The following is a 230686-nucleotide window of genomic DNA, read 5'->3' on the forward strand; positions in this document are numbered from 1 at the left end:
CAGCATTAACCAGTGGGAGAAGTTGAATGTCTTCTTGCAAGACGGTCGGCTCGAGATCGATAATAATCGAAGCGAACGCTCGATTAAACCGACAGTTATCGGCCGTAAGAACTTCCTTTTCAGCAATACGCCGCGCGGGGCCAAGGCAAGCGCAACCATCTATAGCATCGTGGAAACAGCGAAGGCGAATGGTCTGAAGCCGCAAGCCTATCTGCAGTATCTGTTCGAACAGTTGCCGCAGCTTTCAGATTCGACAGACCCAGAAGCTTTGGGTAAACTGGCTCCTTGGTCGCCGTCATTGCCCATTATCTGCCGATTATTTACGAAATAACGAAAGCGGACAGCCCTCTATATAGAATGGAGGGCTATTCGGCGTTTCGTCATCCTATTTGGCTTCCATTCCAATACCCATATCCAAAATCGTGTCTTGATGTGTGCTGGATTTGACGCTTACCCAGAGAACACTCATTGAGGAGTTTCTGAACTGGTTGGAAACCTGCCGCGGCTGTGCGATCTCCACACGTAACCAACGGCTTGCCGCCATTCATGCCTTTTTTCGGTATCTCCAATTGGAGGAGCCCGGCCATCTGTTTCTATGCCAACAGGTAATGGCGATTACAATGAAACGCTCGGCAAGCAAAGCGATGAATTATTTGACACTGGATGCCATGAAGGCCATTCTGGAACAGCCGGACCACTCTTGTTTTTTGGGCCGGAGGGATCTTGTGCTATTGAGCCTCATGTATGATACGGGCACTCGAGTTCAGGAAATTGCCGATCTCGTGGCAGCTGATGTTCGGCTGGATGATCCTCCAACGGTCAAGGTAACGGGGAAAGGGAATAAGAGCAGAGTCGTGCCCCTCATGTCGCCAACAGCCAAGTTATTAGACCAATACATGGCAGAACATGATCTCAAATCTGTTCCCCATCGTTCTTATCCCTTATTTCAGAACCGCTCGCGTGAGAAGTTAACCCGGGCAGGCATAGCCTATATTCTCAAAAAATATGTGGATGAAGCCCGTGCACATTATCCCGAACTTATCCCTAAGGTCGTCTCGCCGCATAGTTTCCGGCATTCAAAGGCCATGCATCTCCTACAAGCCGACGTGAATCTGGTATATATTCGTGATTTGCTGGGACATGTCAGCATTAAAACGACAGAAGTTTACGCTAGAGCGGATAGCCAAATGAAGCGAGATGCCCTTGAACGGGCGTACCAAGCTACAGCGCCCTCGGAATTGCCGGTATGGCAGAAGAACCAGGAACTGCTGAAGTGGCTTAAAGATTTGGGCCGATGAACGAAGACCGTTATGTAAAGTTCTTTATCTCAAATGCTGCAACAGATTTGGGATTAGAGGTCCAACTTTACATAACGGCTAGCTTTCCATAACCCTTGTTATGTGAAGCTTCACATAATAAAGGCAAGGTTGAGCGTCTGAACGGCGCTGTGCAAAGCTTCTTGGACGAGGTGGCGCTTGAGAACGTCAAGTCGCTGGATGAACTTAACAACTGGTTCCAGGTATGGCTATCCGAGTGTTACCAGAATAAGCCACATGCCGCGCTCGCGAACAAGCAGACACCCGAAGCGGCGTTTCGAAGCGACCCGGCAGCACTGCAGTTCATCAATCCCGAGCACCTGGCGGATAGCTTCCTTCATTCGGAACAGCGGAAAGTGGACAAGGTCGGATGTATCAACTTCCAAGGCAAGAAGTATGAAGTCGGGCTGCTGTTCATCGGACAAACGGTACAAGTCGTCTATGACCCGACAGATATCACGGAAGTGACGATCGAATACGAGGGATGCACGCCGTGGAAAGCACATGAGCTCGTCATTGGAGAGAGGGCAGGCAAGCGGCCAGCCCTTCCGAAGCATCTGCAAAAGCAGCCGGCAGCGGAGTCTCGCGTGCTCCGCGGTGCAGAACGGAAACATGACGAGCGTACACAAATCCAAACGCCGGCCGTCTCCTACCGCATGCTGAGGAAGGAGGCTAGCCAGGATGTTTGAATCCTTCTACGACATGACTCGCACGCCATTCGCTCGGGACATTTCCGTGACAGAGCTTTATCCGGCGAGTGCGATGGAAGAGATGTTAGACCGTCTGCAGTACGCGGCCGAGCGCCAATTATTCGCCGTCATCACCGGTGACTGCGGGACGGGCAAGACGACGACCGTCCGCCGGTTCGCCGCCATGCTGGATGTTGCGAAGTATAAGCTGCTGTACCTGTCGGACTCCAAGCTAACGCCGCGCCACTTCTACAAAGGGCTGCTTGAACAACTCGGGTGCGAGTCGAAGTTCTACCGAGGCGATGCGAAGCGTCAGCTGCATCGCGAAGTGGAACTCATGCGCGGCATTCATCGACTGGAACCGGTTGTCGTCGTAGATGAAGCCCATTTGCTCGATCGGGAGATGCTGGAGGAAGTGCGCTTCCTGCTCAACTTCAAAATGGATGCACAGAGCCCCATGGCGCTGATTCTAGTCGGGCAAAGCGAGCTTTGGGATAAACTTAGGCTTCAATCCTACACAGCGATTCGTCAGCGAATTGACCTGCAGTGCAAGTTGCCCTACTTCGATCGTTCCCAAGTCGGTGGGTATCTGAAGCGTCAGTTAGCGTATGCCGGAACCGATCATGAGATATTCTCCGACGAGGCGGTAAATGAAGTTTACCGATTCTCGGGTGGATCGGCCAGACTCATCAACAAGTTGTGTACCCACTGCCTCATCTACGGAGCCCAGATCAAGCGCCGCATCATCGACGATCATATGGTGAAGCACGTGATTCAGGGTGAATTGTCGTGAACGAGCCTTGGAACCGGATGACCTACGATCAAGAAGTAAAATGCTGGTTTGTCCAGCTAGAGGAGAAAGCTTATCCCGTTTATTGCGGTGAGTGCTTTGAAATTCGCATTGGAGATGGTGGCATCCCATGTCGGATTGAGATTGACCGTCATTGGTACGTGATCATGAGAGAAGCCCGATTTAACTTGAGGAACAAAGACATTTATTATATTCGATTCGTTTAACAGAAATGGGAAAGCCGAAACATCTGGGCTTTCCCATTTATCGAATCTCTCTGGACATCATTACAATCAGACCTTGGACAGCGAACACGGTCATTTTCTGGACAGTATGGATCAGCAGTAACAATTTTCAAATTAAAGTGAGATCATACAAACCCTTAAAAAATGTAACAAAAATGAATTGGTTCTACTTAAATGAGTTATATGATTTGGACAATCCAACTTCAACAAGTATTAACATAGATAAATTCTATAATCAGATAATCCATAGTTACATATTTTATCCCAAATTACGAAAGCCCATAAATTTAAGCATTAGGAATTAAGTGCTCAGGGAATTACAACCAGTTTTGGAGCGGAAATTCGGCGTATTCTTAAATAAGCGTGAAATACGACTACACTTTCCCCCTCCCCACACGAAGAGGCAACGGAATTTCCAAGACTAATTTTGGGATTATTCTTTATTCCAATAAAATACTTTTTCGTTCCATCTGTAGCCATGCCCATCGGTTTTGAAACGATTCCGCCATCTTTAAAGTAAACTGGCGACTGCTTCGCACCAGTACGCCTGCACAATGAATAAACGCTCTGCGAAAGCGCTGAATGGTGAAGGATCGATGAATGGGATCGCAACATTGCATCTTGAAGCGTTCAAACAAATTGTAGGCAATTAGCTTGAGTAGAAGATCAATCTCGTTGGCTGCAAACGATTGTGTCGGAATACGGTGCATGGAGAATCCATACTTGCCTTCTTTGATATAGTTCTCCATGCAACAACGCTGATTGTAGAAGCGCCATACATCAATGGCTTCCCATGCTTCGGTCGTGACCATGGCTTCATACTGCCAAAACAAGTCCAACTCGAATTGAGATTGATCATCGTGGAAACGTTGCATCTTGCGGATAACGGCAACACGGCGAGTCTTTTCCCAACTGGTTGCCTTGTAGCGCCTATGTGAAGCAACAAATTGAGAAACGCGGCCATCAAGCGATTATGCTGGATATAGGCGTTATCGGTCCGCCGCGCGCCATAACGCCGGCCTGGTCTTCGGACGCGGTTGCCGCCATGGCAGGCTTTACGCTGAAGGAATTGGCCGCGTTCAACGACAGGGGAAAAGCGCTCGGCATAATGGCAGCAGGAGCCGCCAAGCTTGCAACAGAACTGCAGGTTCAAGGGAAAATCGACGGCATTCTGGGCATGGGAGGCACGGGCGGAACCTCCGTCATTGCGTCCGTGATGAGAGAGCTGCCGTTCGGCTTCCCCAAGGTGTTTGTATCGACAACCGTTAGCGGCGACGTCAGCCACATCGTGGGAACCAAAGACATCGTGCTTGTACCCTCCATCGTGGACGTGGCGGGACTTAATGCCGTGAGCAAATCCGTTTATGCCCGCGCGGCCGGAGCGTTATGCGGCATGATCGAGCAGACCATCGAAGAGAAGGCGGCGAGCCGCCCCGTCATCGCGGTAACGATGTTCGGCAATACGACGCCTTGCGTGGAACGAAGCGTCCGACTTTTAAACGAGGCGGGCTACGAATGTCTCGTTTTCCACTGCACCGGGGCGGGCGGACGAACCATGGAGAGCTTATGCGAGGATGGACGGATTGCCGCCGTGCTGGATCTTACGACGACGGAGTGGGCGGATGAGCTGTGCGGCGGCGTATTCAGCGCCGGTGAGTCCCGTCTGAAAGCTCCGGGAAGAGTCGGCATTCCGCATCTGATTGCGCCGGGCTGCATCGACATGGTCAACTTCGGCCCTTCCGAGACGCTGCCCGCCCGATACCGGAATCGCTTATTGTACGAATGGAATGCAAACGTGACGCTGATGAGAACGAACGAAGCGGAGAATCGGCAATTAGGCGGCATATTCGCCGGAAAGGCGAACGCGGCGAAAGACGACGTTGCTTTTCTGGTTCCCCTTCGGGGATATTCTATATTAGGCATGAATGGAGAACGCTTTCACGAACCGAGGGCGGATCATGCCTTTGTCGAAGCGCTGCAGGCGCAATTGAATCCCGCCATCTCCATCGAGTTGCTGGATATGGCGATTAACGACGAAGCATTCGCCGATCGCGCCGTCGAGACGTTATTAGCCATGCTAGATAGGAAGAAGGGAAGTAATAGATGACTTATCGATTCGCATTTTCTAGACCTACGGCCTCTACGGACGAGGAACAGACCTTATTCGGCCAATACCAAGGAGCCGGTTATGACGGACTGCAGCTGAAATGGAGTCAATATACGCCTTACTTGAACGACGCCGAAGCTTTTATCGCGCGTTGGGGTCGGCCTGCCGGTACTGCATCGGCTCTAATTACGGGAGGGCCTTTGCCGGATGACGACAGCAAGGAGCAGCTAAGGCGGCTCTATAAATTTGCGCAACATGTAGGGACGGAGATTATCGTTTATTGCCATGCCGTCTCCAGAAAGTTGGTTACGCGCGAAGGAATCGCGGCATTTGCTCCCGTATTCGAGGAGATGGGCAAGGAAGCCCGGCAGCACGGCCTGCAATTATCGCTTCATCATCATTATGATCAACCGCTTATGTATCGCGAAGACTTCGACGTCTTTTTTGACGGCGTCCGGGATCCGGCCAATGTCGGCTTGACCATCGACACCGCGCATTTGGTGAAATCGGGCATCAACGACGTAGCGGAGGTAATCGCGGCTTTTTCTCCATACATCAATAATTTCCATATGAAAGACTTCTCGAACGGAGATTATCGAATATTGGGTCGCGGAGGAATCGACTTTGCACCGATTTTCCAGGCCGTAAGGGATATTGGGTATAGCGGATGGATATCCGCCGACGAAGAGAGCGGCGGCGAAATAGGCACGGGCATGACGGAATGCCTGCAATTCATGAAATCGGGACTAGGAGCGTGAAGGCCATGAAAAAGTTTAGAATCGGCATGGTGGGCGCAGGAGCGGTAACCAGAATGCACTTGCTGGGTTACGCCGGGCACGGAGACAGAATAGAGATTGTCGCGATTTGTGATCCAAGCGAAACCAATGTTAACGAACGAGGTGACGAATTTGGCATTCCGGGCAGATACACTGACGTGGGGGCCATGATTGAGCAGGCCGACTTTGACGTTGCCGTCGTATGCACGCCGTCGACCATTCGCAGAAGCGTCGTTATGCCGTTGCTCCAGGCCGGCATCCCGGTATTCGTCGAAAAGCCGTTTGCGGATACGCTGGAGGAAGCGAAGGCTTTGGCGAACGAAGCGGAAAGAATGGGTATTCCGGTAGCGGTCAATCAAAATTTCCGCAAGCATCACAAGTTCGATTACATCCGCGAGCTTGTGAAGGATGGCGTCATCGGCAAGCTGGAGGGGATTGGGTTCGACTCCTTATTTTACCGTCAGGATGCCGGTTGGCGCCTGCAGACGGATCGCCATGCCTTATCGGTCATGGCCATTCATTGGTTCGACGGGATCCGGAGGATCGCGGATGCAGAAGCGAAATCCGTTTATTGCACACGCTATTCCTCCCAAGCCATCAATTGCGTAGGAGAGACGGACGCGACCGTGCAGATCCTGTTCGACAACGGAGTCAGGGCACATTTCTCTCAAAGCTTTTCCAGTCCCTTCGTCAAAAACGAATTGATCGTCATGGGCAGCGCAGGCGTAATTAGCAGCTCCTCCGATGACATCCATCTGTACCGTCTGGATCCATCGGGCATACCGACCTGGCATCCAACGCCGGTCCAAACCTGGAGAAGCATCATGCCGATCGAGGAGGCCGTATATGATGGACTGAATCAGCTGCTAACCTGGATTGAGACGGGCGCGGAAGCGGCCAACAGCGCGCGCGACAACCTGCACACGGTGGCTTTGCTGGATGCCGCCTACATCTCGGCTAGCGACAATGAAGTCGTTAAGCTTCATAACGGATTGCTGAACGTACAGGCGTAACTAACAAACATGCAAAGGAGCGGAACCCTTGACCACGACCGATAAGCAAAACATTCTGAACGGATTGCGGTCCAAAATACGCGAGCGAAAGCCTATCATCGGAGCCGGAGCAGGCACCGGCATCACAGCGATGGGAGAAGAAGCCGGCGGAGCCGACCTCATCGTCATCTATAATTCCGGGAGATTCCGCATGGCCGGCCGCGGTTCCTTGGCAGGGCTGATGCCTTATGGAGATGCCAATGCCATCGTCATGGAGATGGCAAACGAGGTGCTGACGGCGGTAAAAAACGTCCCCGTCTTAGCCGGCGTGTGCGGCACGGATCCCTTTCGCGACATGAACCGGTTTCTGGACCAGGTAGAAGCGGCGGGTTTTGCCGGCGTACAGAACTTTCCAACCGTGGGACTGTGCGACGGCAATTTCCGGGCGAACCTCGAAGAGACGGGTATGGGCTACGACAAGGAAATCGAGATGATTGGAATCGCTTCCCGCAAAGGCTTGATGACGACGCCGTATGCCTTTAACGAAGAGGAAGCCCGCGCGATGACGGCCGCAGGCGCGGATATCGTCGTCGCGCATCTCGGCTTGACCACGAACGGGAATATCGGCGCCAAGACGGCGATGAAGCTGGACGAAACGCCGGAAGCCGTGCAACGGATCGCGGATGCCGCGCTTACGGAAAATCCGGACGTCATCGTCCTCTGCCACGGCGGTCCTCTAGCGGAGCCGGAGGATGCGTCATATGTGTTGCAGCGCACGACAGGCGTCCATGGCTTCTACGGAGCCTCCAGTATGGAAAGGCTCCCGGTCGAGACGGCCATTGCCGAGCAGATCCGAAGGTTTGTCTCCATTGCTTTTTAAGCGGCTCGACAAGAAATGACAGGGAAGGAGCTGCGCCGAAGCGCGGCTTCTTTTTTCATACGGATGGAAGAGGGGGTCATGGAATGCTATAATCGCAAGAAAACGGGAGATGCAGGAGGGGCGGTATGTTTCGAGTACTTCATTCCATGAAAATTTTTCATAAGCTTGTATTGCTGATGCTGCTTCTCACGTCTATCGTATGCACCGGCTTTTTGGTCGCGGCTACGATATCGTTCAATACCTTCGATACTATGCTTCACGAGCATGCGTCCCGATCCATGAATTTGTCCGTTGCGGGAATCGAGAACGAGATTGCCAACATCGAGAAGCTGTCCATGAACATGGCGCTGGATAGCCGGATTCAGGAACAGATGATCAGCATTCGTGGAGAGCTATCCTCTTACGAGCGGGTACGGAAGATGGCGGACTTCCAGCGGCAGGTTCTGCAATACATGTTTGCCGAGAAAAGCATATCCTCCTTCCGATTCCTGAATGAAGAGGGCTACGAGTTCTACGTCGGGCAGAACCAGGTGACGAACGACGAGGACGAATTGGCGGGGATCATCGACAAGGCGCGCGCGGAGGAAGGCGGCGAAGTTTGGGTAGAGCTGTCCGGAGAATCGCCGGGGCTTGTGCTGGCGAGGGAGATCCGATCCATCTTCAAGCCGACGCTGGAGACGCTGGGTACGTTGATTTTCCGGATTGACTTCCGCAACCTCGTGGAGCAGCATTTCGGCACGACGGGGGATGCCGACGTGAAGCTGTTTATGTTATCGCAATCCGGTACGGTTTATTACCGTCCCGCGGACGCAACGTTTGACGGGTTCGACGCTTCCGGCCTAGCCTTCGAAGGGGATAACGGGTTCTTGCTGCAAAAGATGGGGGGAAGCTCCTATTTCTTATCCTATACGAAATCCGATGCTTCGGGATGGCTGTATATCAGTCTTATTCCATACGATGAAATATTCAAACAGAAGTCGGAGCTTCGCAATACGATTTTCCTGCTCGTTGGGGGATTAATTGTCATCGCGCTGCTTATCAGCTTCCTGTTCGCAAGAGGGTTTACGAGACCGATTTCCCTGCTGACGGGTCAGATGAGAAATGCGGAGAAAGGCGATTTCGACGCCTCGCTGCTGGACATTCGCGAAGCCTCGCGCATGGACGAGATCGGTTATCTGCACAAGCGGTTCAACAGCATGATCCGCAACATCCAGCAGCTTATCGACGAAAATTACAAGAAACAGATCGTCATCAAAGACACGGAATACCGCGCTCTGCAGGCGCAGATCAACCCGCATTTTCTGTACAACACGTTGAATTCCATCAACTGGATGGCCCGCAGACGCAACGACGACGTCATTTCGACCATGGTGGAATCGCTCAGCGGCATTCTCCGTCTAACCATCGACGATAAGCGTGCCATGATTACCGTCCGCGAAGAGATCGAGCTCATTCAGGGCTATATGTATATTCAAAAGGTGCGTTACGGCAAACGAATCGACTTCTCCATCGAGGTGCCGGATTCCGTCAAGGAATGCCCGATTCCTAAATTCACCTTGCAGCCGATCGTCGAGAACGCGATATACCACGCCGTCGATCAGATGGCGGATGTCTGCCATATCGTATTGACCGCCGAGCCTAACGGAGAACTGAATGCTGTCGTGTTTACAATACGGGACGACGTGCCCGGGCTCGACGCCGATAAGCTTGAACTGCTGCGCTCCTTCCGATTGGAGGCACGGGGGACGGGAATCGGTTTAAAGAACATACAGGAGCGGCTGGTGCTGATTTTCGGGGACGGATACGGAATCAAAGTCGACAGCAGCCCCGGCGAAGGATTGATCGTTAACGTTATCATTCCTGCATCGTCTTAACCTTTCCCTCAATTCCACGAAATATTTCAGAAAGTACACTGCTTTTTCCATATCCGAACGCTATGCGGAAAGGTATTGTAGTAGCTATGAAATGGTTTGATACAGCAGGGGGGCTTCGGCATGCAATATGCGTACTTGGGAAGGTCCGGCCTGAAGGTGAGCCGGTTATGTCTGGGGACGATGAACTTTGGTGTGCATACGGATCAGAATGAAGCGTTTCGCATCCTGGATGCGGCTTTGGATTCCGGCATTACCTTTATCGATACCGCAGACGTATACGGCGGAGTGAGCGGAACTGGCGCTTCAGAGACGATTATCGGCAATTGGTTGGCGCAGGGAGGCAACCGAAGAGAACGGGCGGTATTGGCAACGAAGCTGTACGAGCCGTTAGGCAGTACGCCTTACGGCCCCAATGATGAGCGGGGATTGTCCGGGTTTAAAATCCGCAGGCATCTGGAAGCTTCGCTTAAGCGGCTGCAGACCGACCATGTAGAGCTGTACCAAATGCATCATGTCGATCGCAGGACGTCATGGGAAGAGTTGTGGGGCGCATTCGAAAATATCGTCCATCAAGGCAAAGCGGATTATATCGGATCCAGCAACTTTGCCGGATGGCATCTGGTCAAAGCGCAGGCTGCGGCCAAGGAACGGAAATTTCTTGGTCTGGTGAGCGAGCAGCATGCCTACAATTTAATGAAACGGCATGCGGAGCTCGAAGTCCTTCCGGCGGCAATGGAGCTCGGGATCGGCATCGTGACCTGGGGACCGCTCGCTGGCGGGCTGCTTGGAGGCCGCTCTACGACATCGGATGGGGGACGACGTTCCGGCATGTCGGCGGACCGCTGGGAGCGGGCGAGACCGCAATTGAAGCAATTCGAGAGCTTATGCAAACAACTGGGAGAGAAACCTGCCCATGTCGCTCTTGCCTGGTTGTTGGACAACCCTGCCGTTACGTCGCCCGTAATCGGTCCACGTACGGCTGAACAATTAGTGGACACTCTGCGGGCTGTCGAGATTAAGCTGGATGACCCTATCCGCAAGGAGCTGGATAACATCTTTCCGGGACTTGGCGGCCCGGCTCCAGAGGCATATGCATGGTGAACCGTTAGACATTGGTATTATAATTTGACGCTTAAAACATGTGAGATGAAAAAAGAGGAGGCGGACAAGATGGGGGTAAAGGAATTGCCAAATGGCGTGTGGCCGGTCATGCTGACGCCGTTCGCGCAGGACGGCTCTGTGGATTACAATGCTTTGGAGCAATTAATCGAATGGTATATCGACAACGGCGTACACGGTTTGTTCGCCATGTGCCGCTCCAGCGACATGTTTCAGCTTACTCGCGACGAGCGAATCGACGTCGTTCGTTTCGTACAAGAGAAAACGGCGGGGCGCGTGTCCGTCGTCGCGTCCGGTCATGTTTCGGACTCCTTCGAGGAGCAGCTCAAGGATATCGAAGCCATCTCGGAGATTGGCGTCGATGCCGTTGTCTTGATAACCAACATTCTGGCACAAGCGGAGGATGGAGAGGACGTATGGAAGCGGAACGTAGAAACCATTCTGGAGCGCTTCCCAGGCACGACGTTCGGCTTGTACGAATGTCCAAGCCCGTTCCAGCGGTTGCTGTCCCCGGAGCTGATTAAGTGGTGCGGCGAGACGGGGCGCTTCACGTTCATGAAAGAATGCAGCAATAACTTGGGGCAGATCCTCGAGAAGATCAAAGCCGTGCAAGGAACGCCGCTCAAAATCTACATCGCCAACAACCCGCATCTGCTGGAGGCGATGCAAGCGGGAGGCCACGGCTACAGCGGCATGCAGGCGACCTATCAGCCCGACCTGTATTCATGGCTGACGAATCATTGGAATGAAGACGCGGAGAAGGCGGCCTTGGTGCAAAGCTACCTTGGCGCGACCTGCGCTTTTGAAGGCAGGCAGTACTATATCGCCACCCGATATTACCTCCAGTTGGAAGGAATCGACATTACGCTCAAGAGCCGCATGAACCGGGCTGTCGGCGATTTCCGTCCCACGAACCGGCGGGAAATCGAACAATTTAGAGCATATAACAGATATTTCAAAAAGACGCTCTTCTCCCAGGGCGGCTAATCATACCGTCATTCAAGCCCGCCGGTCCTTGTGCACGGCGGGTTCTGTGCGACCTGGGGACGGGCAGAGATAACAAGTAACGAGGAGGAGCGCGTTATGTATACCGTATTATTGGTAGACGACGAGGAATTGGTATTGGACAGCATTGCGGGTCTGATTCATTGGGAGCGACACGGCTTCAGGCTGACGGGGACGGCAACCAACGGGGCAAATGCGATGGAACGATTTCGCCAGGAGCCGGTGGATATCGTGATTACCGATATTCGAATGCCCGTCATGAACGGCCTGCAACTGATCGAACGATTGAAGGGAGAATACGCAAGCACGGAGTACATCGTGCTGACCGGTTATGGCGACTACGAGTATACGGGACCGGCGATGGCTCTCGGCGTCAGGCATTATTTGCTTAAGCCCTCCAACGAAGTGAAAATTTTGGAGGTGTTATTGAAGGTTGCGGAAGAGCTGACGGAACGAAGGAGGCATGGGCTGTTCCTGGATCGGCTGCAGAACGACTACAAGAAAATGCTGCCCCATGCCAAGGATCAACTGCTGCGTGATATCGTATTAACCGGCATCTACAACAAGCAGGACGCTGATTACATGATGGACGTCTTCAAAATTACCCAGCAGAGATTTCAGTTGATGCTGTTCACCTTTCATCATGAAACGGAATATTTCCAACGCTTCGCTCTTAAGAACATCGCCGAAGAGGTGTTCAAGGAGGAGGGCGCGTACTTGACGACGATTATTAACGATCAGATTCTGCTTCTAGTGAACGCGGATGCCTTCGAAGCGATTGCCGATAAAGCCAAAAACGTTCAACGCATCTACAAATCGTATTATAAGCTGGCCGTCATCGTAGCCATCAGCGACGAAGGCGGCTTCTCCTCTATCCGCTCCATGTACGAGAGCGTCAAGCATTGCCTCAATTATGGCTTTACGTTCCAGGAGGGTTATATCGTAACGCCTCAGGACGTCATGAAAGCGGAGGGCGGGCTGCCCCTAGAATCCTGCAATTTGACGGAGCAGCTGGCTGCCGCGGTTCGGACGGGCAACGTCGAAGGCGTGTCGAAGTCGATTGCCGAGGCGGTCCGCGGCTTCGAGAGCGGTCTATTCGAGACGAAGGAGGCCAGGAACTACTGTCTGGACCTTTACCTTGCGGTCATCCGACAGTCGGAGGGAGCGCTCGACGAATTTGTACCCCGGATTCCGGCCCTCTACAATATGTCCAACCTGCAGGGGGCATTCCAACTGCTGGAACAAACAGCCTCCGAGCTGGCCCAGCGCAACGCGAGCCTGACGGCCAAGAGACAAAGCGACGTCATCGATTCGGTGCTGCAGATTATCAAAGAAAACATAGGGAATCCGGATCTGTCGCTCAAGTGGATCGGCAATGAGCTGCTGTATGTTAACGTGGATTACTTGGGCAAATTGTTTACCAAAAAAACGGGAAGCAAGTTTTCAAGCTACCTGATTCGGCTTCGAATGGAGTCGGCGGTGAAACTGATGGAGGAAGCGCGCGATTTAAAAGTATACGATATCGCCGTAAGGACGGGATACCCCGAGGATGCGCAATATTTCAGCAAAGTATTCAAGAAGTATACGGGAAAAACGCCGACGGAATACATGCGAAATCTCGAATCCAATTCATGAGTCTCTCGGCGATCGCAATTGCTCGATTTATTTCAGTAATCTACTCTGCTTTTTCCATGTCGAAAAAAGCCGCATCGCGGTATCTTTGTAATAGAACGAAATAGTGGTTCAGGCCTGGAAACGCTGATTCGATTCATGTAACAACAATCTATATCAGGGGGATACAAAACATGAAGAAACGTGTTTCGACTACGATCGCTTTGACATTGGCGTCGGTGCTTGCCCTGTCGGCTTGCACCGGCGGCAACAACAATAACGGACAAGCGACGACGCCATCGGCGACAAATGCAAGTGGCAGCGCGACGGAAGCTCCGAAGGATGTCAATCTGCGCATCATCTGGTGGGGAAATCAAGACCGGCACGATATTACTTCGCAAGTATTGGATTTGTACAGCGCGTCTAAACCAAACATTACATTTTCTCCCGAATATCAAGGCTTTGACGGATATTATCAGAAGCTCACTTTGCTTGCGGCTTCCAACAACATGCCTGACATTTTCCAATTCTACGTTGGCGCTAGCGAAGCAAACCAATTCACAAACAAAGGGCTGGTAGAGCCGCTGGACGAATACATCGCGAACGGCCTCATCGACGTGTCCAATATCGGCGAAAGCACGTTGTCCGGCGGCAAGGACAAAGACGGTAAAATTTACGGTATTCCGCTCGGCGTCAATGCCCGCGCGATGTTCGTGGACGTCGCCGCTTACGAAAAAGCAGGCTTGACGATACCGGAAAACGGCTACGATACATGGGAGGCGGTCTATGAAGACCTTAAAGTCCTGAAGGGAGTTACGGGGTCTTACGGTGCCGACGATATTCTAAACAGCGCGTTCACGTTTCATTATTATGCTCGCCAATTCGGACAGTCTGCCTATGCAGAAGGAACGGGCATCGGCTTCGACGAGAAAGTATTCACCGACTTTTTCAACATGAGAAAGCAATGGGTCTCGGAAGGACTGATGCCGAAGATGGATGCTACGTTGTCCGTTAAAGGGCCGGAGGAATCCTTCTTCGTAAAAGGCCAGTCTGCCGTGCTTGTCGGCTACACCAACCAATATCCTTCCATTGCCAAAGCTGCAGGCCGAGATATTCGCATGATCATGCTGCCGGGTCCGAATTCGGACAAAGCGATGGATGTTCGCCCTGGTCTTCACTTCTCCATCTCCTCCAAATCGGAGAACAAGGAAGAAGCTGCTCAATTTATCAGCTACTTCGTTAACAATGTCGAAGCGAACATGATTCTGAACGCTAACCGGGGCATGCCGATCTCCAGTACCGTTCGGGAAGCGCTATCCGCATCGTTCGAGCCGGAGATGAAGGCCGTTGCCGAATACATGGAGAAGGTAGCCGGACACAGCGGTCCTCTTGATCCTCCTGTACCTGCGGGCACTGGCGAAATCCAGGCTTTAATGGAAGACATCGAGCAACAAATCATGTTCGACCAAATTTCGCCGGCCGACGGTTATGCCAAGCTAGCGAAAGAAGCAGCGAGCATTACGGCCGATTATAAAGAATAACAAACATCAGCGGCCGGTTGCTTGAGATTTCCTTCAAGAAATCGGCCGCAGACAGGTAAGGTGACTACGATGGCAAAGCTGCGGACGAATAAGCTGGCTGGTTTCGAAAGCGGGGCGGGTTATATGTTCATTCTGCCCTGGATTATTGGTTTCATTGCCTTTACGGCAATCCCGTTTTTGGCTTTGTTTTACTTTGCATTTACGGATTATGATTTGTTATCGGCTCCAGGCGGAGTAGGTCTGGACAATTTCGTCAAGATGTTTACATCGGATCCCAAGTTTTGGACGAGCTTAAAGGTTACGTTTCTCTATGTTCTGACAGCCATACCGTTACGTCTGGTATTCGCTTTGGCGATCGCTTTGCTGCTAAACATGAAAATCAGATTTGTCGGTTTGTATAGAACGGCGTTCTATATTCCTTCCATTATCGGAGGAAGCGTGGCTGTTGCGGTCATGTGGGGACAGCTGTTCGGATTGAACGGAGCCATTAACGGCGTCGTCGAGGCGATCTTCGGGTTCCATCCCAACGTCTCCTGGATTGCCAATCCCGACACCGCGTTATGGACGCTTGTGTTAATGGCGGTCTGGCAGTTCGGTTCGCCGATGATTATTTTCCTCGCGGGTCTCAAAAACATTCCGGAATCCTACTATGAAGCGGCCGTCGTAGACGGTGCAGGAGCATTCCAACGATTTATCAAGATTACGATTCCGCTTCTGACGCCCGTTATTTTATTTAATTTAGTCATGCAGATTATCGGCGGCTTTATGACCTTTACACAAGGTCTTATTATTACGGGCGGCGGCCCGATCGATAAAACGTTGTTCTATCAGCTGCACGTGTACAGACAGGGCTTTGAATTTTTTAATATGGGATATGCGGCCGCGTTGTCCTGCTTCTTGCTCGTGATCGTCGCGATCTTTACCGCGTTGGTATTTAAGTCGTCATCATCATGGGTACATTACGAGTCGAAAGGATAGGGGCCATGACCAGATCATTGAATTATAACAGGGGAAAGCTTTTCATTCATCTGCTCTGCCTCGCCATCGGCGTCGCTTCGTTGTATCCGATCATCTGGCTGGTGGCGAGCTCCTTTAAGGAAACTTCGCAAGTATTCGTAAGCGCGCAATCGCTTGTTCCTACCGTATGGGACTTCTCGAACTATGCGAAAGGCTGGAAGGGATTCGCGGGCATTACATTCGGAACCTTCTTCACTAACACGATCATCATCGTCAGCCTGACGGTTCTCGGCACGCTGATCTCTTGCGCCATGGTCGCTTACGGCTTCGCCAGGATCAAGTTTAGATGGAAGGGCTTCTGGTTCGGAACGGTTATGCTGACGTTGCTCCTGCCCGGTCAAATCGTGCAAATTCCGCAATACATTATTTTTCACGAAATCGGCTGGGTCAACACGTTTCTGCCGCTCATCGTGCCGGCTTTTTTCGGATCGGCGTTCTTTATCTTTCTGATTATGCAATTTATCCGCACGATTCCTTACGAGCTTGACGAAGCCGCCAAGATCGACGGCTGCAGCAGACCCGGCATTTTTCTGCGCGTCATTCTGCCCCTGATCGTGCCGGCTCTCGTCACGACCGCCATCTTCGAATTTTATTGGTCTTGGGACAACTTCTTCGGCGCTTTGATCTACCTGGGACAGCCAAAGCTGTATACGCTTGGCGTCGCGCTTCGTTTGTTCGCGGATCCAAGCTCCGGCACGGACTGGTCCGCGATGTTCGCGATGGCTACATTGTCGCTTCTGCCTCCTATCGCCGTGTTTTTTATCTTCCAGCGTTATATCGTGGAAGGCATTAGCACGACGGGGCTGAAAGGATAACGGTCATGAAGGGAGAAATGAGATGATGCGACTGGATAATGCTTTGCAATGGAGCGGTTCTGTAGCCATCCGCGTGGAAGGAGAGCAGACTCCGCCCGTCAAGCATGCGCTGCGCATGCTTCTTCGCGACTTCGAGAGCGTGCTTGGCGAGAAGCCGACCGTCGTGGAAAAGCGGGATCGACATGTGGAGCTTGTCATTCGCTACGCGGATGCGGAAGAAACCAACCTCCAACGCGCAGAGGCTTACGGCTTCAGATTTCCCGCGGAGGGCGGGGGCTCCGACATGAGAATTTTGGGTTGTGACGAGCTGGGACTGGTATACGGGATGCTGGAATTCAGCAGAAGATATCTGGGCATCCAGCCGTTCTGGTATTGGGCGGATCAGACTATCGCGAGGCGGGAGAGCGTCGAAATAGACCGTTCGCCTTACGACTCTTCGGCGAGCAAGGTCCGATTCCGCGGCTGGTTCGTCAACGACGAGGTATCCCTGATCGGCTGGAAGGAGCCTTATCCGCCGTCGCGCGAGGTGTGGGAGCCCGTATTCGAAGCTTTGCTGCGCTGCGGGGGCAATATGGTCATTCCGGGAACGGACTTGCCTCGCCACGGCGTTCATTACGAGGTCGCGGAGGAGATGGGGCTTTGGGTGACGCATCACCATGCCGAGCCGCTTGGCGCGGAGATGTTCCTGCGCGCCTATCCCGGCAAGCAAGCCAGCTATCAGCAGCATCCCGAGCTGTTCGAGGCGTTGTGGGAAGAGGCGATTCAGGAGCAAAAGGACAGGAAGGTCGTCTGGGTACTCTCGTTCCGAGGGCAGGGCGACCAGCCGTTCTGGGAACAGGACCCTTCGTTCGATACGCCGGAGAAACGCGGTGGGATGATCGGCCGCGTCGTACGCAGGCAATACGATATGATTCGCAGAAGCGTCGCGGAGCCGATCTGCAGCGTCGCGCTGTACGGAGAAATCGCCGAGCTGTATAAGGGCGGTTACATCGATCTGCCGGAGGACATCATCAAGGTGTGGGCGGACAACGGCTATGGGAAAATGGTCTCTCGCAGGCACGGCAATCTGAATCTGCGCGTGCCGGCGTTGCCCGCGTCTTCAGACCACGGCAAACACGGCATCTATTACCACGTTACGTTCCACGATCTGCAAGCGTCGAACCACTTGACGCTGTTCCCGGGCCCGGCCTCCTTCGTCAAGGACGAGCTGGAGTCCGCGTTCGCGGCGGGCGCCGATGACTACCTGCTGGTCAACAGCGGCAATATCCGGCCGCATGTCTATATGTTGAACGCCGTGCGCGAGCTGTGGTCCGCCGGCCGTATGGATGCGGACCGGCATCTGGAGAGGTTTGTCGCTTCCTATTACGGTAATGGCCGGGAGGAGCTGGCAGAGCTGCATCGGAGCTTCGCCGACGCTGCTATTGCGTACGGCCCGAATGCCGACGACTGGGCGGGCGACGAATATTACCACCATCCCGCCCGCAAGATAATCGGGCATTGGCTGACGGGGAAGGGCGCTGCGCCGGATGCCCGTCTAATCTGGGGCGCGGGGGATGTGCCGTTCCCGGAGCAAGTCAAGGCGTTCGAAGTTCGTCTGAAGGCGGGCATCGAGGCATGGGGAGACTGGCTGGCGCGCTGCGACGCGGCCATCGCCAAGCTGGATGAGGCGGACGCGAGGAGAGCTCGCGATCAGTTACGCTTCCACGGCGCCCTGCACAAGAGCGGCAGTGAAGGTTTCTACTACTTATGCCGCGCTTATGACGCTTACCGCGAGGAGCGATACCCGCAAGCGTTCGTTCTCGCATCGCAGTCCGCGTGGGCATATCGGGAATCGCTGGCAACGCTGAGGGACGCCGAGCACGGCAAGTGGGAACGCTTCTACCTGGCGGACTGGCTTACCAACGTGGAGCGTACGCTAGAGAATGTGGATACGGTCAGGCGTTACCTTCGTCTGCACGGCGACAGCCCGGACTTCTTCCTCTGGTACAAGGAGTACCTCATGCCGGTCGCCGAGAAGTATATCTATCTGGAGAATACGCATCGAAACCCGCTGTCCGACGATGAGCTGGCGGAGCTGCTGAAAGTGCATTTCGAAGGATTGGAACGGCAGTAAAAAGATGAAGAAAGCGCATTTTTTCCGGCGATCTGCCGGAGGAGTGCGCTTTTTGATTTGTGAGGCGGACGAGCGGTTATCTGTCGTCATAATCGTCTTGGCGATGACGCGGACCGCAGAGTGTACCTCAATCCTATCCTCTTTCTGAATTCTTTTGGCGATCTCAATTCCGGTTTTCTAGGCAAAGACGGGCGTCAGTTCAGGAGACACGGAGGTGCAATCTGTCTGTTTTTTTCATTAAATTGCTCGAATAATTCCATGTGAATCATGCCCGCGGCGAGGTATCTTTAGGACAACCAAACGTAAGCATGAGGAGGAATAACTTTGAGCAAGACAGACATTTGGCCACGTCCCCGCTTGAATCCGATGCCTATTAAAGTCGCGGGTGTAGAAACGCCGCGAATATCTCTCAACGGCGAGGATTGGAAGCTGCATTTGGAGGCGCCTGCCGATTTCACAGATACCGCAGTCGATATCTCGGCATGGGAGAACGTGACGGTGCCTTTCCAAGTGGACGCGGGGGAACATGAATACGCTTATGCCCGCAACCTTGTCATCCCGGAGGAATGGGAAGGGAACAGGGTGCTGCTGCGCTTCAACGGAGCGAATTGCCTGGCTAGGGTGTTCGTTGACGGGAAGTTCGTACGAGACCACTATGGGGCTTCGTGAGCTGGGATTGCGATATTACAGACTGCGTAAAGGCTGGAAAAAGCCACCGGCTCGTCATCGGCATCACGGACAAACCTCAGGAGGTGAATCCCTTCCATCGGGGAGGGCTGATTCGGGACGTTATATTGTATACGGTGCCCACTTCATACGTAAGCAGATTTCAAGTCGAGACGACATTCGACGAGAGGTATGCCGATGCGATTCTGAACGTCTCCGCGTCCATCGAAGGCGGCAAAGGCCTTCTTGCCCTTACCTTGATTTCTCCATCGGGGAACGAGCTTGCATTGAGACCGATGACCGGGGAAGCGGGCTTGGATTGGAACGCGCAATACGATGTGCCGGAGCCTGCCAAGTGGGATAGCGAGCACCCTAATCTGTATACGCTAGCCGCTGGCCTAACGGTGGATGGCATCCTCGTAGAGGAGGTCGAACTGAAGCTTGGCTTTCGCCAAATCGAGTGCAGAGGCAATGAGGTATTCATTAACGGCCAGCTTCTAAAGCTTCGGGGCATCAATCGGCATGATATTCATCCCATTTCGGGAAGGGCCCTAACGCACGAACAGTGGGAGGAGGATGTCCGTCTTTTTAAGGAAGCCAACATTAACTTTATCCGGACCAGTCATTACCCGCCGAGCCCGGTCTTCCTGGACTTATGCGATCGTTATGGCATTTACGTCGAGGACGAGATTGCCGTGTCGTTCCTGGGTTACGGGACATGGCACACGGAGAACGACCCTGCTTACACTTCCCGTTACATGGACCAATTCGCCGAGCTGATCGAACGGGATCGTTCCCGTCCGAGCGTTATTATATGGTCCCTCGCCAACGAGAGCTATTGGGGCGACAATCTGGCCATGATGAATGCCTACGCGAAGCAGGCCGATCCCGGCCGACTTACGATTTTCAGTTATCCGCTAACGCAGTTCGAGGATGATCTGCCCACAGATATTTGGAGTAATCACTACGACAGATGGGATAGGGACCTGGCCGACCTGACGGATTGTTTCCGCCGCAGCCATCACGATCCCGAGGACAGACCCGTGCTGCACGACGAATCGACACATATCCCTTGTTACAATAAGGGCGAGCAGCAGCGCGATCCCGGGGTCAAGGACTTCTGGGGCGAGACGATCTATCGTTTCTGGGAGCGGCTGTGGGAGACGGACGGAGCACTGGGCTGCGCGATATGGGCCGGCATCGACGACATCCGGATCAAGGACAGCCGATCCTTTACCCACCCATGGGGCATTCTCGACGGCTGGCGGCGTCCGAAGCCGGAATATTGGCATACGCGCAAAGGATTCTCGCCAATCGTGCTGCCGAGTCCGCCCAAGACCGACGGTTGCGCCACGGTCCTGGACATAGTCAACCGTTTCAACCATACCAATCTGAACGAGGTCAGCATCGGCTGGAAGCTGGAGGGGCGGGAGGGCGTGCTGCTCGGACCCGATGTGCCCCCGCGCGGGGCAGGACGGCTTGTTATTCCCGCTGCCTATCGGAGCGGCGCAACGTTGGAGCTGACGTTCACCGATCCGTTCGGCTTCCGGGTGGATGAAGCCGTGCTGGAACTGGACGTACCTGCCATGCAGTCTCCGAAGCTATCCGGAACGGCACCGGCCATTAACAGGGAAGGGGATTCCATTGTCGTTGCGGGGCCGACGTTTTCGATTGTTTTCTCTGCGGTGACGGGGCAAATTACGCAAGGTTACGACAACGGCGAATTGGTGCTTACAGGAGGCCCCATTCTTAACCTGACGGGGTTGGCCTTGGGACCGTGGAAGCTCGAGAGTATAGATGCCGTCGAAGTATCGGGTGCCGCGCAGGTGATTTTGCATGGCCGGTATGACAAGGTTGCTGTTACCTTCGTCATCACCGTTGATGCCGACGGACTGATGGAGACGGCGTATACGATTACCGACATGCCTTACCCGAGTCCTCGGGAAATCGCCATCAGCGGAGGCATTACGTCACATGCCGGAGGATATGACGAAGTAGGCGTCTCTTACGTAGTAGCGGAGGGACTGGATACTTTGACCTGGAAGCGGAAGGGCCTCTGGAGCGTGTACCCGGACTGGCATATTGCGAGGCTGGAAGGGCGGACTGGCAAGCTGAATCCTGGGGGTGCCAACGTGCTGGATGCCAAGCCGGACTGGGACTGGCGGATGGACGAGAAGGACTGGCCGATCTTCGGCAAATATGATATCGGACGATGGGGCACGCGCGATTTTACAAGCATGAAGCCGTCGATTCTGTCCGCTTCGTTGGAGAACGGGCAGGGGAAGTTCTCGGTCTTGTCGGACGGGAGCGCATCCGTCAGGATGGAAGTGATGCTGAGGCCGGATCATGTCGTGAATGACGACGATCCCGGCATACGTTATTCGGGAAGCTGGGCGCGACAGGCTACGCGTTACCGTACGATAGGGAATTCGGAAACGTGGTCGGCATTCGGGGGAGATTACTGCGAATACAGGTTTGTAGGGACGGGGATCGCGTGGTATTCCAGTCAGGACCGTATCTGCGGCATGGCCAAGCTTTATGTGGACGGGGAATTGAAGAAGGCGGATATCGACTTGGGCTTGAGTCGTGCCGGCAAGACGGCGCGGGGCTACAGACGATTGCACAAGCAGTTGGTTTATGCCGTGCAGGATCTTTCCATGGGCGAGCATACTTTGCGGATCGAGGTTACTGGGGAGAACGCACCGGGCTCCAACAACAGTTATGTGAACATTGACCATTTTGTCGTGTTGGACGGCAAAGAGATCGGGGATACCCGCTTTATCGTGAACAACGAATTTAACTATCCCGAAATTTCGTGGGGAGATTACACGAAACCGCCGATTGCGGTGTCGTCCGGCTATACGGGGCGCGCCTTTACGAAGCTTGGCAGGTAAAAAAGAAGGCGTCCTCCTCCGGCTGGAAGCGGGGACGCCTCTTTCGGTTGCGGTGCTTGTTGGCGATGACCATGTTGTCCCCGATAGTGATGCCAGGGTTAATGACGGCTCGTCCGCCGATCCACACGTTGTTGCTAATCGTGACCGGTTAGCCGAACTCCGCGCCTGATGCTCGTTACAAGCTGACGAGTGGGAGGAGGGAAACCCCAAGCCTCTCAGAGACTCAGGGTTTCTTTCACCTTGTTACTGAAGTTTGCTGAGACGTCCTCGTACAACCTCTTGTCCTGTCGCGATAGCACCGGTTTTCAGGGCGGTTAGTATTTTCTCCATAACAATATCGGATGGTTGATTGACATCGTCTACAGCCGCAAGCAGTTGGTTTCCGATATTTGTTGCGCCGGTTTTCAAGACGGATTGAAAAAAATCCTTTGCATGGTTGTTCGAAATTTTCGCTTCTTTTTTGCTTTTTTTAGACATAGATATCACCTCCTTTCCCGTTCGTGCGGCATCAAGAGGTTAATTTTTTATGCGAATGATCTTTTTTCCTGCGTCCATCTTTTTTTTGGATTTTGCTTGCGATAATTTTTTTATTGCTTTTTTCTCTTTTTTTTGTTCCTTTTCTTTCAATTTCTTCTTTTGTTTCTTCTCTTCTTTCATTTGTTTTTTTGATTTTTCAATCTTCTTTTTTTCGCCCGACCAGGTCAGAAGCGCGTTTCCGAGAGACCGGGTTCCTTCGATTAACATGGAAGTGGAATTTTCGGCATTGTCCGGCAGATTTTGAGCTGAAGGTTTGTTTGCTTGTAATAGCCGTTTTTGACCCAGGAGCTGCTTCCATTCCCCGTTCTGCGTTTGCAATTCTAGTCTGCTCCAGAGAGCTGCGGCCTGCTTGTTCATTCCGATTCGGGCATAAGCTTCGCTCAGTTCGTCCAACAACTGGGAGAACAGGTCAGCTCGCAGGTTTTGCTCCTGCTTCAATTGCATTTCGATGAGGAGGGTATAATCCTCGATTACGGTGTTCGTTCGGTGGAAATATTTCTCCGGAAGCTCATAGGCGTTTTTACCGCGAAGCAAGCGAATTTCGGCATTACGGGGATCGGCGGCAACCGCGCTGTCCAAAAGCTTTAAACCATTATTGGACCACCTGAGCTTATCGAACGGGTTTATTTTGTCACGAGCAATCAAGATCATGGAGCTCCCATAATAAGCATCCAGCAAGGCTGAATGCGGAAGGTCGATTCGCAGTTGCTCCAATAATCGATTGGCTTCCAGTGCAGCCGCTTCGCTGCCCTCGACGCCTTCATTATGAAGCCGTATGGCTGTCAGCATTCTTTCGTCCAGCATTTGGGGTCGTTTCATGTCAATCATGTTGGTCACTTGTCAATTCCCTCGCTTTTCAGCTTGACGAGTTTCTGCAAGATCTCATCCGCCTTATTAAGATGTCCCGCAATTCGATAAGCTTCGCTTAATTGGTTTAGTACCTCTTTCAATTGCTTGGCGGTAAGAAATGTGGAATCAGCTCCGTAACGCTCAAGCAGGAAGGAAAAATCCTCAATTGCTGCTTGAGCGGTGTGGAAATAGTCATCGGGCAGCCGAAGAGAGACGTTCGCGCGCAAGAATCTAATTTCTTTTTGATTCGGCTCCATCGCAACGGCGTGGTTCAATGCTTCGATAGCTGCCAACGCCAATTCCTCTTTCTCTGGAAGCCGCATGCTGTCGCGAGCCAACAAGGCTAATGAACTGCCGTAATAGGCTTCAACAAGCGCATGCTCGGGAGCGATTCGCCGTAGCTTAACGAGCTTTTCATTAGCGATTTTTGCCGCCTTTTTATCTCCGTCCGTCCCTGCATGATGCAGCTTCTTCGCTTCTTTTAATCGTTTCTCGAAATTGCTGCCTTCTACCATAATAGCAACCTCCCTATGAAAGAAACTCTCTCATTTCAAATGTTAGCTACTCGTACAATATGATAGATTCGGTTCCTCCGATTGGATGAAATCCTTATTTTCATAAAATATACGTTTGTCCGAAACCAATCTATGAAAGCACGCATTTGCTAATAGAGAAATTGGAAAGGAGGGCAACGGTTCCCGAAATACATGTCAATAACAGCATGGATAGGAGGTTATCTATGAAAATGCTCACTCATAAAATGACGGTTAACATCGACGAGCATGCCTCTCATCTTGAATCATTCAAATCCTTTTTCAAAAAGCTGGATGATGAGGGGAAAACGATAGAAAAGCTGCCTCGGCAGGAAATCGAAGCGTATCAATTGAACGCGATTAACGCGACGCTCGCTCATGCCTGGAGCCGAAACGACTATTATCGTTCAAAGCTGCAGGAGGCAGGCTTTGCCGTTCCGGAGATTCAAAGCATGGAGCAGTTGGCGGCTTTGCCCATGCTTCATAAAGAGGTAATACGAGGCGACAAAGAAAAAATTTTGTGCGTAGAGGCGAAGGAAATCGGTCAGGTTCATCTCACAAGCGGTACTTCGGGCAAGCCGATCTATACGTCCTACACATTGGCGGATCAATATGTATATGATTTGCTGCCGAAATATCTGGAATTGTTCAAGGAATCGGAGGCGGATGTGGCAGCAATCGCATTGCCCTATGAATTTGCGCTTCCTGGACTTGGCTTTCAGCGTTTATTCCAATTTGCGTTTGGAACCGCAATTCTATCTCTGGGCAAAGGTGGTTATATGGCCCCTGTAGATAAATCGCTGGAATTAATGAAGGAATACGGAGCCACCGTACTGGCAACGACTCCGTCCTATGCCGCTCTCTTGGCGGAAGAAAGCGAGAAATGCGGCATTGCCATTGGCAAGGATATTCGCTTGAAGAAAATATGGCTGACTGGCGAAGGCTGTTCGGGCGCGTTCCGCGAGCGTCTTGAGCAATGGTGGGGCTGCGAGGTATCCTTCTTCTACGGCTCGACGGAATGCGGCGTTGTCGCAGTGGAATGCAGCAATCATAGAGGCTATCACATCATGGAGGGTCATGTGAAAGTAGAGATTGTCGACAGAGCGACGGGAGAGAAGCTTCCTTATGGCAAAATAGGCGAAATCGTTGTGACGACTTTGCTGCGGGAAGCAATGCCGATGATTCGTTACCGTACCGGTGATATCGGATTTCTGCAAGCATCGAAATGCGCTTGCGGTCTTACGATGGATGTTCTGCAGCTCCGGGGAAGGATGGAGAATATTCTGACCTTTAATGGCGAGAGCTACTCTCCGTTCATGCTGGAACAATTTCTGATGGAAATTGGGGATGTGGGAATGTGGTATCAATTAAAGCCCAGCGATAATGCTTTGAAGATTGTGGCCGAGCCGTTCCGAACGAGCTTGACAGAAGAACAATTGGCTGCGAAAATCCGCAATCATATGCTGGATCGAATGGGTATTCCTTGCGAAGTAGAGATTAGGCACGATATTCCTCGCTCATTCGGCAAAGCAACCCGAATCATCATGTAAGCCATTCCGCATAGAAGGAGGTGTCTCCAAATGATCGACTGCAATCCGGCGCTGAAGGACAGGTTCGAAGCTTTGATTGCCAGATTAGCTCATTCACCGCTGTATAAGGAAAAACTGGCGTCAATCGATCGAAATCGTTTGGAGCTGAATCAGCTCCATTCCTTGCCGCTTACGACAAAGGAGGAGCTGAGAAACGCAGGCACATACGGAAGTCTTGCCGTTAATCGAAGGCAGATTTCGCAGTATCACGAATCTACCGGCACAACCGGCATACCGTCCGCATCTTGGTTCACGCAAGCGGATTTGCGAACCGGCGGACAGCAAGTAATGGAATGCGACATGCAATTAAACGCTGAGGATTCGGTGCTTATCCGTTTTCCCTATGCACTGGCGCTGCCCGCTTTCCTTATGCAGGAAGCGGCAAGAGGGGTCGGCGCGGAAGTGGTTCCCGCAAGCGGGCGAACGGTTGTGACGCCATATCCAAGGGTGCTTGATCTGATGAAGCGTCTTGATGTCACGATCCTGGCGGGACTTCCGCGTGAAATGGAGCTGCTGGCCGAAGCAGCTCGTCTCCTCGGCCTCGTCGATTTCCCGTCATTGCGGGCGATCTGCGTTGCCGGAGAGCTGATGAGCGCGAGACGGAAGAGGCATATCGAGAAGCTATGGGGCGTGCCCGTCTACAATCTGTACGGCTCGACGGAAACAGCCAATATTGCAGTGATGTGCGAGCATGGAGAGATGCATGTAGCCCAACAAGATTTTATAGTAGAAGCGCTAAGCGAGGATGGTTCTCATTCTGTCGATCCAGGAGAGAGAGGCTTTGCGGCTATAACGACGCTGTCCCATCAAGGCTCACCGCTGCTGCGTTACTTTAATGAAGATATTATTTCGATAGATGCCTCCTCCAATTGCGGTTGCGGCCGTCTAACAAACAAGCTTACGCATTTCGGAAGAGGCATGGATCGCATTCGAATTGGCGACAAGGTATTGGATGCGTTCGATATTCAAGAAGCCGTCTATTCCTTGTCGCCCGTGCCGGATGCATGGAAGGTGTTCGAGAGGGAGAATGGCCTGCATGTCCTGCTGGATTCTCACCATTGGAATCGCTGGAATATTGAAGATATTCGTTCCATATTGGGCAAGATGCTGCAGGTGCCGGTAACCGTTGGAATCGTACACGACTCTATGTTGCTTAATCGTAACGCGCTTATGGATAACACGCCTTCGATCAAGCCGGTATATATTCAAAAACGAATTAGAGGGAATGATCAGCATGAGTCAAAATCAGAATGATTCCAACAAGGAGCGCAAGCTGCTGGTTAGCCGTCAATACCAGCAGGATAACACCATTATTAAAGTAAAAGACGTTGAAATTGGAGGAGCTTCGCATGTTGTCATCGCAGGACCTTGCTCTGTCGAATCGAAGCATCAACTGTTGACGGTGGCCGAGACCTTGAAGCAGGAAGGCGTTAAGTTCCTGCGGGGAGGCGCGTTCAAGCCAAGAACCTCTCCTTATGATTTCCAGGGACTTGGAGTGGAAGGGCTGAGACTAATGAAGGAGGCGGCGGATAAAACCGGCTTGATCACCATTAGTGAAATCATGAGCAAGGAGCAAATTGATCAAGCAGCACGCTATATCGACATCTTCCAAATCGGCGCTCGCAATATGCAAAATTTCGAATTATTGAAAGCTGTCGGACGCACCAAAAACCCTGTGCTACTGAAACGAGGCTTGTCCGCAACGCTCGAAGAATTCCTATTCGCGGCCGAATATATCGTTCATCAAGGCAATACGCAAGTTATTCTCATCGAACGAGGCATTCGCACCTTCGAGAAATGGACTCGCAATACGCTCGATATATCCGCTGTTCCCCTATTGAAACAAGAAACGCATCTGCCCGTTCTCGTAGATGTCACCCATTCGACAGGCAGGAAGGATATTCTGCTTCCATGCGCGAAAGCCGCGCTTGCAGCCGGAGCTGACGGCATTATGATTGAAGTGCACCCTAATCCGCCCGAAGCGCTCTCTGACGCCAAGCAGCAAATCAACCTGGAAGAATTCCATCAATTCTGGAAGGGTCTCCGCGATTCCAATTTGTTTCATTGACATGAGGATGGGGGATAGCGTCCATGCAGGATAAGAAAACCTTTGATTTTTTGCGGCGTCTGGTATTCGAGATGTTGTTAGCGACGGACGGCCGCACTACCGATATGCTGGAAACCTTGTTGAATGAGAAGATGCGCGTATCAGTATTGCGTCAAGAGCTTGCAGGCGGAGATCATATTCGAGAATCGATTTTGGTAAGCGGCAGTACGAATCTGGTTGTTTCCCAAAATATAGCGCTTGTTCATTCCGGGAATGTTCCGCCGGCACTGTTCGAGAAGATCGCCGGCAAACAAGAGGGAATTGGAAAGTCGATCAGCGCGTTAGGCCTTGAATCCTTCAGAGAGGTAGCGGCATCCGGCTTTATTCCGAAGGCAGATGTCGTCGATTTATTTCAAAAACCGGTTTCGCTTCGATTTTTCGATTGCGGCAGTCTCATCCCATACAAGAAATATTTCATATACTTCGGTCTCCTTCCCGGCATTCAAATGCTGGAATACTTCAACCCGGAGCTTGTCAATCACCGTTTAAGGCAAGCAATAAATAACGATGGAGGTAGGAATAATGAGGAATGATCAAATGAGAGAAGAGAAGGAGCTTGAGAAACAAGCCAAACAAGCAGAGAAAGAGAAGAGGAAGGAACAGAAGAAAAACGATAAGGAGCAGAAAAAGCAGGAGAGGAACATGCTGAAAGCAGAGAAAAAAAGCAAAAAAAGCATCCCTCGGGACGTTTAAGTAAAATCTGCTTCCCTATTATGGAATAGAGAAGCAGAATACATAATATAGCGATCTCATTCGTTTTGATTCTTTTTCATTTGCGCAACAAATTCCTCGCCCGAGATGACCATTTGTTCAACAGCATGCAGCGCGCCTGCTTTTACAGCCTCAAACAGCTTTCCGGCAGGAATATCTGCCGCTCTATCCAATTCCTCCAACGAATCAACAACATGCTCTCCCGCCACTTCGGCACCGCTTTGTACGGCTTTCGCATAACGATTTGCGAATTGCAAAAATCCATTTTTGATTTCGTCGAACATCTTCGACATTCCCTCCGCTTCCTTCGACAATGGTCTCATCCCTCTCTCAATTAAATTTGAGCAGCATCCGCATCATTCTTCTTGCGCATTCTCTTGCTTCGCATGTTCAATTAATGCTTCAGGTTTTTTTGTCCTTTTGCTTCGGAAGCTGCTTGTCACATATACATTCAACATAGCGACTACGACACCGGCTACCAGCACGAATGCTATGACACCGGCTAAAGTCAGACCAAGAATAAAGAGAGCCCGATCTGCGAATCCCATATTTTTTTTGCCCAATGGAAGCTTCACATCCTTCTTGTTCTTTCGTGCTGTTTCCTCTCCTAATCTAGTATATGATGATGACTGCTAGAGCATATGGGTGTATGACGCTGGAGGGGACAATTCCGCAGCAATCCATTTTCGAAGCGCAAGCCGGAGGCTCCTGCTTGTTCCACGCTGTATAGGCAAAAGGTTTGTTCGAGAATGGCTGTCCAAAGTCAGTCGATTTCGGTTATACTGTTAGAGAATGAATAATGAAGAAAGTGGGAGCAGCATGGGACGTAAATGGAATAATATTAAAGAGAAGAAAGCATCCAAAGATGCAAACACAAGTCGCATATACGCCAAGTTCGGCGTTGAAATTTATGTAGCAGCCAAGAAGGGCGAGCCGGATCCGGAATCGAATCGCGCGCTGAAGGTTGTGCTGGAAAGAGCGAAAACCTATAATGTGCCGAAAGCGATTATCGACCGCGCGCTGGATAAAGCGAAAGGAAGCGGAGACGACAATTATCAGGAGCTGCGTTATGAAGGCTTCGGGCCGAATGGATCGATGGTCATCGTTGACACTTTGACGAATAATGTGAATCGTACAGCGCCTGAGGTTCGCTCCGCGTTCAATAAGCAAGGCGGAAGCATGGGCGTCTCCGGATCGGTTTCCTATATGTTCGACGCGACTGCGGTGTTCGGCATTGCCGGCCGCACGCTTGACGAAATTATGGAGATTATGCTGGAGGCCGACGTGAACGTTCGCGATATCGTGGAAGAGGATGACGTCATTATCGTCTATGCGGAGCCCGATCAATTCCATGCCGTTCAAGAAGCATGCAAAGCGGCAGGCATAGAGGAATTCACCGTGGCCGAGCTATCCATGCTGGCGCAAAATTATGTATCTTTGCCCGGGGACGCGCAAGCTCAGTTCGAGAAGCTGATCGACACGCTCGAGGATCTGGAGGATGTGCAGCAGGTTTATCATAATGTGGAGCTCGAGGACTAGGCGCGCCATTTTACGATTCAGCAGAAAGAAGCCGCGAGCATTCGCGGCTTCTTTCTTGCGCTTGCTCGGCGCGATGATCGACGGCAATCCGTTGCCGCGAGCATGGGCGGCCGGTATGGGCGGCCTTTAATCGCGAGCTTTGCGATAGGTAATCAGCAGCAGCAGGAACGAAATGACAATGATCGAAATCGTCCAAACCCACGCCATTGCCGTATGACCGGCGTCGACGGCCACGTAGATCGCTGTTGGCAGCGTCTGCGTTCGACCAGGGATATTGCCTGCGATCATCAAGGTTGCGCCGAACTCGCCAAGCGATCGGGCGAAACCAAGAATGAACGCTGTCATTGAGGAAGGGAGAGCCAGCGGGAGCGAGATATACCGGAATACTTGCCGGTCGGACGCGCCTGCCGATCTCGCCGCTTCCTCCAGGCTACGATCAATGCTCCCGAAGCCGGTTTTCATCGTCTGATAGACCAGCGGGAACGACACGACGATGGACGCCAACACTGCCGCCCACCAAGAGAATAGAATGGGGGAGGCGAATATCGCCTCCGCAAGCTTGCCGATCCAGCTTCTTCGTCCGAGCAAGACGAGCAGGATGAAGCCAACCACGGTGGGGGGCAATACAAGCGGCAGCATGAAGACTGTTTCAAGCAGCAGCTTTCCTTTGAAGGTTCGCCGTCTCATCCACCATGCCGTACCGACGCCAAGCAACAAGACAAGAATGCTTGCAAGAATCGCAACCTTCAGTGATAAGAGAACCGGCGTTAGGAAATCGGAAAAGGTCATGGTTTGCCTGCTTTATTCGGGAACGGTAAAGCCGTATTTCTCGAATACGTTATGCGCCTCCGAGGACTGCAAGTAGGCGTATAACTCTTCGGCTGCCGCTTTATGTTCCGTTGCCTTCAAGATGCCGATTCGATATTCGACCGGCGTATATAAGCTTTGATCCACCGTTAGAGCGACTTGCGCTTTTTCGGAAGTCAAGGCATCCGTTCGATAGACAAAGCCGGCGTCGGCATTGCCCGTCTCCACATATTGAAGCACTTGCCGTACGTCCTTCGCTTGAACCGTTTTGGATGTCAATGGTTCCCACAACGAGGCGCTGAGGAGCGCTTCTTTGGCGTAATTGCCAGCCGGCACGCTTTCGGGAATGCCGATGGCGATGTGGCTGAAGGAGGAGTTCGTCAAATCATTTAACGACGTTAATTGCTTCTGGCCGCCTGCAGGAGTAACGACCACCAACTCGTTATTCAGCAGCTTCGTCTGTTCATCTTCTTCAACGAACTTATCCGCAACAAGCGTTTCCATCGGACCGCTCGCCGCCGATAAGAACAGGTCTGCCGGAGCGCCGTTCTCGATTTGCTTCTGCAAGGCGCCCGAACCGCCGAAATTGAATTGCAAGGTGACATTCTCATGCTCGGATTGATAGAGCGTTTGAAGCTCGGTTAGCGCGTCGGTCAAGCTAGCGGCTGCGGACAGTACGAGCTCCACCGGTTCGGCGGAGGATGGCTCCGCAGTATCGTTTGTCGGCTGATTGGAGCCATCATTAGCGTTTCCGGCTTGACTGCAGCCAACAAGACCTAGAAGGAATACCAGGAAAAGCATGACTGCCGTAAATCTCTGTGTACGGTTAATCAACATCACCACTCCTAATCTATCTAATTATATTTAAATATAACTAATTATAACTAGGTATAACGAAAAAGCGCAATGACAAAAATCTTATCTCTACATTTCCCGAACAAACCGCAAACTATGATAAGATAAGGAACAGTGAATGAATCGAAGCTGCGAGGTGGAAGCAATGACGGCTCCTGTATCCTATACGACGGAAGAAATTGCGGCTTTATTGAAGGTGTCCAAGCTTACCGTCTACGATCTGATCAAGAAGGGCGAACTGGCGTCCTATCGTGTGGGCAAGCAAATGCGTGTGGACGAAGCTGATCTGGAGGCATACAAACAACGCTCGAAGGGAGCGACTAAGAGCGTCAAACGACCAGTCGTTATAACCGGCCAAGACATTAGCCTCGATCTCCTGGCGAAGCATATGGAGGAAGCCGTGCCGGATGTCAGACCTCTTCGCGCGCATGTGGGAAGTCTGGACAGCTTGATTGCCATGTATCGCGGGGAATCCGATATCGTCAGCACCCATCTATGGGACGGAGAGACGAATGCTTATAATCTGCCCTATATTCGAAAAATTCTTGTCGGCTCCTCCTATATCGTTGTAAATCTGCTGTCGCGCTGGGCGGGGCTCTATGTCGCGAACGATAATCCGCTCGGACTCAAGCATTGGGATGATCTCAAACAGGACGGTCTTCGGATCGTGAATCGGGAGAAGGGCTCAGGAGCCCGCGTACTGCTTGATGAGCAGCTTAGACTACACGGCATTCCCGCAACTCGGCTTATCGGGTATGGAGACGAGCAGTCCAATCATCTTGGCGTGGCCAGCAAGGTGGCGTCCGGGGAGGCCGATGTCGGCGTTGGCATCGAGAAGGCTGCAAGCATAGTCGGCAATGTCTCATTCCTGCCGCTCCAATTAGAGCAATATGATCTTGTCTTAATGAAGAACGAGGACAATAGAAAATGGATTCCGGAGGTGCTGGAACTGCTTCGCTCCACGCGTTTCCGCAAGGAGCTCGGCGCCTTGCAAAGCTATGATCTGTCTCTGACGGGCCAGATTTTATACGAAACGTAAAAACTTAAACGGCATTTGGAAAAGACACAGTTAACGAATTGAGGAGTGTGGCAATGAGCGGATCGAAAGGCAAGGGCGGAACAGGCAGGGGCACGGGCAAGAAAGGGTGGAACCGTTGGCAGGCGGCGGAGAAGAAAAAGTCGGCCAAACGGGTGTTTGCGAAGCCTGCCGCTTCCAAAGGGAAGGCGACCGACAAGAGCGGAGCTTCAAGTGCAGACAAAGGGAAAGAGCCCGATAAGCAATAAACCAAAGCGAATGATGTAGTGTAGACAGAGCTTTCCAGTCGCCAGCGATTGGAGAGCTCTTTTCGATTCAAGAGAGCCCGCGCGCGTATCGCTTCCGACAATCTGAAGGTGAATGTCTCTTGTATTGCCTGAATAGTTGGCTGAAATAATTGACGCTGCCGAAGCCGACGTTAAACGCGATTTCCGTGACCGGGTCGGAGGTGTTAATCAGCAACTGTTCGGCGGCATTGACTCGAAGCAGATTGACATACTCCACGAAGGTTTTGCCGGTTACTCTCTTGAAGGTTCTGCAGAAATGGTATTCGCTCAGATTGACGATGTCGGCCGCTCGCTGTACGGTCAACTTCTCCGGATAATGCATCTCCAGGTACGCAATCAGCTCTTTGAACTTCTCGCTTAATTCTCCCGTGAATGAGCCCGAGACGCCTGCTGAGACATAATATCGGGATAGATGGACGAGCAGGAGTTGCAGCATGGACGAAATCGCAAGCTGAAATCCCCTTGCTTGCACTTCATATTCAACAATGAGCTGTTCAATCATTCCGGCGATAAGCGAATAATGCTCGTCATTCGCGGATAGATAAGGAGGAAAGAAGCTCCTGCCCGCGATATAGGGGGTCGTAATTTGACGAAGATAGGAACTGCCCGTCATGCCTTCGACTAACTCGGAATGAAATACGATTGCATAATATTCCACCTCAAGCTCGTCATCCGCAAACCCTGTATGAATCATTCCTTTGTTTACGAACATCAAATCGCCCGGCTCCGGCCGAATGGTTTCGGAGCCGATATAGAAGGTCGCATTGCCTCTCACAAAATAGATAATCTCCCAATCGTCATGCCAGTGCAGATGCAGAATTTCCTTGCCCGGCGGCTTGATGTGAAACACATCGAGCGGAAAGCCCGGCATGCGATGCGGAACATTTTGCCTGATTTGCATAGGATTTGTCATGCTGAAGTCCCTCCAAACAGCAATATCTCTTAACTTATCAGCAATATCAGATAGAGAACTGTTGAAGCGTTGCGCCTATAATTATAGACAATCCACAATGGAATGGAAAGCACCATCTGGATTGAGGCGCAAAAGGCGAAGAAGGGCGGAGCTGCCGCCTAACGAGGAGGAAGAGGATTCATGAAAACGTACAAGCTTGGCGTTATCGGATTAGGCGAGGGTCGAAGCATTATGTCGGCTGCGCTTTCGAGCAAGAGATGGGAGCTGACGAAGGTATGCGATCTCAATCAATCGCTGTGCGAGCATCGAGCCGAGGAATTCGGATTCGACAATTGGACGACGGATTACAGCGAGCTGCTGAGCGATCCCGAGATTGACGCCGTTGCGATCTATACACCCGACCAATTGCATCTTGCCCATATCATTCAAGCGTTGGAGGCCGGCAAGCATGTGATCTGCACCAAGCCGATGCTCACATCGCTGGAAGGCTCGAAAGAGCTCCTGGAAGCCGTGCGGAAATCAGGCAGAAGAGTATTCGTGGGCCAGAGCTCTCGCTTCTTCGAGCCAATGATTCATCAAAGGGCCGACTTCGAGCAAGGGCGTCACGGCGATGTTCAGACGGTTGAGGCTCACTACATTTCGGACAGCCGCTGGTTTCTTGACAAGCCCTGGAGCCGGCAACGGGGCTTCAGCTGGATGTATAATTTCATGATTCACGCCGTTGATCTGGTTCGCTGGTATTTGCCGGATGCGGCCGAGGTGACAGGCTTCGGCAATGTAAGCGAGAATAGCCGCGTATACGGCCTCTACACATGGGATTCCATGCGTCTCCTCGTCCGCGACGACAAGGGAAGAATCGGACAAATTTCAGGCAGCTATACGATGCCGGCGCTGGGCTCGGAGGTTGAGCCCGGGATTGGCTGCGTTATTCGGGGAACGAAGGGCTCCTCTAGGGCAGAGTATTCCAATCTGCGCTATCATACGCATTTTGCGGGGGAAGGCAGGGTAACGCATTCCTTCGAGGATAAGCATGATTATTACTTCCGCTTCGAAGGCAAGAGCCATCATGCCGGCGAATATCAGAATTATATCGAATATTTCGCGGATTGCCTGGACAACAACATCAAACCGCTGCCAGACGCCGAGGAAGCGCTGCAGACACTCGCCTTGATGGCTGCGATGGAGCGCAGCATGAAGGAAGGCGGCAAGCTTGTCCGCATTGGCGACATCCTGCGTGAGCATGATCTGAAGCATTAGTAAATCTTCAAATGGAAACGGCTTTAATCTTGCCCCCATCGGGCGGACTAAAGCCGTTTTGGCGTATAGAAGAAACCAATAAACCGTTCAAGAAGCAGATTACACCAGGCCGAATCCCCGGACAACCTGCGTCACGACAAAGGTCACGCCGATCGCTATCGCGGTAGGCAGCAGGAAGGAGAGGAAGGTCCACTTGGGACTGCGCGTTTCTTTGAAAATATTAATCAATGTTGTGCCGCATGGATAGTGGAGGAGCGAGAACAGCATCATATTTAATGCCGTTAACCAAGTCCAGTTATGACTCAGGAACAGCTCCTTGATATTCGTCATGCCGTCCGCGTCGACCATTGCGCCCGATGACAGATAGCCCATGAGCAAGATGGGAAGCACGATTTCGTTGGCCGGAAGACCAAGGATGAAGGCCATCAGAATGAAGCCATCTAGCCCAATCGCATGCGCGAATGGATCAAAGAACGCCGCCATATGGTTCAAGACGCTGACGTCGCCGACATAGATATTGCCTAATATCCAAGTCAGGACGCCGGCCGGAGCCGCTACAACGACAGCACGCTTCAGAACGGCCCAGGAGCGTTCACGCGAAGCGAGCAGAATCGTTTTCAAGTATTGCGGCTTGCGATAGGGCGGAAGCTCTAATGTATAATGCGTCGGCACGCCTTTCAACATGGTTTTGGACAAGGTCCATGACACCGTCAAGGTAACGACTATGCCAATGAGCACCATGCCGATCAGAATCAAAGCAGTCGTTAATGTCTGAAACGACGAGGCTACGCCTACCGTCATGAACAGCGAGGCGAGCAGAATCAAGGTTGGCCAGCGCCCATTGCACGGCACGAAGTTGTTCGTTAGAATCGCGAGCATGCGCTCGCGCGGCGATTCGATGATGCGAGTGGACATAATTGCGGCGGCATTGCAGCCAAAGCCCATGGACATGGTCAACGCCTGCTTGCCGTGGCCGCCGGATTTCTTGAACAAGCGGTCCATATTGAACGCGACCCGCGGCAGATAGCCGAAGTTCTCCAGCAAGGCGAACACCGGGAAGAAGATCGCCATAGGCGGCAGCATGACGCTGATAACCCAAGATGTGCCTCTGTATAGACCAAGCACCAGCACGCCTGTCAGCCATTCCGGAGAGCCTATTGCATGAAAGCCATCCAGTAAGTAGCCTTCGATCCAGCCGAAGAAATCGGCGATTAGCGCGGAAGGAACATTGGCTCCCGCAATCGTCAGCCAGAATACGGCGCCAAGCAGCAGCAGCATGATTGGAAAACCCCATATCGGCGAGGTGACGATGCGATCAAGCTTGTAGGTGCTTCTCAGCTTCTCTCTATTCTTATAGACGACCACATCGGAGCAGAGCTCGCCTGCCGCGGCATAAATGCCGCTAACCAGTTGATCGCGCACATCTGCTTGCGATTTGCCAGCTCGTTGCTTCAGCTCCGAGATAGCGGCGTTAAGCGCGAATGTTTGCCGGCTCATGGATAATCCACTCCTTTGTCCGCTCCGACATCGCCTTGGATTCCATTGCGGTCCAGATGCTGTCGTCGCCTTCGATCAATCGAACGGCAACCCAGCGCGATGGATATTGATCGCCGATAAGTCGCTTGATCTCAGGTTCAATCGCTTTAATGCGAGATTCGATCTCGTCGTTGTAAGTAATCTGCATGGGAGAGGGAAGAAGCTCCCCGATTGCGATCTCTTGAATAACCTTCAGCAGCTCCTGAATGCCTTCCTTTTTGCGAGCAGATATTTTCAGCACCGGCACGCCGAGCTTCGAGGCGAGCTTGCCTGCGTCGATGCTGATGCCAAGCTTTCTCGCTTCGTCGATGAGATTGATGCAGAGCACAACCTTAGGCGTCATCTCCATCACTTGCAACGCAAGATTCATATTCCTCTCTAATGAAGTGGCATCCAGAACAACGACAGTCACATCCGGTTTGTCGAAAATAATATAATCGCGGGCAACCTCTTCATCCGCTGAATTCGTGAAAAGGGAGTATGTGCCGGGCAAATCGATTAGCGTATACGCATTTCCATCGAAGTCATAGCTGCCTTCGGCCCGTGCTACCGTCTTGCCTGCCCAGTTGCCGGTATGCTGGCGCATTCCGGTTAATGAATTGAATAAAGTGCTCTTGCCGGTATTCGGGTTGCCAGCCAGCGCAATTCGATAATGAGCCATCTTATTGTTCCTCCTTCAATTTGCCGAATAGACGATCTCCTTCTTCCTTCCTGAGCGCGATCGTCGTCTGATTCACAAGATAAGCGACCGGATCGCCGAGCGGACTTCGCTGCAGCACCTCCACGGTTGCGCCGGGCACAAAGCCGAGATCCATCAATCTGCGTCGCAGCACGCCATCCACTTCCGATTTCACCAACTGAACGCGTTGACCCGTTTTGAAAGCAGACAACGGCGATAGCGCGGTTTCACTCATAAAATTCCCTCCTATATAAATTGGCCGAGGGCCATTAAGTTGCACAAGGGCAAACATTGTGTAAAAAAAAGGGAACCAATCCGTAGTTTGATTCTCTATGTATATGATCATACACCATTTTTGTTGCGTGTACAACAAAAACTTTCCTTAGGGAAACATTTTAGGGGGCGTGCAAGTGCGAAGCGAAGCGTTAGTGATATTTAGGGTAGAGGTTTTCTCACTATTGTTGGAAGAGCTCGTAGACAACGCAGCCAGCCTCGCCTATAATGAAAAAACAATATTTGCCAAAGGGGATCGATCCATTGACGACTAAGCAAGTAAAGCCCAACGTCTTCATCGGCAGCTCTCGTGAAGCTATTCATTATGCCAGAGCGGTAAGCGCTTGCCTGGAGCATAGCTGTCAAGTGAATCCATGGTTCGCGGGAACCTTTCAAGCGAATGATTATACGATGGAAGCGCTGGAGCGCGAATTAGAGGCAAATGATTTCGGCATATTCGTGTTCGCGGCGGATGATGTGGCTCTGATTCGCAATCAGCTTGTGTTCATTACGCGCGATAATACGTTGTTCGAGCTTGGGCTGTTCTGGGGAAGATTGGGACGCAAGCGGGTTTATTGCATCATCCCCCGCCATGTGGAGGAGCGCGACGATCTGCTGCCGGGAGAGAGCGTCTCCAGCTTTCATCTGCTCTCCGATCTCGCAGGTCTGACTTTGCTTCATTATCAAATCCGAAAGGATCGGAAATATGCGGCGGCTGTGGACACGGCGTGCGGGGAAATTCTGAAGGCGATCGAAACCGAGAAGCGCTATGAGGATCCGAAGCGGCAGTTGGCGCGAAAACAGGCCGAGCTCGATCGAAAACAAAGTATCCTTCACTTCTTCTGGGAATATATTAGAAATGTGAGCATTGCCGATGAGAGCGAGAGATATTCCGCCTTCGCCGAAGCGATTCGCAATTCCTTCCTTGCTCCGCCTGCTCTGCGCACAATCGGAGCTGCCATCTGGATGAGATCCAGCGAGGAATGGATCAGCCAGGTCGGGGGCAATGTAGGAAGGGGCAGAAGCTTTCATCTTCAGGACAACGAAAACCTCCACGAGGATCAGCAGCGCATTTATGTCGTAGACGCATTTTTAAGCGGAAAATGGTCGTTTTTTCACCGTCGCGAGATTGCAGAGGTGTATATCCTGTGTTATCCTTTAAGCAAGAGGCATGTCCTCTCCGTGCATATCTCGGGAAGCCGAATGTTGACGGCGACAGAGCTTGGCAAGATGGTTGAAGGCAATGACGAGTTATTGGCTACGATTACGCATTTGGTAGGAGGGGAACCGTCATGAACAAACGCGTGAAGAAGAATTCGGGCGGCGCCGTCCCGATCAAAACGAGCAGGAAGAAGACCAAATCCGGCGTTTATATCGGCCCTTCGCTTGAAGGAACAGACAAGGAATACGTGAAGATTATAAGCGGCAAGGTATCTGATCGGAAACCGTCCTTCGCTTAATGAACCGTTTCGGCTTGCCGAGCGGTTTTTTTACCACAATAGAATTTATAAGTATCCGAGACACTTAAACTGTAAACTCATTTGGCGATAAACCTACCTCTAAACGCGGTCGCTCATCTTCGAGAGACCTCGATAGAGGTTTTCTCATTTTGAAGGCTTATCCATTGTTGCCCATGTACAATAAGGCGTACGGCAAGGGGAAACGGATTGCCCTACAGGGAGTGTGTGTGAATCGATGACTGTCTTGAATCATGCGGAATTCCCCGCATTGACTGGCCAGATTGACTGGGGCACGGTGAAATCAAAGTTTCGGCTCTCCACCGCGTTCGATGAACTGTTGGTCAGCAATATCAGTATAATACCCTGCGTTCTCGATAAATATGTCATTTTCCAGATTGAGGATGGGAGATGGGAGCTGCCGGGAGGAACGCTCGAGCCAGGGGAACCTTATATGGACGGATTAAAGCGCGAGCTGATGGAGGAGCTTGGCGGCGTGCTGTTAAGCTATGAGCTCTTCGGATACTTTGCGTGCGAATCGAAGCTGGAGAAGCCTTACCGCCCGCATATCCCCCATCCATCCTTTATCCGGTTGATCGGTTGGGGAGAAGTCAGCTTGGTGCGGCCGCCGCTTAATCCGCCAGACGGCGAGCAGGTCATAGCGGTCGAGACAGTAACGGTTGACGAAGCCGTGAACAAGTTCATGAGCCAAGGAAGAAGCGATATCGCGGAAATGTACAAGCTGGCTCATCATATTCGTTGCGGCGCCGATACATAAAGCAAAGATTCATTTGACAACTATGGAGGAATAACAGCTATGAGAGCTATTATGCAAGATGAAAAGACGAAGAAGCTGGCCGTCGGCCAGGCTGAAGAACCTGACCCCTCTTACGGCGACCTGCTTGTAAGCGTAAGAGCGACTGCCCTTAATCGGGCGGACTTGCTGCAGAAGAAGGGTGTATATCCGCCACCGCCCGGCGCATCGAACGTACTCGGCCTTGAGATGGCCGGAGTGGTGGAAGAGGATTGCGGCGCATGGCGGGCGGGAGATCGCGTAATGGCGCTTCTTCCGGGCGGGGGGTACGCGGAGCGTGTTCGAATTCCCGCCGGCATGGCGATGCCGATTCCGGCTGCATTGTCCTTCGAGGAAGCGGCCGGCATTCCTGAAGCGTTCTTGACCGCTTATTTGAATATGTTCCAGCTAGGAGGATTGAAAGCCGGCCAAACGGCGTTAATCCACGCAGGCGCGAGCGGCGTCGGAACTGCAGCGATTCAACTGGCCAAGTCATCCGGCGTTCAAGCTCTGGCTACCGCGGGAAGCGAAGAGAAGCTGGCGATCTGCAGCGAGCTCGGAGCGCTTCAAGCGTTCAATTATCATGACGGACCATTCCTGGAGAAGGTACTCGACGCAACGGGAGGTTCCGGCGCGAACGTCATTCTCGATTTCATCGGCGCGTCTTATTGGGAGCAGAACCTGTCCGCTTTGGCGCTGGACGGCAGGCTGATCATTATCGGCACACTGGGCGGCAGCCAGATTCCCGGCCTCCATCTCGGACAATTGCTCATGCGGAGGCTGCAGATCATCGGTACCACGCTCCGCACGCTAAGTCTGGAGCGAAAGCGAAAGCTCACGGCGGAATTCTCCAGCTTCGCCCTGCCGCGCTTCGCGTCGGGAACAATGAAGCCGGTAGTCGATTCCATATGGAGTTGGCATGAGATCGAAGAGGCCCATGAGCATATGGCGAATAACCGCAATATCGGCAAGATTATCGTTCGAATCGAGAACTAGGAGGCAGCAGAGATGAATCAAAGATTTCCAATCGGAAGCTTTAATCATGAGGGCTCTATCACGCGAGAGACGCGCGAACAATGGATCGAGGAGATTGCAAATTTGCCCTGTCAGTTGGAGAAAGCTGTCGACGGCTTGTCGGAGAAGCAGCTGGATACGCCATATCGCGACGGAGGCTGGACGCTTAGGCAGGTTGTGCATCATATCGGGGACAGTCACATGAACAGCATCCTCCGATTCAAGTTGGCGCTCACGGAGGAGCAACCAACAATTCGTCCTTATCAGGAGGAGCTTTGGGCTGAGCTTGCCGACTCCGTTTCAGAGCCTGTCGGAACATCGCTGGCGCTCATCGAGAGCATTCACCGCAGGTGGGTGACGCTGCTTAATGCGATGAAGGACGAGCAGTTCGCTAGAACCTTCTTCCATCCCGCTTCCGAAGAAATCATTCGCCTCGATTACGCGCTTGGCATGTACGCTTGGCACGGACGGCATCATCTCGCTCATATTTCGTCGCTGAAGACGAGGATGAATTGGGCATAGCCCGACTGTCGGCGCGGGGACAGAATAAGTGAGATCACAAGCAATGGCTGCGCAGGCGGATCATGGTCCGCCTGCGCAGCCATTGCTCTTTGAAGAAGATAGCGGCACAATGCAGAGGCGATTGCAACTATCGCTTAAGACTCGCCGCGAGAGCGTTAAGCTCCGCCATCATGTCCATATACGCGGCGTTGGAGGCGAGGGAAGCGGTATAGCTTCTCCACTCTGATTCGGATATCGCGCCCATGATGAATTTAAGCTTCATTTGATTGAGCGTGCTGTTAAGCTCGACATATTTGTTCGAGCTGGTAACGCTTTGCGCCTCGGGAAACATCGTAGCCGAATACGACAGCTCGCGCCACTGCTCTGCGGCTGATTGGTATTGCGCTTGCTGCTCATTGCTCATCGCATCGAGTCGGGAGTTGCCGGCAAGCATGTCGAATCGTCCGAAGAGCCGCTCTGCTGCTGCCTGATCCTCTTCGCTCCAATCCTCAAGCTCCAACCAACCGTTGTTCTTCGTCATCGCGATGCCTTCACTGTACCAATTCAGCACCTCGTCCAGAGGCAGCTTGGACATTACGCTCACGATATAGGTTCCGCTTCCTCTCGAATTCCATGGCGCAATCGGCTCGCTGTTGTCATCTGCCCGAACGGAGGAGAGCGGCAGCCAATCAGCGTTCGCACCGCCTTCATGCGCCGAGAGCGCGGCCGCTTCATCAAGGGTGAGCGCGGCGACCCCTGTCTGCTCCTTCTGCAGCTTCGCCAGATATTGCGCCTTTGTCTGCACCGAAAATTCCTTATCGATCAAGTTCTCCTCATAGGCGTCGCGAAGCCATTGCAGCGCATGAATCTCTTCGTCCGAGAGCGCATGGTCGATCGCCTTGCCATTCTCCAGAGAGAATCTTTCGGGCTCTCCTGTGAAGGCTTGTTCAACCCATTGAAAAGTTCCGAGACTTAGTCCTCCCGCATACCCGGTCAGCGGAATGGTGTCATGCTTGCCGTTGCCATCCGGATCCTTGGCTTCGAAGCTCTCCAGCACCTGCTTCAGCTCATCGAGCGTTGAGGGCTGCGACAAACCCAAAATATCGAGCCAGTCCTGGCGAACGGCAGGGAACGGGGCGTCATGCGGATCGAACGGACGAGCGATGCCGACCAGACTTCCATCCGCGAGGCTGCGGCTGCCGATTCGAGCATCAGCCAGCTTTTGCAGCTCGGGGTATCCTTGCAGTCCTTCGCTGAGCTCCATTGTTATCGAGGAAAGCATATCGTCGGCAAGCTGATTGGCATCCTCGATCAGCATGAGCGAATCCATATCGCCTGCAGCTATTTTCAGAAAGGTCTTGTCGCGGTAATGATCGACGCCCGTAAACGATAGATCCGCATCGAGTTTCGTTCTGCTCTTCATATACGCTTTCAATTTGTCTGTTGAGATATCCTCGTCGCCGTCGTTCTTCGTGAATACGTTCAGCGGCGTCAGGAGGCTCTGATTGAACACGGTCGCGAGCCTTGAAGCCTCGTCCCAAGACACGGACAATTCGCTCGCTTCCGCAATGAAGCGAAGGGGAACCCACAGCTTGTCCGATTCCGTGTAGGGAGCCGCCGGCAAATTCTCGACTGTATTGCCGTTCCACTGCGCTTGCTGCTTGCCTTCCCAGAAGATGAGAACGGTTCTATCTCTCGTTGCAGTCAGCTTCCGCAATTCGTCATCGTATGTAACGGTATAGCCCAGGCCTTGGAAGAGCTCTAAGGCCGGAACCATCATCGTGCTGTTCACGAGCACAGGCGAATCGGACAGGGTTACCTCGATATCCCTGAATTTCAAATGAACATTGGTTACGACATTGGAACTAACGCCGCTTGCCGCGACGATGCCTCTTGCGCCTGCTTCTCCATGAATGACGACAGGGGACGCGACGAGAGACAAGCATACGGCGAGCGTTCCGCTTAAGACAGCCTTGTTCTTGACATATTTCCGCATAGAACGATCCTCTCTTTCTCCTTCTGAATTACTAGATTAGACGATTTTCAATGGGAAAAAGTTTCATATTTTCCTGCGGAAAATTAGCAATATTTCCTTCGCCGCACATAAAGTTTGTCGAAACTGGCAATAATTTGATTGTTCCAGACCATGGAATCAACGGTTTTCATAACAATTTTCGGAGGGAATTCATGGCTATTCATTCAGACGAACTTTGCCGCGAGGCTCGCGAGCAAGCCTTGCAGCATTCCTTCTCCATATCGCGCAAGCAGCCGAGATACATCAAGCAGCATTTCGAAGAGAGCATGAATAGCTTAAGGGACTTTATCCAATCCTTGCAGCAAAATAAATCGAGCTGCGCGCAGCCGGCAGAAGAATGGCTGCTCGACAATATTGAGTTTATCGAGGAACAGGCTCTCGATGTCGACAGGCAATTGACGGAGCGCATGCTGACCCTGATGCCGCTTCTCAAGAATACCGGCAGATTGCGCATTGAAGCCGTATGCGAGCTCTATCTGGAGCTTGTTGACGGCGTGTGGAGTGAGGAAACCTTTGTCTCCTTCATCAATGCTTATCAAGAGATTGCGGTATTGCAGCATATCGAGATCAGCGTTATCGCTAGCGTGCTGCGCATCGCTCTTATGAACCGAATCGCGAGAATGATGAGAGGGGTGCGCGAACGACATGATGCTTGCATCGCCTCGCAGCGTCTCCTCGAGACGATGGGGCCAGGCGGTGTCACGCAAGGACGAATACACAAGGCGCTTGAAGCGTGGGGACAGAGCTATCCGTTATCCGGTCCCTGGATCGTTCATCTTATCAGCCATCTCAGAGAATGGGCGGGAGATTCGGAAGCCGTGCGGGAATGGCTGCTGTGCAGCTATGAGAACGGCGCTGAGGACCTGAATCGGATTATTACTTACGAGCATCAGCTTCAAGCGGGCTTTCAGGTAACCGCGGGCAATCTGATCAGCAGCCTGCGCCAAAATGAACGTAGAGATTGGCAGGGGCTGTTCGAGCGTATCAGCGTGCTGGACCGCAGCCTTCGTCATGCCCAAGCAAGCGATTACGCGCAGCTCGATCAGGCAAGCAAGCATGAAGTGCTGACACGAATCGCTCTGCTGTCGAGGAGGATGCGCGTGCCCGAGAGCTTGATCGCAAGCGAGGCCATCAAGCTCTCGCAAGCTGCGCAAGAGAAATATAATGGAGCTTCTTCTGCCGAGCCGGTTGGCGAGGCAAGAGAGATTACGCCGACGCATGTGAATCCGACGGAACAGTTGATGGGATCAGGCGAAATTGAAGCGCTGCCCAGACGGCTGTTCGTGCCGTATTATTTGTTCGATCCCGCCGGAGAGAACGATCTGATTCACGCTCTGCGCAAATGCAGCGATCCGAAGCGCATGCCGGCCAATGGCGCAAGGCGGCGTTCGGCAAGCTCTTATCTAACCGCGCTTGCCGGTCTTAGCGCCGTGTTTTTTGTTTTGGGCATTTTATGGATAGGAACGGGGGAGAGGTTCTCATGGGCGGGCTATATCGCTGTCGGCGCCGCGCTCGTTCTTCCGGCTTGCGAATGGGGCAAGACTTGGCTTCACTACGGCATCGAGAGCTTGATTAAGCCGAGAATCCTGCTGCGTTACGACTTCTCCGGGGATATTCCCCGGGAAGCGGCAACAATGGTCGTCATTCCGGCCATATGGTCCTCCGAGGAGGAGATTGAGGAGCTGGCAGATCGTCTGGAAGTTCATTATCTCGCGAATCGCGATCCGAATATCCATTACGCATTGCTTGGCGACTTCACCGATTCGGAGGAAGAGCGTCTGCCGGAGGATGGCCGTTTGGCGGCGCTGGGCATGTCGAGGATGAAGGAGCTTACGGATCGTTACGGCGCGAATGGAAGCACCTTTCATTTCATGCAGCGCGCTCGCAAGTGGAATCCATGCGAGAAGGTGTACATGGGCTGGGAGCGCAAGCGGGGCAAGCTGGTGGAATTCGTCGAACTGCTGAAGGGCAGCGCCACTACCAGCTATGCCTATCGGAGCGGCGATGAGACCGTTCTGCCGAAGATTCGTTATGTCATTACGCTCGATTGCGACACTCAATTGCCTCTCGGCGCCGCGAAGCGGATGATTGGAACGATTCATCTGCCGTACAACCGGCCGCGGCTGAATAAGGAGCGTACGCGCGTCGTGGAAGGCTACGGCGTTCTCCAGCCGCGCATCGGCATCAGTCATGACTCGGCAATGCGTTCAAGATTGGCCGAGCTTTGGTCGGAGCCGGGAATCGATCCCTATGTGTTCGCCGCGTCAGATCCGTATCAGGACGCGTTGTCCCAAGGCATCTTCACCGGCAAAGGCATCTTCGATGTGGATGTATTCGCCGAGCTGCTGTGCGAGCGCATACCGGACAACGCGGTGCTCAGTCATGACTTGCTGGAGGGCGGCTTTCTGCGTGCCGCTCAACTGTCGGATATCGAGCTCGTCGACGATACGCCTTCGACGTTCATCGCCTTTCAGAAGCGGATGCACAGGTGGGTGCGCGGCGACTGGCAGCTGCTGTGCTGGCTGTATTCCCGCGTCTGCGACCGGAGAGGCGTTCTGCGCCGCATCGACCTGTCCATCGTGACGAGATGGCAGATGATCGACAATTTGCGCCGCAGCGTCATGCCAATTGCTTATCTGGTTCTGTTCGCGCTCTCCTTCACAGTGCTTCCAGGCCCGATCTGGCGCTGGTCGGCGCTGCTGCTCGCGACGATGTTCCTGCCGCTGATCAAGCAGGCCGCCGCTTCGATTTCGAATCGCGATGCTTCAGGCATGCTGTCGACAACCGCGCATTTGCTGTTGAATCTCATTACGCTCCCCTTCGAATGCGCAGTGCTGCTTAATGCGATCGGCAAATCGCTGTATCGGCAGTTCGTAAGCAAACGGCGGTTGCTTGAATGGACCAGCTCGTCGCATATCGAGCGGGAGACGAGCGGCGGAAGCCGCAGACCCGTCATGCTGCATATGGGCGGCAGCTACGCCCTGATCCTGCTGTTCGCCGCCACGGCAATCCTGAGGTTGGATGCATCCGCCGCGGCGTGGGGACTTTCCTTCAGCGCCGTATGGGCGCTGTCGCCTGCGGCAGTAAGGTGGCTCGACAAGCCAAGACGCTCCGAGGAATGGTTGCTGGAGCCGCAGGAAGAGGCCGAGCTGCATAACCTCGCGCGGCAAATATGGAGCTTCTATGAGGATTTCGCGGGAGCGGAGGATCATTATCTTCCTCCCGATAATGTTCAGCTTGAACCGTCGAACGGCGTTGCGCATCGCACGTCGCCGACGAACATCGGCTTCCTGCTTACGGCTGCGCTCGCCGCGAGAGAGTTCGGCTTCATTCAGACTCCGGAGCTGATCAAGCGCCTGGACCACACGATCGCCACGGTGGAGAAGATGGAGAAGTGGCATGGCCATCTCTACAACTGGTACGATACGACCACACTATCCACGCTTCCTCCGGCGTATGTGTCGACGGTCGATTCCGGCAATTTCGTCGCAAGCTTGATGACAGTGAAGGAAGGTCTCGCTCATTGGCTGAAGCTGGATGTTCGATCCCGCACGGAGCAGAAGGAGCTCGAAGTCTGCGGCCGCGGCTTGCTGGCGCGTATCGAGAAGCTTATAGCGGGAACGAATTTCCGGTCGCTCTACGACGACCAGGCGAAACTGTTCGTTCTTGGCTACAATGCCGCCGCCGGACAGAGAGACACCATTCTATATGATCTTCTAGCCTCGGAGGCGCGCCAGACAAGCTTTGTCGCCATCGCGCTCGGTCAAATTTCCGTCTCGCATTGGATGGCGCTTGGACGCACGGTCAAGCTGCAAGGCAATAGGAAGACGCTTGTCTCCTGGTCGGGCACCATGTTCGAATATATGATGCCATGGCTCATCATGCGAACCTATCGCAACACCATTTGGGACAACACTTACCGGGGCGTCATTGCTCGGCAAATCGAGTATGCGCAAGAGAGGAGCGTGCCTTTCGGCATATCGGAGTCGGGCTATTACGCCTTCGACTTCCAACTGAATTATCAATATCGCGCCTTCGGCGTGCCTGGGCTGGGCTTCAAGCGGGGACTCGACGAGGATTTGGTCGTCGCTCCTTATGCGACCATTATGGCATTGCCCTATGCGATGAAAGAGGGCTTGAAGGAGCTAAAGCGGCTCGAGGAGATGGGGGGCCGGGGCGAATACGGGTTCTATGAAGCCGTCGATTTCACGCCGGAACGGATGCCGAACGGCGAAAGCCGCAAGGTGATTCGAAGCTTCATGGCGCATCATCAGGGCATGAGTTTGCTGACACTGGCCAACATCCTGCTGCCGAACAAGCTGTACGATTATTTCCATCGCGACAAACGAGTGAAGTCGGCGGAGCTGCTGCTGATTGAGAAGACGCCGTCGAAGCATATGCTGCTGGAGCGGGAGCTGGCAACAAGAACGGGGAAGGAGCCGCCGAAGCCGGCTCACGCGGGTCCGTTGCGCGAATTCAATGGGAGCATCACGACGCAGCCCGAGGTGAATGTGCATTCCAACGGGAAATTGACAACCGTTGTCAGCAATACAGGCAGCGGCTTGATACGTTATGAAGGCATGGCGGTCACGAGGTGGAGAGAAGACGCGGTGCTCGATCCATGGGGCAGCTTTATTTACATTCGCGATGCCGTCTCCGAGCAGACCTGGTCGCCGTCGTTCTTGCCGACTCGCGTCGCTTCCGACTCCGAGCGGATATCGTTCCTGCAGGCAAGCACCGTATTCGAGCGCAGCGACAACGGAATCGAGACAAAGCTCGAGATTACGGTTCCGCCGGAGCAGAATGCCGATGTACGACTATTGACGCTGTCCAACAAGAGCAATGAAGTTCGCATCATAGAAGTGACGACCTTCCTCGAAGCGGCAATGGCTTCGCCCGATGCGGATCGCGCGCATCCGGCCTTCACCAAGCTGTTCGTCCAGACGGAATACATCGCCGAGCATGCGTGCCTGCTCGCGCGCAAACGACCTCGCAAGGACGGAGAGCCTTCCGTCTGGGCGTATCATACGCTTGCCGCATTCGGCGAGCACCGCAAAGGCGGACTCGAATACGAGACAGACCGCGCCAGCTTCATCGGCAGGGGACATACGTTAGCCGCGCCGCGGGGCATAAGCGGCAAGCTGGAGGGAACGGTCGGCTCCGTTGCGGATCCCGCCTTCATCATGCGGCGGCGAATCAGCATCGAGCCTGGCGAGAAGGCGACGCTTGTCGCGATCACCGGCATCGCCGACTCGAAGGAGACGGCACTGGAGGAGGCCGGCAAGCTGTCCGGCGAGAATCAGGCAGAAGCTGCGCTCCGTCACGCGTGGACGCGCAGTCAGATTGAGCTTCAGCACCTGCGAATCACGCCCCAGGAGGCAGCTGTCTATCAGATGCTCGCAGGCCGCGTCTTGTATTCGGCTCCGCTGAAGGAGGAGCAGAAGAGAGGTATACTGTTGAACAGCAAAGGGCAGCAAGGGCTGTGGGCTTACGGCATATCGGGAGACAGACCGCTTATTCTCGCGCGAATCGACGATGTCAGCAATCTCGCGTTCATCGGAGGTTTGGTGAAGGGCTTCGCGTATTTGCAGCATCAGGGCTTATCCTTCGATCTGGCAATCTGGAATGAAACGGCGGGAGGCTATACGCAGGAGCTGAGAGACACGCTGCTTCGGATGATTGAGCAGACGGCAGGCTGGCTCGACGCGTCGAAGGGCAATATTCATGTGATTGCCGGTGAATCGCTGCCCGAGGAGGACGAACATCTGCTCTTAACCGTTTCAAGGTATGTGCTGAGCGCCGACGGACCAAGCCTGCGCGCGCAGCTGCAGCTGGCAGGAACGGCCGTCGCAAGACATGCGCCGAGGCATATTCGCAAGCTGAAGGCAAGCGACGATAAGGAAATCGAAGCGCGTGAGATGGCGAGAGCAAGCGAGTGGACGACCGGTATCAAGGAACAGCTGTTTTTCAATGGGTACGGCGGCTTCGCCAAGGGGGGCAAGGAATATCAAATCGTGCTGCAGGAAGGCATGGATCTGCCCGCACCCTGGCTGAATGTCATGGCGAATCCGCAATTCGGCTGCACGGTCTCCGAGCTTTACACGGGCTACTCATGGTGGCGCAACAGCCGCGAGTGCAAGCTGACGCCATGGTCGAATGATCCCGCGCTGGATCCGCCGGGAGAGGTTTGTTATTTGCGCGATGAACTGACAGGCGAGTATTGGCAAACGGCTCCTTCGCGAGGTGCTGATCGAATAGGCGTGTACAAAATCTCGCACGGCCAGGGCTATACACGCTACGAACATGACAGTCATGGGTTGCGGCAGGAGATGACTGTCTTCGTTCCGCTCGAAGAGCCCTTGAAGATTATTCGGCTGAAGCTGAACAATCTGGGGGATGATCGAAGAGAGCTGTCGCTCACGTATTATGCGGAGTGGGTGCTTGGCGTTAATCGCGAAGGCGCCGCCTCTTACGTGGTAACGGATTATGACGAATATCGGCATACGCTTATTGCCCGCAATACGTATCAGGAAACGTTCCGCGACGCTACGGCGTTCTTGACGATGCACGCGGAGGGCGGGGGCCAAAGCGGAATAAGCTTCACCTGCGACCGCACCGAATTTCTTGGACGGGCAGGCACCTGCGAACAGCCTGCAGCGATGGGGCTGGCGCATCTCAGCTGCGAATCGGGCGTTACCCATGACGCTTGCGGAGCGATGCAGCTTCCATTTTCGATCGAAGCAGGGGGCGAGCGCGTTCTGTACATTTTGCTCGGCTGCGATCAATCTAGGGAAGCGGTGTACGAGATCGCGCGCAAGTACGAGAAACCGGACAATTGCGAGCAAGCGCTGGAGGAAGTGATGCGGTACTGGGAGGAACTGCTTGGCACGATTCGCGTCTCCACGCCCGCTCCGGCGATGGACGTCATGATGAATCAGTGGCTGTTATATCAGTCGCTCGCCTGTCGGATCTGGGCAAGATCCGCGTTCTACCAAGCGGGAGGCGCTTTCGGCTATCGGGATCAATTGCAGGATTCCCTGTCGATGCTTCACAGCATGCCGGAGCTCACCCGCAAGCAGATTATTCTGCATGCTTCTCATCAATATGAGGAAGGCGATGTGCAGCACTGGTGGCATGAAGAGACGGAACGGGGCATTCGCACCAAATTCTCGGATGATTTGCTCTGGCTGCCCTATGCGGTCATTCGTTATATCGATCATACGGGCGATGATTCCGTGCTTCGCGAGACAGCTCCGTATCTGCGCAGCTCGCCGCTCACTGCCGAGGAGCATGAGCGATATGAGGAAACGGTATTGTCAGGTCAAAGCGGGACGATACTGGACCACTGTATACGCGCGCTGGATCGCAGCCTTCGCTTCGGCGAGCATGGCTTGCCGCTCATGGGCATCGGTGATTGGAATGACGGCATGAGCATGATCGGTCCGGAGGGAAGGGGAGAGAGCGTCTGGCTCGGTTGGTTCCAAGGCATCGCGCTGGAGGGCATGGCCGAGCTTTGCGAGCGGCAAGGGGACAAGGTGAGGGCTTCGCGCTACCGCATCGTTCATAAGGAGCTTGCGGCGGCGCTTAACGAAAACGGGTGGGACGGCAAATGGTTCCGCCGCGCCTTCACCGACAGCGGACAGTGGCTCGGCACCATTCATAACTCGGAATGCCGGATCGACGCGATTGCCCAGTCCTGGTCGGTCATCTCCGGGATGGCGGAGGAGGACAAGGCGCAGCAAGCGATGCGTTCCTTCGATCGCGAGCTTGTCAACCACAGTCTGTCGATCGCACATATTCTGACTCCGCCTTTTGACAAGACGGAGCCGAGCCCGGGGTATATTCAAGGCTACCCTCCGGGCATACGGGAGAACGGCGGACAATATACGCATGGCGTCATCTGGAGCATCGTCGCCTGGTCGATGCTTGGCGAAGGACGCAAGGCATTCGAGTTGTTCGATATGTTTAATCCCGTTAATCATACGAAAACGACGGCCGGCGTGAAGACGTATTGCGGCGAGCCTTATGCAGTCGCCGCGGATGTATATTCCGAGGAGCCTCTCAAAGGCCATGCGGGATGGACCTGGTATACCGGAGCGGCCGGTTGGCTGTATCAGGCAGGACTGGAATGGATTCTAGGCATCCGGCGCAAGGGCGAACGATTGAGCATACGGCCGAGCATTCCGGAGGATTGGCCTGAATTTAGAGTGAGCTATCGATATGGGACAGCGGTTTATCACATTCATGTAAAGAATCCACCCGAAGCTCGCGCCCGCGGTGAGGAATCCGAGCTCATCATTAATGGGCGGGAGGCCGACGCTGATGCTTTCGCCAGCGATGGCCACGGGGTTCTCATTCCGCTGATCGATGACGGCGAGGAGCATCAGATTGAGCTGACCTTGCTGAAGTCAAAGCATGAATTTGCCGAAGCCTCCGTGTAGCAGATTTTCCGAGCTTGGCGGCGCTGCTCGAAGAAGCATGGGGCTTTGGGACGGATGAATCCGTAACAAAGCCCCGTTTCATTACTTTTTTTACCCGTGTACGATCGAGTCGCTGATCTTCCATTCCAATTATGTTATCCTAGTATAAGGAAACAAAAGCTCAATCCATTGCCGCTGAGGCTTGAGCTGCGGGAGGATAGCTATGAACAAAGAAGAACATGTCATGACGGGTTTCAGGGATTTGTATAACAAGCTTGTCTTGCTTAATAAGGATAAAATGGAAGAAAACCTTAGAGGCTTCAAGCCTTCTGAGGTGCATTGCATCGAATCGATTGGCAAAAACGTCGACTCCAATGTGACCAAGCTTGCGGAGACCTTCTATATGACTCGCGGCGCCATTAGCAAATTAACGAAAAAGCTTATCGTAAGAGGTCTTATCGAAAGCTATCAGAAGCCGGACAACAAGAAAGAAATTTATTATCGGCTGACGAAGCAAGGGGAAACCGTTTTCCATATTCACGAGGAGCTGCACAACGAGTTTCAAGAGCGGGATAAAGCTGTGTTCGAGCAGATCACCGAGTCGCAATTTGACAGCATAATTAGCTTCGTCGACTTGTATAACAGCCATCTGGATATGGAATTACGGAAGCAGCAAAGGTAACAACCGGAATCAACTTCAATATTGGCAGTATAACCAAAGGCAACTGAACTCTCTGGAGATCGGTTGTTTTTTTATGAAAATTATTGGTAACAGGGAAACAAAATGATGGTATGATATCTTTGTTGCGTATTCTTCGCGGCCCCTGCGCTTGGAGCGTTGAGCGATAAATATGGAAGGCGGCCGCATCATTGAGGGCATTACAGGAGGGAGCATCGGAGCGATCTTCGCCTATTTCGCAGACATCATCCCGGCTCGGCAGCGAACGAAGTATTTCGGCTGGGCTAGCGCTGTTGCAGGAGCTGGCACTGTTTTGGGACCAGCATTAGGAGGATTGCTTGCCAAATTTGATTATGCGGCGCCTATGTATGCGGGAGCCATCATCAGTTTGCTTAACGCAGGATACGGCTTCTTGTACATGCCCGAGAGCCTTGATAAGAAGCACAGGAGAAGAGAGCTTTCCATGTTGAAGCTGAATCCGTTCACTCAGCTTGCGAGCGTGCTTTCCTTCCAGAAGGCAAGACGGCTTTTCTTCTCAGCGTTCTTAGCTTCTGAGAAAGCTTGGCGATAAGCAGATTGCCATTCTTGGCATGATTTCAGAGTTGATCGGCTATTGCTTTATTGCGCTGTCTGCGGTGCTTGCCTTCTATCCTCTGCTCATCGCTGGCATGTTCATGTTTGGGTTTGGCGATTCGATCTTCGGACCTTCTTTCAATGGAATGTTGTCCAGGTCAGTCGAAGCAGGCGAACAAGGAAGACTCCAAGGCGGCAGCCAAGCGATTCAGGCATTGGCAAGAATGATCGGCCCTGTCGTTGGAGGCCAAATCTATGTTTCTCTCGGACATTCCGCCCCGGCATGCATGGGGGTGGTTCTTATCGCAGCGGCAATAGCTGCCATGCCTGTTACCCAAAGGAATAAGTAAGCCCGATCATCGCGAGCAACCCGGCAATGAAGGAAATCGTGGCGGACAGCTCATTGCCGTCGCCGTGGCTCTCCGGAATAAGCTCCTTGTATACGACAAACAGCATGGCTCCGGCGGCAAAGGCCAAGCCATATGGCACCAAAAACGAAAATTCGGCCGCGAATTGCAAGCCGCATAAAGCGGAAATCAATTCCACCCCGCCCGTCATACTCGCATAGAGGAAGGCTTTCCCGCGCGACATTCGGCTGGAGAGCAGAAATAAGCCGATTAAGAAACCTTCCGGCACATTCTGCAAACCCATTGCAAGAGACACAAGAGGACCCAGTCGATCGGGATCGCTCGCGTAGCTCACGCCGACGGACAAGCCCTCCGGCAAATTATGTATCGCCATGGCGACAAGGAACAGCATAGCCCTGGAGCGATCCTGTGCATCATTCTCCTTCGCATGCTCCAAATCCGCATGCGGCAGATAGGTCTCCAATAAGGTTAATACGGCCGTGCCAAGAATAATGCCAATGACCAGCACCGCTAAATTCGAAAGCTTTAACGCAGACGGAATTAAACCGTAAGTCGAAGCCGCCACCATAATGCCTGCAGTGAAAGCCAGCAGTACATCTTTGCCGCGATGGGACATCCTTCGAAGAAAGAGGATTGGCACGGCGCCGAGCGCGGTTGCTGCGGACGACGCCGCAGCGCCAAGGAATAGATTGTCCATATGACCTCCCGTAGATCGATTGTCTACAGTAACAATATGGTACAAGCTGCGCAAACATGATTCGCTCATGAAAAAAGACATGGAAAAGAGGCCATAATAGAAGGCCTCTTCGTCAATCGTTCTATTTGTTAGACATGCTTCCAAAGGGTATCTTGACCCGTTTTCGGACAATCTGGAAAAACTTGACCGATGCCAAAACTCATTTCTTGACCGTCTTCATCGACATATTGGCCGGCTTCGGTTACTTTATCGCCTGTGGGATGCAGATGCTCCGCGTGTCTCCAGGTTGTGGGCTCATACGTTCTCGGACATTCAGGGAACGGCTGTCCGGACTGAAGAGTCCGGCTCTCTCCCGCAGCGCAGATATAGTTCCCCGTCTCCTCCACGGTTTCATTCGTATTGTGCAAGTCCTTTGTATCCGTATTCATCTCCATCCATCCTCTCCAAAGCCTTAATTCCTGATATCCGTGGAACGGCATGCTCCTTCTAATCAGGTATTGCCTTTTACCCGCTTCACGGGAAATAGAATCAAGGCTTATAATGAAAGGAGTCGCCTAATCGAACAAATCGCCGAACATATCCATGACGCTTTTCTTTTTCTTTTTGCGGGGATAGTCCTTGCGATACGGGTTCGATTCATGATCGTACTTGTAGCGATCCGAATCATCCTTGTGCACGGAGCTCTTGTAGCGGTCTTCCCTGTTGTGCCATTCGTTGTAATCGTCTCGTTCCTCGCGGACGCCGGACATCAGCTTGTCTAGCTCGCCCCGGTCGAGCCAGACGCCTTTGCAGGATGGGCAAATATCGATGAGAATCTCGTTCTTTTCGACCTCGCGCAATCTGGAGTCTTCACAAACCGGACATTTCAGCATCATTATGCCTCCTTTACTATTTTCAGCCTATGCAGTGTTTACGAATGAAGCCAGATCATGTTTCAACAATTTGTCGAGATTATGTTCCACAAACGGGGAGGAATTCAAAATGAAGTCAAATGAAACAAATGATGCACATGTGTCGGCGTATCTGGAGCGAATTTCTTTTCAAGGCACACCTGATTTGAGCGCAGACACGCTGTTCAAGCTGCAAGAATGCCATTTGCACGCGGTGCCTTACGAGAATCTGGACATTCTAAGGGGTGTGCCGCTCTCGCTGGACACTGAGGCGCTTCTCGAAAAGATTGTCTATCGCAAGCGCGGCGGCTATTGCTTTGAGCTTAACGCTTTGTTCGGCTGGCTGCTGCGGGAGCTTGGCTTCAAGGTGAGCGATCATGTCGCGAGATTCTGGCGGGATGAAGTCGCGCCGCCGCCGAAGCGCAGACATCATGTGTTGAAGGTTGTCGCCGAGGGCAATGTCTACTTATGTGATGTCGGGGTCGGGGGGATCGTGCCTCGTTGGCCGATTCTTATTGCTGAAGAAGCAGTGCAGAAGCAGGAAGGGGAGACGTATAAGCTTGCTCGGGACGAGGAATTCGGCTCCATGCTGTGCGAGTTGAAGCGAGGGGAGTGGGAGCGAATCTATTCCTTCACCGATGAGAAACAATTTCCCAAGGATTTCATCTTCCCGTCCTTCTGGTGCGAGCACGCGGAGGATTCGATCTTCAGGAAAAGCGCAATGCTGGCGATTCGAACCCGGGAAGGACGGAACACGGTATGGGGCGATGAATTCCGTATTTTCGATGAGGGCGGTGTGCAGACTTTCGTTCCCGATTCCGAAGGTGCTTACAAGCAAGCGCTGCTTACATATTTCGGCATAACTCTGGATTGAAGAAAGGAGATGATCCGCATGAGGGAATATGTCGGCACATGCTCATTATGCGGGAAGTCGATTTATTGCGAGGACGGTTTCTTGAACGGCATTGTGCTTGAGGATAAGGAGCTCTTATGCTTCGAATGCCGGGAGAGTGCGAAAGCGAAGAAGCCGCGATAAGAATTAACGAAACGGCTATGCCGTCCTTTGGCGGCGCGGCGTTTTTCATTCCGGAGGCTGGAGGGAGCAATAGCAATGGCAAAGGAAAGCAATACCAATATCATCATCGCGGGACTTCTGCTCGCCATTCTGATGGCGTCGATGGACAATACGATTGTAGCGACAGCGATCGGGACCATAGTGGGTGAGCTCGGCGTATCGGCGACGAACTCTGGTCTTGTCCTGCTCCCGATGATGGTCGGAACGGTAGTAACGGCGGCTGGAGGCGGGCAAATGCTAACAAAATTCAAGTACCGCTCGATTATGATCCCGACACTCGCGCTGCTGGTCGGTTGTCTTCTTCTTATTGCGATCCCGAAAGCTTGCCGTTATCGAGATGCAGCACGCGATCGCACAGCTTCAGCACCCGCTCATCATGCGTGACCATGACGGCGCTCTTGCGCCGCTCCTTCACCTGACTTGCAAGCATGCTAACCACGTCGAGGCCTCGCGAAGCATCCAGGCTTGCCGTCGGTTCATCCGCGAGCAGCACGGCCGGATCGTTCATCATCGCTCGCGCGATCGCCGTTCGCTGGCGTTCGCCTCCCGACAGCCTGTCAGGGTAAGCGCTACGCCGATGGGACAGTCCCATCTCTTCGAGCAGTGCCTTCATCCTCTCGGAGGCAGAGGCTCTGTCAATGCCGACGAGTTTGCTCACAAGAAGAAGCTGTTCTTCTACTTTCAAATAAGGAATCAAATGCGAGCTTTGAAAAACAAAGCCGATTTTGCGAAGCCTCAGCTCTGACAGGGCTTGCTTCCTCTTGCCCTGCAGAGCTTCTCCATCAATCAAGACCTGTCCAGAGGTTGGCTGCAGAAGCGCTCCCGCAATGGAGAGGAAGGTGCTCTTGCCGGACCCGGAGGGTCCCATAACCGCAACCAGTTCGCCTTCAGCCACCGCCAATTGAAGCTCATTCAGAACGGTGAATGCCTTGCCTCCGTCTTCGAACTTTTGCGTAACTTGCCGCAATTGAAGTCTATTCTTCATGGCGCAGTCCTCCCGATAGCTTCGAGTGCGTCAATGCCCGCGACCTTCCATACGGAGAAGAGCGACCCGGCAAGCGACAAGAGCATAAACAACAAACAAGTAAGTGCCAGCGTAGAGACTTCTAATTGAAAGGGCATCGTGCTTGGCAACAAGGCCTCGAAGCCGTTCAACAGCAGCACGCTAACGATCAAGCTGACGAGCGATAATAGAAGCACCTGCAAAGCCACGCTTCCCGCCAAATATGACGTGCGCGAGCCAATGGCTTTCAGAATGCCGAATTGACTCGTCTTCTGAATCGTCATGACGTAGAAGAATACCGCGAGAACGAAGGCGGATATAATGAATAAGAACGCAATCATCATCTTAAGCGAGCCTTGCTCCTCCTTGTAGCCGGGAATTGCAGATACCGCTTCCGATTTCGTAACCGTTTCCGTGCCCGGCAGATGTTGGCGCAATTTCGTCGCTATGGATTTCGAAGCTTTAACGGCTATTGCATTATAACTTGGCTGCCCGCCGGCAGGATTGGCATTCCGCGTCTGCAACAGTTGCCAATCCTTCATATTAAGAAAAACGGCCGGTGTGTGGCTGAACGATTCATCCTTCACGAAGCCGTCGACTCTCCACTCGATGCCCGAGGCTTCGTCGACAAGAACCGAGCCGATCACGATGCCGTATGCCTTCAGCTTCTCATCGACAACCACATATCCTTCCATCTGATCCGAGATCGTCATGCCTTCTATAACGTCTGGTGCAAGCCAGCTCCCTGATCTCACCGCGAGCAGTGTCACATCAAGCTTCGTCGAGGAACCCGAAAGCATAACCGTCGTCATCCTCACGCCTAGCGGCTCGGCATTCTCTTCGCCGGCAATAGCTCCAACAGCTTCAAGCTGCTGCTGTTCAAGCTGTGACCGGATGAAACGATGGTTCGCGTCCTCTTCCAGTACGAAATGCGTCGCGCTCATATTCTGGATGGACGAGGCGTTATCGTAAGCAAGCCCTTGCGCAAGCCCCGTGACGAACAAGACAAGAAACGCGACAAGAACCATAATGGCGGCAATCAGCGAATATCTTCCCTTGGCAAATCTGATTTCTCTTAAAGCCAGAAACATATTGCATTCCTCCTCTTCCTATTTGCGAGTATAGGAAGCGAAAGTGAACGGAGGGTGAACGGCTTGTTACAGTTGGGGCAGGACGATCGTGAAGCAGGTGCCATCCTTCGAGCTTTCGACTTCAATCTGTCCGCCATGAAGCTGTACGATTTTTTTCACGATGGCGAGTCCCAGCCCCGACCGTCCGGAGGATCGCTCGCGGACTTTGTCAGCTCTGTAGAAGCGATCGAACAGGAAGGGCAGATGCTCCTTGCCAATGCCGTCGCCATTGTCCTTAATCTTGATCACGATTTGAGCAAGGGACTGCTCGGCTGTCATTTCAATCGCTCTTCCCGCCGGAATATGCTCCACCGCATTGCCAAGAAGGTTCATCCAAACCTGCATGAACAGCACTTCGTCCCCTTGAAGCTTAAGCGAGGCGGGCACAGCGATTTTCAGCAACAGCTCTTTCTTCTCCAGCTGCCAATCAAGCATTTGAACGGTTTTTCGAATTTGATTCAGAAGCGAAAAGGTCGTCTTTGTTAATGGGGTCCGCTCCTGGTCCAAAGAAGAAAGCACCAGCAGCTGCTTGCTGAGCAGGGACAGATGGCGGCTCTCTTCTTCAATGATGGATGCGTATCTCGCGCGCTCCTCGTCCGGCAGACTTCCCTCGGCCAGTACTTTCGAGAAGCCTTGAATCGAGGTAAGGGGAGATTGGATTTCATGTGAAACATTGGCCACGAATTGCTGACGAGATTGGTCCATTCGTTCCAATTCTCGGCTCATGATCATGAAATGGCCGGCTAATTGGCCGATTTCGTCTTTGCGTTTGGTCGATAAGCTCAGTTTGAAATCGCCTCTCGCCATGCGCTTGGTCGCCTCGGAAAGGCGGGTGATCGGCTTGACCAAATATCTAGTGCTGATCAAAAACAAGAGGATGCTTATCGCAACAGTAAGGACGATGATCCATGCGAAGAAGCTGCGCAATTCGCCGAATTGCAGAATGACATCCGGACGAATGAAGAGGGCGAATTCACGATCAGCGAGTTGGACAGGAACGCCAACCGTATTGCTCAGCCGGTTATCGAAGAAACCGGAGATGAACAGCTTGTTCGGAAACTGCGCGACGCCGTGATAGCGGCCGCCCCCAAGCACCTCCTCGATTGCCTGCTCATTCAGATCCCGCTCACGGAAATCCTGTCCATAGAAGCGATGATCCGCTTCACCGTCGGTCAGGTACATTTCATAGCCGAGAGCAGCGGCGTTCGTCAAATAGGCATCGACGAGCTGCGGTTCTTCCTCGGCAAATTGTTTTATTTGCTCGGCTATGCCGAGCAGCTTCTCGTCGTTGAACGGCTTTAGCTGCGCGTGATAATACATGTTCGAGAAGAAGAAGCCCAGCAGACTGCTTGCGAGGATTACGGCTGCGGTAATCAGGAATACCCGGAAGTACAAGGATCTCACTTCGTTTTCACCTCGATTTTGTAACCGACGCCTCGAACCGTCTGAATGGCGAAGTCCTCGCCGTAATCGGCAAATCGCTGACGCAGCCGCTTGATATGCACATTGACGGTCCGGTCATCTCCTTCGAAATCCGCTCCCCATACAAGCGTTATGAGTTCGTCGCGCGAGAAGAGCCGCCCGGGATATTGCGCCAGCTGCGATAACAGCTCGAATTCTCTCAACGGCAGGAAGATGACGGATTCTCCGTCCGTTACTTCAAAGTTTTTGCGATCGATTATAATCCGATTCATCCGAATGATGTCGCTTGATGTGCGATTGTAACGCCTGAAAAGCGCTTTGACCCTGAACACCATTTCCTCGGGCTCGAACGGCTTCGTCATATAATCATCTGTGCCTCGCAAATAGCCCTGCTCCTTGTCGGACAGCTGATCCAGTGCAGTAAGCATAATAATCGGAATATCGTAGTTGGAGCGTATATATTCGCACAGATCATAGCCGTCCATGCCCGGCATCATAATATCGAGAATTGCCAGATCGATAGGCTCAAGCCCCAATAGGCGGACCGCTTCGGTTCCGTCTTGCGCTTCGTATATCCGGTAGCCTTCCTTCGTCAACGCATAGCGAAGCAAGGCGCGAATAGGCGCATTGTCGTCGGCCAGAAGTATATGTTTCATCATCGTTTCTCGCTCAGATCCTTCCCAGGTGGATGTTCGGTAAAAGTATCATGCGCCGCAGGGCAAGTCAAGATATGGACTGGTTTCTGAATGGCAGTTGTTGGTTGCCGCTCAGAATTCCGATATACTATGGAGCATAGAGTCATTTGGAGGTGTCGGTTTGATTGGAACTATCCTGCACATTCCGTTGTCGATAGCGCTGTTGCTGGTGCTGATCGGGCTCATCGCGTTCTTCCTTTGGCAAAAGGGAAGGCAGTCGCTCAAGTGGCTGCTGCCTGTAAGCCTGCCGATTTTTATCCTTTGCCAGCTCTACCTCTGGAATCTTGATTTCCATCATGCGGCTAAGAGCTATTTGTTCGCGAGCAGCAGCTATCATTGCGATTATGAAGAGGATTTGGAGGATTTCGAGCTGGAGCTGCCGAAGAGAACCGTACTGAAGGGAAAAGAGGATGCCTGTTCTCCGTTTTATTTGACGTATGCTAACAGAACGCAGTTTAAGATCCATTTCGATAATCAGCTTCAGCAGCTGAAGCAAGATGCGGAAATTCAGGATTTCGACTACAGCGGAGTGGAGGAGACCTATGATATCCATACCGGTTCCCGGTATGAGGTTGAATTGCTGTCCGGGGCGATTCTGCGGATTGAATATCATCCAGACGAGAAGCCTCATACCATTTCGATAACCTTTCAACCTGATTAAAAGAAGGAGCTTCCCTATGACCCTGCAGCAATTGAAATATGTCATCGAAGTGGCAAGCCGCGGCTCGATTAATGAAGCGGCCAAACGCTTGTTCATCTCGCAGCCCACATTATCTAATGCCATTAAGGATCTCGAGGAAGAGCTTGGCATCGCGATATTCGATCGCACGAACAAAGGCATATCGCTGTCGAAGGACGGCATTGAGTTTCTGAGCTATGCCCGGCAGGTTGTCGAGCAAGCGGATTTGCTGGAGGGCCGGTATCGCAACGCGAAGCCGTCGCCGCAGCATTTCTCCGTATCGACGCAGCATTACGCCTTCGCGGTCAACGCCTTCGTCAGCCTGGTGCAGGAGCATGGCCATGAGGAATACGAATTGACGCTGCGCGAGACGAAAACCTATGAAATTATTGAAGATGTTCGGACGCTGCGCAGCGAGATCGGCATCCTGTACCTGAACGATTTCAACCGCAATGTTCTCAATAAGCTGCTGAAATCCGCAAATTTGCAGTTCACGAGTCTGTTCACCGCCAAGCCGCATGTGTTCATTTCGATTCGCAATCCGCTGGCAAAGCAATCCGTCGTAACCATCGATGATCTACAGCAATATCCCTATCTTTCCTTCGACCAGGGCGAATATAACTCATTCTACTTCTCGGAGGAAATTCTCAGCACGTTGACCCGTCAGAAGAGCATCCGCGTCAATGACCGCGCGACCTTGTTCAACTTGCTGATCGGACTGAACGGCTATACCATCTCTACTGGCGTGCTGAGCGCCGATTTGAACGGCAATGAAATTATTCCGGTGCCGCTCGCGATCGAGGAGACGATCAATGTCGGCTGGATTTCCCATCGGAGCATGCCGCTCTCCTTGCTTGGAACCGCCTATGTGGCAGCGCTGGAGCATGCGGTGAAGCAATAACGGAACGGAGCGGAGCCGGGAACAAAATTCCTGCTTGAACCTTACGTAACGTCATGATTTATGATGAATCAAGCAGCAGAATGAAACAAAAAAAGATATCGGAGGAAAAGATCATGAGAAAACTCGTATTGTTCATGCATGTGTCGCTGGATGGGTATGCGTCGGATTCGAAAGGAGGACTTGATTGGATTCCGTACAACGAGGAACTTGAGAAATACGCCGAAGAGGTCGTAGCCGAAGTCGGAGCTCCCGTGTACGGGCGCACGACGTATCGGATGATGGAGAGCTATTGGCCCTCCGTGCTGGACGATGGGAATGCGTCAAGGCACAGCATGGAGCATGCCAAATGGCTGCAGGATGTGAAGAAAATCGTCATTTCCGGTACGATGGACAAGGCAGAATGGAACAATACGATGCTGATCAAGGACAATATCGCTGAGGAAATCAAAGCGCTCAAGGAACAGCCAGGCAAAAATCTCGTGATCTTCGGCAGCCCGGGAGCGGCCAAGACGCTGCTTAAGCTCGGTCTAATCGACGAATTCCTGTTCACGATTTGTCCGATCGTACTGGGAAGCGGACAATCGATTTTCGAGGGTGACGGCGAGAAAATCAAGCTGAGTCTGCTGTCGAGCCGAACATTCGATTCGGGTATTATCGCGACCCGCTACGCGTTGGAGCAATAGGAGTTCAGAGTGGAAAGCTGCTACCCGGCTCTCCGCTTCGCCCTTTGTTATAGTTATTGACTATATCCAGGTATAGTTATTAACAGTTACACTATAGCTCGAAATTCATGCTATCTTTCTTGTATTGATTTTCAAGAAGGAGTGGAGTTGCAAGATGACAAAGAGCAGTGTACTGGGTTATCCCCGCATTGGGGCTGACCGTGAATGGAAAAAAGCGCTTGAGGCGTTCTGGGCCGGCAAATTGGAGGAGAAGGATTTCCGGGATCAATTGAAGGAAATTCGATTGCAGCACTTAAAGAAGCAGCAGGAGAAAGGGATAGCGATAATCCCCGTCAACGATTTCAGCTATTATGATCATATCCTCGACACCGCGGCGATGTTCGGCATCGTCCCGAAGCGCTTCGCTTATGATGGCGGCGCTGTGCCGCTCGCGCTCTATTATGGCATTGCGAGAGGCACGAAGGAAGCAGCTGCGAGCGAGATGACGAAATGGTTCAACACGAATTATCATTATATCGTGCCCGAGCTGGATGGAGCGAATCCGACGCTGACCGAGAACAAACCGCTTCTCGCGTACCGCGAAGCGAAAGAGGCTCTGAGCATTGAGGGCAAGCCCGTTATTGTTGGACCGCTCACCTTCCTGAAGCTGTCCAAGGGTTATGCGGCTTCGGAGATCGACGCTTGGCTGAGCCGGTTGCTGCCGCTCTACGTTCAAGTTCTTCAGGAGCTGGAGCAAGAAGGCGTCCGTTGGGTGCAAATCGACGAACCGATTTGCGTGAAGGGGCTTGACGAAGGAGATTTGGCAAGACTGCGCAGCATATATGAAACTTTCGCTGCCGCCGCTCCCAAGCTGAAGATTATGCTGCAGACCTACTTCGAGTCGGTTGAGCAGTATCAAGCGTTGATTGGGCTGCCTGTCGACGGTATTGGCCTTGACTTCGTTCACGGCTTGAAGACAAACCTCGCCGCGCTGCAACAATACGGCTTTCCTGCGAACAAGACGCTCGGAGCTGGCGTTATTGACGGCAGGGGCATCTGGAAGGCGGATGCGAAGGAGAAGCTTGCGCTCTTGCAAGAAATTTCGAAGTATGTAAGTTCCGAGCAATTGATCGTACAATCCTCCTGCAGTCTGCTTCATGTGCCTGTGACAACAGCGCGAGAGGCGAAGCTGCCCGTGGAGTTAAAGGCTGCGCTGGCCTTCGCGGACGAGAAGCTCGATGAGATCGTCCTGCTCACCAGGGCTCTTGTTGAAGGGGAAGCTGCGGTCGCTGATCAGCTCAAAGCTTGCGAGGAAGAGCTGAAGTCGCTGAGGCAATCCCCGTCGCGCAATCGCTCAGAGGTGCAGCAAGCGGTCGCCGCGATTGCAGGCAAGCAGCCCGTGCGTCAATCGCCGTTCGCGAAACGCTATGAAGCGCAAGAGAAAAAATGGCAGCTTCCGATTCTGCCAACCACTACGATAGGCAGCTTTCCGCAATCGGCGGAAGTCCGCAAGGCGCGCCAGCTGTGGCGGAAGGGCGAGTGGAGCAACGAGCGGTATGAAGGGTTCGTGCGCGAGCAAATCGGGATTTGGATCAAGCTTCAGGAAGAGATCGGAATCGACGTGCTTGTTCACGGCGAATTCGAGAGAACGGACATGGTTGAATTTTTCGGCGAGAAGCTTGCCGGCTTCGCATTCACCCAGTTCGGCTGGGTGCAGTCTTACGGCTCGCGTTGCGTGAAACCTCCGATTATCTACGGCGATGTGGCATTCGAGGAAGCGATGACGGTAGAGGAGACGAAATACGCCGCATCATTAACGAATAAGCCCGTTAAAGGGATGCTGACAGGCCCGATTACAATCATGAATTGGTCGTTCGTCAGGGATGATCTGCCGCGCGAGCAAATCGCTTATCAGCTTAGCTATGCGCTTAGACAAGAAGTGGAAGCGCTCGAAGCGGCGGGAATCCCAATGATTCAAGTGGACGAACCGGCCGTTCGCGAAGGCCTGCCGCTGAAGGAAAGCGAGCAAGCCGAATATTTGGAGTGGGCGGTCAAAGCCTTCCGCCTGACCACTTGCACGGTTCAGGATACGACACAAATTCATACGCATATGTGCTACTGCGAATTCCACGACATGATTGACTCCATCGAGGCGATGGACGCGGACGTCATCTCTATTGAGACCTCAAGAAGTCATGGCGAGCTTATCCAGAGCTTCGAAGACAGAGGCTACAAGCTTGGCATAGGCCTTGGCGTCTATGATATTCACAGCCCTCGCGTCCCTCAAGTGGAGGAAATGACATCCATGATTAACCGCGCGCTACGCGTTCTTGATCCGAAGCTGTTCTGGATCAATCCGGACTGCGGGCTCAAGACTCGCGGGCTAGAAGAGACGGTCGCGTCGCTGCGCAACATGGTGGAGGCGACCCGCATTGCCAGAGGGGAATATTCAAATGTGGCAAGCCATAATTAAATAGAAGAGCGAGGTTGTCCCAGCGTCATTTATGACACGGGGCAGCCTTTTTTTTTGCACAGACACTTTTAGTGAGATAGGGTTTCAAACAAAAAATAGAAGGTATGAAGCGATGAATGTAGAAATGATTGAAGAGTAAACTGACTCTTATGTCGTTCATCATTACAGATCTGCAAGGAGGAGTTATGCGACATCCCGTTAATCCAGCAGTCTCTCGTACAAGTACTCCGTTACTTATTGTTCTAATGGTGATCATCACTTCTATTATGGCTTCATGCAGCATGTCGATTGCGAACGAAACGCTGGTTGCGAAGGACGCCGCTCCTGATAAGCTTTCTAAGGATCAATCCTCTCAAGGAGAGCATTCGGCACATTCTGGCAAGATCAGGATTGTCATTGATGCCGGACATGGCGGGAAAGATCCAGGAGCGGAAGGAGCGAGCGGAAAAAATGAAAGAGATTACACACTCGACGTCGCGCTCCGGGTCTCCAGTTTGCTCCAGCAAAATAACAAGTATGAAGTCAAACTGACCCGCTCAAAGGATGTATATATGGAGCTTGAGGACCGTGCGGCCTTCGCCAATGATTGGGAAGCGGATCTCTTCCTGTCGATTCACGGAAATACCTATACGGATTCTTCCACGAGCGGTACCGAAACGCTCTATAGCAACGAACAGAGCTTGCTGCTCGCAGGCATCATCCAGGAGCATGTGGCGGATGCCATGGGGTTTCGAAACCGCGGGCTTAGGGAGGAGGACTTGAAGGTGACGACCCTGACCCATATGCCGGCAGCTCTGGTTGAAATCGGTTTTCTTACGAATGCGAAGGAAGAAAAGTTCATGTTAAGCGAAAAAGGCAAAAAGCTGGCTGCTCAAGCTATTGTTAATGGCATTAATCAATATGTAGAACGAGGGTGAATCGGAATAAAGTTTACATAATTATAATGATGTAAATATAATACTCATCTTGGTATGGTGATCGGCCGCCTGCCGTTTTTCCATCTTCCGATATCGGTGAAGAGGAGCACGGCGAAATAAACAAGCAACGCAATTGCGATGGATCCAGCCGACCTCCAAAGCAATGGCAAGCCAAGGGAAGTCAAATACTGAAAAGCCCAATGTCCGCTGATCGACATGATAACCATGCAGAAGCTGACCTTCACGTAAGGACGGATAATAACGTAGATGCCGATAGTTCCGGACACCGAGAAGAAATTGAGCAGCGTCTGCATAACGATGCCGATTCCGATGCCGTAAGCAACTCCGATAATGCCGAAATGACTGCCGAACACGACGATCGCGGTGATCTTGAAGGCGGTGGCTACGATATAATTCCACAGCGTGGCATTTGCCCGGCCAAGTCCTAGAAGAATCGCATGCAGCGGCGCGTCAAAATAATGCAGGAAAAACATCGGAGCCATTACTTTAAGCAGCACGCCGGCTTCGGAAGAGCCGAAGATGAGGGTCGTAAGCGGCGTCGACCATACGAATAGAATGACCGTTGCCGGCGCTCCGATCAACAATCCCAATCTCAAGGCTTGATTCATCCGTTCATGCATTAATCGATCATTGTTGTTCGCTGCTGCTTCGCCAATGGCTGGAATAAGCGCCGTTGACAAGGATTGCGTGATAAAGCTCGGCATATACAGCAGCGGGAACGCATAGCCGACAAGCAGACCGAATTGCTTGGTCGCGAGTACGGTCCCGATGCCTGCAAGCGCCAGGCTTGACGATATGAGCAAGGGCTGAAATGCGCCGTACAAGGAATGAATAACGCCGGTGCCGGTCGTTGGCAGTCCGATTTGGAGCAACTCGCGCAAGGTGCTTCGACCATGCTTCAGATGCGAGGACCAGGTTTCGCCCTTCGCTTTTTTCTCGCCGTACAGCCGATAGCCCGCTGTCAGGAAGAGCAAGGAGAACATTTCGCTGACCACGGAAGCCGCCATGGCTCCCGCAGCCGCATAGGCTACGCCATAGGGGAGCAGGAGATGAACAAGGGCAAGCACGCAGGCAATCTGAACGGTATGCTCCAACACGTCGGATACCGCGATCGTCTTCATCTGCTGCATGCCTCTGAAATAGCCTTTGAGCACCGCCGACATCGCAACGATAGGCGCAATCGGCGTAATTGCCAGCATCGCGTAATAAGCTCTCTGGTCGCTGAGCAGAATGGACGCGATCCACTCGGAGCCAAGAAGCGACAGTGTCGTGAGCGCCACGCTTAGAACGCCCGTCACAGCGAGAGAAACATGAAGAATCCGCCGCACCTTCAATCTCTCATCCCGCGCATGAGCCTCCGCAACCAGCTTCGATATCGCCACCGGCAATCCGAGTTCTGTTATCGTTATGACAAGCGGAACGAGCGGATGGGCCATCATTAATAATCCGATGCCTTCCGGACCGAGCACGCGCGCGATATACATCCCGCTAATAAATCCAAGAATGCGATTGATGAATGCTGCAACGGATAAGGCAATCGTGCCTCTTATGAACGATTGTTCGGGTACTGCCATATGTTCGTCCTCCTGTTTGCCGAATATCTAAATGTATTCATCCCGAGGGGGAAGCATGCAAACAAGCTGTATGTTATCATAGGGAAAAGCTGTCCTATCACAACAAAGCTGCATCACGGAGGGAAAGACTATATGCTGCAAAGAACATCAAAGCCATTATTGACGGTCTATATCATCATTATCGTATTCCTGCTTTATATGCTGACCGTGCCGATGGAGAATGACCGGAGGGGCATCGAGAACGCCGTGCGCTCCATCGAACAGCCCAAAATTGAAATTGCTCTCATCAAGAAAGCTGAAGCAAGGAAAGCGATTGTTTTCTACGAATGGCAATCCTCGGAGAATGACTATTTCGGCATTGCCACCGTGAAGAAAAGTGTAGTCGGATGGCAATTCACGGGAGGCTCAACAACGGAAACGCCCGAGAAATATCTCATCGGCTGGTCTTATAACCATATAGAAAGTGAATTCGCCGACTATAAGGGTATTCTCTACGGCATCATTAAAGACTCGACTATTACCCATATTATTATTCATGAACAGGATGGAAATGAGCTTGATGCGAATATCGCCATGTACAGCGACGGCAAGCGCTTCTGGTATATGCTTTCCCAACGCGATGATTTGGCATCGGCTATTGTTGAAGCCTACGATGGGAACGGGAAGCTCTTGCAACGGATTCCGAGCTCTCCATAATTTTATTGTCCGGCTGTGTCGATCTTGCTGACGCCTATTCGTCGTTACTGTATAATCGAATGAATAGAAGGAGCTATTACCTATGAATCTAGCAATATCGAAGGATGGAACAAAGCTTGCCTATGACCGACTGGGCAGTGGCCCAGCGCTCATTCTAGTCGCCGGGGCGTTTAGTTATCGTCACTTTCCTGCTCAGCTTGAACTGGCAGAACGTTTGGCGAAACATTTCACCGTATTCAATTATGATCGCCGCGGCCGAGGAGACAGCGGGAATACAATGCCTTACGCGACGGAACGGGAAATTGAGGATCTTGACGCCATTATTAACGAAGCAGGGGGCTCAGCGTATGTATGGGGTTTATCCTCCGGTGCTGCGCTTGCGCTTCAAGCCGCTGCGAAAGGACTTGCGATTATAAAATTAGCATTGCATGAACCTCCATTTATCGTGCAAGCCGGTGATTTCAAACCACCTGAAGATTTTGTTAATCGCGTAAATGAATTAGGGGAGACAGATCAGCGAGCGAAGTTGATTCGCTACTTCATGATCCATGGCATGGGTGCTCCCGCGTTTGTGCCAATATTGTTGCGCATGATGCCGAAGGTTTGGTCCAATCTCATTGCGGTAGCTCATACGCTTCCGTATGATGCGGCACTGCTTGATGGTTTTATGGCCGGCAAGCCTCTGGCAAAAAAGGATTGGACTGCCGTCAAGATGCCGACTCTAGTGCTCGAAGGACGGGAGAGTCCAGCCGGGCTGCGTCATGCAACCGGTCATCTTGCGGAGATTTTGCCGAATGCGAGTCTGCTTAGCCGCAAGGGCTTGGGGCATACTAAACGATTGAATGCCGAAGCAATTTCTCAAGCGCTAATCCCATTTTTTCATGCCAACTAACCATTTTTATAGGCGTTCGACTCAGACAGCGAAGGGCAACCTCCCGGCTGTCTTTTTTGTTGCGGGGACTCTTGCGTTTCAAACCGGAATCTCACACCATAAGCCCGGGATAGGCATATCGTAGATAAATATCAATGGTTATTTACATTCGCATCAACTTCCATTATAATCATTAATCATACCGGATTACTCGGAATAAGGATGGGATCGCCGATTATGCTTACAATAGCCCTTATTATATCATTCTTCTTCGCCATGAATATCGGTGCAAGCGGCACCGCGGCTTCCATGGGCGCCGCATACGGCGGAGGAGCCGTCAATAAGAAATGGATCGCTCTTCTGCTTGCCGCGATTTCCGTCTTCCTCGGCGCTTGGCTGGGCGGCGGGGAAGTGGTGAAGACGCTGTCCGGGGGCATTATTCCCTCTGAACTATTGAATGTCGAGCTGACGATTGCGATTATCGCATCAGCGTGCTTAACTTTGTTCGTTGCTAATATGATGGGCGTGCCTCTATCGACCAGCGAGGTTACGATCGGAGCCATCATCGGCGTTGGCGTAGCCTATCAGCAACTGTTCATTGGGAAAATCATATTCATTCTGGCGGTTTGGATGGTGCTGCCTTTCGTCGCCTATTTCATCGCCTATGGTGTGGGGAAGCTGATCGCCCCGCTTGAACGAAAAATTCAAGGGAAGAGAAGCAAGCTGTATACAAGACTGTTAACCGTCTTGCTGCTTATCGCCGGCTGCTACGAAGCTTTCTCGGCGGGCATGAACAATGTGGCGAATGCCATAGGCCCGCTCGTAGGCGCGGATCTGATTTCGTCCGCATCCGCGATCCTGTGGGGAGGATTATTCGTTTCCCTGGGCGCGCTGTTGCTTGGCGGCAAGGCGCTCGAGACGAATGCGAAGAAGATCACGAAACTGACTTTGATGAAGAGTACGGCTGTTTCCCTCACTTCCGGCACCTTGGTTGTCGTCGCTTCCTTGTTCGGGTTGCCGGTGCCGCTCACACAAGCAACAACGATGGCGATTCTTGGCATTGGTACGGTAAACGATGGAAGAGCGATTTGGAAAAGCGACGTCGTGCGCAAGGTAATCAAGGTTTGGATCTTCTCGCCTCTTTCTTCCTTGCTCGTGTCTTACGCGATTGTCGCAACGGTCATTCAAGAGCATTTCATCGGCATTGTCATTTTGGCTTTGGCCGTCCTTGTCATCGCGGGTTATAGAATGTTGGGAAAAGCTTTGCTGGTCAGAAGAAAACGTGCCTTTCAGAAGTAATGCAGCTATCCATGCTTTTTGAAGAGAGCTCGTTTGACTGCAGCTCGGGTTGAAATGAACGGGCAGCTGTGATATTATGCAAGTACATTTAGGATTGGAGTTGACAGACCGTTGAGAATTTCTTGCTAATGAATCGATAAAACGTAATGGAATGTACAGGATGTCCCCCTTGGGACGGAATTGGCATTCGTATGTTTTATTCTTTACATGCAAGAAAGCTCCAGCTGTCTCTCACTCAATTGGAATAACCTTATCTAGCGCCGTTTCAAGACGGTCGCCTGATTTGAATATTTGATTTGAGCCGTGAGAATGGTACTTTCTTGCGGCTCTTTTTTATTTTATTCAAATGGGAGGATATTTCATGTCATTAATTAATGTAACCCGTCTTACCTTTGCCTATGAGGGCAATTACGATACAATCTTCGATGATGTAAGCTTCCAGCTCCACACGGATTGGAAGTTAGGCTTTACCGGACGAAATGGCAGAGGGAAGACGACCTTTCTTAAGCTGCTGCAAGGAAAGCATGAGTACAGCGGTCATATTTCGGCAGATGTGACGTTTGACTATTTCCCGTTTCCCGTCGAAGACGGGGAAGAAATGACGATTAATGTCGTTAATCAAATCGTCCATGAGTATGAGCACTGGGAATTGCTGCGTGAGCTTAATCTGCTGGGAGTAGCGGAGGATGCCCTGTATCGGCCATACCATACGCTATCCAATGGCGAGCGGACGAAGGTGCAGCTTGCGGCCTTGTTCCTGAAGGAGAACAGCTTCCTGCTTATCGACGAGCCGACCAATCATCTGGATCTGCACGGGAGAAGGCTGGTCAGTGATTATTTGAAGGAGAAACGCGGCTTCATTCTGGTATCGCATGATCGGGTTTTCCTGGATGCCTGCATTGATCACATTCTGTCCATTAACAAAACGCAGATTGATATTCAGAAGGGCAATTTCTCTTCCTGGCTGGTCAATAAGGAACGACAGGATCGGTACGAGCTTGCCGAGAACGAAAAGCTGGGCCGGGAAGTGAAGCGCATGTCCCAGGCGGCCAAACGGACAAATCAGTGGTCGCATGAGGTCGAAAAATCGAAAAATGGAACGAGAAATTCAGGCTCCAAGGTGGATAAAGGCTATGTCGGCCACAAAGCAGCCAAGATGATGAAACGCTCCAAATCCATCGAACAACGTCAGCAGACCGCGCTAGAGGAGAAATCGAAGCTGCTCAAAAATATAGAAAGCGCGGAAAACCTCAAGCTCAACCAGCTTCCCTATCACAAGAGCAGGCTCCTGGAGCTCGATCATGTGTCGATCTATTACGGCGAGGAGCAGGTTTGCGAGGAGGTGAGCTTTGTGATAGAACAGGGAGAACGAATTGCGCTTGCAGGCCGGAACGGATCCGGAAAATCAAGCCTGCTAAGGCTCATTCTCGGAGACGATATGAGTTATAGCGGGGCTGTTCGTAAGGACCGGGAATTGAAAATTTCATATGTGTCTCAGGATACGGAGCATCTTGCCGGCAGCTTATCCGCCTATGCGGCTGATCAAGACATTGATGAAAGCTTGTTCAAATCGATTCTGCGCAAGCTTGATTTCTCCAGACTGCAATTCGAGAAGGATATCGCTTCCTACAGCGGGGGTCAGAAGAAAAAGGTGTTGATCGCGCGAAGCTTATGCGATGCTGCCCATCTCTATGTTTGGGATGAGCCGCTCAACTTCATCGATGTCATCTCGCGTATGCAGTTGGAGGAGCTGCTGCTCGCCTACAAACCGACGATTCTGTTCGTCGAGCATGATCAGGCCTTCTGCGAGCATATTGCCACGAAGACGATTGAACTTTGAGCAAATGATCAGCTTTACATACCCTTATGGGGTATGTTAGGATAACGATAAGGAGGCTGAGCGCATGGAATTGGAACAGCAATCAGAAGCAGCTTGTCATGCCGGGAATCACGAGCGTAAGAGCCATCATTCCGATGCCGTCAAGAATAATTTGACTTCGAGATTGAATCGAATTGAAGGCCAGGTACGCGGAATTAAGGGCATGATCGACAAGGATACGTACTGCGATGATGTGCTCAATCAGCTTGCCGCCGTTCAGTCTGCGCTTAATAGCGTAGGGAAGCTTCTGTTGGAGCATCATATGAACAGCTGCGTGGTCGAACGGCTTCAAGAAGGCGATCACGATGTGATCAAAGAGCTGATGGTAACCATGAACAAGCTGATCAAATAATTAGCTGAAGGAGCGATGAATCATGTCATCAGTTACATTGAAGGTTTCCGGAATGTCTTGCGGTCATTGCGTGAGTTCCGTCGAAGGTGCGATGAAGGAACTGGGCGCAAGCGGCGAGGTGGATCTGAAGAGCGGAGCCGTTACTGTCCGTTATGACGAGTCGAAGGTGACACTGGACGCGATTAAGGAAGCCATTGAGGATCAAGGCTACGATGTGGTGAAAGGATAGGGGAGGAGGGTATCCCCTTCCTATTCTTTTTTTTGGTTTATATATACCCCATAAGGGTATATTAACAGAAGAGGTGAATCCAATGAATGAACAACAAGCTAACTCGAATGAAATCGATTTGAATCTGGTTGGCATGACCTGCGCGGCTTGCGCCAGTCGAATCGAGAAGGGGCTGAACAAGCTGCCCGGCGTGAGCAAGGCGACCGTTAACTTCGCGCTGGAAACCGCCCATGTCTCATACAGCGAGGCAGAGATTTCCGTGGAGGCTATGCTGGATAAAGTACAGAAGCTCGGCTATCAGGCGATATTAAAGCAAGCGGGTGGACAAAACTCCGATTACAAGAAGAAGGAGGTTCGCCGCAAAACGGTTCAGCTGTCGCTGTCGATTCTATTGTCGCTGCCGCTGCTTTGGGCGATGGCCGGTCATTTCTCTTTCACGTCATGGATCTACGTGCCAGAGCTCTTCATGAATCCGTGGGTTCAGCTGATTCTGGCGAGTCCGGTGCAATTTCTCATCGGAGGCCAATTCTACATCGGCGCGTATAAAGCTCTGCGGAATAAGAGCGCCAACATGGATGTGCTCGTGGCGCTGGGCACCTCAGCCGCTTATTTCTACAGTCTCTACCTCACCCTGGAGTGGGCTGCGGACGAACGGGCCATGCATGCACCCGAGCTCTATTATGAGACAAGCTCGATTCTCATTACGCTCATCCTTCTGGGGAAGCTATTCGAATCGCTGGCCAAAGGACGAACCTCCGAGGCGATCAAGAAGCTCATGCAGCTTCAGGCGAAGGAGGCCATCGTCATTCGCGACGGGGTGGAAATGACGCTGCCTGTCGAAGAAGTCGTCGTGAATGATACAGTAATCGTAAAGCCCGGTTCAAAAATTCCGATTGACGGGGAGGTCATAGACGGTCTCTCCGCCGTGGATGAATCGATGCTCACCGGAGAGAGCTTGCCCGTTGAGAAGAGAGCGGGGGATACTGTGTTCGGAGCCACGTTGAACAAGAACGGTTCTCTTCGGATAAGGGCCGCACGAATCGGCAAGGAGACGGCGCTTGCGCAGATCATCCAGGTTGTAGAGGACGCGCAGGGCTCGAAGGCGCCGATTCAGCGCGTGGCGGATAAGATCTCCGGCATTTTCGTGCCTATCGTCGTCGGAATTGCTGCGATTACCTTCTTTGTCTGGTTTATGTTTGTCGATCCCGGCGATTTCGCGTCTGCATTGGAGAAAGCCATCGCGGTTCTCGTCATTGCCTGTCCTTGCGCACTTGGACTTGCAACGCCGACTTCCATCATGGCCGGCTCCGGCCGGGCTGCGGAATTCGGGATTCTCTTCAAAGGCGGCGAGCATTTGGAGGCGATGCAGCGGGTACACACGATCATTTTGGACAAAACAGGCACGGTAACGAAGGGGAAGCCCGAATTAACGCATATTGAAATCATCGACGGCATGAACGAGGAAGAAGCGCTGCGGCTTATCGGCTCGGCAGAGAAGCAGTCGGAGCATCCGCTGGCTGAAGCGATCGTAAGCGGCATCGCGGATCGCGGCATCCTTCTTTCTTCGACGGAGCAGTTCGAGGCTGTTCCCGGCTACGGCATTCGCGCGACCGTAGATGGCAAGACGGTTCTGGTAGGCACACGCAAGCTTATGCAACAAGAGGAAGTGGACATTAGAAGCGCAATCATGTCCATGGAACTGCTCGAGAGCGAAGGCAAGACGGCAATGCTCGCAGCTATTGAAGGGAAATACGCGGGACTGATAGCAGTCGCCGACACGATCAAGGAATCCTCGAGAGCAGCAATTGCGAAGCTCAGAGGAATGAATATCGATGTCATCATGGTTACCGGCGACAACCAGCGAACGGCAGAAGCGATTGCGAGGGAGGCGGGCATCGAGCAAGTGCTGGCCGAGGTGCTGCCTGAGGGCAAAGCCGCCGAAGTGAAGAAGCTGCAAGCCGAGGGCAAGACCGTAGCTATGGTCGGAGACGGCATCAATGACGCGCCAGCGCTGGCAACTGCGGATATCGGGGTGGCAATCGGAACCGGAACGGATATCGCGATGGAGGCCGGAGATATTACCCTGATGCGCGGCGATCTTGCAAGTCTTGCCGATGCGGTCGTCATGAGCCGCAGAACCATGGCCAATATTAAGCAAAACCTGTTCTGGGCGCTTGGCTATAACGCGCTTGGCATACCGATCGCGGCGATCGGTCTTCTTGCTCCGTGGGTGGCGGGCGCCGCCATGGCGCTTAGCTCCGTATCCGTCGTCATTAACGCTCTGAGATTGCAAAGAGTGAAGCTCTAGGGTCTGAATGCGCCGCGAGACGGCTATACTAGCTGGTATGGGCAGGCCTGCCTGTTCCAATCAAGGATGGAAGGAAGACATCGATTTTGAGAACATCAATCGCAATTGCAGCAGCAGCGGCAATGCTGGCAACGGCATTAAGCGGCTGCACCAATCATCACATTTCGGATGCGGGACAAGCTCCCGACAGCGGCTATGAAGCCTCGAATCACACTAACATGGCACTCGGTGCGTCTACAGGCATGGATATGCTTCACTCTTCTTCGGCAGAGCTTCCCGAAGGCCTTCAAGCGGCAGAGCATCCCAAGTTCAAAATCGGCAGCAGCGTCATTCTTCATGCTGACCATATGCCGGGCATGGAGGGCGCGAATGCAACGATCGTCGGCGCCTATAATACGATCGCCTGCGCCGTAACCTACACGCCGACAACGGGAGGCGATGAGGTGAAGGATCATAAATGGGTCATTCGCGAGGAGCTCCGGAACGCGATTAGAAGCGCTTTATATCCGGGAAATGAGGTAGTGCTCGAAGCCGATCATATGAACGGCATGGCAGGGGCTCGGGGAACTATCGATTCCGCTGAGAAGACGGTCGTCTATATGGTCGATTATACGCCGGCCGACGGCGGGGAAATGGTGAAAAATCACAAGTGGGTAACGGAGGACGAGCTGTCGTATTAGCCGTTCAGTCCGGCGGAATGCTCGTTGATCATACTTGCAGTGCAAAAAAGCGATTAGACCTTAGGCTTTCGAGAGCATAAGGTCTATTTGCTATGCAACCTTCCAGATGCTGGATGCGTCTATTTACTAGTAACAGAGGGGGAAAGGATTGTGATGTTTTGAATTGGAAGTCGCTTACAATTGTAGTCGCGGCGGCGATTATGCTGGCAGGTTTTTGGTTTTACGCCAATCGTTCTTCAGCGGTCTATGAACGAATTATGAATAAGGATGGCTATGAAGTCCACATGCTTCTGGAACAAATTTCGACAGAGTTTGATGTGCAGCCGGAATGGATTCCGAAGCAGGATGGCGAGGAAACGAAATTAAATCTTGTTATTGCGAACCAATACGATACGGATATTGTGCTTGAGAGCATAAGTAGATGGGATCGGAACATTGTTGTCAATATCCAAGGGAAACATAAGCTTGACCGGCATTCTGGGCAGTTTTTATCCAACACAGTATTCAATCCTGACGGGTCTTACTCATTCACAAATGGCGAGAAACGTTGGTCCGTAACAAGCCCTGCAGGTGAAGATCTATTGAAAGAGAGATACGGCAATGGCGATGGACCAGGCGATCAATCAAGTATAAGTATCGACATCAAGTATCTGGATCAAATGAAGGAAGGCTTTCACGTTCGTTTCTCGGGTTACAATGCCTATCATTATCGGCAGACGCAGCAAGATCACTCTTTGTTCTGGCTTATCTTCTCTCTATTCATCGTAATAGCGCTCGTCAAGCTCTACGATTCCCGCTCCGAGCAAGAGAGACATCTCGGATGGAAGCTGATTGGTTATAGCATTCTCGGCGGCTTTACGTTTTCGCTTAATTCGCTTCGAATTCCGCTTGGGTTTATCCTCTATTTGATGTTTCTCAAGAAGGATAAGACGAACAGCGATATTAAGCATAAAGCCGCTTTACTTGGATTGCTCGTCTACGCGATGCCTTTCTTCGTTTCCATTTTCTCCAGTTAGCTAACCGTCTTGCACAGCAAGAACCGCCTCCCTTATAATAGAGCTATTGCAACAAGGGAGGCGGTACACATGGCAAATCATTTTGCCGGTATAAGACGCGACTCATGCAGAGCCTACATTTAGGGCGATCTTTGCATGAGGGGATTCGATGAACGCATCGCCCGTCAAATCGACTCTAATGAAAGGCTTTGCTCTTATTTGGATTATCCATCATAATAAGGAGCTGAAAGCCATGAGTCAAACATTCATTAAAAACCATCAATATAACGAAATCAAGAAGCAAATCGGCAGGCTGCAGAAGGCGTGCATGACCGTATCCGACAGGAAAGTGATCGAAGCGGTGCGGGACGAAACAGCAGCGAAGATTAGCGCCTTGTTCTCGGACGCGGACGAGAAAGGGAAGGAATTGCTGGGCGGTCTGGAGACTTTGAAGGAAGAAGCGGATTTTCGGCGTTATATGAGCGCGTTGGAGCCTTATTTAGCTGAATTCGAGCCGGTGACGGAGAGCGGAATCAAGAAGCTGTTTCCCAAAATCAAGAAGCTCAAAGTGCCCAATCTGGCGGAGATGGACTTCAGGCATATGACGTACCTGGGCTGGAGGGATATTGCGACGAATCGCTTGTTCATCGTGTATCGCCAGAACGGCAAGCTCCTTGGCGTCGAGGGAAAGTATGCGCCATCGAACAAGAAAGGCGTTTGCTTCGCCTGCAACCGACATGCCGAGGTTGCTTTATATACGGCAGCGGCCAAATGGAAGCCGACCGGAGCTTCGTCTGATTATTATAGAGCGATAGGCAATTATCTCTGCGTGCACAGCGAGACTTGCAACGAGAACATCACGAATGTGGATGCTCTGGAGACCTTCCTTCATGGCGTGCTGGTGGGGCCGTAACTTTATAGCCTTTCAACGAGAGCTGCTTCAGGGGACATTACTTCCTCGAAGCAGCTCTTCTCATGCCTATAACCGCTAATCAGCAGCAGAAGCCAGAATCGGCGCAATCGATTGCCGGAATACATCGGCCTCGCTGCGATCCTTCTTGCGCTTATCGTCTGTAAGCACGACCACTGTCTCCAGCTTTGGTATAATGTAGATGAACTGTCCGCCGTAACCCCTTGCATAATAGTAATCAAAAGCGGTGAAGGCGATCGAACCTTCACGGGTTTCAAGCTCGTCCGGGCCGAAGCTGTCTATCCACCAATGCCAGCCGTAGAAGCCTCGGTTTGGCCGATTGACGGTAACGTAGGGCTGAGTCGATATTTTGACACGCTTCTCGGACAGGAGCCTCCGGCCTTGCCATAGGCCATTCCCAAGGAACAGTTGCCCGAATGCGAGCATATCCGAGGGACGAAGCCATAGTCCGAAACCGCCGGTGTGTATGCCCTTGGGATCGCTCTCCCAGCGATAATCCCGAATGTCCAGCGCTGAGAAAAGACGCTCCTCGGCGAAGCGGGCTACGGGATTGCCGACGGCCTGCGCCAGAATGGCGGAGAGGAGCTGGGAGGCTCCGGAATTATACTCCATCCTCGCACCTGGCGTTTCAGCCATTGGCTGATCTAACGCGAAGCGGACCCAATCGTCCGTTCGCGTCATTCGAGGGAATGAATTCTGTCCTCCGAATTCCGTCCAATCAAAGCCGGCCGTCATCGTAAGGAGATGCTCTAGCGTTATAGCCCTCTTCCTAGGGTCTGGATCAGCGTCAAGCTCGGGGAAAAAAACAGAGATCGGCGTGTTCGCCGCCGGAAGAAGCCCTTCGTCCATCGCGATGCAGATTAAGGCGGATAGAATGCTTTTCGTGCAGGAATTGATCTTGCTGATTTCACCAGGAATGCTTCGGTTACGGTAATGCTCGAACAGGAGCTTATTGCTCCGCGAGATCAGGCAGCTTCTTAGATCGTAAGACGCGATAGCCGCTAATAATGCGGAAGAATTCATGGTATCATTCCTTCATAAGTCATTTGGTCCATTGCCGCTCATGCTTATGCTCCATCATAACAAATTCGATCATTGGAAAGCGAGGAAGTACGAATGGAATATGTGAAGCTTGGAAATACGGGATTGGATGTGTCGCGCATTTGCCTTGGCTGCATGAGCTTCGGGGATACGAAGCGTTGGACGCATCCATGGCTTCTTGATGAAGAGAACAGCCGCCCGATTATGAAGAGGGCGCTCGAGCTTGGCATTAACTTCTTCGATACGGCCAACATTTATTCCACGGGCGCCAGCGAAGAGATCGTTGGACGCGCTTTGAAGGATTATGCGAATCGCGATGAAATTGTCCTTGCAACGAAGGTTCACTTCCGCATGCAGGAAGGCCCTAACGGCTCTGGGCTGTCACGCAAGGCTATCATGAGTGAAATCGATAAGAGCCTGAAGCGTTTGGGAACGGATTATGTGGATCTTTACCAAATTCACCGATGGGATTACAACACGCCAATTGAAGAAACGATGGAGGCACTGCATGATGTGGTGAAGGCAGGCAAGGCCAGATATATCGGCGCATCGGCGATGTATGCATGGCAATTCCTCAAGGCTCTGCATGTGGCCGAGAAGAATGGATGGACCCGCTTCGTGTCCATGCAGAATCATCTTAACTTAATCTATCGCGAGGAGGAGCGGGAGATGATGCCATTGTGCAAGGCGGAGAAGATCGGCGTTATCCCCTATAGTCCGCTGGCAGCGGGACGACTTGCTCGAGATTGGTCCGTATCCACCTTGCGATCCGAAACCGATCAGGCGCAGCGCATGAAATATGACGCAATGGCCGAGCAAGATCGGCCCATCGCGGATCAACTTGCCGTCATTGCCGAAACTCGCGGAGTGCCCCGCGCACAAATCGCGCTGGCCTGGTTGTTTCAGAAGGAGCAGATGACGGCGCCTATTATCGGCGTGACAAGCATAGCCCAATTGGAAGAATCTCTTGGCTCGCTTGACATCACTCTGTCGCAAGAGGAAATTGCTTCGCTTGAGGAGCTGTATGTTCCCCACCCAGTGGTTGGGGCTCTGTAGCAGGAGAAGAGAGGAAATTGAAGGATGAAACAGAACAAGTACGATGACAATGCCTTCTTCGAGGCTTATGGCCAAATGGCCAGATCGGTGCAAGGACTTGAAGGCGCCGGCGAATGGCATGCCTTCAAAGCCCTGCTGCCAGAGCTTCAGGATAAGCGCGTTCTAGATCTGGGCTGTGGATATGGCTGGCATTGCCGCTATGCGCTCGAGCAGGGGGCCGGTTCCGTTGTCGGTGTCGATATCTCGGAGCGAATGCTCCAGCAAGCGCGCTCCATGACAGACGATCCGCGCGTGAAGTATATTCAGCATGCTATTGAAGATTTGGAGCTGCACAGCGAATCCTTCGATGTAGCGATCAGCTCGCTGGCCTTTCACTACATTGCGTCATTCGGGGATATTTGCCGCAAAGTGTTCAAGCTTTTAAAGCCGGGAGGCGAATTCGTGTTTTCGGTCGAGCATCCCGTCTTCACGGCTCGCAGCGAACAGGATTGGCATTACGGCGAGCAAGGCGAGCGCGCGCATTGGCCGATTGATCATTATCAGGAGGAGGGGCTGCGGGATACTTCGTTTTTGGCTGAGCATGTGATCAAATATCATAGGACTTTGTCTACGTATCTGAATGAGCTGATCGGGTCCGGCTTCACTTTGAAGGCGGTCAACGAACCTTTGCCTGCCGAGGAGTTGCTTCTCAGACATCCCGAAATGTCGGATGAGCTGCGGCGTCCCATGTTCCTCATCCTCGCGGCGGTAAAATCATCATGAACGAGGTGATTTCCCTTGTTTATCAGAATATTGACAGAAACAGATGCAGAAGCCTATCAGGCCATACGATTAACGGCATTAACAATTAATCCGGAAGCATTCGGTTCCACTTATGAGCGAGAAGCCGCATTTTCGATAGCAGATGTTCGACAGCGCATCAAGCCATCCGCGAAGCAATGCGTGCTCGGCGCTTTCGACATGTCCGAGACATTAATCGGAATCGTTACTTTGCTAAGGGAAAGCGGAAAGAAGACCAGTCATAAGGCGAACGTATACGGTTTGTTCGTCTCAGAGAATCAGCGAGAAATCGGGGTCGGAAGAGCTTTAATGGAGGCCCTGCTGCATGAAGCGCGAAGAATGGACGGTGTTGAGCAACTTAATCTAAGCGTTGCAGCAAGCAACGCTGGAGCGATTAAACTGTATCAAGCTATGGGCTTTCGAAGCTACGGTCTTGAGTATCGCTCGCTGAAGGCTAATGGGGATTATGCCGACGAATATTTAATGACTTATTGGCTGCTGGAGAGTGATGCCAACATTTACTGGAATCAGGCTCACAGCCGGCCAAATATTTAATTATGATGACGTCGAGAGTGAACAAGTTAATCGACAGCATTCATCAATTGGCGAATAAGGACCGCGAATCGCTGGAGCGGATTTTCCGCGAGTATGACTCAGAGCTGCTTTAGAGCAGAGCAGGCATTTGGGGAGGACAAACATGATTCTATGGCTAAACGGCGCTTTCGGCGCCGGCAAAACCACTGTTGCTTACGAGCTGCATAGACGACTGCCGAATTCATTCGTATACGATCCCGAGAATATCGGTTATTTTATACGAAAGAATGCTCCTGAATCTATACAGAAAGACGACTTCCAGGATCATGCTCTCTGGAGACAATTCAATTACGATATGCTTAGTATGCTGGCTGAAGAGCATGAGGGAGTTATTATAGCGCCAATGACTCTCGTGGATCCCGTCTACTTCAGTGAAATCGTAGAGCGCTTGCGAAGAGATGGAACTCAGCTCTGCCATATAACGCTCGCGGCAAAGCGAGAAACCTTGCTTAAGCGTCTGAAGAAGCGCGGAGACTTCAGTCAATCTTGGCCTGCAAAGCAGGTCGATCGCTGCGTGAACCAGCTTTCTGAGCAGATGTTCGGATGGCATCTGCAGACGGACGAGCTGGGCGTGGAGCAAATCCTGGATCGTATTGCTGATCATGCTGATCTGAAGCTGTTGCCGGATCAACGCAGTGCGACTAAGAAATCATGGGACCGCTTCGTCACCAAGCTGAGGCATATTCGCTTCTGAAGTAAATTCCTTGTCAGTGAATGAATTATCGCTCTAGCAGGCTAAGAACCTGCTCTCTAATTTCCGGGAGCCTAATCGCTTCGAACTCTGGATGCTTCTTGAACCATCTATTGTTGAGCGGAGAAGGATGGGGCAGAACAATGGCTGGTTTGCCCTTCAGAACTTGATTGGCGAATATCAGCTCCTCGAAGGAGCGATTGCCGAACAAAAACTTCGCAGCTCTTGCGCCGATGACGATGTACAGCTCATTATCAACTAACTGCATCTCGCGCTCGAGCCATTTGCGGGCGCAGGAGAGGGGAGGAGGATTGTCTCCTCCCTTCGGTTTTTTGCCGGGAAAGCAATGAGAAATAGCCGTGATATAGAAGTTGTCTTCATCGTAGAATACTTCGTCGGTTATTTCGTACCATTTGTATTTAAGCGTGTCGCCGGAGAGATCATTGAACGCCTTTCCGGTAAGATGCACATTCCTGGAGGGCGCTTGGCTGATTTGCATCATTTTGGAGCGGGCATGGCCATGAACAATTGGTTTCGGCGGAAACCCGAATCTGCCCTTGCAGTCCTGGCATTGCTCTATTTCTCGTTTTAGCGCCTCAAGCTCCATGCTCATCATCTCCCCTCGGTCGTTCGGCTTCAATATAAGCAATCGTAACATAGTCGAACCAATATTTAAAATTCGACAATCTTTGCGGATGCAGCGTAATCCGGCAAGTAGGTATGTTATGATGAAGGACATACACTTATCACTTTAATGGAGGAGAAAATGGATTTATTACAAAGATTACAAAATTTGATTGAAGAAAATGTTGGCGTAAACGAAAATATGGCGATGTATTTGGCCAATACGATCATGGTTGCCGCAATTATTCTTTTGTGCATTCTGGCGAATTTCATTGCAAAAAAGATTGTTCTGAGGGTGCTGAGCTTCTACATTAAGAACAATCGCTATCAATGGGACAATTATTTGCTGGAGCATAAGGTCATTCACAGGCTGTCCCATATCGTCCCTGCTATTATTATCTACTATTGCGCGCATTTGTTCCCGTCATACACGTCTCTCATTATACAGGGCGTCGGCCTTTACATGATCGTAGTCGCGCTAATGATTTTCAATTCATTCCTGAACGCGGTGGACGCTATCTACCGCACGTATGAAATCTCGAAGGTCAGACCGATTAGAGGTTATTTGCAGGTTGCGAAAATATTCATCTTCGCAATTGGCGCCATCTTGCTCGTGGCCAACATGATTGGGGAGAGCCCGGTCATTCTGTTAAGCGGCATAGGCGCGTTGTCGGCCGTTATTATGTTGATTTTCAAAGATTCGATACTGGGGCTTGTGGCTGGCGTTCAGCTCACTTCGAATGACATGGTGCGCGTCGGAGACTGGATTGAAATGCCGAAGTACGGCGCGGACGGGGATATTATCGACATCTCCCTGAACACGGTGAAGGTGCAGAATTGGGATAAGACGATTACCACAATACCCACTTACGCGCTGATCTCCGATTCCTTCAAAAACTGGAGGGGCATGCAGAATTCCGGCGGCAGACGCATTAAACGTTCCGTCTTTATGGATACAGCAAGTATTGTGACATGCAATGCGGAGATGATCGAGAAATTCAAGAAGATTCAAGTTCTGAAGTCGTATATATCATCCAAAATGATTGAAATCGAACAATTCAACCTGGACAAGGTTGTTGACAACGATACGAAGGTGAATGGAAGAGCGCTTACGAATATAGGCGTTTTCCGTGTCTATATGGAGAGTTATATCAAGAATCATCCATTGATTCACAAGGACATGACTTGCATGGTCAGACAGCTGCAACCGACTGAAACCGGACTGCCGCTTGAGATCTATGCGTTCACCAATACGGTGGACTGGGGGATCTACGAAGGCGTGCAGTCCGATATCTTCGATCATATTCTTGCTGTCGCTCCGGAGTTCGGCTTGCGCGTATTCCAGAACCCGACAGGACATGATCTGTCGAGCGCGCTTGGGACAGGAAGAGCCCAAAAGGCGTTAACGTAGGTTACGATTCAAAGGCATTCGGGTAGAAGCCCTCCGCCAAGGCTTCTACCGTATAAGCCATGCGATCCCCGGGCAGTACACTTTCGAGCGTTATCGATACGAAGCTTTCGTTCTTGACGCAATCCAGCTCCGACAGGGCTGGATCGTTTTTGATATCCGCGATTTTCTGCTCCAGTGATGGAACGTCGTAATCATGAACGAGAATGACATCCGGCTGCCGCTTCAGCACTTCTTCATAGCTGACCGTTGTCCATTGCTTGTCCGTAATATCATCGAACACATTTCTTCCGCCTGCAAGCTCGATCAGCAAGGTCTCGAAATTCGTGCCGCCCGCCGTGAACACGCCGTCGCCGCCGCTGTCATAGACGAGTACCTTCACTTGATCCAGGCCGTTGATCTTATCGCCGACTGCCGCTATTCTCTGCTGTTGATCCTTCACGAAAGCATCGGCCTTCTCTTCAATTTGGAAGATTTGACCGAGGTCGCGAATTTCTCCATAGATATCCTCCAGCGTGGCAGCTTTGTTCATATAAGTCGTGATCCCCATGTCGGCTAGTTCATCCACATCCAGACTATCGCCTCCGAACTCCCAATCGATGCCGTAGATGAAATCAGCGCCGCTGGTGACGACCGCCTCCCGGGTAGCCGAGCCATGGGTCAATTCCGGAATGCGGGCGAAATCCTGTTCGAACCGGGGCAGGGGGCCTCTGCTGTGATTGACCAGGCTGCGTCCGATAATAGTATCCGTTAGGCCAAGCGATACGAACAGCTCCGTCGTATTCGGTCCCAACGTGAGAACCTTTTCCGGTTTTTTCGACAGAGTTACTTCTCTTCCATAATTGTCGAACGTGAGCGGGGCGTAGGAGGCTTCCGTATTGGCTGGAGCCGTTTCTTCTGCCGAATGCTTGCTTTCATTGCCAGTGGAAGGATTCGCGTCGCCGCAGCCAGCCGCTATCCCCATCATCAGCATTAAGCCGCTTACCAGCAAGCCCCTTTTGATTTTTGTTGCGTTCATCTTCATCTCTCTCCTTTGTTCGCGATGCCTTCAGGCAAATAGGTAATGGAGACCCTGCGGGTCTTCGGGTGAATGACGATATCGGCATGGACGCCATATACCTCGTGGATAAGCTCGGGCGTCAGTACATCCTTCGGCGCGCCCGAGGCGCGAAGCTTGCCGGCTCTGATAACATAGAGACGCGTGCAATACAGGGCAGCCATATTGAGATCATGGATGGCGGCCAGAACCGTTGCCTCGAGATTCTTGACGAGATCGAACATTTGCAGCTGATAATAGATATCCAAATGATTGGTGGGCTCATCCATAATGAGCAACGGCGTTTGCTGCGCCAGCGCTCTGGCTACCAGCACGCGCTGCTTCTCGCCGCCGGACAGGCTGCTGTAATGGCGAGCCGCTTTCTCTTGCAAGCCGGTTTGTCTCATCGCATTCCTCACAATACGCATGTCTTCTTGCGTATCGCCCTCGAATAATTTCTTGTGCGGACTTCGCCCCATGGCGACGATATCCTCCACCTTGAAGTCAAAAGGCACATCATTCTCCTGACCAACAACGCCAAGCTTCAACGCAGCCTGCTTCGGGTTCATAGCGAGCAGATCCTCGCCCTCCAGCAGCACAGCTCCCGAATCCGGCTTCATGGCTTTGTATATGGCTTTCAACAGCGTTGATTTTCCGCTGCCGTTGGGACCGATGAGGCCGACAAATTCGCCTTTCTTCACATGCAGGGAAATATCCTCGACAATCCTCTCGGCGCCGTACGCGAACGTTAAATGATCCACTTGCAATTTCATATCTTCACCGCCCTTCATGTACGCGATCCGCGCTTCAACAGCCAAATAAAAAATGGTCCCCCGATCAAAGAGGTTAACAGCCCAATCGGCAATTCCTGCGGAGCAATGATCATGCGTGCCGCCACATCCGTCCAGACGACGAGGATGCCGCCCATCAACGCACTCACGATCAGTACTCGTTTGTGATCGGAGCCAACGAGCAGACGCGTCAAATGCGGCACCATCAAGCCGACGAAGCCGATCGAGCCGCTAACCGCGATCGTGACCCCGGCTAACAGGGAAGCGACGATGACCAGCAGCTTCTGCAAGCGAGCCACATGGAAGCCCAGCGTGCCTGCGGTCTCATCGCCAAGCAACAAGCCGTTCAAGGCGCGATAGCGAATCATTAAGGTCATCATGCAGATTAGCATCACAATCAACGGCAGCGTCAAGTAGGACCACTTTGCGCCCGCCAGACTGCCTGACATCCAGAAGGCGGCGTTATGAAGGCCCAGCGCATTCGGGGCGCTTAATGTAATGATATTGGTCAACGAGTCCATAATCATGGCTATGACGACGCCGGACAGCAGCAGCTGAGTCATATTGATTCTTCCTCGAACTCTGGAGATGATATAGACGATCGTTATCGACGCTGCCGCTCCAAGGAAGGCGCTGATGGATAGCGTGTATTTGCCGAGGAAGGCGAATACGCCGAAGAGCATGCCAAGGGTGGCTGCAGCCGCAGCTCCGGAGGATACGCCCAAGATGAAGGGATCCGCAAGCGAATTGCGGACGAGCGCTTGCATCGCGACGCCGGTGACGGCAAGCGATGCGCCGACGATGATGCCGAGCAGCACGCGGGGCAATCGCAGAATCCATACGATGTTCTCGTCGAGCTGGGTCCAGGTCTTCTCCACGCTGCCGGATAGAAAGGGAATTTTGCTGGCAATAATCTTCATGACGGTTGCCGCATCGACGGATACCGGTCCGAGTCCAATGGCGAACAGGATGGACAGGAGGCTGAGTGCCAGCAGCGCAGGAACAATCAATTTCATATGGATAATCTCCCCTGTTTCGTAGCACGTTTTTCCAATATTATAACACGTTATGCGAGCTTGTCACGTCTTTTGGAACCATTTATTCAAAACTGTCGGTACCGGAGAGGAGATTATTGACACGTCACCAAATGGTGTCCTATAATCGAAATGTCACCGTTGGGTGTCTTATAATTGAATTCGCATGAACAAGTAGGAGAGGGTTTTGTGAGCGAAACCAACCCGGAACGTGATGTGTTTGACGCGATTGCGGATGGAACCAGACGCCGGATTATTCAGTTGTTAGCAGAAGCTGATGAGATTCCGCTCCATGAGTTGACGCCGCAATTTGAGATGGGCCGAACTGCGGTATCCAAGCATCTGACGATTCTGAAAGACGCCGGAATTGTGCTGGACCGGAAGGTCGGGAGAGAAACGCGATATCGCTTGAACGCTTCACCGCTCAGAGAGGTGCAAGATTGGGTAGCGTATTACAGCAAGTTTTGGCGAACGAACATGTTTCGATTAAACCAATTGTTAACAGAGGAGGAAGAGGAATGAGCTTGACGTTAAATCTGGATTTCGAATACAAAACATCGGTGGAAAAGCTTTGGAGCGCGTTAACCGATTCCAAGCAGCTGGCGAAATGGGTGTTGGAGAATGACTTCGAACCGATCGTTGGCCATCGTTTTCAATTCCGCCAGAAGCCGAATCAGTATTGGGACGGCATTATCGACGGCGAAGTTCTTGTCGTGGATCCGCCACGAAGATTGACGTATACATGGGCGGTCGGCGACGAGAAGCATACGGTGAACTGGACGGTGCAGGATCTCGGAGACGGGAGAGTCAATCTGCATCTCGAGCAGACCGGCATTACGAACGAGCAAGGATTTAATGGCGCCAAATATGGCTGGACCAACTGGTCCGGCGAGCTGGAGAAACTGCTTGCGGAGTAGATACGAAATGAGAAAGGGTGAAGAATAAGAAGCATGAGCGATAACAATCAGGATTATATCGTCATATCCGGAGCCAGGGAGAACAATCTGAAGAATGTGTCGCTGCGCATTCCTAAGAAGAAGATTACGATCTTCACCGGCGTCTCCGGTTCGGGCAAGTCGTCCATCGTATTCGATACGATTGCCGCGGAATCGACGCGGTTGCTGAACGAGAACTTCAGCATCTTCGTGCGGACCTTCCTGCCGCGCGTGCCGCAGCCGGATACGGACGGAATCGAGAATCTGAGCATGGCGGTCATCGTGGATCAGAAGCGGCTCGGAGGCGGCTCCCATTCGACAATGGGCACGATTACCGATATTTCGCCGATATTGCGGCTTCTCTTCTCCAGGGCGGGGCAGCCGCATGTTGGACCGGCTCATCTGTTTTCGTTCAACGATCCGCAGGGCATGTGTCCCGAATGCAACGGCATCGGACGCAAGCTCGGTGTCGATCTCGGCAAGGCGCTCGACAAGTCCAAATCGTTGAATGAAGGCGCCGTTCTGCTGCCGGATTATAAGGCGGACGGCTGGGAGATGAACATGATCGCGCAGTCGGGAGACTTCGATCTGGACAAGAAGCTGAGCCATTACGCGCCTGAAGAGCTGGATCTGCTGCTGTATGCCAAAGCGAAGAAGGTTCAGATGGATTTTGGCGGCAAGACCATGAACATCACCATGGAAGGTGTTATCGAGAAGTTCACCAACAAGTATATCAAGCAAGATGTGAAGGCCAAGTCCGAACGGACTCAGAAGGCCGTCATGCCGTTCATTGCGGAAGGACCTTGTCCAAGCTGCCATGGCGCGAGGCTTAGCCAGGCGGCGCTGGGTTGCAGGATCAACGGCCGCAATATAGCGGATATGGCTTCCATGGAGGTCGGGGAGCTGATTCGCGTCATTCGAGAGATTGACGACCCTGTTGCCGCGCCTATCGTGAAATCGCTTGCGGAGCGTCTGCAGCATTTGGTCGATATCGGTCTCGAGTACTTGACGCTCGAGCGCGAGACAGACACCTTGTCCGGGGGCGAGTCGCAACGCGTGAAGATGGTGAAGCATCTAAGCGGCAGTCTCGTCGACGTAACCTATATCTTCGATGAGCCGAGCGTCGGCTTGCATCCGCGCGATGTTCACCGGCTTAACGAATTGCTTCAAAAGCTGCGCGACAAAGGCAATACCGTTATTGTCGTCGAGCATGATCCCGATGTCATTAAGGTTGCCGATCATGTCGTCGATGTCGGTCCCGAAGCCGGAAGCCGAGGCGGCAATATTGTCTATGAAGGCAGCTTCGGAGGCTTGCTGGAGTCGGGCACGCTGACAGGGAACTATATGAAGCGTCCGCTCGAGCTGAAGCCGAACAGCAGGAAGCCTGCCGGCAAGCTGTCCATCAAGAACGCAACGCTGCATAATCTGCGGAATGTGAGCGTTGATATTCCAACGGGCGTGCTTACCGTCGTAACCGGGGTGGCCGGCTCGGGCAAGAGCTCGCTCATTAACGATGTATTCCTGAGCCAGCATAGTGATGCGATCGTCATCGATCAATCAGCCGTAGGCGTGTCTACGAGATCGAATCCCGCAACCTACACAGGCATTATGGACGATATTCGCAAGGCTTTTGCCTCAGCTAATAAGGTCAACCAAGGCTTGTTCAGCTTCAACTCCAAAGGAGCGTGCGAGAACTGCCAGGGCCTCGGCGTCGTCTATACAGATATCGCCTTCCTCGACAGCGTGAAGCTGCCTTGCGAAGTATGCGGCGGCAAACGGTTCAAGGAGGAAGTGCTCGAGTACAAGCTGAACGGCAAGTCTATTGCGGATGTGCTGGAGATGACGGTTGAGCAGGCGCTTGCTTTCTTTGAGCTGAAGGAGGTTGCGCGCAAGCTCCAAGCTTTGTCCGATGTAGGTCTCACCTATATTACGCTGGGCCAGCCGCTTAGCACGCTGTCGGGCGGTGAATGTCAACGCATCAAGCTTGCCAGCGAGCTGCACAAGAAGGGCAGCATCTATGTGATGGACGAGCCGACGACCGGTCTGCATATGTCGGATATCGGTCATCTCACAGCGATTATGAACCGGCTCGTCGATGCCGGCAATACGGTCATCGTCATCGAGCATAATATCGAGGTGATCAGCCAAGCCGACTGGATCATCGACATGGGGCCGGACGGCGGAAGCAAAGGCGGGCAAGTCGTGTTCGAGGGTCCGCCTGCCGAGATTATTCATGCGGAGCAGTCCATTACAGGGAAATATCTGAAGTGATTCCGGAACTGGGGGATGGGAAATGGGCTTTTTTCAAGATTTTCTGAAAATGTTCAAGAAGCGGGAGATTGCTTTGCTTGAAAGCCGGAAGGAAGCAGAAGATGTCTACACCTTCCTGTTCAAGAAGGATGGAGATTTGACCTGGGTGGCCGGGCAGCACGGCCTCTTCCGCATTACGCACAAAAAGATCAAGAATGCCCTGAAGCCTTTCAGTGTGGCGTCGTCGCCGTCGGAGAATGTCATCCGCGTCACGATGGGCGTTGGCAAGGAACCGAGCGAGTTCAAGAAGGCCATGCTGGAGCTGAAGCCGGGCATGACGTTGAACTTGATCGGGCCTGTCGGCGGCTTCAAGCTTGATTCGGACTCTCCGGCGGTCTTGATTGCCGGAGGCATCGGCATTACGCCGTTCCGCTCGATTCTGAAGGGAGTCGAGGCAGAGGGGAAGAGCGGCAAGCAGCCCATTCACTTGCTCTATTTGGAAAGCAACAGGCCCCATTTGTACAAGGATGAATGGAATGCGATTGCTGTTCGACCCGATATCAGCATTTCATACCTTGATTCCAGGGAAGCGCTGAATGAAGAGATCGACAAGCTGACCGCGCAATACAGGAACAAGGCCAACTACATGATTGCGGGACCGAAATCGATGGTCGGCTCGATTGCCTCCTACATCCAGCAGAAGCAAATAGCGAAGGGAAGAATTAAGAAGGACGCATTTTTCGGCTATTAGGGGGAATGAGGCGGAGAAGATCTCTGCCTCGCTGCTCGATATTATGGACAATGACAAGGGTTAAAATGCTGCCAAGGCCGAACGACAATGAACCTGTTGTTATTCGGCCTTGCTTGTGATAAACTAACACTCGTTAGCAAAACTAACGAACGATAGTTAGCGGGGAGGTGCGATGACGATGACGGTCACGGAAAAAAACATTCGAACGATTGCGCTTCGCCATTTCGCGCGAAATGGTTTCGAAGGCGCTTCGCTGGCGGATATCGCAGCCGAGGTCGGAATCAAGAAGCCGTCCATTTACAATCATTTCAAGAGCAAGGACGATTTATTCCTAGCCGTCTATCAGAACGTGGCGGGAAGAGAACTGGAATTTGTCGAGCATTATTTGAAGCCTGAGCGAATGCTGGATTTGGAAAGTCAGCTGCGCGGACTTCTGGTCGGCTACAAGGAACGGTACGAGCGGGAAGAGGATACGAAGTTTTTTTTGCGAATGTCCTTTTTTCCTCCCGCCCATTTGCTCGAACCATCCTTGAAGCTCAGCCTTGCTTATATCGATCGAATGAATGAGCTGGCTCAAACCTTGTTTCTGGCCGCGCACAAAAGAGAGCTCATTCATCGGGATGTGACGGTCGAGCAAGCGGCAGGAGCCTACGTGGCGGTCCTGGACAGCTTGTTTGTCGAGATGCTGTACGGCGATTATGAGCATTTCGAGAAGAGAATCGACGCCGCTTGGCCTATTTTCTGGCGCGGTGTTCGAAACAGAGATTAGAGGAGACCTAACGTTATGAATCGAAGCTGGTTGTATATCGTTATCGGCGCGCTGTTCGAGGTGATGTGGGTAATCGGATTTAAGCATGCCCATGATTGGCTGACCTGGACGGGAACAACTGCCGCAGTAATCATTTCCTTTTCCTTCATTATCAAGGCAACTGCCAAATTACCTGTCGGAACCGTATATGCGGTATTCACCGGACTTGGTACGGCCGGCACCGTGCTGTCCGAGATGCTCTTGTTCCATGAGCCCGCCCAGTGGACGAAGCTGCTGCTGATTGCTTTGCTGCTCGTCGGCGTGATCGGCTTGAAATGGGTTAGCAGCACAGGCAAACGAAGGGAGGTGGCAAACTGATGGCTTGGTTGATATTGTTATTTGCCGGTATCTTCGAGGTCGTCGGCGTGCTCGGTATGAATCAGATTAAGCGTAAGCCGAACGTCAAGGCTTACTTGCTATTCGCTCTAGGAGGGCTGCTCAGCTTCGCTTGCCTTAGCTACGCGATGAGAAGCCTCCCCATGGGTACCGCATATGCGATATGGACAGGAATTGGTACCGTTGGAGGCACGCTCACGGGTATGTTCTTCTTCGGCGAGTCGAAGGAATGGCGGCGCATGCTGTTTATAGGAATCGTACTCGCCGCAGCCGTTGGACTTAAGCTTCTCTCGTAGGAGGGACGGCGATGACTACAAGCTCCGTTCAAGCAGGGTTCCGACTTGCTTGGCCATGACCTGCGGCGGATACGGCATGCCGTTGCGGATCCACCACTCTATGACGCCGACATAGGCCGTTCCGGCGTATTGCAGCATGACGTCCTCGCAGATCTGTTCATTTTTGCCGCTTTCTCTGTCAATTTCGCCTTTGAAGCCTTCGACGAAGGAAGCGAGCAGCCGCGTGCGGAAGGAAGAGGGAGCTCCTTTTTCTTTTTTGCTGGCCAGCATCGTAGAGAAGAACAAATAATTGTCCTCGAAATATTCGAAATAAGGCACCAGCGCCTCGATCCAGTCCAATTGACAGGCCCACTGATCGATCTCCCCTAATTCCTTCAAATGCGATTCAATCAGCTTATCGAGCAAATCGTATTTATCTTGATAATGAAGATAGATGGTGCCGCGGTTGACATTGGCCCGGTCCGCGATATCCTGAATGGTAATTTCGTCGAAGCAGCTCTCGGTCATCAGTTCAATGACGGCTTTTTTCAGCGCTTCTTGCGTTTTCAGTATTCTTCGATCCACTTTCGGCATGACGTTCATCTCCTTGTCGATTCGCGTTAATCAACAGATTCTATATTTTTGTTGATATATCAACGGAATTCGCTTTTTTAACCATTGTAATTATGCTCCTTGCTCTTATAATAATAGACACTAGTTGATTAAACAATTCTTTTCGTCTTACATCAACTTGCAAAATCTCACCAGTCTCAGGGACACAGGAGGTAGAAATTGATGATTACTGCAGGCGCACGCGCTGTATTCAGTCAAGAAGGAATGTTCAAAGCGACCACGATCGAGCGAAGGGAGCTTCAGCCCAATGATGTTCTTATAGAGATTAAATATGCTGGAATTTGCCATTCGGATATCCATACGGCGAGGGGCGACTGGGGCCCGACGAACTATCCGCTAGTTCCGGGGCATGAGATCGCGGGCATTGTAGCCCGGATTGGCTCTGAGGTGACCAAATATAAGGTTGGCGATCGAGTGGGAGTAGGCTGTATGGTCGATTCCTGCGGGGAATGCGTTCATTGCCGCAATGGCGAGGAACAATACTGCCTGAGCGGGAACACGGGCACGTATGGAGCTATTGACCGATATGGGCAATTCACGCAAGGCGGTTATTCCACTCACATCGTCGTAACCGAAGGCTTCGTCGTTCGCATCCCCGACGGCATGGCGCTTGACGCTGCCGCCCCGCTGCTCTGCGCGGGCATAACCACGTATTCGCCGCTTCGGCACTGGTCGGCCGGACCTGGCAAGAAGGTTGCGGTTGTAGGTCTGGGCGGGCTCGGCCATATGGCTGTGAAGCTGGCTCATGCGATGGGAGCAGAGGTGACGGTGTTGTCCCAATCCTTGAAGAAGAAGGAGGACGGCTTGCAGCTTGGAGCGGATCACTATTATGCCACGAGCGATACAGCGACGTTCAAGCAACTTGCCGGCAGCTTTGATCTCATTATTAATACGGTGAGCGCGAAAGTAGACATGGACGCATACCTATCGTTGCTGGCGCTTGACGGCACTTTGGTCAATGTTGGCGCGCCGTCCCAGCCGCTGCCTATACAGGTGTTCTCGCTCATCCATGCGCGGCGGTCGTTCGCAGGCTCGATGATCGGCGGCATTCGCGAAACGCAGGAAATGCTGGATTTCTGCGCGGAGCATAACATCGCTCCCGAGATCGAGGTCATATCCGCGGACAGCATTGATGAAGCCTGGGAGCGCGTGCTCGCCTCAGACGTTCGATATCGCTTTGTCATTGACATCGAGACAATGAAGCATGTATAACTTTATAGGAGGTTAATTGCATATGGAAATCAAGAGAATTGGATCGCGGCCATCCGGCAAAGGTCCTTCGGATTATTTTACCGGAACGGTTCGCATCGATCCGTTGTTCGAGACTGATGAGCCTGCGCGCGGCGCCGGGGCAAGCGTAACCTTCGAGCCTGGCGCAAGAACGGCTTGGCATACGCATCCGCTTGGCCAGACGTTGATCGTAACAGCGGGTTTCGGACGTGTTCAAAGATGGGGAGGGCAGATAGAGGATATCTATCCCGGCGATGTGGTCTGGTTCCCACCCGGCGAGAAGCATTGGCATGGCGCTTCTCCCGATACAGCCATGACGCATATTGCCATTCAGGAACGTCTTGACGGCAAGGCGGTCGAATGGCTGGAGAAGGTCAGCGACGAGCAGTACCAAGGATGATTTAATCTTATTCAGACTAGGAGATTTACAACAAGATGAAGACAAACAGCACGCAGCATGCGGTTAGACTGGCCTTATTGCTGGGGGTATTCTCGACAATGGGACCGTTCACGATCGATATGTATTTGCCCGCATTCCCGGAGATTGTGAAGCAATACGATACGACGGCCTCGCTCGTTCAATTCAGTCTCACCGCATGTCTGCTCGGACTTGGCTTAGGACAGCTCGTGATGGGCTCGCTAAGCGATGTGCACGGCAGACGAAATCCGCTGCTGATCTCGATGGCTGTGTATATCGCAGCATCATTAGCTTGCGCATTCGCACCGAACATCTCACTGTTGATTATTGGGCGGTTCTTACAAGGCTTTGCCGCTTCGGCGGGCATTGTCATCTCGCGCGCGATTGCACGCGATCTTTACAGCGGCAAGGAGCTAACCAAATTTTTCTCCATGCTCCTGCTTGTGAGCAATCTGGGACCTCTCGCGGCTCCCGTTGCGGGCAGCGGGGTTCTCTCGCTCACGAGCTGGACCGGCGTTTTTATCGCGCTTGCCTTGCTCGGAACGTACTTGTGGACGATGACCAAATGGCGGTTGCGGGAGACCCTTCCTGTCGAACGCCGAAATCCATCGAATTTCGGGCTTCAATTACGTAGCTTCGGGCAGCTTTTACGGGATCGTCAGTTCCTTGGCTACATGCTGACGCAGGGCATTATGATCGCAGGCGTTTTTGCTTACGTGTCGGGAACGCCGTTTATTTATCAGAATATATACGGCGTGTCGCCTACCGTGTTCGCGCTTCTGTTCGGCTCTAACGGCATCAGCTTGATTATCGGCTCTCAAATCGTAGGAAGAATGTCGCATCGCATATCCGAACAATCTTTTCTGTTATTCGGTTTATGTCTTGCGATGCTCGCGAGCGTTACGGTCTTGATTGTCGCCGCCGTACATGGACCGCTGTTCACGCTAGTCATTCCGCTGTTCTTCTTCGTAGCGGCAATTGGGATTACATCAACCGCAGCATTCCCGCTTGCGATGGAGAGTCAAGCGAAAATGGCGGGCAGCGCAGCCGCATTGCTTGGCGTCGTCCCGTTCCTGCTTGGCGCTATCGTCGCCCCATTGGTAGGCATTGCGGGAGAGAACACGGCCGTGCCGCTTGGCGTTATTATTCTGCTGTCCAGCGCTTCCGCTATGCTCGCATACTTCGCGCTAGTGCGAGCGAAGAAAGCTTCGATTTCGAAAACGATAGTCGATTGCGCTTAAGCGTTCTGCCATACGAAGTGTCAACAAAGAAAAGTTCGCCAATTGGGCGGACTTTTCTTTGCATGCGCATGATGGAACAGAGGCATGCGGCATGAGGATGAAAATATCTCATTCACCGTCCGCTATTATGGTATAATTTTCAAAGCTAATCAAACTATCGGCAGGCGGTGATTTTGCATGCATAAGGCACCTCAATCCAGCAGCTCAGAGCCATTGCTCAAGAAAAAAACGATTCAAAAAATGCAAAGCCGCTCTAACACTCCTGTCATGCAGCTTCAGCAATCGATCGGCAACCAAGGCGTGATCGAGCTTATGAAGCGGGAATCAACAATTCAACGGGCGGAGAAGCCGGGGAGCAAGGCAAACCGGACAGGCTTGCCGGACAAGTTGAAATCGGGAATCGAGCAGCTGTCGGGACATTCCATGGATGATGTCAAGGTTCATTATCAATCGGACAAGCCTTCTATGGTCGGTGCGCATGCGTATGCTCAAGGCACAGATATTCATATTGCACCAGGGCAAGAGAAGCATCTGCCGCATGAGGCTTGGCATGTCGTGCAGCAGGCGCAAGGCCGGGTCAAGCCAACGATGCAATTGCAGGCAGCGCCCATTAACGATGACGTCAGCTTGGAGAGAGAGGCCGATGTCATGGGTGCGAAAGCGCTGATGCGTTCAGGCATGGAACAAGATGCAGATGCGCCAGCTATACAGAGGCAATCGGCGGCTGGTTCGTCCTTCTCGCCCGAAACTCCGCTTCAACTGCGCAAGGTCAACGTTGGAAAGAAGAAAGTAAACAATCTTCAGAACGCAATGAAGATTACTGAGTTCAGTAAGGCGATCGAAGCCTTGTGCAAGGATTACGATAAAGAGCGCGTTCTTTATTTTGCCGGACAGCTATTCTCTGCCGAAGGCGAGGATATCGGCAGCCTGGATCAATTTCTGATTGAGCTCGGCTATGACCTCGACACGAAGCTGCTAACCAACACCGAGGATACGATGACGCTGCAGGAGCGATATATGACTGCCTACGGCTGGAACCGCGCGGCTAATTCTCCGGAGAAAGCCAAGAAGATTAACAAATCCAAGAAATTGAAGCTCTATCGGACGATGTCCATCGACGATTACAAGGAGCTTCAAAAAGGAAACTATAAAGTGTTGATCGGCGGCCATATTGGTGACTTCAAGCAATCGCTCAAATATTTCCTTGGCAGCAGCACGGACAGCAAAGTAATGGTCGAATTCACCCTGGTTGCCGGAGGAGAGGATAAGCTGTTTAGCAAAAGCCTCGCCTTCCAGAAAGGGAATGAAAAGCTCGCGAACGTGAAGAAGGGAATTGGAGGAGGCGACTTTCAAGAATCCAGCAAAAATGAAGGAACCTCGCCCGATCATATCGGCATCAAATCGGAATCGGAAGGAGAGGCGTTCTTCTCCATCGCGATCGGAGGCGGCACGACGCCTGAGAAATTCCAAAGTCTCGTGGAATCCGTTTCACTCAAGCAAGTAGGAGATCGCTTCAGCAACGAGAGCACGTCTACAGGCAAACAGGATCGTGTGGAAGCGGATGCGAACTTGCTGCTAAATGTGAACAATTGCCTGATTAACGCTATAGCGCTAGCCGCATTAGGGAGGCATGCGACGATCGGCGAACTCATAGCCATTCGTACCCAGCTTGGCAATTACGGCGAGATGCTGCTGGCGACACCGCAAGTCGTTGCGATCATACAAGCGGTACTTAACGTGCCGAACCCGATTACAGTCGTCTACACCCATAATTCCGATGTCCCGAGCGAGGACTTTGACGGCATCGGCCAGGCGCTTCTCATCTATCACGTGAACGGCAATCATTTTACGCATGAGGAGCAGTTATAGGATGAAGCAGAATATCTGATTCGTTTCCAAAGGAAGAAGCAGGCGTTAGTATCCGGCGCGCCTGCTTCCCTCTTCCATAAGCATGTACATCCCCCTTACTACACTACGGCTAAAAGCAATCCCAAAAAGAGCAGCGCTGTCCCGCTTAAGCAGAATAGAACAAAGTGAAGCGGATTGAATTTTTTGCGCTTAATGCAAACAACAACAAAAAACACAATTCCCAGAACAATTCCAACTAAGCTTGTGAAACTCCATCCCCAATTGACCGGATCTCCGTTATAATGGCTATTCAACAGCATATACAGCTTTGAATAGACGGGGCTTTCATATTCTTCCGCATGAGGGGGTTCTTGCACTCCCATAAAACCGGTAATCAGAAGGATCGAAAAGGCGAAAATCGTTTCCATGCGAAGCCAAGTCCAACGTTTCTCCTTGCTTATTTTGGATCTAAAGCCATTCATAAATGCCAATATAAGAATGGGAATCAGCAGAATATGCTTGAGTAGCAGCGCTTCTCCGTAATTAATCGTCCATGATTGCAGATAGCCATCGACAATAATGATCATCATAGAAATGCCGGCAATTATGATGAGTGACATGCAAACGATGGATAGAGGCGTATACCATTTGAGGAAGCGTTCATATTTTTGATTTTTTTCATCGTTACGGTCGGCAAACCACGCCACAATAATTAGAACGCCCAACCAAACCGACACTGCGCCGACATGAATGATTTGAGACAACGCGCCCAAAAATTTCGAAAGACTTGAAGGATGACTCGCCCAACCATTGGCTAGAAGCATGAGCATCCACAACAAGACATAAAGCCATTTGAACCATCCCGGCGGCGAGGCAACCGAGGCGCTGATTATAAAAAAGACAGTCGCCAGCACCAAAGTCCAGATCCAGGCATGACCGAACGAGTAGTCGCTTAATACAATGAAGAGCACTTTCAAAAAAGAATACTGTTTGGCGTAATCTTGCAAAATAATCGTTGTGTTCAAAATGGACCCGAAGGAAAAAAGGGGAATCGATAAAAGAACGTAGGGAAACAAGGTTGCGGGCAATCCCATAACAGGCTTTGCATCTTCGGAAATAAACAGTAAAGCGATATAACCGGCAGTAAATGAAAAGGCAAGATAGAGGAAGGCTTCGAAAAAGTAAATATACATGGGGGGCGGGTTCAGCTCCGTTCTGCGCTATAGCAAATCTGTTGCTAGATTAATATACCATAATCACATGAACACATGCTCATATAGATGAAGAAATGGAGGGATGTTGGATGCATGCATGGGTTCTCGATTTTCAAGAAGTCGAGAACGCAGATCCGGCAATTTTGATGAAGGGATCGTCAACCAACGAAAGGAAGACTACAAATTTTACGAAAAGCTGACACCGACCCGGGCTGGACACCATTATTCGTATCCATCAAAGGTCTGGTTACCGAGGTAGGCGGAGTGATGACTCATGGTGCGGTTATCGCGCGCGAATATGGCTTGCCGGCGGTAGTCGGGGTAGAGAATGCGACTCTGCTGATCAAGGATGGGCAACGCATTCGCGTCAATGGCACGGATAGGTATATCGAAATCTTGTAAGATCCTATGAGCTATTGCGATCGCTGCGTTTCTAAGCGCCGCGAATTCAAATTGGTCGTTTAAAACCTTGCAAAAGATGCTGTATACGCATCTTCAATTGGTGACGGATATCGTAGTTAATCATCTCAAGGGAGATTGGAAAGCGGATATTGCGGCAACGGATAAAAACGAGGTTCATATGATTCATCTTGCAGATATTTTGACCGAAGGCATTGTCAAGCAGTTTCCAGATAAGTTCGAAGCGGATTAGAATGCGTAAAGCTGCAGCTCAGCCCTTGACGGGACGAAGCTGCAGCTTTCTTCATGCCGCTTCCGCTTCTTGCTTGCGGGCGGCGGCTAGCTTAAATTGCTTCCGGTGATGAAGCAGATAATAGAGCGCAGCGGACAACATCGGAACGAACGCCGCAACGACGTACATCATTCGGTAATCGGTATATGCAGCGATAAATCCCATGAAATAAGAGCCGATTCCGTACCCCAAGTCGAACAGCAGGAAAAACGTGCCCGTCGCGTTGCCTCTCCGGTGCTCCGGCGCCAGCTTCATGGCGAGCGTCTGCAAGCAGGGCAGCAGCGCGCCATAGCCAATCCCCATTATGATGCCGTCCACCAACACCATCGTGCCGGAATGAGCCTGACTGAGCAGAAGCATCCCGATGGAAAACAGAAAAATTCCCGGATAATACAAGTAATGCTCTTTGTAGCGGTCGAACACTCTTCCGATCAACGGACGAAAGGCTACAATCATGACCGCGAACGCGACAAAAAAAGTGCTTGTCACTTGCGACTGATGAATTTCTGACGTAAACGACGCTATAAACCCGGATAACGAGCTATACGAAAAGGATAGTATAAAGCCGACCAAGGAAATCGGAAGCGCCGTGGGCTCGATTATTTTGCTCCAATGGAGTCTATTGCGTTTCTTTTCCGTTTGCAGCGGCTTCTCGGCGGCCTGATCGGAAATACGGCTCCGCTCCGGAGCTTTCATAATAAGCGTAAACGCAAGTGAAATTGCCGTTATCACGCAAAGAGAGAGCAGGAGGACGTTTACATTCTTGTCCTTCCACAGAAATAACCCAAGAGCCGGCCCTATAACCATGCCAATGCTCATGAACATGCTGAAATAGCCCATGCCTTCGCCTTGGCGCGAAGCGGGAATGATCGAAGCCGCCACGGTGCTGGTCGCCGTCGACGACAGCGCGTAAGACATGCCGTGAATGAGCCGCGCGAACAGAAAGAGGAAGATGCCGTTTTTCGTGCCGAAATAACTGATGCTGGCAGCCAGAAAAACAATCATGCCGATAATGGCCATTTTCTTCTGTCCGAATCGGTCAACCCATCCTCCGGAGAACGGTCTGAGCATGACGCTTCCGATAACGTACACCGTGATGACAAGTCCCATTTGCCTTTGGTCGCCGTGAAGTCCTTCCTTGACATAGAGCGGGAATGCGGTCGCCGATATATAAAAGGTAAGAAACATGAAAAAACTGCTCATGCAAACGACAAAAAAATTTCTCGTCCATATTTTCTCTTTATTCAACTTGCTCTCTCCAGTCTCGTCTTTATCTATGTGCTGAATTATTATAAAACCTAATCTTTATCATGTATAATACATATTTTATAATAAAACCATCATATGAAAGTGATAAAGAGGAGAGTCGACCTTATGGAATTTCTTCAACTAAAATATTTTCAAGCTGTCGCGAGGCACGAGCATATGACCATGGCGGCCAAGGAGCTTAACGTGTCGCAGCCTTCGCTGAGCAACTCGATTCATCGTCTGGAAAAAAGGCTGGGCGTTCCGCTGTTCGAACGACAAGGCAAACGCATTCGACTGAATCCCTTCGGTCAAACTTATTTGCGCCGCGTTGATCAAGCGTTCCGGGAGCTGGAAGAAGGAGAACGCGAAGTGACGGATATGGCAGGGCTGAAGCATGGGGTCGTGACCGTATCCGTTACGCTGCCTTATGTGCTGCCAACGCTGCTCAAGGCGTTTTTGACGGAGCATCCGCAGGTGCGCATTATTCAGCATCAGCTTGGCTCGGCTGTGGAGATGAAAGCGGAGCTCGAGAATGCCGCGATCGACTATTGCATATCCACGATTCCGATAACGGGCCCAGACATCGAATGGCTGAAGCTGGCAGAGGAGCAATTATGTCTGACCGTGCCCAAAGGTCATCGTTTTGCAGAACGGAAGAGCATTTCGCTCAGAGAAGCCGCTGAAGAACCGTTCATCTGCATGTCCTCGAGCTCCAATTTTCGGGAAATTACGGACGGCTTCTGCAGACAGGCGGGTTTTGAACCGAAAGTCGCGTTCGAGCTCGAAGAGGTCAGCGCCGTCCAGACGTTGGTAGAGATGGGGCTCGGCATTACCTTCACCATGCCCTTATCGCTGGGACGAAGAGCCGCAAGCTCGAAGACGGTCCAATTACGAATATCCGAGCCGAGCTGCAGCCGCACATTCGGCATCGCTTGGAATCGCCAGCATTATTTATCCGAGGCGGCCATCCATTTTCGGGAATTTGTTATTGATTTTTTCAACAAATCATGACGAATAGGGAGCGATAGTGTTTCAGATTCTGCCATTTATGTGTAATCATCTAGTACCAAGACCTATTGACGAGGAAGGGCCAGCCCAAATCAAAATGTTTGGAGGAGTAGATGATGACACAAATGGATTGCATCGCCATGCTGCTGGCTGGCGGCGAAGGGAAACGACTCGCGCCGCTAACCGCAACATTGGCCAAACCGGTCGTCCCGTTCGGCGAACGGTATCGCATGATTGACTTTCCGCTTAGCAACTGTTTGAATTCCGGCATTCGCAGAATCGGCGTGTTGACGCAATATTGCGACCAGACTGTTCACCAGCATATCGGCGATGGCGGCGCATGGCTCAACTCGATTTATTCCAAGCATCTTGGCGAGATTGCGATGCTGCCTGCTTCCGAGCATTCTCCGCATGGCTGTTACACGGGGACTGCAGATGCCGTTTATCACAATTTATCCTATATTGAGCGTCATCGTCCGAAGCATGTTCTCGTCTTGTCTGCCGATCATATCTATCAAATGGATTATCGCCCAATGCTGGAGGCTCATATCCGAAGCGGCGCCGCCGCCACCGTCGCGGTTAAGCGAGTCCCCTGGCATGAGGCAAGCCGCTTCGGCATTCTGAATACGAATGACGATTACGAAGTCATCGAATTTGAAGAGAAGCCGTCCTGTCCAAGAAGCAATCTTGCTTCTATGGGCATTTACTTGTTCCGTACGGAGTTGTTGGAAGAAGCGCTCGAGCAGGATGCGTGCGATTCGGCTTCCAGTCATGATTTCGGCAAGGATATTATTCCGAAGCTGCTAGGAGGAGGAATCGGCTTGTCTGCCTATCCTTATGAAGGCTACTGGCGGGATGTTGGCACAGTGGACAGCCTATGGGAAGCCCATATGGAACTGATTGACGGCATGCTCGAGTTGTCAGACGAGCATTGGCCGCTCTACTCGGGTTATGCGCCGACATCCGCCAGACATTGCGTTCGGAGCGGAAGGGTGACGCATGATTGCATCGTTGATCCGTATTGCAGGATGGAAGGCAGCGCGCAGCGCTCGATTATCAGCTCGGGTTCGCATATCGGCAAGGGCAGTGAAGTCTATGAAAGCGTCATTATGCCCGGTGCGCGAATTGGCCCCGATGTTCTTGTTCATAAAGCGATCATCGGCGAGAACGCCGTTATCGAGGAAGGGGCCGTAATCGGCGCTCCGCACATCGAGCAGGTAACGGTCGTCGGGCCCGGGGAGCGCGTAAGCGCGGATCGCATACCTGAAATCTCAGGTCGAGACTCGATTGCATCTTTGTTGTCCGGCGCGGGTCTTCGAGAATTTGAACGGGATAGAATCAAGGTTTATAGTTATTAAATAGGGAAGATACGACATATGCAAGATACAACATAAAGGCTAATTCCGTTCCTATGGAGTCGGAATTAGCCTGTTTCTATGCCGGAAAAGCTTGACCGGCCTCAATTAATAGAGAGTTCCTTCAAGGCTGCTCGTTTCAGCACATTGATTTGCAGGGAGATCGGGGGTGCGCTGATCTCGATGCGCTCGACGATTTCTCCGACAATCGCGGGCCTCTGTGACAATCTGGTCAGAATAGTACAGGCATACTTCGCAAGTACCGAAATGATAAAACTTGTGTTAAGATAGTGCTGTTCGCGCACTCGTTCCTCGCAGGCGGACGATTACTGCCACATAGGAGGCTTCTAGCGTATGGAATCTATCCATCGCTTTTCATTAATTCGGTCGCTTAAGGGCAGGCTGGCGATCATATTGACGGTTGCAACTATTATTCCAATATTACTCACCGGCTACATTTCGTACAGGTGGATTTATATCGTACAAACGGAGAAAATTGAAGGCGATTGGCTCGACAAAGTTCAGCGCGAACGGGACGAGCTCGACCGGAAGCTCGATGAGCTTGGACGCGTGTCCCAGCTTATGGATATCGAAGGCGGCATTGGTCAGGATGTAGTCAATTTCATCACGAGCAGCAGTTCATTTGATCATGCCCTTCTATATCGAAATATTAACCAATCGGTAGCCAACGTAAATTTCTCAAATCCTAATCTCGGAGTCATGTTTTATTACGCGCCTGAGCAAGCAGAGCCCCTGCTGTTTCCAAACGCCAACGTAAATCTTCAGTTCAAACCCGAATACTTAAAAACCTTTTTCAAGCAGAAGCTCTTCACTTATTACGGTCCGCATGATTCCTTAGACGAAGCTAATCGGGCCGAGCCTGTGTTCTCATTGCTCCGAAAGCTGGAATATGGAAATGGCCGATTCTTATACATCTATATCGAAACAAAGGTTATCGGGCTGGATGCGATGTTCCAATCCGCGCCAAAACCGGGCAGCTCAACGAATTCCCCCGTGTACCATGTGCTAACGGCGCCTGACGAGCATATTGCCTACAGCAATATGGATGACGGAGCAGAAGAAATCGGCGAAAGCTTTGTCCCGCCTGAGAACGCCTACAAAATATTTCATGCGACCGGAAGACAGGGCTGGAACCTCTATCAGCTTATTCCCAAGGACGCGTACAACCGTGAAATGAACAAATGGCTTTCGCAATTTATCCTGTTTGCATCGCTCTCTCTTGTGCTTGGCATTATTCTGGCATGGCTGATCTGGCGTATGGTATACCGTCCCATTCGAATTATTAATCGTGAAATTACAAGATTCAGCGAAAATCAGTCCCTGACACGCGTATCGGCAACCGGATTAACAGAGTTCAATCATATGCTGGACAACTTCCATCAGATGAGCCGCCGCATCTCGGAGCTGATTATAGATGTGGAGGATAAGGAAAAACGGCGCGGACAGTTGGAGGTGGAGAAGCTGCTCGTTCAAATCAATCCGCATTTCTTGCATAACACCTTGAACACCATCCAGTGGCTGGCCCGTATCGAAGGCCAAACCAATATAGCGCGGTTAGTCTCCATTTTCACAAGGATATTGCATTATAATTTGGGGAAGAAAAACATTATCGTAACCGTGCGCGAAGAGGTCGATGCCGTTCGAGACTATATCGAATTGCAAAATATAAGATACGATCATTCTTTTAATGTTAAGCTGAGCGTCGAACCGGAATGCCTGGACGTCCTGATTCCGCGCTTTATTCTTCAACCCTTAGTCGAAAACGCGCTGTATCACGGCTTCGACGAAGATGACCGCGTAGAAATCAAGGTTGCGATAACGAGGGAGAACAACTCTTTGTTTCTTCGTGTGGCGGACAATGGCAAAGGCATCCCGGAAGACAAGCTCCTCGCGATGCTCGAGGAGGAAGATGATCAGCTCCGCAAGTCGGGTCTTGGGATCGGACTGCGCTATGTCAAAAAAATGGTGGATGTCTATTATGGCACGGAAGCAAAATTAACGATGGAAAGCGGGACAGGAATAGGTACTACGATCTCCATTCGCCTCCCGGATACCTTAAAAGGAGTGGAAGCCCTTGATTCAGGCTCTAATCGTGGATGACGAAAGCTTGGTTCGCAAAGGGATGCGGCTGATGTTTCCCTGGAGCAAGTTCGGCGTAGAAATTGCAGGCGAAGCCTCGACTGGCGAGCGAGCTTTGGCGTTTTTGCAATCTCATCCTGTTCAACTGATGATGACCGATATTACAATGCCCGGGATGTCTGGCCTCGAGTTAATAAAAAAGGCTCAGGAGCGTGATCCCGCGCTGAAGGTTGTGATCCTCACATGCCATCAGGACTTTGAATTCATTCAGGAAGCGCTTCGTCTCGGGGCCATTGATTATATCGTCAAAACGCAGCTGGAGGAATTAGATCTCGACGCGACCATGCAGCGGATACTGAGGGCTGTCCGGCAGGATACAACGAGCAGTCATTCAAGCAAGGATTTGCTTGTTCTCGCTCGCACGACTGCTATTGACGCCAGCAGTGATCTGTTGTGGATCATGGAAGAGGATAGATTCAGCATCTTATTCCGCGCAATAAATGAACTGGAGCAAACGGTCGGCAGCGATTCCCATGCTGTTCTCTTCGATATCGCGGAGCGCTTGAAACGCTGCTTTCCGATGTTTGACTGGGGGCGACATCCAGCCCTTCCTAATAGCGGCGGTGCAGCCGGTTGGCTGCAAGGCATAAGATCGGAGCTGGCCGCCTGGCTAAGAAGCTCCGCTTATTCCGAGGATGTCATACGTGCGATCGTTAAAGCCGTTGATCTGATTGCTGAGCGCCCAGGCCAGCATATGAAGCAAAGCGAAATCTGCCAGCTTGTTAATCTGAGCAAAAGCTACTTCAGCACCAGCTTCCGTGATATTATGCGGCTGACGTTCAGTCATTATCTTCAAACGGCAAGTCTTTATGCGGCGAAAGAGCTTCTTCTGTCAACGAATCATCCCGTTTATCTTATCGCTGAGAAAAGCGGTTTTATGGACCAGCGATACTTCAGCAAGCTGTTCAAGGAGCAAATCGGCATGCTGCCAAGCGAATTCAGGCAGCTGCATACAGAGCGTTCCTAAACCGAAAAGGCCCGAAAACGGCAGGCGGCATATCCGCTGCGCGTTTGGGCTTTTTTCGTCTGCCGAAGCAGCAGCCGTGAGAAAGTATTCTTCAAATCGTACGATTAATATTTTCTCACGACGCAGCGGAGCGGAAAATATTCAAACGATCTTCAAAATTGAACCTCTCACGGCTAATCGCAAGCGTTTGCTATACTTACGCTGCAAGGAAAAAGGATGGTTGAAAGGGGATGTCTGAACGTTGAAAGGTAAAAAGGGAATAGCGCTTTTCTTGTCATCCGTTCTCGTTCTTTCGCTGGCTGCATGCAGCAGCGGCAATAACAGCGGCGCAACACATGAAGAAAACGAGGCTGGCAGCAACAAATCTGAGGATATCGCTTCAATTACGCCTTTAGGGAAATACGATCCTCCGATTGAAGTAACGGCCGTTCGAGGAATTACCGAGGGCACCAAGTACAACGAAGGAGAATCGATCGACAACAATGTGTGGTCGAGGGCATACGAGAGCGAGCTTGGCGTGAAGGTGAAGTATTTATGGACAACACCGACAGCCCAATACAACCAGAAGCTTAACATTGCCATCGCTTCCGATGATCTGCCGGATATTACGCCAGTCAGCGCCTCCCAGCTGAAACGGCTGGTAGAGGATGATGCTCTTGAGGATCTCACCTCTCTTTACGAGCAGTATGGATCCGAACTGACCAAAGACATAATGTCTCAGGATGGCGGCAACGCCCTTAAATCCGCGACCTTCAACGGCAAGCTTTACGGCCTGCCGAATATGACCTCCGGTCTTGGACAAACTCATGTCCTGTGGGTGCGTACGGACTGGCTTCAGAAGCTCGGGCTGTCCGAGCCCAAAACGATGGATGACGTGATCAAAACCGCCGAAGCTTTCGTTAAGCAGGACCCTGACGGCAACAATAAAGCCGACACTTACGGTCTGGGCATCAATAAAGATATTTTCGGCTTCTATGCCGGTATGCAAGGCTTCTTCAATGGCTTTCACGCCTATCCGAACATATGGGTGAAAGACGCCTCAGGAAAACTGAGTTATGGCAGCACTCAACCTGAAACCAAAGCAGCCTTGCTTAAGCTGCAGGAGCTCTATAAGCAGGGACTGCTTGACAAGGAGTTCGGCACCAAAGACGCGACTAAAGTAAGCGAAGCTGCCAACGGCGGCAAGCTAGGGTTATTCTACGGCTTCTTTTGGAACGCAGGCTGGCTTCAGGACGGGAAAAACGCGGATCCGTCGATGGAGTGGAAGCCGATCTCGATCGTCTCCGTAGACGATGAGCCTGCTAAAGCCCAAGTGCCTTTTGCAATCAATACGTATTATGTGGTCAAAAAAGGAGCGAAAAATCCGGAAGCAGCCGTTAAGATATTGAACTTCGACTTTGAGAAGCTTTGGGGCGAAACGGCCCAGCCGGATGTTTACAGCGTGAACAACAACACTGCCATTTTCGAATATGCGCTCCTCTACGGAGAAGCCCCGCGCAAAAATCTCGACGCCTATCTCAATGTCGTCCAGGCATTGGAAGCGAATTCGCCTTCCAGTCTGAACACAGAGGAAAAAGGCTACTATGACAATATCCTGGATTATCGAGCGGGGAACCTTAAGCAGTGGGGAGTTGAACGGATGTATGGACCTGACGGCTCGTTATCAGTCATTGACGGCTATGCCAAAAACGCGCAAATCGTCGACGACGCTTACTTCGGCGCACCTACGCAAGGGATGACTGACAACAACGCAACGCTTCAAAAACTGCAGTTAGAGGTGTTTACGCGCATTATCATGGGCGGCTCCATTGACGAATTCGATCAATTTGTTACCCAGTGGGAGGATCTTGGCGGCAATACGATTACCGGAGAAGTGAATGATTGGCAGGCTTCCCAATAAAGGTCGCCTCTCCGGCAAGAAAGAGGCGAATAATCAATGAAACGAAAGATCATAAGAGAGCTGCCCTTTCATCTGATGATTTTGCCGGGTTTTGTCCTGGTGTTCATCTACAGCTACGTGCCAATGGCTGGCATTATCATGGCGTTCGAGAGACTGGTTCCGTCGAAGGGAATGTTTCGATCCCCGTGGGTTGGATGGAAAAACTTTGAGTATATGCTGCATATGCCCGGGACGCTTGGCGTCCTCGGCAATACCTTCTTCATCGCTGGAATGAAGATGGCCGCTGGCATAGTCGTTCCCGTCCTGATCGCGCTGTTGCTTAACGAAGCGCGCAATCGACTATTCAAACGCAGCGTACAAACGATTATTTATTTTCCACATTTTTTGTCCTGGATCATATTAAGCGGCATCTTTATTGACATTCTTTCTCCGTCAACGGGTCTTGTGAACGAATTGCTCAGCTCGCTAGGCATTCCCGCCATCTATTTCCTCGGAGATCCTGTCACGTTTCCATTCACGCTTGTATTGACGGACACCTGGAAAGAGTTCGGCTATGGAACGATCGTATATTTGGCTGCTTTAACAAGCATCAATCCGGCTTTATACGAGGCGGCGTCCATGGACGGAGCAGGGAGAATGCGGCAGACACTGAATGTCACGCTGCCTGCCTTGCTGCCTATGATTGTCTTGATGTCGGTGCTAAGCCTGGGCAATGTGCTCAATGCTGGCTTCGAGCAGGTATTTAACCTGTATAGCCCTCAGGTGTACAAGACCGGTGACATTATTGATACGCTCGTATTCCGCATCGGGCTTGAAAATGCCAATTATGGCGTTGCTACCGCCGTCGGGTTGTTTAAATCAGTTGTTTCCTTCGTCATGATCGGCGTATCCTATTTGCTCGCTTACCGGCTGACAAACTATCGGATTTTTTAGGAAAAGTGGGGTGACCATGAATAAACATCCTTCGATAAGCAGACGAACGTTTCTCGCATTCAACTATTTGTTCTTAACGGCGACAGCCATTGCCTGCTTCTTTCCCTTACTGAATGTGCTGGCCATCTCGTTCAGTTCCAGCGCTGCTGTAAGCGCCGGGAAAGTTAGCCTTTGGCCCATAGACTTCAATCTAAAATCCTATTCCTTCGTGCTGAGCAAGCCCGAGTTCGGAAAAGCGTTCCTGATCTCCCTGGGGCGATTGGCCGTCGGCGTTCCGCTTAATATGCTGCTGACCATCTTGATTGCTTATCCTTTGTCCAAGCGAAGCCATGAATTCCGCTTTCGCAACGCCTACGCCTGGTATTTCGTCGTGACGATGCTATTCAGCGGAGGGCTGATTCCCTGGTACATGACCATTAAGATGACCGGCATTATCGATACGTTCTGGGCTATGATTTTGCCAGGCGCCGTACCTGTCTTCAACGTCATTCTGCTGCTCAACTTCTTTAAATCATTGCCCGATGAAATGGATCAGGCAGCTCAGATCGACGGGGCCAGCCGGTGGCAGACTTTATGGAAGGTCGCCGTTCCGCTTTCCGCTCCAGCTGTTGCCACTCTGACGCTGTTCTGCATTGTGACGCATTGGAATTCATGGTTCGACGGCTTGATTCTGATGAACAGACCTGACAACTACCCGCTGCAAAGCTATCTTCAAACCGTGATCGTCAATCGGGACCTGTCGCTTATGGCGGCCAGAGACATATTGAAGTGGGCAGAGGTATCAGATCGGACGTCCAAAGCGGCTCAAGTTTTTGTAGCTGTACTTCCCGTCCTGTTCGTTTATCCGTTCCTGCAGAAATATTTTGCGGAGGGTATCGTCATGGGCAGTGTTAAAGGTTAACCGCGAGACCTCGTCCCATTCATTTATCAACAGAGGAGTAGAGAGACACGATGACAAAAATCGCATTTATCGGTGCTGGAAGCACTATTTTCGTCAAAAATGTAATCGGCGACTGTATACTGACACCAGCGCTTGCCGATGCGCATATCGCATTGCATGATATTGATTTGGAACGCTTGAACGAATCGGAGAAGATGCTGATCAACTTAAATCAGAATCTGGGCGGCAAAGCCAAAATCAAGGCTTATGCAGACCGCCGGGAAGCACTTAAGGGCGCAGACTACGTAATCAATGCGATTTCCGTCGGGGCGTTCGAACCCGTCATCCGCAGCGATCACGAGATGCCGCGCAAATACGGATTGAAACAAACGTATGCCGATACGTTAGGCATGGGCGGCCTATTCAGGGGACTTCGCACGATCGACGTCATGCTGGAGTTCGCACGGGATATGGAGGAGGTCTGCCCCGACGCATGGTTCTTGAACTATACCAATCCGATGGCCATTCTAACTGGCGCGGTTTTGCGAGAAACGGGTATTAAAGCGGTAGGATTGTGCCACAGCGTGCAGGTTTGCGCAAAGGAATTGCTGGAGGGACTAGGCATGAGCGCTGAGGATGTGAGGTGGCGCATTGCCGGCATTAACCACCAGGCTTGGCTGCTCGACATTACGCGTGGCGGTGAAGATCTGTATCCGGAGATCAAGCGCCGGGCAGCAGCGCGAACAGGACCGCATGATGACATGGTCCGATATGAGATCATGAACACTTTTGGTTATTATGTAACCGAATCCAGCATGCACGGAGCCGAATATGTTCCCTATTTCATCAAGAAGGCTTACCCGGAGCTGCTGGAGAAGTACAATATTCCGACAGAAAATTACAAGAACTGGGGCGACAGCAACAAGCTTTATTGGGAGCAGGCGATGAACGGACTAGTCAATAATAGTTCCGTGACTCATACGCGTACGCATGAATACGCCTCATACATCATGGAAGCGATGGAGACGAATATTCCATATAAAATCGCAGGGAATGTGCTTAATACCGGCGGGCTTATATCGAATCTGCCGGAAGAGGCCTGCGTAGAGGTATCCTGCGTCGTAGACAGTGAAGGGGTGACGCCTACCCGTTTCGGCGCGCTTCCGCCGCAGTTGGCAGCGCTTAACCGTACGAATATTAATATGCAGCTGCTCACCATTGAAGCGGCGGTTACGCGCAAGCGCGAGCATATTTATCATGCGGCACTGTTAGATCCGCACACTGGAGCGGAATTATCTATCGATAATATCAAAGCGCTGGTTGATGAAATGCTTGATGCCAATCAATATTTACTGCCGAATTACCGATAATTAATATTCCATTCAGCTAAGCAAGCTGCTGTCGTGCAGGACACGATAACGGCTTGCTTAGTTCGTGTATGAATAATTGTAGGATGAATATAGTTACTATATGTCATGTTACCTAGTGATAATCATTTCACTTCTTTGCAGGCTTTAGCGGAAAGGCTATAATGGAAGTCATCAAATCAAGCCCAATCGAAGAAAGTGAGGCGGCATGCAGGATGGAAAAAAGACAGTATGGTAAAACCGACATGAAGGTGAGCATACTCGGCTTCGGCGGAGCGGAGATCGGCTTCGAGGGAGTCAGTGCCGAACAGGCGGACAAGCTGCTCGGAAGCGCACTCGATGCAGGGCTGAACCTCATCGACACGGCGGAATGTTACGCCACAAGCGAGGAATTGATAGGCAAGACGATTCAGCGACGGCGCGGGGATTATTATCTGTTCACCAAATGTGGCCACGCATCTGGCTTCGAGCAGCCCGACTGGGATCCGGCAATGCTGGAGGCTAGTATCGACCGCAGCTTGAAGCGTCTGCAGACAGATTATGTCGATGTTGTGCATCTTCACAGTTGTTCTGAGGAGCTGCTTCGTCAAGGCGACGTCATCGACGTGTTGAAACGGGCGAAAGAGAAAGGAAAGACACGGTACATCGGATACAGCGGCGATCATAAAGCCGCGCTCTACGCCGTGCAGTGCGGAGTTTTCGACTCGCTCGAGACATCAGTCAACATCGCCGATCAAGAAGCGATTACGTTAACGATTCCGGAAGCGCAGCGGCGGGGCATCGGCGTCGTGGCGAAACGGCCAATTGCGAATGCTGCGTGGAAGACTGGCAAGAAGCCAGAATCCAGCTATCAACACACCTACTGGGACCGGCTGCAGACACTCGGCTACGACTTTCTCCAAGGCGACTTGAGCGAATCGATCGGCACGGCACTCCAATTCACTCTGTCCGTACCGGGCGTGAATGCAGCCATCGTCGGCACGGCGAAGCAGGACCGCTGGACAGAGAATGCCAGGCTATTAGAGCAGCACCTGCTGTCGAAAGAGCATTATGAAGCGATTCGTGCTCAGTGGACGGCTAAGATGAAGGAAGATTGGATTGGTCAAGGTTGACATTCTATTCATCACGTAATCACGATCGGAGGAATAGCAAATGGAGTATACTTACTTAGGGAAATCCGGTATGAAAGTCAGCAGATTATGTCTCGGAACCATGAACTTCGGAACCGAAACGGATGAGAAAGAATCTTTCCGGATCTTGGACGCTGCTTTGGATGCAGGAGTTAACTTTTTTGATACTGCAAACGTTTACGGCGGGCAGGGGAACCGGGGAAGAACAGAGGAAATCATCGGACGCTGGTTCGCGCAAGGCGGCGGTCGCAGGGAAAAGGTTGTTCTGGCTACTAAAGTATACGGGGATATGGAAAATCAGGCGGACGGTCCAAACCAACTGCGAGGGTTATCCGCTTACAAAATTCGCCGTCACTTGGAGGAATCGCTCCGCCGTTTGAATACGGATCACATTGAACTGTATCAAATGCACCATGTAGACCGCAACGTAAGCTGGGACGAGCTCTGGGAAGCTTTCCAGGTGCAAATAAATCAGGGAAAAATAGGGTATGTAGGCTCCAGCAACTTTGCCGGGAGAGATCTGGTAAAAGCGCAATATGAAGCGAAAGCAAGACAAACATTGGGACTTGTTTCTGAACAGCATAAGTACAGTCTGCTGTGCAGATTACCCGAGCTGGAAGTGCTTCCGGCAGCTTCAGAGCATGGAATCGGCGTCATTGCATGGAGTCCACTGGATGGTGGATTGCTCGGAGGCAATGCGCTCAAGCCGTCTGGCGGCGCTAGAAGCACGCGCTCGCAGGAGCGTGTGGAAGCTAATCGGGAGAAGCTGGAACAATTCGGCAAGCTGTGTGCGGAACTCGGCGAGAGCGAATCGAATGTCGCTCTTGCTTGGACATTAATGCATCCTGCCATGACCGCGCCAATTATTGGACCAAGAACCCTGGAGCAATTCCAAAATACGCTGCATACGGTCGACATCAAGCTTTCGCAAGAAACGATGAACCGTTTGGACGTCATATTCCCAGGACCTGGAGGCGAAGCACCGAAAGCTTATGCATGGTAATGGATATTAATCGTATAAAACGAGGTTGCCGAAATAGGCAACCTCGTTTTGTAGTTCGAACTTCTTGAACACATTCGATTGCGATATGAGCAACCAATTGAAAGAATAACAGTGGTGGAGATGTCTTGATTTTAATATATGTATGCGATATATTGCATATAAGGAATTCAAGAAGCGAGGAAAATACCCATGCCCGTGCCTAAAAATTTTGTCTCACCTGCAAGGATGTCTGCAAAAGAGAGGGCTCTCTCCCAAATTCAACGATGGATTATCGATGGGACGCTGCAACCAGGAGAAAAACTGATCGACGCCGAATTGGCTGAGTCGCTTGGTGTAAGCCGCACTCCGATTCGAGAAGCGTTCCAACTGCTGGAAGTGCAAGGACTCGTGTCTACTCATCCAGGGAAAGAGACAAAGGTAAAGGAAATTGAGAAGGACGATATCTTCAAGATGTATTCAACAATGGGAGCTCTTCAGGCTTTAGCAGCTGAAGTTACCGCAAGAGTTATTGTTCCAGAGCAAATCGAGCAACTGCGAGCAATTAATTTAACATTTGCAAGAGCCATAACTAGTGGTCAGGCCTACCAAGCAATGGAGGTGGATGAACAGTTCCACAACCTGATTGTGGAGCTTTCCGATAATCCTTATGTCGCTTCATTCAGCGCATCGCTTCAGATTCATATCCGGCGCTTTAAATATGTGTTCTTAAAGCAGCCAATTACGGCGACACAAGCCTCAGTCGATGAGCATGATTCCATTATTGCGGCTTTTGAGAAGAATGATTCTGATTCCGCTCAGGCAATGATGAAGCAAAATTTTATCCGTCCGATGATGGAACTGCAACAAATACTTTAAACAGACAGGAGCGAGGAAAAATGGGAAACCCAAAAGATCTTCGAATTCGCAGCAAGGTCATCAGCGAGGGTGTCAATCGAGTGCCGAACAGGGCGATGCTGCGCGCTGTTGGTTTCACAGATGAGGATTTCAAAAAGCCGATGATTGGCGTAGCCAGCACATGGAGCGAGGTAACTCCGTGCAATATGCATATCAATGAATTGGCTGCTGGGGCCAAGCAAGGCGTACGCGAGCATGGCGGCGCTCCGCTGATTTTCAATACAATTACAGTCTCGGATGGTATTTCCATGGGGCATGGAGGCATGCTGTTCTCGCTGCCAAGCAGGGAAACAATCGCGGATTCGATTGAGATTGTAACGGGAGCAGAGCGCTTTGACGGTCTGGTGGCAATCGGCGGATGCGATAAAAACACACCGGCCTGTCTGATGGCGATCGGGCGGTTGAATATCCCTTCGGTTTACGTATACGGCGGAACGATTCAACCCGGAAAGCTCGATGGCAAAGACGTCGATATCGTAACAGCTTTCGAAGCGGTAGGTCAATATCATGATGGGAAAATGACAGATGAACAGCTCCATAAGGTAGAATGCAGCGTCTGTCCAGGGCCGGGCTCCTGCGGCGGGATGTATACCGCTAACACTATGGCCGCTGCGGCGGAAGCAATGGGTATGAGTCTTCCCGGTTCATCCTCTACTCCCGCCATTTCTCCTGATAAAGCAGCAGAATGCGACGCGGCTGGCAAACAAGTAATCTCGCTGCTGGAACAGGAGATATACCCGAGAGACATCATGACGAAAGAAGCGTTTGAGAATGCGATTACGGTCGTGATGGCCTTGGGCGGTTCAACCAATGCGTTCCTGCATTTGCTCGCCATCGCGCATTCGGCAGGCGTAGATTTATCATTGGATGATTTCGAGCGGATTCGTTTGCGTGTTCCTCATTTGGCGGATCTCAAGCCAAGCGGCCGACATGTCATGCAGGATTTGAACGATATTGGAGGCATTCCCGGCGTGATGAAGCTATTGCTTGCCGAAGGACTTCTTCACGGGGATTGCCTTACAGTTACAGGCAAGACCTTGGCAGAGAATCTTGCCGAAGCAGCTCCGCTCAAAAACGATCAGGAAATTATTCGCCCAGTGAATAAGCCGTTGAAGCCGAATGGACCATTGGTTGTACTTAGAGGCAACCTTGCCCCAGAAGGCGCCGTTGCCAAAATGTCAGGTATGAAGAAACTGCGTTTTGTCGGACCGGCAAAGGTGTATGACAGCGAGGAGGCCGCAACGGAAGCCATTTTGAGAAATGAAATCCAAAAAGGGGATGTATTGGTTATCCGTTATTGCGGCCCCAAAGGAGGTCCAGGCATGCCCGAGATGCTGTCTGTTACCGCATTAATCGTAGGCAAAGGTCTTGGCGGGGAAGTTGCCCTCATGACGGATGGCAGATTTTCTGGCGGCTCGCATGGATTCGTTGTCGGCCATGTAGCGCCAGAAGCGCAAGTAGGTGGACCGATAGCGTTGCTAAGAAATGGAGACTTGATCACCATTGACAGCGAAACGCAGCAAATTACAATTGACGTGACAGAAGAGGAGCTGGCGGCCAGGGCTCAAGCATGGATGCAGCCACCGCTGAAAGTAAATTCGGGCGTACTTGCCAAGTATGCAAGATTAGTTTCTTCTGCGTCTAGAGGTGCTGTGACTGATTAATGATGATTAGTTCATTAATTTTGTGTTTATATAGAAGCTATGAACAGATGAAAACAAAGGAGGTCGCTATTATGATTTGGAGCGTAATTGTACTACTGATCGTATTATGGGCGTTGGGTTTTGGCTTTCATATTGCTGGCGGATTGATCCATCTCTTGCTGGTAATCGCGCTAATCGCATTAATCTTCAATCTGGTCGCGGGCCGGAGAAGATAGTTAACCGAAAGATTATAGAAGAAGGATCTGTATCGATTTAGATACAGGTCTTTTTTTTGTGTAAATGTCACATTCCGAGCCGCTACCTCGTTCTATGGGCATACAATTGAAGGAGTGATAGCAATGAGAGCTAGGATATGTGTCGTAGCAGGAGCCGGCTATGCCGGCATTCATGCCGTGAAAGAAATTCGCAAACAGTTCAAGAATCAGGAAAAGGAGCATCTCCTGAAGATTATTCTGATTGACAAAAACGCCTATCATCTGCGTAAAGTATTAATGTTCAAACCAGCCGTTACGAATGAAGAGATTCGAATCCCTCTGAAGAAGCTTTTTCCCGAAGGCGTTGAGTTGGTGCAGGGCACTGTCTCGAGCATCGACGGAGCTGAGAAGAAGCTTACGTATATAGACGCATCGGGTACAGTGAACGAAATGAGCTACGATAGGCTTGTTATAACTACAGGCAGTGTCATTAGGGAGCCGGGGACGGACAAAGGCGGAATCGCTCTCAGCTCACTCGAAAATGCGCAAGGGATACGAAAGGCATGGCTGGCTAATTTGAAGCAGGCAACTCATGAAAACAATCCGGAAGAACGCGATCGTCTGATGCGTATCGCGATTGCGGGAGCTGGAATTAGCGGAATAGAGACTGCCGCAGAGCTGGCACACTATGCTCGAGCGGATGCGGAACAGATGGGTCTTGATCCGCAAGCCGTCAAGATTGATCTGTACAATACAGAGCAGCGCCTTTTCCTTGACGGGCCTGAGAAGGTAGGAATGAAGCTGGAGCAGCTGCTCCACGACATTGGAGTAACGATTATTCATAATCTCCGTGTACTCGAGGAGAGGGATGGGTTATTATCATTATCGAATGGCGAAAGCAGCGCTGTTGGCCTCTGCATCTGGACACTGGGGCTATTGCCGAATCCCATGCTTCAAACTATTGGCATGCCGGTAACACCGGAAGGGTATGTGCAGGTGGACGCCAGTTACCGGGTAGAAGCTATGCCCGGTGTATACAGTATCGGAGATTGCGCCAGAATCTCAGATCCGTGTTCCGGGCGTATTGATGGTATGACGTGTAAGGAAGCCATCCCGCAAGCTGCCCGACTTGCCAAAATCATGCTGGCAGATTTCGAAGGTCGCCAAGCCCCCGTGCATGAAAGCTATATGCAAGTCTTCTGCATCGGTCTGGGTCCCGATTGTGGTTTAACCTGGGTGAACAAATGGGGACTTGACTTTGTCATCACCGGCAAGCTAGGTTGGAAGATCAAAAAATTCACTTGGGATACAGCAAGTCTGATAGCAAAAGGACAAAAGTAATAGCAACGTCCGAAACAGGAGGTGAACAAGCTGGAGGAATTGTACAAGAAATACAAGAAATTATTGCTAACGTTGGCCTATCAGATGACGGGCACTTGGTCCGATGCGGAAGACGCTGTGCAGGACGTATTTCTGAAGGTTGTGGATGTGAATCCGGCAGGTCTGACCGAAGAACCAAAGGCATACTTGTGCAAAATGGTTGTCAACCGCTGCCGCGACTTGCATAAATCGGCTTACAATCGGCGGGTGAGGTATATCGGGGAGTGGCTCCCCGAGCCCATTCCGACCTCGGAGGACAATCCGCTTGAGTTGATCGTCCGCGATGAATTGCTGTCCTATGCTGTTCTGGTGCTGTTTGAGAAGCTGTCTCCTGCAGAAAGAGCAGTGTTCGTATTGCGTGAAGCTCTTGGCATTGAATATGCCGGGATTGCAGAGATCGTTGGCAGAAGCGAATCCAACTGCCGGAAAATTTTCAGCCGTGCCAAGATGAAGATGGGAATAGGGGATGCGTCAGGGAACATCGTCGATACAGATAAAGAAGCTTGGATTCGCAGTTTTGTGACGGCGATTGAGCAAGCCGACACGGAACAAGTTATTTCCATGCTCGCCAAGGATGTCATACTCATCTCCGATGGGGGAGGAAAGGCGGTTGCCGCTGTACGTCCCATTGCATACCAAGATGCTGTTTCCAAATTTCTGTTCGGCTCTTTCCAGAAATCATCCCGACAAGATGGCGGCATTCAACTAGAGATAAGCGAAATCAATGGAGAGCCTGGATTAATTATTCGATTGGGGCAGCAGATCGATTCGATTGTACTCGTTCATGTGTCAAGGCATGCCATTCAGAACATCTATATCGTTCGCAATCCGGATAAATTAAGTCTGTTTTAATGGTGGGGGCGATATAGAGGATATAATCGGAGAGTAGAAAAAGATAATTGAAAGGGGCGTTACAAAATGGATGTGGCTTTATTAAAAGGCCTAATAGATCAGTTGCGTTTTGATGAAGCCATTGATTTGATTGAAATCATTGGTGAAAAAAAGAATGGAATCTTTACAACCACCCTTATTGAATATTTAAACAAAACAGATAATACCCTTTTGAGAAATGCAATATCAATTGCGTTAGCTGATATTGGTTCTAGTGAGGCTCTAGTCCCACTCATTAATCAATTGAAAGACCCCAAAACTAAAGGTAAAAGAGGGACTATTCTATACGCTCTTGAGTCATTTGATTGTTCAGAGTACGCCGAAGTAATCGTTGAATCTTTAACCAGCCGTTATTTTGAAGAAAGCCGACATGCATATCAAATTTTAGAACTGATAAAAGATAGAATGCCAAGCGAGGTTAAATTGAGATGCATATCGAAAGTCAATGAGAAGTTAGAGGAACTTGAAGATGAAATGGAAATGTTAGAAGAAGCATTAGACTTTTTAAAGTGACGTCAGTGGCAGCCGATCTGAAAGATCGGCTGCCGTCGTTGCACTAACGGAAACTTGAAGAAAGTATTCATGAAAAAAAAATCAGCTACAGTTATAGCAAGGTGTAAAGAGACGAACATGAGGGAACGAACGAAACTTATAAACTGCAGATTTGAGATGGTCGCATATAATATATGACATTTACGAAGTTTATGGATAAGACTTTATGCCGAATCAAATACATTTGTACAAAATACGAGTTTTGTGAAGAAGTAATAAAGAATGAATGTACAAAGAGCTCTTCTGTTGTTTTGATCTGCCGGAAATTTATATTACAAGACTGACTCCGTCCATGGTTCCGTGAGCAACACTTCAGTCTCTGCTCTATCTCTCATAACGATAAACAACTGGTTTGAGTCGCGCATACCGGGTTATAATAGTTGAAGATCTCACGAAGCTCTAAGTCAAATATCTCGATCAAGTTAAGGAGGTTTTAATATGCATCAACGCGCTGTACTCGCTGGGGGTTGCTTCTGGGGAATGCAAGACTTGATCCGCAAGCTTCCCGGCGTCGTCTCTACTCGCGTCGGTTATACTGGCGGCGATACTCCGAACGCGACCTATCGCAATCATGGCACTCATGCGGAAGGAATCGAAATCATCTTCGATACAACGGAGACGAGCTACCGCCGCATCCTGGAATATTTTTTTCAAATTCACGATCCTACGACGCGGAACCGTCAAGGCAATGATATCGGCACAAGCTACCGTTCGGCAATCTATTATATAAGCGACGAGCAGAAAAAGGTGGCTGAGGAGACAATCGCCGACGTAAATGCTTCGGATCTGTGGCCGGGCGAAGTCGTCACTGAAGTGAAGCCTGTCGGCGACTTCTGGGAAGCGGAGCCGGAGCACCAGGACTATTTGGAGCGTTATCCGAACGGTTATACTTGTCACTTCCCCCGCCCCAATTGGGTCCTTCCCATGCGGCAGGCTGGTTCCGGCGGTAAGTCTAATAACACCACCCAAAATTCTATTTGAACCAAACTAAAGCAAAAAAGAGCCCTGGAACGGGCTCTTCTCGGATTATGGGATTAAGTAATGGTTAATTAACGCAGTTAATTAATATCGCAATTATTTATTTAATGCTGTTAAATAATCAATCCCAAATTGATCAAATAATAAATGCTCCAATTTATCACTATCTGCAACATGCTCGATTTCGGGAGCCGCTGCCATGAAGTCCATATGTATTAATCGGTCATCCACATAGATGCAATGATGCTGATAACATCCTCGCTCCTCCAGGAGCATTTTGATCGTCCTTGGGTTGTTATGCGCTAAGCCTTGATTATTGGGATGCAAGATCCAGTCAATTTTCTTCCAATCCAAGAGCCCTTCTGCCACTTTCAAAGGCGTCTCGTAAACGTAGTCGTTCGGCAATTCGGCCAAGTACAGATACATCCCGCCTGCCGGCTTTTGATCAACCGTCCAGGTCACTGCGCCTCTGAACTCGACTGATTGCAGCACAATGCCTGTCTCCTCTTCAACTTCCCTAAGAACAGATGCCCGAGGGGTTTCATGGGGCTCTAATTTGCCGCCTACTCCATTCCAAGCACCCATCCATGCGCCTTTCTCCCTGTTTAGCAGCAAAATTTCATCGCCGCGCTTAATAAAACAAATGTTATATTTCAGCATAGTCTCCCCCCAAGAATAAACATAATTATAATTATGTAAACTAAATCCATCCCTGTTCAAAGGCATATCTGGTCAGTTGCACTCGATTTTGCAGATGAAGCTTCATCATAATGTTTTTGAGATGATTTTTTATCGTGTTTTCTGAAATTTGTAATGATTCGGCAATCTCGCGATTGGTTTGACCCTGCGCCACCCATTCCAAAATCTCTTGCTCGCGTCCGGTCAAGGTGCTTTGCTTGCTCTTTGTCTGCACCTCTCGCGGAAATTCTTGAAGAAGCTTGAAGGCAAGCTCTCTGGACATGGGAACCTCGTCGATCGCGATAGCTTGCAGATACTCATGCCATGCGGACGGCTGCAGATTTTTGAGCAGATAGCCTTGCGCTCCTTTCTTCAACGCCTCGAACAAATGCGTGATATCATCGGATACGGTGACAATAATAATTTTAACTTGAGGGAATTTCGCTTTTATTAATCTCGTGGCTTCGAGACCATCCATCTCAGGCATGTTGATATCCATTAGAATAAGATCGGGCAGCAGCTCTTCTGTCAGCCTTACCGCTTCCTTACCGTTGCGCCCTTCCGCTACAACGACAAACTCCTCATTCATCTCGATAATATCTCTCATGCCCTCTCTGGCATCTGCATGATCATCGATAAGGATAACTCGAAAGATATTGTCATTTCCCATTAGAGCAGCTCCTAACTCTTCTTCTATTCCTTGTCAGCATAGCATAAGACATTGAAGGATGCATCATGTTGGTCATTTGAGAAAGCCCACTATCGATTTGGAGATCGATAGTGGGCTTTGCAGAGCCGGAATTTGACCTTTATTTTTCACAGCAGATTTTCTTATGCTCGTTTTTTCTTGGAGAAAGTGACAATCAACGCCGCCAGAGCCAGAACCAACGCAACAATGGAAAGGCTGAGCGGCAGATCCGAATTGGAATCGGAATCGCTGTTGGCCTCGCCAGCCGTCGCGTCCGCTGCTGCAGTGACAACCGTTACAGAAGCCGGCTTGTCTGCGCCTTCTCCGCCAATCCACTCGACAACGCTGTTGTCCGAATAGGTTTGATAAGCCTTCCATACGATGGATTCCGCGTCATCCGCGACTTTGCCTTGGATGTTAAAGTTGGTAAACTCGGTTTGCGATAAACCTTCTCCCTCGGCCTGCCAAGTGACGCTTGTTATTTTGCCGGTATCATCTTTCTCAAGCATGTAGGTCCAGTCCGGCTTCGGTTCGATTCGGGACACATTCACTTCAGCGGGGACGGCCACCTTGACAGCAACTGTGGACACTCCCTCGGATTCAGACGGCACTCGAACGGAAAACACTTCATATGCGCCCTGTGTCGTTTGCTTTGGATACACAACAACATGAGCGCTGGCGATGCCTGCGAACAGAAGGACAGACATGAAGCATGCAATGATGACAGACAGTGATTTTTTCATAGTGAATTTCCCCTTTAAATGATTTGTTTTTAATAAAGCATCATGGTTTTGTTGTAAATCTTCTCATTATCGAGCGAGTCCATCACTCTTACCTCTAATTCCCAATGTCCGGGGAACGGCAGGTACGGCCCTTCGCCCACATAGACGAAACGGGTCAGTCCAGGACTTGAATAAGGCAATTCATGATCAAAGCTTTGCTCCAGCGGAACCTCGATCGGAGCCACCTCATCGTCATCCTTGTACTTCAGTAGCATCTGCACATGCTTAGGCAGCTTCTGTTCCTCGGGCAGCCACACATCCACCTCGAACGAGTTGGTGCCCGGCGCATTCGGGGTTATAATAGCCGACATATGGACGGATGTTCCCATCACATGCCAGTAGAGCGGCGTATTCGCAGGTACGGGGCTCGAATACGTGAATATGCCTACAATAAGCATGATCATGAGCATGAGAGCAAAATCAAGCTTTAACAGCCATCCGGCCTTCGCGACAATCTGTTTCTTGATTTTGCGCCGCATCAACATACCTGCGACTAGCACGAGCAGCACGAGACCAACCTTTGCAAGCAACAGAACGCCCCAGCGCGTATAGACCACGTAGCTCAGCTTCGGCAGGAAAATAAGCGTCGAGGCAACACCGGTCGCAATAAGAGAAAGTAAACTCATCCATGCGCCCCTGGAGAACCTTGGAAGAAATTGCGTCGTGTAGGCTCTATGACCCCGCCAATGGATTAGCGTATACAGCAATCCGCCTGCCCATATCGCAGCTGCGAGCAGATGGATCCAGTCGAGCGCAATCGTGCGAACCGGAGGTTCGTAGGCCATCGCGTGTCCGCTGATGCTCTTCGCCGCCAGCAGCAGCGCTATCCACAGCGCGTCTACAATTTTGGATCGCCCCAGCGCATAGAAACCGATTACCGAAAGAATCAAACTGACGAGCCACGACAAGCCGATTGATGTGCCCAGCAGTTCACCGAAGCTTGATCCCGTCCATTCATCGATCATATCCGGCAGCTGCAGCGCGATCATGCAGAGCAAGGCAAGCAGAAATGATCGCTGCAGGACAATAGACCAGTGTTTACCCAATATCTGGAGATCACCTGATTTCTTCGGCTCGAGAATGCTCCAGAACAGCCAGCCAACCAAGCAAAGCATCGTGAGAAAATAAGCCATTCGCGACAGAAACAGAATGATCTCTCCGCTGTCTATGGCTCCGCCATGTCCGCCGCTATGCGACATTTGCATGGCATCCATTGCCGGCATCCCTTCCGACTGAGCTGCAGGCGGGGGCGGTAATGCGTCTCCCAAGGTGAAGATATAAGACATTTCAACGGGATGACCGTCTGCGGAAATGATTTTGTAGCTGACGGTATAATAATCATCTGGCAGTCCCGAAGGCAAATCAAGCCTAATCATGCGCTGATCTTCACTCATAACCGCCTTCTTCGAGGTGACGGATCGACCGTTGGAATCCAGGACCTTAATCGAATAGAGGCTCTTCTCCAGTCTTTCGTTGAAAGTCAAAGCGATTTGATCAGGAGGACTTTCCAATCTGCTGTCCGGCGCCGGACTAACCTCCACAAGAGAAGCGTGCGCGAAGGCTTGAGTCGGAAACAGCAGCGCGCATAATAGAATGATCACCGCTGTCAGATGTCGCAATACTTGATTTCCTCCCACGGAAGCAGACTCCTTTCTACCCTTGTATACGTCCTTTCGCGAATAACATTCATAAGTGTATGCCATAATTAGGAACGTGTATATGACCCGCATGGGCTATGGATTTGAAGGAATTGTGACCATTTAAGATGGAAGGCTGCATAATTTCAGCGCGTCATCGAGTTGACCGTTTTAATGGTTCCTTAATCTGTTTAAGATATAATTAGGAAAGCACATTCATTTCATGTTGCAGAAAGGAGCTTCATCTTATGTATCTTGCCCTGTTTATTATTCTCATTGCATTGCTCGTGCTTCCCCCCCTTATCTTGCTAGGCTATATGTACATCGTCTCGAAGAAGCCTCAGCATTCCATCATTCGGGCGCATCCCTATCTTGGCTGGCTCCGTTATCTGCTCGAAAAGCTCGGTCCTGAATTCCGACAATATTGGTTCGACAACGACACGGAAGGCAAGCCTTTCTCCAGGGCGGAATATGAAGGTCTGGTGTTCGCCGCCAAATATCGGACCGACCTGATCAGCTTTGGCTCTCGGCGGGATTATGAGAAAGCGGGCTTCTATATCGGGAACAGCATGTATCCGAAACTAGTCGAAGATCTTAGAGTGGCGAATCGCGAAGAGCTCGACGGCAAAAAGTATCATATCATCGAAGAAGGCATGTTCACCCGTAAGGAGAATTTGCGAATGGGCAAAGTCAAGCCCTGGCTGCTCGAGGAATCGGATGCGATCGTATTCGGCGAGCTTCGCAGACATCCTTGGCGGGTGCGCGGCATGTTCGGCGCTTCTGCAACCTCTTACGGCTCGGTCGGCGAGCATTATATCTTGTCTACGGGGAGCGGCGCCCGTATGGCCGGAGGCTCCTGGATCAATACTGGCGAAGGCGGAGTCGCTCCGGAGCATTTGGCCACTGGCGCAGACGTCATCTCCCAGATTGGACCCGGATTGTTCGGTTATCGGGATGACCATGGCCAATTCTCCTTCGACGAATTCCGCGCCAAGGCAGCCGAGCCGAATATCAAAGCTTTCGAACTGAAATTCGCACAAGGCGCGAAGATTCGCGGCGGTCATCTCGAAGGCGTGAAAGTGAACGAGAAGATTGCCCAAATTCGCAAAGTGCCTGTCGGACAAACGGTAAACTCCCCCAATCGCTTTCCCTTTCTCAACAACTCACGAGAAACGATGCAATTCATTGGAAGGCTTCAAGAGGAGGGCGGCAAGCCCGTCGGCATTAAGATTGTCGTCGGGTATGCCGAAGGCTTGAACGAATTTTTCCAAGCGATGATCGACTTGGACATCTACCCGGACTTCATTACCGTTGACGGAAGCGAAGGCGGCTCGGGCGCAACGTTCAAATCGATGGCGGACAGTATGGGGCTGCCCCTCTATTCCGCGCTGATCGCCGTTGATGACGCCGCGAGATCATTCGGCATTCGGGACAAATTCCGAATCATCGCTTCCGGCAAGCTGATCTCCTCCGACAAAGTGGCCGTGGCGCTGGGGCTCGGCGCGGATGCGGTCAATTCGGCACGCGGATTCATGATGGCGAACGGATGTATCATGGCGCTGCAATGCGAGACTGGCCGCTGCCCATCGGGAGTAGCGACGGCGGATCCCCGATATATGGATGCGCTGGTGCCGGAGGAGAAGCAATGGCGCGTTATGAATTACGTTATCCAATTGCGTGAAAGCTTGTTTGCTCTGGCAGCGGCATGCGGACTCGACAGTCCGAGACAGCTGACCAGAGATCATATTGTGTTCCGAGATGTTAACGGCAAGACAAAACGCATTAGCGAGCTGTATCCCTATCCCGATCAATTAGAGGAGGCGGAGCATGAAAGCGACCGATCTTATGGTGAAGTGTCTGGAGGCTGAGGGCGTGGATTATATATTCGGCATTCCAGGCGAGGAGAATATTGATCTGATGGATTCCTTGTCGAGATCCTCGATCTCCTTCGTCCTGACGCGCCATGAGCAGGCGGCGGCGTTTATGGCGGATGTGTATGGACGCTTGACCGGGAAGCCAGGCGTGTGTCTGGCAACGCTTGGTCCCGGCGCGACGAATCTGATTACAGGCGTCGCCAACGCGCAGTTGGATCGTTCACCCCTGATTGCGATTACCGGGCAGGCGGAACGCACTCGACTGCATAAGGAATCCCATCAGAACATTGATACAGTTCAGGTCTTCAAAGCGATTACCAAATATGATCAACAAGTATTGGCGGCCGAGACGATTCCGGAGATTGTGCGGAAAGCGTTCAATCTAGCGACTCGCGAGAATCCTGGCGCCATTCATATATCCTTGCCAGTGGATACTGCCAAGGAAGAGACGAACGGCGAGCCGCCGTATATAGGCAAGCAGGCGAAAGCTGCTCCGAATAAAGCGTCTCTGCGAGAAGCGGCAACACTTATCGCAGGCGCGAAAGATCCGATTATTCTAGCCGGCAACGGCGTCATTCGAGGGCGCGCATCTGAAGAGCTGAAGGCGTTGGTTCAGGCCGGCAATCTTCCAGCGGTCCATACCTTCATGGCCAAGGGCATATTGCCTTTCGAGCATGAACTGAATCTATTCACCGTAGGCGGGCAGAAGCTGCCGGATGAATTGCGGCCGCTGCTCGCAGCCGATCTTATTATAGCCGTCGGTTTCGATCTGGTGGAATACGATCCGAAAGCCTGGAACTCGGATCGATCTCGGCGCATCCTTCATATTCATGCCGCTCCGTCCGAAACGGACGAGCATTATCCCGTCGCGCTCGAGGTAATCGGCGATTTGAGATATTCATTAATGGCATTAACAACATATGTCGAACAAAGATCCGAATCTTCCGCTCATTTTGCCATCCGGAGGCGAAGGCTTCAACAACTGCAGGCTTTGCCTTCGCCTCCGGAGCAGCTGCCGCAGAAAATCATGCAGTATCTGAGCGAGCAGCTGCCGCCGGATGCCGCTCTCATCTCCGATGTAGGCTTGCATAAGCTTTGGGTGTCGCGTTGGTATCAGCCGAAGCGCCCGGGTCAGACCATCATCTTCAACGGACTCGCGTCCATGGGCGTATCCCTTCCCGGCGCGATCGGAGCCAGACTTGCAAGACCTGATGCGCCTGTTGTCGTCGTGTCCGGCGACGGCGGATTCATGATGAATTCCCAGGAGCTGGAGACTGCGAAGCGATTGGGGCTTGCTTTTACAATCATTGTGTTTAACGATAAGCATTTGAGTTTAATAGAGAAGCATCAACAGGATTCTGATCTTGCGGTTACGCAGATTTCATTCACGAATCCTGATTTTGCGCTTTATGCGCAAAGCTTCGGGATCGCTCACCGAAGTGCGAGAACGCCGGAGGAATTCTCGGCAGCGTTAGAGGAAGCCGTGAACAGCGGCGAGCTTAATCTGCTCGAAATCATTCATAAGAGGTGAAAGAAGATGGAACCTACAAAGCTTTGGATTAATGATGAATGGCTGGATGCGGATCAAAGCGTACCTTTGTACAACCCCCATACCGAAGAACAAATAGCGGAAATCGGCTATGCTTCTGCCACTCAAGCGGAGCTGGCTATTGCAGCCGCGGCCAGAGCCTTTGCTGTGAATCGCAACAAACCGGCCTATGAACGGGCTGCGGTACTCTCACGCGTTGCGGATCTCTTTCGGGAGCGGCATGAAGAAGCGGCTCAGCTTGTCGCGAAGGAAGCGGCCAAGCCTATTCGAGCAGCCCGCGGAGAGATCGACCGCACAATTGAGACCTATCAATTATCGGCGGAAGCGGCGAAGAACGTCTACGGCCAGGTAATCCCCATGGACGCGGTGCCGGGAGGCGAGAAAAATACTGCCTACACGGCGCGCGAGCCGCTAGGCGTTGTCGCGGCCATTACGCCATTCAACTTCCCGATGAATCTCGTAGCGCATAAAGTCGGTCCCGCCATCGCGGCCGGCAATACCATAGTATTAAAGCCAGCTGAGAAAACGCCGCTTTCGGCGCTCTTCCTTGCGGAATTATTCCGGGAAGCTGGGCTGCCGGCTGGCGTGCTCAACATTATTCCCGGTTACGGCGAAGAGCTGAGCGAGATATTGACGACGCATGAACAGGTTGCGTTCATTACCTTCACAGGCAGTCCGCGCGTGGGCAAGCTGATTCGCTCACAAGCCGGGCTGCGCAGAGTAACGCTGGAGCTCGGCTCGAATTCGCCGCTCCTGATCGACGAGGGCTTCAGCGATCAGGAGCTGGATCGCATCGCCGATCAAGCGATTACTGGCGCTTTCTCCTATAACGGTCAGATATGCATCTCCATTCAACGCATCTATGTACATGAGAACGTCTATGATGATTTTATCGATCGCATGGCCATTAAAGCTCAGCAATTGAAGATTGGCGATCCGCTTGAGGAAGACACGGATATCTGCTCTCTCATTACCCATGAGGCGGCGGAGCGTCTCAAAACCTGGCTTGAGCAAGCCATTCAAGGCGGCTCCAAGATTAGAAGCGGAGGTATATTCATTAATCATGTGATGCATCCAACCATTCTGACGAATGTGCCGCTGGACGCAGAGCTTAATCGCGATGAGGCTTTCGGTCCGATCGTGACCATCTCTCCCTTCAAGTCGTGGAGCGAAGCGATCGATCTTGCTAACGACTCCCAGTTCGGCTTGAATGCCGGAGCGTTCACCAAGGATATCCAGCGCGCCTTCGCCGCTGCGAAGGGTATCAAGTCCGGCGCCGTGCTCATCAATCAGATTCCGACCTTCCGCGTAGATCAGATGCCTTATGGCGGCGTGAAGAACAGCGGATCCGGCCGCGAGGGCGTCCGCTATGCGATGGAGGACATGATGGAGACGAAGCTGGTCAGCTTCCGAACAGGCGTATACGACGAAGAGTAATTTAAGCTTTCAAAGTGGAGCAGCACACGAAACGCCTCCGCTCACTTAAGATGAGCCGGAGGCGTTAAAAATGATACGTATATCCATTAATTTTATCTTATAAATCCTGCATTAGAAGAATTGCTGCGTATGCAGGAATTCAATATTGTTCTCGCTTATATTTATTGTAACGATAAATCCCAGCAGCCAAATTGAGAATACCCAGCATTAAAGCACAATAAATCGGCAGCATCTGGATGAACGTAGGCGCGGTAGGACCGTTGCCCATCGGACCGATTTTGGGTTGATTCAAATCCCAGTAGATATAGAAGATGAAGAAACTGGATAGCAGGATTACGAAAACACTCCATACAATAAGGAAGATATGCCTCTTCAATTTATCACCTCGCTTTGGTAACATTTTTCCTATTCATCTATAGCAATATTCGGTTGATTGGGATTTACGTTATCTATGTTTTCAAGAATCAACGTCTTCATTCTTGAATCATAACGGAAATGATATCTTTCAACCGCATCATCCCCTGCAGAGTATCCTCCTTGAATCACAAGTTCATCCCCAATCGATTGTATCTCATGAATCGGTGATCGCCCTATTTTATCCTGAACCTGCCCATCCTCGAAGGTAATGGATATAGGGAAAGCCTGATTCCCCGTCGTGCCGAAGAAATAGGTCTCAAGGGCATGGCAATCTGTATAATGCGGGGAGTAGATTAAGATTTCTATATCTCCTAATGTGATTCTCTTCATGTTCGTTGGATAATTGTCAGGCTGTACAATTGTGAAATCATCAGGGAATGTCAGGATGGAACGATCAGCCTCGTTCCCTTTCGGCTCCCAAATGACTTGAAAGGTTCCGCTCCACATGATATCGGTTTCCCTGCCTAAGCAGCTTGGCGCGCCTAATTCTGCTTCCGAAACTTGACCGACAGGCTTAATGATGAACTTGCCGCCCGTTGCTTCTCCAATCGCTCTTATCGACGCTCTTTCCGCTTCATTCTCCTTGTTGTTGCCTGCACGATTAGTCTTCGCGCTGCAAGCCGATAAGACAATTATGCTGATGAGCATAACGGCAAGCATTTTGAAGGGAAAACGCTCGACCATTCACAACCATCCTCTCCGCATCGTTCTAAGCTTATTAAGAATCACGTTTACCTCAACGGAAATTCCATACTAATTAAGACGAAAGCTTCAGCGCAAAGGTTTCTTCAAAATGCCCCCTTCCACAACTAAAAACTCGATGATCATGCCAGATGCTCTCCCCCCATTCAGACAATTAATCACATTAAATAAAATAAATCTGTTCATTCTAACCTCCACTTCGCTTGCAACACAAAAAGCAGCATCCGAAGATGCTGCTCAATTAGTTGACATAATTATTATTATGTCATCAAACTCGTTAACTTAACTTATTATTTGGGCTGGATATAACCTTCAGCCTTTAGCAGCTCCGCAATTAGAACCGCTCCACCTGCAGCGCCGCGCACGGTGTTATGCGACAAGCCAACGAATTTATAATCATAGATCGTATCCTCGCGCAAACGGCCTGTCGAAACACCCATGCCGCGCTCAATGTCGCGATCCAGCTTTGTCTGCGGACGATTCTCTTCTTCGAAGTACGTAATGAATTGCTTCGGCGCGCTTGGCAGTCCAAGCTCCTGAGGACGTCCGGCGAATTCCGACCAGCGCTTCAGAATCTCTTCCTTCGACGGCTTGTTCTCGAACGAAACAAACACGGATGCCATATGGCCGTCGAGGACAGGCACGCGAATGCATTGCGTCGTAATAAGCGGCGCGCTTGCTTTCACAATTCCGCTCTCATCGACGCTGCCCCAGATGCGAAGCGGCTCCTGCTCGCTCTTCTCTTCCTCTCCGCCGATATACGGAATAACGTTGTCGAGCATTTCCGGCCAATCGGAGAAGTTTTTGCCTGCGCCGGAAATCGCCTGATAAGTCGATGCGACAACCTTGGTCGGCTTGAAATCCAGCAAGGCGTGAAGCGCCGGCACATAGCTCTGAATCGAGCAGTTCGGCTTAACGGCGATGAAGCCCGTTGAAGTGCCGAGACGCTTTCTTTGCGCAGCAATGACTTCAAGATGTCCCGGATTAATTTCGGGAATGACCATCGGAACATCCGGCGTCCAGCGATGCGCTGAATTGTTGGAGATTACAGGCGTTCCCGTCTTCGCGTAAGCTTCTTCCAGCGCTTTGATCTCATCCTTCTGCATATCCACGGCGCAGAAAATGAAGTCCACATCGGCTGCTACTTCCTCCACCTTCGATGCATCTTGAACAATAATCGGTTTCACGTTGGCAGGAACATCTCCGGATAGCTTCCATCTGCCTTTGACTGCTTCCTCATAGGTTTTGCCCGCGGATCCCGCGCTCGCAGCTATCGATGTGACTTGAAACCAAGGATGACCATCCAGCAATTGAATGAAACGTTGTCCTACCATGCCTGTTCCGCCTACGATGCTTACTCTTAATTTATTTTCCATTTCTTCGTCCATTCCTCTCCGTTGTTCGCATTATTCATAATAGCTTATTCATTCCGGCATTCCTGCAACACTGCTCCATGATACCTGGCTGATACGAAGTAGCAACTCTTGGAATTAAAAAAAACCCCTCCCTCAAGACTGTGATGTCTTAAGGGCGAGATTTGTATACTCGCGGTACCACCTTAATTTCGCCGGCATGTCGCCATGCAAGCCTCTTCAAGTACGGCATGAATGCAATCATGATTATACTCTAGCCCTGTAACAGGAGCGCCTGGCTCATCATCCCCCATTGCTTGGGTTCCTATGAGCAGCTCGGAGTCTTTGTTCAATATCGACGACTTTGCTCCCTTTCAGCAATCAGGAGCTCTCTGTGAAAGCGCACGTATATCTACTCGTCTCGTCGCAGCTTTTGAATGTTGCGATTATTTTAACAAAAAAAACGTGCAACGTAAACCGTAACCTTGAAATTTCTCGAATTTAACAAGAAGAAATATCATTGGTTGAAAGACTGCGCTATCCTTTGGCGATTAACTAAGATAACATAATTATAGTTATGTCTACTTAAATATTCTCCTGCTTCAAGGCATCGATAATTCGCTCCTTGCGAACCTTGGCCGATGCGTACACCATGGCCGACCCGACAATGAAGAAGACGGCAACCACAACGATAAGCAAGGACATCCAAGGAAGCTCAAAGCTAAAGCTGAAGGAGTTCATCATCGCCCGATGAATGAGGATCATAACGATGATACTGAGCGGAATGCCGTATAATAAAGCTTTCACGCCATAGAAGATGCTTTCGTAATTGATCATCTTGTTGAAGCTCTTCGGCGTCATGCCGACCGAACGCAGCATCGCGAACTCCCTCTTCCGCAGCGCAATACTGGTCGAAATCGTGTTGAAAATGTTGGCAACAGAGATTGCGGTAATCAGCAGGATGAAGCCGTATGTGAATACCGACATTAACAGAATCGTCTGTTCATCCCTTTGCCTGCTCTGATACACATTGTACACATAGATGTTGTCCTGCTTCAATTGCTCGATATCCTGTTGCGTTTGAATCGGCTTGGAGCTGCTTACATAGATGCTTTGGGCAAAATGCACAACATCTTCATCAGATGTCTGCGTGCTGGCGGCAATGGCTTTCAGCACAGGCTCGGAAACAACGACATCCAGCGAACCCAGATAAGATCGAACGATGCCCATTGGCAGTTGATCCGTTAAAGCCTCGATTCCAATCGGGCTAATATCCTTCGGGTTATTGCCTTCGAAGTCCCGCTCGAATAATTGAATTTGATTGCCAACCTTCTGATGCACGGCTTCGGTCACGATAAATTTTCGATTAACATCGTCTCTATATTTAATGGTGTCAATCACAATAGCCGAAGGGTTGCTCGTATCCATCAGTTGATCATAGCTTGCGTCCGTCTGCTCCGCATAGGCTTTCAAGCTCGCATCATCGAGCGAATGCAGCACAATATTATATTGCATCTTCCCATTCTCGAGTCGATCCGGGAACGCTGCGACCTCCTCTTGCAGCTCATCCGCAATTTGCTCTTGGTCGAACCAGGCATAAGCATCCATGCGCATCATGATTGTCATGTTTTTCACTTCATCCATCGTTCGAATTCGATCAAGAAAGGCATTTCCCGCCTCATCCTTATTCACCGTGATCTGAATATCATAATTGGCGTTATCCTGCGACAATCTGACCGATTTCTTCAGATTATCGGTGAAGACAGAGACGGACATGAACAAGATGATGCTGATTACGAGCGAGAAGATGGTCGCTTGATATCTGCGTTTATTCCGCTTCATGTTCTTGAGTCCGATCTCGGATTCAATGCCGAACAGCAAGCGAACAAGCTTGGAGGTCCGAACCTTCCTTCCCGTCAGCTTCACATCCTGGGACTGACGTATGGCATCAATCGCCGATATCCGCGACGCCTTTCGAGCGGGAATATAGGTCGAGATGAACAAGGTCAGAATCGATACAAGGCACGCAATGGCGATCGACCAAGGCGTAACCGTAACCGTCAGCTTCGCCGTCACGCCAAGCGCGTTCTGAATCATGCTGTTAATGAAGAAGAAGGTAATGCCTATCCCGATTAACCCGCAGATGAAGCCTAGAGGTATGGCAATAAGACCGATAACGACCCCCTCGAAAAAGACGGAATTCCGCTTCTGGCGATTGGTCGCTCCAACGCTGGACAGCATGCCAAGATGTCTGGAGCGCTCCGATACCGAGATCGCGAAGGCGTTGTAGATGAGCGCAACCGAGCCGATAATGATAATCGAAATAATGATGACGCTTAAGGAGGTCAGCATAGACTGCAGACCGTCATTGTTCGTCAAGCCGTAGTATCGAAGCAAATTGTTGTTGAACAATATAAACGTCGAATCCAACTGCATATCCTCACCAAACGCAAGGGCATGATCGAATAGCTTGTCGTTCAGCTTATTCAAGACAACCGACGCTTGCACATGATCCTCTGGCCCCATCATGCTCTCATCGAAATACGTGTATGCCGCGTAGCTCGGGCCGAGCGGCCACGTCCAGGAAGGCTGCTCGATGATGCCTACAATGGTGTAGGTTCTTGCAACGGTAGGCTTTAATTCCTCAACAACCTCTCCATCTATCTCATGCAGTGGAGTATCGCTTAAATATAGTCCTTTGCTTTTTCCTTCAAAAGCATAACGGTAGCCCGCCTCGACCTCAATCTGATCGCCGATTGCCAATGTCACGCCGCCGTAGACGGCAACCTGATTGCTAAGGACGATTTCCTCAGGAGTCTCCGGAAGCCTGCCCTCATCCACCTTGAATGGATAGTTCTCGAATGCTGCAGTATTATACGCTTGAATATCAAGATAAGGCCGCTTAGGCGTTTGCAAGCCATCCAATTTCGCAAAACCTAAACCACTTGTATTTTGAACATTCACTAACATGAGCTGCTTCGTGGATTCATCTTCTTGAATCGCCGCTACTTGCTGCTTATTCACATTTTTATACTGTACATGCCAGAGCCCATCCGTCGCGATAGCTTCCTTCTTCATCATATTCAGGAACGAGACGCCCAGCGTCGCAACCGCCGTGATCATCGCTACGGAGATGACGACTCCGATAATCGTGACGAGTGTTCTGCGCTTGTTATGCTTCATATGTCGAAGCGTCAATCGGTTGACGATATTCATGGACGCACCACCTCGTCCTTGGCCAACCTTCCGTCTTCAATAGCGATGACGCGATCAGCCTGCAGGGCAATTCGTTCATCATGGGTAATGACGATTAAGGTTTGGTTATACGTCTTATTGAACATTTTGAGCAAGTCGATAATTTCGGAGCTGTTCTTGCTGTCGAGATTGCCTGTCGGTTCATCGGCAAGCATGAGCGCGGGATTGCTGATGAGCGCCCGGCCGATCGACACGCGCTGCTGTTGGCCGCCGGACAACTGATTCGGCAGATGATGAAGGCGGTTTTCGAGACCCAGCGTATTCACAATATGCTTCAGATGCTTCTGATCCACCTTGTGACCGTCAAGCAGAAGCGGAAGCGTAATATTCTCCTCGACCGTCAGCACCGGAATCAAATTATAGAACTGATAGATGAGACCGATTTGCCGCCGGCGGAAGATGGCAAGCTGCGTTTCGTTCAGATTATAAATAGCGGTCTGATCCACATTGACAATGCCGCTGGACGGCCTGTCCACTCCGCCAAGCATATGCAGCAGTGTCGATTTGCCCGATCCTGACGGACCGATAATGGCGACGAATTCGCCCTTCTTCACCGAGAACGATACATCATCAAGCGCTTTGACCGCCATTTCTCCCTTGCCGTATATTTTCGATAGATGCTCGATTTTCAAAATTTCCATTTCTCATGACCTCCAGCTTTCATTTGATAAGGTCAGTATAATTCCACTATATGACTTTGCAGTGACTCGCAAGTGACAATCCAGTCACTTTGCATGCTTATATAGCTTTATTCGAAACTCGGTGCCGCCGGCGGAAGAATCGCTCTTAACCTCGATGGCGCCGTTCTGGCTCGTTATGATGCTGTGGGCCATCGCAAGGCCGATCCCTACGCTCCCCTCGCCTGCGCTGGAGCCTTTGTAGAAGCGGTTGAAAATATGCGGCAGATCCTGCCTGGCGATGCCATTCCCGTTATCCCGAATCGCGATTTCCGTATACAAGACATTTTCGCCGTAAGAAATATGAATCATCCCGCCATGCTCCGTATGCTCGGCTGCGTTCTTCACGATATTGATGACCGCTTCCGTCGTCCAGTTGGCATCTCCGATGAAGGCGACTTCAGCATCCCCTTGCAGCTCAACTCGAAGCTCTTTGACATCGATGGGAATCGCAACAGCCTCCAGAGCCTTCTGAATGATCTTCTCGACCCGGACAGGCTCCTTCTTGAATACAATCGTTCCCGCGTCTATCTTGGACAGCTTGAGCAAGCTTGAAATCAGCCATTCCAGACGCTCCAGCTGGATTTGGATGCGATGCGAGAATTCCGAGCGTTTATCCGAAGGAAGCGCCGGATTGCTGAGCAAATCCGACATCATCATCATCGAGGTAAGCGGCGTCTTGATTTGATGGGAAATATCGGATATCGCATCGGTCAGCCGCTGCTTATCCTCTTGAAGCATGACTCCCTGCTCTGTCAGCATAAGCGTAACCTTGTAGATTTCATTCTTCAAAATGCTGAGCTCTCCTTCGACATTATCGCGAACATCAAGCGAATATCGGCCATTGCCAATCTCGCGAAGATAACCCGACAGCTCCTCGATTGCGCGATATCTGCGCGTCGTGTAGAAGAAGAAACAGCCGCCAAGCAGCGCGGAGGCAAGAAGAACCATCCATGCCGCAGGCGGCGTTATCAGATAAGCAGCGAGAGAAACAACCAGAACAATCCCGGCAAAAACGGCGAGAAGCAGTTGAATTTCCTTATTGCGAAGCATTCGAGTCACCCGCCTTATACCCGAGACCGCGCACGGTCTTAATGATCTCCGGATTTTGCGGATCATTCTCCAGCTTCTCTCTCAGCCGCTTGATATATACGGTGAGCGTATTATCATTCACGAAGTCGCCCGCAAGATCCCAAATTTGCTCCAGCAGCTGGTTGCGAGACAGCACCTGTCCGATATGGTTGGCGAAGATGAGAAGCAGACGATACTCGAGCGCCGTAAGCACAACCTCTTCACCGTTCTTGAACACCTTGCCCTCCAGCATGTTAACGCTAATATTTTCGATGGATACATCGGATCTTGATTGCGGCTGCTTCTGATATCTGCGCAGCACAGACTTGATTCGCGACATCAGCTCGCGAATGCGGAACGGCTTCGTAATATAATCATCAGCGCCCATGTCCAGGCCCATGACGACATTCCCTTCATCATCAACGGCGGTCAGGAAGATGACCGGCACATCGCTGCTTTGCTTCACAAGCCTGCACAACTCATAGCCGCTGCCGTCCGGCAAGGTCAGATCGAACAAACAAAGAGCGAAGGAGCTGAGCTCCTCCGCTATCCTTGTCTTTGCCGTAGCGGCGTCAAACGCCAGCGTCACAGCGTATTGCTCTTGCTCGAGGGAATATTGCAGCCCCGCGGCTATCGTTCTATCGTCTTCCACAAGCAATATTCGCATAAGCCTATCCACTCCTTAAGCGTCCTCCCATTTGCTCTTGAAGAACATCTCGTACACCTTGATGGAGATAATCTTAATAATCATATAGATCGGAATAATGAGCAGAATGCCGATAATACCGGCAATATCTCCGCCCACCAGAACGAGAATAATCGTAGTCAGCGGGTGGATCGATAGCTGCTTGCCGAACACATAGGGCGCAATGACGTTATCTTGAATCTGCTGAGCGACCAGAATGACAATTAGCGACCAGATGGCCACCGACGGCGATTCGATGAACCCGATAATGACAATCGGCACCGAGGACAGAATCGAGCCGATGAACGGAATGAAGTTCATAATGACCGCCACGACTGTGAGCAGCAGTGCATATGGAAGGCCGATAATGAGAAAACCGACATACATAAGCACGCCAAGCGCCAGATTGATGAGCACGCGGCCGATAATGAAATTCGAGAGCGAATGATCGATATCCGCAATAACCTCGGTCGCCTCGCCGTGGAAGCGTTTCGGGAAGAAGCGCACCAGCGTGCGTCCAAATCGGCCGTTCTCCTTCAGCATGTAGAAGAGGAAGATCGGGAACACGATGAGCACCACTGTGATATTCGAGATAACCGACACCAATCCGGACACATAATCCGTCAAGAATGAGAAGCCTTTGTTCAAATAATTCGTGAGCTCGTTCAGCGGATTCATGTCGGTTGGCAAATATTCAGACAGAAAGCCGCTTTCCTGAATTTCTTCGAGCTTGTCGCTCAAGGAATTGAACAGATCAGGCGCATTGTCGACCAGGTTGACCAGCTGAGTTTGCAGCGACGGCCAGACGCCGACGATAAAGCCCGCAATCAACAGTGCGAAGAAGAGATAAATGAGCAGAACAGCAACGGTTCGATTCACCTTGTTTCGCTCCAGCAAATTGACGAGCGGACGCAGCAAATAATAGAAAAAAGCAGACAGCATTAAAGGAATTGTAATAATCGTAATCGCCGACAACAGCGGCTTGAAGATGAAATTCACCAATGATCCCACATAAATAATGGCGAGCACCAGAATGACGGCGGTGCAAATCTTGATGAACGAATTCAGTTTGACCATAACCTCTCTCCTATCTTTTGAATGATCCAAGCTATGTATACGTATTACCCTCAAAATTAGATTCAAAGCTTCATATACTGCTTGAGAAAGAGCAAATCCCGTTCTTGAACAAAGGTGCCCGCATATGATTTCGATTGATTTCGTTCCATCAGTTGAATGGCTTTTGTCGCATACATCCATTGCACGGCTGCATAATCGTCCGGCTCTTCACCATCAGCGGCCTTCTTGCTCTTCCCGTACGACAATGCCGCGAAAGCATAGGAGAACTGCATGAACTCCTGCTTGTCCCGATATTCGATAATGAGTCCGATTGCATCCTGCAATTCGATCCGTACGCCAAGCTCGGACTCCGCTTTGCGGAGCAGTGTGTCTTCCATAGCTTCTCCGCCAGCCAAACCTCCGCCTGGCAGCATATAATAATTATCCTCTTGCCTGTAGAGCAGCGCGATCTTGCCCATCTCATTCGAGACGATGGCTCGAACGGAGCGTCTGAACCAGAACTGGCTGCCGCTTCTTCTCGACGAACGATCACGCTGGCTTATAGATAAGTCCTTCTCATAGATTTCATGCAGCAGCTCCATATGCACGTATTCCTCTCCCGCGCTCTACAATTTGCACTACCTTATTGACGCTTCAAAAACGAGAAAAAAACCGACATACCTGTCAGTTTTTTTCAATTCTATTCTCGTGACTGTTCGATCTCCTTACTGCAGAGAACAACCTCTTCATAGCTTAAGTTACCGCCGAACAGATCGAGCGCGCTTCCGATGGTCAGATCGAGCCTTCCGCCGGATATCTCGTTGAAACGCGTCATATCCGCTAATGATCTGGCTCCTCCCGCATAGGTCGTCGGAATCGTCGTCCAAGCGGACAAGTCCCTCACGAGACTTTCTTGAATGCCGCTCTGTTTGCCTTCCACATCAACGGCATGTACGAGAAATTCATCGCAGTATTGCTCCAGATAACGAATGCTGTCCGGGCTCACCTCGAAATCGCTGAATTGCTTCCACTGATTCGTCACGACATACCACTTGCCATCCTTCTGCTTGCAGCTCAGGTCGATCACAAGCCGGTTTTTTCCGACTTCGGCGACAAGCTTCGCGAGATTTCGCTCGTCAAGCATGCCGTCCTTGAATATGTAAGAGGTGACAATGACATGCGTCGCGCCATTCTCCAGATAGAAGCCGGCATTGGCATCCTTGATGCCGCCGCCGATCTGCAAGCCATTCGGATATTGCTTCAGCGCTTGCAGGGCGGCGGCTTCATTGCCGGGTCCGAGCATAATGACATGGCCGCCCGTCAATTCATCCTTCCGGAAGCGCTCCGCATAATAGGCGGCATCGAAGGTGGATACGAAGTTTTCAATCAGCTTATCGTTTAAAGTCTCTCCGACGATCTGCTTTACTTTCCCGTCGTGAAGATCAATGCATGGTCTGAATTTCAAAAGGATTCCCTCTATTCTGCTTATGTAGGATTAGTCTTATTTTGACATAGAGGCTCCTGCCTGCGCAACATCAATCAAGCATATTAATCATAAAACTGCATATGATTCATGTCCGAGCGATAATAGTCGAGCCTCTCGGTCAACGTTCCGGTATGCAGCTCGAACATATGGCCGTCCGGATCGAGGAAATAGATCGATTTCTTATCCCGAACATCTCTTGGTCTTCCAGCGAACATCTCCACATTCAAATCTTCAAGTCTCTTCAAGGTTGTCTCGTAATCCTCCTCGGCTATGGAGAAGGCGATATGCGTATAGGAGCGCGCCTGGCTTCGATCGATTTCTTCTTCGTTCAACGCAATCCATAAGCCGTTCAAATCGAAATAAGCGAGCTTCCTGCCCCTTACCTTTAGCTTTGCTTCGAACACCGTTTCGTAGAAGGCGATGGATTGCTCCAAATCTGAAACCGAAAAGCATAAATGATTAATAACTTGTAGATTCATCAAATAAGTTCTCCATTCTATATTGAGACAACCTCTATCCATTTCTTTCATCTTCCAACTTCCATGATTATACAACTTAACCACAAATCAAGAAAGTCCCATGTGAGCTTTATCGTCTTTTTTGGGTAATCCTACCTACAATTGACGAAATCTGCAAAATAATTTTCTGCATCTTCGACAAACAAATGTATTGACAAATATATATTTTTATGGTATAATTTAATATTTTTCTATTTACGATTTTTCGGTGCTTTGATATGATATTTGTACATTTTGAATGGGAGGTTAACCTATGACGACAAAAGGAGTAACGATGTTGAACATAACTGCGGAGATGATGGGAGGCGTTCAGGTCATTCATCCTGCTCTTATATGGGATGAGCGGGATTGCATTTTGATTGATACCGCCTATCCGGGGCAGTTTGGGTTGCTGAAAGCCGCGTTAAGGGTGGCAGGCTTCGAGCTTGATGCCATTACCCGAATCCTTCTTACGCATCAGGATATGGACCATATCGGATGTCTGTCCGCGATTGTCGACGAACTTCCTCATACCCCTGAAATCATTGCTCACGAAATCGAGAAGCCTTATATCGAAGGCGATTTGATGCTGGTCAAGCTCACGGCTCAAGCCATCGAAAAAGCAGTGTCAGCACTTCCGGAAGGCGTGCCAGTTGAATGGCGAACCGCTTTCCGCCATACGCTGGAGCATCCCCCGAGAGGTCCTGTACACAAAGCTGTTGGAGACAATGAAGAGCTGCCTTATTGCGGCGGTATCAAGGTTATTCCGTCTCCCGGTCATGTTCCGGGCCATATCAGCTTCTACCATCAGCCCAGCCGGACTTTAATTGCCGGCGACGCGCTCAAGGTCGACGACGGGAATCTGCTTCCGCCCGATCCTGCGCATTGCAGCAACTTCGAGCAGGCGCTGCTATCCATTTCCCAGTTCAAAAGGTACGACATTAAGCGAGTGATCTGCTTCCATGGGGGCATGTACGAGGGAAGATGCAATGAACGCATAGCAGAGCTTGCCCAGATTAATAAAGGGACGTGTTGAATGTATTCATGCATTCGTCGCTTTCGCCAATGGAGAGCTGTATGCGTCGTGACAGAATCTCATGCAATGGCTCAATATGTAAGCTCTGCGCTTGGCGTTATCCAGCTTCCAGAACACGGAATCCTTGAACAAGGCAATCAGTACCTGCTTCGCGGACTCGGACGCTTTATATTCATGTATGAGAAAATGCAGACATAGGGTATAGACATAGGACTCGCATTGTTTAAGCGCGTCCACCTTTTCTTGGAACGAATACACTGAAATTCCGCCCTTCCTTATGCTTAAGTAGCCTGAGATCAGAGTAACAAATCCCGCCTTGCAAAAGGTTACGAAATGGTTAAATTTGAGTTTGCGGCAGCGGAGATGATAGCCGCTCGCTATGTTTCTCCTCCCATTTATGTTAATCTAACGATATATGAGCTTAACGGCTTTCCTCTAATTATTACAATAGGAAGTGTGCGAGATATGGGCTATGATTTCTTGTTATCCATAATTGAACAGGTGGGTTATGTCGCATTGTTCCTCGTTCTTTGCCTGGGACTTATCGGATTGCCGATTCCTAACGAATCCGTCGTGATGACGGGAGGAGCGCTCGCTGCATCCGGTGTTCTGTCGCCGATTCCTGCTTATATAATGACCTGGCTCGGCATATGCTCGGCCATGACCTTCGGCTACAGCATCGGCCGCTTCGCCGGGGCAAAGTTCTCGAACTGGTTCCGTAGCCGAAAAAACATTTCGCGATTTCTTGACAAGTCCCAAGAATTAATCGAGAAATACGGCGGCTTCGCGATCAGCTTGAGCTTATGTTTGCCTTTTCTGCGCCATGTCACTCCTTATATGCTGGGACTTAACAAGATGAAATTCAGCAAATTCATTCTGTTCGCTTATCCATCCGCATTCATCTGGACGATGATCTACTTCATTATCGGCACCTTTGTCGGAGATCGCGTGCAGGAAATCGCTTCGCTTGTGTACCAATACGGCATATGGGCGGTTGCGGCAATCGCAGCGGCAGCAGGCGGCTTTGTCACATACCGCTATCTTCGTGCCAAGAAGAAGCGGGCGGCAACGAGCATGGAACGAACGCTTTGAGTTTGAGAAAAACGCCTGGCGGCGTCCTTGGATCGTTTGAAGGGATCCTAACGAAGACTCATAACGTTAAACGCCTGAATCTCAGTCCTGCGTGAATCTAACGAAGATTGGTATCGTTATTTCATCAAAGCGAGCATGATTCCAACCCGAAACTATGAAATAAGACGATAGATCTTCGTTAGATTGGAACAGGATGCCTTTCCATGCTCTTAACGTTATCAAGTTTCGTTAGCGCTCCGCCTGTCTCCATCAAAGCCACTTATAATTACGAAAAAAAGCATGCGCAGCTCGAAAGAGCCGCGCATGCTTTTTTATAAAACGTTACTTACAGCAGCCCTTTGCCGCCAACAGGCTTCAATCGGATGGACTCCGCTCCGGCAATCATCGGTCTGCAGCTCCCAACCACCTTAAGCACCTTTTCGTTCTGACGAGACGATGCATGAGCCTCGGCATCGCGCCAGAGCTCGGTCAACCACAAGACATCCGGGTCTTCCGATTCATTGATGATATACATGGCGCATCCATCCATAGCCTCCAGTTGTTCAGAAGCGGAAAGCAGCGCCTGCGCGAGCGCATCGCGCTGACCGGGATGCGCCGTTAATTTGCCATAAGCTGCGAATCTGTTCATCGGCAACACCGCTTTCACTTGGAATAATTTATTTCTCCAGCTTCTCCTTCGCCGTCGCGATGAAGAATTCGAACAGCTCGTCATCCTCTTCCAGACGCTCCTCGAATGCCAGCAGTTGTTCCTCGCTGCCGGATTGCTTTAAGAAGAACAGCCCGTAGCCCCAGTCATTGCCCTTCTTGCTCTGCAGCGTAATTTCATACGCTTGCTGATGGCCCTCGGCGCGGAACTGCACCTTGCCGACGTAGCCGCTCTCCTTGGAGTATGTCATGGATGACTCAATAATCGTAATTCCTTGCATCCTCGCCCTTCCCTTCTCCATGCTTCGATATTCGTCTCCAGCAAGATCCTGTTGCCATTATTCATGTAGAATAGCACAGGAGCGGGACTCGGGCAAATTCATAGCAAACCTGATGGAGCTTAACCTTCAGTGTCGCTTTGCAGCGCGCCCTCTGCCTTGCTTGGCCAGAAGGCCCATTTGCCAAGCAAGGTTGTAATGGCTGGAACGAGAAACGGCCGAACGATGAAGGTGTCCATCAACACGCCGATCGCGGTAATGAGGCCGAATTGCACCAAAACCTGAATCGGCAGCGACGCGAGCACTGCGAATGTGCCTGCGAGGATAAGGCCGGCAGATGTGATTACGCCTCCCGTCACGCTCACGCCTTCTTTGATCGCTTGTCTCAACGGCATCGTTTTGCGCTTCTGCCAGATGCTTGAGATCATGAAGATGTTGTAATCCTCTCCGAGCGCAATCAGGAAAACAAACGAATACAGCGGGATGGAGCCCGAGATGGCTTCTGCTCCCATCGCATAATGAAGAATGAGCCAGCCGAGTCCGAGAGCCGCGGCGAAGGATAGCAGCACCGTCGCGATTAGATAGATCGTTGCTACAACCGAACGCAAATAAATAAGAAGCAGGACAGCGATCAGGCCGATGATGAGCGGAATAATGACCGAATTATCCCGATCGGTCAAGTTCTTCGTATCATGCTGGGTTGCGGTCTGTCCGCCGGCCCATACCGCCTCCTCTGCGTCTTCGGCTTTCATGCCAAGCGCTTCCGCCGCGGCAGCCTTCAATTCCGGCACGACTGCCATCGCTTCCTCCGAATACGGATTAACATCAAGCACAACCGTATAGGAGGTAAGCGTCTTATCCTGCTTGCTCTTCTCCCTCTCGGAAACATGATCAACCCGCTCGACGGCGTTCAGCGCTTCGGATAGATCAAGATTCTCGTCTTGGGATTTCACGACGACCGTCACAGGAGCGAGCTCGCCCGGCGTGAAGGCATCCGCAATGACATCGAAGCCTTCTCGGGAAGGCATATCCTCGGGGAATGAGGATAAGAGATCGTACGTATATTTGATGCCCGTCGCGCTTGAAGCGAAGATCCCGAGAACGATCACAGACGTGATGACAACCGTCCACGGTTTGGTCGTAACCAGCTTTCCGATGCGTTCGGAGAAGGTTGTTTTGGAACCTTTTGGCCGGTAAGTCTTGCCCTTCGCCTTCGCTCTCTCCTTCTCCATCTCCTCGGTACGCGGAATGAATGGGAAGAACGATGCGCGGCCGATAATCGCCATTAGCGCGGGCAATAGCGTCAGGGAAGCGATCATCATAATGAAGATCGACAAGCTGAACGGAATCGCGAATCGATCGAAAGCGCCATAATGCGCTGCCAGCAAGCAAAGCAAGCTGAGTACGACGGTGAAGCCGCTCATCGCGATGGCGCCGGAAGCGCCCTTGAAGGCGTGAAGCAATGCAGTGCGCTTATGAGCCTCCTGCTGCAGCTCCTGCCGAAAGCGGGTAATGAAGAACAAGCAATAATCCGTGCCTGCGCCGAACAGCAGCACCGTCATGATCGCAATCGCCTGCGAATCGACAGTAATCCAGCCTTCCTTCGCCATGTAGCCGAGCAGCGGACTTGTGACCGCGTAAGCGAAGCCGACGCCGATAAGCGGAATGATCGCTAGAATCGGCGAGCGATAGATCAGCAGCAATAGGATGAGTACGAGCAGCACAGTCGACATCAACAGCACGAAATCCGCATTTTGGAACAATTCGGTTGCGTCTACGGAAATGCCTGCGGGACCGCTGATTCGGGCGCTCAATTCAGCAGTGTTGATTTCCGTGTCGAACGGATCCGAAGAATCGGCTGTCAATGCCTTCACCTGCTCTTGCAGACGCTCGAAATCCTCCTTGAGATGATCCGTATCCACGCCTTCCTCGAACGGAAGAGGCTGAACGAGCGTAGTGCCGTCCTCCGACGCCAGCTTCATGACTGCCGGCAATGGCATGTCCTGCAGCGGAATAAGCTCGCCTTGACCATTCAGCGGATCGTCGGTCAGCGCTTTGCTCACCTTCTGAATGAGTCCGTAATCCGCCTCCGTCAATCCTTCGCTGCGATGCCAGACAATTAACGCAGGAATTCCGGAAGCTTTGGGGAAATATTGCTTGATCATCGCGTCAGCCTCAACCGACGGGCTATCCTCCAGCAGATTAGGCGCATTATTATTCTCCTGATCTCCAACCGCCGGCAATGTAAGAGTAAGTACGGCCGCAAGCACAATCCAAGCCGCCAGTGTGAGATACTTCGAACGAGGTCCTGCGAATAGGGCGCCAAGCCTTTCGAACATGTTATTCCCTCCGTTTCACAATATGGGCATTTTCGATTACAATGAATGAAAATGATATAATTAATTATATATACCCGAAGGTTAATTAATCAATCATCAAAATAAATATTTTTTGTGAATGGAGGGTCATTCGTTGTCTGCAAACGTTTCAAAACGGAAGCCGGGACGTCCGAAAGCATCAGGCTCGCCGCAAACGATGGTCCAAATTTTGCGAACCGCCGCTTACTTGTTCATGGAGCACGGCTTCGAAAAGGTGTCGCTGGACACGGTGGCGAAAGCCTGCGGTGTTACGAAAGCAAGCGTGTATTATTATTACAATAACAAATCGGTCTTGTTCACGGAAGCCCTCCTCTTCGTCTTGAAGATGGCGCATGATCAGACGGCCAAAATTTTGGAGGGCCCGGGCAAGCTCCGCGACAGAGTGCTGGAAGTATCGATTCGGCATATGAAGAATGCGCATGTGGAATTCGAGACGATGATGCGCGAAGCCTCTCCGGGACTAACCGAAGAGCAAATCGTAAAAATTCGCGAAGCTGAGCAAGCCCTGCACCGATTGCTGGCGCACACATTCCAAGCGGCTATGGATTCAGGAGAAATTGCGGAGTGTGATCCTACCCTGCTCGCCCATGTGTTTACGGCGATGCTGACGGTCAAAAATCATAAGGAAATTGTGAACAATGTGCGAACCGTGGAACAATCCGCCGAGGATATCGTACAATTGTTGTGGAGCGGGCTGCAGCTCCGATCGAACCCGTGAAGCATTTATTATTTGTAATCAGGAGGCTAGACTTAACATGTTGAAATCCACAATCGGAAGATTTCGCTTCATCAGCATTCTGGAAGGCTTGTCGTTCCTCGTGCTGCTGCTTATCGCCATGCCGCTGAAGTACGCGGCGGACGAGCCCGAGATGGTTACCATCGTCGGAAGTCTGCATGGGTTGTTTTTTGTGCTCTATATGATTGCTCTCGGCCTGGTCGTCATCTCGCATCGCTGGGGCATCAAGAAGATATTCCTCGCGTTTATCGCCGCTTTCCTTCCCTTCGGGCCTTTCGTGCTGGATCGTAAGATATTGAAGCGGGCGGAATAAGAAACTTTCGTACGACTAAAAACAAGGCTCTCGTTCACTAACGAGAGCCTTGTGGTGTAATAAAAGGTTAATACGAATTAGCTAGCCATAGCTTTACAAGCCTTTGCGCAAGCAAAGCATGCTTCGGCGCAGTCTTTGCAGTGCTGCATTGGATGCTTGTTGCATTCGTTGCCGCAAGCTTCGCATACTTCCGCACAAATGCGGCATAGCTGCTTGGCATAAGAGCTGTTCATACTCATCGCTTGAGCGGCGAATGCGCATATGTCCACACATTCTCGATCCAATCGAATGCAAGCCTTCATCATCGCAACATCTTCTTCATTCAGGCAAGCATCATAACAATGATTGCATGCCTGCATACATTTCAAGCATTCATCGATACAATTCTGGAATTGCTGATGCGTCATGGGACGAATCCTCCTTAGTCATAATCGGGTGCTTAAAATACTATACCCAAATCGAGATGTGTTAATCAGAGTAAGCGAAACATAACCTGCATATTACGTCTATCGACAGCCTCAAAAATGTCCGTTACAACTGCAAGTTTTCACTCATTTCCAATGAAAAAATGCATCCCCCGCCGAGGATGCATTTGTATTCGCATTATCTCTGTCTAACCGTCTGACCGCTTGACTAGAACAACAAAAAGTAGAATACAATCGCCAAAGCGAAGCGATAGTAAGCAAAATAGCTGAGCCGGAGCTTCTTCATCATGTTGATGAACGTGACAACGGCGATCATGCCGACGACGAAGGCGGCGATAAGGCCGACCAGGAACAGCGGCAGGTCATGCATTGTCAGAAATTCGCGGCTTCCGAGCAAATCGACGGAGCTTGCCCCGGCCATTATCGGCACGGATACGATAAATGTGAACTCCGCAGCCGCTTTCTGGCTCGTGCCGACGAGCATGCCGCCGGAGATGGTCGAGCCCGAGCGCGAGAAGCCAGGCCATAGGGACAGCACCTGGAAGCATCCAATTAAGAAGGCTTGCTTGTATGTAATGTCGTCCAGCTCCTCGGCCGATACGACCGTCTTCTTGCGATCCGCGATAATCATAAGTATGCCGCCCGCGATGAGAGCGAACAGAACGGTTGAAGATCCGAAGAGATAATCCTTGATGACATGCCGCAGCGCGACAGCGAGCACGCAGGCCGGCAGCATCGCGAGGATAACATGAAGGGCGTTCAGTCCGCTCCCCTTCTTCATATTGAAATTAAGCAGCTTTGCGAAGCGATGTCGGTACAGCACGAGCACGGCCAGCACCGCGCCGAATTGGATGACGACTTCGAATGTTTTGGCTCGATCGCCCTCGAAGCCTAGCAGATCGCCGGTCAGTATCAAATGACCTGTCGAGGAGACAGGGAGAAATTCGGTCAACCCTTCCACAATGCCCATAATAATGGCTTGAATCAAATCCATCATTGCTCTGTTTTCCCTCGCTTTCTTCTCTGCCTGGAAGTACTTGCTCTTAACAGCTTATGCATGTCCGTTATGGCGGCATGCCTATTTTACCATGAAGTCTCCTTATCGCCGCTCGTTACCACTGGTCCTTCGTCCTGGCCTTGCTCATCCATCGTCGAATCCTTATAGAAGGAATCATCCACCGGAGCAATTCCGCCGTCTGACGTGGAAGTGCCGATGAGCTCCAGCACCTCTGTCAGCTCGCGCGGCTGCAGCAGCTCGATCGGGGACATGCCCTTCTCAAATTGGAACGCATCCCCTTCGATAACGGCGACATATTTGCCGTTATGCTTCGCAAAGTGAATGCTCGCGCCGAAGTCGGACAGCAAGCCTTTGACGGAAATACCGTCGAGCTTGAAGGAAAACGGCAATTCCGGCTTCTGCTCCACTAGAGCGGCCGAAGCCACCTCGACCTGCTCCGGCGTCCACCATTCCTGCAGCTCGCGCTTCTCGCTGGCGGCCCATACCTCGACCGCATTCTCCTCGTCGCTTCGTTCCTGACTGACATCCTCCTGCCACTTGTCGGCAATATATTGATGCACCATCTCCACCACTTGCTCGCCGATGACCTCTGGCAGCGGCTTTTCATAGGAAACATACTTCAGGAAATCCTCGAAATATCTCGCATGCGAGGCTTGATGGATCTTGACCTCCCACTCATCCATGCTTCCTTCCTCATGCATATGCGGATATTGAATCGACTTGATGCTCCGCGCGCTGATTGCCATCTCCACGCTCGCGATCAGATTCCGCTCATCCGATATTCTGGCGATTTTCGGCTCAAAGTCGCATTTCAGCAGGAACAGAAACGGCTCGTCGAAATAAGTGTTGAGCTTCGATCTTGCGATAATGAACGCGCCGCCGCGCACCGCGCTCGTATCCATATAGATCCGCACCAGCTCATCCGCAATGCCGATGAATCTCTCCTTCGAATCCGCTTCGCGCAGCCGCTGGAACAGATTATAATTCTGATTGCTGCCAAGCTCGTAGCCGGGCTCCACCATGAAGCGTCCAATCTTCGTCGGCGCATTCGCCGTATTCGGATTACGTTCCACCTTGCGCTTCAGAATGCGGGTGAATTCTTCATCCAGAAATTTCTTGATCTCGCTCTCGTCGTAATCATCCGCATCGAGCGTCTGATAATGCTTGAAGCGACGACCGGATGATTGCGACGATTCCTCTCCGTCGGTCATAATGACGAAGAAGGACAGATATTGCAGCATCAAATCCATCTAACGAAAAACCTCCCTGATTATCATGGGTTCCATTTCTCCAGCAACGCAGTACGCTCGCCGCGATAGAGCAGCTTGAGCCTGTGCAGCGCGCGGGTGCATCCGACATAGAGCAGCTTGGCGTCAAGCTCGCCGTAGGCTTCTCTTCCCGCGTCGGCAATCAATACCGCGTCGAACTCCAGTCCCTTGGACAGATAAGCGGGGACAACCGTGAGGCCGCCGCCGTACTCGGGCTGCTTGCTCACGACAAGTGAAGCCTGGAAGCCGCTCTCCTGCAGAGCCTCGTGAATGGCTTCGCATTCCTTGGCCGTGCGTCCAATAACTGCAATTGTATCGAACTCCCCTGCCCCTTGCCAATCCGTCAAAATACCCGCAATCGCCTCCAGCCACCGCTCATCAGCCACTCCGACCGCTTCAACGGGATCGCCGCTGCGGAACACGGGCACGGCTGGCTTCACGCCGCCGGTCATGCCGCCGAGTATAACATTGGCGAATTCAATAATCTCCATCGTGGAGCGATAGCTTCGATTTAGCTCGAAGAAGCCCGTCACCTCCTCCGGATAGAGGTCCATTAGCTCCCCCCAGCTCGATATGCCGGCATAGCTATGAATTCCCTGCTGCAAATCGCCCAGAATGGTCATAGAAGGCGTTCGCTGACAAGCCTTCAGCACTTCAAGCTGGAAGGGCGAATAATCCTGCGCTTCGTCGATGACAATATGATCGAAGGGCGCGGTTTTGAGCCCTTGAAGCTTAAGCTCGATGTAGGCCAGCGGCGCCAGATCCTCCGCGGCCGCGAGCCCTTTCCCGAGCCTCTCCGCCGTCTGCTTTGCTATCCCTTTCCCAATGCCGGGAAGCAGTGACTTGCCCTTGAATAGAGAAGCGTACAGCTGAACGGATGTATAGGACGGGATTTTCGAAGAGAAGCTTTTCAAACGGGCCTTCCATTGCGCCTTCACCTTCTTGTCCGCCACGCCCCGTTGCTTCAGCTCGGATTCGGTCCAGCGCCTGATCCGGCTGACGAGACGATCGCGCTTCTCCATAATAGCTTCTTCGCCATAATCCGTCTCGTACCATTCCTTCAATTGACTTGCCGACAAAGTGCAACGATTCGAGAGAGCGAAGTCCGTCTGAGGCAGAATCGATTCTTGCAATTCGCGGAGTCTCTCGTCGATCATCGCTTTGAAGGCGAGGCTCCCCTTGAAACGTCCGGAAGCATGCTCCCATTCCTCCGCGCTGCGCTTCTCTTCGAACCAGTGTGACATGACCTCGGAAGGATCGCTTAACGCAACCGCATGCTGCAGCAGCTCGGACGCCCAGTCCGGGAAGGTTGTCTGACCGATATCCCCTACCCCCAGCTCGGGAAGCACGCCGGAGATATAATCGAGGAACATTCGGTTCGGAGCGAAGATCATCATGCGATCCGCGCGAATTCTTCCTTCATATTGATAGAGCAGGAAGGCGAGCCGATGCAGCGCGACCGTCGTTTTCCCAGAGCCTGCGACGCCTTGTATGAACAGCGCCTTGTTCCGCTCCGCGCGGATGATCCTATCTTGCTCGCCCTGAATGGTCGAGACGATATCGCGCAGCTTATTGTCCTTGTTCTCTCCCAGCCGATACAGCAGGAACTCATCGGACACCGCGCCCTCTTCCTGTCCGCGAACATAGCTGTCTACCAATCGTTGAATTTCTTCATTTCTTATCATAAAATTCCGCTTCAAATGCACATAGCCTTGAATCTCGCCATCCGGCGATTCATAAGCGGCGGGATCATCCCCGCCCGTGAACGAGTAGAACATGCTCGCCGCGGGGGCGCGCCAGTCGATCACGAGGAGTTCGTTGCTCCGGCTCCGGGCAACGCCGGCTTTACCGATATAGAGCGCCTTCGCCTCCCCTTCATCCGCTTCAGCCTGCGCGTCTTCGGGCAGCTCCTGAAAGTCGATTCTGCCGAAGTAAGGCTCCTTCAACGCAATCTGCAGCCTCCGTTTCTGCTCCTCACGCTGCAAATCCAGCATTTGCTCCGTAAAGTCGCTGCCCGTGTAACGCGGCGGCATATCTCGCAGCTGCTCCTTCATTTCTTGAATCGAACTCGTTAGCCGCTCTTGCTCTTCCTGTAGTGCGTTTTGTTCTGACATGTGCTGTACGCCTCCTTGACCCGATTTGGAATATTGCGATCGCAGATGTAAAAAGCCAAGACCATGATGGACTCAGCTTCGTCAGTTCGTATTGCGATCAAATGGGCAGCGGTGCTCTTCAGGGTCTTTCGACTCTCGGCACATGTCTCTATGATTTGTTAATCTTGCTTCTGTCGCGTTTTTCCGCTTCGCGCTTACATGCTTCTGCTCGCCTGCAGCCTCTTGCAGCCAAGCTTGTCATTAACCGTTCAGCCTTGATCCCCAAAAGCCCACTAATAATATCACAACAATCAGGTTCACTGCAATCAAATAAGGAATGCCGACTGTGAAGGAGCGATGCAGCGTCTTATGACGCCATGTCTTCATGCCGTACCATATCCCGAGCGCGCCTCCGATGGCGGCTGTCAGGAAGAAGCGCTTCTCCGGCACTCTCCGCTTTCCTCGCTTCGCTCTTCGCTTGTCATATCCCAATAATAGGAAGGCATATCCGTTCATGATCGCCAGATACGCGAATAATCCGTATAAGAACAGCATCACATACCACCCTCTCTCTCTTACTGATGCCTTGGCTTGACGCGGTTTGTCGGAATCGCAGCATTAGGATCATCCGGCCAATAATGCTTCGGATAACGGCCCTTGAGATCCTTCTTCACCTCAAAATACGTATTCGCCCAAAAGCTCGCCAAATCCTGCGTCACCTGCACGGGTCGCTGGGATGGCGAGAGAAGATGCAAGGTTAGCGGCAGCGTGCCGCCGGCCAGCCTCGGCGTCTGCTGCAGGCCGAACAGCTCCTGTAAGCGAACGGAAGAGAACGGCGCCTGTGGATCGCTGTAATCGATAGGGACGCGTGAGCCGCTTGGCGCCGTCCAATGAGTCGGAACCTGCTCGTCCAAACGCTGCTTCTGCTTCCACGAGAGCATCCCTTCCAGCAACTGAGCAATCTTCAGCTTCTGCAGATCGGCATAGCTGCGCTTCCCATATACATGAGGCCTTAACCATTCATCAAGCGTCGCCAACAACGCTTCGTCGCTTGCATCCGGCCAATCTCCTTCACCGCTCCCATGCATCAGCGCCATTCGGGCTTGCAGACTTCTCGCTTGCTTGGTCATTGGAAGCAGCTCCAGCTTCGATAAAGCAACGCCCTCCATTAAGGCGTCCGCCACAGCCTCTTCATCAGGCGCTTGCAGCGGCCTCTCCCTGAGCAGCAGCACGCCGAGCTTCAAGCGTTCCCTCGCGCGCACTGTTCTTCCGGCAGCATCCCACTCAACAGCCTCTTCCGTGACCAGCCATTCAGACAGCTCCCGCTCGAGTTCCTCCTGCGAGATCGACTCCGCCAATTGGATCCGCGCTTCGCCTCCCCCGTCATCCAGCTCGCATACGACAAGATACGGCGCTTGTGACAGAAGCTCCTCCTGCCGCAGCACGGCTCCGCGGCCGTTCGAGAGCAGGAATCGCCCATCCTGTCTTCGCTGCGCGATTCGGTCGGGATACGCATGGGCAAGCAGGCTGCCAATTGGGTTTCCTGTTAAGCCATTGCCTGCAAGAGCCTCTATGCCGTTCCGTTTGCGGGCACCGTTGCTTGCACTAGCGTCGCTGCCTGCTGAGCTTTCCCTCGCGCTGCCGGCTTTGTCAATGATGCCAGTGGACGGCGAAAGGCCTAACTCTCGCTTACCAAGCTCTTGCGACAGCACCTGCTCCCATTGCTGAGCCTGCCTAACAACGCGCTGGGCGGCGGCATCCTCGCGGGAAGCATTGTCGAGCGCTTGGAGCCGAAGGCTCAGATCCGCTCGACGCTCGCCTCCGAGCAAATCCCTGTCGCTGAGCAAAGCGGCCAGCCTGCAGCCAAGCTCAAGATAGCCTCGATCAGCCGCTCTTAGAAGCATGGAGCCGAGTCTCGGCGATAGGCCAAGATTCGCAATTCGCCTGCCGCGCCCGGTTGGTTTGCCTTCCCCGTCAATGGCTCCCAGCTTTGACAATAGCGTTAATGCCTGTTTGTAAGCGGCAATCGGCGGAGGCGTAAGCCAATCCAGCTCGCCGGGATCCGCCACGCCCCAAACCGCCAGCTCTAGCGCGAGAGAAGACAAATCCGTCTCCGCGATTTCCGGCTTCGCTTGATCGGGAAGCCGCAGCTGCTCATCCTGCGTCCACAGCCGGTAGCAGACGCCAGGCGCCTGCCTGCCCGCGCGGCCTCTGCGCTGGTCGGCCGACGCCTTCGAGACCGGCGCCGTTTCCAGCCTGCTGAGGCCGCTGCGGGGCGAGAATGCCGACACCCGCATCAAACCGCTGTCCACGACAATGCGAACGCCGTCCACCGTCAAGCTGGACTCGGCGATGGAGGTGGCCAGCACAATCTTTCGTTTGCCGACAGCGCATGAGGCAACGGCCTCCGACTGCGCTTCCAGCGTCATGGAGCCATGCAGCTCGCGAACGCTGACGCCGGTCGGCAAGCCCGCCTCCTCCAGCCGTCTCGCCGTGCGCCGAATCTCCGACATGCCCGGCAAGAAGGCCAGCACGTCGCCCTCATGCCGATGGAGCGCTTGCATGATCGTCTGCGCCATGGCTTGCTCGAGCGGCAGCGTTCTGCGCGTCGCCGCGTAATGCGTCGCGACGGGGAAGTGCCGCCCCGCGCTGCGAATAACAGGCGCATCGCCGAGCAGTTCAGCGAGCGGCCCTTCCTGAAGCGTCGCCGACATGACGGCGATCCGCAGATCCTCTCGCAGCAGCGCTTGCGCCTGCAGACTAAGAGCGAGTCCCAGATCGCCATGCAGATGGCGCTCATGGAACTCGTCGAACAGAATAATCCCGACTCCTTCCAGAGCCGGGTCCTTCTGCAGCATCCGCGTCAGGATGCCTTCCGTTATCACTTCGATTCTCGTAGCCGGACTAATTCTCGCATCCAATCGAACGCGATAACCAGCCGTCTCGCCTACCTTCTCGCCAAGCAGTCGCGCCATATAGCCGGCTGCTGCTCTTGCCGCGAGCCTTCTCGGCTCCAGCATGATAATCTTCTTCCCGTTCAGCCACGGCTGCTGGAGCAGAGCCAGCGGCACCCGGGTGGTCTTGCCGGCGCCGGGCTCTGCGACGAGCACCGCATTCCTGCCGCTGCGCATAGCCTCCAGAAACGAAGGCAGCGCCTCTTCAATCGGCAGCTCGTACATTTCGCAACCTCCTTACAACTGTCCCTAACGCTTCCATATAAATCGTCAAAATTGTCCGCGAATTCGTCCTCTAGCCAAGTTCGACCTGCTCCCGGCTGTTCTGCAACTCACCCGCCCCGCTCATTCGGCTTTCGGGCGATTCCGTCTATCTCCGCGACACGCCTACTCCGCCCTCTCATCGAGCGGGTAGAAGACAAGATTGATCGGGAAAGCCGAGCCTGCCGGAGGACTGAAATCAATATCGAGGGCATCTTCCTTGCCCGTTGTCTTGTACAGCATAATCATCCCGTCGAAGGCGGTGAGCACGCCGGAATTCGGCACCTTGATCAGCTCGCCGTTAATCTTGAACGGTCCTTTGAACGCTCCGCCCTTCGCCAGCAGCAGAATCGCCATCTTCCTCGGCTTGTCGGAATGAATGTGATACACGGTTCCGAAGTTGCCGGACAGCGTAGCCTCCGTGCCTCGCTGCGGATCGAAGCCCTTCTGGAATGGATCCAGTATACCATCTCCAATAACCAGGTTCATTGGCTTCTGCAAGCCTTGCTCGGACACATCAACCTGCCAGTCGAAGCCGTCGATCGGGAAGGTGCCGCGAATATGGCCGCTAAACGGCAGCTTGTTCAGCTCCGTCATGGAGGCCGATACCGTGTCCGCTGCAGCGAACGTGAAAGTGATCTCTCCGTCCGTCTCTACATCATACATCAGATTAACGCCTTGTCCAGGATAGAAATCCGGAAACTGCTTATAGATAAACGTCTGTCCCGGGGGAACAACCATCGTTCTGTCGGTGGTATCGTCTACGAGGAAATCGACCATCGCCTCGCTGCCGATCAAATGTGCGTACAGGGAAGGAAATACCTCGCCTTTCCTCGTCGTATGGATCGTGACGGGCTCATCCGTGTCATTCGTAGCCAGAATCGCGAAGCCGACCTTCTCTTCGGTGCCGTTCAGATGATCCGCGTACAGCCTGCCTTTGCCATTGATTTTATCTTGATAGAGAATGCCTGTTTCGGTGAACGTTTCCGGGCTGTCGCTGATAAGCAGCGTCCGGGATTTGTCTTCGGTGACGGTTTTCGGCAAATTCGCCAGGTTGAAATAATGATTGTACAGCGTGCTCCAGTCGGTTGGAATATAACTGCCGACAGGCTTTGTATAGATCGGGAACTGGTCCTCGGTCAGATAGATCTTGTCTTCGATCACCAGCTCGCGGGTGAACGGAGCGCTCGTATTGCCGTTCTTGTCTTTGACCGTAAGCGTAATCGGATAAGTGCCTGCTTTGAAGAACGCTTCTTCGTTGCCCTCCCAATTCATCACGATGCCTTCCGCATCGGGATCGTAGCTCAAATTGATATAGTCGATTGGCTCGCCGATTTGGTAGGTTGGTTTGCCGAAGGTGAATTTCGCTACCGGCTTGGAATTGTTAGAGGTTGGATCATAATTGCCCGCCGGCTTGTCCACATGAATAATGTCGACTCGGCGCAGTTCGGAATTGTACGTATACGTAGCTCCCATATAATCGGATAACCAAGTCAGCTTGATCAGCAATCGATCGTTCACGATCATCGCCACATCGTCGAAGGGATAGGAAATTCCGTTCACCCAGGCGCTCTTGTTGTCGCTGTTCAGCAAAATTTCCGTCGTAGGCGTCTCCATGACAATATTGCGCGTCTCCGGCTGCCATTCGACCTTCATGCCGAAGGCGTCTCCCAGAAACTTCGCAGGCACATAGCTTCGGCCGGCGCGAATCGTAGCCGGCGCGTCCAGCGTGATTTGCTCGCCGTTCAAGAAGGCTTCCGCCTTGTCCAGATAAAAAATGACGTAATTCGTCCCCGACGTAATTGGCGCGTCCAGCGCTGCCGCGTGACCGATCGGCGCGGTCGTCAGGAAGGCGGACAGCAATAAAGCCGCCTTCAGCTTTCTGCTCTTGCTCAAATAAGGCATCTCTGCAACTCCTCTGTCTCTATGTATGGCGCGGCTCTTCGATCTCTGCCTGAGCAAAGTCAATGCTTTCGAAGGTGCTCTTCTTCGAAACGTTGCGACAAGCCGACTAACGATTAGACGTGCGAGGCTTGGAAAAGTTGCACAATATTTTTTCCTTTATATCTGCAACTCATTCATCAACGCCGTTGCAGCCAGCAAGATGACGACCTCGATTCCTTCGTTCATAGCTCCATAGGTATCGCCGGTTAAGCCGCCGAGCTTGCGATTCAACCACCGGGCCATAACGACTCCAGCCGCTAAAGTCAGCAGGGCCGCAGCAGCGGCTATGACGACTGACTCCATATAGTTAAATTCATTAATCATTAACATTATTAATGATAGAATAAGCGCCAAAACCCCTGCTCCAACAGCGTATATATATTTAGCATCATTAAACATCCGCCCCATGCCTTCGCCCGGTCTCGCCGGCTGCCAGCCGACAATGGCCATTGCCATCCATGCCCGGCTGAAGCAGCAGGCTAGAATTAGCAGGGCAGGGAACCCGGCAGCATCCCCGTTGCCATAAGCTTTCAGCCACTCCGCAAGCAAGGAAGCCTTCAACAGAAGCAGCAGCACCCCCGCAATGACTCCCATCGCCCCCACTCTGCTATCATTCATGATGACCAGCATTCGTTCCCTGGAGCGATGGCTAAGCACGCCGTCGGCCGTATCCATGAGTCCGTCGAGATGAAGACCGCCGCTCAGCGCCGTCAACAGCATGAGCAGCAGAACCGCGGCAGGCCATGGCGGCAGTATTGCATCCAGAAGCCACGAGGCGCAGGCGCCGATCAAACCGATGAATAAGCCCGCAAGGGGGAAGTAGAGGATGCTTCGGGCAAGCACTTGACGTTCGAATGGGACGGATACGGGAAGGGGCAGTCGCGTAAGAAATTGAATCGCCGCAACCGCGGCTTGAAGCTGCAACCGCAGTGGATGGTTTTCGCCGATGCTCGTCTTCATTCCAGTGTTTCCCAATCGAAGGCAAGCGATTTCAACTCGACGGGAATGCCGGCCGTCACAAGAAACACGCGGTCGCAACTATCAGCCAAGCGTTGATTCAGTCTGCCTGCTTCGTCCCGGAAAGCTCTTCCCAGCGAGTAGCTTGGCACGATGCCGTCTCCGACTTCATTCGTCACAAGCAGGAGCGGGTATGGATAATGCTGAATGGCGACAGTCAGCTTCTCGATCTCCGTTTCAAGGGGCTCTTTCTCTTTGCTATTATCTGTCACGGCATTCTCCGCTGGAGAAAGCTGATGCCCTTCCATGGCCTTGCCGTTCTCCAAGCAGGCATCTTCCTCCCCTCCATCTGTCGTCTCCAGCCGCAGCTGCCAATTCGTCAGCCATAGCGTAAGACAATCCAACAGCACTGCCGGCGGCTTCTTCCACACGCCTCTCTCCATGCCTTCCTTGAAATGCGCTGCAAGCTGAATCAGAAGCTCCGCCGCATGCAACGGCTCTTCCATTAACGTCCAGGCGAATGAGGATGCCTCCCGATTCGCTTGATGCATCCGAATGCGATCGCGCATCTCGTCGTCCAGCGCTTCGCAGGTTGCAATATAATAGCCTTCATCCGCAACGCGAGCCGCATATCGCTCGGCGAATTGGCTCTTGCCGCTTCTTGCCCCGCCGGTAATTAGAATCGCCATATCAATGCGAACCTCCTATTGTTTGGATACGCCGGCGCTGTCAAAGGTCGCCATTTCCTGCATCAGCAGCAGCGCGGCATCGATTAGATGGAAGCATAGCACTGCCCCGGTTCCTTCTCCGAGTCTCATATCCAGCTGGAGAAGCGGAGTCAGGCCGATCGTTTCAAGCAGTTTGCCATGACCCTTCTCTTGAGACAGATGCGATGCAATCATATAAGCATGCGCGTGAGAACTCAGACGCGATGCGACAATGGCCGCGGCCGAGGAAATATACCCGTCGATAACGACCGGACAGCGATTCGCCGCCGCGCCGAGAATAACGCCGACCAGTCCCGCTATCTCAAGTCCGCCGACCTTGCTGAGCACGTCGATTCCGTCATCCGAATCGGGACGGTTAACCGCTATCGACCGCTCTACGATCTTGATTTTATGAAGCAGCGTTTCATCGTCTATGCCTGTTCCTCTGCCAACGGTATGCTCGGGCGGCAAGCCCGCCAGAATCGAGGTGATCGCCGCGCTGGCCGTGGTGTTGCCAATCCCCATTTCGCCGGTTGCGAACATTCGAACGCCTCTTTCTACCGCTTCTTCCACTATGGCAACCCCAATCAGGATTGCAGCGATTGCCGTCTCACGGCTCATGGCCGTGCCGACAGCCATATTCGAAGTGCCCTTCATCAGCTTGCGGCTGACAAGCTTCGGATGCTCGAGCTCCTCCGCAACGCCGATGTCGACACAGATAACCTCGGCGCTTGCCTGCCTGGCAAGCACGTTCACCGCCGCGCCGCCATTCAGGAAATTCATGACCATCTGCGGGGTAACCTCCTGCGGGAACGCGCTGATTCCTTCCGCGCATACGCCATGATCGCCCGCCATGACAACGACTGCACGCTTCGACAAATCCGGCCACAGCTCGCCGGTTATGCCTGCCGCTTGCTTTGCGATATGCTCCAGCTTGCCAAGGCTCCCCGGCGGCTTGGTCAAGTGGTCGGAACGCCGCTTCGCTTCCTCCGCCATTTCCTTGTTCGGCGCTTCAATCCGTTTTAATACAGCCTGAAGTCTCTCATCCGCATCCATGCCATTCATCCCTGTCACTTCCCCCCTTGCAATTCTCGTTATTCCAGTTCGCGCTCATTGCGAATCAAGCTTACTTTTAATCGATTCAAATCGTATCTCTCTTCCTTCCAGCCGAAATACATACCCTGCCGTAAGCATGTGGAAGTGACCATCACTCGTGACGCTGCACTCCCTGCTGCAACAGTACCTGCGGCACTCCCGTCATCGGGTGCTCGACAATGATAGCCTTCGTCTCATAGAGGCGTTCAATAAGCTCGGGCTGCAGCACCTCGGCAGGCGCACCGCTCGCTGCAAATTTGCCGTCATGCAGCGCGATCAACATATCGCAATACATCGCAGCAAGATTCAAATCATGCAGTACCGCAATGACCATCAAGCTCCGTTCTCTCTGCCAATCTCTCACAATATCCAGCAAACCGACTTGAAAGCCGATATCGAGATAGGTGGTCGGTTCATCAAGCAGCAGAATATCCGGCTTCTGCGCCATCAGCTTGGCCAGAGCTACGCGCTGCCTCTCCCCTCCGCTGAGTTGATGCAATTTGCGATGCTGCAGCTTCCATAATCCGAGTGAACGAAGCGCCTCGTCAATGATGACATCGCCGTCTTCATCCTCGCCGCCGAGCCAATTCTGATAAGGAAACCGTCCCATTGCCGTCACCTCGCGAACGGTGAAGCCAACCCCGGGCAGTCCTCCTTGCTGCAATACGGCCACATGTCTGGCCATGGCCTTGCGGTCCCATTGCCCAATGGCTTGTCCGTCCAGCTTCACTTCGCCCTCGTCTGTCGTATTTGTCCCTGCAAGAAGATGAAGCAGCGTCGACTTGCCGACGCCGTTCGGGCCGATAATGCCGTAGAACATGCCGTACTCGAACGAATACGAGAGATTTTGCAGAACTGGCTTTCCTTGCACTTTCTGCGAAACTTGGCGCAGCTTCAAGCTCATGATGAGACGCTCCCTTCATTCTTCTTGCGGCGATGCAGCAAATAGGCGAAAAACGGCGCGCCGATCAGCGCGGTAATGACGCCAAGCGGAAGCTCCTTCGGACTTAGCGCCATGCGGGCGATCGTGTCCGACCACAGCATGAAGCTTCCGCCGCAGATGGCGGACAGTGGCGTAATATAGCGATAATCCGGGCCCATCACAAGCCGAATCAGATGCGGCACGACCAGGCCTACGAATCCGATAACGCCGGATACGGATACCGCCGCCGCCGTTAGCAGCGTCGAGACGAGCAGAACAATCAGCTTGGTTCTTTCCACCTTGACGCCAAGATGCGCCGCGTGACGCTCGCCCAGCACGAATAGATTAAGTGCCTGGCTGTAATAGAGCAGCATCGGCAAGCCAATCGCTATGCACGGCAGCAACAGATACACATGCTCCCAGCTGCGCATGGCGAGCGAGCCCATAATCCAGAACAGAATTTGATTCACAACGCCCTGAGACATCGATACCATGAGAGACACGAACGAGCCCAAGAAGGATTGAATAATGACGCCGGACAAAATAAGAGTCTCAATCTGCATGGCGCCATTCGTTCGGGACAGCCAAATAACCCCGAGCAGGGTCGCCGCTCCGGTCGCGAAGGCAACAAGCGGCAGGGTCCACATGCCGAGGGCAAGCTGCATGCCTGTCAGAATGATGAAGGCCGCGCCGACCGAGCTGCCGGAAGCGACGCCAAGCGTATAGGGATCGGCCAGCGGATTACGCAGCACTCCCTGAAATCCTGTTCCGGCAAGAGCCAGACAAGCGCCGACGAGCACAGCAAGAAGAACCCTGGACAACCGCACCTGAGTCACAATGGCGATTTCCCCCTTCGACCATTCCCCGGTACCGCTCGGCATCCAAGGCAGCTGATGAATCAGAATGCCCCACACATCGAGGAAGGACAAGCCCGCCGACCCGATCGATAAACTGATGATCATAGAAACAGCAAGAAGGAGCATGGCTGCTCCTCCAATGACAATCGGTTTTCTTTTCATTTATTTACTGACAAGCTCGGGATGAATGGTTTGCGCAAGCTCCAGCAAACCATCTGCAAGTCTAGGTCCGACGCGTACAAGCGGATCATTGGTCACGGCGAACATCTGATTATTCTTCACCGCATCAATGACATCCCAGCCCGGACGAGTTTCTATGCCTGCGAGAATCGAGCTCTTCTCCTCTCCGAAATCGGGATAAATAATAACCTGCGGATTCTCCTTGATGACTTCCTCCGCATTCACCTCGTACCAGCCAGCTTGTCCATTCGCAATGTTAACGCCGCCTGCGAGCGTAATCAGCTCATCCAGGAATTCTCCTGAGCCTACCGTCCAGCCCGGCGAGAATTCGAGGTACACCTTCTTCGGATCAGCGCCTTTGACGGCATCTGTCACTTCCTGCTTCACTTGGCGCATATGCTCGGCAACCGCTGCGGTTTCCGCGTTCTTGTTGACAATTTTACCAATTTCCTCGATTTTCGCAATCGTCTCGTCATAGGTTTTAGGCTCTGACGCATAGACGGCAATGCCAAGCTCGCGAAGCTTGGAGACCGCATCCGCGTTCAATGACGGCGAAGCCAGCACCAGATCGGGGTTGAGCGCGACAACGGCCTCAATATTCGTCGTCATGTCGCCAATTTGCTCCACCTTAGTCGCTTCTTCCGGATAATTACTGTATGCATCGACTCCGACGACATATTCGCCGGCGCCAATCGCGTAGATTGTTTCCGTCTCGCTCGGCGCCAGCGATACGATAGCCGTCGGCGCTTGCTCGAAGATGATCTCCGTTCCCGTCGCATCCTTCACAGTAAGCGGGTATGTCGTTTCGGACGGAGCGCCTGCCGCAGCTTCCGGCGTGCTCTCAGCGGTTGGCTGCACGGTTGCCGATGCTTGCCCGCCGTTATTTGCTCCATTATTGTTTGTATTCGAATCGTTATTTGCGCCGCATGCCGCCATGAACACCATCATAAGCGCGATTAATGCCGGCAAAATTGCTTTTTTCCATCTCAGTTGATCCATTTTCATTTTTCCAATCCACCCTTTTATCTGTGTATTCTTCTCTAGCCAGCTTCTGGACATACAAAAAAACATCTCCAGCAATCGTGCCGGAAATGCTATCAACGTTTTCACTGCGAACGCAGCGAAAAGCTTCTCCAACACCTCCCTATACCTCGTAGGTTGCAGCGTTTCTTCGAACAGGCAGGTCTCCTGGCTCGGATGAAAGCTGTCGGCGTCTTCCCAAGCTTCGCTCAGTGACATTTTGCCGCAGCTTTTGCGCAGGATGAAAACAGCATCCTTCCATCCCTTGCTATCCTTACAGTGGCGGGTCCGCGCCGGAATTGCACCGGCTTCCCTATTAAGTTGCAGCGCCTTCCATCCTCTCAGGAAGGATCGAGCTCTTCAAGCAATGACGCCGCAACACCTGTTGAAATCCATATCCAATTGTCAGAAGTAACTATACACTCGATTTAATAGTTTGTCTATCTTTAAATACTTGACATATGTCCAGCCTGCGCGCACATAAGTAATGATTAGAGTAGCAATACAGGTTCAAACATCTAATTAAGAGGAGGACAGCCAATATGAAACGATATCTCAGCAAGGAATGGATAAGCGGGCTGCTGGTGCTTGCTGTCGTTGCCGGATTCATTCTATGGCTGGCCATTCCATCCAGGGCGTCCGCGGATCCGGCTGTCACAAAGCATACCTTTGCAGGCGGTGAGCTGACATGGAGCATATTGAATTACCCCGCTATCGTTCTTGACGACAATCATTTCTCAATAGCGATTCAAGATGCGGCAGACGCCGCCCTTCACGCAACAAGCTTACAGATTAAACTGGATATGATCGGCATGCTTTGCGGGGATTACACCTTTGATCTTGTCGAAACCTCGCCTGGCGTCTATGAAGGCGATGGTATCCCTCTCATGGCCGGACTTTGGAAAGCAACCCTTACGATTCGTCTGGGGGATGGCCAGACGGTTAAGATATCCCGGTCATTAAAGGCGGTATATTCCTAGCACAAAACGGTAAAGAGCGCTTCCATTCAAGAAATTTCTTGCAATGCTTGGCGCAAACCCCGCAGCGACATGGCCGTACCTTGCATCTGAGTTCCGCCCTCCGGAATATAATGCGTCTCAATCACGTATTGCCCTTGATAGCCGTTTGCCTCAAGCTGTTTGATTTGTTGTGCGAATGGAACAACGCCTTGCCCAACCGGAACCGCCATTACCTTCCCCGTCTGCGAATCCGTAACAGCGTCTTTGATATGAACATGATGCAGAAGGTCTTTCACTTCATGATAGCCTTCAGGATAGGGAGAATTATGACTGAAAACCTCATTGCCTGGATCCCACAACGCCCGAAGCGCGGGAGAATTCACTTTGTTCACATAATTCGCTACTTCTCTTGCTGAACCTCCATTGCAGGAATCCTCGTTTTCGATCAAAAGCATGATATTCTCCTTCTGCGCCATTACAGCCGCTTCTGTCAAATAACGAATGATTTCAGCCTCGTATTTCGAGGGCTCGCGCTCTCTCCAAAACGAGAATATTCTTATATTCCTCGTTCCCAATGCTTTCGCAATTTTGAATAATCGAGGCAGCTTAAGCTGGTGTTGCCTCGGCGTTTCTTCCACTTGTCCGAATACATCTCCCGTCGACACGGGACGAGAGCGATCAAGCGCGCATTTGAATAATGGAGAAGCAATTGCAGTCACCTGTAATTTCCGCTTCTCCACTTCTTGTTTCACAAAACACAGCTCTTCGTCCGAAACGGCTGCAATGTTCGTGCCGTTCACCACTCTGAGCTCTACGAATTTCAATCCCTCCGCGACAATCCAATCCAAAGCTTCAATGAAATTGGAAGATACTTCATCGCTAATCACACCAATTCGATCTTGCAACATCGTTCCCCCGCCTTCCAAGCATTTTTTCAATTGTGAATAAATAGAATGAATCTCCCTCCTCTACTCAAAGCCTGAGCGGTTGAAGAAGGGAGATTGTGTATCAGAGATACAGCTTAACGGTCCAATCGAGACAATGGATTCTGCTCATGGCATTTCTCCACGACTGCAATCTGCCTGCGAACTTGCTTAGCGGTTACCGGCACTTCCGTATCATGAACAAGCGCTCCGTATAACTGATAATAAAGCTTCTTCCCCGCATATTGCAAAGCATTCTTTTGCTCCTCTGAAGGAACCCATGATTCTTCGTGCATGTTAAGATTTTCAGTGCAGAATGCCGGGCTTCCGTCAGCATTCTTCAATGGCTCTCGAATTAATTTCTGTTGGGGAGCTTCTTCCGGCTTGTAATATTTCCAGCTGATCGAGTCTTGATAACTGACAAGTCCGCCATATTGCGCGTCAATATGATAGCTTGGGCCTTTGAACGCATCACAATTGGAAGCTTCCAGATCAATGATTGGATAATCGGGTTTATGCAGAAGCAATTTCACGAAATCCTCCGCATCGCCAAAGGTGTTCATGCGGTCAAGTCGACACAGAACCTCGGGATCCACATCGCCAAGAAGATGTAAAGCCTGGTCGATGGAATGCGGACATGTATTCAATAGAGTCCCCCCATTGTATTCCTGCAGCGTCTGCCAATCCCAGCGCCGGGAAAAGCTGTTCGTCGCAATTCGAATCATGCTAATGCGGCCGAGTACCCCCGAGTCGATAATCTTGCATATTTGTTCGAAATGCGGTAAAAATCGCGCTTGCTGAAATACAGTCAGCTTCTTCCCCGTCTTTTCAGCTGTTCGAATCAATTCATCCACTTCGCTGGATGCGCGCGCAAGCGGCTTCTCGCATATTACATGCTTGCCGGCATTCAACGCTTCGATTGTAAGCGGAACATGCAAATGACTTGGCGAAGCGTTCACAATCAGATCGATATCCTTGCGGGCTAACATTTGACCGTAATCAACGTAGGATTCGCATCCGAAGTCTTTCTCGGCCGCTTGGCGAAACGGCTCATGCGGATCAGAAACGGCAATAATTTCATAGTGCTCCGGCATTTGCGAAAGCAGCTTGGCATGAATATTGCGCCCGCTTCGACCTTGTCCAATGATTCCGACCTTTATTTTTTGTTGTGTACTCATCTTATACCGACTCCTCATCTGTTAATTGTTTGATTGATGATCTTGCCATTATGAATATTCAAGCCGCCATACAGCGACCGATCAAATTCCTGAAATGCTCCGCCATCATTATCCGCAAGCTTTGAAATATAGGAAAGAGTAGCATTTGTCAACGCCGCAGTTGATGTTCTCGGCACAGAGCCCGGAATGTTTGCTACGGCATAATGAATAACATCATACTTGCGGAACGTCGGCTGGTCATGAGTTGTCATCCGGTCCATCGTCGCAATACAGCCGCCTTGGTCAATGGCAACATCGACAATTACGGCATCAGGCTGCATATGGCGCACCATATCTTCCGTTACCAGTTTCGGCGCCTTTGCGCCCGGGAGCAGCACGGCGCCGATTAACAGAGACGCTTCGGATACATATTGACGAATATTGTATTCATTTGACATGATGGTCGTCACTCGGCCCGAGAATTGCTCGTCCAGCTGCTTTAATCGAAGAGGATTATTGTCCAGGATGCTCACTTTGGCTCTCAATCCGACAGCCATTTCAGCAGCGCATGTGCCGACAACGCCTCCGCCGATGATGACAACATGCGCTGGAGGCACTCCAGGCACTCCTCCCAGAAGAACGCCGGGTCCGCCTGAGGATTTCTCCAGCAGACGCGCTCCGATTTGTACGGACATTCGTCCTGCAATTTGACTCATAGGCATTAATAACGGCAGAGAGCCGTCCGATAGTTGAATCGTTTCATAAGCATAAGCCGTAACTTTAGATTCCAGCAACGCCTGTATTAACCGCGGCGATGAAGCCAAGTGCAGATAAGTGAACAGAATGAGTCCTTCCCGGAAATAGTTACATTCGGACTCAAGAGGCTCCTTCACCTTTACAATCATTTCTGAACGTTTCCATACCTCTGCCGGAGAAGCAATGATTTCCGCGCCTTCAGCCTCATAGGCAGCGTTTGGAAATCCGCTTCCAAGTCCAGCGTCCTTCTCTATCAGGATACGATGCCCTGCGGCTGTCAAAGCTTGAACGCCTCCCGGTGTAATCGACACCCGGTATTCGTTGTTTTTTATTTCTCTGGGCACACCAATAATCACTTTGCCACGCTCCTGCTCTACCTTATCGTTTTTCTCTGTTTTCCTTCGCCTGCAATTGCACCCTTTGCCCGGTCAATCGGCTTTCGTTGGCCGCTTCCAGGAAGCGAACGACTTCGATTGTCTCTAATGGATCAATGGCAGATTTCCGATTCTGAAAAAAGCGCATGACCGCCTCCATCATGGATACATATTTGGGTTTATTCTGATCGCTGATCAAGCCGAATTGCGTTCCGTTCATCCGGTGAACCGTTATTCCGAATTCGTCATTGCCCAATCGGTTACCCCGCACAGTCCCCATTCTTCCATCCTTCCACACGCCAGTCACCAATTCGTAATCCTCATTGGTTGTCGCTTGAACATGAACGCAGCCTGCCCCCAATACGCGATAGAGCATCTCAACAGCGTGAATGCCATACCAGAACAAACCGCCCTGCGTTTCCTCGATCGGCATCGGGCCAAAGCTGTCTGCACCAATGACTACCGCATCATTATCCTTCAACAGCTCTTCCAAGGAAGCCGCATATCGCAGCGAAGAAGAGCTCATTAACGGCGTGCCGTAATAGGCGGCAAGCCCAAACATCTTGATTGCTTCCTTGCTGTCTACCGCGAATGGTTTGTCAATGAAGACGGGTTTTCCATATTTCACTATCCTCGTTAGCAATTCGAGATGAGTGCGGCCGTCCACCGCAGTCAGCAAGATGGCATCGCTTGCTGCGGCGACTGCTTCGGGTGATGCCTGAATTTGCAATTGATGCTGTTCTGTCAATCGCTTCGTAATGTCGTCTACTCGGGTATAGCTCTTCTCGAAATCCTTCGAGCCGCCGGGGAAAGCTGCTATAACCTTGCCGCCCCGTACATGAAAGGGATGCCGCTCATCATTCAGAACTTTGACGAAGGCTTCGCAACGCGAGGTATCCAGCCCAATCATGCCAATTTTAAGCGTATTCATCCTATAACCTCCCATTTCTATGAATAGTCAATGACCCGTATCTCTCCTGTAAATCCACTCGGAAGCTCGGGATTAATTTGCACATGGGACGGCGCATGAATGGTCAGATCCATCTTCTTATCCGGCGTTGCCCGCCAGCGAACTTCCACAACATCTCCTCCAGGAATTGGCACTTTGCCATTAGCCCAAGTCAAACCGCCGGGCTGAGGAGCGACGACGACTTGTCGAAATCCGGATGACATGGCTTGTACACCCAGCACATACTTGGGAAGTGAATAGCCTGGTCCAGCCGACCATGCGTGATTATGAGAGCGGGACAAGGTTTTTCCATAGGTTGCTTCTTTCCGTCCCGGAAAGGTTTCCCAGCAAGTCGTGGCGTCGTATTCCAGCATAATTCCCCACTTGTTTCGTATATCGTCAACAATTTCTTTGATTAACCCTAGCTCCGCCAGCACTTCGTGATACAAGAACGACATGAACGGGCTGCCGAACGGAACAAACGACGATGGCGGGCTCGTCATGTACCGCTGTAATACGGTCTTTCGCGTCGGTTCAGCAATGTCGCACAGCAGAGCCATGACTTGGCTGTGCATGCTGAGTATGTCGGAACGTCTTCCATCCGCATGAATACAATCGATATAAGCTTGATGCTCCTCCGACCATAAATGCTTATTGATCGCGCGCTTCAAATGATTCGCCTGCTCTGCAAAATCCGCCGCCAAATCCTGTCTTCCCGCTTCCCTGGCAACATAAGCCGCGCTGGCAAGCGCCTTCACTAACAGCATATTCTGATGCGTTACTACTCCGCTGTCCGGCTGATCAATCGGCGCCCAGTCAAGCAAATTCCAGGCATCGATCTCGAGCAAGCCTTCGTCAGTCCGATAATTCAAATAATGCGCGATCGTATAAGCCATATCGGGAAGAATATCCACGGCGAAGGCGGTTTTTCCCGTCCTGTGAACGAACTCTTCGCACGCGATGATCCATAGAAACGTCCAGTTCGGAATGACGTTATTCCATCCGCTTGGCACCTGACTGCAATATAAAGGACTTTGATCGCGTGATCCGGGCACCAGACGCAGACAGCGTTCAACAATTTGCTCGTCTCCGAACAAATAATAGTGCGTCAACGAAACATTTCTCACATCTCCAACCCAATAAGCCTGCTCATAAGTCGGACAATCAACGAAGGTATCCATCATGCATAACTTGACCGTTCGTCGGGAAATTTCCCATAGCCGATTCAACCGATCATCCGAGCATTGGAATTCGCCTGTATCCGCGACAGGATAATGAGATTGAATGAGCTTCAGATCATGGAAACGCACGGCTTCCCCATTGCCTCGAACCGTTAACATCAAATATCGAAAGCCGCGGCTGACGAAGGATTCATAACTCTGAAAGCCGTCACGGCACATGTATCGCAACGTATTGTTTAAGCGATACGTGTGTTGAATGCCCCGTTCATCTTGAAACTCGTAGCCGTAGAAATCCAGAATCGTGCCTGCCGAAGCCTCCACAGCGAAGGACAGATATCCGCTTCGTTGTTCGCCGAAATCAATGATGATCTCGATATCCTCTCCTTGCTTCGTCTCGATGACCGCCTTGTCTGCAGAAGGAATAACGAGCTGTTCCATCCTTTTATCCGGAGAAATTCTGGCAATGGTATCCTTCCACAAGCATTGTCCCAATACATGGACATCCGTTACGAGGCTGGAAGGCACAGAAGAGATCCATTCCTTCATGGAGACGGCTAATTCCGGCCATGATTGAATCGTTCGAACGGCTAATTCATCGGGATGATCTCTACCCAAGACCGGCTTGGGGCCTAACGGGTTCTGATGATCAACAGCTTCGAAAGGTCCGATTGCAATAAAAGGAGAATGCTCACATTCGCCGTTCATCGTCGAACCGTCAACAGGCGAGACGAATTGAACGGAAGCATTCGCCTTAATGCCGATTGACCATTGAAGCATAGGTCGATGCGCGCCGGAAACATCCACCAGAAAGAAGTTGTCTCCTTGCTTCAATGCAACGTTTATATAGAGATTCACATCGTCTCGCTCATAGGAATCCGGATCAATAGCCATTCCATTCAAGGTTACGAACAGCGGCGCACTCGGCACCCCGTACAGGAAACAGATCGTTGCGCTTGTCTCTTCTTCAGCATGCAGCATCGTCGCCATATAGCCTGAGAAAAAACAAGGACCGAGATGCCAGGTTGTCTCCGGCATCATATGATTGGCGATGTCCACTGTTGCCCAAATCTGATCAGCTTTCACATTGTGCACGGCTTGCAATTTCCTCGGATAGACGGGCTCCTCGGTCAGGAACGGAATATCTCGGGGCTGCAGATTCGACCACGGCTCCATACCGACATCTCCTATTACATTTGCCGCAAGCCAATTGCGATCATCGAAGTCAACAGCCATCCAATTCTCATCCCAGCTGCGTCCATCGATGACTTCTGCGAAAGCAAGCTGAACCGACATCCGCACAGCGCGAGAGTCATAGCCATCAGGCTTCGTCCAGCTCCAGGAGTCGTCTGATTTCACAATCGCATATGACCCATTCGGGCTTGTACGATTGATCAACTCCGCCAATAAGCCTCCTCTTCCGCGGAAATAAGCGAAATTCGTTACGCCCCAATGCATGACCAGTACTGCGATCGTATTTTTACCCGGTTTTAACAATTGACCTGCCGAATAGCAGTCATAGGCTAATTGCTTAGGCCATGATCGCACAGGACCGAAGCCCAGCTTCTTGCCGTTGAGGAAGACAACATATCTGGAGTCAGCTGTAATCTTCAGTTCGGTATCCGCCATATCGGCTGTCGAATCCAGTTCAAATGATTTTCGAAACATCAGCCATTCATTTCGCGGACTTCGCTCTCCGTCAGACCATATCCAACGGGCTTGCCAGGAATGAGATTCAATTGCATCCATATTTGAAAGTACCTCCGGAAAAATTAGTCGTTTGCAAAGGTGTTGCGCAGGAATGAAATGCCGGCTTTCCCACCGCTTTCTACATCGGAAAGCTTGCATTCAATGGATATCCGGCCATCGTAACCGGATCTCTTAATGCTGTCTGTAAATCGATTCAGCACTTCATTGCCCGTTCGTGGCGCCATGCTCTGGTCAGACAGATGAATATGTCTGATTCTATCCTTGTACCTGACAATATGGTTGAAGTCTTCTCCATCCTTGCGCATGTGATAGAGATCCGCGAGAATCTGAACGGCATTCATCGCGGTTTCCTCAGCCGTCAGCACAGCCTCGGTCAAGCTGTTGATTGTATTGGAAATCGTTCGACTTAAAGCTTCAATCACGACCGTAACGCCATTCCTTTGCGCATGCCCTCCGATCATTCTCAGGAATGCAATGATCTGCTCCTCAGCGTCTGACTTGGAGAAGGAGTCCGGGCACATCCTGCCTCCTCCGCAGCCGAACACAACCGTCTTTCCGCCAATGATGCCGATTCGATCCATTGCCGTGCTAAGATAGCGATCGATTTCGTCCCAATTGACATCATTACCAACCAGCTTCATGGAAGATGGCAGCAATATATTGAAAGCTTCAATAGGAATCGGACTATCCTTGTAGACTTGCAATAGATCACGGACTTCATGATCCGGCGAAAGGGGCTGCAGATCAGTCACTCTGCATTCCATATAATCCGCTCCCGCTTCATGGACGATAGAAGCGTATTCGATCGGCGCGCATATGCCAAACCTCATTCCTCCACCCCCAGTCGGGAAGCCTGCTTGAATCAGGCATCCCAATATTCATTCAGATCAACAAGATCATGGACATCTACCGCGCAAACCTGCGAATAGCCGTCTACCACCTCCGTGTAAAAGAGCCATTTGCGATCCGGGGACAAGAAGGGATGTCCGTGGAACCGTTGTCCTCTTCGTATGGCTGGCATCGTTCTTAGCACATTGCGTTTCGTGCGTTGCGGATCTTTCGGATAGTGCAAAGCGAATAATTCATGCCCCTCCTCGCCGTTTATACCGAGCATATTTTCGAAGAACAGGAAGTTGCCCGCAGGGTCCCAACCGGTGTGGGCATAGCCAAGCCCTGTCAGTCCAATTTCTTCGTAGGAATCCGTCTGCAAATCATATTTGCCGATTCTGACTATTCGTTCACCCTTTTCGTTCACCTTGGCCATCGTTTCGTAATAAATGCCTCGTTCCGTAATCACCTGATGGTTTACGCCTTTATTATCCGGATCTGGACGCAGTTCGCGCACCCCGCTTCCATCCATCTCCATCATCCACATGCCTGGATGGTTTTTGGGATGATTCACTACGATTCGATTGCCTGCGAACATGACGTGATGAACATGATAGTCCAATGCGATGACTTCTTTGTATTCACCGGTTTCGGTATGAATGAGTCCGATTGTGGAAGGGATTTTATTGCGCCATCCAATGAAATCAGCCTCCAGCCTCATATTTTCCAAGGCCTCTCGCTCCATGACGGCTTCCTTGAATATTTGACGATCGGCATGGACGAACACAAACCATTTCCCATCCTCCGAGAATCCGCTTTGTCCAATTGAAATTCGACCCGGTATTGTATAAATCAGGCTGTTTTTAAGCGTATCCAGATGCGTGCAACGAAGCTCTTCGTCCTGGAAGTAATAGACTTCCCGACGCGTTTGGTTTAATGCGCTCAAGTGATTGTATATGCCGCGCAAATGATGCTCGCAGAAGACGGCCCAACCGGAATCCAAGGTACGACCCTCTGTCAGTTGCGCAATTTCTCCGGTTTGCAGACTCATTCGATAGAGCTGCACCCATCCGGATCTCTCGCTGTGAAAAACAAGATAATCATTCTCGCGAGTGATGCTCGGAATAAAATAATAGAGGGGATAGCTGTTCGCTTTCGCAGAAGTCCATTGCCGAACAGTCCTGCCTGATCCGGCATCGACAAGAGTAAGCGCTTCTGCTGGAAATGCTGTGCCTATCGGCATATTCGATTCGCCTCCTAAGAATGTATGGCGATGAGCTAACCTTTCACTGACCCGATCAGCACACCTTTGACAAAATGCTTCTGCAGAAACGGATATAAGGTCAGAATTGGCGCAGTCGCTACAATAATGGTCGCAAATTTGAAGCTTAAATCCGCCTCCGAGTCTACGCCAACATCCATATTCTGCTTGCCTTGCAGCAGGAGCTGCTGAATGACAACCTGCAGCGGATACAGTCTGCTGTCGCGCAGATACAATAAAGCAGAGATATAATTGTTCCAAATACTCACGGCGACGAACAACGCAATCGTCGCGAGCATTGCTTTTGACAATGGCAACGCGATGCGCCAATAGATGCCGAAATCGCTTAGTCCATCGATGCGTCCCGACTCTTCCAACTCTAGCGGAATGCCTTGGAAGGCGGTGCGCATGATGAACATAAACCATGCGCTCACCGCGCTCGGCAGAATCATGGCCCAAATACTGTCCATCATGCCAAGTTCGCGAACGACCAGAAATGTTGGAATAAGTCCGCCATTGAACATTAAGGTGAAGACAAATAAGAGCGTAATCGATTTTCCGAATAACAAGTTTTTGTTCGCTAACGGATAGGCCGTAAGCGAGGTCAAAAGCAGTGAGACCAAAGTGCCTGCTACGGTGTAGAGGATCGTATTGCCATAGCCTCGCAATATTTCCGAGCTGTTGAACACGATTTTGTATTCCGACAAGGTAAAGCCTTTCGGCCAAATCGTCACATCATTGCGGGCGACGAAATAGGAGTCGCTCATCGATACGGCAAGCATATACACAAAAGGATAGATCATCGTCAGACCGGCAATGCTTAACAGACTGATATTGACAATATCGAACCATGTGTACTTCCTTTGATTCACCATAGGCTGCCTTCCCCGACTTTCTTGCTGAAATAGTTCGTACCGACGATAAGAAGAAGTCCAACTACGCCCGTAAACATATCGATGGATGCGCCATAGCTAAAATTGCCGCTGACGAGTCCAATCCGGTATACATAGGTCGTAAGCACATCCGACACCTCAAGCGTAGCCGGGTTCTGCAATAGGAATACCTTCTCGAACATCCCTCCGGACATCTCCATCAGGTTGCCGATTCGGAGAATGAACAGAATAATAATGGCTGGCATGATTCCGGGTAAAGTAACATGAATCATTCTGCGAAGCCTCGATGCTCCGTCGATTTCAGCCGCTTCATAGAGACTTGGACTGATTGCGGTCAAAGCAGCAAGATAAATAATGGATCCCCAGCCGATTTCCTGCCAGATCCCGGAAGTAACGAAGACGGTCCGGAACCATGACGCTTCCTGCATGAAAGCAATCGGTTTCACTCCAATCCATTGAAGGATCACATTAATGAGACCGTCCACCGGGGACAGGAACATGGTCACCATCCCCATTAGAACAACAACCGATACAAAGTGAGGCAGATACGTCAAGGTTTGTATGATTCGTTTGAACCCGTTTACTCGAATCTCATTTAACAGAATCGCCAGGATAATGGGGGCCGGGAAGCCCCACACGATGTTGTACAAACCAAGCAGCAGTGTATTCCTGATAAGCTCATAGGCAGCCGGCATGTTGAAGAACTGTTGGAAATAATGAAGCCCCGCCCATGGACTTTCCCAGATGCCTGTAAAAACGCTGTAATGCTTAAATGCGATGATGATCCCGAACATCGGCAAATACTTGAACAGGATCAGATGTATCAATCCGGGAGCGAGCATAAGCAACAGGATTTTATCTCGTTTCAAACGATGCAGCAAAACTCCACCCCCTTCCAATGCTCTCGCTTCTCTTGCTTACTTGCTTCCCAATCGATCCCAGGCTTTTTCATACACATCCAGCACGTCCTGCAAGCCCATTGCGTCCAATTCCTGAACATACTTGTCCCATTCGGATAAAGGACGATCGCCTAATATGAATTTGGCCGCATTGGTTTCCGCATATTTCGTAATATCAACATACTTTAAATTCGTAATGCCGCTCTCTTCGGCTGTGAATGGCGGGGCTTGTACCGCTTCCGGCCAATTAAAGCTGCTGTAGCCTTTGTAGCGCTCTGCAAAATCCGCTGACATTGTAGTGAGAACGGAATCATAATCGAATCGTCCGTAGGAGCCAAACTGCATGACGCCCAGATTGGCGCGATAATTCTGGTCTGCAAGCTGCTTCTTGCCATTCACCACTACATGGCCTTCTCCTTGCGGCCCCCAGCTCACAAGCTCCATTCCCTCGTCCGAGAACAAGAAATCAATATAATGCAGAGCAGCGTCCAAATGCTTGGCATTCTTGTTTACTGCGAATCCGAAGGTCGCAACATCCGCTTTCGGCATATACGCTTTCTCTCCTGCTCCAAGCGGCGGATCCATAGGAGCCAGCACGTCTGAGCCGTAGCTGTCATTAAGCGAAATGACACGGGTCAGGAAATCGAATGTAATGAATGCCTTGTCCGTCGTCATGCGTTCAATCCATTGCTCTGCCGACACCGTCAACCAGTCCGGAGACATTAAACCTTCTTCATTGAATTTATGCAAATAGTCAAGCAATTGACGATACCCGTCGGTTGCAGGTCCGAATTTCACCTCTCTTGTGTCCAAATCCCGATAAACCTCATCATAAGTGCCAAAGGTAGGCGACAAGATATAATCAATGAAGGAGAGTCCTCCGCGGAAGGACAGCGGGTAGGAATCCGGATATTTCTGTTTTAAGGACTTCAGCACCTCATACAACTCGTCATACGTCTTTGGGGGGCTAATGCCTTCCTTCTCGAATATATCCTTGCGGTAAATCCATCCTCTTGTGCTTCCATCCGTGCTCCCGTCAACGACGGCCAAATAGGTAGCTCCATCGGAAGAGCTGACTCTGAGTTTATTGGTGGCTTGATCCGCATCCCAATATTTTTTCAAGTTCGGCATTTGATCGATATAGTCGTTGAAATCAATAAAAGCTCCTTGTCGTCCATAATTATTTACCGCTGTCGTGTTCATGGCGTACAGGATATCCGGAATATCTCCTCCCGCCATCGTTAAAGAAAAAGCATCGTCATAATTCCCGGCCGGTATAGTCGGTTCCATTGTAATGTTCGTTGCGTCTTTGATCCATTGATAGACTGGAGTATCCTCTTTCCAATAAGGAGATTGCAGAAGCATTGTTATGGTTGCCGGCTCTTCCAGCCTCCAGCTTGTCCCATCGTTTGCTTCCCGATTCGTTTGATTGCTTGTTTCCTCATTCTCTTTTTGACTGGTTGTCGATTCGTTATTGTCTGAAGAATTACTGCATGCGGACAATAACAACAGCATCATCATTCCGGCCATTGCCAATGAAACCAACGCTCTTTTTTTCACTTGCCAACACTCCCTTCTTTTTTTGACACGACTTTTTTGTCGTTGCACAATTCGGAATTTGCGTTTATAGTTAGTTCTCAAATCCCGATTCCGCAAGGTACACCCCCATATTAGCCAGTATAAAATGAGGCGTAAATGCGATCTTTTCATGAATTCCCGTACAAAACTTTGATGATCGAATAAAAATACGATAAATCCAAAGAAGGTATGGTGATTTAGAAGATGATAACCAAATCGTTTTTCATACGACTGCTCTCCGGCTTTCTCATTATTATTCTCGTGATGATGTTTTTTTATCTTCTATCTACCAATTATATGAAATCCGAATACAAAGAGAGCATTATCACCTATAATCAAGATCATTTGGAAAACACGATGGAAAAGTACGAAGAAATGTTTACTTACATCCAGAATATCTTAATGGGACTGTACGCCAAACAGTCTGTTCAGACGCTTAATAAGGATTTGCGTTCTCTTCCTCCGGATTCGGCAAATATTTCATCCTTGAACGTATTAATTGTGATGGATGATCTGAATCAAGAAGTTCAAGCGCATTCACAGCTCTATTTGGAATCGATTTATTTGGTTTTGGACCATCCATCCGCAGTCATTGCTCCTGGCGGGACAAGCGAGGCTTCCATGTTGTTCAACAAGTATGCATTGTTTGACGACCAAACGGGATCTGTTTGGCAAGACTGGTTCGATCAAAGCTTTGTTTTGAAAGTTGCGCCTTCTCATTATCGAGATACGCAAACACTAGCTGTCGTTGTAAAAAACAAGCATATTCCCGACTTTTATTTCATTGCGTTTATTCATGCCGCTCATGCCTATCAGCATTTGTACGGCCAATCCTCCGATCAGCAATTTAAAATGGAGACGGAAAATTCGATTCTCTATCAAACCGGAGGATCAGACAACAAGGAAGTCTTAAACAAGGAAGACAGCTATTTATTTCATATAGAAGGAACACGAACCGGAATTACGTATTCCAGTCGAATTCCGAATACCGCGGTAGAAAAGCCGATCTCTCAAATGAATTGGGTTTTGCTATGGATTGTGCTCGGATCGGTTGCTATTAGTTTAGCCCTGTCAACTTGGGTCAGCTTGTCGATTCATGCTCCGATCAAGCGAATGCTCAGCTTCGTCAGCGGAAATCGCACACAACCGGTTTCAAGCGGAATTCGTGAATTTCAACACATTTACAATCACTTGCATAATCTTGTCCAGAAATCAAGGGAAACGGATCGATTTATTTCCGAGTCAGAGTCTCTGCTGAAGTATTACGCTTATGGCAATCAGCTTCGAGCCGTCAGCCCGGATGATTCAAGGAGCAACGCCTACCATTTCAAGGACAATCCTTTCATTGTCGTTCTCTTCAAACTGCATTTCCGCAATCCGATGCAAACCAATTTGAGAATGACATCGAACAAAGTTTCCATTTGTGAGTTTATTCGCTCGAGTCTGGATAAGCGGCAACCGGATACGCTCACCTTCCAGATGGATCAGGAGCATATTGTTTCCTTGCTGTTCACGAAGAATCCCCCTCTTGAGACCGAGAGGGGGTATCTGAACGAATTGATGCAAGCGTTGGACCTTCATGCCGACTATTTCTTAACGACAATCGGTATAAGCGCAACATACAAGCATTCATCCGATTTATTGAAGGCGTACGAGCAAACAAAAAGCTTGGTCAGTCAGCGAACGCTTGGCGAGTCCGTCCAATTTTTCACAAAGAAGATGAAGAAAAATGTTCTATGGATCAATCCTGTGCAAGAACAGTTTTTAATGAATTACGTGACGTACCATAAACGGGATGACGCGCTCTCTTGGATAAAACAGCAGCTAACAAGAATGGAAAGCCAAGAGTCGTCCATCGAGCAAATCATCGATTTCACCCGTTTGGTCATGAGAAAGCTCAAGTCTTGCTTGCCCCAAGCGCGTTGGGAGGACGAACTATTCACATCATTCGAACGATCAATCCCTTACTGCTTCACTTATGACGAGTTTGTTCGCCTATTGGAGCAGCTATTGGAGGAGGTCTTAGCCCATTTGAATCCCGTTCAGGAGATCCAGCATCAGGACAGGACGGTTCAACAGGTTATTCACTATATGCATGAAAACTACAAGGAGGATATCTCGCTGGAGTCGATTTCGCAGCAATATAACATATCCAAAAGCTATTTCTCTACCCTGTTCAAAGAGAACACCGGCAATAACTTCAAGGATTATCTCAATCGAATTCGGGTAGATCAGGCCAAGCTTATGCTGCGAACGACCGAATTGAAGATCAGAGAAATAACGGAGCGAGTAGGATACTCGGATCCGACGCCGTTTATTCGTATTTTCAAAAAATATGTGGGAACAACCCCTACAGAATACCGGGATATTCATTTCGAATCCAATGTTTCGGATTCTATATCCAAGCTAGATTAAAAGAAGGGCGGTAATCAAATGAAATTTTTTCTATTAACCGATTTGGAGGGCCCTGCCGGGGTCGAAAAATTCACGGAAACTCGCACAAACGATGTCAAAGCCAAGTCAAAATCCATGAAACAACTAGCATTAGAGGTGAATGCGTGTATGGAAGGAATTCGAGAAATGGATCCCGCTGCCGAAATCATCGTATGGGATGGACATGGTCCGGGAGGATTAATCGGACAAACGATTACAGGCGGGCAACTTATCCCGAACACGGTCAAAGACAAGCCTTATTGGAACCTGCGGGATTTCGACGCGGTGCTGTTTGTCGGCCAGCATGCGATGGCTGGAGCGTTCCATGCTCCCTTATGCCATACCTATTCCTCTACTGGAATTGCCTATTACAAATTAAATGGTATATTTGTCGGCGAGTTCGGATGTCGGGCGCTGGCTGCGGGCTTGCAAGGCGTTCCGGTTATCTTCCTGTCCGGTGACGACAAAGCCGTGCTGGAAGCCAAAGCATTGATTCCTAACATGGAAACAGTCGCCGTGAAGCAAGGCACAGGTCTGGAATCCGCCATTCACCTGGACTCGGAAGAAGCTTGCCGGCTTATTCGGGAAGGCGCTTATCGTTCGGTAGCCAGAATGAAGGAGATCGAGCCGTTCACTGCCTTCGCTCCCCCCTATTCGCTTGAAATAAGATTTTTCGAGCCCTTTCACCACGATACATTTGGCTTTGATTCCGGAGCGCAAGTTGTGGACAGCAGAACCATCCTTTACCGCTCAGACGATCTGAGCAGCTTTCCCATTTAAGAGAAGGCTGACCGGCATACTTGCCGGTCAGCCTTTGTAGCTGTATATGAACTGCAAGGGCATACGACGAGCTTATGAAAATTATAAAACGCTCAACCGCAGCTCATAAAAGTATTGCACAATGGGATGCTTCAGCTTCATTTTTTCCGCTAAGTTTATTATTCGTTTCCGCCCCATTCGTTTATCGATCAAGGCTAAAATGTTCAACAAGATATCCTGACTCTCCAGGCTCTTCTCTAACGGAGCAGACAAGAACGCCGTAGCCGCAGTCCTAAAATCCGATTTGCACAGCTCTGCCTGTGCAGTCATCAGCTCTTTGGCGAGCTTTGCTTTTTTTCTGCTCTCCGCAATGATGCGCAGCCGCTCCTCCGGAACGGGTCCTTTCATTTCTTTCCGAACGGCTTCTATATCTTCATTCCCGATCCCAATCCGAATAGCCGGATCATTCTTGATATCTTGCTCAGACTGGTACCACTTGATTATATTGGACGCATCATTCATATTGAGAATCTTTCGTTTATCTACCGTAAGATAGCATTGTCCCGCTTTGCCGGGCAAATAGCGGTAGCTGGTTGAGCCGTATTCCACTTTTCCAATTAACCCCGGATACAGAAAGCTCTCCAGATTCTGCTTCAGTTTGCTCCAAGCCATGAAGTCCTCCTATATACGCTGTTTGTTCGTTTGAGTCCTATACATCTCTGAAAATGAAGCCAACATGTCTCTGCTTGTTAGGCCGTTCATTTTTATTTGACTTCGGCTTCTTTCCCCCAACCTCACCGTTAGGCGGAAGATTATTCAGGGACACTTCCATGCCGGTAAGGCCTAATGCTTCTTTCAAGAAAATCTTGCCTTTAAGCATACCTTCTGTGACCTCTCCAAAGTTCGAAAAAGCCCCTGAATGTTTAACGGAATAATTTACTTTATTCTTCTCCAATTTTCACACCTCGTTTGTAGAATTTAAAAGGCTGGAAGCTTCATACCTGTCTCAAGCAAACTCTTCAAGTTACTGAGAATGACCGGCCATCCCGTATTAAATCCATCCATCTTGCCATTATCCTCGCGAATATCCTTCTCCAGCAGATCCTCGTGCAGGAGCTTTAATTTCATGGTTTGTTCGAGCGCAGTCAGCTCAAAAGTAACCTTCGAGAATCGTTCACTCTCTCCGTCCTTGACACTCCAAGTCATAGAAAGCATTCGATAAGGATCGCTCACAAGAACCACGCCATGATGCTCGATCTTGTCCTTAATCATAAGCTTGAACTCAGAACCTTCTTGCCAGTCTGAAATAATTTCCCGTCCGAAAAAGTATTGCTTGGTGAACTCGCCATTTGTTAATGCAGCCCATAGCTTCTCTGGCGTCGTAGCGATGTAAGTCGTGTACACGAATGATGCTTTATTCATGCTTAGAATCCTCCTCCAATGCTTGCTTCAGATTGTGTAAAGCTTCGATTCGGTGACGATCAAACTTGCCGATCCAACGTTCATAAATTTCTCCGATAGGCACCGGGTTTAAATAATGGAGCTTCTCGCGGCCATGCCACACGACAGTCACAAGGTTCGCTTCTTCCAGCAGCAACAAATGCTTGGTCACAGCCTGCCTGCTCATTGTCATTTGAGCACAAAGCTCAGATAAGGACTGGCCATTATTCGCGAACAAGATGTCTAGCAATTGTCTGCGCGTTCCATCCGCAAGTGCTTTGAATAGTTTGTCCATACGCTTATTATATGCAACTTTATGGTTGCATGTAAAGCGAAAAATAAAAAGCTGGTTATTTCAATCCAGCTTTCAATCGCAATTCTTTGTATCCATGGAAATATTGCCATCCATCATACTATGCCTTCACTGCATCGATAATTAGAGACACGAAGCCTAATTGCTCTCCCTGATTTCTGTGATCGAAGCGTTTCGAACGTTACTCCCCGCATATTTAGGCATATCTGCCGAACGATCTGTATACAAATAAAAGAAAAGCGTAAGGAGTGATTCTCATATGGACAAGCCGTCAAACCCAATCGCAAATGATATCGCCTATGTAGAAGGCTCGATTGACTCCATGGAAAGCCGCGAAGAAGTGATTCGGCAAGTGAAACTGGCAATCGTCGAAAGAGGATTTGTCACCTGCAAAATATGCAACGAGCCGATTACTGAGCAAGATAATCTGCAAATTCTTATCTACCCCGTCAGCGGCAACAATGGCATTGCCGTCCCGATTCACAGGGAGCATGCGGAATCCGCGCATTAATTAGCAAAACGGACTATCGAGCAATATGATTTCGTTTGCAATCCCATCTAACCGAGCCTTTCCACCAAGCGGCAAGAGCAGCTTAGGATCTGTATGTCCGAAGTCGAAGTCTACGACTATTGGAAGCTGGGAAGCTCTGAATTCCTTTTGCGCCAAATCGAGAATGATCTGGTTAAGCTCCGCTTTCTCCGCTTCCGTATAGTCCTTCGCTCTTCCGAAGATCATGCCGTTCACGCGCGAAAAAATACCCTGCATGCCATAATTTCGCAGCATATACCCGACTTGTCTTGGCGATGGCTTCTCTTCCGAGGTCTCAAAGAACAGGATTTTGCTCTCCCAGAACGATTCGTTCGGCCAGTACTTTGTCGCCTTCATGAATTCCAGCACCTCGATGCATCCGCCCCACAAGCTCCCTTCCGCAACAGCGCTTCTTTGCAGGATGGTCCAAGCGGCAGATGGTTCATCTGCGCCAGTCCGGCCATAACCGACGGACCGTAGAAGGTCGTCATGCCCAGTTGATTCAGGTAATCTCCACCACCTCGAAGCCCAGCACCTCTTGGAGATTGCGGAGTCCCAGCTCATAAGTATCGGGGAACAAATGCGGCAATCCGCTCGAAGGCGAAATAATGGCTATTTTGGATCCAGGCTTCATTCGTTTCGGATTCATTATCTGTCACGCCTCCCTTTTTCGCATTCCATCATACATTTCACTTGGGTTATTGCACCTTCGCCTCTAGTCCTCCCAAACAGAAGCTTCATCCTACCAATCTAACATGTATCGCAACAGAAGGCGACTTTTGTTCGCGAAACCTATAGTGAAGGCTGGAAGCTTATTATGTTTCCTTAAGCGGACATGAGAGCCTTTATTGGAGTAAAAAACGGAGTTTATTCATTTTGACGGACACAGGTGCCGCTATTTCCTCAAAAAAAGCTTAAAAACAGCTGTTTTTTCGAAAATAACGTTATCTGTGTCCGCGAATTCGTTAAAATAGCTCAATTTGCGAAAATTGCGCATCTATGGTCCGCTGCAGTAGTAAATCGAAGCAGTGCCAGAGGTTTGCTCTAATGTCGATTGCAATAATAGTCCGTTCCAGCAGATTGGCGATAGCAAGAGAGAGCAGCTTCTCCGAATAGTCAACGCTGCTTATTCTTCGGGCTCCCCGTCACCAAAGCCACGGGGATACGGAAGGTATGACGCCGCTTGCTGTTAAACCGCGAAGAATGGAGAGCACGCCTACGGCTATCGCCGTGACGGTTCCGGCTCTGTACATCAGCCTTCTCCATTTCTTGCTGGCGAAAGCCGTAATGGAGGCTGCCGCAGCCAGCGCCGGGAATGTCGATAAGCCGAATAACGCCATGATAAGCGCGCCCTCCATCGTAGAGCCGGATGAGGCCGCGTTCATCTGCATGGCATAGGTAAGTCCGCAGGGCATGAAGCCGAAGGCAATGCCTGTAACGATGAGGTGCAAGGCTTCCCTTGATCGTTTAGAAGGAGGAGCATTACTGCCCAGAGTATCGCTGGCGGTCACCGAAACATTCCCCCGGGTACCGTCGGCGCCTCCCGCTTTCCCACCATGTGTACCGTCAACGCCTTCCGCTTCCCCATCTCGTGTACCTTCGGCAGCCTTCACTGCCGCTATTGCAAGCCTGTCTCTATTGCTTCTCCCGTCTCTGCCTCTTCCGCCCGCTCCACTGCGCATGACCAGCCCGCGATGCAGCAGCACAGTTAGCTTATGGATGAATGGCAGTTGGAATCTTCGCCAAAGCCAGAGCAGTACAAAGCAGCCTCCGATAATCGAGGCCAGTCCTCTTACGCCGGCCAGCTTGCCGGCGACATCCAGGAAGGAACCTGCCGTTCCCATTACCGCTCCCATGACGGTATAGGACAGAATCCTTCCGCCATTGTAGAGCAGCATTGAACTTCGAGCGGTAACCGTTGTTTGCATCGATACCGCCGACACAATTCCTCCGCACATTCCAATGCAATGCGGCGCGCTGAAGAGTCCGGTTAAGATGATGAGCGCGACACCGTTCCAGTTCGTCAGCAATGTTCATTCCTCCCTTCTTCAAGGCGAACGAAGTCAGCAAGAATGGCAAGCATGCCTTGAACAGACTTCCTCCCGCTTACTCCCGCTCGATCTCTTCGGTTCGCTCAAGCTGCCTCTTCAATCGAATCGCGTTGCCGACAACGGAAACCGAGCTCAGCGCCATTGCCGTCCCGGCCATCCAAGGCTCCAACAGGCCGATGGCAGCGAAAGGAATAATGACTGCATTGTACAGGAATGCGAAGACGAGATTCTGTCTGATATTGCGAATCGTCATGCGGCTCATGCGGATCGCCTCCGGGATTGCCATCAGTCTTGGGAACAATAGCGTGATATGCCCTGCCGACAAAGCCGCCTCGGTGCCATCGCCCATCGCGATCCCTACATCGGCGGCGGCAAGCGCGGGAGCGTCGTTCCAGCCGTCGCCCACCATTGCTACGCCTTGCCCCTTTTTCTTAATCGACTCTACTAACGCGAGCTTGCTCTCCGGCAGCATGGAAGCGCGCACCTTCGTGATTCCGACTATTCTTGCCAGAGACACCGCGGCGGCTTCATGGTCGCCCGTAGCGATCATTGGCGATACTCCCAATTGCCGAACGGCGGCAATCATCCTACCGGAGCATCGTTTCACCGTGTCGGAGAAGCTGAGCACGCCGATGCACTGCTTATCTCTTGCCAGGTATAGGACCGTCTCTCCTAATCGTTCTCTGCCGACAGCTGCCGCCCGAATCTCGCTGGCAATCCGGCAGCCCTGCTCTTCGACGAAGCTTGCATTGCCCAGTACGCAGTGTTGACCTCGAATTCGGCCTTCGACACCTCTTCCGGAGGTATAGGTGAGTCCTTCGGCATCAGTCGCAACGATGCCCGAACGCCTTGCCGCCTCCTTCACAGCCCGCGCCAGACCATGCTCGGAATCGGCTTCGAGACTGGCCGCCAGCCGGATCAAAGCCGCTCTGCCGCCCTCTGCCGCATGAGTGAACGCAAGCCTCGGCTTGCCCTCCGTCAAGGTTCCCGTTTTGTCCAGAATAATCGTGCCGACAGAAGCAAGCCGTTCCACAGCCTTGCCATCCTTGGCAATGATGCCCCGCTTCGCCATGCGTCCCGAAGCGATAATGAGCGATATCGGAGCGGCAAGGCCGATCGCGCAGGGACAGGCCGCCAGCAGCACCGCTATGGCGCACACAACGCCTTTGGCCCAATTGCCTGGATCAACCAACAGACCCCACAGCAATAAGGTTGCAAGCGACAGCAGAAGCATCAGAGGAACGAACCAGGCCGCCGCTTTATCCACATGCGTCTGAAGGGAGGATTTCGATCGATGTCCCTGCTTCACAAGCTCCTGTACACGATTAAGCATCGTGTCATGTCCAGCGGCGGTTGTCTCGATCCTTAGCTTACCCGAACCGTTAAGCGTCCCTGCCCATACCATCGCTCCAGCTTGCTTGGGCACCGGCGCGCTCTCGCCCGTCAGCAGCGCTTCCTCGACGCTCGATTCCCCTTGTCGCACAAGTCCGTCAATCGGAATAATGCTGTCGCGCTCAACCAGCACCATATCTCCCTTGCGCACAAACTCCGCTCGAATTTCCGATTGCACGCCCGCTCTTTCCACGACAGCGTATGGCGCTTGAAGCCTGCCATAGCCGGCAGAGTCGTCTGAGGCTTTCACGGCTGCGGAGGTTTCGATGTATTTGCCCAGCAGCACTACTGTAATTACGACGGCAGAGGTTTCGAAATACAAAGGGAGAGAGGCATGCTCCGCCAAGGACTGCCCGGTAAGCCCGTAACGAAACACCAAATAATGGCTGTATAAATAAGCGGCGGTTGTGCCCAGCACGACCAGCACATCCATGTTGGCGCTTCTCCCTCGCAGGGCGTAATAGGCGCCGAAATAAAAAGGCATGCCGATGACGAATTGAATGACGGTGGCAAGGCCAAGCTGCAGCCATGGATGGAGCAGCCATGCGGGAAGCTGCTCATAAGCGGGCTCAAACGCGGTCCAATGCTGCAGCATCCCGAGCAGAAGCGGCAGCGTCAGCAGGATCGCGGCGAGAAGACGCCATCGCAAGACAGACCGCTCGCGCCTTATCCCATCTTCGGCTGACTCGTTCAACATCGCTTGGAAGCCGAGCTGATTGACCCGATCCGCCAGCTTCTCCAGCGTAATTGCCGGCGAAGCGGCTTGCACCCATGCCGTTCGCAACGGGAAAGAGACGGCGGCCTCCTCGACCCCGTCCATTCTAAGCAACGCCTTCTCTATTCGAGCCGCGCATGCGGCGCAGCTCATGCCTTGTACAGTAAGGTCCAGCTCGATTCCCCTATGGTTAAGATCAGATCTCCAATCTGAAGCTCGTTCTACATTCATCCATGCTCCCCCCATCCTGCGGACAGAGCTTGGACTCTAGACGTTCGCAAGCCTGTACCTCCGCTCTATACTATATGAGCGGCGGCGCACTTGCATGAATGCAATTAATCCCGTTCATAGATGGAGCCGATCCGGCTTGCGAACAGCTCCGTATACACCTTCTCGGCATAAGAGTCGGTCATGCCCGCGATATAATCGGCGACGAGCCTCTCCCATGGCCATTCCTTGCGCTGGCGGTCGTAGGTTTCTACCCAATCGGGCGGAAGCAGCAGTCTGCCCGTATCATAATGCTGCAGCGAATCCCACAGCCGCATCAGCATATTCTCGCTGCGCTTCTGCAGCCGCTGTACCCTGAAATCCTTGATCAGGGTTACCCATGCGAGCTTTTTCAAAATTTCAAGCGTCCGCAGCAGCTCCAGATCCTCCGCGCCGTCCTTCACGAACGTGACGCGTTTCCAGCCGGTCTTCGCGTCGTCGATAATGCCAACCCCATTCGCGAAACGGCTTACCCATCTCGCCTTCATTTCTCTTCTCGTGCGCGAGGTCTCCCTGCCATACTGCACATAGACCGATTTCCATTGCAGGTAATAGCTCTCGAGCACCCGCTTCACCATTTCCTTCATATTGGTGCGCTCCCATTGCACCGCTTGCAGGCTCGCGGGATCATGTATAATTTCATGCACGACGCCGTTTACCAGCCGTTCATCCTCGAAGAAATCCTCACTGAGGATGATTTTGCCGGCGCGGATGCCGTCCTCGATATCATGCGTGGAGTATGCAATGTCGTCGCATAGATCCATGAGCTGCGCCTCGAGAGTCGAGCAGCCCTTCGGCATATCCCACTGCTCGCGGAGCTCGTTTATGCCGGCCCACTCCATCTCATACACGCCTTTCATCCGTCCCGGATCGCTTAGAGAGAACGGATATTTATTAATCGCAAGCAGCACCGCGGCGGACAGATCCAATCCGCGATCGCTGCCTGCCCGCTTCTCAAGAAACATAAGAATGCGGAAGTTCTGTGCGTTGCCTTCATAAGGAATACCGAATCTCTCGCGCAGAACGCGGTTCAGCACCTCCTCGCCTTTGTGACCGAAGGGAGGATGACCGAGATCATGCGCCAGAGCGGCGCATTCGACCACTTCGGGAACCAGCATGAGGCCCGGATGGGCCTTCTGCGTCAGCAGCGGATACGTCTTGGCGAGCCTTCTCGCCACCTCACGCGCAATCTGGGACACCTCAATCGAATGCGTCAGCCTGGTGCGGTAGTAATCGCCAGAGCCCGCGCCGAACACTTGCGATTTGCCTTGCAATCTGCGGAAAGCGGGGGACTGAATAAGCCGCGCGTAATCCTTCTCGTATTCATCGCGATCCTCGCTGGATTGCGAATTATTCTTGTCATGCAGCCTAAGCTTTCGTATATTCATCCGCCATCACCTTTTCGTATTCGCTGCAGCGCAGCTATTTGAAAAAAGCAACGCGAAAGCCGAATATCGGGCTTCGCGTCGCCTTGAGCTTTCTCATGCCGTTCCGAAGGTAACGCCGACGTTCTGCAGCAGCTTTCGATAAGCAATGCTCAGCCGGTCGCACCTTAGATGAAGCTCCGCCTGCAAATCCAGCGGCAGCAGCTCCGGTTTTTGATTCTCCACAATGAGCCGATCCTGCTCCAGCAGAATGTCCTGGAAGGAAACGAAGGTCTCATTGGGCTCGTCGAGCGCGTAATTGCGCTCCATAATCATGAATGCCGTGCTCTTCTCCTTGCTGTGGGGAAGCACGAACAGATAGAGATGGAAGACATCCTCCGAGCCTTGAATTCGTTTCGTGAGCGATACGCTCATGGGATGGTAAATATGATACGTGTAGAAGGTCGTCACGCCAAAGCCTCTTCCATCGGGATCGGGCTGATAGACTTCGATTTCATCGGTTCGAAGCGCCCCGTTGATCTCATGTACGCGATAGTCATTAATTTCCGCATGCTCGCTGTCGCCCAGCAAGCCTTCATGCACATACATCAGATGCGAGACATCAAGGAAATTCTCGACCACTCTGGGAGCTGCGGCCGCTACTTCATAGGGTCCCATATACACCTGAGCGAAATCCGCCCGCAAGCCTTCCGTTCCGATTGTCGGCACAGGATCAATAGGCTCGCCGACGCACATCCATACTATACCATATGCTTCCTGACAAGCATAGGACACTGTCTTTGCTTTGGACGGAATCGCCGCCCCTTCAGGAAGCGAAGGGATATGGACGCATTTCCCGTCCGAATCGTAACACCAACCGTGATAGGCGCACACGAGCCTATCTCCCTTCACCTTGCCGAGCGACAGCGGAACGCCCCGATGGATGCAGAGATCACGCAGAGCGTGAACGCCGCGGGCAGTGCGGAACACCGCCGCGCGAACGCCCAGCACTTCTACGGAGATCGGCTGATCCCCCAAGGAGGAAGAGAGAGCAACGGGATGCCATAATGCGCTGAGAACGGGATCCATTTCCTGCATGGGGTTCAGTCCTTTCCTGATGCTTGCGAATACGAGCCGGCTTCACCCGGCTATTGATAATAAACCGCTGCGGCTGCTTATTGCGGAATGCTGCCCTTCACGCCTTTGACGAAATAATCCATAACGAGTATATCCTCAAGCGACAAGGCCGCTCCTTCCGCCACCTTCTCCGCTCCGGACTGGTCGTACACAGGACCGCTGAACACTTGGAAATTGCCATCGATAATGTCCTTCTTCTTCGCGTTGACAAGATCCTGCACCTCTTGAGGCACATTTTTGCCGAATGGCGCAATATCGACCATGCCCTCCTTGAAGCCGCCGTAATACGAGCCCGACTTCCATGTTCCGTCGATAACGCTTTGAATGACCTCGGTGTAATACGGCCCCCAGTCCAGAACGGGATTCGTTACATAAGTCTCCGGCGCATAGCTGTTCATGTCGGAATCATTGCCCATGCCCCATACGCCTCTCTCCTGCGCCGCTTGAATGCCGGCCGGAGAATCCTGATAGTTGGCCAGCACATCCACGCCTTGGTCGAGCAGCGATATAGCGGCTTGACGCTCGGTCGCCGGATCGAACCACGTGTTGCTCCATATGACGGATATCTCTACATCCGGATTGACGCTTTGGGCCCCCAGCGTGAACGCGTTAATCGTATAGATTACCTCGGGAATCGGGAACGCGCCGACATAGCCGATCTTGTTATCCTTGGTCAGCTTCCCTGCCGCGATGCCGGCCAGATAACCGGATTCGAAGCCCTTGCCTTGATAGGTGCCCATGTTCTCCGCCGTCTTGTAGCCCGTCGCATGCATGAAGATGACCTTTGGATATTTCTGCGCGACATTGTACATGGAATCCATATAACCGAAGCTTGTTCCGAAAATAATATCGTTATCCTGCGCCAGCTCCTCGAAAACTCGCTCCGCATCCGGTCCTTCCGGCACATTCTCGACGACGGTCGCTTTTATGCCGAATTTCTCTTCAATGACCTTTCTTGCCTTGTCATGCTCGAAGGTCCAGCCGCCGTCTCCAGGTACGCCGATATAGACGAAAGCGACCTTCGGCAGCTCCTTCTCCGGAGTCGGCTCTGCCGAGGCTTCTCCTGAAGGGGATGTCGTCGTGGCGTTTGAAGCTGACGGGGAAGGCTCATTGTTGTTCTGCGTGGAGGCTTGCGAGCATGCGCTCATAACGGACAATACGAGAATAATCATGGCTAGATACATCTTCTTCATCTGGTTTTTCCCCTCTCCTGTTTCTCTCTTTGTTTTTCGCAGCAGCGATTGACAGCGCGAATAATGCCTCCATAGCCCGTACATCGGCACAGATTGCCCGATAATCCTTCACGAATGTGCTCGATTGTCGGATTTGGCGTCTCATCGAGCAGCGCCTTGACGGAAATAATCATGCCCGGCGTGCAATAGCCGCACTGGAAGCCTCCTTCCTCCATAAAGGCTTGCTGAATGCCGTGAGCGTCTTCTCCCGCCACGCCTTCAATCGTCGTGATGGCCTTGCCATTGCTTTGAAACGCCATCACCAGACAGGAATTGACGAGCTTGCCGTCCATCAGCACCATGCAGGCTCCGCATCGGCCAAGCTCGCAGGAGATTTTCGTGCCGGTAAGCCCAAGCTTTTCTCGAAGCAGGCTCAGCAGCCTTTCTGACGGACGCGCGACCAATTCCACCTCCTCTCCGTTTACGAGGCTTCGCCATCTGTACTCGCTCATGCTCAGTCAACCCCTTCCCCCTCGAAGGCGAACGTGCCGATAAGGTCTTCCCTCCGAATCGGCAGCCTGTCGATTCGTTTGCCGATGGCATGCTGCACCGCCGCGGTTATTGCCGGAGCGAGCGCTACCGAGCCAACCTCCCCGACGCCGCGCGGGCCGTACGGATCATCCTGCGGCAAATCCTCGATCGCATGAAGCGTGAAGCTCCCGGCAATGTCGGCGATCGCAGGAATGAGGTAGGTGTCGAAATTTTCGGTTGCATAAAGGCCATCCTTCATCACCGCATCCTCCGACAGCGTGAAGCCTTGCGCCATGACGCTCGCCCCTTCGATCTGGCCGATATAGCCCATTGGATTCACCGCAGGTCCGGCCGCCACCGCATGATGCTTATCCAGCACGCGCACCGTTCCGGTCAGCGTGTTCACTTCCACCTCAACCGCGACGGCAGTCGCGGTGTATAAGAAGTGGCCGCCGAACACCTCATCCGGCGTAACAGGAAATTCGAACCTCGTTTCGAACACGAGCTTCTCCTTCGCTCGCTTGGCCAGCTCTTTATAGGTGATGAGCGGACCGGACTCAGACTTCTCCGATCCCGCTTCTCGACCTTCGCCATCCGCATGAGGCCAAGCGGCATCCATTCGGCGCTCAAGCGGCTTTCGCCATATCCCTCCAACCCCTGTCTCCAGCTCATCAATCGTTATCCCAATCGCTTCTCCAGCCAGCTCCAGAAGCTTGCCGCTCAGCGTCGGGTGCAGCTTCTTCAGCGCGAGATAGGCCACCGTTGTGGAACGGGAGGCGGTGCTGGAGCCGCTATGCGGCGCGAGGTCGGTATCGCCGATTACGATTCGCAGATCTTCTCTGGCGCAGCCGAACAGCTCGATCAGCATAATTTCCAGCGTGGCAACTACGCCTTGCCCGAATTCCTCGAAGGAAAACGCCGCTTCGAGCTTTCCCTGCGCATTGAGACCGAGCCGTCCTCCGCCAGGATCGGGAATGCCGAAGCCAAGACCGGAACCGTGCATCGCCAGCGCCGCGCCGATTCCGCGCTTGATCCACGGCTCCGCTGCCGCGTTCGCTTGCGGCAGCTCCTCTCTCCGCCTCCACAGCTCCGAATCCGCTATGGATTGCCATACCAGCCGCAAGCCGTCATTGTATTGAATCCGTTGCCCGAGAGGTCCCGGATCCTGCGGCTCCCGGCTATTGAGCCTGCGGAATTGCCAAGGATCCATGCCAGCGGCCGCCGCCAATCGTTCCATCTGGCTTTCCACCGCGAAGATCGCCTGATTGCCGCCAAAGCCTCTGAATTCGCCCGACACGCCGTTGTTCGTGAAGACCGATACTCCCTCGACATCGATATGGGGAATACGGTAAGGACCCATGGCATGCTCTGTCGCGAATTGAAGCACCGGAGCTCCAAGTGTGGAGTATGCGCCGGTATCTGCGATAATTCTCGCGTAATGGGCGATAAGCCTGCCGTTCTTGTCAATTCCGGTCTTCATCGTAAGCTTCATGGGATGCCGCTTCAGCCCTGCGCGCACGGACTCTCTTCGCGAGTTGTGCATCTTCACGGGCATCCCCGATTTGAGAGCGAGCAAGGCGCCGTATGGCTGTACATTGAGCTCATCCTTGCCGCCGAACGAACCTCCGATCGGCGAAGAAATGACGCGAATCCGCTCCTCGGGAAGCGCCAATATGCGGGCTAGCTGCATCCGATCCTTGAAGCCGTGCTGCGTAGCGGCATAGACGGTCAGCCTCTGATTCGCTTCCACCACGAACAAGCCGCCTTCGGTTTCCATATACGCATGCATCTGCTTGGGCGTGCAATACGTATGCTCCACGATATGGGCGCAATCCGAGAAGGCCGTTTCCGCATTCCCTTTCTTGTAGCTGGTGCGATGCAGCACATTGCCGTCCGGATGCAGCAGCGGCGCCTCGGGAAGCAATGCCCGTTCCGGATCATCCACTATCGGAATCGGCTCATACTCGACGCGAATAAGCGACAGCGCATGCAGGGCTTGCTCCGCGCTCTCTGCGGCTACCGCCGCCACCGCATCGCCGACATAACGGACCCGATCCTCGCATAGCACCGGTTGATCGGGATTGATAATACCGAAGCGATTAAGTCCCGGCACATCCTTGAACGTAATGACCGCCTTCACGCCCGGAGCCTTCTCCGCCAGCTCGGTATCGATGCCCATAATGAACGCATGCGCATGCTCGCTCCGCAGCACCTTGCCGCACAGCATATTCGGCAGCGTCAGATCGGTCAGGTAACGCAGCTTCCCCGTTACCTTCTCTTCCCCGTCCGGTCTGCGATGCCATCGGGGCCCTGCAGCGTTCCTATTCATCAGCATGGCTCCCGCCTCCTTATGACAGATGAATCTTCCGCGTTTGTCGCCGGCAGACTTTCGGTCCCTGGCGCAGCTAACCTTTGCCCTTAAGCAGCTTCCACAGCCTTGCCGTAATCAGATTGGCGGAAGCCTCCTTCCGGTATTCCCCATCCGCGAACAAATCCTCCGCGGCCCGATATTGCCGCTTGATGAGGCCGTGCACCACGCCCAGCATGTCGCTGCTGAGCTGCGAGCCCCTAAGCGCTGCCTCGGCATCGGTCAAGCGCTCGGGCATTGCCGAGCCTCCGCCAGCGGAGAGCATAATCTCGCTGATCACGCCGTCAGCGTCTCTCGATCCTCTCGCGGCAACCGTCACAAGCGATGGAGCAAATGCTTCGCGTCTGCCCAGCTTCTCGTAGTATTCGAAGCTTTCTCCACCCCGTTCCGCGTCCGGCAGCTTCTGCAGAGGAACCAACACACGGCAGATCAGATCATCCCCCTTGCGTCCTTCCTCATCCTGACTTAACCAGTCTCGAAGCGGGATCGTATGCCATGAAGTGTCGCGGTAGACGATCAGCTCCGCATCCAGCGCCAGCAAGGCAGGAAGCGAATCGCCGATCCGGCTCGCGATATTGCCGCCAATCGTTGCCAAATTGCGTACGGACGGCGCCGCGATTCCATCCAGCGCCTTCCGAAGCAACGGAACATGCGCGTTCAGAATACCGTTATTCCGGCAGTCGCTGAGCGTAGTCGCCGCGCCGACGCTAAGCTTGCCATCGACGATAGAAATCCCGTTCATTTCGCGAATGCCCTCGAGGGATATCATGATCTTCGTCATCGGCCTGACCCCGTTCTCCCACAAGGTTCTCAGCAGCGTCCCGCCGGAGACGTAGCCGGCAAGGGGGCCATATCTTCGTTTCAGATGCCACGCTTCCTCGATAAGATCGGGCAGAAGCACCTCCGGATATTTTTCATCCTCCCTTTGCTCCATCGCCATACCCGAGCACCTCCTTGTCTGTATAACCGGGACTGCATCTTTCAAGAACGCTGTATAAGTTGAATCATTAATCGTTCGACTGCTGCATCGCGGCTGAATCGGTTTTATTGCTATCGCTGCTCTCTTACATAGGGAACGCCAAGTGCCTTCGGCTCAATGGAAGGCTTGTTCCGGTTTCGCCAACCGGCCAGTATGAGCACGAGAATGGTGACGACATAAGGAATCATTTTCAGGAAATAAGAAGGAATGCCGCTGTCCGTCAGCTGCATGCGGAAGCCAAGCGCATCCAGTCCGCCGAACAAGCAGGCGCCTCCGAGGGCGTAAAGCGGGTTCCAGCCTGCGAGAATAATGAGCGCAATCGCGATCCAGCCTCTGCCCGCCGTCATGCCTTCAATCCAATTAGGCGAATAGGCCATGATGAGATAACAGCCCGCAACACCCATCAGCATCGCCCCGGCCGCTACATGCGCATAGCGCGTCCTGACAACCGATATGCCCATCACATCCGAGGTGGCCGGGCTGTCTCCAACCGCTCTCAGATGCAAGCCCCAAGAGGTTTTGTACATATAGGCGTAGAGGACTGCAACAAGCGCGATGCCGCACCATACGAAAATATCCATATGGGCGAGAATTCGTCCCGCGAACGGGATCGGCTCCAGCCAGCCGAGCTCCAGCTTGGGGACGGAGACGGGAAGCGGAACTCCGGCAATAGGTTTGCCGAGATAGGCGCTAAGTCCGGTACCGAACAAGGTAAGCGACAAGCCGCTCACGATTTGATTGGCCCTCAGCGTTACGACCAGAAAGGCATGAAGCAGTCCAATGCCGCCGGCTGCCAGGACGGAGGCCAGCACGGACAGCCCCAAGCTGCCGGTATGGTGGAAGGCGAGACCGGCTGCAACGGCTCCAATCAGCATCGTTCCCTCCGTCCCGAGGAAGATGACGCCCGAACGCTCGCATAGAATTCCGCCGAGAACGGCGAACAGCAGCGGCGCGCCGGAAGACAGGGCAGCGATGATCAAATTCGAATAGAAATCCACCCTTGCCACCTTCCTTCCTCCAGCAGTCGTCTATCCATTGCTCATTCCCGCCTTTCGCTTCAATCGAAATTTTGACAGCATCTCTCCTCCGATCAAGCAGATCAGAATCATGCCCTGCAGCATAAGCGAGATGGACGAAGGCAATCCGATGGTCTGCACGCTGAAGCCGCCAACGATTAATCCGCCTACGAAGATTGAAGTGACAACCATCGCCCACGGATTCAGCTTCGCCAGCCAGGCGACGATAATGGCGGTATAGCCATAGCCTGGAGAGATGCCGTACATTAACCGGTGCGCCACGCCGGACACCTCGCTCATTCCCGCAAGCCCGGCCAGCCCTCCGCTAATCATCATAACAAGCAGGATATGCCTGTTGATGCGAATGCCTCCATACCTCGCCGCATTCGGATTGGCGCCCAGCACCTTCATCTCATAGCCCCATCGCGTCTTGGCGAACAAGAAGGCAAAGACGGCGACGGCAGCCAAGGCGAAGAGGAGACCAACATGCAAGCGGGAGCTTCCGAAGGTCAGCAACTGCTGATCCAGTGAGAAGATCGGCGTTCCCGGGAAGTTGAAGCCCTTCGGATCGCGCCATGGACCGTAGACCAGATAGTCCAGAAGCAGCAGCGCGATATAATTGAGCATCAGGGAGGATATAAGCTCATTGACTCCGAAGTACGTTCGCGGAACGGCCGTCAGCAAGCCCCATACCGCTCCCGCCGCCATTCCCGCGATCATCATGACGGGTATGTACAGCTCGCCGGGCAGGTTTGGCAAATAGATTGTCACAGCAGTCGCCGCAATCGCGCCCGCGACCAGCTGCCCTTCCGCGCCGATATTCCAGATCGAGATGCGATAAGCGACCGCGACGCCAAGTCCGCAAAGCAAGAGCGGTATTGCCTTCACCAATGTTTCGCTAATGCCGAAGGACGACCCGAAGGCGCCTTGCAGCATTTTTCCGTAGACTGTCAAAGGATTCATGCCGTTCAAAGCGATAAACACAGCGCAGATCAGCAACGCGACCGCGATCGAAGCAAGCGGCATCCACCAGCCTCCGCCCTTCTTCAGCGGATCATAGTGCAGACTGAATGGCATAACAGCTCTTCGCAACCGCCCGAAAGCACCATTTTCAAGCGTATGAGGGGGCAATTCCGTCGATATTTCCCGCTTCATGCCATGGCCTCCTCCGCTTCATTCAATCCCGCCATCAAACGGCCGATTCGCTCCTTGTCCGCTTCTCTGCGCGATGCTTCTCCCGCCAATTCGCCGTTGTACAAGACAAGTATGCGATCCGATAACAGCATGATTTCATCCAGATCCTCGGAGATGAGGAGAATTCCGGCAGAGCCGTCTCTGAGCGCGACGAGATGCCGATGCACAGCTTCCGCAGCGCCTACATCAAGACCTTGCGTGGGGTGAACCGCGACCATCAGCTTCGGCTGCTGATCGATCTCTCTGGCTAGCAGGAGCTTCTGCTGATTGCCGCCGGAGAGCTGCCTTACCGCACCGCTCTGATCGATCGCGCGGATATCGAATTGCTCAAGGAGCCCGTTCGACCATTTCGCGTTGCTTCGCTTTCGCAGCAGCCCGTACCGGAAACGCTCCTTTCCGCGATAGGACTTCAGCATAAGATTGTCCACAATCCCCAGATCTCCGGCGAGTCCGCTCTTCATCCGATCCTCCGGAATATGAGCCATTCCGCGATCGATAAGCGCTCTGATGCTTGCGCCATCCGCATTCTTGCCTTCATAGACCATGCTTCCGCCCGACCATGGACGGAGACCCGTCAGCGCTTCCGCGAGCTCCTTCTGTCCATTGCCCGCAACGCCGGCGACACCTACAATCTCGCCGGCCCTAACGCTAAAGCTTATTCGCTTCAATGCGAGATGGCCCTGATCGGATTTCACCTCCATATGTGCCGCTTCCATCATCGTTCGCCCCGGCGATCCCGAATTCACGGTCACGCCTTCACCCGGCTCCCTGCCGATCATCAGCTCCGCGAGCTGCCTCGCATTCGTATCCGCGCAATTGACCGATGCAATCATCCTTCCTCTGCGCATGACCGAGATGCGATCCGCAACCGCCATGACTTCCTTCAGCTTATGCGTTGTGATCACCATAGTTTTGCCTGCCTTCTTCAGCTCTCTGAGCGTGTGGAACAGCATGTCGGCTTCGCCGGGCGCAAGCACGGAGGTCGGTTCGTCCAGCAAAATAATTTCCGCCCCGCGATACAAGGTTTTCACGATTTCCACCCGCTGCTGCTCGCCTGCGGACAAGGTCCAGATCGGCATGTCCAGACAGACTGACAACCCGTATCGATCGCAAATCCCGGACACCTGCGCCAGCTTTCGCTTGCGCCAGGCAGAGCCTCGCCACCATTCGTTTTTTTCGCCAAGTATGATATTCTCCAGCGCAGTCAGTGTCGGCACCAGGCGAAAATTCTGATGCACCATTCCAATGCCGTGACGATGGGCGTCCTTGGGCGAACGAATTCGGCATGCTTTTCCGAATAACGAGATATCGCCTTCATCCGCGCGATAGATACCCGATAGAAGACTCATAACGGTGCTCTTTCCCGCGCCGTTTTCTCCCAGCAAAGCATGAATCTCTCCTTTGCGCACCGAGAAATCGACATGATCATTCGCGAAAGCTTTTCCGAATTTTTTGACAATTCCAGTCATTTCAATCGCCATATGGGACATTTCGCCCTCCTCCTTCCGCAGCATCACAACCATCCAGTCAAAGCTTTCAGCTCCGCTAACTCTTCCTCTGTATCAATATCCGCGAGCTCCAGTGGATTGAAGGGCATTAGCGTTTCGCCGCGGAATCGGGACTGTCTCAGCAATTCTCTTGCGCCTTTGTCTCCTTCGAGCTTCATAAGCTCGGGGAATAAGGATGACGCGATAAGAATCGGGGGCATGCTGCCGCCGCCGTCGTTGCTGGCGACATAATGAAGCGAGGGAGCCTTCGAGAAGCAAGCGATCAGTCGATTCAGATGCTCTCTTGTCACGAAGGGTTGATCGGCCAGCATTATAACAACCGCGTCGGCTCCACTGGCTGCCGCTGCACGCAGGCCGCTGCGAATCGAATGCGACATGCCCGCTTCCGCGTGCAAGGCTTTGACAACGGTCCGCTCCAGCTTCCCGGCTTCCGCCGAAGAGAGCGCATCAGTCAGCCATGCCGGTTCATCATCCTTCGTTACGATATAGACGCGATCCAGCTTCGAACGCAGAATCTCCCGCAAGGCAAGGCCGCCCAGCCAGCCTCCGTCATGAAGGGGAATTGAAAGCTTGCAGCGCCCCATGCGGCGGCTGCTCCCCGCGCCAAGATACAGTCCCGCTATGCCCGGCTTTCCCATGCGCAACCCTTCCTCTTCTCGCTTGTATAAGCTCGGCCATGATACTGATGGCGATCTCCTCTGGTCCTTCGGCGCCAATGGGGAGCCCGACCGGATAGCGGAGGCCGCTCGCCGCCCATTCGCTCCTGACCTTAAGAGCTTCCACGACAAGCGAATCGGCAAGCAGCCTCTCTGTTCGGGAGCGCGAGCCCATAATCCCGACATAGCAAGGAGCCGCTGTCAGCGAAAGCCGCAGGAATTGCAAATCTCGCAAGAAATTATGGCTCATAATGACCACATAGTCCTCTCGTGAAAGTCGAAGCCGAGGCAACGATTCAGAGGGAAATCCAAGCTGCAAGGAGGCTCCGGGAAATCGCTTCTCCGTGCACAGCGCTTCGCGGAAATCCGTTACGGTTACACAAAAACCAGCCAGCAGAGCCAGTCTGTGTACGGGAAGCGAATCGTCTCCCGCGCCGAACAGAATGAGCCGCGGCTTAGCCTCTATCCGAAGAGAGAGCTGCGAAGGCTCGCCCTCCGCCGGCGCCGTCCATAGCAGGCGATCGACAATCGGGGACGATGCTTCAGCCGGGGCGACCCTATAGAAGCAAGCATTCGCTCCCGCTTCAAAGCTGCGTATTAGCTGAATCGTTTCTCCCAGGCGAAGGCGATCGCATGCTTCTCTTAACGCTGCCATCAGCCCGCCAGTGAGCGGCTCCATCAGAATGCGAAGATACCCGCCGCAGCCGATATGCTCCCCCCAGGAGAGATCATCCTCCGAGCGCATATCGTATTCGATGAATTGAGAAGTATTCTGCTCGATGACATGCTCCGCGTATTGTTGCAGATCCGACTCCAGACAGCCCGGGCTAATCGCTCCGATTGTGCGGCCGTCGGCGCACAGCAGCATGAACGCGCCGCTTTTTCGATAGGCATGACCTTCAGCCGCGACGATCGTCGCAAGAGCGCCGGCCCCTTCTCTCCCGACGGCTTCAGTCAACACATCCATCGCATCCATGCCGCCACCCCCCTCCTTGGACTCATCCGTTCCTTCCCTTCCCCAGGCGGAGCCGGGCTTAGACAATCCGTTTCAGCAGCCGTTTGATGGAGCGGTCCGCTTCCTTGAGCACAGTGTTCTTGTCGATGGTCAGCAATTGCTTGTTCCTCATCACGAAGCGTCCGTCAATCATCACGGTATCGACATCGCCGCAGCCTGCCGAATATACGATTCTTGAGTAGGGATCGGTCTCGTAGGAGGGATACGCGTGGAATTCATCCAGGTCGAGAAGCATCAAATCCGCCTTCTTGCCCGATTCGATGCTTCCGATCTCCTCCTCAAGGCCGAGCACCTCGGCGCCTCCCATTGTCGCCATGCGAAGCACCGTTCGCGCATTCATCGCCGTTGGTCCATGCTTCGTCTTCTGAATAAGCGCCGTCATCCGCATCTCCGAGAACATATCGAGCGTATTGTTGCAAGGCGCGCCGTCCGAGCCGATCCCGACTCCGATTCGCTTCCGCAGAAGATCCGGAATCTCGGCAATGCCCGATGCCAGCTTCAGATTCGAGCCGGGGCAATGCGTCACCTTCACGCCGCGATCGCGAATAATTTCCTTCTCCTCCTCGCTTAGCCATACGCAATGGGCAAGAATGAGGTCTGGCGTCGCAAGGCCGATATGGTCCAGATAGACGACATTCCGCATCCCGCGTTCCTCCTCGACAAGGGCGATCTCCCCTCGATTCTCCGAGGCATGGGTATGCACTTTCACTTGATAACGCTTCGACAGATCCCTTACACCGATCAACAGCTCCTCTGTACAGGACACAACAAAGCGGGGACAGAATGCGTACTGCAGTCGGCCGTTCGCTCTGCCGTGCCAAGCTTCCAGCAGATCAACGCTCTCCTGCAGGGAGCGCTCCGTCGATTCCAGCAGGCCCGGCGGCAAATCCCGGCCATGATCCATCATCACCTTGCCCGACAAAGCTCTGATGCCGCTCTCTTCCATCGCGCGGAAGGCCGAGGCGGTATGCCTCACCGTCTCCATATCCAGTATGGTGGTCGTACCGCTTCTGATCAGCTCGCCGATTCCCAGCATGGCGGAGTAATAGACAGAATCATCATCATGGGCAGCCTCAAGCGGCCATATCCGCTCCTTCAGCCAATCCAGAAGCTCCAAATCATCCGCCCTGCCGCGGAACAAGGTCTGACAGAGATGAATATGGGTCTGCACGAAGCCTGGAAGCATGATCTTCCCCTCTGCATCGATGATCTCATCGGCAGCCTCGTCGATCTCGGCTCCGACATGCGCGATTCGATCATCGACGATCAGCACGTCGCCTTCAATCACTTTTCCCTCCTCGTTCATCGTCATAATTCGGGCATTCTTGAACAATACGCTTGCCATAGAAGCTCCCCTTCCCGAACCGCGCTGCGTCAGCTTCCCCGATACGTGCTGTAGCCCCCGGGCGCAAGGAGAAGCGGAACATGATAATGCTCATTGACTTCCCTCACCTTGAAGCCGATTGGAATCACATGCCATATCGACTCGCTATAGTCGCCCATCTTCTCGAAATAATCGCCGACTCGGAAGCGAAGCTCGTAATTGCCCGGAAGCATCGCTTCTCCCTCCAGCATCGGGCAATTCAATCTTCCGTCCTCATTCGTCAGCCTGCTGGCAAGCAGCACTGCGCTTCCTCCGCCTTCCGGCATGCGATACAATTCCAAGGCCAAGCCTCTCGCAGGCTTGCCGCAGACGGTGTCCAGCACATGAGTGGTGATTTTCCCCATCCTTATGCCTCCAGTTCCTATGTCGCTTCCGTCCCGACTTCCCAGTCCAGATGCTCCAGTCTGAAGGAAGCGATCTTGAACACCTCCTGCAGCGCATTGTGCAATTCGGTCTGTCTGTCACTTTTCATTCGCTTCTGCATGGAATCCGCAATCATATCGGCAGTCAAGCCTCGCACGGCGATAATGAACGGAAATCCGAATTGTTCCCGATAAGCCAGATTCATCCTTTGGAAAATATAAGCCTCGTCACGCTCCAGCCTGTCAAGTCCGGCGCTTTGCTGTTCAACAAGGGACTCAGGCGTCATGCGAATCTTCGCGCCAAGCTCCGGATGGGCGTTCAGCAATTTCACCTGCTTCTCCTCGCCTGCCAAATTCACAATCTTCATCATGGTCTCGAACATCTGCTCCTTCGATGAGAAAGGGCGGCTGCGCCAAGCCTCCTCCGCTATCCAAGGCGAACATTCAAATATGCTGCCGACAATGCGAATGAAATCCTCGCGGCTCCAATCCTTCGTATCAAGCATGTACTCGTTCATGCTGCAATCCCCCTCGTTCAAGTCTATTCTTCGATGCATGTCTGACTGCTTCGGCGAGTGCGCATTCTTGCGGCTGCCCGATCATTGTAAGTCATCAGCACTTGACCGCGGCCGCTCCCTGTTTCTCTATCCAGCTCCGAGATCATCACATCGAGCAGCCAGTCATCCAGCGGCAATACGTCAAGAGGCTGCCTGTCGCTCCAATCCAAAGCGAGAATAATATCCAGCTCCTGACAGACGCTTCCAATCATCGGTATTTGCAATTTCGGAGTCATTGCCGGCTCCTCCTGCGTTAGAACAACCATGGATGGCTTTCGTTTTCTTAATTCATCTATGATTTCTTCTTGCGCGATCGGCCATTCTTGAGAGCTCTCCAGCACCATCATGTCGGCGCCGCAGCGCTCCATCCTATCCGCGAGGCATCGCGCTCTCGGACCGAAGATCGGAATGAATACGGATTCCGTAGGCCGAATGAATTTTGCGAGCATGGCTTCCACGGCGCGATCAGTCCATTCTTCGACACTGCAGCGCCACCTTCCATCCCCTTGAATCATAGGTTTGACACAAGCGGCAGGGACATTTCGCATTCCGTTCGCGTCGGAGGATAAACGAGGATCGTGCATAGGCTCCCCTCCAGATATGTCATATATTCTAACATCATATAGGGATCTAACCCTATCATAAAAGGTTCGGCATTTTTTGTCATTGGATAAAATAGCTATAAATGAAAGGTCGATTGAGTCATTTTAACCAAAAAAAGAATGCTGACTCTCTTCCACAATCCTTCGCTTTGCGGTATTATGTTATATAAACTAACATAAAAAGAGGCGATCCCTATGCTCTTGAAAGATTTGCTGGACATTCCGACGCTGCGGGACGCAAGAATCGCCGCAGGCGCGGAAGGCTTAAATCGATCGGTTAGCTCCGTCAACATGATGGATGCGCCCGATATTATTCATTATTTGAAAAGGAACGAGCTTCTTCTGACAACGGCATACGCCGTGAAGGATCAACTGGACACGCTCGAAACGCTGGTATCCCATATGGCCGATGCCGGCTGCGCGGGATTGGCAATCAAGACCAAACGCTTTCTCGAGGAAATTCCTGATTCGGTCATTGAGCAAGCGAATCGACTCGCCTTGCCCATTCTGGAGCTTCCGCTTGATTATTCGCTGGGAGAAGTGCTGAACAGCGCGCTTAGCCGCATTCTTCAGAGTAAATCCGATGAACTCAGCTACGCCATGGATACGCATCATGCCTTCTTCAATCTTATTCTGCAGGGAGAGGGATTATCGGAAATTGTGGAGAAGCTTGCGGAGCTGATTGGGGCGCCGGTTATGATTCTAAGCGCAAAGCATGAGCTTGTCGGTTTGTCGTCTATAATAAAGCCGCGAATGGGGGCCATGAATAAGCTGATTGCGCAGCTCTCCGCTCAGAAGCAGACTCTGCCTGCCGGCCTATATCAAATCGAGCATGCGGCGCCTTCGGACGGTGCGATGTACGCGATGATACAAGCAATTCCCACCTTTCAATGGCAGGGCTATATAATCGCGTTCACGAATGAGGGCGTGATGAACAAATTGCATGCGCTGGCCATGGAGCAGGCTGCCAATGTGCTGGGCTATGAGCTCCTCAAGAGTCAAGCGGTGAAGGATCGCGCGAGACGATTCAAGATTGATTTCTTCTCGGAGCTGGTGCAGGGAGAAATTAAGACAGAAGAGGAAATTGTTCATCGCGGCAAGCAATACGGTCTGTTCCCGTCAGAGATTATGCTGTGCGTCGTTTGCGGAAGGGATTCGGACGAAGGCGGCGATACTCATAAGCTGAATCAAGCGGTTGCCGAACAGAGAGCCCGTGAGATCGACCAGCTCTACCATCGCTTGAACAAACAATTCTCGGCTTTAGACACGCCTTATGTGCTCTTTACTTTGAAGGACAAATGCATCGCCATCTTGTCCTCGAAGGAATTGCTCGGCTCCGCTGACGGAAAGCGACTGCTTGCCCGGCATTTAATCGCCATTGCGGATAACATGGCTAGCGAAGATGATATTCAGCTGTCATTCGGCATCGGCTCGCCGTTCAACAAGCTTCTTGACATTCCAGCTGCCTATAAGCAGGCGCTGGAGGCTTATCAGCTTGCCAGAGCCAATCAGAAGCAGAGATTCGTTCAGTTTTATCATACGAAGGAATTTGCCGATCTGCTTCGACTCATTCCTTATGAGGATCTTCAGGAATATTTGCGCGACACCTTCGAGCCGTGGGGCGGCATTGACGAGAATGAGCAGAAGGAATGGCATAAGACACTGCGGGTATTTTACGATAATCATTGCCATATCGGCGAGACGGCAAAACAACTGTACATTCATCGCAATACCGTGCTCTATCGACTGAACCGAATTGAACAATTAACGGGCACTCAGGTTAGAAATCCCGCAGACAGTCTTCGTATACGAATGGCGCTTCTCATTAAGGAGCTGATAAGTTAGTCGCGTCGCATTGCCATTTCTCAAGCATCAAATTCATGCGGGCGCGAAGCTCCGCCTTCTCTTCATCCTGGAGGAATACGGCGTCAATCGCGTTTCTTACAATTCGGCATAATTCCTCGTCCGTGAAGCGGAAGCGGGATTGCAAGGCTTCAAATTCCTTGGTCAGATTCGTATTGGAGACCGTCAAATTATCGGTGTTAACAGTTACCTTGACGCCTTGATCGAACAGCTCGCGGAAGGGATATTGTTCCCAGCTCTCGATCGCTTTCGTCTGAATATTGCTCGCAGGACATAATTCGAGGGGGATTTGCAGCGCTCTGACCAATTCAAGCATGTCCGGATTCTCCATCACCCGAACGCCGTGACCGATCCTGCCTGCCCCAAGCCGATTGACGGCCGTACCGACATTCCCGGCGCCGCCTGCCTCTCCGGCATGAATCGTAATCGGCAGGTGCAGCTGCTTCGCGAGCTCGAACACCTTCTCGAACTGCTCCGGCGGATAATCCGCTTCGGAGCCTGCAAGATCGACGGCAACTACGCCTCGATTGAGATAGCGGGAGGCGGCTTCAATGACTTCAAGATTTTGCTCTTCCGAATGTCCGCGCAAACAAATGGCAATACATCTGGCCGTCACGTCGTATTTCCTCTCTCCCTCCCTCAGACCTTTCAGCACGGCTTCGAGTACTTCGTCAATCGTCAGTCCCTGCTCGCGATGGAGCTGAGGCGCGTAACGAACTTCAATATAGATAATATTCTGCTCCGCGGCTTGCTCCACGAGTTGGAGCGCCGCTTTCTCCAGCGCTTCGGCCGTTTGAAGGAAGCCCACGACGAAATGGAAGGTTTCCAGGTAGCGCGCCAATGAATCGCAATGCGCATCGGCCTGCATGAAGCGCAGAAGCTCTTCCGGGTTCGAAGTCGGCAGCTTCTTGCCTTGCTCTGCTGCAAGCTCCATAATCAGTTCTGGCTTAACGCTGCCATCCAGATGCACATGCAGATCGATCTTCGGCAGTGCCTTCATTCTTTCCGTTAATGTCGCCATCGGACTTCCTCCTTTATATGGTTTATTGCCTGCTTACCCGTTTTCGTCAAACATGAAACAAAGGAGAAGCGTTCGCTCCTACCTTACTATATTTAAAGTCCCATAGCAATCCTCCTATTCTCCTTCTTCTTGCCATGATAGAATGAGTTATCAAAGGAGGCGGGAAGCATGTCTGCGTTGCAAGACCAGCTCTGCAATTATTTCGAACACTATCGCAAACGATGGCCTTTTAACGGGTCGGCGCTTGTTGCAATTGAAGGCAAGATTCTATTCGAGGAGCACTTCGGCTATGGGAGCCTCGAGCATGAAATTCCGATTTCAAGGTCAACCAGATTCGGCATTTGGTCAGTCACGAAATCCTTCACCGCAGCGGCGATTATGCTGCTCCGCGAGCGCGGAAAGCTTCAACTCGAAGATGAGATCAGCAGGTATCTGCCGCCTTTTCAAGCCTTGCGGCGAATTACAATCGAGCAGTTGCTTCATCATACATCGGGACTTGCCAATTTCACGAGCCTGCCGCAGTACAACAAACATTACAACAAGTGGCCAGTCGCCAAGGAGGAGCTGCTCTCGTTCATTCTCGAGCAAGGCTTCGTCAGTGCTCCAGGCGAAACTTTCGCATACAATAATACAGGCTATTATTTGCTCGGCATGATTCTTGAATCTGTAACGGGACAATCCTTCGAGGCGTTCGTCGCTCAGCATATCCTGAATCCTCTAGGTCTGACGAATACCGGCATTCATGACGGCGCCAAGATTATACCGGGACTCGCCTCGTCCTACCATCACTCGGGAGATGGCGTCATTCCATCGGAATTTATCGAGATGAGCTCCGTTTTCTCGGCAGGAGGCATGTACTCTACCTTGGAGGATTTGCTGACATGGAGTCAAGCACTGCAGGCAGGGAAGCTGCTTCGCCCAGAAACTTTGTCGGACATGTTCGGAATCGACGGTCCCTATGCGATCGGATGGTTCCAAGACAAGCATCTCGGCCGCAAGAGACGATATCACGGCGGCGCGTATCGCGGCTTTCGAAGCGAGCTCCACACCTATCCCGAAGAGCGCTTGACGATCGTGCTTCTCTCCAACTATAACGACAACGCTGTGACAGCAATAGCGAACCAGCTGGCGTCAATCGTGCTGAATGGCAACTGCGACATACCCGATTTGCCGCCGCGTATATCTTATCCCCATGAAACTTCTGACAGTATCTTGGGCATATATGAAGGCTACGGGTGCAAAGCGGAGGTCGGCAGAGACGACCAGGGTTACTTCTTCCTATGGAATGACCGGGAGTTGAATCGCATGTTCCCGATTGCTGAGATGACCTTTCATCATGAACGGCTCCCCCAACGTTACTCCTTCAAGGAACAGCCCCAGGGTACGCTCACATTTCTCGGCATGATCAAGAAGCAAGCTTAGCGGGCTTGCTTCTTTGCATGGAGCAAAGCCGCTTGGCGGACACTGCTTCATTTTCACCCATCCCCAGGGAACGACAGATGAAAATAGTTGTTTACAGTCGCTGCCAATTAAGCTAATATTCTTAATAGAGAACACCGTTTTCTCCAATTTAATGCAAAGGGGTGAACCTATCGATGAACTTGGTGAAAAAGGTAGCGGGAATAACCCTCCTTCTAACGTTGCTCGCATTTCCCGCTTCAGCCTTCGCTTCCAGCCAATCGCATTCAAGCAATGACGGCAAAAACAGCTTCCTGAGCGACTTATTCTCGAAAATCAGCAGCACATTGTCCAGCTACAACGTTGGCTCCGGCTCAAACAACAATCATAATCAAAGCAGCAATTACAATTCGTCCTACGGCAACAATAACTACAACAATAACTCCAATCATTCCAACAACAATAACAACAATAATAACAGCTTCTGGGACTGGTTGAACTGCGATGACTGGTTCGGCGGAGCCTCGGATTGGTGTGACGACTTCTTCGACAATTCGGATTGGTGCGACGACTTCTTCGATGATTGCGACTGGTGGAACGACAACGAGACCGATTCCGCCAAGATTTGGGAGAAATATTATTGTTATTAAATTTTCAGACCTCTCTGCATGGAAACAGGCTGTTCATCGGCGGCGATACCCGCCGGAGAACAGCCTGTTTCTTGTATTTCTATTCTTTCATAAATTGTTCGTTCTAACGAATACGATAGCTGAGATCATTCCATCTAAGCTCATTGCGGAAGCTTCTTAGCGTAGTATTCTTGTCGATGACAACCGCCTCGATACCGATAAGCTCCGCCCAATCGAGCAGTTGTTCCGTCGTAACCTCGTAGGAGAAGACGGTGTGATGGGCGCCTCCGGCATAGATCCATGCTTCGGACGCTTCGCGCAGCGAAGGCTCGGACTGCCACAACACTCTGGCAACGGGAAGCTTCGGCATCTCATGCTCCGCCTTCACAGCGTTCACTTCGCTGATGATGAGTCTGAAGCGATGGCCCAGATCGACGAGAGACGCATTAACCGCCCTCCCTTCGCGGCCGTCGAATACGAGACGAGCCGGATCGGCTTTGCCTCCAATGCCGAGCGGATGCACCTCGATGCTCGGACGGTCGGCTGCGATAGTCGGACAGATTTCGAGCATATGGGCGCCAAGCACAAGCTCATTGCCGGGCTGGAGATGATAGGTGTAATCCTCCATGAACGAGGTGCCGCGGTTGCCCGCCATCATCTTCATCATGCGGGTAAGCGCCGAGGTTTTCCAATCGCCCTCTCCGCCAAAGCCGTATCCTTGCTCCATCAGGCGCTGAACCGCAAGACCTGGAAGCTGCGGCATGCCGTGCAGATCCTCGAACGTCGTCGTGAAAGCGGAATAGCCGCCATCTGTCAGAAACGCCTTGAGTCCAAGCTCGATGCGCGCTTGCTCGCTGATGGATTGCCAAGCTTGAGAATCATTCCGCGTGCTTCCCGAGATTGTGTAGCGCTCTGAGTATTCGTCAAGAAGCGCTTTCACCTCGGCCTCGCTTATATCGTTCATCCTCGCGACCAAATCCCCGATGCCGTAGCCGTTAATCGACCAACCGAATTTGATCTGCGCTTCAACTTTATCGCCTTCCGTGACCGCTACTTGACGCATGTTGTCGCCGAATCTCGCAACCTTCAGCTGTCGTCCTTGCGCCGATGCCGACGCCGCGTACATCCAAGCGGCGATTCTGCCGCGCGTCTCCGCGCTTTGCCAATGACCGGTCACCACTTTGCGGTCGAGCCCGATTCTGGAGAAGATATGTCCGAACTCGCGATCGCCGTGAGCGGATTGATTCGTGTTCATGAAATCCATATCAATCGAATCCCAAGGGATATCGCGGTTGAATTGGGTATGCAGATGAAGTAAAGGCTTGCGCAGCTCCTGCAGGCCGCCAATCCACATTTTGGCAGGCGAGAAGGTGTGCATCCACGTAATTACGCCCGCGCAGTTCGAGTCCGCTTTCGCTTCCAGACAGAGACGGTATATCTCATCGGGGGTCGTTACAATGCCCTTATCGATCAATGTATAAGGCAGTTCCCCGCTATCCTTGAAGGAATTCACAATAATTGCCGAATGGCCGGCAACCTCCTCCAGGGTTTCCGGACCGTACAAATGTTGACTTCCTGTCACAAACCAAAATTGAAAGGGCTTCGCTTCTAACATGTTTGCATTCCTCCCGATCGAGTCGTTAAGTTGTTCGTACAATAATGACGAAATTATATCAATTTAACATCAACTTGTACATACAAGTTGATTCTCTATTATCATACTCTTCCCTTCGTTTTAATTCAAGAGCAAATTGAAAAAGCGCTTATCGTTGCTTACTCTTCCTTGCTTCGATATAATAATCGAGGATGTGACAATAAAGATGGACTCTAGAAGTCGAGGAAGGGTAATTCGCAATGTTTATATCAGATAAATGGAGAGATTATGAAGTTATCGATACGGGAGACGGCGATAAACTGGAGCGCTGGGGAAGCTATATTCTGCGCAGACCCGATCCGCAAATCATATGGCCGATCGCGGACGAGTCGGGCTTGTGGCTCAGTCCGGACGGCTACTATCATCGAAGCGCTTCGGGCGGCGGCAAGTGGGAGATGAAGACTTCCCTGCCGGAGAGATGGACCATCGCTTACGGCGAACTGTCCTTCCATATCAAGCCTACCAATTTCAAGCATACCGGATTATTCCCGGAGCAAGCCGTCAACTGGAGCTGGATGATGGACAAGATTCGCACAGCGAACCGCCCCGTCCGCGTACTGAATCTGTTTGCGTATTCAGGCGGAGCGACGGTGGCATGCGCGGCTGCAGGCGCCGAGGTCTGTCATGTGGACGCCGCGAAAGGCATGGTGCAGTGGGCGAAGGAGAACGCCGCCTTGTCCGGTCTTGAATCCGCGCCGGTTCGTTATATTACGGATGATGTGTTCAAATTCGTGCAGCGGGAGCAGCGTCGCGGCAGAACGTACGACGCTATTATTATGGACCCGCCTTCCTACGGACGCGGACCGAATGGGGAAACCTGGAAGCTTGAAGAGAATCTCTATCCCTTCTTGCAGACCTGCACGACAATACTATCCGAACAACCCCTGTTCCTGCTTATCAATTCTTACACAACCGGCCTCTCGCCTTCCGTTCTTCATAACTTGCTGCATATGGCGGTGAGGCAAAAATTCGGCGGAAGCATTCATTGCGGGGAAATTGGCCTTCCGATTACGAAATCCGGCCTGAATCTGCCTTGCGGCATACTGGGCCGCTGGGAGTCGAACTGATGACGATCCCCGTATTATATGAGGATAATCACGTGCTTGCGGTAATTAAACCTCCGGGCGTGCCTTCCCAAGAGGACGAATCACGCGACCCGGACATGCTCACGCTGCTGAAGCAGGATTTGAAGCTGCGCCACAACAAGCCCGGCAATGTGTTCCTGGGCCTTCTTCATCGTCTGGATCGACCCGTAGGCGGAGCGATGATCTTCGCGAAAACCTCCAAAGCCGCCTCGCGCATGTCTGAATCCATTCGCAGCCGCAGCTTTGACAAAACCTATATATGCGTGCTGCAGGGCATTCCGCGAGCTTCTGGCGGAAGGCTCGTCCATTATCTTCGCAAGGACGCGAAGCGCAATGTAGTCGCCGTCTTTGACCGGCCTGCTCCAGATGCGAAGGAAGCCGTGTTATCCTATTCGGTTATAGCGAGGGATTCATTCCGCAGCCTGGCTGCAGTGAAGCTTCACACCGGCCGCTCCCATCAGATCAGAGCGCAAATGTCGCATATCGGCACACCTCTCGCGGGCGATTTGAAATATGGCGCGGCGAAGCTCGAGGGCTTCTCGGACATCGCGCTGTGGTCCGCCTCCTTGATCATCCCCCACCCCGTGACGAAGGAAGCGATCCGGGTTCGTTCCTTGCCGGAGCCAACAGGGCCTTGGAGCGGATGGACACAGCAGCAGTTGGATGCGGCCTGCTCTCATTTCGAGCTTGGGCTCGAGTCATGACGATATATTTGCCCGGCTCGCGGGAGAAAGAGAGCTGATTCATGCGCAGAAAATCATTATGGATTTCATTATTCTGTATTCTTGCGATTATAGCGGCGACAGGCATATATATACTGGTTCAGCCGAAGCTGACAGGGCTGTTTCAAGACGGAGCGGATAGCGGCAGCCATTCAGCCTCGGCTGCGCAAACCTCCAGTACCGGGCCAACGTCTTCAGCCACGCCGTCGCCGACAGTAGAAACAGAGCCGCCGCAGCCGAAATTCGCGGATGCGGTATGGATGGCCGTCGGCGATATTATGAGTCATTCTCCGGAATTGCCCGCCGCTTACGATCCCGAGTCGAAAAGCTATCATTTCGACCCCTTTTTCGAGGACATCGCTCCCCTCTTCGAGGATGCGGATTGGCAGATGGCGAATATGGAGACGCCCATTGCCGGACAATCCTTCGGCTATTCCGGATATCCGACCTTCAATGCTCCGATTGAGCTTGCAGAAGCGGTGAAGAGAGCCGGCTTCAACATCCTCTCGACTGCCAATAATCATACGATGGACAAAGGTGCGCAAGGAGCTTTGAACACGCTGGACAATTTGCGGGGACTCGGCTTCCTGACCGTGGGCACGCATCAATCCGCGGAGGATCGGGACAAGCTCGTCCTGTCGGAGAAGAATGGCATCAAAATGGGCCTGCTCGCTTACACATACGGCACAAACGGCATTCCTATTGGGGAGGATAAGCCATATTTGGTCGATTTGATAGATGAAGAGAAAATCAAATCGGATATTGAACGATTGAAAGAAGCAGGAGCAGATCTCGTTACCGTCTCCTTGCATTTCGGTATTGAATATCAAACGATGCCCAGCGATGAGCAGAAGCGGCTGGCAAGATCGCTTGTCGCCGCAGGCGCCGATATTATCGCCGGCTCTCATCCTCACGTTATCCAGCCGTATGAGGTTGTAGATACCGTCGACGAAAAGGGCGAACCGAAAAAAGCGCTCATTATCTATTCAATGGGCAACTTCCTGTCGAACCAAAGAGGCAACTCCAAGGATTACGGCGTTATCTTCAAGGTGCGTATACGCAAAAATTTAACCGAAGGCCTGACGGAGCTTGCCGATATTGAAGCGATTCCAACCTGGGTTCATCGCTACAAACCGGATAAGAACTATCGATACCGCATACTCCCCGTCGAGAAGACGCTTGCAGAGCAGAGCGATCCGCTGCTGGGTCAAGCCGATTATGCTGCGTTGGAGCAGAACTATACCATGCTGGAGGATCGCTTGCAAGCGTTAATGAAACAATAATCGCGACAAAATGATAGAAGGAGCCTGGCCGCAGTGATGCGAACAGGCTCCTTCTCGGTTCAAGCATTGGCAACCTTACCCAGCAAATACACAAGAAGCTGCTGATTATGCGAGGATATCCGGTCAAGCGATTGTTCAATAATCTGGTTTCGAATCGTTCGACCCCGGGCAGCCTCGGTCTTCCCTTTGCCGGTTACCGAAATCCATACAATTCTGCGGTCATGCTCGTCTCTGGTTCGAGCAATCAGCTCATTGCGTTCCATTCTGTCCAGAATCGTCGTAATGGCTGCCGGAGTTGTCGACAAATATTGGATAAGATCCGATGGCTTCATTTGCTCGGAATCAAGCAGCAGCTCCAGCACGTTCAATTGTCCCTCCGTAAGCGGAGCGAGCGACTGCTCCAAATTCATCTTCCAATCTCTTGAAAGCTTTGTCCAAACTTTAGTGAAATCCTCAGAATGCAACGCCTCCACCCGCTCTCTGTCCGAATTCGATCTTCTATGTCTATTATACCAATTGAAAATGTCGAATAAAAGGTTAATGCAATTAATAGTTTGCGCTATTAATCGCCAGAATACTAAGGAATATGACAGAAAAAGACATCTGTAGCATTCTCAAACATGATGAAACAGCCGCTGAAACGACTTGACCTGAGAGATGATGCGGCGACGCATACATAATAAAGACTCCAGTTAGCCAAATTATGGACATGGCACTTTCAGCAGACGAAGCCCGGGCAATGGCAGCATACATTCATCATCAAGGAGGACGGCGGCATGTTTTTTGGCAAATCAGGCTCCGGCAAGAAGCAGCAACACAAAAGCGTTGTGCGCGCAGGCGGTCAAAACCGCCATCCCGAAAAGGCATTTGCCCATTCTCTGAAAACCAATCTGGATTACGTGAGGGAGCATCTGCGTCAATGCTCCGATCTTGAAATCAGGCCGTTTGGCAGTCCGCTTGCTCCAGATGTTACAATGTCTCTCGTTTATATTAGCGAGCTCGTTGATGAGGCAAAGCTGAATGAATATATCCTGCGGCCGCTTATGTCAACCCTGTTGCAAACAGAAGCGCGCAGCGACGAGCTTGTTCATGTTATTCACGAGCGTGTTATCGAGGTCGGCGCCGCTTACATCACCGAGGACATCGAAGCCAGCATGCTTCAATTGTTGGATGGCTATTGTCTCCTGCTCATGCAAGAGGCCGCCAGCGGCTTGCTGATTAACATCGGCATCAAGGAGGGGCGACAGGTTAGCGAGCCGACAACGCAAACCGTGTTAAGAGGGCCTCAACAAAGCTTTAACGAAAATTTGAGCACCAACATCCACCTCATTCGGCAAATCATTAAATCTCCTGAATTAAAAATCGAGAATATGGAGGTTGGCCGTCAGACGCGCACACAGTTAGCCATTCTGTACATGCAGGGCATTGCGGAGATGTCAACAATCGAAAAAGTTAGAAAGCGCATCGCGGACATTCAGGTCGAAAGCGTGCTGGAGAGCGGTTATATTGAAGCACTCATACAAGATAACGTCTACAGCCCCTTTCCTACGATTATGAACTCTGAACGCCCGGATGCCATTGCGGGCGGACTGCTGGAGGGACAAATCGCGATTCTTGTAGACGGAACACCGTTTGTGCTGCTGGCGCCTATTACACTGTTCCAGTTATTCCAGACGCCGGAGGATTATTACAACCGGTTCGATATCGCCTCCTTTCTGCGTCTGATCCGTTTTACTGCATTTTTCATTTCCATCATGCTTCCTTCTCTCTATATCGCCGTCACGACCTTTCACCAGGAAATGCTGCCCACCACCCTCCTGATTACGCTTGCGGCGCAACGAGAGGGCATTCCCTTCCCTGGGCTGGTGGAGGCTTTGCTGATGGAGCTGACCTTCGAGGTGCTGCGGGAGGCTGGCGTGCGAATGCCGCGCGCGATCGGACCCGCCATCTCTATTGTAGGCGCACTCGTTCTTGGACAAGCGGCGGTTGACGCAGGCATCGTATCCGCAGGCATGGTAATGGTGGTTTCCTTTACCGCGATTTGCAACTTTGTTATTCCTCAGTTCAATGTTGCGATTTCCGCCCGATTGATTCGCTTTGTATTTATGCTGCTTGCAGGCGTATTTGGCTTTATGGGCATCGTGGCGGGCTTTCTTGCCATGCTGATTCATTTGGCGGGCATCGAATCATTTGGCGTGCCTTATATGACGCCGCTAGCGCCGTTTAACCTGCCCAGCATGAAGGACAATATATTGCGCGCTCCGCTGCGAAGCTTATTGAAAAAAAATGCTCAAAACGTTATTAATCGCAGCAGCAAACAGGAATAGTCCGGTCGCAGCCGCGAGAAAGGAGAATGCCTCTTGCGTCGAATTATGCTGATCGTTTGCAGCTTCCTCCTACTAGCAATTCCGCTTGGCGGTTGCTGGAACAGAGTGGAGTTAAATGAAATTGGCATCATTTCCGCTACGGCCGTCGATTGGGATAAGGACAAGTGGATTGTGTCCTATCAGTTGGTCATCCCGCAGGCCATTTCCGCCCAGAGCGGAAGTTCCTCTATCGGCGACGCCCCCGTCAATGTCTTTTCCACGGAAGGTAAAAGCATACGCAAGTCGATTGGGAACGCCAGCCGCGAAATGTCGCGAAAGCTTTATTTCGCCCATAACCAAATTATCGTGGTCGGCGAGGCCGCCGCCAAGAAAGGAATTTCTACCATCCTTGAAATCTACATGCGAAATACGGATGCACGCGAGACTGTATCCATGTTTATTGCAAAGGGTCGAGCAAGGACTATTATCGAGCAACTGCTTCCCATTGAGAAAATTCCGGGAACGGCGGTGCAGCGTTTGGTTGAGAACGAGGAGGAAAGCAGCTCTCTCTATCCGGATATGACGATGTATCGGATTTTGCTCGATTTGCTCGGTCCCGGTCAGGCTACCGGCATTCCCGAACTGATGATTGCCGGCTCCAATCAGAAGCTTAATTCGGTCGACGCATTGAAGGAAACCTTCACCAGCGCCAAAATCAAGCTGGGGAAGCTCGCCATCATTTCCGGCGACAAGCTTGCGGGCTGGCTGACTCAGAAGGAGGCGGCAGGCGCAATGTGGCTGGCTAATAAGGTGAAGCGGGTCACGATCCAATACAACTGCTCGGACAATGAGAATACGCCCGATTATTCCGCCGTTATCGTCGAAAAAGCGAAAATCGAACGTAAGATAGAGCGGAAGCCGGACGGTCGACTCCTCATGCACCTTTCCGTAAATGCGCAAGGAACGATGCTGGAGTATGCATGCTCTAATGATTTGGAGAAGCCGCAGCCATTGAAGCAGGAGGAGGCGCGTATCGCCGAGGAAATCAAAGGCGAGATGGAGCAGAGCTGGCAAGCTGTTCGCAATTTGAAAGCCGATATTGTTGGCTTTGGAACGATCCTGCATCGATCCTCTCCCAAACAATGGAAGGAGCTTAAACAGGATTGGAATGAGCATTTCGCAAATATTGAATTGGACATCAAGGTGAAATTCAAGCTGGCCCGCATCGGCTTCAGCAATCGCGATTTCAAGGAAACGCAGAAAAAGAGCCGTAGCTGAAGAGAAGCGCGAGCATCACGTACGTATGAAGAGAGGAGGGCAACAAACGTGATTCGGAATGTCAAAATCGGCAAATTTCAGCTTGTCGTCATGATTCTTTTGTTTGAGATCGGCAGTACCCCTCTTTTTGAGCTGGGTATTGAGGCCAAGCAGGATTCCTGGCTGGCTATGGCTGCGGGAGCGATCATTGGGGGCGTATTTCTGTGGATGCTGTTGACCATTCAGGGCCGCTCGCCGGACGCCGATCTGCCGGAGCTGTACAGACAACTATTCGGCAAGTGGCTCGGCTTTGCTCTTGCTCTGCCACAGGGATTCATATTCGCTTACGAATCCATGCGCAATGTCCGGGACTTCGGCGAGTTGACCGTTATGACCATTCTGAACAAAACACCGGAATGGAGCATCAAGCTGTTAATTATTTCACTGGCAGTTTATGCGATCTGGAAAGGCGCCGAGGTGTTCTTCAGGCTCGCAGAGCTATTGTTTCCTATCGTTTTATGCAGTTATTTGCTTATTATTTTACTGCTTTTTCAAGCAGGGCTCATCGATTTTCATCGCTTGCAGCCCATTATGAGCGATGGCATCCGACCGATTCTCCATGCCGCCGTGCCGGAAATTGTCTCGTTTCCCTTTGCCCAAATGCTGACCTTTCTGATGTTCTGGAAGTATATTAAGCCCGCTGCAGCCGCAGCCAAATCAACCTTCAGCGCCTATTCCATTGTTTCGCTGTTTCTTGTTTTTATGAACATGATCATTATGTCCGTTCTGGGACCGGCGCTTGCGGGCTACAGCATGATTCCCTTTCTGGAGGTCGTGCAGCTTATCAAGCTGGCCGATTTTCTGGAGCGACTGGATGTGGTCGTAACCGTCCTGCTCATTATCGGCCTGTTCGTCAAGCTGTCCCTGCTGATGCTGGCGTCTGTGCTCGCGCTTAGCGCTTTGCTCAAAATTCCTTATAAAACATGCACCGTTATCATTGCCCCGCTCATCTTTGGCGCATGCTTCCTCGAGCCCAACAACACCGTGCATCTCTGGATCGGGCTAAAGATCGTGATTCGGTATGTCACCCCTGCTCAGATGGCAGTGCTGGCTTGTGCGTTTCTGATCGGTTTTTTCCGCAGGGACAAGCAGCCAGGCAATGCGGCGTGAGCAACGGGGCATCTCCTCTATCCGGCGAATGAAATCGTTCGGTTTAATCAAAGACCCGTATCGGCTTGAGCATCCTGACGGGCTCATGCCGATACGGGTCTTTTGGGAGACGATATTAGAGGTGATCGAACGTCTAAATCCCGCCTAATCAGCCTTTTGATTAAGCTCGAACGGCGCTATGACAAAGGTCGAGACAATGCTCTCGCCCTTCTCGAGCGGGAACACTTGCTTGCCGATGGACTTGCGTTCTTCAATCGGAGCCTTCTCGGATTCCAAGATAAGTCTTCTGCCTTGAGAGGTAAGCGCTGCGATTTCGATGCCATCCGTGCAGTAATAACTTGCCGCCAAGGCGCTGCCATTGGAACGGACGCGCTTGCCTTCCTTGAACTCGAAGGTTTGCACGCCTTTGCCGCCCCTGCCTTGAATCGGATAATCAAGCAGCAGCGAGCGCTTCGCGTAGCCGATATCGGAAGCAACGAGAATCTCGCCCTCATCATCCGCTGCCCATAACGCGGCGACGACCTCATCGCCGTCCTTGAGTTGAACGCCTCTAACGCCTGATGCGACTCTGCCCATTGCATTGACCTCATTCTCGTTGAAACGTATGCACATGCCCGCCTTCGTCACAAGCAGAATTTGCTTATCGCCTCGACTTAAAGCGACTTCAATAATTTCGTCGCCAGCGCCTACCTTGCATGCCGCAACCGCCGTCGATCGCGTAGTCGCGTATTCGGCCAGCTCCGTACGCTTCACTTGTCCGCGCTTCGTCACGAACACCAGCGATTGACCCGGCTCTTGAATATCCTTGATCGGCATAGCCCTTACGATGCCGTCATCCTTCGGAAGCGGCACAATATTGACGATGGCGGTGCCGGTATCCTTCCATTTGAACTCGGGAATTTGATGCACGGGAAGCAGATAATATTGCCCCTTCTTCGTGAACAGAAGAATATTATCAATCGTGTTCACCTGCAACAGATTCGTAATGACATCGCCATCCTTCACTCCGCTGCTTCCCGGCTCTCCGCCGGATCGCGTGAAGGACAACATGCTTGTCCGCTTCATATAACCGTCATGGCTTAAAGTGACGAGCACATCCTCAGGCGCTACGAGAACCTCCAGATTTACCTTCAGTTCTTCCACTTCGCCTTGAATATCCGATCTTCTGTCGATGCCGAAGCCATCTCGAATCACTGTCATTTCGTCCCGAATAACGCCTAGCAGCTTCTTCTCGCTGTCGAGAATGGAGCGCAGGTAGGCGATGCGCTTCATCGTTTCCTTATGCTCTTTCTCCAAGGCGGTAATCTCCAGATTCGTCAGACGATAGAGCTGCAACGTCAGAATCGCGTCCGCCTGACGCTCGGAGAAGCCGTACTGTTCGATCAGATTGTTCTGAGCGTCCATCCGGTTCTTCGACGCCTTGATCGTCGCAATGACTTCGTCCAGAATATTGAGCGCCTTCACAAGTCCTTCCACCACATGAGCGCGGTCTTCCGCTTTCTCGAGCTCATATTGCGTCCGGAAGGTGACGACCTCCTTCTGATGCTCAACATAAGCCGACAGCATCGCCTTCAAGCCAAGCTGCTGCGGCGCTTTATTCACAATCGCAACCATGTTGAAGTTGTAGGTAACCTGCAGATCCGTTTTTTTGAACAAATAGGCAAGTATCCCGTTCGCGTCAGCATCCTTCTTCAGCTCAACCACAATGCGCAGCCCCGCTCTGCCGCTCTCGTCCCTGACCTCGGCAATGCCTTCGACCTTCTTTTCGAGGCGAATCGTCTCCATCGCCGTCACCAGACGCGATTTCACAACCCCGTACGGAATTTCGGTAATGACAATCTGTTGCTTGCCGCCGCGAAGATCTTCAATAGCGGACTTCGAGCGCAGGAAAATCTTTCCCTTCCCCGTCGCATAGGCGTCTCGAATGCCGTCTTCGCCCATAATAAGGCCGCCCGTAGGGAAATCCGGTCCCTTCACGATGGTCATCAGCTCTTCGAGCGTCAGCTCTGGCTTCTTCATATAGGCGATGCAAGCATCGATAATTTCACGCAGATTATGCGGTGGAATCTCTGTAGCGAAGCCCGAGGAGATGCCGCTGACGCCGTTAACGAGCAAATTCGGATATCTCGAGGGAAGCACGACGGGCTCCTTCGTCGTATTGTCGAAATTATCCTTGAACTGCACAGTGCGCTTATCGATATCGCGCAGCAGCTCCATCGCAATCTTCGAGAGTCGCGCTTCGGTGTATCGCATCGCAGCCGCGGGATCATCATCCTGCGAGCCCCAGTTGCCGTGTCCGTCCACGAGCGGATGCGCCATCTTCCACGGCTGCGCCATGCGAACCATGCCTTCATAGATCGATGAATCGCCATGAGGATGATAATTGCCCATCACATCGCCGACAGTTTTAGCCGATTTGCGATAGGGCTTGTCCGGATTGTTCCCGGCATCGTACATCGCGTACAGAATGCGTCGCTGCACCGGCTTGAGGCCGTCGCGAACATCCGGGATGGCACGATCCTGGATAATATATTTCGAATAACGTCCAAAGCGGTCGCCGACAACCTCTTCCAGGAATGCCGGCAGAAACTGTTCAAGCATGCTCATCGCATTTCCTCCTTACTCCACATATTCCGTGAAATCCACATTCTCAATAATCCATCTCTTGCGCGGATCAACTTTGTCGCCCATCAACGTTGACACTCGCCGTTCAGCCTTGGCCGCATCCTCGATTTGCACCTGCAGCAACGTGCGCGATTCAGGATTCATCGTCGTCTCCCACAGCTGATCCGGATTCATCTCGCCAAGTCCTTTGTAGCGCTGCAATTCATAGCCCTTGCCGTATTCCTTCAAATAATTTTGAAGCTGCTCGTCCGTCCAAGCGTATCGAACCGTTTCAAGCTTGCCGGATTTGCGCGTGATTTTGAACAGAGGCGGCTGGGCGATATAGATTCGTCCGCTGTCGATCAGCGGCTTCATATACCGGTAGAAGAAGGTCAGCAGCAGAACCTGGATATGCGCGCCGTCCGTATCCGCATCGGTCATAATAATAATTTTGTTGTAATTGCTCTCATCCGCTTCGAATTCCGGACCAACCCCCGCGCCGATTGCCGCAATGATCGCTTTGTATTCGTCGTTGCGAAGAATGTCCGCCAGCTTCGCCTTCTCGGGATTCATCGGCTTGCCCTTCAACGGCAGAATCGCCTGATGCTTGGAATCCCTGCCTTGCTTCGCCGAGCCACCGGCGGAATCGCCTTCGACAATGAACAGCTCATTGCGGGAATAATCCTTCGATTGGGCAGGCGTCAGCTTGCCGCCGAGATTGGAGCCTTCGCTCCGCTTTTTCCCGCTGCGAATTTCCTCGCGAGCCTTTCTTGCCGCCTCTCTCGCCTTCGACGCTTGCACGGCCTTCTTCAGAAGCGACTGTCCCACTTGCGGATTTTCCTCGAGGAAAACCTGCATCTTCTCCGTCACGACCGCGTCGACGGCGCTTCTGGCCGAGGCGCTGCCTAATTGATCCTTTGTCTGGCCAACGAACTCGACCTCGGACATTTTAATATTAATAACCGCCATCATGCCTTCGCGAAGATCGTTTCCTTCCAGATTTTTGTCCTTCTCCTTCAGAAGAGACGTTTTCCGGGCATAATCGTTCATCACCCGCGTATACGCCGTTTTGAAGCCCGTTTCATGCGTGCCGCCGCCCCGGGTAGGAATGGAGTTGACGAAGGAGGCGAGCGTCTCCGTATATCCGTCATTATACTGCAGCGCAACCTCGACCTCGATATCGTCGCGATCGCCCGCAAAGTGAACGACATCATGCAGAACCGTCTTGTTCTCGTTAAGGAATTGAACGAATTGACTGGCTCCTCCTTCATAATGATACATCTCTTGCTTGCCGTTGCGATCATCCTTGATTGTCACCTTAAGACCCGAATTGAGGAACGCGATTTCCTGCAATCGTTCTGACAAGGTGTCGTAATTGAAGGAAATGCCGTTTTGAAAAACGCGAGCATCCGGCTTGAATGTCACCTTGGTGCCCGTCCGATTCGTATTGCCAAGTATCTCGAGACCGGTTACGGGCTCGCCGACATGCTCCTTGCCCTGAGCATCCACCCAATACTCGAACCGCTGCTTGTGAAGCTTGCCGTCGCGGAAGATTTCGACCTCCAGCCACTCCGACAGCGCGTTGGTGACCGATGCACCGACGCCGTGCAGACCGCCGGATTTCTTATAGCCTCCGCCTCCGAATTTGCCGCCCGCATGCAGAATCGTGTACACGACCTGAGGCGTTGGTATGCCGGTCTTATGCATGCCGGTCGGAATGCCCCGCCCGTTATCCTGCACGGTAATGGAACCGTTCTTATGCAGCGTAACCTCGATTGCCGAGCAAAACTTGGCAAGATGCTCGTCCACCGCGTTATCGACGATTTCCCATACCAAATGATGCAGTCCGGACGTGGAGGTGCTCCCTATGTACATGCCGGGGCGCTTCCGTACCGCCGTCAATCCCTCCAGCACTTGTATATCATCAGCTTCATAGTTCCGATCCGGAGCTGTTGTATTCGCGAATAGATCCAATTGCTCACTCATGAGCTTCCCCCAATCTGCCAATCTCGTTTCAAAATGCAATTAACGTATCTTCAAGCTATTTTAATGCAAGGATCCTCATCCGTAAAGCCGCGTCAGCAGATTAATCTCTGCGCCTTTCTCCCTACCATGGTTTGCAATTTCCTGTTCGCTTATGCCGAATCCGTTCATAACGCCGACAGATGCATACTGGATTTACCCGAAAAAAGAAGCGTTCCGCAGCGAGAGGAACGCTTCTTCTCTATCGCATTATTTGTATTTTCCAGTGTTCGGATCGCTGTTCTCAAGCAGATACGCAAAATCGTTTTCCTTGGCTTTCTGCTCGCGCTTCTTCGCTTCAATCGCGGCGAGACGCTTCTGCTCCTCTTGCTCGGCCTGCGCTTTCTTCAGCTCGTCCGCCTGCGTTTTGAGCTTGCCAAGTACGTCCTGGCTGAGCAAATCACCAAGCGTATTGCCATGCTGCTCGGAAGACTCCGCCCTGCTCTGCGGCTTTCGTCCCGAAGCTTGCTGCTGCGCCTGAAGTCGCTTTTTATTTTTGCCCATTGTTCATCACCTGCTTATTCTTGATCATAGTCGATATAGAGCGATAACGCCGCTTTTCGCGCTGCCTCTCTCGCGGTATCCGTATTGTCGCTTGTGCTCAGCGCCACGGCCATTCTTCTGCCGATCTTCGTCTCGGGCTTGCCGAATATCCTGACCTGCGTATGCGGCAGCGTCAACGCTTCCGCTACGCCGCCGATTCGGAAGCTCCTCGATTCCTGGTCCGCTTTGAGCGTATGCGAGGCTCCCGGCGTTAACAATCGAATGGGGCCGATCGGGAAGCCAAGAACGGCACGGACATGCAGAGCGAATTCGGACAGATCCTGCGTCGCCATCGTCACCATGCCGGTATCATGCGGCCGTGGCGACACCTCGCTGAACAAAACGCCGTGGGGCGTGATGAACAGCTCTACTCCGTAAAGACCGTAACCGCCAAGCTCTTCAGTGATCTTCCTTGCAATGTCCTCCGCTTGCCGCAGATGCTCCTCCTTCATCTCATGCGGCTGCCAGGATTCAATATAATCGCCGTCCTTCTGCACGTGGCCAATCGGCGCGCAGAAGGAGGTTCCGGATACGGAACGGACCGTGAGAAGCGTAATTTCCGATTCGAAGGTGATGAAGCCTTCGACAATGACGCGCTGCTTCTTCGCGCGGCCGCCTTCCATCGCATAATGCCAGCAGCTCTCTACCTCGTCTACGGATTTGCATACGCTTTGACCTTTGCCCGATGAGCTCATAATCGGCTTGATTACGCACGGGAAGCCAAGCGAGACGGCTGCCTCGCGCATCTCCTCAAGCGAATCCGCGAAGCGGTAGGGCGCTGTCGGCAGTTGAAGCGTCTCAGCCGCCAACCTGCGTATGCCCTCGCGATCCATCGTCAGCTTGGCCGCTCTCGCTGCCGGAATGACATGATGGCCTTCCTGTTCCAGCTCCACAAGCGCATCGGTTGCGATCGCTTCGATCTCCGGAACGATTAAATCCGGCTTCTCCAGCTCAATGATGCGGCGAATAGCCGCTCCGTCAAGCATGTCTGTCACATAAGAGCGATGAGCGACCTGCATCGCCGGCGCATGCTCATATCGATCGACGGCAATCGTCTCGACGCCAAGCCGCTGCGCTTCTATCACAACCTCCTTGCCCAGCTCTCCCGAGCCGAGCAGCATTAGTTTACGAGCCTGTGTCGATAATGGGGATCCATACATAAAGAAAAAGAGCCTCCTGGTTCATGGAATAAGATTGTCTTGCAGTCTCATTCCATTGTGGAGGTTCTTCTCTCAAAAAGCAATATGCATCGTGATTCCTATAAGATACGTTGTCGAATTCGGAAGTTTGGAATAATGCTCTTACAGGTAGCGGTATTGCGCTTCTATTAGGCCATTATATACGCCCTTCTTCGCCACCAGCGCGTCATGATTGCCCTGTTCGACGATGACGCCGTGATCAAGCACGATAATTTCATCCGCATGGCGAATTGTTGATAAGCGATGGGCGATCATGAATGAGGTGCGTCCATCCAGCAACGTTTTGAGCGCTTCCTGAATTTTCAGTTCGGTCTCCGTGTCGATGCTGGCCGTAGCCTCATCCAGTATCAGTATCTTCGGATCGGCGAGCAGCGCGCGGGCGAATGACAACAATTGGCGCTGTCCCATGGACAGCATATTTCCCCGTTCCTCGACTTGTGTATTGTAACCGTCAGGCAGATCCATAATGAATTCATGGGCATGCACGGCTTGAGCCGCCTTCACAATCTCATCGTCGGTCGCGTCTAGTCTGCCGTAACGAATATTATCCTTGATCGATCCCGCGAAGATGAAGGTATCCTGCAGCACAATGCCCACCTGTGATCTCAAGCTCTCAATGGTCACGTCGCGGATGTCGATGCCGTCGATCAACACTCTCCCCTGCACGGGATCGTAGAATCTGCAGAGCAGATTAATAATCGTACTCTTGCCCGAGCCGGTATGCCCGACCAGCGCAATCGACTGCCCCGCCTTTACGTCGATGCTGATGCCCTTTAAAGCCTGTCTGCCCGGTTCATATTCGAAAATGATATTGTCGAAGGTCACATCGCCGCGAATCGCGGGCAACGGTCTGGCCGACGGGGATTCGCCGACATTCGGCTCCTCGTCGATAAACTCGAAGATCCGCTCGGAGGATGCCATCGCAATCAGCAGCTGCGAATACATCTGGCCCAGCCTGTTGATCGGCTCCCAGAAGTTGCCCATATAGTTGGCGAAGGCAACCAGCAGACCAACGGTTATGGCTTTGCTCTGAATAAGCTCCGAGCCGTACCAGAACAAGATGCATGTGCCAACCGCCGCCGTCACCTCGATAACCGGTCCGAAGCTTTGGTTAAGCGCCGAAGCCTTGTTCCACGACTTCACGTTGATCGTGTTCATGTGGTTGAAGAACGACATATTGTCCTTCTCCTGCACATAAGCTTGCGTAACCTTCATGCCTTGAATGCTCTCGTTCAGATGCGCGTTAATGCGAGACTGCTTCATCCGCACATCCTGCCAGGCGAAGCGAATCCGCTTGCGAAGAGAGGTCGACACCACGAACATGAGCGGAACGGTAATCATGACGGCAAGTCCGAGCTTGATGTTCAGCCCGAGCAGTATGATGACGATGCCGACAAGCTGGATACAATCCATGAGCAGATTGACGACGCCGTTCGTGAACAAATCCTGGAGCGCGTTCACGTCATTCGTGACGCGAACGAGCACCGAACCCGCCGGACGCTTGTCATAGAACCGGAAGCTGAGCTTCTGAATATGCTGGAACAGATGGGTTCTGAGATCATAGATCACCTTCTGACCAATCACGTTCGTATAACGAATCCGATACGTATTCGCCGCCCATTGCAGCACATACAGGGCCAGCGTCCCGATGCCGACGAGGATCAGCATGCCATAGCTTCCGGAGCCCTTTTCCGGATCGATAATGTGGTCAATCACATAGAGCATCAGGAATGGAATGGCCAGCTTTGTAAGCGTGCCGATTATCATCATCAGAATGACGGGAGTAAGCTGCTTGCGATAGGGCTTCATATAGGTGTAGAGTCTGCGCAGCTGCGACCAGTTAAACGGTTTTTCAATCGCCTCGTCATCCTGATAGACGAAGCGTTCATTGCGATTTTTGCTATTTACGGCCGATTTGGCGCTCATGAATGGACACTCCTTCGTTCATTCCTATTCTCATCTCCGGAAGCGGCGCCGGCCACGAAATCCGCATATTGAATATGATACGTATCCCGATAAGGGCCTTCCTGCGCGATTAAGTCGGCATGCTTGCCGCGTTGCACAATATGGCCTTTGTCGAGTACGATAATTTCATCCGCCTGACGCAAGGAGGAAATCCGGTGCGCGATGATGAAGGTCGTGCGTCCGGCCATAAGCTCCTTGAAGCCTTCTTGAATTTGATGCTCGGTTTCCATATCGACTGCGCTGGTCGCATCATCCAGAATAAGAATTCGCGGGTTTTTGATTAGCGCTCTCGCAATCGCAATTCTTTGCTTCTGGCCGCCGGAGAGACCCATGCCGCGTTCGCCCACGACCGTATCGTAGCCAAGCGGCATCTCCATGATGAAATCATGAGCCTTCGATAACTTGGCTGCACGCTCAATCTGCTCCATCGACACATCGCCCATGCCGAACGCGATATTGTCCCGAATCGAAGCCGAGAACAGGAACGTCTCCTGAAAGACAGGCGCAATTTGCTGACGAAGCGAAGCCACATCCAGTTGATTAATGTCGATGCCGTCAAGCGTAATACTGCCCTGTTTCACGTTATAGGCTCGCATGAGCAGCTGAATGATGGTCGATTTGCCGGAGCCTGTTCCTCCGAGAAATCCGATAACCGAACCCGCTGGCGCATCGATCGTAATATCGGTTAGTGCGGGCTTCTTATCCGGATAATTGAAGGTGACATGATCGAAGCGAACATGTCCCTTCACCTGCTCCTTGTTCATCTCGATTGCCGCATCCGCGTTTTTCACGTGGATATGCTCGTTTAACAGTCCCATAACACGTTCGCTCGATGCTTTGAACTGCGTATAGTTGTTAATATGGAAGCCGAGGCCCCACATCGGTCCGATGATATACCAGATCAAGCTGAAGAAGGCTACGAATTCACCTAACTGCAGACGATTGCTGATGACAAACGATCCTCCGACGATTAACAGCGTAACGGCGCTGAGATTCGCAGTCAGCTCCATGAGCGGGAAGAATCTTGCCCAGATTCTGGCAGCGCCGACCTGATTCGACTGGTAAGCCTCGTTTCGAATCGAGAATTTCGATACTTCATGCCCTTCGCGTGCGAAGGATTTGACCGTGCGAACGCCCGTAATATTTTCTTGCACAGCAGTGGTCAGATTACTCATCGCTTGGCGCATCTCGCGGAACGCCGGATGCACCCGCTTCTCGAAGCGCACCGCCAGGAAGCCGAGCAGCGGAATCGTGATCATTGTCACGATCGTCAATTGCCAGTTCAAATACAGCATCATAACGGCTCCGAAAACAATCATTAGCACCATGTTCAAAATTTGCGCGAAGCCAAAACCGATAAATTGCCGAATGGCTTCCAGATCAGCGGTCAGCCGCGACATGAGATCCCCTGTTTTCGCTTTGTCATAATATTGAAAGGATAAGGTCTGAAGCTTGTCGTAAAGCGCATTGCGCAGACGGAAAGCAACCTTGTTGCCGAGACGCCCCCCGAAAAAGCCTTGCAAAAACTGACAAAATGCCTTGACAGCAATTACACTGATAACCGTTAATGCCAGCTTGGGCACCAAGTCGAACCGCTGCGGCGTAATGACATTATCGATCAAATAACGCAGCAAATTCGGATAGACGAGCCCGAGCGCGGTTGCGCAGACCAGGCACGCTATTGACGCGAACAGAAACTTTCTCTCCGGCCAATAGAAGGCTTTTAATTGCCTCAGAGTTTCCAACGAAATCCATCTCCCTGTTTTTTATAATATGAATGAATATTATCAGCATCCCATAAGAGGAGCAAATTCTAAAAAAAAGCGAATATTTCATTGAAAGGGTTAATTATGGCGATTGAAGATATGGAAACGGGAAATGCTTTTAAATCATCGTAAATCATCCCTATAATGCGTGTATTGCTCCGTTTTTGCACAGGAGCACACCAACAGCAAAAATGCTTTTGCCGGATGTTATTTCATCGGCAAAAGCATTAAGCGAATATCGATATGAAAGGCAATGCTATCTCATTCAACTAGAGATGATTCAACTGCTCTTGCAGCGATTTCAGCTTCTCCAGTTCAGCTCCGTCCGACAGGGAGCTTCGCATCCCTCTCGCGAAGCTGTCCATGTCTAATTCGAGTTGCTCCGCCTTGCGCGAAACGGCGTCGCTCCAGCAGCTTGCATAATGACTATGCCAGTCTCCCGTAACCCGCTCCATCCATTGCTGAAGCTCGGGGAAGATAACGGCTTCCAATTCCTTCCGAAGAAGCGACTTGCCCTCTCCCTCGAAAAAAGCTCGCGGCGATTTGAAACGGCTCCAAAGCCATTTGCTCTCTATGCCGGAGGATTCCCAGCTCACAGCCTCCTGCGGCTCATTCAGCTTTTCCGACGCAAAAGCAGCGGCATGGTAACCGCCCAGCATCGTCTCAAGTCGCTCTGAATAGCCGGCATATGCTTGCTTAAGCGCCGCGTTCAGATTACGCTCCATGCGCAGCGCCGTTGCCAGCAGCTCCTGAGCCAGCTCGAGCTGCAGCAACCGCTGCAGTTCCAGCCAAGCCGTCCACACGACCTTTTTTAGATCGCGCCCGTCGTCCTGCAGCGAAGCAGGATTGAAAGCGAGATGATAAAATTCCCCGAATCGGTATTGCAGACGCTGCAGCACGTAATAATGCAGCTCGTTCGCCTCCTGCTTCAAGCCTTGGGGCATTTCGAGCGTCTGAAAAGCTTCAACAACGCCTTGAGCCTCGGCTACAGCCGAGTTAAGCTTCCTCAGCTCTTCGTCGCGCGCGGCCTCGTCTCCCTCCGCGCTGCGAATCCATTCCCCGATTTTCGATTGATTACGGACAAGCTCCTGCTCGGCAGATTCAATGGCCAATCGACCCAAATCATTTCTGATGAAAGAAAAGAATTCGGCTTCAAAGCGATGAATGCCGGATTGATGAATAAGCGTTTCCGCCTTGGAGCGCTTGCCGTCCAGAGCTTCAAGGCTTGATACGGGAAACATGCGCGGTTTGCGTATCGCATGCTTTAACAAATTTTGCTCCACATGGCTGAGCACGCCGTCCAGTTCCTCTGCATCCCCGGCCAGATCCGCCGCATTGACGATGAAAAACATCTTGTCGAGCTCGAATTGATCCTTCACTCGACCAAGCTGATCCAGAAATTGACGATCCGCTTGAGAGAATGCGTGATTATAATAAGTTACGAATAAGACCGCGTCGGCGTTTTTAATATAATTGAAGGCTACGCCGGTATGCCTCGCGTTCACCGAATCGGCGCCTGGCGTATCGACCAGTACGACGCCTTGCTTTGTCAATTCGCAATCATGATGATAATCAATTTGGCTGACGAAACAAGAGCGCGTCTCGTCCGCCACATAGCTTTCATATTCCTCCCGATCCACGCGGAAAGTCGTGCCAAGCAGCTGCTCATGCTTCTCCCAGCCCAATCTTGCCGCCCGCAGAAAGCTGTAATGCGGTCTTCCCCCGGCGCCGATGCTGTCAATCGAAATCCCGTCGATCGCTTTTAGAATGGAAACAGCATCCGGCATACGATCCGCAGATGCTTCTTCGCCAAGCAGCGATAAGGAATAGCGAAGATCGCTTAGAACAGCTTCCCTGTCCTTCATGACGATTCTGGCCGTTCCATGCGGATAATCCGCATCGGGAGGCTTAATGCGATTGATTGCCGCCGTCGTCGGATTTGGAGATACCGGCAGCACCGCTTCGCCGATCAGCGCGTTCGCGAGCGAGGATTTCCCGGCGCTGAACGCGCCGAAGAGAGCAATCGTGAATTCGCATTCCGCCAGTCGGACTCCCTTCTCCCGCAGAGACTCCCCCGAGCTCATCAGGCTTTCCAGCGATTCCATCAAACCTGCTGCCTTCAATAGACGCTGAGCTGCCTCTCTCTGCAGCGCAATTGCGGAGACGCCGTTCCCGGCGCTGCTCTCTGAAGATCTGCTTGCATCGAACTCCCGCTGTGACTCTATGCCATCTTCCGATTGCTCGGCCCGATTAACAACGATTGAATCCTTCTTCCGCATCAGAGACAGCGCCGGCTTCGCATGGCCAACAGCCTCTGCCCCCATAAGCTGAGCGGGATGCGGAAGCTCCGGCTTCTTGGCAAACTCGGGCAGCTGCCGCTTCAATTGCTCGCCATGGGCTGCCAAGCGGCGATCCAGCTCCATCACTTCATGCCAAGCCCTCAGCTTCCCATTCAACGCTTGAAGCTCCGCCTCGGCAATGCTCTCCGCTGCAGCGGAAGCCTCGCCAGCCGAAGCGGCCAAATGATCAATCATTTGAAGCGCGTTCTGCCTGTAGACGGACTTAATATCGGCTGCCATATCCTGACAATACGTCATCGTGTAGGCGTCTCCGATTACCGCGCCCTGCTTCACCCGTTTAATAAGCCAATCCCCGTCAGGCGTCCAGGTCAGCTCCTTTAATTGCTCCTCAAGCTTCTTCCCGTCATAGCGGCTGCGATCCGCTTCTTTCCTCAGCAATTGCTTCACATGCCAGTCAATCGCCGCGCTTAGGAGCGTGGCGAGCTCGCTCTGGAACGCGGCAAGCCGCTTCTCTTGCTCAGCGGCGGTCTTGCCCGCGGCGAATAGAATTCCTGTCTTGAAACCCGGCTTACGGCTTTCGAGGAAAGCGCGGGCAAGATCCCGAAGTCCCGCCGGCGTAATATTCGCATTGTCCAGTATCGACTGAAGCTGCTTGCGCAAATCAATGCGATACGTTTCCCGCCCATCGCGAAGCGAAGCTATTCGCTGCTCCAATGCCGTGAATTCGCTCGACAATTGGCGAGCATGCTCCTCCCCGCCTGCAGCGACAAGCAAGGAATTTCGCTTTGACTCCTCCTGCTCCTTCATAAAACGCAAATGAGCCTCTGTCAAATGACGAAGCGTGGATTCGACGCTATATTCGCACAGCTCCTCGCGATTCTTCTCGAGCGCGCCGATCAAGGCGATCAGCTTGCTCCACTCTTGCATGGGATGCTGCGGCTCGCGCAGCGACAAGTACAAAATCCCCGCCGGCTCCAGATGCCACGCCCGGAACGCTTCTGCCACGCTTCTCCGATAAGCTTCGAAGCTAAGCTCGCTCTCGCGATGCTTGTCGATTTGGTTGACGATAAAATATAGGGGCTTGCCCCAATCCTTCAGCTCCTTCGCGAATGTGAAGTTGATCTGGGATTGGACGTGGTTGTAATCCATCACGTAGAAAACGACATCAGCCAGATGCAGCGCAGACTCGGTCGCCATCCGATGAGCCGCGTCCGTCGAATCGATGCCGGGCGTATCCAGCAGCGTAATCGTACGGCCAAGCAGCTCGCTCGGATAGGTAATCTCGACCGAGGTGAAATGCTCGCCGTCCTTGCAGAACGCTTCGAGCTCATTAATGCCAACATCGGTTCGAACTTCCCTGCCGTCACGCAGCTCTGCAACGATTGCTTCGGCCTTCGCCCCGCCGCTAATCTTCACGACATTCGCGCTTGTCGGTATGGGACTCGACGGCAGCAGCTCCGCGCCGCAAAGCGCGTTGACAAGCGTTGACTTCCCCGCCGAGAAATGTCCGCATAAAGCGACAGTAAGCCGACCCTCGGTCAGCTTACCCGTTAATTCCTCCGTTTGTCTTGCATGCTTGGCGTCACCACAAGCTTTCATTTGTTCTGCGACAAACGACAAGGCACCCGTCATGCTGTTCAACGTTAATTCTGTCATCGTCTATTGCTCCCTAAACGGCTTCCTCTTCGGTCGAAGGCAGGCAAATTTCGAACACATTACCATGCTGCAGGATCATGATATTGCGCTCCCTCTCCTTCATGACAACAACCTCGGGCTTGATTCTCATGCGGTCGATATATTGGTCCGGCACGTCTCCGGAACCGCTCACGGTAATGCCTTCAATCACAATGTCTTCATTTTCTTGCGGCGGAGATTCCAGAACTTGCTCGTAAATATCGGAAAAAAGTTCAAAATTGTTCGTGTACACGGAAATGCATTTCATTGTCATCATCCTTCATTTTCAAGTTTAATTACTGCTTTTATTTTTTGTCTTATTCGCGGGCTTCATGCGTTTTTTTCCTTCCTTGCAAATATCCAGCAATGGGCAGATCGCGCACTGCGGATTTTGCGCTTTGCAATGATAGCGTCCGAAGAATATGAGTCGATGATGCGTTAGCGTCCATTCATCCCTCGGCACCAGCTTCATCAATTTCTGTTCTACGATAAGTACAGTGTCGTCAGCCTTTGCGAGTCCTAAACGCTTCGAGACGCGCTCAACATGCGTATCGACAGCAATGGCTGGAACGTCGAAAGCGTTCGACATGACGACATTGGCGGTCTTCCGTCCAACTCCCGGCAGCTC

At 51.8% G+C, this 230686-nt stretch carries 210 protein-coding genes, 6 pseudogenes, 1 riboswitch and 1 other annotated feature (1 of these 218 cut by a window edge); of the genes and pseudogenes, 109 read left to right on the plus strand and 107 right to left on the minus strand.

Annotated features, from left to right (window positions below; genetic code table 11):
* The 5 genes from HFP08_RS02285 to HFP08_RS02305 form a co-directional block, all read left to right on the plus strand.
* Nucleotides 1-331 (plus strand): IS66 family transposase (locus tag HFP08_RS02285; RefSeq protein WP_168118915.1); only part of this gene is annotated, 331 nt, incomplete at its 5' end.
* 103 nt (nucleotides 332-434) lie between these two features.
* Nucleotides 435-1298 carry a site-specific integrase gene (locus HFP08_RS02290; protein ID WP_206109164.1) on the plus strand — a complete coding sequence of 288 codons (864 nt, stop codon included), beginning with the start codon at nucleotides 435-437 and terminating at the stop codon, nucleotides 1296-1298.
* Between the two features lie 149 nt (nucleotides 1299-1447).
* Nucleotides 1448-2005, plus strand: a complete 558-nt coding sequence (locus tag HFP08_RS02295) for a Mu transposase C-terminal domain-containing protein (RefSeq protein WP_168118916.1) — start codon at nucleotides 1448-1450, stop codon at nucleotides 2003-2005.
* A complete protein-coding gene (locus tag HFP08_RS02300; RefSeq protein WP_168118917.1) occupies nucleotides 1998-2798 on the plus strand; it encodes an ExeA family protein in 801 nt (266 codons plus the stop codon). Before HFP08_RS02295 ends, HFP08_RS02300 begins: the two co-directional genes overlap by 8 nt.
* Nucleotides 2799-2815: 17 nt before the next feature.
* Nucleotides 2816-3022: a DUF5348 domain-containing protein gene (locus HFP08_RS02305; RefSeq protein ID WP_240941092.1), complete on the plus strand. Its 207-nt coding sequence runs from the start codon at nucleotides 2816-2818 to the stop codon at nucleotides 3020-3022.
* Nucleotides 3023-3480: 458 nt separating this feature from the next.
* Here the strand turns inward: HFP08_RS02305 and HFP08_RS02310 are convergent, their stop codons facing one another.
* Nucleotides 3481-3924 (minus strand): transposase, encoded by a 444-nt coding sequence (locus tag HFP08_RS02310; protein ID WP_346768719.1) that lies wholly within the window; start codon nucleotides 3922-3924, stop codon nucleotides 3481-3483.
* Between the two features lie 50 nt (nucleotides 3925-3974).
* Between HFP08_RS02310 and HFP08_RS02315 the strand changes: the two genes are divergently transcribed.
* From HFP08_RS02315 to HFP08_RS02380, 14 genes are all read left to right on the plus strand, one after another.
* Nucleotides 3975-5147, plus strand: coding sequence for a Tm-1-like ATP-binding domain-containing protein (locus HFP08_RS02315; protein WP_240941034.1), 1173 nt, complete (start codon nucleotides 3975-3977; stop codon nucleotides 5145-5147).
* Nucleotides 5144-5905 carry a sugar phosphate isomerase/epimerase family protein gene (locus HFP08_RS02320; protein WP_168118919.1) on the plus strand — a complete coding sequence of 254 codons (762 nt, stop codon included), beginning with the start codon at nucleotides 5144-5146 and terminating at the stop codon, nucleotides 5903-5905. Before HFP08_RS02315 ends, HFP08_RS02320 begins: the two co-directional genes overlap by 4 nt.
* Nucleotides 5906-5910: 5 nt before the next feature.
* On the plus strand, nucleotides 5911-6936 hold the full coding sequence (locus tag HFP08_RS02325; protein WP_168118920.1) for a Gfo/Idh/MocA family protein: 1026 nt from the start codon (nucleotides 5911-5913) through the stop codon (nucleotides 6934-6936).
* A gap of 28 nt (nucleotides 6937-6964) precedes the next feature.
* The gene (locus HFP08_RS02330) at nucleotides 6965-7795 is read left to right on the plus strand and encodes a phosphoenolpyruvate hydrolase family protein (RefSeq protein WP_168118921.1); all 831 of its coding nucleotides are present in this window, start codon (nucleotides 6965-6967) and stop codon (nucleotides 7793-7795) included.
* Between the two features lie 125 nt (nucleotides 7796-7920).
* Entirely contained in the window at nucleotides 7921-9669 is a 1749-nt protein-coding gene (locus HFP08_RS02335) for a cache domain-containing sensor histidine kinase (RefSeq protein WP_168118922.1), read from the plus strand.
* A 120-nt stretch (nucleotides 9670-9789) separates the two neighbouring features.
* A complete protein-coding gene (locus tag HFP08_RS02340; RefSeq protein WP_168118923.1) occupies nucleotides 9790-10770 on the plus strand; it encodes an aldo/keto reductase in 981 nt (326 codons plus the stop codon).
* A 69-nt stretch (nucleotides 10771-10839) separates the two neighbouring features.
* A complete protein-coding gene (locus HFP08_RS02345) occupies nucleotides 10840-11775 on the plus strand; it encodes a dihydrodipicolinate synthase family protein (RefSeq protein ID WP_168118924.1) in 936 nt (311 codons plus the stop codon).
* A gap of 96 nt (nucleotides 11776-11871) precedes the next feature.
* Entirely contained in the window at nucleotides 11872-13428 is a 1557-nt protein-coding gene (locus HFP08_RS02350) for a response regulator transcription factor (protein ID WP_168118925.1), read from the plus strand.
* A gap of 170 nt (nucleotides 13429-13598) precedes the next feature.
* Complete coding sequence (locus HFP08_RS02355) at nucleotides 13599-14945, plus strand: ABC transporter substrate-binding protein (RefSeq protein ID WP_168118926.1); 1347 nt, start codon at nucleotides 13599-13601, stop codon at nucleotides 14943-14945.
* A gap of 69 nt (nucleotides 14946-15014) precedes the next feature.
* A complete protein-coding gene (locus tag HFP08_RS02360; protein WP_168119427.1) occupies nucleotides 15015-15923 on the plus strand; it encodes a carbohydrate ABC transporter permease in 909 nt (302 codons plus the stop codon).
* Nucleotides 15924-15928: 5 nt separating this feature from the next.
* A complete protein-coding gene (locus HFP08_RS02365; protein ID WP_240941035.1) occupies nucleotides 15929-16777 on the plus strand; it encodes a carbohydrate ABC transporter permease in 849 nt (282 codons plus the stop codon).
* Nucleotides 16778-16799: 22 nt separating this feature from the next.
* A complete protein-coding gene (locus HFP08_RS02370) occupies nucleotides 16800-18890 on the plus strand; it encodes a glycosyl hydrolase 115 family protein (RefSeq protein WP_168118928.1) in 2091 nt (696 codons plus the stop codon).
* 324 nt (nucleotides 18891-19214) lie between these two features.
* Nucleotides 19215-19559 (plus strand): hypothetical protein, encoded by a 345-nt coding sequence (locus HFP08_RS02375; RefSeq protein WP_168118929.1) that lies wholly within the window; start codon nucleotides 19215-19217, stop codon nucleotides 19557-19559.
* Nucleotides 19556-22450, plus strand: coding sequence for a glycoside hydrolase family 2 TIM barrel-domain containing protein (locus HFP08_RS02380; RefSeq protein ID WP_168118930.1), 2895 nt, complete (start codon nucleotides 19556-19558; stop codon nucleotides 22448-22450). The genes HFP08_RS02375 and HFP08_RS02380 overlap by 4 nt, the downstream gene beginning before the upstream one ends.
* A gap of 58 nt (nucleotides 22451-22508) precedes the next feature.
* On the opposite strand, the pseudogene HFP08_RS29140 reads toward HFP08_RS02380, so the two are convergent.
* The 4 genes and pseudogenes from HFP08_RS29140 to HFP08_RS02400 all read right to left on the minus strand — a co-directional run.
* A pseudogene (locus HFP08_RS29140) lies at nucleotides 22509-22625 on the minus strand (DapH/DapD/GlmU-related protein); the annotation flags it as partial.
* A gap of 68 nt (nucleotides 22626-22693) precedes the next feature.
* Nucleotides 22694-22927 (minus strand): hypothetical protein, encoded by a 234-nt coding sequence (locus tag HFP08_RS02390; RefSeq protein ID WP_168118931.1) that lies wholly within the window; start codon nucleotides 22925-22927, stop codon nucleotides 22694-22696.
* Nucleotides 22928-22966: 39 nt separating this feature from the next.
* Nucleotides 22967-23815 carry a hypothetical protein gene (locus tag HFP08_RS02395; protein WP_206109165.1) on the minus strand — a complete coding sequence of 283 codons (849 nt, stop codon included), beginning with the start codon at nucleotides 23813-23815 and terminating at the stop codon, nucleotides 22967-22969.
* Nucleotides 23816-23820: 5 nt separating this feature from the next.
* Complete coding sequence (locus tag HFP08_RS02400) at nucleotides 23821-24351, minus strand: hypothetical protein (protein ID WP_168118932.1); 531 nt, start codon at nucleotides 24349-24351, stop codon at nucleotides 23821-23823.
* Nucleotides 24352-24575: 224 nt separating this feature from the next.
* Here HFP08_RS02400 and HFP08_RS02405 point away from each other — a divergent pair, with 224 nt between their 5' ends.
* The 5 genes and pseudogenes from HFP08_RS02405 to HFP08_RS02425 all read left to right on the plus strand — a co-directional run bounded on the left by HFP08_RS02405 (nucleotide 24576) and on the right by HFP08_RS02425 (nucleotide 28758).
* Nucleotides 24576-25919: a phenylacetate--CoA ligase family protein gene (locus tag HFP08_RS02405; RefSeq protein WP_168118933.1), complete on the plus strand. Its 1344-nt coding sequence runs from the start codon at nucleotides 24576-24578 to the stop codon at nucleotides 25917-25919.
* Nucleotides 25920-25949: 30 nt separating this feature from the next.
* The gene (locus HFP08_RS02410; protein ID WP_168118934.1) at nucleotides 25950-27212 is read left to right on the plus strand and encodes a phenylacetate--CoA ligase family protein; all 1263 of its coding nucleotides are present in this window, start codon (nucleotides 25950-25952) and stop codon (nucleotides 27210-27212) included.
* Nucleotides 27154-28026: pseudogene (locus tag HFP08_RS02415) on the plus strand (bifunctional 3-deoxy-7-phosphoheptulonate synthase/chorismate mutase); the annotation flags it as partial. The gene HFP08_RS02410 and the pseudogene HFP08_RS02415, both read left to right, overlap by 59 nt.
* Before the next feature lie 23 nt (nucleotides 28027-28049).
* Nucleotides 28050-28598: a 4-hydroxybenzoate synthetase gene (locus HFP08_RS02420; protein WP_168118936.1), complete on the plus strand. Its 549-nt coding sequence runs from the start codon at nucleotides 28050-28052 to the stop codon at nucleotides 28596-28598.
* Nucleotides 28588-28758, plus strand: a complete 171-nt coding sequence (locus HFP08_RS02425) for a hypothetical protein (protein WP_168118937.1) — start codon at nucleotides 28588-28590, stop codon at nucleotides 28756-28758. The genes HFP08_RS02420 and HFP08_RS02425 overlap by 11 nt, the downstream gene beginning before the upstream one ends.
* Before the next feature lie 56 nt (nucleotides 28759-28814).
* On the opposite strand, the gene HFP08_RS02430 is transcribed toward HFP08_RS02425, so the two are convergent.
* A complete protein-coding gene (locus HFP08_RS02430; RefSeq protein ID WP_240941037.1) occupies nucleotides 28815-29069 on the minus strand; it encodes a hypothetical protein in 255 nt (84 codons plus the stop codon).
* Between the two features lie 63 nt (nucleotides 29070-29132).
* The gene (locus HFP08_RS02435; RefSeq protein ID WP_168118938.1) at nucleotides 29133-29339 is read right to left on the minus strand and encodes a hypothetical protein; all 207 of its coding nucleotides are present in this window, start codon (nucleotides 29337-29339) and stop codon (nucleotides 29133-29135) included.
* A 256-nt stretch (nucleotides 29340-29595) separates the two neighbouring features.
* On the opposite strand from HFP08_RS02435, the gene HFP08_RS02440 reads away from it, so the two are divergent.
* Nucleotides 29596-30315 (plus strand): YebC/PmpR family DNA-binding transcriptional regulator, encoded by a 720-nt coding sequence (locus HFP08_RS02440; protein ID WP_168118939.1) that lies wholly within the window; start codon nucleotides 29596-29598, stop codon nucleotides 30313-30315.
* Between the two features lie 126 nt (nucleotides 30316-30441).
* On the opposite strand, the gene modB is transcribed toward HFP08_RS02440, so the two are convergent.
* Together modB and modA are read right to left on the minus strand one after the other, a co-directional pair.
* Nucleotides 30442-31104, minus strand: a complete 663-nt coding sequence (gene modB / locus HFP08_RS02445; protein WP_168118940.1) for a molybdate ABC transporter permease subunit — start codon at nucleotides 31102-31104, stop codon at nucleotides 30442-30444.
* A gap of 12 nt (nucleotides 31105-31116) precedes the next feature.
* Nucleotides 31117-31959 carry a molybdate ABC transporter substrate-binding protein gene (gene modA, locus HFP08_RS02450; protein WP_240941040.1) on the minus strand — a complete coding sequence of 281 codons (843 nt, stop codon included), beginning with the start codon at nucleotides 31957-31959 and terminating at the stop codon, nucleotides 31117-31119.
* A 163-nt stretch (nucleotides 31960-32122) separates the two neighbouring features.
* Here modA and HFP08_RS02455 point away from each other — a divergent pair, with 163 nt between their 5' ends.
* Both HFP08_RS02455 and HFP08_RS02460 read left to right on the plus strand, forming a co-directional pair.
* Nucleotides 32123-33016 (plus strand): helix-turn-helix transcriptional regulator, encoded by an 894-nt coding sequence (locus tag HFP08_RS02455; protein ID WP_168119431.1) that lies wholly within the window; start codon nucleotides 32123-32125, stop codon nucleotides 33014-33016.
* 53 nt (nucleotides 33017-33069) lie between these two features.
* Nucleotides 33070-33261, plus strand: a complete 192-nt coding sequence (locus HFP08_RS02460) for a DUF3934 family protein (protein WP_168118941.1) — start codon at nucleotides 33070-33072, stop codon at nucleotides 33259-33261.
* A 67-nt stretch (nucleotides 33262-33328) separates the two neighbouring features.
* On the opposite strand, the gene HFP08_RS02465 is transcribed toward HFP08_RS02460, so the two are convergent.
* Entirely contained in the window at nucleotides 33329-34213 is an 885-nt protein-coding gene (locus HFP08_RS02465; RefSeq protein WP_168118942.1) for an AraC family transcriptional regulator, read from the minus strand.
* A gap of 180 nt (nucleotides 34214-34393) precedes the next feature.
* Between HFP08_RS02465 and HFP08_RS02470 the strand changes: the two genes are divergently transcribed.
* Nucleotides 34394-35470, plus strand: a complete 1077-nt coding sequence (locus HFP08_RS02470; protein WP_168118943.1) for a Gfo/Idh/MocA family protein — start codon at nucleotides 34394-34396, stop codon at nucleotides 35468-35470.
* A gap of 99 nt (nucleotides 35471-35569) precedes the next feature.
* On the opposite strand, the gene HFP08_RS02475 is transcribed toward HFP08_RS02470, so the two are convergent.
* From HFP08_RS02475 to HFP08_RS02485, 3 genes are read right to left on the minus strand one after another with little or no spacing between them, the layout of a single operon-like run.
* Nucleotides 35570-36967, minus strand: coding sequence for a ferrous iron transporter B (locus tag HFP08_RS02475; protein ID WP_168118944.1), 1398 nt, complete (start codon nucleotides 36965-36967; stop codon nucleotides 35570-35572).
* On the minus strand, nucleotides 36942-37667 hold the full coding sequence (locus HFP08_RS02480) for a FeoB small GTPase domain-containing protein (protein WP_168118945.1): 726 nt from the start codon (nucleotides 37665-37667) through the stop codon (nucleotides 36942-36944). The genes HFP08_RS02475 and HFP08_RS02480 overlap by 26 nt, the downstream gene beginning before the upstream one ends.
* Nucleotide 37668: 1 nt before the next feature.
* Nucleotides 37669-37920 carry a FeoA family protein gene (locus HFP08_RS02485; RefSeq protein WP_168118946.1) on the minus strand — a complete coding sequence of 84 codons (252 nt, stop codon included), beginning with the start codon at nucleotides 37918-37920 and terminating at the stop codon, nucleotides 37669-37671.
* A gap of 302 nt (nucleotides 37921-38222) precedes the next feature.
* On the opposite strand from HFP08_RS02485, the gene HFP08_RS02490 reads away from it, so the two are divergent.
* From HFP08_RS02490 to HFP08_RS02510, 5 genes are all read left to right on the plus strand, one after another.
* Nucleotides 38223-39254 carry a TIR domain-containing protein gene (locus tag HFP08_RS02490; RefSeq protein WP_240941042.1) on the plus strand — a complete coding sequence of 344 codons (1032 nt, stop codon included), beginning with the start codon at nucleotides 38223-38225 and terminating at the stop codon, nucleotides 39252-39254.
* Nucleotides 39251-39418, plus strand: a complete 168-nt coding sequence (locus HFP08_RS02495) for a hypothetical protein (RefSeq protein ID WP_168118914.1) — start codon at nucleotides 39251-39253, stop codon at nucleotides 39416-39418. Before HFP08_RS02490 ends, HFP08_RS02495 begins: the two co-directional genes overlap by 4 nt.
* 235 nt (nucleotides 39419-39653) lie before the next feature.
* The gene (locus HFP08_RS02500; protein WP_168118948.1) at nucleotides 39654-40193 is read left to right on the plus strand and encodes an NUDIX hydrolase; all 540 of its coding nucleotides are present in this window, start codon (nucleotides 39654-39656) and stop codon (nucleotides 40191-40193) included.
* Nucleotides 40194-40232: 39 nt separating this feature from the next.
* The gene (locus HFP08_RS02505; RefSeq protein WP_168118949.1) at nucleotides 40233-41204 is read left to right on the plus strand and encodes an NAD(P)H-quinone oxidoreductase; all 972 of its coding nucleotides are present in this window, start codon (nucleotides 40233-40235) and stop codon (nucleotides 41202-41204) included.
* Nucleotides 41205-41216: 12 nt separating this feature from the next.
* Nucleotides 41217-41744 carry a YfiT family bacillithiol transferase gene (locus HFP08_RS02510; RefSeq protein ID WP_168118950.1) on the plus strand — a complete coding sequence of 176 codons (528 nt, stop codon included), beginning with the start codon at nucleotides 41217-41219 and terminating at the stop codon, nucleotides 41742-41744.
* A gap of 127 nt (nucleotides 41745-41871) precedes the next feature.
* On the opposite strand, the gene HFP08_RS02515 is transcribed toward HFP08_RS02510, so the two are convergent.
* Nucleotides 41872-43719 carry a stalk domain-containing protein gene (locus HFP08_RS02515; protein ID WP_168118951.1) on the minus strand — a complete coding sequence of 616 codons (1848 nt, stop codon included), beginning with the start codon at nucleotides 43717-43719 and terminating at the stop codon, nucleotides 41872-41874.
* Between the two features lie 191 nt (nucleotides 43720-43910).
* Here HFP08_RS02515 and HFP08_RS02520 point away from each other — a divergent pair, with 191 nt between their 5' ends.
* The 3 genes and pseudogenes from HFP08_RS02520 to HFP08_RS02530 all read left to right on the plus strand — a co-directional run.
* Nucleotides 43911-52199: a glycoside hydrolase family 94 protein gene (locus HFP08_RS02520; protein WP_168118952.1), complete on the plus strand. Its 8289-nt coding sequence runs from the start codon at nucleotides 43911-43913 to the stop codon at nucleotides 52197-52199.
* A 202-nt stretch (nucleotides 52200-52401) separates the two neighbouring features.
* Nucleotides 52402-52860 carry a MarR family transcriptional regulator gene (locus HFP08_RS02525; RefSeq protein WP_168118953.1) on the plus strand — a complete coding sequence of 153 codons (459 nt, stop codon included), beginning with the start codon at nucleotides 52402-52404 and terminating at the stop codon, nucleotides 52858-52860.
* A 114-nt stretch (nucleotides 52861-52974) separates the two neighbouring features.
* Nucleotides 52975-53780 (plus strand): annotated as a pseudogene (locus tag HFP08_RS02530) (MFS transporter); the annotation flags it as partial.
* On the opposite strand, the gene HFP08_RS02535 reads toward HFP08_RS02530, so the two are convergent.
* The 3 genes from HFP08_RS02535 to HFP08_RS02545 form a co-directional block, all read right to left on the minus strand.
* On the minus strand, nucleotides 53761-54495 hold the full coding sequence (locus tag HFP08_RS02535) for a ZIP family metal transporter (RefSeq protein ID WP_168118954.1): 735 nt from the start codon (nucleotides 54493-54495) through the stop codon (nucleotides 53761-53763). The pseudogene HFP08_RS02530 and the gene HFP08_RS02535 overlap by 20 nt on opposite strands.
* Nucleotides 54496-54623: 128 nt before the next feature.
* Nucleotides 54624-54923, minus strand: a complete 300-nt coding sequence (locus HFP08_RS02540) for a hypothetical protein (protein WP_168118955.1) — start codon at nucleotides 54921-54923, stop codon at nucleotides 54624-54626.
* 126 nt (nucleotides 54924-55049) lie between these two features.
* Nucleotides 55050-55364 carry a TFIIB-type zinc ribbon-containing protein gene (locus HFP08_RS02545; RefSeq protein WP_168119432.1) on the minus strand — a complete coding sequence of 105 codons (315 nt, stop codon included), beginning with the start codon at nucleotides 55362-55364 and terminating at the stop codon, nucleotides 55050-55052.
* 112 nt (nucleotides 55365-55476) lie between these two features.
* Between HFP08_RS02545 and HFP08_RS02550 the strand changes: the two genes are divergently transcribed.
* The 3 genes from HFP08_RS02550 to HFP08_RS29475 all read left to right on the plus strand — a co-directional run bounded on the left by HFP08_RS02550 (nucleotide 55477) and on the right by HFP08_RS29475 (nucleotide 56844).
* Nucleotides 55477-56259 carry an arylamine N-acetyltransferase family protein gene (locus HFP08_RS02550; protein ID WP_168118956.1) on the plus strand — a complete coding sequence of 261 codons (783 nt, stop codon included), beginning with the start codon at nucleotides 55477-55479 and terminating at the stop codon, nucleotides 56257-56259.
* Between the two features lie 18 nt (nucleotides 56260-56277).
* Nucleotides 56278-56421 carry a hypothetical protein gene (locus HFP08_RS02555; RefSeq protein WP_168118957.1) on the plus strand — a complete coding sequence of 48 codons (144 nt, stop codon included), beginning with the start codon at nucleotides 56278-56280 and terminating at the stop codon, nucleotides 56419-56421.
* Nucleotides 56422-56496: 75 nt separating this feature from the next.
* Nucleotides 56497-56844: a hypothetical protein gene (locus HFP08_RS29475; protein WP_206109185.1), complete on the plus strand. Its 348-nt coding sequence runs from the start codon at nucleotides 56497-56499 to the stop codon at nucleotides 56842-56844.
* Here the strand turns inward: HFP08_RS29475 and HFP08_RS02565 are convergent.
* The 4 genes from HFP08_RS02565 to HFP08_RS02580 all read right to left on the minus strand — a co-directional run bounded on the left by HFP08_RS02565 (nucleotide 56765) and on the right by HFP08_RS02580 (nucleotide 60671).
* Entirely contained in the window at nucleotides 56765-57445 is a 681-nt protein-coding gene (locus HFP08_RS02565; RefSeq protein WP_168118958.1) for an ABC transporter ATP-binding protein, read from the minus strand. The two genes, HFP08_RS29475 and HFP08_RS02565, sit on opposite strands and share 80 nt — an antisense overlap.
* Nucleotides 57442-58554, minus strand: a complete 1113-nt coding sequence (locus tag HFP08_RS02570) for an ABC transporter permease (protein WP_168118959.1) — start codon at nucleotides 58552-58554, stop codon at nucleotides 57442-57444. The genes HFP08_RS02565 and HFP08_RS02570 overlap by 4 nt, the downstream gene beginning before the upstream one ends.
* A 66-nt stretch (nucleotides 58555-58620) precedes the next feature.
* Nucleotides 58621-59997: a sensor histidine kinase gene (locus HFP08_RS02575; protein ID WP_168118960.1), complete on the minus strand. Its 1377-nt coding sequence runs from the start codon at nucleotides 59995-59997 to the stop codon at nucleotides 58621-58623.
* The gene (locus tag HFP08_RS02580) at nucleotides 59994-60671 is read right to left on the minus strand and encodes a response regulator transcription factor (RefSeq protein ID WP_168119433.1); all 678 of its coding nucleotides are present in this window, start codon (nucleotides 60669-60671) and stop codon (nucleotides 59994-59996) included. The genes HFP08_RS02575 and HFP08_RS02580 overlap by 4 nt, the downstream gene beginning before the upstream one ends.
* Before the next feature lie 160 nt (nucleotides 60672-60831).
* On the opposite strand from HFP08_RS02580, the gene HFP08_RS02585 reads away from it, so the two are divergent.
* The 5 genes from HFP08_RS02585 to HFP08_RS02605 all read left to right on the plus strand — a co-directional run bounded on the left by HFP08_RS02585 (nucleotide 60832) and on the right by HFP08_RS02605 (nucleotide 66342).
* A complete protein-coding gene (locus HFP08_RS02585; RefSeq protein WP_168118961.1) occupies nucleotides 60832-61371 on the plus strand; it encodes a hypothetical protein in 540 nt (179 codons plus the stop codon).
* 16 nt (nucleotides 61372-61387) lie between these two features.
* On the plus strand, nucleotides 61388-62290 hold the full coding sequence (locus HFP08_RS02590) for a LysR family transcriptional regulator (protein WP_168118962.1): 903 nt from the start codon (nucleotides 61388-61390) through the stop codon (nucleotides 62288-62290).
* A 113-nt stretch (nucleotides 62291-62403) separates the two neighbouring features.
* Complete coding sequence (locus HFP08_RS02595) at nucleotides 62404-62973, plus strand: dihydrofolate reductase family protein (RefSeq protein WP_168118963.1); 570 nt, start codon at nucleotides 62404-62406, stop codon at nucleotides 62971-62973.
* Between the two features lie 154 nt (nucleotides 62974-63127).
* On the plus strand, nucleotides 63128-65425 hold the full coding sequence (metE, locus tag HFP08_RS02600; RefSeq protein WP_168118964.1) for a 5-methyltetrahydropteroyltriglutamate--homocysteine S-methyltransferase: 2298 nt from the start codon (nucleotides 63128-63130) through the stop codon (nucleotides 65423-65425).
* Between the two features lie 185 nt (nucleotides 65426-65610).
* Nucleotides 65611-66342, plus strand: coding sequence for an N-acetylmuramoyl-L-alanine amidase family protein (locus tag HFP08_RS02605; protein WP_168118965.1), 732 nt, complete (start codon nucleotides 65611-65613; stop codon nucleotides 66340-66342).
* Between the two features lie 44 nt (nucleotides 66343-66386).
* Here the strand turns inward: HFP08_RS02605 and spoVB are convergent, their stop codons facing one another.
* Nucleotides 66387-67937: a stage V sporulation protein B gene (spoVB, locus tag HFP08_RS02610; RefSeq protein ID WP_168118966.1), complete on the minus strand. Its 1551-nt coding sequence runs from the start codon at nucleotides 67935-67937 to the stop codon at nucleotides 66387-66389.
* A gap of 132 nt (nucleotides 67938-68069) precedes the next feature.
* Here spoVB and HFP08_RS02615 point away from each other — a divergent pair, with 132 nt between their 5' ends.
* The 10 genes from HFP08_RS02615 (at nucleotide 68070) to HFP08_RS02660 (ending at nucleotide 78159) form a co-directional block, all read left to right on the plus strand.
* Entirely contained in the window at nucleotides 68070-68633 is a 564-nt protein-coding gene (locus HFP08_RS02615) for a hypothetical protein (protein ID WP_168118967.1), read from the plus strand.
* 82 nt (nucleotides 68634-68715) lie between these two features.
* Entirely contained in the window at nucleotides 68716-69525 is an 810-nt protein-coding gene (locus HFP08_RS02620; RefSeq protein ID WP_168118968.1) for an alpha/beta fold hydrolase, read from the plus strand.
* Between the two features lie 216 nt (nucleotides 69526-69741).
* Nucleotides 69742-70803: an inorganic phosphate transporter gene (locus tag HFP08_RS02625; protein ID WP_168118969.1), complete on the plus strand. Its 1062-nt coding sequence runs from the start codon at nucleotides 69742-69744 to the stop codon at nucleotides 70801-70803.
* 361 nt (nucleotides 70804-71164) lie between these two features.
* Nucleotides 71165-72643 carry a ribosomal protection-like ABC-F family protein gene (gene abc-f, locus HFP08_RS02630; protein WP_168118970.1) on the plus strand — a complete coding sequence of 493 codons (1479 nt, stop codon included), beginning with the start codon at nucleotides 71165-71167 and terminating at the stop codon, nucleotides 72641-72643.
* 64 nt (nucleotides 72644-72707) lie between these two features.
* Nucleotides 72708-73034, plus strand: a complete 327-nt coding sequence (locus HFP08_RS02635) for a metal-sensitive transcriptional regulator (protein ID WP_168118971.1) — start codon at nucleotides 72708-72710, stop codon at nucleotides 73032-73034.
* Between the two features lie 22 nt (nucleotides 73035-73056).
* On the plus strand, nucleotides 73057-73263 hold the full coding sequence (gene copZ / locus HFP08_RS02640) for a copper chaperone CopZ (protein WP_168118972.1): 207 nt from the start codon (nucleotides 73057-73059) through the stop codon (nucleotides 73261-73263).
* A gap of 82 nt (nucleotides 73264-73345) precedes the next feature.
* Nucleotides 73346-75571, plus strand: coding sequence for a heavy metal translocating P-type ATPase (locus HFP08_RS02645; protein WP_168118973.1), 2226 nt, complete (start codon nucleotides 73346-73348; stop codon nucleotides 75569-75571).
* A gap of 122 nt (nucleotides 75572-75693) precedes the next feature.
* Nucleotides 75694-76251: a YdhK family protein gene (locus HFP08_RS02650; protein ID WP_168119434.1), complete on the plus strand. Its 558-nt coding sequence runs from the start codon at nucleotides 75694-75696 to the stop codon at nucleotides 76249-76251.
* Nucleotides 76252-76409: 158 nt separating this feature from the next.
* Entirely contained in the window at nucleotides 76410-77267 is an 858-nt protein-coding gene (locus HFP08_RS02655; RefSeq protein ID WP_168118974.1) for a hypothetical protein, read from the plus strand.
* A 232-nt stretch (nucleotides 77268-77499) separates the two neighbouring features.
* Complete coding sequence (locus HFP08_RS02660; RefSeq protein WP_168118975.1) at nucleotides 77500-78159, plus strand: FusB/FusC family EF-G-binding protein; 660 nt, start codon at nucleotides 77500-77502, stop codon at nucleotides 78157-78159.
* A 75-nt stretch (nucleotides 78160-78234) separates the two neighbouring features.
* Here the strand turns inward: HFP08_RS02660 and HFP08_RS02665 are convergent, their stop codons facing one another.
* Nucleotides 78235-79200 (minus strand): serine hydrolase domain-containing protein, encoded by a 966-nt coding sequence (locus HFP08_RS02665; protein ID WP_168118976.1) that lies wholly within the window; start codon nucleotides 79198-79200, stop codon nucleotides 78235-78237.
* Between the two features lie 93 nt (nucleotides 79201-79293).
* Here HFP08_RS02665 and HFP08_RS02670 point away from each other — a divergent pair, with 93 nt between their 5' ends.
* From HFP08_RS02670 to HFP08_RS02685, 4 genes are all read left to right on the plus strand, one after another.
* Nucleotides 79294-80274, plus strand: a complete 981-nt coding sequence (locus HFP08_RS02670; protein ID WP_168118977.1) for an aldo/keto reductase — start codon at nucleotides 79294-79296, stop codon at nucleotides 80272-80274.
* A 24-nt stretch (nucleotides 80275-80298) separates the two neighbouring features.
* The gene (locus tag HFP08_RS02675) at nucleotides 80299-81036 is read left to right on the plus strand and encodes a class I SAM-dependent methyltransferase (RefSeq protein ID WP_168118978.1); all 738 of its coding nucleotides are present in this window, start codon (nucleotides 80299-80301) and stop codon (nucleotides 81034-81036) included.
* A 15-nt stretch (nucleotides 81037-81051) separates the two neighbouring features.
* Nucleotides 81052-81609, plus strand: a complete 558-nt coding sequence (locus HFP08_RS02680; RefSeq protein WP_168118979.1) for a GNAT family N-acetyltransferase — start codon at nucleotides 81052-81054, stop codon at nucleotides 81607-81609.
* A gap of 142 nt (nucleotides 81610-81751) precedes the next feature.
* Nucleotides 81752-82342, plus strand: coding sequence for an AAA family ATPase (locus HFP08_RS02685; protein ID WP_168118980.1), 591 nt, complete (start codon nucleotides 81752-81754; stop codon nucleotides 82340-82342).
* A 25-nt stretch (nucleotides 82343-82367) separates the two neighbouring features.
* On the opposite strand, the gene HFP08_RS02690 is transcribed toward HFP08_RS02685, so the two are convergent.
* Nucleotides 82368-82946 (minus strand): uracil-DNA glycosylase family protein, encoded by a 579-nt coding sequence (locus tag HFP08_RS02690; RefSeq protein ID WP_240941047.1) that lies wholly within the window; start codon nucleotides 82944-82946, stop codon nucleotides 82368-82370.
* 159 nt (nucleotides 82947-83105) lie between these two features.
* On the opposite strand from HFP08_RS02690, the gene HFP08_RS02695 reads away from it, so the two are divergent.
* Nucleotides 83106-84374 carry a mechanosensitive ion channel family protein gene (locus HFP08_RS02695; protein ID WP_168118981.1) on the plus strand — a complete coding sequence of 423 codons (1269 nt, stop codon included), beginning with the start codon at nucleotides 83106-83108 and terminating at the stop codon, nucleotides 84372-84374.
* Nucleotide 84375: 1 nt separating this feature from the next.
* Here HFP08_RS02695 and HFP08_RS02700 read toward each other — a convergent pair whose 3' ends face one another.
* From HFP08_RS02700 to HFP08_RS02710, 3 genes are read right to left on the minus strand one after another with little or no spacing between them, the layout of a single operon-like run.
* A complete protein-coding gene (locus HFP08_RS02700; RefSeq protein ID WP_206109166.1) occupies nucleotides 84376-85389 on the minus strand; it encodes an ABC transporter substrate-binding protein in 1014 nt (337 codons plus the stop codon).
* A gap of 2 nt (nucleotides 85390-85391) precedes the next feature.
* Nucleotides 85392-86180 (minus strand): ABC transporter ATP-binding protein, encoded by a 789-nt coding sequence (locus HFP08_RS02705; protein ID WP_168118982.1) that lies wholly within the window; start codon nucleotides 86178-86180, stop codon nucleotides 85392-85394.
* Between the two features lie 14 nt (nucleotides 86181-86194).
* On the minus strand, nucleotides 86195-87214 hold the full coding sequence (locus tag HFP08_RS02710; protein WP_168118983.1) for a FecCD family ABC transporter permease: 1020 nt from the start codon (nucleotides 87212-87214) through the stop codon (nucleotides 86195-86197).
* A 207-nt stretch (nucleotides 87215-87421) separates the two neighbouring features.
* Between HFP08_RS02710 and HFP08_RS02715 the strand changes: the two genes are divergently transcribed.
* From HFP08_RS02715 to HFP08_RS02745, 7 genes are all read left to right on the plus strand, one after another.
* Nucleotides 87422-87754: an ArsR/SmtB family transcription factor gene (locus HFP08_RS02715; protein WP_168118984.1), complete on the plus strand. Its 333-nt coding sequence runs from the start codon at nucleotides 87422-87424 to the stop codon at nucleotides 87752-87754.
* Entirely contained in the window at nucleotides 87751-88149 is a 399-nt protein-coding gene (locus HFP08_RS02720) for an SRPBCC family protein (RefSeq protein WP_168118985.1), read from the plus strand. The genes HFP08_RS02715 and HFP08_RS02720 overlap by 4 nt, the downstream gene beginning before the upstream one ends.
* Nucleotides 88150-88182: 33 nt before the next feature.
* Nucleotides 88183-90438 carry an ATP-binding cassette domain-containing protein gene (locus tag HFP08_RS02725; protein WP_168118986.1) on the plus strand — a complete coding sequence of 752 codons (2256 nt, stop codon included), beginning with the start codon at nucleotides 88183-88185 and terminating at the stop codon, nucleotides 90436-90438.
* Nucleotides 90439-90460: 22 nt separating this feature from the next.
* Complete coding sequence (locus HFP08_RS02730; protein ID WP_168118987.1) at nucleotides 90461-91168, plus strand: FAD-dependent oxidoreductase; 708 nt, start codon at nucleotides 90461-90463, stop codon at nucleotides 91166-91168.
* 178 nt (nucleotides 91169-91346) lie between these two features.
* Entirely contained in the window at nucleotides 91347-91937 is a 591-nt protein-coding gene (locus tag HFP08_RS02735) for a TetR/AcrR family transcriptional regulator (protein WP_168118988.1), read from the plus strand.
* 15 nt (nucleotides 91938-91952) lie between these two features.
* Nucleotides 91953-92294: a DMT family transporter gene (locus tag HFP08_RS02740; RefSeq protein ID WP_168118989.1), complete on the plus strand. Its 342-nt coding sequence runs from the start codon at nucleotides 91953-91955 to the stop codon at nucleotides 92292-92294.
* Nucleotides 92294-92608 carry a DMT family transporter gene (locus tag HFP08_RS02745; protein ID WP_168118990.1) on the plus strand — a complete coding sequence of 105 codons (315 nt, stop codon included), beginning with the start codon at nucleotides 92294-92296 and terminating at the stop codon, nucleotides 92606-92608. The genes HFP08_RS02740 and HFP08_RS02745 overlap by 1 nt, the downstream gene beginning before the upstream one ends.
* A gap of 15 nt (nucleotides 92609-92623) precedes the next feature.
* Here HFP08_RS02745 and HFP08_RS02750 read toward each other — a convergent pair whose 3' ends face one another.
* Nucleotides 92624-93181, minus strand: coding sequence for a TetR/AcrR family transcriptional regulator (locus HFP08_RS02750; protein WP_168118991.1), 558 nt, complete (start codon nucleotides 93179-93181; stop codon nucleotides 92624-92626).
* A 201-nt stretch (nucleotides 93182-93382) separates the two neighbouring features.
* Between HFP08_RS02750 and HFP08_RS02755 the strand changes: the two genes are divergently transcribed.
* From HFP08_RS02755 to HFP08_RS02770, 4 genes are all read left to right on the plus strand, one after another.
* A complete protein-coding gene (locus HFP08_RS02755) occupies nucleotides 93383-94432 on the plus strand; it encodes an NAD(P)-dependent alcohol dehydrogenase (RefSeq protein WP_168118992.1) in 1050 nt (349 codons plus the stop codon).
* Nucleotides 94433-94454: 22 nt separating this feature from the next.
* On the plus strand, nucleotides 94455-94850 hold the full coding sequence (locus HFP08_RS02760; protein ID WP_168118993.1) for a (R)-mandelonitrile lyase: 396 nt from the start codon (nucleotides 94455-94457) through the stop codon (nucleotides 94848-94850).
* A 35-nt stretch (nucleotides 94851-94885) separates the two neighbouring features.
* A complete protein-coding gene (locus HFP08_RS02765; protein ID WP_168118994.1) occupies nucleotides 94886-96109 on the plus strand; it encodes a multidrug effflux MFS transporter in 1224 nt (407 codons plus the stop codon).
* A 177-nt stretch (nucleotides 96110-96286) separates the two neighbouring features.
* The gene (locus HFP08_RS02770) at nucleotides 96287-97978 is read left to right on the plus strand and encodes an eCIS core domain-containing protein (protein WP_168118995.1); all 1692 of its coding nucleotides are present in this window, start codon (nucleotides 96287-96289) and stop codon (nucleotides 97976-97978) included.
* Nucleotides 97979-98076: 98 nt separating this feature from the next.
* Here the strand turns inward: HFP08_RS02770 and HFP08_RS02775 are convergent, their stop codons facing one another.
* Nucleotides 98077-99150 carry a copper resistance D family protein gene (locus HFP08_RS02775; RefSeq protein ID WP_168118996.1) on the minus strand — a complete coding sequence of 358 codons (1074 nt, stop codon included), beginning with the start codon at nucleotides 99148-99150 and terminating at the stop codon, nucleotides 98077-98079.
* Nucleotides 99151-99354: 204 nt separating this feature from the next.
* On the opposite strand from HFP08_RS02775, the pseudogene HFP08_RS02780 reads away from it, so the two are divergent.
* Nucleotides 99355-99573 (plus strand): annotated as a pseudogene (locus tag HFP08_RS02780) (PEP-utilizing enzyme); the annotation flags it as partial.
* 19 nt (nucleotides 99574-99592) lie between these two features.
* Nucleotides 99593-99823 (plus strand): annotated as a pseudogene (locus tag HFP08_RS02785) (glycosyltransferase); the annotation flags it as partial.
* Nucleotides 99824-99874: 51 nt separating this feature from the next.
* On the opposite strand, the gene HFP08_RS02790 reads toward HFP08_RS02785, so the two are convergent.
* On the minus strand, nucleotides 99875-101110 hold the full coding sequence (locus HFP08_RS02790; protein WP_168118997.1) for an MFS transporter: 1236 nt from the start codon (nucleotides 101108-101110) through the stop codon (nucleotides 99875-99877).
* A 126-nt stretch (nucleotides 101111-101236) separates the two neighbouring features.
* Here HFP08_RS02790 and HFP08_RS02795 point away from each other — a divergent pair, with 126 nt between their 5' ends.
* The 17 genes from HFP08_RS02795 to msrA all read left to right on the plus strand — a co-directional run bounded on the left by HFP08_RS02795 (nucleotide 101237) and on the right by msrA (nucleotide 120369).
* On the plus strand, nucleotides 101237-102121 hold the full coding sequence (locus tag HFP08_RS02795) for a LysR family transcriptional regulator (RefSeq protein ID WP_168118998.1): 885 nt from the start codon (nucleotides 101237-101239) through the stop codon (nucleotides 102119-102121).
* A gap of 110 nt (nucleotides 102122-102231) precedes the next feature.
* Nucleotides 102232-103476, plus strand: coding sequence for a glucose-1-phosphate adenylyltransferase family protein (locus HFP08_RS02800; RefSeq protein ID WP_240941049.1), 1245 nt, complete (start codon nucleotides 102232-102234; stop codon nucleotides 103474-103476).
* A gap of 351 nt (nucleotides 103477-103827) precedes the next feature.
* Nucleotides 103828-105594, plus strand: coding sequence for a sensor histidine kinase (locus HFP08_RS02805; protein WP_168118999.1), 1767 nt, complete (start codon nucleotides 103828-103830; stop codon nucleotides 105592-105594).
* The gene (locus HFP08_RS02810) at nucleotides 105569-106600 is read left to right on the plus strand and encodes a response regulator (RefSeq protein ID WP_168119000.1); all 1032 of its coding nucleotides are present in this window, start codon (nucleotides 105569-105571) and stop codon (nucleotides 106598-106600) included. The genes HFP08_RS02805 and HFP08_RS02810 overlap by 26 nt, the downstream gene beginning before the upstream one ends.
* A 241-nt stretch (nucleotides 106601-106841) precedes the next feature.
* Nucleotides 106842-108500 (plus strand): extracellular solute-binding protein, encoded by a 1659-nt coding sequence (locus HFP08_RS02815; protein ID WP_168119001.1) that lies wholly within the window; start codon nucleotides 106842-106844, stop codon nucleotides 108498-108500.
* Between the two features lie 36 nt (nucleotides 108501-108536).
* Nucleotides 108537-109433, plus strand: coding sequence for an ABC transporter permease (locus HFP08_RS02820; protein ID WP_168119002.1), 897 nt, complete (start codon nucleotides 108537-108539; stop codon nucleotides 109431-109433).
* 16 nt (nucleotides 109434-109449) lie between these two features.
* On the plus strand, nucleotides 109450-110334 hold the full coding sequence (locus tag HFP08_RS02825) for a carbohydrate ABC transporter permease (RefSeq protein ID WP_168119003.1): 885 nt from the start codon (nucleotides 109450-109452) through the stop codon (nucleotides 110332-110334).
* A gap of 50 nt (nucleotides 110335-110384) precedes the next feature.
* Nucleotides 110385-111683: an alpha-glucosidase/alpha-galactosidase gene (melA, locus tag HFP08_RS02830; protein WP_168119004.1), complete on the plus strand. Its 1299-nt coding sequence runs from the start codon at nucleotides 110385-110387 to the stop codon at nucleotides 111681-111683.
* Nucleotides 111684-111895: 212 nt separating this feature from the next.
* Nucleotides 111896-112792, plus strand: a complete 897-nt coding sequence (locus HFP08_RS02835; protein ID WP_168119005.1) for an aldo/keto reductase — start codon at nucleotides 111896-111898, stop codon at nucleotides 112790-112792.
* 40 nt (nucleotides 112793-112832) lie between these two features.
* Complete coding sequence (locus HFP08_RS02840; protein WP_168119006.1) at nucleotides 112833-113813, plus strand: aldo/keto reductase; 981 nt, start codon at nucleotides 112833-112835, stop codon at nucleotides 113811-113813.
* A 189-nt stretch (nucleotides 113814-114002) separates the two neighbouring features.
* Entirely contained in the window at nucleotides 114003-114668 is a 666-nt protein-coding gene (locus tag HFP08_RS02845; protein WP_168119007.1) for a GntR family transcriptional regulator, read from the plus strand.
* A 20-nt stretch (nucleotides 114669-114688) separates the two neighbouring features.
* Nucleotides 114689-116371: a dihydroxy-acid dehydratase gene (ilvD, locus tag HFP08_RS02850; protein ID WP_168119008.1), complete on the plus strand. Its 1683-nt coding sequence runs from the start codon at nucleotides 114689-114691 to the stop codon at nucleotides 116369-116371.
* A 71-nt stretch (nucleotides 116372-116442) separates the two neighbouring features.
* Nucleotides 116443-116586, plus strand: coding sequence for a lmo0937 family membrane protein (locus HFP08_RS02855; RefSeq protein ID WP_168119009.1), 144 nt, complete (start codon nucleotides 116443-116445; stop codon nucleotides 116584-116586).
* A gap of 123 nt (nucleotides 116587-116709) precedes the next feature.
* Nucleotides 116710-117906 (plus strand): NAD(P)/FAD-dependent oxidoreductase, encoded by a 1197-nt coding sequence (locus HFP08_RS02860; protein WP_168119010.1) that lies wholly within the window; start codon nucleotides 116710-116712, stop codon nucleotides 117904-117906.
* 39 nt (nucleotides 117907-117945) lie between these two features.
* Nucleotides 117946-118797 (plus strand): sigma-70 family RNA polymerase sigma factor, encoded by an 852-nt coding sequence (locus HFP08_RS02865; protein WP_346768712.1) that lies wholly within the window; start codon nucleotides 117946-117948, stop codon nucleotides 118795-118797.
* 66 nt (nucleotides 118798-118863) lie between these two features.
* A complete protein-coding gene (locus HFP08_RS02870; protein ID WP_168119011.1) occupies nucleotides 118864-119349 on the plus strand; it encodes a HEAT repeat domain-containing protein in 486 nt (161 codons plus the stop codon).
* A gap of 477 nt (nucleotides 119350-119826) precedes the next feature.
* Nucleotides 119827-120369 (plus strand): peptide-methionine (S)-S-oxide reductase MsrA, encoded by a 543-nt coding sequence (gene msrA, locus HFP08_RS02875; protein ID WP_168119012.1) that lies wholly within the window; start codon nucleotides 119827-119829, stop codon nucleotides 120367-120369.
* Between the two features lie 93 nt (nucleotides 120370-120462).
* On the opposite strand, the gene HFP08_RS02880 is transcribed toward msrA, so the two are convergent.
* From HFP08_RS02880 to HFP08_RS02895, 4 genes are all read right to left on the minus strand, one after another.
* Nucleotides 120463-121026 (minus strand): NUDIX hydrolase, encoded by a 564-nt coding sequence (locus HFP08_RS02880; protein ID WP_168119013.1) that lies wholly within the window; start codon nucleotides 121024-121026, stop codon nucleotides 120463-120465.
* A gap of 40 nt (nucleotides 121027-121066) precedes the next feature.
* Nucleotides 121067-121714: a response regulator gene (locus HFP08_RS02885; RefSeq protein WP_168119014.1), complete on the minus strand. Its 648-nt coding sequence runs from the start codon at nucleotides 121712-121714 to the stop codon at nucleotides 121067-121069.
* Nucleotides 121715-121875: 161 nt separating this feature from the next.
* Nucleotides 121876-122475, minus strand: coding sequence for a YcnI family copper-binding membrane protein (locus HFP08_RS02890; RefSeq protein ID WP_168119015.1), 600 nt, complete (start codon nucleotides 122473-122475; stop codon nucleotides 121876-121878).
* 29 nt (nucleotides 122476-122504) lie between these two features.
* Nucleotides 122505-124151: a copper resistance CopC/CopD family protein gene (locus HFP08_RS02895; RefSeq protein ID WP_168119016.1), complete on the minus strand. Its 1647-nt coding sequence runs from the start codon at nucleotides 124149-124151 to the stop codon at nucleotides 122505-122507.
* 248 nt (nucleotides 124152-124399) lie between these two features.
* Here HFP08_RS02895 and HFP08_RS02900 point away from each other — a divergent pair, with 248 nt between their 5' ends.
* From HFP08_RS02900 to HFP08_RS02910, 3 genes are read left to right on the plus strand one after another with little or no spacing between them, the layout of a single operon-like run.
* Nucleotides 124400-126019, plus strand: coding sequence for an FMN-binding glutamate synthase family protein (locus HFP08_RS02900; RefSeq protein ID WP_168119017.1), 1620 nt, complete (start codon nucleotides 124400-124402; stop codon nucleotides 126017-126019).
* Nucleotides 125979-127556 (plus strand): acetolactate synthase large subunit, encoded by a 1578-nt coding sequence (locus tag HFP08_RS02905; protein WP_168119018.1) that lies wholly within the window; start codon nucleotides 125979-125981, stop codon nucleotides 127554-127556. The genes HFP08_RS02900 and HFP08_RS02905 overlap by 41 nt, the downstream gene beginning before the upstream one ends.
* 6 nt (nucleotides 127557-127562) lie before the next feature.
* Nucleotides 127563-129011, plus strand: coding sequence for an aldehyde dehydrogenase family protein (locus HFP08_RS02910; RefSeq protein ID WP_168119019.1), 1449 nt, complete (start codon nucleotides 127563-127565; stop codon nucleotides 129009-129011).
* Nucleotides 129012-129416: 405 nt separating this feature from the next.
* Here the strand turns inward: HFP08_RS02910 and HFP08_RS02915 are convergent, their stop codons facing one another.
* From HFP08_RS02915 to fosB, 10 genes are all read right to left on the minus strand, one after another.
* Nucleotides 129417-130112 carry a hypothetical protein gene (locus tag HFP08_RS02915; protein ID WP_168119020.1) on the minus strand — a complete coding sequence of 232 codons (696 nt, stop codon included), beginning with the start codon at nucleotides 130110-130112 and terminating at the stop codon, nucleotides 129417-129419.
* A 308-nt stretch (nucleotides 130113-130420) separates the two neighbouring features.
* The gene (gene asd, locus HFP08_RS02920) at nucleotides 130421-131506 is read right to left on the minus strand and encodes an aspartate-semialdehyde dehydrogenase (RefSeq protein WP_168119021.1); all 1086 of its coding nucleotides are present in this window, start codon (nucleotides 131504-131506) and stop codon (nucleotides 130421-130423) included.
* A gap of 147 nt (nucleotides 131507-131653) precedes the next feature.
* Nucleotides 131654-131919: a binding site (T-box leader), on the minus strand.
* Between the two features lie 148 nt (nucleotides 131920-132067).
* On the minus strand, nucleotides 132068-134698 hold the full coding sequence (locus tag HFP08_RS02925; RefSeq protein ID WP_168119022.1) for an FtsX-like permease family protein: 2631 nt from the start codon (nucleotides 134696-134698) through the stop codon (nucleotides 132068-132070).
* Complete coding sequence (locus tag HFP08_RS02930; protein ID WP_168119023.1) at nucleotides 134695-135378, minus strand: ABC transporter ATP-binding protein; 684 nt, start codon at nucleotides 135376-135378, stop codon at nucleotides 134695-134697. Before HFP08_RS02930 ends, HFP08_RS02925 begins: the two co-directional genes overlap by 4 nt.
* An 84-nt stretch (nucleotides 135379-135462) precedes the next feature.
* Complete coding sequence (locus HFP08_RS02935) at nucleotides 135463-136467, minus strand: sensor histidine kinase (protein ID WP_168119024.1); 1005 nt, start codon at nucleotides 136465-136467, stop codon at nucleotides 135463-135465.
* Nucleotides 136454-137152, minus strand: a complete 699-nt coding sequence (locus tag HFP08_RS02940) for a response regulator transcription factor (protein WP_168119025.1) — start codon at nucleotides 137150-137152, stop codon at nucleotides 136454-136456. The genes HFP08_RS02935 and HFP08_RS02940 overlap by 14 nt, the downstream gene beginning before the upstream one ends.
* A gap of 15 nt (nucleotides 137153-137167) precedes the next feature.
* Complete coding sequence (locus HFP08_RS02945; protein WP_168119026.1) at nucleotides 137168-138247, minus strand: AI-2E family transporter; 1080 nt, start codon at nucleotides 138245-138247, stop codon at nucleotides 137168-137170.
* A 62-nt stretch (nucleotides 138248-138309) separates the two neighbouring features.
* Nucleotides 138310-138828 (minus strand): NUDIX hydrolase, encoded by a 519-nt coding sequence (locus HFP08_RS02950; RefSeq protein ID WP_240941094.1) that lies wholly within the window; start codon nucleotides 138826-138828, stop codon nucleotides 138310-138312.
* Nucleotides 138829-138926: 98 nt separating this feature from the next.
* Nucleotides 138927-139691: a phosphoribosylformimino-5-aminoimidazole carboxamide ribotide isomerase gene (gene hisA, locus HFP08_RS02955; protein WP_168119028.1), complete on the minus strand. Its 765-nt coding sequence runs from the start codon at nucleotides 139689-139691 to the stop codon at nucleotides 138927-138929.
* A gap of 83 nt (nucleotides 139692-139774) precedes the next feature.
* On the minus strand, nucleotides 139775-140191 hold the full coding sequence (gene fosB, locus HFP08_RS02960) for a metallothiol transferase FosB (RefSeq protein ID WP_168119029.1): 417 nt from the start codon (nucleotides 140189-140191) through the stop codon (nucleotides 139775-139777).
* Nucleotides 140192-140483: 292 nt separating this feature from the next.
* Here fosB and HFP08_RS02965 point away from each other — a divergent pair, with 292 nt between their 5' ends.
* Nucleotides 140484-141245, plus strand: a complete 762-nt coding sequence (locus tag HFP08_RS02965; RefSeq protein WP_240941051.1) for an MBL fold metallo-hydrolase — start codon at nucleotides 140484-140486, stop codon at nucleotides 141243-141245.
* Between the two features lie 6 nt (nucleotides 141246-141251).
* On the opposite strand, the gene HFP08_RS02970 is transcribed toward HFP08_RS02965, so the two are convergent.
* Nucleotides 141252-141503 (minus strand): hypothetical protein, encoded by a 252-nt coding sequence (locus HFP08_RS02970; protein ID WP_168119030.1) that lies wholly within the window; start codon nucleotides 141501-141503, stop codon nucleotides 141252-141254.
* Between the two features lie 75 nt (nucleotides 141504-141578).
* Between HFP08_RS02970 and HFP08_RS02975 the strand changes: the two genes are divergently transcribed.
* Nucleotides 141579-142337, plus strand: a complete 759-nt coding sequence (locus HFP08_RS02975; RefSeq protein ID WP_240941053.1) for a DedA family protein — start codon at nucleotides 141579-141581, stop codon at nucleotides 142335-142337.
* A gap of 325 nt (nucleotides 142338-142662) precedes the next feature.
* Here the strand turns inward: HFP08_RS02975 and HFP08_RS02980 are convergent, their stop codons facing one another.
* The 3 genes from HFP08_RS02980 to HFP08_RS02990 form a co-directional block, all read right to left on the minus strand.
* Entirely contained in the window at nucleotides 142663-142965 is a 303-nt protein-coding gene (locus HFP08_RS02980) for a putative quinol monooxygenase (RefSeq protein ID WP_168119031.1), read from the minus strand.
* Between the two features lie 28 nt (nucleotides 142966-142993).
* Nucleotides 142994-143263 carry a hypothetical protein gene (locus HFP08_RS02985; protein ID WP_168119032.1) on the minus strand — a complete coding sequence of 90 codons (270 nt, stop codon included), beginning with the start codon at nucleotides 143261-143263 and terminating at the stop codon, nucleotides 142994-142996.
* Between the two features lie 119 nt (nucleotides 143264-143382).
* Nucleotides 143383-145599 carry an MMPL family transporter gene (locus HFP08_RS02990; protein WP_168119033.1) on the minus strand — a complete coding sequence of 739 codons (2217 nt, stop codon included), beginning with the start codon at nucleotides 145597-145599 and terminating at the stop codon, nucleotides 143383-143385.
* Nucleotides 145600-145732: 133 nt separating this feature from the next.
* On the opposite strand from HFP08_RS02990, the gene HFP08_RS02995 reads away from it, so the two are divergent.
* Entirely contained in the window at nucleotides 145733-146356 is a 624-nt protein-coding gene (locus tag HFP08_RS02995; RefSeq protein ID WP_168119034.1) for a TetR/AcrR family transcriptional regulator, read from the plus strand.
* Between the two features lie 37 nt (nucleotides 146357-146393).
* A complete protein-coding gene (locus HFP08_RS03000; RefSeq protein WP_168119035.1) occupies nucleotides 146394-146687 on the plus strand; it encodes a DUF3817 domain-containing protein in 294 nt (97 codons plus the stop codon).
* A gap of 77 nt (nucleotides 146688-146764) precedes the next feature.
* Here HFP08_RS03000 and HFP08_RS03005 read toward each other — a convergent pair whose 3' ends face one another.
* The 13 genes from HFP08_RS03005 to HFP08_RS03065 all read right to left on the minus strand — a co-directional run bounded on the left by HFP08_RS03005 (nucleotide 146765) and on the right by HFP08_RS03065 (nucleotide 162373).
* Nucleotides 146765-147094: a four-helix bundle copper-binding protein gene (locus tag HFP08_RS03005; RefSeq protein WP_168119036.1), complete on the minus strand. Its 330-nt coding sequence runs from the start codon at nucleotides 147092-147094 to the stop codon at nucleotides 146765-146767.
* Nucleotides 147095-147320: 226 nt separating this feature from the next.
* On the minus strand, nucleotides 147321-148109 hold the full coding sequence (locus HFP08_RS03010; protein WP_168119037.1) for an undecaprenyl-diphosphate phosphatase: 789 nt from the start codon (nucleotides 148107-148109) through the stop codon (nucleotides 147321-147323).
* A gap of 86 nt (nucleotides 148110-148195) precedes the next feature.
* Complete coding sequence (locus tag HFP08_RS03015; RefSeq protein WP_168119038.1) at nucleotides 148196-149380, minus strand: DUF3900 domain-containing protein; 1185 nt, start codon at nucleotides 149378-149380, stop codon at nucleotides 148196-148198.
* A gap of 23 nt (nucleotides 149381-149403) precedes the next feature.
* Nucleotides 149404-151512 (minus strand): HelD family protein, encoded by a 2109-nt coding sequence (locus HFP08_RS03020; RefSeq protein WP_168119039.1) that lies wholly within the window; start codon nucleotides 151510-151512, stop codon nucleotides 149404-149406.
* A gap of 240 nt (nucleotides 151513-151752) precedes the next feature.
* Complete coding sequence (locus HFP08_RS03025; RefSeq protein ID WP_168119441.1) at nucleotides 151753-152046, minus strand: DUF1294 domain-containing protein; 294 nt, start codon at nucleotides 152044-152046, stop codon at nucleotides 151753-151755.
* A 20-nt stretch (nucleotides 152047-152066) separates the two neighbouring features.
* Nucleotides 152067-154670, minus strand: coding sequence for an ATP-dependent helicase HrpB (gene hrpB / locus HFP08_RS03030; RefSeq protein ID WP_168119040.1), 2604 nt, complete (start codon nucleotides 154668-154670; stop codon nucleotides 152067-152069).
* A gap of 162 nt (nucleotides 154671-154832) precedes the next feature.
* Nucleotides 154833-156611, minus strand: coding sequence for a copper amine oxidase N-terminal domain-containing protein (locus HFP08_RS03035; RefSeq protein ID WP_168119041.1), 1779 nt, complete (start codon nucleotides 156609-156611; stop codon nucleotides 154833-154835).
* 156 nt (nucleotides 156612-156767) lie between these two features.
* Nucleotides 156768-157610 (minus strand): adenosylcobinamide-GDP ribazoletransferase, encoded by an 843-nt coding sequence (gene cobS, locus HFP08_RS03040; protein WP_168119042.1) that lies wholly within the window; start codon nucleotides 157608-157610, stop codon nucleotides 156768-156770.
* Nucleotides 157607-158296, minus strand: coding sequence for a bifunctional adenosylcobinamide kinase/adenosylcobinamide-phosphate guanylyltransferase (gene cobU / locus HFP08_RS03045; protein ID WP_168119043.1), 690 nt, complete (start codon nucleotides 158294-158296; stop codon nucleotides 157607-157609). Before cobU ends, cobS begins: the two co-directional genes overlap by 4 nt.
* A gap of 15 nt (nucleotides 158297-158311) precedes the next feature.
* The gene (gene cobT, locus HFP08_RS03050; protein ID WP_168119442.1) at nucleotides 158312-159370 is read right to left on the minus strand and encodes a nicotinate-nucleotide--dimethylbenzimidazole phosphoribosyltransferase; all 1059 of its coding nucleotides are present in this window, start codon (nucleotides 159368-159370) and stop codon (nucleotides 158312-158314) included.
* A gap of 151 nt (nucleotides 159371-159521) precedes the next feature.
* On the minus strand, nucleotides 159522-160313 hold the full coding sequence (locus HFP08_RS03055; RefSeq protein ID WP_168119044.1) for an ABC transporter ATP-binding protein: 792 nt from the start codon (nucleotides 160311-160313) through the stop codon (nucleotides 159522-159524).
* Nucleotides 160310-161314, minus strand: coding sequence for a FecCD family ABC transporter permease (locus HFP08_RS03060; protein WP_240941054.1), 1005 nt, complete (start codon nucleotides 161312-161314; stop codon nucleotides 160310-160312). The genes HFP08_RS03055 and HFP08_RS03060 overlap by 4 nt, the downstream gene beginning before the upstream one ends.
* Before the next feature lie 36 nt (nucleotides 161315-161350).
* Entirely contained in the window at nucleotides 161351-162373 is a 1023-nt protein-coding gene (locus tag HFP08_RS03065; RefSeq protein ID WP_168119046.1) for an ABC transporter substrate-binding protein, read from the minus strand.
* Nucleotides 162374-162529: 156 nt separating this feature from the next.
* Nucleotides 162530-162737: riboswitch (cobalamin riboswitch) on the minus strand.
* Between the two features lie 193 nt (nucleotides 162738-162930).
* Here HFP08_RS03065 and HFP08_RS03070 point away from each other — a divergent pair.
* A complete protein-coding gene (locus HFP08_RS03070) occupies nucleotides 162931-163368 on the plus strand; it encodes a hypothetical protein (RefSeq protein WP_168119047.1) in 438 nt (145 codons plus the stop codon).
* A 26-nt stretch (nucleotides 163369-163394) separates the two neighbouring features.
* On the opposite strand, the gene HFP08_RS03075 is transcribed toward HFP08_RS03070, so the two are convergent.
* The 10 genes from HFP08_RS03075 to HFP08_RS03120 form a co-directional block, all read right to left on the minus strand.
* On the minus strand, nucleotides 163395-164255 hold the full coding sequence (locus HFP08_RS03075) for a sugar phosphate isomerase/epimerase family protein (protein ID WP_168119048.1): 861 nt from the start codon (nucleotides 164253-164255) through the stop codon (nucleotides 163395-163397).
* Nucleotides 164256-164368: 113 nt separating this feature from the next.
* Complete coding sequence (locus tag HFP08_RS03080; protein WP_168119049.1) at nucleotides 164369-165448, minus strand: Gfo/Idh/MocA family protein; 1080 nt, start codon at nucleotides 165446-165448, stop codon at nucleotides 164369-164371.
* A gap of 14 nt (nucleotides 165449-165462) precedes the next feature.
* Nucleotides 165463-166539 (minus strand): alanine dehydrogenase, encoded by a 1077-nt coding sequence (gene ald, locus HFP08_RS03085; RefSeq protein WP_168119050.1) that lies wholly within the window; start codon nucleotides 166537-166539, stop codon nucleotides 165463-165465.
* A gap of 22 nt (nucleotides 166540-166561) precedes the next feature.
* Nucleotides 166562-167488, minus strand: coding sequence for a Gfo/Idh/MocA family protein (locus HFP08_RS03090; RefSeq protein WP_168119051.1), 927 nt, complete (start codon nucleotides 167486-167488; stop codon nucleotides 166562-166564).
* 17 nt (nucleotides 167489-167505) lie between these two features.
* Nucleotides 167506-170433 (minus strand): family 78 glycoside hydrolase catalytic domain, encoded by a 2928-nt coding sequence (locus tag HFP08_RS03095; RefSeq protein WP_168119052.1) that lies wholly within the window; start codon nucleotides 170431-170433, stop codon nucleotides 167506-167508.
* A 23-nt stretch (nucleotides 170434-170456) separates the two neighbouring features.
* Nucleotides 170457-171224 carry a sugar phosphate isomerase/epimerase family protein gene (locus tag HFP08_RS03100; protein ID WP_168119053.1) on the minus strand — a complete coding sequence of 256 codons (768 nt, stop codon included), beginning with the start codon at nucleotides 171222-171224 and terminating at the stop codon, nucleotides 170457-170459.
* Nucleotides 171225-171256: 32 nt separating this feature from the next.
* Nucleotides 171257-172465 (minus strand): PD40 domain-containing protein, encoded by a 1209-nt coding sequence (locus tag HFP08_RS03105; RefSeq protein ID WP_168119054.1) that lies wholly within the window; start codon nucleotides 172463-172465, stop codon nucleotides 171257-171259.
* Between the two features lie 35 nt (nucleotides 172466-172500).
* On the minus strand, nucleotides 172501-173358 hold the full coding sequence (locus HFP08_RS03110) for a carbohydrate ABC transporter permease (RefSeq protein WP_168119055.1): 858 nt from the start codon (nucleotides 173356-173358) through the stop codon (nucleotides 172501-172503).
* The gene (locus HFP08_RS03115; RefSeq protein WP_240941056.1) at nucleotides 173352-174257 is read right to left on the minus strand and encodes an ABC transporter permease; all 906 of its coding nucleotides are present in this window, start codon (nucleotides 174255-174257) and stop codon (nucleotides 173352-173354) included. The genes HFP08_RS03110 and HFP08_RS03115 overlap by 7 nt, the downstream gene beginning before the upstream one ends.
* Nucleotides 174258-174293: 36 nt before the next feature.
* Nucleotides 174294-175835, minus strand: coding sequence for an extracellular solute-binding protein (locus tag HFP08_RS03120; RefSeq protein ID WP_168119056.1), 1542 nt, complete (start codon nucleotides 175833-175835; stop codon nucleotides 174294-174296).
* Between the two features lie 222 nt (nucleotides 175836-176057).
* Here HFP08_RS03120 and HFP08_RS03125 point away from each other — a divergent pair, with 222 nt between their 5' ends.
* Both HFP08_RS03125 and HFP08_RS03130 read left to right on the plus strand, forming a co-directional pair.
* Nucleotides 176058-178268 carry a helix-turn-helix domain-containing protein gene (locus HFP08_RS03125; RefSeq protein WP_168119057.1) on the plus strand — a complete coding sequence of 737 codons (2211 nt, stop codon included), beginning with the start codon at nucleotides 176058-176060 and terminating at the stop codon, nucleotides 178266-178268.
* Nucleotides 178269-178286: 18 nt separating this feature from the next.
* A complete protein-coding gene (locus HFP08_RS03130; protein WP_168119058.1) occupies nucleotides 178287-179066 on the plus strand; it encodes a M55 family metallopeptidase in 780 nt (259 codons plus the stop codon).
* 81 nt (nucleotides 179067-179147) lie between these two features.
* On the opposite strand, the gene HFP08_RS03135 is transcribed toward HFP08_RS03130, so the two are convergent.
* The 5 genes and pseudogenes from HFP08_RS03135 to HFP08_RS03155 all read right to left on the minus strand — a co-directional run.
* Nucleotides 179148-179717, minus strand: a complete 570-nt coding sequence (locus HFP08_RS03135) for an SF0329 family protein (RefSeq protein ID WP_168119059.1) — start codon at nucleotides 179715-179717, stop codon at nucleotides 179148-179150.
* 37 nt (nucleotides 179718-179754) lie between these two features.
* Nucleotides 179755-180000, minus strand: coding sequence for a cupin domain-containing protein (locus tag HFP08_RS03140; protein WP_168119060.1), 246 nt, complete (start codon nucleotides 179998-180000; stop codon nucleotides 179755-179757).
* A gap of 23 nt (nucleotides 180001-180023) precedes the next feature.
* Complete coding sequence (locus HFP08_RS03145) at nucleotides 180024-180467, minus strand: SRPBCC family protein (RefSeq protein ID WP_168119061.1); 444 nt, start codon at nucleotides 180465-180467, stop codon at nucleotides 180024-180026.
* Nucleotides 180460-180780 (minus strand): ArsR/SmtB family transcription factor, encoded by a 321-nt coding sequence (locus tag HFP08_RS03150; RefSeq protein ID WP_168119062.1) that lies wholly within the window; start codon nucleotides 180778-180780, stop codon nucleotides 180460-180462. Before HFP08_RS03150 ends, HFP08_RS03145 begins: the two co-directional genes overlap by 8 nt.
* A gap of 118 nt (nucleotides 180781-180898) precedes the next feature.
* A pseudogene (locus HFP08_RS03155) lies at nucleotides 180899-180979 on the minus strand (class I SAM-dependent methyltransferase); the annotation flags it as partial.
* Nucleotides 180980-181057: 78 nt separating this feature from the next.
* On the opposite strand from HFP08_RS03155, the gene HFP08_RS03160 reads away from it, so the two are divergent.
* Entirely contained in the window at nucleotides 181058-181309 is a 252-nt protein-coding gene (locus tag HFP08_RS03160) for a hypothetical protein (RefSeq protein WP_168119063.1), read from the plus strand.
* Here HFP08_RS03160 and HFP08_RS29150 read toward each other — a convergent pair whose 3' ends face one another.
* The 19 genes from HFP08_RS29150 to HFP08_RS03250 all read right to left on the minus strand — a co-directional run bounded on the left by HFP08_RS29150 (nucleotide 181310) and on the right by HFP08_RS03250 (nucleotide 201579).
* A complete protein-coding gene (locus HFP08_RS29150; protein WP_240941057.1) occupies nucleotides 181310-181684 on the minus strand; it encodes a S66 peptidase family protein in 375 nt (124 codons plus the stop codon). It abuts the gene before it with no gap.
* Nucleotides 181685-181829: 145 nt separating this feature from the next.
* Nucleotides 181830-181976 (minus strand): hypothetical protein, encoded by a 147-nt coding sequence (locus tag HFP08_RS29155; protein ID WP_240941058.1) that lies wholly within the window; start codon nucleotides 181974-181976, stop codon nucleotides 181830-181832.
* Nucleotides 181977-182472: 496 nt separating this feature from the next.
* Nucleotides 182473-183357: a sulfite exporter TauE/SafE family protein gene (locus tag HFP08_RS03170; RefSeq protein ID WP_168119064.1), complete on the minus strand. Its 885-nt coding sequence runs from the start codon at nucleotides 183355-183357 to the stop codon at nucleotides 182473-182475.
* Nucleotides 183358-183433: 76 nt separating this feature from the next.
* Complete coding sequence (locus HFP08_RS03175; RefSeq protein WP_168119065.1) at nucleotides 183434-185716, minus strand: heavy metal translocating P-type ATPase; 2283 nt, start codon at nucleotides 185714-185716, stop codon at nucleotides 183434-183436.
* A 104-nt stretch (nucleotides 185717-185820) separates the two neighbouring features.
* Nucleotides 185821-187140 (minus strand): deoxyguanosinetriphosphate triphosphohydrolase family protein, encoded by a 1320-nt coding sequence (locus tag HFP08_RS03180; RefSeq protein WP_168119066.1) that lies wholly within the window; start codon nucleotides 187138-187140, stop codon nucleotides 185821-185823.
* Nucleotides 187141-187233: 93 nt separating this feature from the next.
* Nucleotides 187234-188214 (minus strand): aromatic ring-hydroxylating oxygenase subunit alpha, encoded by a 981-nt coding sequence (locus HFP08_RS03185; protein WP_168119067.1) that lies wholly within the window; start codon nucleotides 188212-188214, stop codon nucleotides 187234-187236.
* A gap of 77 nt (nucleotides 188215-188291) precedes the next feature.
* Nucleotides 188292-189446, minus strand: a complete 1155-nt coding sequence (locus HFP08_RS03190; protein ID WP_168119068.1) for a BMP family ABC transporter substrate-binding protein — start codon at nucleotides 189444-189446, stop codon at nucleotides 188292-188294.
* Complete coding sequence (locus HFP08_RS03195; RefSeq protein WP_206109168.1) at nucleotides 189443-189937, minus strand: (2Fe-2S)-binding protein; 495 nt, start codon at nucleotides 189935-189937, stop codon at nucleotides 189443-189445. The genes HFP08_RS03190 and HFP08_RS03195 overlap by 4 nt, the downstream gene beginning before the upstream one ends.
* Before the next feature lie 2 nt (nucleotides 189938-189939).
* Nucleotides 189940-192291 carry a xanthine dehydrogenase subunit D gene (gene pucD, locus HFP08_RS03200; RefSeq protein ID WP_168119069.1) on the minus strand — a complete coding sequence of 784 codons (2352 nt, stop codon included), beginning with the start codon at nucleotides 192289-192291 and terminating at the stop codon, nucleotides 189940-189942.
* Nucleotides 192292-192361: 70 nt separating this feature from the next.
* Nucleotides 192362-193264: an FAD binding domain-containing protein gene (locus tag HFP08_RS03205; protein ID WP_168119070.1), complete on the minus strand. Its 903-nt coding sequence runs from the start codon at nucleotides 193262-193264 to the stop codon at nucleotides 192362-192364.
* A gap of 110 nt (nucleotides 193265-193374) precedes the next feature.
* Nucleotides 193375-194310, minus strand: coding sequence for an ABC transporter permease (locus HFP08_RS03210; RefSeq protein WP_346768713.1), 936 nt, complete (start codon nucleotides 194308-194310; stop codon nucleotides 193375-193377).
* Nucleotides 194311-194331: 21 nt separating this feature from the next.
* The gene (locus HFP08_RS03215) at nucleotides 194332-195474 is read right to left on the minus strand and encodes an ABC transporter permease (protein ID WP_481856532.1); all 1143 of its coding nucleotides are present in this window, start codon (nucleotides 195472-195474) and stop codon (nucleotides 194332-194334) included.
* A complete protein-coding gene (locus HFP08_RS03220; RefSeq protein WP_168119071.1) occupies nucleotides 195471-197003 on the minus strand; it encodes an ABC transporter ATP-binding protein in 1533 nt (510 codons plus the stop codon). The genes HFP08_RS03215 and HFP08_RS03220 overlap by 4 nt, the downstream gene beginning before the upstream one ends.
* Before the next feature lie 23 nt (nucleotides 197004-197026).
* The gene (locus HFP08_RS03225; protein WP_168119072.1) at nucleotides 197027-197659 is read right to left on the minus strand and encodes a nucleotidyltransferase family protein; all 633 of its coding nucleotides are present in this window, start codon (nucleotides 197657-197659) and stop codon (nucleotides 197027-197029) included.
* A complete protein-coding gene (locus HFP08_RS03230; RefSeq protein WP_168119073.1) occupies nucleotides 197571-198653 on the minus strand; it encodes an XdhC family protein in 1083 nt (360 codons plus the stop codon). Before HFP08_RS03230 ends, HFP08_RS03225 begins: the two co-directional genes overlap by 89 nt.
* A gap of 58 nt (nucleotides 198654-198711) precedes the next feature.
* On the minus strand, nucleotides 198712-200037 hold the full coding sequence (locus HFP08_RS03235) for a 5'-deoxyadenosine deaminase (RefSeq protein WP_168119074.1): 1326 nt from the start codon (nucleotides 200035-200037) through the stop codon (nucleotides 198712-198714).
* 29 nt (nucleotides 200038-200066) lie between these two features.
* Entirely contained in the window at nucleotides 200067-200420 is a 354-nt protein-coding gene (gene uraH, locus HFP08_RS03240) for a hydroxyisourate hydrolase (RefSeq protein WP_168119075.1), read from the minus strand.
* A gap of 17 nt (nucleotides 200421-200437) precedes the next feature.
* Complete coding sequence (gene uraD / locus HFP08_RS03245) at nucleotides 200438-200956, minus strand: 2-oxo-4-hydroxy-4-carboxy-5-ureidoimidazoline decarboxylase (RefSeq protein WP_168119076.1); 519 nt, start codon at nucleotides 200954-200956, stop codon at nucleotides 200438-200440.
* A 23-nt stretch (nucleotides 200957-200979) separates the two neighbouring features.
* Complete coding sequence (locus HFP08_RS03250) at nucleotides 200980-201579, minus strand: PLP-dependent aminotransferase family protein (RefSeq protein WP_168119077.1); 600 nt, start codon at nucleotides 201577-201579, stop codon at nucleotides 200980-200982.
* Nucleotides 201580-201792: 213 nt separating this feature from the next.
* Between HFP08_RS03250 and HFP08_RS03255 the strand changes: the two genes are divergently transcribed.
* Nucleotides 201793-203442 (plus strand): PucR family transcriptional regulator, encoded by a 1650-nt coding sequence (locus tag HFP08_RS03255; protein WP_168119078.1) that lies wholly within the window; start codon nucleotides 201793-201795, stop codon nucleotides 203440-203442.
* Here the strand turns inward: HFP08_RS03255 and add are convergent.
* Entirely contained in the window at nucleotides 203423-204481 is a 1059-nt protein-coding gene (gene add, locus HFP08_RS03260) for an adenosine deaminase (RefSeq protein ID WP_168119079.1), read from the minus strand. The genes HFP08_RS03255 and add overlap by 20 nt on opposite strands.
* Nucleotides 204482-204649: 168 nt before the next feature.
* On the opposite strand from add, the gene HFP08_RS03265 reads away from it, so the two are divergent.
* Together HFP08_RS03265 and HFP08_RS03270 are read left to right on the plus strand one after the other, a co-directional pair.
* Nucleotides 204650-205903, plus strand: a complete 1254-nt coding sequence (locus HFP08_RS03265) for a serine hydrolase domain-containing protein (protein ID WP_168119080.1) — start codon at nucleotides 204650-204652, stop codon at nucleotides 205901-205903.
* 173 nt (nucleotides 205904-206076) lie between these two features.
* On the plus strand, nucleotides 206077-206529 hold the full coding sequence (locus tag HFP08_RS03270; RefSeq protein WP_168119081.1) for a hypothetical protein: 453 nt from the start codon (nucleotides 206077-206079) through the stop codon (nucleotides 206527-206529).
* 103 nt (nucleotides 206530-206632) lie between these two features.
* Here the strand turns inward: HFP08_RS03270 and araA are convergent, their stop codons facing one another.
* Nucleotides 206633-208123 (minus strand): L-arabinose isomerase, encoded by a 1491-nt coding sequence (gene araA / locus HFP08_RS03275; protein WP_168119082.1) that lies wholly within the window; start codon nucleotides 208121-208123, stop codon nucleotides 206633-206635.
* 239 nt (nucleotides 208124-208362) lie between these two features.
* On the opposite strand from araA, the gene HFP08_RS03280 reads away from it, so the two are divergent.
* From HFP08_RS03280 to HFP08_RS03290, 3 genes are read left to right on the plus strand one after another with little or no spacing between them, the layout of a single operon-like run.
* The gene (locus HFP08_RS03280) at nucleotides 208363-209229 is read left to right on the plus strand and encodes a class I SAM-dependent methyltransferase (RefSeq protein ID WP_168119083.1); all 867 of its coding nucleotides are present in this window, start codon (nucleotides 208363-208365) and stop codon (nucleotides 209227-209229) included.
* A complete protein-coding gene (locus HFP08_RS03285) occupies nucleotides 209229-209951 on the plus strand; it encodes an RluA family pseudouridine synthase (RefSeq protein ID WP_168119084.1) in 723 nt (240 codons plus the stop codon). Before HFP08_RS03280 ends, HFP08_RS03285 begins: the two co-directional genes overlap by 1 nt.
* A 41-nt stretch (nucleotides 209952-209992) precedes the next feature.
* Nucleotides 209993-211252, plus strand: coding sequence for a CapA family protein (locus tag HFP08_RS03290; RefSeq protein ID WP_168119085.1), 1260 nt, complete (start codon nucleotides 209993-209995; stop codon nucleotides 211250-211252).
* A gap of 59 nt (nucleotides 211253-211311) precedes the next feature.
* Here the strand turns inward: HFP08_RS03290 and HFP08_RS03295 are convergent, their stop codons facing one another.
* Nucleotides 211312-211716 carry a MarR family winged helix-turn-helix transcriptional regulator gene (locus HFP08_RS03295; RefSeq protein WP_168119086.1) on the minus strand — a complete coding sequence of 135 codons (405 nt, stop codon included), beginning with the start codon at nucleotides 211714-211716 and terminating at the stop codon, nucleotides 211312-211314.
* Between the two features lie 312 nt (nucleotides 211717-212028).
* On the opposite strand from HFP08_RS03295, the gene HFP08_RS03300 reads away from it, so the two are divergent.
* Genes HFP08_RS03300 through HFP08_RS03310 form a run of 3 tightly spaced genes read left to right on the plus strand, consistent with a single transcriptional unit; the run spans nucleotide 212029 to nucleotide 215985 of the window.
* Nucleotides 212029-213579, plus strand: coding sequence for a spore germination protein (locus HFP08_RS03300; protein ID WP_168119087.1), 1551 nt, complete (start codon nucleotides 212029-212031; stop codon nucleotides 213577-213579).
* Nucleotides 213580-213612: 33 nt separating this feature from the next.
* Nucleotides 213613-214836 (plus strand): Ger(x)C family spore germination protein, encoded by a 1224-nt coding sequence (locus HFP08_RS03305; protein WP_168119088.1) that lies wholly within the window; start codon nucleotides 213613-213615, stop codon nucleotides 214834-214836.
* 48 nt (nucleotides 214837-214884) lie between these two features.
* Nucleotides 214885-215985: a GerAB/ArcD/ProY family transporter gene (locus HFP08_RS03310; protein ID WP_168119089.1), complete on the plus strand. Its 1101-nt coding sequence runs from the start codon at nucleotides 214885-214887 to the stop codon at nucleotides 215983-215985.
* A gap of 144 nt (nucleotides 215986-216129) precedes the next feature.
* Here the strand turns inward: HFP08_RS03310 and gyrA are convergent, their stop codons facing one another.
* The 9 genes from gyrA to nth all read right to left on the minus strand — a co-directional run.
* Nucleotides 216130-218592: a DNA gyrase subunit A gene (gene gyrA / locus HFP08_RS03315; RefSeq protein WP_168119090.1), complete on the minus strand. Its 2463-nt coding sequence runs from the start codon at nucleotides 218590-218592 to the stop codon at nucleotides 216130-216132.
* A 12-nt stretch (nucleotides 218593-218604) separates the two neighbouring features.
* Nucleotides 218605-220575: a DNA topoisomerase IV subunit B gene (gene parE, locus HFP08_RS03320; RefSeq protein ID WP_168119091.1), complete on the minus strand. Its 1971-nt coding sequence runs from the start codon at nucleotides 220573-220575 to the stop codon at nucleotides 218605-218607.
* 246 nt (nucleotides 220576-220821) lie between these two features.
* Nucleotides 220822-221115, minus strand: coding sequence for a DUF3886 domain-containing protein (locus tag HFP08_RS03325; RefSeq protein ID WP_168119092.1), 294 nt, complete (start codon nucleotides 221113-221115; stop codon nucleotides 220822-220824).
* 14 nt (nucleotides 221116-221129) lie between these two features.
* Nucleotides 221130-222314 (minus strand): formate-dependent phosphoribosylglycinamide formyltransferase, encoded by a 1185-nt coding sequence (gene purT / locus HFP08_RS03330; protein ID WP_168119093.1) that lies wholly within the window; start codon nucleotides 222312-222314, stop codon nucleotides 221130-221132.
* Between the two features lie 141 nt (nucleotides 222315-222455).
* Nucleotides 222456-224279 carry an ABC transporter ATP-binding protein gene (locus tag HFP08_RS03335; protein WP_168119094.1) on the minus strand — a complete coding sequence of 608 codons (1824 nt, stop codon included), beginning with the start codon at nucleotides 224277-224279 and terminating at the stop codon, nucleotides 222456-222458.
* Nucleotides 224276-226063 (minus strand): ABC transporter ATP-binding protein, encoded by a 1788-nt coding sequence (locus tag HFP08_RS03340; RefSeq protein ID WP_168119095.1) that lies wholly within the window; start codon nucleotides 226061-226063, stop codon nucleotides 224276-224278. Before HFP08_RS03340 ends, HFP08_RS03335 begins: the two co-directional genes overlap by 4 nt.
* A gap of 290 nt (nucleotides 226064-226353) precedes the next feature.
* Nucleotides 226354-230040, minus strand: a complete 3687-nt coding sequence (locus HFP08_RS03345) for a dynamin family protein (RefSeq protein ID WP_168119096.1) — start codon at nucleotides 230038-230040, stop codon at nucleotides 226354-226356.
* A 13-nt stretch (nucleotides 230041-230053) separates the two neighbouring features.
* Nucleotides 230054-230326, minus strand: coding sequence for an NAD/NADP transhydrogenase alpha subunit (locus HFP08_RS03350; RefSeq protein ID WP_168119097.1), 273 nt, complete (start codon nucleotides 230324-230326; stop codon nucleotides 230054-230056).
* Between the two features lie 24 nt (nucleotides 230327-230350).
* A protein-coding gene (gene nth, locus HFP08_RS03355; RefSeq protein ID WP_168119447.1) for an endonuclease III crosses the window boundary here: on the minus strand, nucleotides 230351-230686 show its 3' end. Its footprint extends 339 nt past the window's final position; 336 of the gene's 675 nt are visible here — the last part of the coding sequence; its start codon lies off the right edge, out of view; it ends in the stop codon at nucleotides 230351-230353.

The organism is Paenibacillus sp. HB172176 (assembly GCF_011947265.1).
Lineage (GTDB): Bacteria > Bacillota > Bacilli > Paenibacillales > Paenibacillaceae > Pristimantibacillus.

Bases quoted from the DNA above. Each gene is read 5' to 3' on its own strand.
- hrpB (WP_168119040.1), bottom strand. From the start codon at position 154,670: ATGTACGAGCTGCCGATTGAAGAGGCGCTGCCTTCGTTTCTGGAGGCT.
- HFP08_RS02635 (WP_168118971.1), top strand. From the start codon at position 72,708: ATGGAATTGGAACAGCAATCAGAAGCAGCTTGTCATGCCGGGAATCAC.
- HFP08_RS02745 (WP_168118990.1), top strand. From the start codon at position 92,294: ATGGCTTGGTTGATATTGTTATTTGCCGGTATCTTCGAGGTCGTCGGC.
- HFP08_RS29155 (WP_240941058.1), bottom strand. From the start codon at position 181,976: ATGAATCCGAAACGAATGAAGCCTGGATCCAAAATAGCCATTATTTCG.
- HFP08_RS03110 (WP_168119055.1), bottom strand. From the start codon at position 173,358: ATGGTGAATCAAAGGAAGTACACATGGTTCGATATTGTCAATATCAGT.
- HFP08_RS02525 (WP_168118953.1), top strand. From the start codon at position 52,402: ATGAACAAAGAAGAACATGTCATGACGGGTTTCAGGGATTTGTATAAC.
- HFP08_RS02465 (WP_168118942.1), bottom strand. From the start codon at position 34,213: ATGACAAATCCTATGCAAATCAGGCAAAATGTTCCGCATCGCATGCCG.
- HFP08_RS02685 (WP_168118980.1), top strand. From the start codon at position 81,752: ATGATTCTATGGCTAAACGGCGCTTTCGGCGCCGGCAAAACCACTGTT.
- HFP08_RS02690 (WP_240941047.1), bottom strand. From the start codon at position 82,946: ATGGAGCTTGAGGCGCTAAAACGAGAAATAGAGCAATGCCAGGACTGC.
- HFP08_RS02820 (WP_168119002.1), top strand. From the start codon at position 108,537: ATGAAACGAAAGATCATAAGAGAGCTGCCCTTTCATCTGATGATTTTG.
- HFP08_RS03130 (WP_168119058.1), top strand. From the start codon at position 178,287: ATGAAATTTTTTCTATTAACCGATTTGGAGGGCCCTGCCGGGGTCGAA.
- HFP08_RS03325 (WP_168119092.1), bottom strand. From the start codon at position 221,115: ATGGGCAAAAATAAAAAGCGACTTCAGGCGCAGCAGCAAGCTTCGGGA.
- HFP08_RS02975 (WP_240941053.1), top strand. From the start codon at position 141,579: ATGGTTAAATTTGAGTTTGCGGCAGCGGAGATGATAGCCGCTCGCTAT.
- HFP08_RS02670 (WP_168118977.1), top strand. From the start codon at position 79,294: ATGGAATATGTGAAGCTTGGAAATACGGGATTGGATGTGTCGCGCATT.
- HFP08_RS03185 (WP_168119067.1), bottom strand. From the start codon at position 188,214: ATGCAGGAAATGGATCCCGTTCTCAGCGCATTATGGCATCCCGTTGCT.
- HFP08_RS02430 (WP_240941037.1), bottom strand. From the start codon at position 29,069: ATGTCGAAGATGTTCGACGAAATCAAAAATGGATTTTTGCAATTCGCA.
- uraD (WP_168119076.1), bottom strand. From the start codon at position 200,956: ATGAACGAGTACATGCTTGATACGAAGGATTGGAGCCGCGAGGATTTC.
- HFP08_RS03095 (WP_168119052.1), bottom strand. From the start codon at position 170,433: ATGGATGCAATTGAATCTCATTCCTGGCAAGCCCGTTGGATATGGTCT.
- HFP08_RS02550 (WP_168118956.1), top strand. From the start codon at position 55,477: ATGAAGTCAAATGAAACAAATGATGCACATGTGTCGGCGTATCTGGAG.
- HFP08_RS03350 (WP_168119097.1), bottom strand. From the start codon at position 230,326: ATGAAATGCATTTCCGTGTACACGAACAATTTTGAACTTTTTTCCGAT.
- HFP08_RS02540 (WP_168118955.1), bottom strand. From the start codon at position 54,923: ATGAATACGGATACAAAGGACTTGCACAATACGAATGAAACCGTGGAG.
- HFP08_RS03060 (WP_240941054.1), bottom strand. From the start codon at position 161,314: ATGCTCCTTCTTGCTGTTTCTATGATCATCAGTTTATCGATCGGGTCG.
- HFP08_RS02770 (WP_168118995.1), top strand. From the start codon at position 96,287: ATGCATAAGGCACCTCAATCCAGCAGCTCAGAGCCATTGCTCAAGAAA.
- HFP08_RS02665 (WP_168118976.1), bottom strand. From the start codon at position 79,200: ATGAATTCTTCCGCATTATTAGCGGCTATCGCGTCTTACGATCTAAGA.
- HFP08_RS02645 (WP_168118973.1), top strand. From the start codon at position 73,346: ATGAATGAACAACAAGCTAACTCGAATGAAATCGATTTGAATCTGGTT.
- HFP08_RS02475 (WP_168118944.1), bottom strand. From the start codon at position 36,967: ATGAGCCGGCAAACATTCGCGCTTAACGCCGCTATCTCGGAGCTGAAG.
- HFP08_RS02535 (WP_168118954.1), bottom strand. From the start codon at position 54,495: ATGGACAATCTATTCCTTGGCGCTGCGGCGTCGTCCGCAGCAACCGCG.
- modB (WP_168118940.1), bottom strand. From the start codon at position 31,104: ATGACCTTTTCCGATTTCCTAACGCCGGTTCTCTTATCACTGAAGGTT.
- HFP08_RS02870 (WP_168119011.1), top strand. From the start codon at position 118,864: ATGGATGTGGCTTTATTAAAAGGCCTAATAGATCAGTTGCGTTTTGAT.
- HFP08_RS03255 (WP_168119078.1), top strand. From the start codon at position 201,793: ATGCTCTTGAAAGATTTGCTGGACATTCCGACGCTGCGGGACGCAAGA.
- HFP08_RS03205 (WP_168119070.1), bottom strand. From the start codon at position 193,264: ATGGCGATGGAGCAAAGGGAGGATGAAAAATATCCGGAGGTGCTTCTG.
- HFP08_RS02900 (WP_168119017.1), top strand. From the start codon at position 124,400: ATGTATCTTGCCCTGTTTATTATTCTCATTGCATTGCTCGTGCTTCCC.
- HFP08_RS02990 (WP_168119033.1), bottom strand. From the start codon at position 145,599: ATGTTCGAAAGGCTTGGCGCCCTATTCGCAGGACCTCGTTCGAAGTAT.
- HFP08_RS02845 (WP_168119007.1), top strand. From the start codon at position 114,003: ATGCCCGTGCCTAAAAATTTTGTCTCACCTGCAAGGATGTCTGCAAAA.
- HFP08_RS03235 (WP_168119074.1), bottom strand. From the start codon at position 200,037: ATGGCAAGCGTATTGTTCAAGAATGCCCGAATTATGACGATGAACGAG.
- HFP08_RS02980 (WP_168119031.1), bottom strand. From the start codon at position 142,965: ATGAACAGATTCGCAGCTTATGGCAAATTAACGGCGCATCCCGGTCAG.
- HFP08_RS03280 (WP_168119083.1), top strand. From the start codon at position 208,363: ATGTTTATATCAGATAAATGGAGAGATTATGAAGTTATCGATACGGGA.
- HFP08_RS29475 (WP_206109185.1), top strand. From the start codon at position 56,497: ATGGCAAAGGAAAGCAATACCAATATCATCATCGCGGGACTTCTGCTC.
- HFP08_RS02855 (WP_168119009.1), top strand. From the start codon at position 116,443: ATGATTTGGAGCGTAATTGTACTACTGATCGTATTATGGGCGTTGGGT.
- HFP08_RS03125 (WP_168119057.1), top strand. From the start codon at position 176,058: ATGATAACCAAATCGTTTTTCATACGACTGCTCTCCGGCTTTCTCATT.
- purT (WP_168119093.1), bottom strand. From the start codon at position 222,314: ATGTATGGATCCCCATTATCGACACAGGCTCGTAAACTAATGCTGCTC.
- HFP08_RS02885 (WP_168119014.1), bottom strand. From the start codon at position 121,714: ATGGGAAATGACAATATCTTTCGAGTTATCCTTATCGATGATCATGCA.
- HFP08_RS02300 (WP_168118917.1), top strand. From the start codon at position 1,998: ATGTTTGAATCCTTCTACGACATGACTCGCACGCCATTCGCTCGGGAC.
- HFP08_RS02890 (WP_168119015.1), bottom strand. From the start codon at position 122,475: ATGAAAAAATCACTGTCTGTCATCATTGCATGCTTCATGTCTGTCCTT.
- HFP08_RS02725 (WP_168118986.1), top strand. From the start codon at position 88,183: ATGAGCGATAACAATCAGGATTATATCGTCATATCCGGAGCCAGGGAG.
- melA (WP_168119004.1), top strand. From the start codon at position 110,385: ATGACAAAAATCGCATTTATCGGTGCTGGAAGCACTATTTTCGTCAAA.
- HFP08_RS02915 (WP_168119020.1), bottom strand. From the start codon at position 130,112: ATGGTCGAGCGTTTTCCCTTCAAAATGCTTGCCGTTATGCTCATCAGC.
- HFP08_RS03025 (WP_168119441.1), bottom strand. From the start codon at position 152,046: ATGCTGTTCTTATACGGATTATTCGCGTATCTGGCGATCATGAACGGA.
- HFP08_RS03135 (WP_168119059.1), bottom strand. From the start codon at position 179,717: ATGGCTTGGAGCAAACTGAAGCAGAATCTGGAGAGCTTTCTGTATCCG.
- HFP08_RS03080 (WP_168119049.1), bottom strand. From the start codon at position 165,448: ATGAGTACACAACAAAAAATAAAGGTCGGAATCATTGGACAAGGTCGA.
- HFP08_RS03075 (WP_168119048.1), bottom strand. From the start codon at position 164,255: ATGTTGCAAGATCGAATTGGTGTGATTAGCGATGAAGTATCTTCCAAT.
- gyrA (WP_168119090.1), bottom strand. From the start codon at position 218,592: ATGAGCATGCTTGAACAGTTTCTGCCGGCATTCCTGGAAGAGGTTGTC.
- HFP08_RS03220 (WP_168119071.1), bottom strand. From the start codon at position 197,003: ATGTCCCATATGGCGATTGAAATGACTGGAATTGTCAAAAAATTCGGA.
- HFP08_RS03285 (WP_168119084.1), top strand. From the start codon at position 209,229: ATGACGATCCCCGTATTATATGAGGATAATCACGTGCTTGCGGTAATT.
- HFP08_RS02905 (WP_168119018.1), top strand. From the start codon at position 125,979: ATGAAAGCGACCGATCTTATGGTGAAGTGTCTGGAGGCTGAGGGCGTG.
- HFP08_RS03225 (WP_168119072.1), bottom strand. From the start codon at position 197,659: ATGGGAAAGCCGGGCATAGCGGGACTGTATCTTGGCGCGGGGAGCAGC.
- HFP08_RS03015 (WP_168119038.1), bottom strand. From the start codon at position 149,380: ATGGATTTGATGCTGCAATATCTGTCCTTCTTCGTCATTATGACCGAC.
- HFP08_RS02620 (WP_168118968.1), top strand. From the start codon at position 68,716: ATGAATCTAGCAATATCGAAGGATGGAACAAAGCTTGCCTATGACCGA.
- HFP08_RS02860 (WP_168119010.1), top strand. From the start codon at position 116,710: ATGAGAGCTAGGATATGTGTCGTAGCAGGAGCCGGCTATGCCGGCATT.
- HFP08_RS02910 (WP_168119019.1), top strand. From the start codon at position 127,563: ATGGAACCTACAAAGCTTTGGATTAATGATGAATGGCTGGATGCGGAT.
- HFP08_RS02825 (WP_168119003.1), top strand. From the start codon at position 109,450: ATGAATAAACATCCTTCGATAAGCAGACGAACGTTTCTCGCATTCAAC.
- HFP08_RS02335 (WP_168118922.1), top strand. From the start codon at position 7,921: ATGTTTCGAGTACTTCATTCCATGAAAATTTTTCATAAGCTTGTATTG.
- HFP08_RS02455 (WP_168119431.1), top strand. From the start codon at position 32,123: ATGACGGCTCCTGTATCCTATACGACGGAAGAAATTGCGGCTTTATTG.
- araA (WP_168119082.1), bottom strand. From the start codon at position 208,123: ATGTTAGAAGCGAAGCCCTTTCAATTTTGGTTTGTGACAGGAAGTCAA.
- HFP08_RS02420 (WP_168118936.1), top strand. From the start codon at position 28,050: ATGCAGGATAAGAAAACCTTTGATTTTTTGCGGCGTCTGGTATTCGAG.
- HFP08_RS03100 (WP_168119053.1), bottom strand. From the start codon at position 171,224: ATGAGGTTTGGCATATGCGCGCCGATCGAATACGCTTCTATCGTCCAT.
- pucD (WP_168119069.1), bottom strand. From the start codon at position 192,291: ATGCTGATGAATAGGAACGCTGCAGGGCCCCGATGGCATCGCAGACCG.
- HFP08_RS02440 (WP_168118939.1), top strand. From the start codon at position 29,596: ATGGGACGTAAATGGAATAATATTAAAGAGAAGAAAGCATCCAAAGAT.
- HFP08_RS02950 (WP_240941094.1), bottom strand. From the start codon at position 138,828: ATGGAGCTGCTGCATGAAATCTATGAGAAGGACTTATCTATAAGCCAG.
- fosB (WP_168119029.1), bottom strand. From the start codon at position 140,191: ATGAATCTACAAGTTATTAATCATTTATGCTTTTCGGTTTCAGATTTG.
- HFP08_RS02505 (WP_168118949.1), top strand. From the start codon at position 40,233: ATGAGAGCTATTATGCAAGATGAAAAGACGAAGAAGCTGGCCGTCGGC.
- HFP08_RS02515 (WP_168118951.1), bottom strand. From the start codon at position 43,719: ATGCGGAAATATGTCAAGAACAAGGCTGTCTTAAGCGGAACGCTCGCC.
- ilvD (WP_168119008.1), top strand. From the start codon at position 114,689: ATGGGAAACCCAAAAGATCTTCGAATTCGCAGCAAGGTCATCAGCGAG.
- HFP08_RS02755 (WP_168118992.1), top strand. From the start codon at position 93,383: ATGATTACTGCAGGCGCACGCGCTGTATTCAGTCAAGAAGGAATGTTC.
- HFP08_RS02605 (WP_168118965.1), top strand. From the start codon at position 65,611: ATGCGACATCCCGTTAATCCAGCAGTCTCTCGTACAAGTACTCCGTTA.
- HFP08_RS02765 (WP_168118994.1), top strand. From the start codon at position 94,886: ATGAAGACAAACAGCACGCAGCATGCGGTTAGACTGGCCTTATTGCTG.
- HFP08_RS03065 (WP_168119046.1), bottom strand. From the start codon at position 162,373: ATGAAAATGGATCAACTGAGATGGAAAAAAGCAATTTTGCCGGCATTA.
- HFP08_RS02395 (WP_206109165.1), bottom strand. From the start codon at position 23,815: ATGATTGACATGAAACGACCCCAAATGCTGGACGAAAGAATGCTGACA.
- spoVB (WP_168118966.1), bottom strand. From the start codon at position 67,937: ATGGCAGTACCCGAACAATCGTTCATAAGAGGCACGATTGCCTTATCC.
- add (WP_168119079.1), bottom strand. From the start codon at position 204,481: ATGGCGACATTAACGGAAAGAATGAAGGCACTGCCGAAGATCGATCTG.
- HFP08_RS02750 (WP_168118991.1), bottom strand. From the start codon at position 93,181: ATGCCGAAAGTGGATCGAAGAATACTGAAAACGCAAGAAGCGCTGAAA.
- HFP08_RS03010 (WP_168119037.1), bottom strand. From the start codon at position 148,109: ATGATGGATTTGATTCAAGCCATTATTATGGGCATTGTGGAAGGGTTG.
- cobS (WP_168119042.1), bottom strand. From the start codon at position 157,610: ATGAAGACGAGCATCGGCGAAAACCATCCACTGCGGTTGCAGCTTCAA.
- HFP08_RS03190 (WP_168119068.1), bottom strand. From the start codon at position 189,446: ATGAAGAAGATGTATCTAGCCATGATTATTCTCGTATTGTCCGTTATG.
- HFP08_RS02935 (WP_168119024.1), bottom strand. From the start codon at position 136,467: ATGCTTCGCAATAAGGAAATTCAACTGCTTCTCGCCGTTTTTGCCGGG.
- HFP08_RS02360 (WP_168119427.1), top strand. From the start codon at position 15,015: ATGGCAAAGCTGCGGACGAATAAGCTGGCTGGTTTCGAAAGCGGGGCG.
- HFP08_RS02370 (WP_168118928.1), top strand. From the start codon at position 16,800: ATGATGCGACTGGATAATGCTTTGCAATGGAGCGGTTCTGTAGCCATC.
- HFP08_RS02710 (WP_168118983.1), bottom strand. From the start codon at position 87,214: ATGAAATTGATTGTTCCTGCGCTGCTGGCACTCAGCCTCCTGTCCATC.
- modA (WP_240941040.1), bottom strand. From the start codon at position 31,959: ATGTTGATTAACCGTACACAGAGATTTACGGCAGTCATGCTTTTCCTG.
- HFP08_RS02580 (WP_168119433.1), bottom strand. From the start codon at position 60,671: ATGAAACATATACTTCTGGCCGACGACAATGCGCCTATTCGCGCCTTG.
- HFP08_RS03090 (WP_168119051.1), bottom strand. From the start codon at position 167,488: ATGAATACGCTTAAAATTGGCATGATTGGGCTGGATACCTCGCGTTGC.
- HFP08_RS02705 (WP_168118982.1), bottom strand. From the start codon at position 86,180: ATGAAATTGCAAGTGGATCATTTAACGTTCGCGTACGGCGCCGAGAGG.
- HFP08_RS02880 (WP_168119013.1), bottom strand. From the start codon at position 121,026: ATGCTGAAATATAACATTTGTTTTATTAAGCGCGGCGATGAAATTTTG.
- HFP08_RS02480 (WP_168118945.1), bottom strand. From the start codon at position 37,667: ATGGCTCATTATCGAATTGCGCTGGCTGGCAACCCGAATACCGGCAAG.
- uraH (WP_168119075.1), bottom strand. From the start codon at position 200,420: ATGGGGAAAATCACCACTCATGTGCTGGACACCGTCTGCGGCAAGCCT.
- HFP08_RS02650 (WP_168119434.1), top strand. From the start codon at position 75,694: ATGCTGGCAACGGCATTAAGCGGCTGCACCAATCATCACATTTCGGAT.
- metE (WP_168118964.1), top strand. From the start codon at position 63,128: ATGACAAAGAGCAGTGTACTGGGTTATCCCCGCATTGGGGCTGACCGT.
- HFP08_RS02390 (WP_168118931.1), bottom strand. From the start codon at position 22,927: ATGTCTAAAAAAAGCAAAAAAGAAGCGAAAATTTCGAACAACCATGCA.
- HFP08_RS03300 (WP_168119087.1), top strand. From the start codon at position 212,029: ATGTTTTTTGGCAAATCAGGCTCCGGCAAGAAGCAGCAACACAAAAGC.
- HFP08_RS03180 (WP_168119066.1), bottom strand. From the start codon at position 187,140: ATGAATATACGAAAGCTTAGGCTGCATGACAAGAATAATTCGCAATCC.
- HFP08_RS02555 (WP_168118957.1), top strand. From the start codon at position 56,278: ATGAGGGAATATGTCGGCACATGCTCATTATGCGGGAAGTCGATTTAT.
- HFP08_RS03345 (WP_168119096.1), bottom strand. From the start codon at position 230,040: ATGACAGAATTAACGTTGAACAGCATGACGGGTGCCTTGTCGTTTGTC.
- HFP08_RS02400 (WP_168118932.1), bottom strand. From the start codon at position 24,351: ATGGTAGAAGGCAGCAATTTCGAGAAACGATTAAAAGAAGCGAAGAAG.
- HFP08_RS02495 (WP_168118914.1), top strand. From the start codon at position 39,251: ATGAACAAACGCGTGAAGAAGAATTCGGGCGGCGCCGTCCCGATCAAA.
- HFP08_RS29150 (WP_240941057.1), bottom strand. From the start codon at position 181,684: ATGAAGGCGACAAAGTACTGGCCGAACGAATCGTTCTGGGAGAGCAAA.
- HFP08_RS02775 (WP_168118996.1), bottom strand. From the start codon at position 99,150: ATGTATATTTACTTTTTCGAAGCCTTCCTCTATCTTGCCTTTTCATTT.
- HFP08_RS02695 (WP_168118981.1), top strand. From the start codon at position 83,106: ATGGATTTATTACAAAGATTACAAAATTTGATTGAAGAAAATGTTGGC.
- HFP08_RS02470 (WP_168118943.1), top strand. From the start codon at position 34,394: ATGAAAACGTACAAGCTTGGCGTTATCGGATTAGGCGAGGGTCGAAGC.
- HFP08_RS02740 (WP_168118989.1), top strand. From the start codon at position 91,953: ATGAATCGAAGCTGGTTGTATATCGTTATCGGCGCGCTGTTCGAGGTG.
- HFP08_RS03150 (WP_168119062.1), bottom strand. From the start codon at position 180,780: ATGGACAAACTATTCAAAGCACTTGCGGATGGAACGCGCAGACAATTG.
- HFP08_RS03020 (WP_168119039.1), bottom strand. From the start codon at position 151,512: ATGTCAGAACAAAACGCACTACAGGAAGAGCAAGAGCGGCTAACGAGT.
- HFP08_RS02840 (WP_168119006.1), top strand. From the start codon at position 112,833: ATGGAGTATACTTACTTAGGGAAATCCGGTATGAAAGTCAGCAGATTA.
- HFP08_RS02760 (WP_168118993.1), top strand. From the start codon at position 94,455: ATGGAAATCAAGAGAATTGGATCGCGGCCATCCGGCAAAGGTCCTTCG.
- HFP08_RS02320 (WP_168118919.1), top strand. From the start codon at position 5,144: ATGACTTATCGATTCGCATTTTCTAGACCTACGGCCTCTACGGACGAG.
- HFP08_RS02805 (WP_168118999.1), top strand. From the start codon at position 103,828: ATGGAATCTATCCATCGCTTTTCATTAATTCGGTCGCTTAAGGGCAGG.
- HFP08_RS02615 (WP_168118967.1), top strand. From the start codon at position 68,070: ATGCTGCAAAGAACATCAAAGCCATTATTGACGGTCTATATCATCATT.
- HFP08_RS02720 (WP_168118985.1), top strand. From the start codon at position 87,751: ATGAGCTTGACGTTAAATCTGGATTTCGAATACAAAACATCGGTGGAA.
- HFP08_RS02940 (WP_168119025.1), bottom strand. From the start codon at position 137,152: ATGCGAATATTGCTTGTGGAAGACGATAGAACGATAGCCGCGGGGCTG.
- HFP08_RS02800 (WP_240941049.1), top strand. From the start codon at position 102,232: ATGATGACACAAATGGATTGCATCGCCATGCTGCTGGCTGGCGGCGAA.
- HFP08_RS03250 (WP_168119077.1), bottom strand. From the start codon at position 201,579: ATGCACGATCCTCGTTTATCCTCCGACGCGAACGGAATGCGAAATGTC.
- HFP08_RS02500 (WP_168118948.1), top strand. From the start codon at position 39,654: ATGACTGTCTTGAATCATGCGGAATTCCCCGCATTGACTGGCCAGATT.
- HFP08_RS03145 (WP_168119061.1), bottom strand. From the start codon at position 180,467: ATGAATAAAGCATCATTCGTGTACACGACTTACATCGCTACGACGCCA.
- HFP08_RS03000 (WP_168119035.1), top strand. From the start codon at position 146,394: ATGTTGAAATCCACAATCGGAAGATTTCGCTTCATCAGCATTCTGGAA.
- HFP08_RS02355 (WP_168118926.1), top strand. From the start codon at position 13,599: ATGAAGAAACGTGTTTCGACTACGATCGCTTTGACATTGGCGTCGGTG.
- HFP08_RS03265 (WP_168119080.1), top strand. From the start codon at position 204,650: ATGTCTGCGTTGCAAGACCAGCTCTGCAATTATTTCGAACACTATCGC.
- copZ (WP_168118972.1), top strand. From the start codon at position 73,057: ATGTCATCAGTTACATTGAAGGTTTCCGGAATGTCTTGCGGTCATTGC.
- HFP08_RS02425 (WP_168118937.1), top strand. From the start codon at position 28,588: ATGAGGAATGATCAAATGAGAGAAGAGAAGGAGCTTGAGAAACAAGCC.
- HFP08_RS03005 (WP_168119036.1), bottom strand. From the start codon at position 147,094: ATGACGCATCAGCAATTCCAGAATTGTATCGATGAATGCTTGAAATGT.
- HFP08_RS03290 (WP_168119085.1), top strand. From the start codon at position 209,993: ATGCGCAGAAAATCATTATGGATTTCATTATTCTGTATTCTTGCGATT.
- HFP08_RS02625 (WP_168118969.1), top strand. From the start codon at position 69,742: ATGCTTACAATAGCCCTTATTATATCATTCTTCTTCGCCATGAATATC.
- HFP08_RS02410 (WP_168118934.1), top strand. From the start codon at position 25,950: ATGATCGACTGCAATCCGGCGCTGAAGGACAGGTTCGAAGCTTTGATT.
- HFP08_RS02985 (WP_168119032.1), bottom strand. From the start codon at position 143,263: ATGCAAGGAATTACGATTATTGAGTCATCCATGACATACTCCAAGGAG.
- HFP08_RS02590 (WP_168118962.1), top strand. From the start codon at position 61,388: ATGACCCTGCAGCAATTGAAATATGTCATCGAAGTGGCAAGCCGCGGC.
- HFP08_RS02520 (WP_168118952.1), top strand. From the start codon at position 43,911: ATGGCTATTCATTCAGACGAACTTTGCCGCGAGGCTCGCGAGCAAGCC.
- HFP08_RS03175 (WP_168119065.1), bottom strand. From the start codon at position 185,716: ATGAATGTAGAACGAGCTTCAGATTGGAGATCTGATCTTAACCATAGG.
- HFP08_RS02460 (WP_168118941.1), top strand. From the start codon at position 33,070: ATGAGCGGATCGAAAGGCAAGGGCGGAACAGGCAGGGGCACGGGCAAG.
- HFP08_RS03215 (WP_481856532.1), bottom strand. From the start codon at position 195,474: ATGAAGCGGGAAATATCGACGGAATTGCCCCCTCATACGCTTGAAAAT.
- HFP08_RS02700 (WP_206109166.1), bottom strand. From the start codon at position 85,389: ATGAACGCAACAAAAATCAAAAGGGGCTTGCTGGTAAGCGGCTTAATG.
- abc-f (WP_168118970.1), top strand. From the start codon at position 71,165: ATGTCATTAATTAATGTAACCCGTCTTACCTTTGCCTATGAGGGCAAT.
- HFP08_RS03105 (WP_168119054.1), bottom strand. From the start codon at position 172,465: ATGCCGATAGGCACAGCATTTCCAGCAGAAGCGCTTACTCTTGTCGAT.
- HFP08_RS03335 (WP_168119094.1), bottom strand. From the start codon at position 224,279: ATGAGCGCCAAATCGGCCGTAAATAGCAAAAATCGCAATGAACGCTTC.
- HFP08_RS02565 (WP_168118958.1), bottom strand. From the start codon at position 57,445: ATGAAGAATAGACTTCAATTGCGGCAAGTTACGCAAAAGTTCGAAGAC.
- HFP08_RS02930 (WP_168119023.1), bottom strand. From the start codon at position 135,378: ATGGAAATTTTGAAAATCGAGCATCTATCGAAAATATACGGCAAGGGA.
- HFP08_RS02965 (WP_240941051.1), top strand. From the start codon at position 140,484: ATGACGACAAAAGGAGTAACGATGTTGAACATAACTGCGGAGATGATG.
- parE (WP_168119091.1), bottom strand. From the start codon at position 220,575: ATGAGTGAGCAATTGGATCTATTCGCGAATACAACAGCTCCGGATCGG.
- HFP08_RS02835 (WP_168119005.1), top strand. From the start codon at position 111,896: ATGGAAAAAAGACAGTATGGTAAAACCGACATGAAGGTGAGCATACTC.
- HFP08_RS02675 (WP_168118978.1), top strand. From the start codon at position 80,299: ATGAAACAGAACAAGTACGATGACAATGCCTTCTTCGAGGCTTATGGC.
- HFP08_RS02510 (WP_168118950.1), top strand. From the start codon at position 41,217: ATGAATCAAAGATTTCCAATCGGAAGCTTTAATCATGAGGGCTCTATC.
- HFP08_RS02350 (WP_168118925.1), top strand. From the start codon at position 11,872: ATGTATACCGTATTATTGGTAGACGACGAGGAATTGGTATTGGACAGC.
- HFP08_RS03230 (WP_168119073.1), bottom strand. From the start codon at position 198,653: ATGGATGCGATGGATGTGTTGACTGAAGCCGTCGGGAGAGAAGGGGCC.
- HFP08_RS02345 (WP_168118924.1), top strand. From the start codon at position 10,840: ATGGGGGTAAAGGAATTGCCAAATGGCGTGTGGCCGGTCATGCTGACG.
- HFP08_RS02570 (WP_168118959.1), bottom strand. From the start codon at position 58,554: ATGTTTCTGGCTTTAAGAGAAATCAGATTTGCCAAGGGAAGATATTCG.
- HFP08_RS03195 (WP_206109168.1), bottom strand. From the start codon at position 189,937: ATGAGCGAGTACAGATGGCGAAGCCTCGTAAACGGAGAGGAGGTGGAA.
- HFP08_RS02925 (WP_168119022.1), bottom strand. From the start codon at position 134,698: ATGAATATCGTCAACCGATTGACGCTTCGACATATGAAGCATAACAAG.
- HFP08_RS02795 (WP_168118998.1), top strand. From the start codon at position 101,237: ATGGAATTTCTTCAACTAAAATATTTTCAAGCTGTCGCGAGGCACGAG.
- msrA (WP_168119012.1), top strand. From the start codon at position 119,827: ATGCATCAACGCGCTGTACTCGCTGGGGGTTGCTTCTGGGGAATGCAA.
- HFP08_RS02365 (WP_240941035.1), top strand. From the start codon at position 15,929: ATGACCAGATCATTGAATTATAACAGGGGAAAGCTTTTCATTCATCTG.
- HFP08_RS03055 (WP_168119044.1), bottom strand. From the start codon at position 160,313: ATGAGCTTGAAGCTGCGCCAAGTTTCGCAGAAAGTGCAAGGAAAGCCA.
- HFP08_RS03160 (WP_168119063.1), top strand. From the start codon at position 181,058: ATGGACAAGCCGTCAAACCCAATCGCAAATGATATCGCCTATGTAGAA.
- HFP08_RS02305 (WP_240941092.1), top strand. From the start codon at position 2,816: ATGACCTACGATCAAGAAGTAAAATGCTGGTTTGTCCAGCTAGAGGAG.
- cobU (WP_168119043.1), bottom strand. From the start codon at position 158,296: ATGGCGATTCTAATTACCGGCGGGGCAAGAAGCGGCAAGAGCCAATTC.
- HFP08_RS02730 (WP_168118987.1), top strand. From the start codon at position 90,461: ATGGGCTTTTTTCAAGATTTTCTGAAAATGTTCAAGAAGCGGGAGATT.
- HFP08_RS02325 (WP_168118920.1), top strand. From the start codon at position 5,911: ATGAAAAAGTTTAGAATCGGCATGGTGGGCGCAGGAGCGGTAACCAGA.
- cobT (WP_168119442.1), bottom strand. From the start codon at position 159,370: ATGGATGCGGATGAGAGACTTCAGGCTGTATTAAAACGGATTGAAGCG.
- HFP08_RS03270 (WP_168119081.1), top strand. From the start codon at position 206,077: ATGAACTTGGTGAAAAAGGTAGCGGGAATAACCCTCCTTCTAACGTTG.
- HFP08_RS02735 (WP_168118988.1), top strand. From the start codon at position 91,347: ATGACGGTCACGGAAAAAAACATTCGAACGATTGCGCTTCGCCATTTC.
- HFP08_RS02405 (WP_168118933.1), top strand. From the start codon at position 24,576: ATGAAAATGCTCACTCATAAAATGACGGTTAACATCGACGAGCATGCC.
- asd (WP_168119021.1), bottom strand. From the start codon at position 131,506: ATGGAAAATAAATTAAGAGTAAGCATCGTAGGCGGAACAGGCATGGTA.
- HFP08_RS02485 (WP_168118946.1), bottom strand. From the start codon at position 37,920: ATGAGTGAAACCGCGCTATCGCCGTTGTCTGCTTTCAAAACGGGTCAA.
- HFP08_RS02340 (WP_168118923.1), top strand. From the start codon at position 9,790: ATGCAATATGCGTACTTGGGAAGGTCCGGCCTGAAGGTGAGCCGGTTA.
- HFP08_RS02945 (WP_168119026.1), bottom strand. From the start codon at position 138,247: ATGGTCAAACTGAATTCGTTCATCAAGATTTGCACCGCCGTCATTCTG.
- HFP08_RS03035 (WP_168119041.1), bottom strand. From the start codon at position 156,611: ATGCCTTATTTGAGCAAGAGCAGAAAGCTGAAGGCGGCTTTATTGCTG.
- HFP08_RS02660 (WP_168118975.1), top strand. From the start codon at position 77,500: ATGAGTCAAACATTCATTAAAAACCATCAATATAACGAAATCAAGAAG.
- HFP08_RS03070 (WP_168119047.1), top strand. From the start codon at position 162,931: ATGAAACGATATCTCAGCAAGGAATGGATAAGCGGGCTGCTGGTGCTT.
- HFP08_RS02595 (WP_168118963.1), top strand. From the start codon at position 62,404: ATGAGAAAACTCGTATTGTTCATGCATGTGTCGCTGGATGGGTATGCG.